At 73.9% G+C, this 221,130-nt stretch carries 209 protein-coding genes, 2 pseudogenes and 4 riboswitches (2 of these 215 only partly in view); of the genes and pseudogenes, 129 read left to right on the top strand and 82 right to left on the bottom strand.

The features are described from left to right. From ftsR to ACWD3O_RS13960, 4 genes are all read left to right on the top strand, one after another. Positions 1–260, top strand: the 3' portion of a protein-coding gene (gene ftsR / locus ACWD3O_RS13975; protein WP_451416008.1) for a transcriptional regulator FtsR. 514 nt of this gene lie to the left of the window's left edge; 260 of the gene's 774 nt are visible here — the last part of the coding sequence; its start codon lies beyond the left edge, outside the window; the stop codon is at positions 258–260. 67 nt (positions 261–327) lie between these two features. After that, the gene (locus tag ACWD3O_RS13970) at positions 328–801 is read left to right on the top strand and encodes a bifunctional nuclease family protein (RefSeq protein ID WP_151772043.1); all 474 of its coding nucleotides are present in this window, start codon (positions 328–330) and stop codon (positions 799–801) included. A gap of 218 nt (positions 802–1,019) precedes the next feature. Continuing rightward, positions 1,020–1,664: a MerR family transcriptional regulator gene (locus ACWD3O_RS13965; protein WP_451416007.1), complete on the top strand. Its 645-nt coding sequence runs from the start codon at positions 1,020–1,022 to the stop codon at positions 1,662–1,664. A 49-nt stretch (positions 1,665–1,713) separates the two neighbouring features. Beyond that, the gene (locus ACWD3O_RS13960; protein ID WP_451416006.1) at positions 1,714–3,396 is read left to right on the top strand and encodes a DNA polymerase IV; all 1,683 of its coding nucleotides are present in this window, start codon (positions 1,714–1,716) and stop codon (positions 3,394–3,396) included. A gap of 21 nt (positions 3,397–3,417) precedes the next feature. Here the strand turns inward: ACWD3O_RS13960 and ACWD3O_RS13955 are convergent, their stop codons facing one another. Continuing rightward, entirely contained in the window at positions 3,418–3,789 is a 372-nt protein-coding gene (locus ACWD3O_RS13955) for a PRC-barrel domain-containing protein (protein ID WP_451416005.1), read from the bottom strand. Between the two features lie 127 nt (positions 3,790–3,916). Beyond that, positions 3,917–4,012: riboswitch (glycine riboswitch) on the top strand. 187 nt (positions 4,013–4,199) lie between these two features. Between ACWD3O_RS13955 and gcvP the strand changes: the two genes are divergently transcribed. Beyond that, positions 4,200–7,085: an aminomethyl-transferring glycine dehydrogenase gene (gcvP, locus tag ACWD3O_RS13950; RefSeq protein ID WP_451416004.1), complete on the top strand. Its 2,886-nt coding sequence runs from the start codon at positions 4,200–4,202 to the stop codon at positions 7,083–7,085. Between the two features lie 142 nt (positions 7,086–7,227). Here gcvP and ACWD3O_RS13945 read toward each other — a convergent pair whose 3' ends face one another. Both ACWD3O_RS13945 and ACWD3O_RS13940 read right to left on the bottom strand, forming a co-directional pair. Continuing rightward, the gene (locus ACWD3O_RS13945; protein WP_166023944.1) at positions 7,228–7,416 is read right to left on the bottom strand and encodes a DUF5999 family protein; all 189 of its coding nucleotides are present in this window, start codon (positions 7,414–7,416) and stop codon (positions 7,228–7,230) included. 306 nt (positions 7,417–7,722) lie between these two features. Beyond that, a complete protein-coding gene (locus tag ACWD3O_RS13940) occupies positions 7,723–8,316 on the bottom strand; it encodes a hypothetical protein (protein ID WP_451414023.1) in 594 nt (197 codons plus the stop codon). 588 nt (positions 8,317–8,904) lie between these two features. Here ACWD3O_RS13940 and ACWD3O_RS13935 point away from each other — a divergent pair. Both ACWD3O_RS13935 and ACWD3O_RS13930 read left to right on the top strand, forming a co-directional pair. Then, on the top strand, positions 8,905–10,413 hold the full coding sequence (locus tag ACWD3O_RS13935) for a glutamate--cysteine ligase (protein WP_451416003.1): 1,509 nt from the start codon (positions 8,905–8,907) through the stop codon (positions 10,411–10,413). A gap of 155 nt (positions 10,414–10,568) precedes the next feature. Next, entirely contained in the window at positions 10,569–11,345 is a 777-nt protein-coding gene (locus tag ACWD3O_RS13930) for a CPBP family intramembrane glutamic endopeptidase (protein ID WP_451416002.1), read from the top strand. A gap of 15 nt (positions 11,346–11,360) precedes the next feature. On the opposite strand, the gene ACWD3O_RS13925 is transcribed toward ACWD3O_RS13930, so the two are convergent. Then, positions 11,361–12,194 carry a PhzF family phenazine biosynthesis protein gene (locus tag ACWD3O_RS13925; RefSeq protein WP_451416001.1) on the bottom strand — a complete coding sequence of 278 codons (834 nt, stop codon included), beginning with the start codon at positions 12,192–12,194 and terminating at the stop codon, positions 11,361–11,363. Positions 12,195–12,333: 139 nt separating this feature from the next. Here ACWD3O_RS13925 and ACWD3O_RS13920 point away from each other — a divergent pair, with 139 nt between their 5' ends. Continuing rightward, positions 12,334–13,359: an EamA family transporter gene (locus ACWD3O_RS13920; RefSeq protein ID WP_451416000.1), complete on the top strand. Its 1,026-nt coding sequence runs from the start codon at positions 12,334–12,336 to the stop codon at positions 13,357–13,359. A 121-nt stretch (positions 13,360–13,480) separates the two neighbouring features. Here the strand turns inward: ACWD3O_RS13920 and ACWD3O_RS13915 are convergent, their stop codons facing one another. Next, the gene (locus ACWD3O_RS13915) at positions 13,481–14,167 is read right to left on the bottom strand and encodes a pyridoxamine 5'-phosphate oxidase family protein (protein WP_451415999.1); all 687 of its coding nucleotides are present in this window, start codon (positions 14,165–14,167) and stop codon (positions 13,481–13,483) included. A gap of 23 nt (positions 14,168–14,190) precedes the next feature. On the opposite strand from ACWD3O_RS13915, the gene ACWD3O_RS13910 reads away from it, so the two are divergent. Further along, positions 14,191–15,546: an aminotransferase class I/II-fold pyridoxal phosphate-dependent enzyme gene (locus ACWD3O_RS13910; protein WP_451415998.1), complete on the top strand. Its 1,356-nt coding sequence runs from the start codon at positions 14,191–14,193 to the stop codon at positions 15,544–15,546. 287 nt (positions 15,547–15,833) lie between these two features. Further along, complete coding sequence (locus ACWD3O_RS13905) at positions 15,834–16,739, top strand: LysR family transcriptional regulator (protein WP_451415997.1); 906 nt, start codon at positions 15,834–15,836, stop codon at positions 16,737–16,739. Positions 16,740–16,773: 34 nt separating this feature from the next. On the opposite strand, the gene ACWD3O_RS13900 is transcribed toward ACWD3O_RS13905, so the two are convergent. Beyond that, a complete protein-coding gene (locus tag ACWD3O_RS13900) occupies positions 16,774–17,241 on the bottom strand; it encodes a pyridoxamine 5'-phosphate oxidase family protein (protein ID WP_451414031.1) in 468 nt (155 codons plus the stop codon). A gap of 182 nt (positions 17,242–17,423) precedes the next feature. On the opposite strand from ACWD3O_RS13900, the gene ACWD3O_RS13895 reads away from it, so the two are divergent. The 10 genes from ACWD3O_RS13895 to ACWD3O_RS13850 all read left to right on the top strand — a co-directional run bounded on the left by ACWD3O_RS13895 (position 17,424) and on the right by ACWD3O_RS13850 (position 26,086). Beyond that, positions 17,424–18,323, top strand: a complete 900-nt coding sequence (locus ACWD3O_RS13895; RefSeq protein WP_451415996.1) for a universal stress protein — start codon at positions 17,424–17,426, stop codon at positions 18,321–18,323. Between the two features lie 50 nt (positions 18,324–18,373). After that, on the top strand, positions 18,374–18,820 hold the full coding sequence (locus ACWD3O_RS13890) for a pyridoxamine 5'-phosphate oxidase family protein (protein WP_451416017.1): 447 nt from the start codon (positions 18,374–18,376) through the stop codon (positions 18,818–18,820). A 243-nt stretch (positions 18,821–19,063) separates the two neighbouring features. Then, positions 19,064–19,756 (top strand): response regulator, encoded by a 693-nt coding sequence (locus ACWD3O_RS13885; protein WP_451414033.1) that lies wholly within the window; start codon positions 19,064–19,066, stop codon positions 19,754–19,756. Positions 19,757–19,766: 10 nt separating this feature from the next. Beyond that, positions 19,767–21,530: a GAF domain-containing protein gene (locus ACWD3O_RS13880; RefSeq protein WP_451415995.1), complete on the top strand. Its 1,764-nt coding sequence runs from the start codon at positions 19,767–19,769 to the stop codon at positions 21,528–21,530. 88 nt (positions 21,531–21,618) lie between these two features. Beyond that, positions 21,619–22,374, top strand: a complete 756-nt coding sequence (locus ACWD3O_RS13875; RefSeq protein WP_451414035.1) for a HipA family kinase — start codon at positions 21,619–21,621, stop codon at positions 22,372–22,374. A gap of 104 nt (positions 22,375–22,478) precedes the next feature. Next, a complete protein-coding gene (locus ACWD3O_RS13870) occupies positions 22,479–22,832 on the top strand; it encodes a DUF3037 domain-containing protein (RefSeq protein WP_451414040.1) in 354 nt (117 codons plus the stop codon). 214 nt (positions 22,833–23,046) lie between these two features. After that, the gene (fabG, locus tag ACWD3O_RS13865) at positions 23,047–23,808 is read left to right on the top strand and encodes a 3-oxoacyl-ACP reductase FabG (protein ID WP_356139081.1); all 762 of its coding nucleotides are present in this window, start codon (positions 23,047–23,049) and stop codon (positions 23,806–23,808) included. Between the two features lie 40 nt (positions 23,809–23,848). Beyond that, positions 23,849–24,610, top strand: coding sequence for an SDR family oxidoreductase (locus tag ACWD3O_RS13860; RefSeq protein WP_451415994.1), 762 nt, complete (start codon positions 23,849–23,851; stop codon positions 24,608–24,610). 191 nt (positions 24,611–24,801) lie between these two features. Then, positions 24,802–25,485: a uracil-DNA glycosylase gene (locus ACWD3O_RS13855; protein WP_451412810.1), complete on the top strand. Its 684-nt coding sequence runs from the start codon at positions 24,802–24,804 to the stop codon at positions 25,483–25,485. A gap of 163 nt (positions 25,486–25,648) precedes the next feature. Continuing rightward, entirely contained in the window at positions 25,649–26,086 is a 438-nt protein-coding gene (locus tag ACWD3O_RS13850) for a hypothetical protein (protein ID WP_451412809.1), read from the top strand. Positions 26,087–26,126: 40 nt separating this feature from the next. Here ACWD3O_RS13850 and ACWD3O_RS13845 read toward each other — a convergent pair whose 3' ends face one another. Both ACWD3O_RS13845 and lnt read right to left on the bottom strand, forming a co-directional pair. Beyond that, positions 26,127–26,675, bottom strand: coding sequence for a hypothetical protein (locus ACWD3O_RS13845; RefSeq protein WP_451412808.1), 549 nt, complete (start codon positions 26,673–26,675; stop codon positions 26,127–26,129). Positions 26,676–26,752: 77 nt separating this feature from the next. Beyond that, complete coding sequence (lnt, locus tag ACWD3O_RS13840) at positions 26,753–28,297, bottom strand: apolipoprotein N-acyltransferase (protein WP_451415993.1); 1,545 nt, start codon at positions 28,295–28,297, stop codon at positions 26,753–26,755. Positions 28,298–28,394: 97 nt separating this feature from the next. On the opposite strand from lnt, the gene ACWD3O_RS13835 reads away from it, so the two are divergent. Further along, entirely contained in the window at positions 28,395–29,018 is a 624-nt protein-coding gene (locus ACWD3O_RS13835; RefSeq protein ID WP_451415992.1) for a DUF4291 domain-containing protein, read from the top strand. A 65-nt stretch (positions 29,019–29,083) separates the two neighbouring features. Here ACWD3O_RS13835 and ACWD3O_RS13830 read toward each other — a convergent pair whose 3' ends face one another. Together ACWD3O_RS13830 and ACWD3O_RS13825 are read right to left on the bottom strand one after the other, a co-directional pair. Then, positions 29,084–29,725, bottom strand: coding sequence for a response regulator (locus ACWD3O_RS13830; protein ID WP_451412805.1), 642 nt, complete (start codon positions 29,723–29,725; stop codon positions 29,084–29,086). Further along, entirely contained in the window at positions 29,722–30,876 is a 1,155-nt protein-coding gene (locus ACWD3O_RS13825) for a sensor histidine kinase (RefSeq protein ID WP_451412804.1), read from the bottom strand. Before ACWD3O_RS13825 ends, ACWD3O_RS13830 begins: the two co-directional genes overlap by 4 nt. A 417-nt stretch (positions 30,877–31,293) precedes the next feature. Between ACWD3O_RS13825 and ACWD3O_RS13820 the strand changes: the two genes are divergently transcribed. Then, complete coding sequence (locus ACWD3O_RS13820; RefSeq protein WP_451415991.1) at positions 31,294–31,854, top strand: GlcG/HbpS family heme-binding protein; 561 nt, start codon at positions 31,294–31,296, stop codon at positions 31,852–31,854. 77 nt (positions 31,855–31,931) lie between these two features. Here ACWD3O_RS13820 and ACWD3O_RS13815 read toward each other — a convergent pair whose 3' ends face one another. Continuing rightward, positions 31,932–32,111, bottom strand: coding sequence for a hypothetical protein (locus ACWD3O_RS13815; RefSeq protein WP_356138908.1), 180 nt, complete (start codon positions 32,109–32,111; stop codon positions 31,932–31,934). Between the two features lie 354 nt (positions 32,112–32,465). On the opposite strand from ACWD3O_RS13815, the gene ACWD3O_RS13810 reads away from it, so the two are divergent. The 4 genes from ACWD3O_RS13810 to ACWD3O_RS13795 all read left to right on the top strand — a co-directional run bounded on the left by ACWD3O_RS13810 (position 32,466) and on the right by ACWD3O_RS13795 (position 35,548). Then, the gene (locus tag ACWD3O_RS13810) at positions 32,466–33,719 is read left to right on the top strand and encodes a helix-turn-helix domain-containing protein (RefSeq protein WP_451415990.1); all 1,254 of its coding nucleotides are present in this window, start codon (positions 32,466–32,468) and stop codon (positions 33,717–33,719) included. 122 nt (positions 33,720–33,841) lie between these two features. After that, positions 33,842–34,342, top strand: a complete 501-nt coding sequence (locus ACWD3O_RS13805; RefSeq protein ID WP_451415989.1) for an ATP-binding protein — start codon at positions 33,842–33,844, stop codon at positions 34,340–34,342. Positions 34,343–34,497: 155 nt separating this feature from the next. Next, on the top strand, positions 34,498–34,983 hold the full coding sequence (locus tag ACWD3O_RS13800) for a hypothetical protein (protein WP_451415988.1): 486 nt from the start codon (positions 34,498–34,500) through the stop codon (positions 34,981–34,983). A 70-nt stretch (positions 34,984–35,053) separates the two neighbouring features. Next, positions 35,054–35,548 (top strand): hypothetical protein, encoded by a 495-nt coding sequence (locus ACWD3O_RS13795; protein ID WP_451415987.1) that lies wholly within the window; start codon positions 35,054–35,056, stop codon positions 35,546–35,548. Here the strand turns inward: ACWD3O_RS13795 and ACWD3O_RS13790 are convergent. Continuing rightward, positions 35,511–35,753, bottom strand: a complete 243-nt coding sequence (locus ACWD3O_RS13790) for a helix-turn-helix transcriptional regulator (protein WP_451416016.1) — start codon at positions 35,751–35,753, stop codon at positions 35,511–35,513. The two genes, ACWD3O_RS13795 and ACWD3O_RS13790, sit on opposite strands and share 38 nt — an antisense overlap. Positions 35,754–35,827: 74 nt before the next feature. After that, positions 35,828–36,361, bottom strand: coding sequence for a DUF7919 family protein (locus tag ACWD3O_RS13785; protein ID WP_451415986.1), 534 nt, complete (start codon positions 36,359–36,361; stop codon positions 35,828–35,830). Between the two features lie 102 nt (positions 36,362–36,463). Here ACWD3O_RS13785 and ACWD3O_RS13780 point away from each other — a divergent pair. Further along, positions 36,464–36,941 (top strand): annotated as a pseudogene (locus tag ACWD3O_RS13780) (transposase). 136 nt (positions 36,942–37,077) lie between these two features. Here the strand turns inward: ACWD3O_RS13780 and ACWD3O_RS13775 are convergent. Next, a complete protein-coding gene (locus tag ACWD3O_RS13775; protein ID WP_451412796.1) occupies positions 37,078–37,941 on the bottom strand; it encodes an undecaprenyl-diphosphate phosphatase in 864 nt (287 codons plus the stop codon). Positions 37,942–38,067: 126 nt separating this feature from the next. Beyond that, positions 38,068–38,886: a TVP38/TMEM64 family protein gene (locus tag ACWD3O_RS13770; protein WP_451415985.1), complete on the bottom strand. Its 819-nt coding sequence runs from the start codon at positions 38,884–38,886 to the stop codon at positions 38,068–38,070. 81 nt (positions 38,887–38,967) lie between these two features. On the opposite strand from ACWD3O_RS13770, the gene ACWD3O_RS13765 reads away from it, so the two are divergent. Then, positions 38,968–39,813: a spermidine synthase gene (locus tag ACWD3O_RS13765; protein ID WP_451415984.1), complete on the top strand. Its 846-nt coding sequence runs from the start codon at positions 38,968–38,970 to the stop codon at positions 39,811–39,813. A gap of 40 nt (positions 39,814–39,853) precedes the next feature. On the opposite strand, the gene ACWD3O_RS13760 is transcribed toward ACWD3O_RS13765, so the two are convergent. After that, positions 39,854–41,203, bottom strand: coding sequence for an MFS transporter (locus ACWD3O_RS13760; RefSeq protein ID WP_451415983.1), 1,350 nt, complete (start codon positions 41,201–41,203; stop codon positions 39,854–39,856). Positions 41,204–41,264: 61 nt separating this feature from the next. Beyond that, positions 41,265–42,317 carry a hypothetical protein gene (locus ACWD3O_RS13755; RefSeq protein ID WP_451415982.1) on the bottom strand — a complete coding sequence of 351 codons (1,053 nt, stop codon included), beginning with the start codon at positions 42,315–42,317 and terminating at the stop codon, positions 41,265–41,267. Positions 42,318–42,561: 244 nt separating this feature from the next. Here ACWD3O_RS13755 and ACWD3O_RS13750 point away from each other — a divergent pair, with 244 nt between their 5' ends. After that, positions 42,562–43,323 (top strand): DedA family protein, encoded by a 762-nt coding sequence (locus ACWD3O_RS13750; RefSeq protein ID WP_451412791.1) that lies wholly within the window; start codon positions 42,562–42,564, stop codon positions 43,321–43,323. Between the two features lie 6 nt (positions 43,324–43,329). Here ACWD3O_RS13750 and ACWD3O_RS13745 read toward each other — a convergent pair whose 3' ends face one another. Beyond that, on the bottom strand, positions 43,330–43,863 hold the full coding sequence (locus ACWD3O_RS13745) for a gamma carbonic anhydrase family protein (protein WP_451412790.1): 534 nt from the start codon (positions 43,861–43,863) through the stop codon (positions 43,330–43,332). Positions 43,864–43,990: 127 nt separating this feature from the next. On the opposite strand from ACWD3O_RS13745, the gene ACWD3O_RS13740 reads away from it, so the two are divergent. The 3 genes from ACWD3O_RS13740 to ACWD3O_RS13730 all read left to right on the top strand — a co-directional run bounded on the left by ACWD3O_RS13740 (position 43,991) and on the right by ACWD3O_RS13730 (position 46,409). Continuing rightward, complete coding sequence (locus tag ACWD3O_RS13740) at positions 43,991–44,836, top strand: acyltransferase (RefSeq protein ID WP_451415981.1); 846 nt, start codon at positions 43,991–43,993, stop codon at positions 44,834–44,836. Positions 44,837–44,893: 57 nt separating this feature from the next. Next, on the top strand, positions 44,894–45,469 hold the full coding sequence (locus tag ACWD3O_RS13735) for a YbaK/EbsC family protein (protein WP_451412788.1): 576 nt from the start codon (positions 44,894–44,896) through the stop codon (positions 45,467–45,469). A gap of 136 nt (positions 45,470–45,605) precedes the next feature. Then, on the top strand, positions 45,606–46,409 hold the full coding sequence (locus ACWD3O_RS13730) for a DedA family protein (protein ID WP_451415980.1): 804 nt from the start codon (positions 45,606–45,608) through the stop codon (positions 46,407–46,409). Between the two features lie 78 nt (positions 46,410–46,487). Here ACWD3O_RS13730 and ACWD3O_RS13725 read toward each other — a convergent pair whose 3' ends face one another. Then, entirely contained in the window at positions 46,488–47,138 is a 651-nt protein-coding gene (locus tag ACWD3O_RS13725; RefSeq protein WP_451412786.1) for a TetR/AcrR family transcriptional regulator, read from the bottom strand. A 141-nt stretch (positions 47,139–47,279) separates the two neighbouring features. Between ACWD3O_RS13725 and ACWD3O_RS13720 the strand changes: the two genes are divergently transcribed. Both ACWD3O_RS13720 and ACWD3O_RS13715 read left to right on the top strand, forming a co-directional pair. Beyond that, positions 47,280–47,840 carry an NAD(P)H-dependent oxidoreductase gene (locus ACWD3O_RS13720; protein WP_451412785.1) on the top strand — a complete coding sequence of 187 codons (561 nt, stop codon included), beginning with the start codon at positions 47,280–47,282 and terminating at the stop codon, positions 47,838–47,840. A gap of 142 nt (positions 47,841–47,982) precedes the next feature. Next, positions 47,983–48,867 (top strand): oxygenase MpaB family protein, encoded by an 885-nt coding sequence (locus tag ACWD3O_RS13715; RefSeq protein WP_451415979.1) that lies wholly within the window; start codon positions 47,983–47,985, stop codon positions 48,865–48,867. A 110-nt stretch (positions 48,868–48,977) separates the two neighbouring features. Here ACWD3O_RS13715 and katG read toward each other — a convergent pair whose 3' ends face one another. Both katG and ACWD3O_RS13705 read right to left on the bottom strand, forming a co-directional pair. Next, positions 48,978–51,206, bottom strand: coding sequence for a catalase/peroxidase HPI (gene katG, locus ACWD3O_RS13710; protein ID WP_451415978.1), 2,229 nt, complete (start codon positions 51,204–51,206; stop codon positions 48,978–48,980). Positions 51,207–51,236: 30 nt separating this feature from the next. After that, positions 51,237–51,671, bottom strand: a complete 435-nt coding sequence (locus ACWD3O_RS13705) for a Fur family transcriptional regulator (protein ID WP_451412782.1) — start codon at positions 51,669–51,671, stop codon at positions 51,237–51,239. A gap of 271 nt (positions 51,672–51,942) precedes the next feature. Between ACWD3O_RS13705 and ACWD3O_RS13700 the strand changes: the two genes are divergently transcribed. From ACWD3O_RS13700 to ACWD3O_RS13680, 5 genes are all read left to right on the top strand, one after another. Then, positions 51,943–53,382 carry a hypothetical protein gene (locus ACWD3O_RS13700; RefSeq protein WP_451415977.1) on the top strand — a complete coding sequence of 480 codons (1,440 nt, stop codon included), beginning with the start codon at positions 51,943–51,945 and terminating at the stop codon, positions 53,380–53,382. A 157-nt stretch (positions 53,383–53,539) separates the two neighbouring features. After that, complete coding sequence (locus ACWD3O_RS13695; protein ID WP_451415976.1) at positions 53,540–54,835, top strand: AAA family ATPase; 1,296 nt, start codon at positions 53,540–53,542, stop codon at positions 54,833–54,835. Further along, a complete protein-coding gene (locus ACWD3O_RS13690; protein ID WP_451415975.1) occupies positions 54,832–56,226 on the top strand; it encodes a vWA domain-containing protein in 1,395 nt (464 codons plus the stop codon). Before ACWD3O_RS13695 ends, ACWD3O_RS13690 begins: the two co-directional genes overlap by 4 nt. A 75-nt stretch (positions 56,227–56,301) precedes the next feature. Then, positions 56,302–56,583 (top strand): WGR domain-containing protein, encoded by a 282-nt coding sequence (locus ACWD3O_RS13685; protein ID WP_451415974.1) that lies wholly within the window; start codon positions 56,302–56,304, stop codon positions 56,581–56,583. After that, on the top strand, positions 56,552–57,310 hold the full coding sequence (locus ACWD3O_RS13680; protein ID WP_451415973.1) for a hypothetical protein: 759 nt from the start codon (positions 56,552–56,554) through the stop codon (positions 57,308–57,310). The genes ACWD3O_RS13685 and ACWD3O_RS13680 overlap by 32 nt, the downstream gene beginning before the upstream one ends. A 127-nt stretch (positions 57,311–57,437) precedes the next feature. On the opposite strand, the gene ACWD3O_RS13675 is transcribed toward ACWD3O_RS13680, so the two are convergent. Then, on the bottom strand, positions 57,438–57,893 hold the full coding sequence (locus ACWD3O_RS13675; RefSeq protein WP_451415972.1) for a MarR family winged helix-turn-helix transcriptional regulator: 456 nt from the start codon (positions 57,891–57,893) through the stop codon (positions 57,438–57,440). A 173-nt stretch (positions 57,894–58,066) separates the two neighbouring features. On the opposite strand from ACWD3O_RS13675, the gene ACWD3O_RS13670 reads away from it, so the two are divergent. After that, a complete protein-coding gene (locus tag ACWD3O_RS13670; RefSeq protein ID WP_451415971.1) occupies positions 58,067–59,290 on the top strand; it encodes an MFS transporter in 1,224 nt (407 codons plus the stop codon). Positions 59,291–59,389: 99 nt separating this feature from the next. Next, positions 59,390–60,217: an aldo/keto reductase gene (locus ACWD3O_RS13665; RefSeq protein WP_451415970.1), complete on the top strand. Its 828-nt coding sequence runs from the start codon at positions 59,390–59,392 to the stop codon at positions 60,215–60,217. A gap of 42 nt (positions 60,218–60,259) precedes the next feature. On the opposite strand, the gene ACWD3O_RS13660 is transcribed toward ACWD3O_RS13665, so the two are convergent. Beyond that, a complete protein-coding gene (locus tag ACWD3O_RS13660; protein WP_451415969.1) occupies positions 60,260–61,387 on the bottom strand; it encodes a lipid II:glycine glycyltransferase FemX in 1,128 nt (375 codons plus the stop codon). Between the two features lie 108 nt (positions 61,388–61,495). Here ACWD3O_RS13660 and ACWD3O_RS13655 point away from each other — a divergent pair, with 108 nt between their 5' ends. The 4 genes from ACWD3O_RS13655 (at position 61,496) to ACWD3O_RS13640 (ending at position 64,705) form a co-directional block, all read left to right on the top strand. Continuing rightward, entirely contained in the window at positions 61,496–61,906 is a 411-nt protein-coding gene (locus ACWD3O_RS13655) for a CoA-binding protein (protein ID WP_451415968.1), read from the top strand. 536 nt (positions 61,907–62,442) lie between these two features. Then, on the top strand, positions 62,443–62,796 hold the full coding sequence (locus ACWD3O_RS13650) for a hypothetical protein (protein ID WP_451412772.1): 354 nt from the start codon (positions 62,443–62,445) through the stop codon (positions 62,794–62,796). Between the two features lie 155 nt (positions 62,797–62,951). Beyond that, positions 62,952–64,094 carry a radical SAM protein gene (locus ACWD3O_RS13645; RefSeq protein ID WP_451415967.1) on the top strand — a complete coding sequence of 381 codons (1,143 nt, stop codon included), beginning with the start codon at positions 62,952–62,954 and terminating at the stop codon, positions 64,092–64,094. Positions 64,095–64,099: 5 nt separating this feature from the next. Further along, a complete protein-coding gene (locus tag ACWD3O_RS13640) occupies positions 64,100–64,705 on the top strand; it encodes a hypothetical protein (RefSeq protein WP_451415966.1) in 606 nt (201 codons plus the stop codon). Positions 64,706–64,724: 19 nt separating this feature from the next. Here ACWD3O_RS13640 and ACWD3O_RS13635 read toward each other — a convergent pair whose 3' ends face one another. After that, entirely contained in the window at positions 64,725–65,147 is a 423-nt protein-coding gene (locus ACWD3O_RS13635) for a molybdopterin cofactor-binding domain-containing protein (RefSeq protein WP_451415965.1), read from the bottom strand. Between ACWD3O_RS13635 and ACWD3O_RS13630 the strand changes: the two genes are divergently transcribed. Beyond that, entirely contained in the window at positions 65,146–65,352 is a 207-nt protein-coding gene (locus ACWD3O_RS13630; RefSeq protein ID WP_451415964.1) for a hypothetical protein, read from the top strand. The genes ACWD3O_RS13635 and ACWD3O_RS13630 overlap by 2 nt on opposite strands. 572 nt (positions 65,353–65,924) lie before the next feature. Here ACWD3O_RS13630 and ACWD3O_RS13625 read toward each other — a convergent pair. The 3 genes from ACWD3O_RS13625 to ACWD3O_RS13615 form a co-directional block, all read right to left on the bottom strand. After that, positions 65,925–67,412 (bottom strand): SulP family inorganic anion transporter, encoded by a 1,488-nt coding sequence (locus ACWD3O_RS13625; protein WP_451415963.1) that lies wholly within the window; start codon positions 67,410–67,412, stop codon positions 65,925–65,927. Positions 67,413–67,420: 8 nt separating this feature from the next. Continuing rightward, complete coding sequence (locus ACWD3O_RS13620) at positions 67,421–67,600, bottom strand: hypothetical protein (RefSeq protein ID WP_451415962.1); 180 nt, start codon at positions 67,598–67,600, stop codon at positions 67,421–67,423. A gap of 249 nt (positions 67,601–67,849) precedes the next feature. Further along, positions 67,850–68,269 carry a hypothetical protein gene (locus ACWD3O_RS13615; RefSeq protein ID WP_451415961.1) on the bottom strand — a complete coding sequence of 140 codons (420 nt, stop codon included), beginning with the start codon at positions 68,267–68,269 and terminating at the stop codon, positions 67,850–67,852. A 313-nt stretch (positions 68,270–68,582) separates the two neighbouring features. Between ACWD3O_RS13615 and ACWD3O_RS13610 the strand changes: the two genes are divergently transcribed. The 3 genes from ACWD3O_RS13610 (at position 68,583) to ACWD3O_RS13600 (ending at position 70,414) form a co-directional block, all read left to right on the top strand. Further along, entirely contained in the window at positions 68,583–69,188 is a 606-nt protein-coding gene (locus tag ACWD3O_RS13610; protein ID WP_451415960.1) for a class I SAM-dependent methyltransferase, read from the top strand. Between the two features lie 112 nt (positions 69,189–69,300). Then, positions 69,301–69,489: a hypothetical protein gene (locus ACWD3O_RS13605; RefSeq protein ID WP_451412764.1), complete on the top strand. Its 189-nt coding sequence runs from the start codon at positions 69,301–69,303 to the stop codon at positions 69,487–69,489. A 10-nt stretch (positions 69,490–69,499) separates the two neighbouring features. After that, complete coding sequence (locus ACWD3O_RS13600; protein ID WP_451415959.1) at positions 69,500–70,414, top strand: aminoglycoside phosphotransferase family protein; 915 nt, start codon at positions 69,500–69,502, stop codon at positions 70,412–70,414. On the opposite strand, the gene ACWD3O_RS13595 is transcribed toward ACWD3O_RS13600, so the two are convergent. From ACWD3O_RS13595 to ACWD3O_RS13575, 5 genes are all read right to left on the bottom strand, one after another. After that, a complete protein-coding gene (locus ACWD3O_RS13595) occupies positions 70,382–70,765 on the bottom strand; it encodes a hypothetical protein (RefSeq protein ID WP_451415958.1) in 384 nt (127 codons plus the stop codon). The two genes, ACWD3O_RS13600 and ACWD3O_RS13595, sit on opposite strands and share 33 nt — an antisense overlap. A 138-nt stretch (positions 70,766–70,903) precedes the next feature. Further along, complete coding sequence (locus ACWD3O_RS13590; RefSeq protein ID WP_451415957.1) at positions 70,904–72,646, bottom strand: glucuronyl esterase domain-containing protein; 1,743 nt, start codon at positions 72,644–72,646, stop codon at positions 70,904–70,906. Positions 72,647–73,046: 400 nt separating this feature from the next. Next, entirely contained in the window at positions 73,047–74,150 is a 1,104-nt protein-coding gene (locus ACWD3O_RS13585) for a TAXI family TRAP transporter solute-binding subunit (RefSeq protein ID WP_451412760.1), read from the bottom strand. Beyond that, positions 74,147–75,574: a sensor histidine kinase gene (locus tag ACWD3O_RS13580; protein ID WP_451412759.1), complete on the bottom strand. Its 1,428-nt coding sequence runs from the start codon at positions 75,572–75,574 to the stop codon at positions 74,147–74,149. The genes ACWD3O_RS13585 and ACWD3O_RS13580 overlap by 4 nt, the downstream gene beginning before the upstream one ends. A gap of 9 nt (positions 75,575–75,583) precedes the next feature. Then, positions 75,584–76,252: a response regulator transcription factor gene (locus ACWD3O_RS13575; protein ID WP_451415956.1), complete on the bottom strand. Its 669-nt coding sequence runs from the start codon at positions 76,250–76,252 to the stop codon at positions 75,584–75,586. Between the two features lie 222 nt (positions 76,253–76,474). Here ACWD3O_RS13575 and ACWD3O_RS13570 point away from each other — a divergent pair, with 222 nt between their 5' ends. The 9 genes from ACWD3O_RS13570 (at position 76,475) to ACWD3O_RS13530 (ending at position 89,260) form a co-directional block, all read left to right on the top strand. After that, positions 76,475–77,404, top strand: coding sequence for an amidohydrolase family protein (locus tag ACWD3O_RS13570; protein WP_451415955.1), 930 nt, complete (start codon positions 76,475–76,477; stop codon positions 77,402–77,404). Between the two features lie 70 nt (positions 77,405–77,474). Next, on the top strand, positions 77,475–78,854 hold the full coding sequence (locus ACWD3O_RS13565; RefSeq protein ID WP_451412756.1) for an MFS transporter: 1,380 nt from the start codon (positions 77,475–77,477) through the stop codon (positions 78,852–78,854). 125 nt (positions 78,855–78,979) lie between these two features. After that, positions 78,980–79,924, top strand: a complete 945-nt coding sequence (locus ACWD3O_RS13560) for an RNA polymerase sigma-70 factor (protein ID WP_451412755.1) — start codon at positions 78,980–78,982, stop codon at positions 79,922–79,924. Between the two features lie 134 nt (positions 79,925–80,058). Further along, positions 80,059–81,297, top strand: coding sequence for an NAD(P)/FAD-dependent oxidoreductase (locus ACWD3O_RS13555; RefSeq protein WP_451415954.1), 1,239 nt, complete (start codon positions 80,059–80,061; stop codon positions 81,295–81,297). A gap of 282 nt (positions 81,298–81,579) precedes the next feature. Beyond that, complete coding sequence (locus ACWD3O_RS13550) at positions 81,580–82,509, top strand: hypothetical protein (RefSeq protein WP_451415953.1); 930 nt, start codon at positions 81,580–81,582, stop codon at positions 82,507–82,509. Positions 82,510–82,695: 186 nt separating this feature from the next. Beyond that, positions 82,696–83,322 (top strand): YigZ family protein, encoded by a 627-nt coding sequence (locus ACWD3O_RS13545; protein WP_451415952.1) that lies wholly within the window; start codon positions 82,696–82,698, stop codon positions 83,320–83,322. A 183-nt stretch (positions 83,323–83,505) separates the two neighbouring features. Further along, on the top strand, positions 83,506–84,888 hold the full coding sequence (locus tag ACWD3O_RS13540) for a lipase family protein (RefSeq protein WP_451415951.1): 1,383 nt from the start codon (positions 83,506–83,508) through the stop codon (positions 84,886–84,888). A gap of 155 nt (positions 84,889–85,043) precedes the next feature. After that, positions 85,044–86,207, top strand: a complete 1,164-nt coding sequence (locus ACWD3O_RS13535) for an exonuclease SbcCD subunit D (RefSeq protein ID WP_451415950.1) — start codon at positions 85,044–85,046, stop codon at positions 86,205–86,207. Continuing rightward, complete coding sequence (locus ACWD3O_RS13530) at positions 86,204–89,260, top strand: AAA family ATPase (protein WP_451415949.1); 3,057 nt, start codon at positions 86,204–86,206, stop codon at positions 89,258–89,260. Before ACWD3O_RS13535 ends, ACWD3O_RS13530 begins: the two co-directional genes overlap by 4 nt. Here the strand turns inward: ACWD3O_RS13530 and ACWD3O_RS13525 are convergent. Continuing rightward, positions 89,250–89,708: an Lrp/AsnC family transcriptional regulator gene (locus ACWD3O_RS13525; protein WP_451412748.1), complete on the bottom strand. Its 459-nt coding sequence runs from the start codon at positions 89,706–89,708 to the stop codon at positions 89,250–89,252. The two genes, ACWD3O_RS13530 and ACWD3O_RS13525, sit on opposite strands and share 11 nt — an antisense overlap. Positions 89,709–89,842: 134 nt before the next feature. On the opposite strand from ACWD3O_RS13525, the gene ACWD3O_RS13520 reads away from it, so the two are divergent. Continuing rightward, a complete protein-coding gene (locus tag ACWD3O_RS13520) occupies positions 89,843–90,424 on the top strand; it encodes a rhodanese-like domain-containing protein (protein WP_451415948.1) in 582 nt (193 codons plus the stop codon). Positions 90,425–90,472: 48 nt separating this feature from the next. Here the strand turns inward: ACWD3O_RS13520 and ACWD3O_RS13515 are convergent, their stop codons facing one another. The 4 genes from ACWD3O_RS13515 to ACWD3O_RS13500 all read right to left on the bottom strand — a co-directional run bounded on the left by ACWD3O_RS13515 (position 90,473) and on the right by ACWD3O_RS13500 (position 96,491). After that, a complete protein-coding gene (locus ACWD3O_RS13515) occupies positions 90,473–92,164 on the bottom strand; it encodes a DUF885 domain-containing protein (protein ID WP_451415947.1) in 1,692 nt (563 codons plus the stop codon). Between the two features lie 166 nt (positions 92,165–92,330). Further along, positions 92,331–93,635: a GNAT family N-acetyltransferase gene (locus tag ACWD3O_RS13510; RefSeq protein WP_451415946.1), complete on the bottom strand. Its 1,305-nt coding sequence runs from the start codon at positions 93,633–93,635 to the stop codon at positions 92,331–92,333. A 267-nt stretch (positions 93,636–93,902) separates the two neighbouring features. Further along, positions 93,903–95,495, bottom strand: a complete 1,593-nt coding sequence (locus ACWD3O_RS13505) for an alkaline phosphatase D family protein (RefSeq protein WP_451415945.1) — start codon at positions 95,493–95,495, stop codon at positions 93,903–93,905. Positions 95,496–95,645: 150 nt separating this feature from the next. Next, positions 95,646–96,491, bottom strand: coding sequence for an alpha/beta fold hydrolase (locus ACWD3O_RS13500; RefSeq protein ID WP_451415944.1), 846 nt, complete (start codon positions 96,489–96,491; stop codon positions 95,646–95,648). A gap of 153 nt (positions 96,492–96,644) precedes the next feature. Between ACWD3O_RS13500 and sigJ the strand changes: the two genes are divergently transcribed. Together sigJ and ACWD3O_RS13490 are read left to right on the top strand one after the other, a co-directional pair. Beyond that, positions 96,645–97,583 (top strand): RNA polymerase sigma factor SigJ, encoded by a 939-nt coding sequence (gene sigJ, locus ACWD3O_RS13495; RefSeq protein ID WP_451412742.1) that lies wholly within the window; start codon positions 96,645–96,647, stop codon positions 97,581–97,583. A gap of 198 nt (positions 97,584–97,781) precedes the next feature. Next, on the top strand, positions 97,782–98,543 hold the full coding sequence (locus ACWD3O_RS13490; protein ID WP_451412741.1) for a GntR family transcriptional regulator: 762 nt from the start codon (positions 97,782–97,784) through the stop codon (positions 98,541–98,543). A gap of 197 nt (positions 98,544–98,740) precedes the next feature. Here the strand turns inward: ACWD3O_RS13490 and ACWD3O_RS13485 are convergent, their stop codons facing one another. Beyond that, the gene (locus ACWD3O_RS13485) at positions 98,741–99,898 is read right to left on the bottom strand and encodes an ROK family transcriptional regulator (RefSeq protein WP_451412740.1); all 1,158 of its coding nucleotides are present in this window, start codon (positions 99,896–99,898) and stop codon (positions 98,741–98,743) included. A gap of 134 nt (positions 99,899–100,032) precedes the next feature. Between ACWD3O_RS13485 and ACWD3O_RS13480 the strand changes: the two genes are divergently transcribed. Beyond that, positions 100,033–100,482, top strand: a complete 450-nt coding sequence (locus tag ACWD3O_RS13480; RefSeq protein ID WP_451412739.1) for a hypothetical protein — start codon at positions 100,033–100,035, stop codon at positions 100,480–100,482. Positions 100,483–100,501: 19 nt separating this feature from the next. Here the strand turns inward: ACWD3O_RS13480 and mug are convergent, their stop codons facing one another. Together mug and purB are read right to left on the bottom strand one after the other, a co-directional pair. After that, positions 100,502–101,068: a G/U mismatch-specific DNA glycosylase gene (gene mug / locus ACWD3O_RS13475; RefSeq protein ID WP_451415943.1), complete on the bottom strand. Its 567-nt coding sequence runs from the start codon at positions 101,066–101,068 to the stop codon at positions 100,502–100,504. Between the two features lie 4 nt (positions 101,069–101,072). Next, positions 101,073–102,512, bottom strand: coding sequence for an adenylosuccinate lyase (gene purB / locus ACWD3O_RS13470; RefSeq protein WP_451412737.1), 1,440 nt, complete (start codon positions 102,510–102,512; stop codon positions 101,073–101,075). 175 nt (positions 102,513–102,687) lie between these two features. On the opposite strand from purB, the gene ACWD3O_RS13465 reads away from it, so the two are divergent. Beyond that, entirely contained in the window at positions 102,688–103,968 is a 1,281-nt protein-coding gene (locus tag ACWD3O_RS13465) for a CehA/McbA family metallohydrolase (RefSeq protein WP_451415942.1), read from the top strand. Positions 103,969–104,070: 102 nt separating this feature from the next. Here the strand turns inward: ACWD3O_RS13465 and ACWD3O_RS13460 are convergent, their stop codons facing one another. The 4 genes from ACWD3O_RS13460 to ACWD3O_RS13445 form a co-directional block, all read right to left on the bottom strand. Then, positions 104,071–104,847: an SGNH/GDSL hydrolase family protein gene (locus ACWD3O_RS13460; protein ID WP_451412735.1), complete on the bottom strand. Its 777-nt coding sequence runs from the start codon at positions 104,845–104,847 to the stop codon at positions 104,071–104,073. 126 nt (positions 104,848–104,973) lie between these two features. Next, entirely contained in the window at positions 104,974–105,990 is a 1,017-nt protein-coding gene (locus tag ACWD3O_RS13455) for a hemolysin family protein (protein WP_451415941.1), read from the bottom strand. Beyond that, a complete protein-coding gene (locus ACWD3O_RS13450) occupies positions 105,987–107,339 on the bottom strand; it encodes a hemolysin family protein (RefSeq protein WP_451412733.1) in 1,353 nt (450 codons plus the stop codon). Before ACWD3O_RS13450 ends, ACWD3O_RS13455 begins: the two co-directional genes overlap by 4 nt. 408 nt (positions 107,340–107,747) lie before the next feature. Beyond that, positions 107,748–108,221 (bottom strand): C40 family peptidase, encoded by a 474-nt coding sequence (locus tag ACWD3O_RS13445; protein ID WP_451412732.1) that lies wholly within the window; start codon positions 108,219–108,221, stop codon positions 107,748–107,750. 2 nt (positions 108,222–108,223) lie between these two features. Beyond that, a riboswitch (cyclic di-AMP (ydaO/yuaA leader) is annotated at positions 108,224–108,424 on the bottom strand. A 445-nt stretch (positions 108,425–108,869) separates the two neighbouring features. Between ACWD3O_RS13445 and ACWD3O_RS13440 the strand changes: the two genes are divergently transcribed. The 6 genes from ACWD3O_RS13440 to ACWD3O_RS13415 are packed head-to-tail and all read left to right on the top strand — an operon-like array spanning position 108,870 to position 113,424. Further along, positions 108,870–109,172, top strand: coding sequence for an urease subunit gamma (locus ACWD3O_RS13440; protein WP_356134866.1), 303 nt, complete (start codon positions 108,870–108,872; stop codon positions 109,170–109,172). A gap of 17 nt (positions 109,173–109,189) precedes the next feature. Beyond that, complete coding sequence (locus ACWD3O_RS13435) at positions 109,190–109,501, top strand: urease subunit beta (RefSeq protein WP_451412731.1); 312 nt, start codon at positions 109,190–109,192, stop codon at positions 109,499–109,501. Next, positions 109,494–111,215 (top strand): urease subunit alpha, encoded by a 1,722-nt coding sequence (locus tag ACWD3O_RS13430; protein ID WP_451415940.1) that lies wholly within the window; start codon positions 109,494–109,496, stop codon positions 111,213–111,215. Before ACWD3O_RS13435 ends, ACWD3O_RS13430 begins: the two co-directional genes overlap by 8 nt. Positions 111,216–111,230: 15 nt before the next feature. Further along, on the top strand, positions 111,231–111,905 hold the full coding sequence (locus ACWD3O_RS13425; protein ID WP_451415939.1) for an urease accessory protein UreF: 675 nt from the start codon (positions 111,231–111,233) through the stop codon (positions 111,903–111,905). A gap of 47 nt (positions 111,906–111,952) precedes the next feature. Beyond that, the gene (ureG, locus tag ACWD3O_RS13420) at positions 111,953–112,633 is read left to right on the top strand and encodes an urease accessory protein UreG (RefSeq protein WP_451412728.1); all 681 of its coding nucleotides are present in this window, start codon (positions 111,953–111,955) and stop codon (positions 112,631–112,633) included. Beyond that, positions 112,621–113,424, top strand: a complete 804-nt coding sequence (locus ACWD3O_RS13415) for an urease accessory protein UreD (protein ID WP_451415938.1) — start codon at positions 112,621–112,623, stop codon at positions 113,422–113,424. Before ureG ends, ACWD3O_RS13415 begins: the two co-directional genes overlap by 13 nt. 48 nt (positions 113,425–113,472) lie before the next feature. On the opposite strand, the gene ACWD3O_RS13410 is transcribed toward ACWD3O_RS13415, so the two are convergent. From ACWD3O_RS13410 to ddaH, 3 genes are all read right to left on the bottom strand, one after another. After that, positions 113,473–115,437, bottom strand: coding sequence for a pentapeptide repeat-containing protein (locus tag ACWD3O_RS13410; RefSeq protein ID WP_451415937.1), 1,965 nt, complete (start codon positions 115,435–115,437; stop codon positions 113,473–113,475). A 157-nt stretch (positions 115,438–115,594) separates the two neighbouring features. Then, entirely contained in the window at positions 115,595–116,869 is a 1,275-nt protein-coding gene (rocD, locus tag ACWD3O_RS13405; RefSeq protein WP_451415936.1) for an ornithine--oxo-acid transaminase, read from the bottom strand. Beyond that, entirely contained in the window at positions 116,866–117,678 is an 813-nt protein-coding gene (gene ddaH / locus ACWD3O_RS13400) for a dimethylargininase (protein WP_451412724.1), read from the bottom strand. The genes rocD and ddaH overlap by 4 nt, the downstream gene beginning before the upstream one ends. A gap of 155 nt (positions 117,679–117,833) precedes the next feature. On the opposite strand from ddaH, the gene ACWD3O_RS13395 reads away from it, so the two are divergent. The 5 genes from ACWD3O_RS13395 (at position 117,834) to ACWD3O_RS13375 (ending at position 122,313) form a co-directional block, all read left to right on the top strand. Next, positions 117,834–118,583, top strand: a complete 750-nt coding sequence (locus tag ACWD3O_RS13395; protein ID WP_451412723.1) for a LytR/AlgR family response regulator transcription factor — start codon at positions 117,834–117,836, stop codon at positions 118,581–118,583. Between the two features lie 12 nt (positions 118,584–118,595). Then, positions 118,596–118,988 carry a hypothetical protein gene (locus ACWD3O_RS13390; protein ID WP_451412722.1) on the top strand — a complete coding sequence of 131 codons (393 nt, stop codon included), beginning with the start codon at positions 118,596–118,598 and terminating at the stop codon, positions 118,986–118,988. Between the two features lie 128 nt (positions 118,989–119,116). Beyond that, the gene (locus ACWD3O_RS13385) at positions 119,117–120,847 is read left to right on the top strand and encodes a sodium/solute symporter (protein ID WP_451415935.1); all 1,731 of its coding nucleotides are present in this window, start codon (positions 119,117–119,119) and stop codon (positions 120,845–120,847) included. A 5-nt stretch (positions 120,848–120,852) separates the two neighbouring features. Then, positions 120,853–122,070, top strand: coding sequence for a sensor histidine kinase (locus ACWD3O_RS13380; protein ID WP_451412811.1), 1,218 nt, complete (start codon positions 120,853–120,855; stop codon positions 122,068–122,070). 51 nt (positions 122,071–122,121) lie between these two features. Beyond that, positions 122,122–122,313: a hypothetical protein gene (locus tag ACWD3O_RS13375; RefSeq protein WP_451412812.1), complete on the top strand. Its 192-nt coding sequence runs from the start codon at positions 122,122–122,124 to the stop codon at positions 122,311–122,313. Positions 122,314–122,355: 42 nt separating this feature from the next. On the opposite strand, the gene ACWD3O_RS13370 is transcribed toward ACWD3O_RS13375, so the two are convergent. The 4 genes from ACWD3O_RS13370 to ACWD3O_RS13355 form a co-directional block, all read right to left on the bottom strand. Continuing rightward, the gene (locus tag ACWD3O_RS13370; protein WP_451415934.1) at positions 122,356–123,312 is read right to left on the bottom strand and encodes a cytochrome c oxidase assembly protein; all 957 of its coding nucleotides are present in this window, start codon (positions 123,310–123,312) and stop codon (positions 122,356–122,358) included. A 150-nt stretch (positions 123,313–123,462) separates the two neighbouring features. Beyond that, on the bottom strand, positions 123,463–124,488 hold the full coding sequence (locus ACWD3O_RS13365; RefSeq protein ID WP_451412719.1) for a 6-phosphofructokinase: 1,026 nt from the start codon (positions 124,486–124,488) through the stop codon (positions 123,463–123,465). A gap of 201 nt (positions 124,489–124,689) precedes the next feature. After that, on the bottom strand, positions 124,690–125,418 hold the full coding sequence (locus tag ACWD3O_RS13360) for a type 1 glutamine amidotransferase (RefSeq protein WP_356134716.1): 729 nt from the start codon (positions 125,416–125,418) through the stop codon (positions 124,690–124,692). 47 nt (positions 125,419–125,465) lie between these two features. Continuing rightward, positions 125,466–126,707, bottom strand: coding sequence for a MurT ligase domain-containing protein (locus ACWD3O_RS13355; protein WP_451412718.1), 1,242 nt, complete (start codon positions 126,705–126,707; stop codon positions 125,466–125,468). A 180-nt stretch (positions 126,708–126,887) separates the two neighbouring features. Between ACWD3O_RS13355 and def the strand changes: the two genes are divergently transcribed. Beyond that, positions 126,888–127,427, top strand: coding sequence for a peptide deformylase (gene def, locus ACWD3O_RS13350; RefSeq protein ID WP_451415933.1), 540 nt, complete (start codon positions 126,888–126,890; stop codon positions 127,425–127,427). A 137-nt stretch (positions 127,428–127,564) separates the two neighbouring features. Here def and ACWD3O_RS13345 read toward each other — a convergent pair whose 3' ends face one another. Beyond that, on the bottom strand, positions 127,565–128,212 hold the full coding sequence (locus ACWD3O_RS13345; protein ID WP_356134722.1) for a TetR family transcriptional regulator: 648 nt from the start codon (positions 128,210–128,212) through the stop codon (positions 127,565–127,567). 223 nt (positions 128,213–128,435) lie between these two features. Between ACWD3O_RS13345 and ACWD3O_RS13340 the strand changes: the two genes are divergently transcribed. Beyond that, positions 128,436–129,665 carry an acyl-CoA dehydrogenase family protein gene (locus ACWD3O_RS13340; protein ID WP_451415932.1) on the top strand — a complete coding sequence of 410 codons (1,230 nt, stop codon included), beginning with the start codon at positions 128,436–128,438 and terminating at the stop codon, positions 129,663–129,665. 58 nt (positions 129,666–129,723) lie between these two features. Here ACWD3O_RS13340 and ACWD3O_RS13335 read toward each other — a convergent pair whose 3' ends face one another. Genes ACWD3O_RS13335 through ACWD3O_RS13325 form a run of 3 tightly spaced genes read right to left on the bottom strand, consistent with a single transcriptional unit; the run spans position 129,724 to position 132,653 of the window. Beyond that, positions 129,724–130,275: a cupin domain-containing protein gene (locus ACWD3O_RS13335; RefSeq protein WP_451412715.1), complete on the bottom strand. Its 552-nt coding sequence runs from the start codon at positions 130,273–130,275 to the stop codon at positions 129,724–129,726. Positions 130,276–130,282: 7 nt separating this feature from the next. Further along, entirely contained in the window at positions 130,283–131,506 is a 1,224-nt protein-coding gene (locus ACWD3O_RS13330; protein WP_451412714.1) for a cytochrome P450, read from the bottom strand. 46 nt (positions 131,507–131,552) lie between these two features. Beyond that, complete coding sequence (locus ACWD3O_RS13325) at positions 131,553–132,653, bottom strand: type III polyketide synthase (protein ID WP_451412713.1); 1,101 nt, start codon at positions 132,651–132,653, stop codon at positions 131,553–131,555. 127 nt (positions 132,654–132,780) lie between these two features. Here ACWD3O_RS13325 and ACWD3O_RS13320 point away from each other — a divergent pair, with 127 nt between their 5' ends. Continuing rightward, on the top strand, positions 132,781–133,884 hold the full coding sequence (locus ACWD3O_RS13320; protein ID WP_451415931.1) for a hypothetical protein: 1,104 nt from the start codon (positions 132,781–132,783) through the stop codon (positions 133,882–133,884). 42 nt (positions 133,885–133,926) lie between these two features. Here ACWD3O_RS13320 and ACWD3O_RS13315 read toward each other — a convergent pair whose 3' ends face one another. The 4 genes from ACWD3O_RS13315 to ACWD3O_RS13300 are packed head-to-tail and all read right to left on the bottom strand — an operon-like array spanning position 133,927 to position 137,615. Then, positions 133,927–134,160 carry a DUF6213 family protein gene (locus ACWD3O_RS13315; RefSeq protein WP_356134732.1) on the bottom strand — a complete coding sequence of 78 codons (234 nt, stop codon included), beginning with the start codon at positions 134,158–134,160 and terminating at the stop codon, positions 133,927–133,929. Positions 134,161–134,185: 25 nt separating this feature from the next. After that, on the bottom strand, positions 134,186–135,571 hold the full coding sequence (locus tag ACWD3O_RS13310) for an NADP-dependent succinic semialdehyde dehydrogenase (RefSeq protein WP_451415930.1): 1,386 nt from the start codon (positions 135,569–135,571) through the stop codon (positions 134,186–134,188). Between the two features lie 14 nt (positions 135,572–135,585). Continuing rightward, the gene (locus tag ACWD3O_RS13305) at positions 135,586–136,077 is read right to left on the bottom strand and encodes an NUDIX domain-containing protein (RefSeq protein WP_451415929.1); all 492 of its coding nucleotides are present in this window, start codon (positions 136,075–136,077) and stop codon (positions 135,586–135,588) included. Next, positions 136,074–137,615, bottom strand: a complete 1,542-nt coding sequence (locus ACWD3O_RS13300; RefSeq protein ID WP_451415928.1) for an ATP-dependent DNA ligase — start codon at positions 137,613–137,615, stop codon at positions 136,074–136,076. The genes ACWD3O_RS13305 and ACWD3O_RS13300 overlap by 4 nt, the downstream gene beginning before the upstream one ends. A 169-nt stretch (positions 137,616–137,784) precedes the next feature. Between ACWD3O_RS13300 and ACWD3O_RS13295 the strand changes: the two genes are divergently transcribed. From ACWD3O_RS13295 to ACWD3O_RS13280, 4 genes are all read left to right on the top strand, one after another. Further along, on the top strand, positions 137,785–138,762 hold the full coding sequence (locus ACWD3O_RS13295; RefSeq protein ID WP_451415927.1) for an NADPH:quinone oxidoreductase family protein: 978 nt from the start codon (positions 137,785–137,787) through the stop codon (positions 138,760–138,762). Further along, a complete protein-coding gene (locus ACWD3O_RS13290; RefSeq protein ID WP_451415926.1) occupies positions 138,759–139,940 on the top strand; it encodes an acyl-CoA dehydrogenase family protein in 1,182 nt (393 codons plus the stop codon). Before ACWD3O_RS13295 ends, ACWD3O_RS13290 begins: the two co-directional genes overlap by 4 nt. Further along, complete coding sequence (locus tag ACWD3O_RS13285; protein ID WP_451412706.1) at positions 139,937–141,055, top strand: acyl-CoA dehydrogenase family protein; 1,119 nt, start codon at positions 139,937–139,939, stop codon at positions 141,053–141,055. The genes ACWD3O_RS13290 and ACWD3O_RS13285 overlap by 4 nt, the downstream gene beginning before the upstream one ends. Before the next feature lie 161 nt (positions 141,056–141,216). Beyond that, on the top strand, positions 141,217–141,411 hold the full coding sequence (locus ACWD3O_RS13280) for a hypothetical protein (RefSeq protein ID WP_356134745.1): 195 nt from the start codon (positions 141,217–141,219) through the stop codon (positions 141,409–141,411). 44 nt (positions 141,412–141,455) lie between these two features. Here ACWD3O_RS13280 and ACWD3O_RS13275 read toward each other — a convergent pair whose 3' ends face one another. The 3 genes from ACWD3O_RS13275 to ppdK form a co-directional block, all read right to left on the bottom strand. Then, positions 141,456–141,809, bottom strand: coding sequence for a DUF779 domain-containing protein (locus ACWD3O_RS13275; protein WP_451415925.1), 354 nt, complete (start codon positions 141,807–141,809; stop codon positions 141,456–141,458). A 79-nt stretch (positions 141,810–141,888) separates the two neighbouring features. Next, a complete protein-coding gene (locus tag ACWD3O_RS13270; RefSeq protein ID WP_451415924.1) occupies positions 141,889–142,464 on the bottom strand; it encodes a pyridoxamine 5'-phosphate oxidase family protein in 576 nt (191 codons plus the stop codon). 224 nt (positions 142,465–142,688) lie between these two features. Next, positions 142,689–145,436 carry a pyruvate, phosphate dikinase gene (gene ppdK / locus ACWD3O_RS13265; RefSeq protein ID WP_451415923.1) on the bottom strand — a complete coding sequence of 916 codons (2,748 nt, stop codon included), beginning with the start codon at positions 145,434–145,436 and terminating at the stop codon, positions 142,689–142,691. A gap of 202 nt (positions 145,437–145,638) precedes the next feature. Between ppdK and ACWD3O_RS13260 the strand changes: the two genes are divergently transcribed. The 3 genes from ACWD3O_RS13260 to ACWD3O_RS13250 all read left to right on the top strand — a co-directional run bounded on the left by ACWD3O_RS13260 (position 145,639) and on the right by ACWD3O_RS13250 (position 149,669). Further along, on the top strand, positions 145,639–146,319 hold the full coding sequence (locus ACWD3O_RS13260; RefSeq protein WP_356134753.1) for a response regulator transcription factor: 681 nt from the start codon (positions 145,639–145,641) through the stop codon (positions 146,317–146,319). Between the two features lie 267 nt (positions 146,320–146,586). Continuing rightward, the gene (locus ACWD3O_RS13255; RefSeq protein ID WP_451415922.1) at positions 146,587–148,344 is read left to right on the top strand and encodes a GAF domain-containing protein; all 1,758 of its coding nucleotides are present in this window, start codon (positions 146,587–146,589) and stop codon (positions 148,342–148,344) included. 284 nt (positions 148,345–148,628) lie between these two features. After that, positions 148,629–149,669, top strand: coding sequence for an alcohol dehydrogenase catalytic domain-containing protein (locus ACWD3O_RS13250; RefSeq protein ID WP_451415921.1), 1,041 nt, complete (start codon positions 148,629–148,631; stop codon positions 149,667–149,669). Positions 149,670–149,682: 13 nt separating this feature from the next. Here ACWD3O_RS13250 and ACWD3O_RS13245 read toward each other — a convergent pair whose 3' ends face one another. Beyond that, on the bottom strand, positions 149,683–150,726 hold the full coding sequence (locus tag ACWD3O_RS13245; RefSeq protein ID WP_451415920.1) for a DUF6745 domain-containing protein: 1,044 nt from the start codon (positions 150,724–150,726) through the stop codon (positions 149,683–149,685). A gap of 61 nt (positions 150,727–150,787) precedes the next feature. Then, on the bottom strand, positions 150,788–151,114 hold the full coding sequence (locus ACWD3O_RS13240) for a hypothetical protein (protein ID WP_451413060.1): 327 nt from the start codon (positions 151,112–151,114) through the stop codon (positions 150,788–150,790). A gap of 182 nt (positions 151,115–151,296) precedes the next feature. Here ACWD3O_RS13240 and ACWD3O_RS13235 point away from each other — a divergent pair, with 182 nt between their 5' ends. The 7 genes from ACWD3O_RS13235 to ACWD3O_RS13205 all read left to right on the top strand — a co-directional run bounded on the left by ACWD3O_RS13235 (position 151,297) and on the right by ACWD3O_RS13205 (position 160,127). Further along, positions 151,297–152,244 carry an STM4015 family protein gene (locus ACWD3O_RS13235; protein WP_451415919.1) on the top strand — a complete coding sequence of 316 codons (948 nt, stop codon included), beginning with the start codon at positions 151,297–151,299 and terminating at the stop codon, positions 152,242–152,244. Then, the gene (locus tag ACWD3O_RS13230; RefSeq protein WP_451415918.1) at positions 152,241–153,410 is read left to right on the top strand and encodes an STM4014 family protein; all 1,170 of its coding nucleotides are present in this window, start codon (positions 152,241–152,243) and stop codon (positions 153,408–153,410) included. Before ACWD3O_RS13235 ends, ACWD3O_RS13230 begins: the two co-directional genes overlap by 4 nt. Positions 153,411–153,417: 7 nt before the next feature. Then, complete coding sequence (locus ACWD3O_RS13225; RefSeq protein ID WP_451415917.1) at positions 153,418–154,230, top strand: STM4013/SEN3800 family hydrolase; 813 nt, start codon at positions 153,418–153,420, stop codon at positions 154,228–154,230. Further along, entirely contained in the window at positions 154,227–155,666 is a 1,440-nt protein-coding gene (locus ACWD3O_RS13220; protein ID WP_451415916.1) for an STM4012 family radical SAM protein, read from the top strand. Before ACWD3O_RS13225 ends, ACWD3O_RS13220 begins: the two co-directional genes overlap by 4 nt. 10 nt (positions 155,667–155,676) lie before the next feature. Continuing rightward, complete coding sequence (locus ACWD3O_RS13215; protein WP_451413065.1) at positions 155,677–156,567, top strand: STM4011 family radical SAM protein; 891 nt, start codon at positions 155,677–155,679, stop codon at positions 156,565–156,567. A gap of 84 nt (positions 156,568–156,651) precedes the next feature. Then, positions 156,652–158,256, top strand: coding sequence for an N-acetylmuramoyl-L-alanine amidase (locus tag ACWD3O_RS13210; RefSeq protein ID WP_451415915.1), 1,605 nt, complete (start codon positions 156,652–156,654; stop codon positions 158,254–158,256). A gap of 146 nt (positions 158,257–158,402) precedes the next feature. Then, positions 158,403–160,127: a sensor histidine kinase gene (locus ACWD3O_RS13205; protein ID WP_451415914.1), complete on the top strand. Its 1,725-nt coding sequence runs from the start codon at positions 158,403–158,405 to the stop codon at positions 160,125–160,127. Positions 160,128–160,147: 20 nt separating this feature from the next. Here the strand turns inward: ACWD3O_RS13205 and ACWD3O_RS13200 are convergent, their stop codons facing one another. Continuing rightward, the gene (locus ACWD3O_RS13200) at positions 160,148–160,906 is read right to left on the bottom strand and encodes an alpha/beta fold hydrolase (RefSeq protein WP_451415913.1); all 759 of its coding nucleotides are present in this window, start codon (positions 160,904–160,906) and stop codon (positions 160,148–160,150) included. Positions 160,907–160,975: 69 nt separating this feature from the next. On the opposite strand from ACWD3O_RS13200, the gene ACWD3O_RS13195 reads away from it, so the two are divergent. Together ACWD3O_RS13195 and ACWD3O_RS13190 are read left to right on the top strand one after the other, a co-directional pair. Next, a complete protein-coding gene (locus ACWD3O_RS13195; protein WP_451413124.1) occupies positions 160,976–161,515 on the top strand; it encodes a MarR family winged helix-turn-helix transcriptional regulator in 540 nt (179 codons plus the stop codon). 172 nt (positions 161,516–161,687) lie between these two features. Further along, complete coding sequence (locus ACWD3O_RS13190; protein WP_451413069.1) at positions 161,688–162,725, top strand: hypothetical protein; 1,038 nt, start codon at positions 161,688–161,690, stop codon at positions 162,723–162,725. Between the two features lie 33 nt (positions 162,726–162,758). Here ACWD3O_RS13190 and ACWD3O_RS13185 read toward each other — a convergent pair whose 3' ends face one another. Further along, positions 162,759–163,640 (bottom strand): N-acetyltransferase family protein, encoded by an 882-nt coding sequence (locus tag ACWD3O_RS13185; RefSeq protein WP_451413070.1) that lies wholly within the window; start codon positions 163,638–163,640, stop codon positions 162,759–162,761. 185 nt (positions 163,641–163,825) lie between these two features. Between ACWD3O_RS13185 and ACWD3O_RS13180 the strand changes: the two genes are divergently transcribed. From ACWD3O_RS13180 to ACWD3O_RS13170, 3 genes are read left to right on the top strand one after another with little or no spacing between them, the layout of a single operon-like run. Next, the gene (locus tag ACWD3O_RS13180) at positions 163,826–164,464 is read left to right on the top strand and encodes a helix-turn-helix transcriptional regulator (RefSeq protein ID WP_451415912.1); all 639 of its coding nucleotides are present in this window, start codon (positions 163,826–163,828) and stop codon (positions 164,462–164,464) included. A 31-nt stretch (positions 164,465–164,495) separates the two neighbouring features. After that, entirely contained in the window at positions 164,496–165,011 is a 516-nt protein-coding gene (locus ACWD3O_RS13175) for a DUF3291 domain-containing protein (RefSeq protein WP_451413072.1), read from the top strand. Positions 165,012–165,039: 28 nt separating this feature from the next. Continuing rightward, on the top strand, positions 165,040–165,378 hold the full coding sequence (locus tag ACWD3O_RS13170) for a deoxyxylulose-5-phosphate synthase (protein WP_451415911.1): 339 nt from the start codon (positions 165,040–165,042) through the stop codon (positions 165,376–165,378). Positions 165,379–165,381: 3 nt separating this feature from the next. Here ACWD3O_RS13170 and ACWD3O_RS13165 read toward each other — a convergent pair whose 3' ends face one another. After that, complete coding sequence (locus ACWD3O_RS13165) at positions 165,382–165,894, bottom strand: GNAT family N-acetyltransferase (RefSeq protein WP_451415910.1); 513 nt, start codon at positions 165,892–165,894, stop codon at positions 165,382–165,384. A 141-nt stretch (positions 165,895–166,035) separates the two neighbouring features. Between ACWD3O_RS13165 and ACWD3O_RS13160 the strand changes: the two genes are divergently transcribed. Further along, the gene (locus ACWD3O_RS13160; RefSeq protein WP_451415909.1) at positions 166,036–166,968 is read left to right on the top strand and encodes an alpha/beta hydrolase fold domain-containing protein; all 933 of its coding nucleotides are present in this window, start codon (positions 166,036–166,038) and stop codon (positions 166,966–166,968) included. A gap of 307 nt (positions 166,969–167,275) precedes the next feature. Here ACWD3O_RS13160 and paaK read toward each other — a convergent pair whose 3' ends face one another. Both paaK and paaI read right to left on the bottom strand, forming a co-directional pair. Then, the gene (gene paaK, locus ACWD3O_RS13155; protein ID WP_451415908.1) at positions 167,276–168,622 is read right to left on the bottom strand and encodes a phenylacetate--CoA ligase PaaK; all 1,347 of its coding nucleotides are present in this window, start codon (positions 168,620–168,622) and stop codon (positions 167,276–167,278) included. Next, positions 168,612–169,022, bottom strand: a complete 411-nt coding sequence (gene paaI, locus ACWD3O_RS13150; protein ID WP_451416015.1) for a hydroxyphenylacetyl-CoA thioesterase PaaI — start codon at positions 169,020–169,022, stop codon at positions 168,612–168,614. The genes paaK and paaI overlap by 11 nt, the downstream gene beginning before the upstream one ends. Positions 169,023–169,495: 473 nt before the next feature. On the opposite strand from paaI, the gene ACWD3O_RS13145 reads away from it, so the two are divergent. Next, entirely contained in the window at positions 169,496–171,199 is a 1,704-nt protein-coding gene (locus tag ACWD3O_RS13145; RefSeq protein WP_451415907.1) for a carbohydrate-binding module family 20 domain-containing protein, read from the top strand. Between the two features lie 73 nt (positions 171,200–171,272). On the opposite strand, the gene ACWD3O_RS13140 is transcribed toward ACWD3O_RS13145, so the two are convergent. Then, positions 171,273–172,154 (bottom strand): ABC transporter permease, encoded by an 882-nt coding sequence (locus ACWD3O_RS13140; RefSeq protein WP_451415906.1) that lies wholly within the window; start codon positions 172,152–172,154, stop codon positions 171,273–171,275. Further along, positions 172,151–174,790 carry an alpha/beta fold hydrolase gene (locus ACWD3O_RS13135; protein WP_451415905.1) on the bottom strand — a complete coding sequence of 880 codons (2,640 nt, stop codon included), beginning with the start codon at positions 174,788–174,790 and terminating at the stop codon, positions 172,151–172,153. The genes ACWD3O_RS13140 and ACWD3O_RS13135 overlap by 4 nt, the downstream gene beginning before the upstream one ends. 328 nt (positions 174,791–175,118) lie before the next feature. On the opposite strand from ACWD3O_RS13135, the gene ACWD3O_RS13130 reads away from it, so the two are divergent. Beyond that, on the top strand, positions 175,119–177,923 hold the full coding sequence (locus ACWD3O_RS13130) for a penicillin acylase family protein (protein WP_451415904.1): 2,805 nt from the start codon (positions 175,119–175,121) through the stop codon (positions 177,921–177,923). 108 nt (positions 177,924–178,031) lie between these two features. Here ACWD3O_RS13130 and ACWD3O_RS13125 read toward each other — a convergent pair whose 3' ends face one another. Beyond that, positions 178,032–178,319 carry a zinc-ribbon domain-containing protein gene (locus tag ACWD3O_RS13125; RefSeq protein ID WP_451413081.1) on the bottom strand — a complete coding sequence of 96 codons (288 nt, stop codon included), beginning with the start codon at positions 178,317–178,319 and terminating at the stop codon, positions 178,032–178,034. A 182-nt stretch (positions 178,320–178,501) separates the two neighbouring features. On the opposite strand from ACWD3O_RS13125, the gene ACWD3O_RS13120 reads away from it, so the two are divergent. From ACWD3O_RS13120 to ACWD3O_RS13095, 6 genes are all read left to right on the top strand, one after another. Next, positions 178,502–180,079 carry a phytoene desaturase family protein gene (locus ACWD3O_RS13120; RefSeq protein ID WP_451415903.1) on the top strand — a complete coding sequence of 526 codons (1,578 nt, stop codon included), beginning with the start codon at positions 178,502–178,504 and terminating at the stop codon, positions 180,077–180,079. Positions 180,080–180,273: 194 nt separating this feature from the next. Continuing rightward, complete coding sequence (locus tag ACWD3O_RS13115) at positions 180,274–181,074, top strand: NPP1 family protein (protein WP_451415902.1); 801 nt, start codon at positions 180,274–180,276, stop codon at positions 181,072–181,074. A 235-nt stretch (positions 181,075–181,309) separates the two neighbouring features. Next, positions 181,310–181,678, top strand: a complete 369-nt coding sequence (locus ACWD3O_RS13110) for a DUF7507 domain-containing protein (RefSeq protein WP_451415901.1) — start codon at positions 181,310–181,312, stop codon at positions 181,676–181,678. Between the two features lie 5 nt (positions 181,679–181,683). Beyond that, a complete protein-coding gene (locus ACWD3O_RS13105; protein ID WP_451415900.1) occupies positions 181,684–182,121 on the top strand; it encodes a DUF7507 domain-containing protein in 438 nt (145 codons plus the stop codon). A 4-nt stretch (positions 182,122–182,125) separates the two neighbouring features. Then, on the top strand, positions 182,126–182,449 hold the full coding sequence (locus ACWD3O_RS13100; protein ID WP_451416014.1) for a DUF7507 domain-containing protein: 324 nt from the start codon (positions 182,126–182,128) through the stop codon (positions 182,447–182,449). A 301-nt stretch (positions 182,450–182,750) separates the two neighbouring features. Then, positions 182,751–183,776 (top strand): LacI family DNA-binding transcriptional regulator, encoded by a 1,026-nt coding sequence (locus ACWD3O_RS13095; protein ID WP_451413085.1) that lies wholly within the window; start codon positions 182,751–182,753, stop codon positions 183,774–183,776. Between the two features lie 123 nt (positions 183,777–183,899). Here ACWD3O_RS13095 and ACWD3O_RS13090 read toward each other — a convergent pair whose 3' ends face one another. After that, the gene (locus tag ACWD3O_RS13090) at positions 183,900–186,692 is read right to left on the bottom strand and encodes a glycosyl hydrolase (RefSeq protein ID WP_451415899.1); all 2,793 of its coding nucleotides are present in this window, start codon (positions 186,690–186,692) and stop codon (positions 183,900–183,902) included. Between the two features lie 274 nt (positions 186,693–186,966). Continuing rightward, on the bottom strand, positions 186,967–188,436 hold the full coding sequence (locus tag ACWD3O_RS13085) for a family 43 glycosylhydrolase (protein ID WP_451415898.1): 1,470 nt from the start codon (positions 188,434–188,436) through the stop codon (positions 186,967–186,969). A gap of 364 nt (positions 188,437–188,800) precedes the next feature. Here ACWD3O_RS13085 and ACWD3O_RS13080 point away from each other — a divergent pair, with 364 nt between their 5' ends. The 6 genes from ACWD3O_RS13080 (at position 188,801) to ACWD3O_RS13055 (ending at position 195,230) form a co-directional block, all read left to right on the top strand. Then, positions 188,801–189,433 (top strand): sugar O-acetyltransferase, encoded by a 633-nt coding sequence (locus tag ACWD3O_RS13080; RefSeq protein ID WP_451415897.1) that lies wholly within the window; start codon positions 188,801–188,803, stop codon positions 189,431–189,433. A 186-nt stretch (positions 189,434–189,619) separates the two neighbouring features. Next, on the top strand, positions 189,620–190,483 hold the full coding sequence (locus ACWD3O_RS13075) for a VTC domain-containing protein (RefSeq protein WP_451416013.1): 864 nt from the start codon (positions 189,620–189,622) through the stop codon (positions 190,481–190,483). Continuing rightward, positions 190,480–191,157, top strand: coding sequence for a DUF4956 domain-containing protein (locus ACWD3O_RS13070; RefSeq protein ID WP_451415896.1), 678 nt, complete (start codon positions 190,480–190,482; stop codon positions 191,155–191,157). Before ACWD3O_RS13075 ends, ACWD3O_RS13070 begins: the two co-directional genes overlap by 4 nt. Beyond that, complete coding sequence (locus ACWD3O_RS13065; protein ID WP_451415895.1) at positions 191,157–192,794, top strand: CotH kinase family protein; 1,638 nt, start codon at positions 191,157–191,159, stop codon at positions 192,792–192,794. The genes ACWD3O_RS13070 and ACWD3O_RS13065 overlap by 1 nt, the downstream gene beginning before the upstream one ends. 184 nt (positions 192,795–192,978) lie before the next feature. After that, positions 192,979–193,716 (top strand): response regulator transcription factor, encoded by a 738-nt coding sequence (locus ACWD3O_RS13060; protein ID WP_451415894.1) that lies wholly within the window; start codon positions 192,979–192,981, stop codon positions 193,714–193,716. After that, a complete protein-coding gene (locus tag ACWD3O_RS13055; RefSeq protein ID WP_451415893.1) occupies positions 193,713–195,230 on the top strand; it encodes a sensor histidine kinase in 1,518 nt (505 codons plus the stop codon). Before ACWD3O_RS13060 ends, ACWD3O_RS13055 begins: the two co-directional genes overlap by 4 nt. A gap of 41 nt (positions 195,231–195,271) precedes the next feature. On the opposite strand, the gene ACWD3O_RS13050 is transcribed toward ACWD3O_RS13055, so the two are convergent. Further along, positions 195,272–195,751, bottom strand: coding sequence for a hypothetical protein (locus ACWD3O_RS13050; RefSeq protein ID WP_451415892.1), 480 nt, complete (start codon positions 195,749–195,751; stop codon positions 195,272–195,274). A gap of 101 nt (positions 195,752–195,852) precedes the next feature. Beyond that, complete coding sequence (locus ACWD3O_RS13045) at positions 195,853–196,929, bottom strand: bifunctional class I SAM-dependent methyltransferase/NUDIX hydrolase (protein WP_451415891.1); 1,077 nt, start codon at positions 196,927–196,929, stop codon at positions 195,853–195,855. Between the two features lie 238 nt (positions 196,930–197,167). Between ACWD3O_RS13045 and ACWD3O_RS13040 the strand changes: the two genes are divergently transcribed. Next, the gene (locus ACWD3O_RS13040) at positions 197,168–197,302 is read left to right on the top strand and encodes a hypothetical protein (protein ID WP_451415890.1); all 135 of its coding nucleotides are present in this window, start codon (positions 197,168–197,170) and stop codon (positions 197,300–197,302) included. A 507-nt stretch (positions 197,303–197,809) separates the two neighbouring features. After that, positions 197,810–200,050, top strand: a complete 2,241-nt coding sequence (locus ACWD3O_RS13035; protein WP_451415889.1) for a glycoside hydrolase family 3 N-terminal domain-containing protein — start codon at positions 197,810–197,812, stop codon at positions 200,048–200,050. 170 nt (positions 200,051–200,220) lie between these two features. Here ACWD3O_RS13035 and ACWD3O_RS13030 read toward each other — a convergent pair whose 3' ends face one another. Continuing rightward, positions 200,221–201,588, bottom strand: a complete 1,368-nt coding sequence (locus tag ACWD3O_RS13030; RefSeq protein WP_451415888.1) for a phosphatase PAP2 family protein — start codon at positions 201,586–201,588, stop codon at positions 200,221–200,223. 677 nt (positions 201,589–202,265) lie between these two features. Between ACWD3O_RS13030 and ACWD3O_RS13025 the strand changes: the two genes are divergently transcribed. Continuing rightward, on the top strand, positions 202,266–202,640 hold the full coding sequence (locus tag ACWD3O_RS13025; protein WP_451415887.1) for a VOC family protein: 375 nt from the start codon (positions 202,266–202,268) through the stop codon (positions 202,638–202,640). 58 nt (positions 202,641–202,698) lie between these two features. Here the strand turns inward: ACWD3O_RS13025 and ACWD3O_RS13020 are convergent, their stop codons facing one another. Next, positions 202,699–202,989 (bottom strand): hypothetical protein, encoded by a 291-nt coding sequence (locus tag ACWD3O_RS13020; RefSeq protein ID WP_451415886.1) that lies wholly within the window; start codon positions 202,987–202,989, stop codon positions 202,699–202,701. Between the two features lie 168 nt (positions 202,990–203,157). On the opposite strand from ACWD3O_RS13020, the gene ACWD3O_RS13015 reads away from it, so the two are divergent. Then, the gene (locus ACWD3O_RS13015) at positions 203,158–204,255 is read left to right on the top strand and encodes a hypothetical protein (protein ID WP_451415885.1); all 1,098 of its coding nucleotides are present in this window, start codon (positions 203,158–203,160) and stop codon (positions 204,253–204,255) included. 98 nt (positions 204,256–204,353) lie between these two features. Here ACWD3O_RS13015 and ACWD3O_RS13010 read toward each other — a convergent pair. Beyond that, positions 204,354–205,538: pseudogene (locus ACWD3O_RS13010) on the bottom strand (MFS transporter); the annotation flags it as partial. A gap of 38 nt (positions 205,539–205,576) precedes the next feature. Here ACWD3O_RS13010 and ACWD3O_RS13005 point away from each other — a divergent pair. From ACWD3O_RS13005 to ACWD3O_RS12985, 5 genes are all read left to right on the top strand, one after another. Beyond that, positions 205,577–206,164, top strand: coding sequence for a CGNR zinc finger domain-containing protein (locus ACWD3O_RS13005; protein WP_451413101.1), 588 nt, complete (start codon positions 205,577–205,579; stop codon positions 206,162–206,164). A gap of 68 nt (positions 206,165–206,232) precedes the next feature. Continuing rightward, complete coding sequence (locus ACWD3O_RS13000; protein WP_451415884.1) at positions 206,233–206,829, top strand: GNAT family N-acetyltransferase; 597 nt, start codon at positions 206,233–206,235, stop codon at positions 206,827–206,829. Continuing rightward, a complete protein-coding gene (locus ACWD3O_RS12995; protein ID WP_451415883.1) occupies positions 206,822–207,301 on the top strand; it encodes a hypothetical protein in 480 nt (159 codons plus the stop codon). Before ACWD3O_RS13000 ends, ACWD3O_RS12995 begins: the two co-directional genes overlap by 8 nt. A 127-nt stretch (positions 207,302–207,428) precedes the next feature. Continuing rightward, the gene (gene bla, locus ACWD3O_RS12990) at positions 207,429–208,373 is read left to right on the top strand and encodes a class A beta-lactamase (protein ID WP_451415882.1); all 945 of its coding nucleotides are present in this window, start codon (positions 207,429–207,431) and stop codon (positions 208,371–208,373) included. A gap of 128 nt (positions 208,374–208,501) precedes the next feature. Next, positions 208,502–209,086: a hypothetical protein gene (locus tag ACWD3O_RS12985; RefSeq protein ID WP_451415881.1), complete on the top strand. Its 585-nt coding sequence runs from the start codon at positions 208,502–208,504 to the stop codon at positions 209,084–209,086. Between the two features lie 65 nt (positions 209,087–209,151). Here ACWD3O_RS12985 and ACWD3O_RS12980 read toward each other — a convergent pair whose 3' ends face one another. Continuing rightward, a complete protein-coding gene (locus tag ACWD3O_RS12980; RefSeq protein ID WP_451415880.1) occupies positions 209,152–209,775 on the bottom strand; it encodes a TMEM175 family protein in 624 nt (207 codons plus the stop codon). 135 nt (positions 209,776–209,910) lie between these two features. Beyond that, positions 209,911–210,906, bottom strand: a complete 996-nt coding sequence (locus ACWD3O_RS12975; protein ID WP_451415879.1) for a ferric reductase-like transmembrane domain-containing protein — start codon at positions 210,904–210,906, stop codon at positions 209,911–209,913. Positions 210,907–211,124: 218 nt separating this feature from the next. Next, positions 211,125–211,364: riboswitch (cobalamin riboswitch) on the top strand. A 203-nt stretch (positions 211,365–211,567) separates the two neighbouring features. On the opposite strand from ACWD3O_RS12975, the gene ACWD3O_RS12970 reads away from it, so the two are divergent. From ACWD3O_RS12970 to ACWD3O_RS12935, 8 genes are all read left to right on the top strand, one after another. After that, positions 211,568–212,473 (top strand): GHMP family kinase ATP-binding protein, encoded by a 906-nt coding sequence (locus tag ACWD3O_RS12970; protein WP_451415878.1) that lies wholly within the window; start codon positions 211,568–211,570, stop codon positions 212,471–212,473. After that, positions 212,470–213,492, top strand: coding sequence for a cysteine synthase family protein (locus ACWD3O_RS12965; RefSeq protein ID WP_451415877.1), 1,023 nt, complete (start codon positions 212,470–212,472; stop codon positions 213,490–213,492). The genes ACWD3O_RS12970 and ACWD3O_RS12965 overlap by 4 nt, the downstream gene beginning before the upstream one ends. Then, a complete protein-coding gene (locus ACWD3O_RS12960; protein ID WP_451413110.1) occupies positions 213,489–214,742 on the top strand; it encodes an ATP-grasp domain-containing protein in 1,254 nt (417 codons plus the stop codon). Before ACWD3O_RS12965 ends, ACWD3O_RS12960 begins: the two co-directional genes overlap by 4 nt. Beyond that, a complete protein-coding gene (locus ACWD3O_RS12955) occupies positions 214,735–215,976 on the top strand; it encodes an MFS transporter (protein ID WP_451415876.1) in 1,242 nt (413 codons plus the stop codon). Before ACWD3O_RS12960 ends, ACWD3O_RS12955 begins: the two co-directional genes overlap by 8 nt. A gap of 6 nt (positions 215,977–215,982) precedes the next feature. Beyond that, positions 215,983–216,732: a class I SAM-dependent methyltransferase gene (locus ACWD3O_RS12950; protein ID WP_451413112.1), complete on the top strand. Its 750-nt coding sequence runs from the start codon at positions 215,983–215,985 to the stop codon at positions 216,730–216,732. Positions 216,733–216,863: 131 nt separating this feature from the next. After that, positions 216,864–217,044, top strand: a riboswitch (cobalamin riboswitch). A 42-nt stretch (positions 217,045–217,086) separates the two neighbouring features. Continuing rightward, complete coding sequence (locus ACWD3O_RS12945; protein ID WP_451415875.1) at positions 217,087–218,121, top strand: ABC transporter substrate-binding protein; 1,035 nt, start codon at positions 217,087–217,089, stop codon at positions 218,119–218,121. After that, positions 218,118–219,245, top strand: a complete 1,128-nt coding sequence (locus tag ACWD3O_RS12940) for a FecCD family ABC transporter permease (protein WP_451415874.1) — start codon at positions 218,118–218,120, stop codon at positions 219,243–219,245. The genes ACWD3O_RS12945 and ACWD3O_RS12940 overlap by 4 nt, the downstream gene beginning before the upstream one ends. A 5-nt stretch (positions 219,246–219,250) precedes the next feature. Further along, the gene (locus tag ACWD3O_RS12935) at positions 219,251–220,030 is read left to right on the top strand and encodes an ABC transporter ATP-binding protein (RefSeq protein ID WP_451413127.1); all 780 of its coding nucleotides are present in this window, start codon (positions 219,251–219,253) and stop codon (positions 220,028–220,030) included. 55 nt (positions 220,031–220,085) lie between these two features. Here ACWD3O_RS12935 and ACWD3O_RS12930 read toward each other — a convergent pair whose 3' ends face one another. Next, positions 220,086–220,970 (bottom strand): helix-turn-helix transcriptional regulator, encoded by an 885-nt coding sequence (locus tag ACWD3O_RS12930; RefSeq protein ID WP_451415873.1) that lies wholly within the window; start codon positions 220,968–220,970, stop codon positions 220,086–220,088. A gap of 103 nt (positions 220,971–221,073) precedes the next feature. Here ACWD3O_RS12930 and ACWD3O_RS12925 point away from each other — a divergent pair, with 103 nt between their 5' ends. After that, positions 221,074–221,130, top strand: partial view of an MFS transporter gene (locus ACWD3O_RS12925; RefSeq protein WP_451415872.1) — the 5' end (the start) only. 1,467 nt of this gene lie beyond the right edge of the window; only the first 57 of its 1,524 coding nucleotides appear in the window; its start codon is at positions 221,074–221,076; its stop codon lies beyond the right edge, outside the window.

The raw sequence follows: 221,130 nt of genomic DNA, 5'->3' as shown, positions 1-221,130 counted from the left end.
ACGACGCAGCGGCCGTCACGGTGGCGTCCCTGCTCGCGGAGATGGCCGCGTTCGGCATCGAACCCCGCCACCTGCGGGCGATGAAGACCGCCGCGGACCGCGACGCGGGCCTGGTGGACCAGGTCGTCGCCCCGCTGAGGAAGCACCCCAACCCGGACACCCGGGAGGACGCGCGCGTCAGGGCCCGGGAGCTGGCGGGGCTGACGACCCGCCTGCATTCCGCCCTGGTGCAGACGGCCCTCGGCGTGCGCCTGTCCTGACCTGGTGGAATCCACCCATGCCCTGCCCGACTACCCAAACCGTGCGGGCACGGCCTAGGGTTGCTGTGTGAACGAGCTCGATGTCGTAGGTGTCCGGGTCGAAATGCCCTCCAACCAGCCGATCGTGCTCCTGCGCGAAGTGGGGGGCGATCGCTACCTTCCCATCTGGATCGGACCGGGAGAGGCGACGGCCATCGCCTTCGCCCAGCAGGGCATGGTGCCCGCACGACCGCTGACGCACGACCTTTTCAAGGACGTGCTGGAGGCGGTGGGCCAGGAGCTCAGCGAGGTGCGGATCACCGACCTGCGTGAGGGCGTGTTCTTCGCCGAGCTGGTCTTCGCCAGCGGGGTGGAGGTCAGCGCCCGCCCGTCCGACGCCATAGCGCTCGCCCTGCGCACCGGCACGCCCATCTACGGAAGCGACGGTGTGCTCGACGACGCGGGGATCGCGATCCCCGACGAGCAGGAGGACGAGGTGGAGAAGTTCCGCGAGTTCCTCGACCAGATCTCGCCCGAGGACTTCGGCACCAGCAACCAGTGATCCGAACCGCAGGTTCCCCGGCGCGTCGGCAATTGCCGGGGCCACATGCCGCCGTCCTGCCGCCCGGGCGGAGGGCATTCGGCTAGCCTTTCCCCGGGACGGGGCACGGAAAACCACTCGCAGGGTGATTATCACTCGGCGTGGCGAGTGTGGCGATCGTTGACGCACCCCTGACGACTGCCTACCGTCTGGATGGCAGGTCTAGGACGGAGGTCGGCGTGAGAATGAGCGGCGACGATACGGCCGGCGCCCCGGGACGTGTTCCGGGCGACAGCGGTCCGTATCGGCCCCACGGCAACGCGGCCGGCTACGCGCCGCAGCGCTCGGCGGCCGGAGCGGGTGGCCTGAGCGGGGCGCAGACGACGTCCGAGCAGGTCGGCTACCGCGGGCCCACGGCCTGCGCCGCGGCCGGCATCACCTACCGCCAGCTGGACTACTGGGCGCGCACCGGGCTGGTCGAGCCCAGCGTGCGGCCCGCCTACGGTTCGGGGACCCAGCGTCTCTACAGCTTCCGGGACGTCGTCGTCCTGAAGATCGTCAAGCGGTTCCTCGACACCGGGGTGTCCCTGCAGAACATCCGCACCACGGTCCAGCACCTGCGGGAGCAGGGGTTCCGGGACCTGGAGGGGATGACCCTGATGTGCGACGGGGCCACGGTCTACGAGTGCTCCTCGCCGGACGAGGTGCACGCGCTGCTCCAGGGCGGCCAGGGCATCTTCGGCATCGCGGTGGGCGTGGTGTGGCGGGACGTCGAGAAGGCGCTCTCCCAGTTGCACGGCGAACGCGTGGACACCGGGGAGACCCTGATCGGGCACAACCCGGCGGACGAACTGGCCCGGCGGCGCGGCAACCGGGCGGTCTGAGGCCGGACCGGCGGCCCCACTGTCGGTGCCGTGCGGCACCATCGGTGGTGTGAGGTCCGCGCCGACGATTCTCCACCTCGACATGGACGCCTTCTTCGCCTCCGCGGAGCAGGCGTCCAAGCCGAGCCTGCGCGGCAAGGCGGTGGTGGTCGGGGGCCTCGGTCCGCGCGGAGTGGTGGCCACCGCCTCCTACGAGGCGCGCGTCTTCGGGGTCCGATCGGCGATGCCCATGGCCCAGGCCCGGAGACTGGCGCCGAACGCCGCCTACCTCGCGCCGCGGTTCTCGCTCTACCGCTCGATCAGCGACCGCGTGATGGCGCTGCTGCGTGCCCTGTCGCCGCTCGTGGAGCCGCTCAGTCTCGACGAGGCCTTCGTGGACCTGGAGGCCGGCGGGGTCGCCTGGGACACGGCCTCCGCGCGGCACGCCGGTGAGCGGCTGCGCGAGGACATCCGCGCGGCCACCGGACTCACCGGATCGGTGGGGCTGGCCGCGTCCAAGATGCTGGCCAAGATCGCCTCGGAGGAGGCCAAGCCGGACGGCCTGGTGCTGATCACCCCGGGCACCGAACGGGAACTGCTCGCGCCGATGCCGGTGCGGACGCTGCCGGGCGTGGGGCCCGCCACCGGGGACCATCTGCGCCGCGCCGGGATCACCACGGTGGGGGAGCTGGCCGAGGCGGGCGTCGACGAACTGGTGCGGCTGGTGGGCAAGGCGCACGGGCAGGCCCTGCACGCGATGGCGCTGGCGCACGACGAGCGGCCGGTGGTCGCCGAGCGGGAGACCAAGTCGGTGTCCGTGGAGGACACCTACGACGTGGACATCCACGACCGGCTGCGCATCCGGATGGAGGTGCAGCGGCTCGCCGACCGCTGTGTGCGGCGGCTGCGGGACGGCGGGCACTCGGGGCGGACCATCCAGCTGAAGGTGCGGCGGTACGACTTCTCCACGCTGACCCGTTCGGAGACGCTGCGCGGTCCCACCGACGACCCGGCGGTGGTCCAGGAGGCGGCGGCGCGGCTGCTCGAGGGGGTCGACACGACGGGCGGGGTCCGGCTGCTGGGGGTCGGCGTCTCCGGGCTCGCCGACTTCACGCAGGAGGACCTCTTCGCCCAGGCGGCTCAGGCCGCGCAGGCGGTCCAGGCCGCCGCCCAGGAGGCACGAGACGCCGCGCACGCCGAGCCGGCGGCGGAGGAGGCGGTGGCCCAGGGGGCCGAGGTGGCGCACCGGTCGCTGCCGGGGCGGGAGCCGTCCGTCGAACGCCCGGTGCGGAGATGGACCGCCGGGCACGACGTGCGGCACACGGCGCACGGGCACGGGTGGGTGCAGGGCAGCGGGCTCGGGCGGGTCACGGTGCGGTTCGAGACGCCGTACTCGGCGGCGCCCGGGCGGGTGCGGACCTTCGCCGTCGACGACCCGGAGCTCGAGCCCGCGGATCCGCTGCCGCTGGTGCCGGAAGCGGAACCCGAGGCGTCCGGGCCGCCTGCGTCGCGGCCGCCCGAGCCCGACGTGCCCGAGCCCGACGTGCCGGAGCCTGACGTGCCGGAGCCCGAACTGCCCCGGCCCGACCTGCCGGAGCGTGGACCCACCGAGCGTGACCGCAGGGGGCGTGAGGTGCGCGAGTCTGGGCCGTCCGAGTCGTCGGCGCCGAAGCCTTCCGGCGCCGAGCCGCACGGCACCGGTCCGCACGGTCCCGCTCCGGGCGCGACCGGGCCGGAGCGGCCGGCGGCGTGAGCGCCGTGGTGCGGGTGGGGGTCAGGCGTCCTCCGGGTCCGGGAGGTGGCCGAAGTCCCGGTCGGGGAGCGGGGCGGGGGGTTCGACGTCGAAGCCGTAGTGGCGGTAGAGGGTGAGCTCCTGCTCGGGGGAGAGGTGGCGGCCGACGCCGTAACCGGGGGCGTCCTTGATGTGGGCCCGGCCGTAGGGGACGCGGAGGGCGCCGTCCACCAGCTCGCTGGTCTCCAGCGGGACGAAGACGTCGCGCCCGAAGAGCCCGGTCCGGATGGCGGCCCATTCGGGGGAACCGCTGGCGTCGTCGAGGTACACCTCGTCGACCGTGCCGATGCGGTTGCCGTCGCAGTCGTACGCCTTGCGGCCTATGAGGTTCCGGGGATCGATGTCCGTCTGCACGTTCCCTCCTTCTGGTCGCAGCTCACTGTCGCAGCGCAGCCGTCGGCACCACCCAAGTGCACTTTGCGGGCGGCGGCCACTCGAGGGTCCGGCCCGGTACCTCGCTGGTAGGCTGGTCAGTGGCTGCCGACCCCGCGCGGGAGAGTCCTCCGAGAGCCTTCGGAGGCGCCGAAGGAGCAACTCCTCCCCGGAATCTCTCAGGCCCCTGTACCGCGCGGACGAGGTCACTCTGGAAAGCAGAGCGGTGCCCGTGACCCCGGTCGCAGCGCCGCTCTCACCGACGGTGAAAGCCGGACGTCCTCGGGCGGCCGGTGAAGCTCTCAGGTCGTGATGACAGAGGGGGAGGCCGTCGGGCACCCCACCGCCGTGGTGCCCCCCGAAGGTCGCGCAAGACCAGGAGGCCTCCGCCTATGAACGCCCCTCGCACCCCGCTCTCCGCCCTCGAGCAGGGCATCCCCTTCGAGCAGCGTCACATCGGCCCCGACGAGGGCGCCCGGGCGAAGATGCTCGCCCAGGTCGGCTACGGCTCGCTCGACGAGCTGACCGCCGCCGCGGTCCCCGACGTCATCAAGAACGCCGACGCCCTCGACCTCCCGGGCGCGCGGAGCGAGGCCGAGGTGCTCGCCGAACTGCGGGAGCTCGCCGACAGCAACCAGGTCCTCGACACGATGATCGGCCTGGGCTACTACGGCACCTTCACGCCGCCGGTGATCCTCCGCAACGTGATGGAGAACCCGGCCTGGTACACGGCGTACACGCCGTACCAGCCGGAGATCTCCCAGGGGCGGCTCGAGGCGCTGCTCAACTTCCAGACCATGGTCGCCGACCTGACCGGCCTGCCGACCTCCGGCGCCTCCCTGCTGGACGAGGGCACCGCGGCCGCCGAGGCGATGGCCCTCTCCCGGCGCGTCGGCAAGAAGAAGAACGGCCTGTTCCTGGTCGACGCGGACGCGCTGCCGCAGACCGTCGCGGTCATCGAGACGCGCGCCGAGCCGACCGGCGTCGAGGTCGTCGTCGCCGACCTGTCGCAGGGCATCCCCGCCGAGGTCGCCGGGCGGGAGATCAACGGCGTGCTGCTCCAGTACCCGGGCGCCTCCGGCGCGGTGCGGGACATCAAGCCGGTGATCGACCAGGCGCACGAGCTCGGCGCGGTCGTCACCGTCGCCGCCGACCTGCTCGCCCTGACCCTGCTGACCTCGCCCGGCGAGCTCGGCGCGGACATCGCGGTGGGCACCACCCAGCGGTTCGGCGTCCCGATGGGCTTCGGCGGTCCGCACGCCGGCTACATGGCGGTGCGCGAGCAGTTCGCCCGCAACCTGCCCGGCCGCCTGGTGGGCGTGTCGCAGGACGCCGACGGCAACCGGGCCTACCGCCTGGCGCTGCAGACCCGCGAGCAGCACATCCGCCGTGAGAAGGCGACCAGCAACATCTGCACCGCGCAGGTGCTGCTCGCCGTGATGGCCGGCATGTACGCCGTCTACCACGGCCCCGACGGGCTCAAGGGCATCGCCGAGCGCGTCCACCGGTACGCCGACCTCCTCGCCGCGGGCCTGAAGGCCGGCGGGGTCGAGATCGTCAACGAGGCCTGGTTCGACACCGTCACCGCGCGCGTCGAGGGCCGGGCCGCCGAGGTGGTCGCCGCAGCCCGTGAGCGGGGCGTCAACCTGCGGCTGGTCGACGCCGACCACGTCTCCGCCGCCTGCGACGAGATCACCGGCCGCCCCCAGCTGGAGAAGGTCTGGGCCGCCTTCGGTGTCGAGGGTGACGTCGAGGCGCTGGACGGCACGGCCGAGGACGGCCTGCCCGCCGGCCTGCTGCGCACCGACGCCTACCTCACCCACCCGGTGTTCCACCAGCACCGCTCCGAGACGGCCATGCTGCGCTACCTGCGCCGCCTCGCCGACCGGGACTACGCGCTCGACCGCGGCATGATCCCGCTGGGCTCCTGCACCATGAAGCTCAACGCGACCACCGAGATGGAGCCGGTCACCTGGCCCGAGTTCGGCGCGCTGCACCCGTTCGCGCCGGCCGAGCAGGCCGGGGGCTACCTGTCGCTCATCCACGAGCTCGAGGACCGCCTCGCCGAGGTCACCGGCTACGACAAGGTCTCCCTGCAGCCCAACGCCGGCTCCCAGGGCGAGCTGGCCGGTCTGCTCGCGGTCCGCGGCTACCACCGCGCCAACGGCGACCTGGACCGCACCGTCTGCCTCATCCCCTCCTCCGCGCACGGCACCAACGCGGCCAGCGCCGTCATGGCGGGCATGAAGGTCGTCGTCGTGAAGACCGCCGGGAACGGCGAGATCGACGTCGAGGACCTGCGGGCGAAGATCGAGAAGCACCGGGACGAGCTCGCGGTGCTGATGATCACCTACCCGTCGACCCACGGTGTCTTCGAGGAGCACGTCGCCGACATCTGCGCGCAGGTCCACGAGGCCGGCGGCCAGGTGTACGTGGACGGGGCCAACCTCAACGCGCTGGTGGGCCTCGCCAAGCCGGGCCACTTCGGCGGCGACGTCTCCCACCTCAACCTGCACAAGACCTTCTGCATCCCGCACGGCGGCGGCGGTCCGGGCGTCGGCCCGGTGGCCGTGCGTTCCCACCTCGCCCCGTACCTGCCGAACCACCCGCTGCAGCCGGCCGCCGGTCCGGAGACCGGCGTCGGTCCGATCTCCGCGGCGCCGTTCGGCTCGGCGGGGATCCTGCCGATCTCCTGGGCGTACGTCCGGCTGATGGGCGGCGAGGGCCTCAGGCGCGCCACCCAGGTCGCCGTCCTGGCGGCCAACTACGTCGCCAAGCGGCTGGAGCCGTACTACCCGGTGCTGTACACCGGCCCGGGCGGTCTGGTCGCGCACGAGTGCATCATCGACCTGCGCCCGCTGACCAAGGCGACGGGCGTGAGCGTCGACGACGTGGCGAAGCGCCTCATCGACTACGGCTTCCACGCCCCGACCATGTCCTTCCCGGTCGCCGGCACGCTGATGATCGAGCCGACCGAGTCCGAGGACCTGGCGGAGCTGGACCGGTTCGTCGAGGCGATGATCGCCATCCGCGCGGAGATCGAGAAGGTCGGCTCCGGCGCCTGGCCGGCCGACGACAACCCGCTGCGCAACGCCCCGCACACCGCGGGCACGCTGGCCGGCGAGTGGACGCACGCCTACGACCGGGAGACCGCGGTCTTCCCCGGCGGCGTGTCGATGCCGGACAAGTACTGGCCGCCGGTGCGCCGCATCGACCAGGCCTTCGGCGACCGGAACCTGGTCTGCTCCTGCCCGCCGCTGGACGCCTACGAGGACTGACCGACGAGCGTCGGCCGCCCCGCGCGACACGCGTCGCGCGGGGGACGGGGCCGGTGACAGCGCCCTCGCGCCGTCGCCGGCCCTCCGGCTTTCCCGGCGCCGGGCGGCCGCGTGCCGCAAGGCCCCGCGCCGGGACGTCGCCTCAGACCGCGGTGGCGAACCTGTGCGGAGCGATGACGCGGCCGTCGGGGAGGATCTCCCCGGTGTCCTCGAACAGCACGACCCCGTTGCACAGGAGGCTCCAGCCCTGCTCGGGGTGGTGCGCCACGAGGCGGGCGGATTCCCGGTCGGGGGAGTCGGCTGTCGGGCACGGCGGCTGGTGCTGGCACATGGTCGGGTTCTCTCGTTCTGTGGTCGTCGCTTCGGCTTTCGTGTCACGGCTGTACATCGCAGCCCCCCGTGGTGACCTCGTGCGGACAAGTCTCGCGCTCGCGGGAGCCGCTCCGCAGGGTTTTCGCGGTACGCCCCCTCAACGGTTCAGGACGCGTCACCCGGGCGGGCGGTTCGGGACAACTCGGCAGATCTTTCCGGGTGGTTCGGTCCTGGCCCGTTCGGACCAGGACGTGCCGCGCCCCCGCGGCGGCGAGCCGCGGGGGCGGGGGTGGGACAGGTAGGGGCGGTGGGACGACGGCGCCGGTCAGGCCGCCGGGCGCAGTGCGGGCGGCGGGCCCGCCGGGCCGCTTCTGCGGGTGAGCAGCGGCAGCAGTTCCGCGACCCGGTGCGGGCGGTGACTGGCGATGCCCGGCGGTGCCGGCGCCAGCGGGATCAGCAGGTCCAGCGCCTCCGGCACACCGGCGGCGGCGTCCGCCGTGACGTCGGCGTGCAGCCAGAGGGTCAGCATGTACAGGCCGGGGACGGAGAGCAGCCGCGGCTGGTAGGGATGCGGAGCCTCCTCGGCCTGGCGCAGGGCGTGCTCGGTCGACGTGACGTACGGGCCTTCGAAGAAGTGCGAGAAGGCCCAGCCGTCCGAGGTCTGCAGGGTGTCGGCGGCGGCCACCGCGTGGTCGCCGGAACGGATGAGGAAACGCCAGCCGGCCAGCCGGACGACGGGCACCCCTTCCGCCGTGATCCGGTCCAGCACGTGGACCGGCAGGGGGAGTTCGGGGTTGAGCGGTCCCTGGGCGGTGCGCAGGGAGGGCGTGCGCGGATCACGGATCGCGGCAGGGGTGCCGAGGGCCGCCAGAACGGTGCGCAGGGCGGCGGGAGGTGCCGGAGGGACGTGCAGCGGCATGGTGGGTCGCCTCTCTTTCGACAGGCACGGTGGCGCGCGGGCGGTGGTGGGACGGGCGCTGTCTGCTGCCAGCTCGAGGGGGGTCGGAGAGCCGCGCCGGACCGGTCGGACCACTCGGGCCGGGTCCGGCCCGATTCGTCACCGGGGTGACGGGACACACGGTCGTGGGCGCACGCGCTTCTCCGCCTCGTTTGCGCAGTTTATACGAGGCGTGTTCACGCGGTGTTTCGGCTAGCTGTTTTCCATGTGAACGGCAAGTTTTGTTCGCGCCGAAATTTCGCGGTGTTCCATCCCGGTTCTGCGAGGGCTTCCCGGGAGTGACCTCGGGGGACGTCCGCGGCGGGGTCGGCCGGTTTTCACCGCCGTAATGCCGGGGCTCCGAAGCCCGGTGAACCGCCTTGCGGGTCATGCCGAACGAATGTGCCGAATGGCGCTGGAGGTCAGCCTAACGGTCGGCCGGTCCTCATGGGGACGTTATCGATCGTCCAGGGCGGGCATCATCAGTTGCGGACCGGACGAGGGACCCGGGCGACAGACACACGGACACCGGCCGCAGAGGCGGCCGACCCATCCGAGGAGGACGCAGCGATGGGTGAGAAGCTCGAGGCAGGGTCGTTCGACCTGTCCGATCGCCAGCGCTACCGGGACAAGCTCCAGCGGTGCCTGGCGGGTCTCGAGAGGTTGCTGAAGGAGAGGCAGTTCGACCGCCCGAAGAATCTCATGGGACTGGAGGTCGAGCTGAATCTCGCAGGGTCCGACGGCATGCCGCGAATGATGAATGCGGAAGTGCTCGAGCGGATCGCGAGCCGTGATTTCCAGACCGAACTCGCGATGTTCAACCTCGAGGTCAACATCGAACCGCACCGGCTCGGCGGGCGGGTATTCGATCAGCTCGCCGAGGAGCTGCGGACGTCATTGTCATATGCCCACCGAAAGGCCGGGGAGGTCGACGCCGGCATCGTGATGATCGGCATCCTGCCGACGCTCGAGCGGGACGACCTGATCTCCGCGAACATTTCCGACGTCGACCGTTACACCCTGCTGAACGACCAGATCGTCTCGGCGCGGGGCGAGGACTTCACGCTGGAGATCGACGGGGTCGAACGGCTCACCACCACCGCGCGGTCGATCACCCCGGAAGCCGCCTGCACCTCGGTGCAGCTGCACCTGCAGGTGACGCCGGAGCGGTTCCCGGACGTGTGGAACGCGGCGCAGGCGGTCTCGGCGGCGCAGATCGCGATCGGCGCCAACTCGCCGTTCCTCTTCGGGAAGGAGCTGTGGCGGGAGTCGCGGCCGCCGCTGTTCCAGCAGTCGACCGACACCCGGCCGCCGGAGCTCCAGGCGCAGGGCGTGCGGCCGCGGACCTGGTTCGGCGAGCAGTGGGTGTCCTCGGTGGTCGACCTGTTCGAGGAGAACCTCACCTACTTCCCGGCGCTGCTGCCGATCATGGACGACGAGGACCCGATGGAGGTGCTCGACGCCGGGGGCACGCCCAAGCTGGCCGAGATGGTCCTGCACAACGGCACGGTCTACCGCTGGAACCGGCCGGTGTACGACGTGGCCGACGGGGCGGCGCACCTGCGGGTCGAGAACCGGGTGCTGCCGGCCGGGCCCACGGTGATCGACGTGGTGGCCAACGCGGCCTTCTACTACGGCCTGGTGCGGGCGCTGGCCGAGGAGGCGCGGCCGGTGTGGACGCGGCTGCCGTTCGAGGCGGCGGCGGCCAACTTCGAGGCGGCCTGCCGCTACGGGATCGACGCGCGGCTGGAGTGGCCCCGGCGCGGGCGGCTCGGCGGCACGCAGCAGGTGGAGGCGGTCACGCTGGTGCTCGACGAACTGCTGCCGCTGGCCCACGCGGGCCTGGAGGCCTGGGGGATCGAGCCGGCCGACCGGGAGCTGTACCTCGGAGTGATCGAGGAGCGCTGCCGACGGCGGGTGAACGGGGCCTCCTGGCAGGCCGCGGCCTTCCACACGGGGCTCGAGCGGGGGCTGTCCCGGCAGGAGGCGCTGGCCGCGACCACCCGGCGGTACGCGGAGCTGCAGTGGCAGGGCGACCCGGTCCACACCTGGCCCGCGGGGCTGCCGGACGCCCGGTAGGCCGGCGCGCCGGCCCCGTCGGCGCCGTCCTTCCCGCGCTGCGGTTCCGTCGCCGCCGCGCCGCCGGCCCGTCGTGCCGCGCGGACCGGGGTGGACGTCGTGCCGTCCGGTTCTGGCAAGCTGTGGGGCCGGTGGTGCGGCTGACGGAGGCGTGAGTGACGGGGTCGGGGTCCGAGATCGTGACGCGGCGGACGCTGCGGGACGAGACGCTGCTGGTGCTGGGCCTGTCCCTCGGGGCCAGCGCGGTGGCGGCGGTGATCAGTTTCGTCGGGTCGCTGACCAGGCCCGGAGGACTGAAGGACCAGGCGGCCACGCTCAACGCCTCCGCCGCGCCCGGCCGGCCCTGGCTGGACCTCGCCTGGCAGCTGTTCGGGATCGCCTCCGCGCTGGTCCCCGTGCTGCTGGTCGCGCACTTCCTGACGCGCGAGGGCGGGAGCCTGCGGACGCTCGGCTTCGACCGCACCCGGCCGTGGTCGGACCTCGGGCGAGGCGCCGCCGTCGCCGCGGTGATCGGCAGTGCCGGGATCGCGTTCTACCTCGCGGCGCGCGGCCTCGGGTTCAACCTCACCGTCGTTCCCGAGGCGTTGCCGGACGTGTGGTGGAAGTTCCCGGTGCTGCTCCTGTCCGCCGCGCAGAACGCGGTGGTCGAGGAGGTCATCGTGCTCGGGTACCTGCTGCACCGGCTGGGCGGACTGGGCTGGAGCCCGGTCGCCGCGCTGGCCGCCAGCTCGGTGCTGCGCGGCAGTTACCACCTCTACCAGGGCATCGGCGGGTTCGTCGGCAACCTGGTGATGGGCGTCGTCTTCGTGCTGCTGTACCGGCGGTGGGGGCGGGTGGGGCCGCTGGTGGCGGCCCACACGCTGCTCGACGTCGGGGCGTTCGTCGGGTACGCGCTGCTCGCCGGGCGGGTGGACTGGCTGCCCACCGCCTGACCGTGGCGCGCCCGGTCACCGCGGCGGCGCGAGCAGGTCCCCCTCGACGACGGTGACCGCGCGCCCGGTCAGCAGGGTGCGGTCGCCGCGCAGCTCGGTGCGGACCAGGCCGGAGCGGGCCGAGGCCTGCAGGCCGGTGAGGGTGGTGGGGCCCAGACGCCCGGACCAGAACGGCGCCAGGGCGGTGTGGGCGCTGCCGGTCACCGGGTCCTCGTCGATCCCGACCCGGGGGAAAAAGCCTCGGGAGACGAAGTCGTACCCAGCGGCGGGGTCGTCCGGACGGCAGGTGGCGATGACCCCGCGTTCCGAGCAGCGGGCGAGGGCGCCGAAGGCCGGGGTGAGGCCGCGCAGGGTCCGCTCGTCGGCGACCTCCACCAGCAGGTCGCCCAGGTCCGGGCCGGTGTCCAGGACGGTGAGCGGTTCGGCGCCCAGGGCCTCGGCCAGCCCCTCCGGCGCCTTCGCGGGGGTCAGCGGGGCGGTGGGGAAGTCGAGGGTGATCCAGCCGTCCTCGGACGGCACGGCGGTCAGGACACCGCTGCGCGAGGCGAACCGGACCGGCCCCCGGTGCGCGCCGGTCGCGTGCAGGACGTGTGCGGCGGCCAGGGTCGCGTGCCCGCAGAGGTTCACCTCGGTGACGGGGGTGAACCAGCGCAGGGCCCAGTCCGCCTCGCCGTCGCCGCCGTCGGGCAGCGGGTGGAGGAAGGCGGTCTCGGCCTGGTTCATCTCCATGGCCACGTTCTGCAGCCAGGCGTCGTCGGGGAAGCCGGAACGGGAGTCGAGGAGGAGTACGCCCGCCGGGTTGCCGGCGAACGGTCGGTCGGTGAAGGCGTCGACGAGTCGGATACGCATGGCAAGGACGGTAACGGCCCCGGTGGCGGCACGGACAAGGCCAATCGCCCTTCGGTGGACCGGGACGCGGGACGCGGCCGGTCCGGAGGATGAGACAGCACCCACCTGGAGTGACGGTCCTGTCGGCTGCTGTCATCATGTGCACGTGCGTGACTCTGGGATCGGTGTGGTGCGTTCCGGGAAGGGTGCGGGACTCGCTCTCGCCGCCCTCTCCGCGGTGGCGTTCGGTGGATCGGGTGTGGCGGCCAAGCCGCTGATCGAGGCGGGCCTCGACCCGCTCGAGGTGGCCTGGCTGAGGATCACGGGCGCGGCGCTGGTGCTGCTCCCGGTGGCCTGGCGGCACCGCGGGCTGGTGCGGCAACGGCCGCTGATGCTCCTCGGGTTCGGGATGTTCGCGGTGGCGGGCGTCCAGGCCTGCTACTTCGCCTCCATCTCCCGGATCCCGGTCGGCGTGGCCATGCTGGTGGAGTACCTGGCGCCCGCCCTGGTGCTGGGCTGGGTGCGGTTCGTGCAGCGCCGGCCGGTCGGGCGCGCGGCCGCGCTGGGCGTCGTGCTGGCGGTGGCGGGCCTGGCCTGCGTGGTGGAGATCTGGTCCGGCCTCGGCTTCGACGCCGTCGGGCTGCTGCTGGCGTTCGGCGCCGCCTGCTGCCAGGTCGCCTACTTCGTCCTCGCCGACCACGGCTCCGGCGCCGGGAAGCAGGCGCCCGATCCGCTCGGGATGATCTCCTTCGGCCTGCTGGTCGGCTGCCTGACGATGACGGTGGTGGCCCGGCCGTGGAACATCGACCGGGCGGTGCTGACGCGGTCCGTCGACATGGACGGGAGCGGGGTGCCGGCCTGGGCGCTGCTGCTGTGGATCGTGCTGGTCGCGACGGTCCTGGCGTACGTGACCGGCGTGGTGTCGGTGCGGCGGCTGTCGCCGGCCGTCGCGGGCGTGGTCGCCTGCGTGGAGGCCGTGGTGGCCGCGGTGGCGGCGTGGGTGCTGCTCGGGGAGCAGCTGGGGGCGGTGCAGATCGCCGGCGGCGCGCTGGTGCTCGTCGGCGCGCTGGTCGCCCAGTCCTCGGCGCCCGCCCCGGCGGCCCCGGAGCCGGTGGCCGGTGGCGGCGGGACGGTCGCGGCCGCCGCCGAACCGCTGGCGCGGGCCGGCGGACGGCAGGACGACTAGGCGACACGCCCGGCAGCCCGCCTGGGCCGGGGCAGCTTGCCTGGGCCTGGGCAGGGTGCACGGGGTGGAGGCGGGAGGGCCCGCCGTGGAGGGGTGCCGGATCCTCCGCGGCGGGCTCGGCTCATCCCAGGACGGCCGCGATGTGCGGCGGGACCTCGGTGCCGGGAGGGAGCTGGGCGTCCGGGAGCGGCGCCTCGTAGCCCTTGCGGAGGGGCAGGACGCCCGCCCAGTGCGGGAGTTCCAGGTCCTCCGGCTCGTCGTTGACGCCGCCGGTGCGGATCTTCGCGGAGACCTCGGTGAGGTCCAGCCGCACCACCGCCGTGGCGGCCAGCTCCTTCCTGTTCGCCGGACGCGACGCGCGCGAACGGCCCGGGACCACGTGGTCGACCAGGGCGTCCAGCGCCGCGCGGCGCTCCTCGGGGTCGGTGACCTGGTGGGCCGTCCCGTGCACCACCACCGAGCGGTAGTTGACCGAGTGGTGGAACGCCGAGCGGGCCAGCACCACCCCGTCGACGTGGGTGACCGTCACGCACACCGGCAGGCCCGGCTCCTCCTCGGTGCCCGCGCCCGCCATCCGCATCGGGCGGGAGCCGGTCGAGCCGTGCAGGTACAGGCGTTCGCCGACCCGCGCGTAGATGGTGGGCAGCACCACCGGCGCGCCGTCGCGGACGAACCCCAGGTGGCAGACCCAGCCCTCGTCGAGGATCGCGTGCACCACCTCCCGGTCGTAGGAGGCGCGGTTCGGCGAACGGGTCGGGACGGTGCGGTCGGTCGGCGTGTACTGCGCCCCCTGCATGGCGTTCTCCATTGCACTAGTGCATAATGTGGTTTGTGCTAGGAGATTATCGGATCGCAGGCCGTCGCGCCATGGAGATTGCCGCCGACGTGGAGCGGGCGGTGAGTGAGGGAAGGCTCGAACCGGGCCAACAACTGCCGCCCATGCGGGAGTTGGCGCAAGAGTTGGGAGTCAATCCGAATACCGTGGCGTCCGCGTACCGGACGCTGCGCGAACGCGGGGTGATCGAGACGGCGGGCCGCAAGGGCAGCCGGGTGCGGCCCCGGCCGGCCACCACGGGCCGCGAGGCGATTCAGATGCGGGTGCCGCCCGGCGCCCGGGACCTCTCCCGCGGCAACCCCGATCCGGCGCTCCTGCCGCCGCTGGCCCCCGCCTTCGCGGCGGCGACGGCCCGCGCGGACCGGGCGCCGGTGCTCTACGGGGACGATCCGCTCGACCCCGACCTGGTGCGGATCGCCCGCGCGGAGCTGGACGGAGACGCGGTGCCCGACGGGCCGCTCACCGTGACCTCCGGCGCGCTCGACAGCATCGAACGGGTCCTGGCCGCCCACCTGAGGCCCGGTGACGCGGTCGCCGTGGAGGACCCCGGCTGGCGGAGCGTCCTCGACCTGGTCCCGGCGCTCGGGCTGCGGGTGGCGCCCGTCGGCGTCGACGACGAGGGGCCGCTGCCGGAGGACCTGCGGCGCGCGCTGGCGGACGGGGCCCGGGCGGTGGTCGTGACCGGCAGGGCGCAGAACCCCACCGGAGCGGCGGTGGGCGCGGAACGCGCCGAGGAACTGCGGGCGCTGCTCCGGCGGCACCCCGACACGCTGCTGATCGAGGACGACCACGGGCACGGCATGGTCGACCTGCCGCTGCACCCGCTGGCCGGGGTCACCCGCTCCTGGGCGTTCGTGCGCTCCGTGGCCAAGACGTACGGCCCCGACCTGCGCCTCGCGGTGCTCACCGGGGACCCGGTCACCGTCGACCGGGTGAGGGGGCGGCAGCGGCTCGGGCCCGGATGGGTGAGCCGGCTGACGCAGCGGGCGGTGGTGCAGCTGTGGACGGGCGGGGCCGTGGACCGGGCCGCCGTCGCGGAGTCCTACGGGCGGCGGCGCCGGGCGCTGATCGCGGAACTCGGGCGGCGGGGCGTGCGGGCGCACGGACGCAGCGGGATGAACGTCTGGGTCCCGGTGCCCGACGAGACCGGTGCGGTGGCCGGGATGCTGCAGGCCGGGTGGGCGGTGGCACCCGGGGCGCGGTTCCGGACGGGCGCGGGGACAGGCGCCGGAACGGGTGCCGGGCCGGGGATCCGGATCACCGTGTCGGAGCTGGAGGAGGGCGAGGTGGCTCAGCCGGCCGAGGCGCTGGCCCGGGTGCTGGACGCGGGGCCGGCGCGGCGGTACGTCTGAGGCGGTACGTCCGAGGGGCCGGCCGCGCGCCGGGGGTTCCGCCTGCGCCGGCGGCCGGCGGTCCCGCGCGCGTGGGCGGTTCCCGCGGGTTCGTGCGCGGGCGGTTCCCGCGGTCCCGCGCGTGCGCGCGTGGGCGGTCCCCGGGGTTCGTGCGCGTGGGCGCTGCCGACGGTTCCGCCGGCGTCGGCGGTTGGCGGTCCCGCGCGCGCGAGCCGTCCCCGCGGTCCAGGCCCCCCGGCCGCGTGCGGGCGCCGTCCAGAGGCGCGGTCCCTCGTAGCATCGCCGCCATGATGAACCTCGAACGCCTGCGGGTCCTGGACGCGCTGGCGCGCCACGGGTCCGTCGGCGGGGCCGCCGAGGCGCTGCACGTGACGACTTCCGCCGTCTCGCAGCAACTGTCCAAGCTGGAACGGGAGGCAGGGGAGCGGCTGCTCGCCCGGCACGGCCGGGGCGTGCGGCTCACCGACGCCGGGCGGCTGCTGGCGGGGCACGCGGCGCGGATCCTGGCCCAGGCCGAGCGGGCGCGGGCGGAGCTCGAGGCGCGGCGCGGGACCGTGGCGGGCGACCTGCGGGTGGCGGCGTTCCCGACCGCCGCGCGGGGCCTGCTGCCCGGGGCGCTGGCGGCGCTGCGGGACGCCCACCCCGGCCTGCGGGTGCGGTCCCGGGAGGTGGACCCCGGGGCGGCCGTGCTGGGGGTGGCCCGCGGCGACCACGACCTGGCGGTGGTGCTCGACTGGCACGACCGGCCGCTGGCCGTTCCCGAGGGCCTGCGCACGGCCTCGCTGCTGGACGATCCCGCCGACGCGGCGCTCCCGGCCGCGCACCGGCTCGCGGGCGCGGCCGAGATCGACCTCGCCGAACTGGCCGGTGAGGAGTGGATCACCTGGGGCGCCGGGGAGTTCTGCCACGAGTGGCTGCTCGCCACCCTCCGGGCCCGCGGCGTCGAGCCGGACATCGCCCACCGGGCGCCCGAGACGCACACCCAACTCGCCCTGGTGGCCGCCGGTCTGGGGGTCTGCGTGATGCCGGCGCTGGGCCGGGACCCGGTCCCGGCCGGCGTGGTCACGGTGCCGCTGCGGCCGCGGGTGTCCCGCCTCGTCTACGCGGTGTGGCGCGAGGACGCGAACCGGCGGCCCGCGATCGGCGCGGTGGTCGCGGCGCTGCGCGCGCGGGGCGGGGGCGGCGGCGCGTGAGGGCGCGGTCCCGGCCCGCCGGGCGGCCGGCCCGTCAGCCCCGCGGGATCTTGCGGAAGTCCCAGGAGGCGACCGCGTCGGGGGTGAGACGGACCCAGGCGTGCCGGTGGTCGTGGGGCAGGGCCTCCAGACCGAAGTACTTCCGGGCGAACGACGCCTCGACCGGCTCGAGTTCGGGACACGGCTCGCCGGTGCGGGGGATCTCGCCGACGAACTCCGCCGTGCCGGACAGCTCCGCGCCGCGCAGGTCGCCGTACTCGGCTCCGGAGTCCACCACCACGGCCACCCGCGGGTCCTTGCGCAGATCCGCCCAACGGCGGCTGCGGGTCAGGGAGTAGAGCCACAGGGAGACGCCGTCCCAGACGAACCACAGCGCGGAGACGTGCGGGGCGCCGTCCGGGGAGACCGTGGCCACACGGCAGGTGCGTTCCGTGGAGAGGAACGCGTCCAGTTCCTCCGCGGTCATCATGATCTTCCGGCCCCGCCGCTGCGTCGCTGTCATCTGCTCCCTCTCTCGGGCCCCGTCGTCGACCGCACACTCTCACCGTGCCTCGGCCGGGGACAAGACGCCAAGGTCACGACCGCCGAGGGGGCCGGTCGGCCCTGCCCGCGGGGCCTGAGGCCCCCGGACTTCACGGGCCGCGGCCGGAAGGCTGGGGGCAGACGCCGACACAGGAGGCCACCATGACCCGCACCATCGTCGCCGCGATCGACGGCTCCCCGGCGAGCCGCGCCGCCGCCGACTGGGCCGCCCGCGAGGCCGGACTCCGCGGCCTCCCGCTGAAGCTCGTCAAGGTGTGGGAACCGCTGCCCGACACCCTCGCCGCGACGACCGCCTCCGACACCACGACCCTGGAGCACTGGAGCGGCAAGGTGCTGCGCGCGGCCGCCGAGGAGACGACCGCGCGCCACCCCGGCCTGGAGGTGCTGGAGGAGCTGATCGCCGGCCGGCCGGCCGAAGCCCTCCCCGAGGCCGCCGCCGGGGCCGAGCTGCTGGTGCTCGGGTCCCGCGGGCTCGGCCGGCTGGGCGGGTTCCTGGTCGGCTCGGTGGGCCTGTCCGTGGTCGCCCGCAGCCGCACGCCCGTCGTCCTGGTGCGGGCGGGGGAGAACGCCGCCGACGAGTACCTGCCGGGGACCGGGGAGGGCGCGGGCCGCCGGTTCGGGCCCGTCGTGCTGGGGCTGGACACCGAGCGGGCGGGCGACGACGTCACCGCCTTCGCCTTCGAGGAGGCCGCCCGCCGCGGCGCTCCCCTCCACGTCGTGCGGAGCTGGGCGCTGCCGCCGTACACCGTCCACGCCGTCGCCGCAGCGGCCGACCTGTACGAGCAGTACGCGCGCGACATGGCCGCGCTGCTGACCGAGACGCTGCTCCCCTGGCGGGAGAAGTACCCGTCCGTGGAGGTGGTCGAGGTCTCGCGCACCGGCGGCGTCGTCGACCACCTGCTGGACGCGGCGGCGGGCGCCTCCCTGGTCGTCCTCGGCCGCAGGATCCGGCGCAGCCCGCTCGGCACGCACATCGGGCCCGTCGCCCACGCGGTGCTGCACCACGCGACCGCCCCGGTCGCCGTCGTCGCGCACGACTGACCGGTCGCGGAGAGGACCGCATGTACCGCAACGACATGTACCGCAACGACATGTACCGCAACGACGGATTCCGCGAGCTCGACCGGCGGGAGAGCCTGCGCCTGCTGGCGACCGCCGCCATCGGGCGGATCGTCCACACCCGCCAGGCCCTGCCCGCCGTGCTGCCGGTCAACTTCTGCCTGGACCACGACGGCGCGGTGGTGCTGCGGACCTCGGCGGCCTCCGAACTGGCCCGCGCGGTCGACGGGACCGTGGTCGCCTTCGAGGCCGACGAGGTCGACCGGGCCGCCCGCACGGGCTGGAGCGTGGTCGTCACCGGGGCGGCCGAGGTGGTGACCGACCCAAAGGAGCACCGGCGCCTGGCCACCACCGGGCCGCGCTCCTGGGTGGCCGTCCCCGCACGGCAGGAGGTGTTCCTGCGGATCCGGCCGGAACTGGTCACGGGGCGTGAGGTCGTCGGCGGCCACGCCCCGCACGACGCGGACCTGGGCGCCTGACCTGTCCGGTCATGGGCGATCCTGTAACCGAAGCCGACCGGCCGCCCCTGGAAGCGGGGCCCACCGACCCTGCCCGAAAACCGGAAGCCCACCGGCCCTGCCCGGAAACCGGGGCCGACCGGCCGGGACAGGAGGGCCGACCGGCCCTGTCCGCCGGAGCCGGGCCCAGGAATGCTCGGGCACGGGGGGCCGGCCGGCGGAGCGGCGTCGCACCACGGCGGCGGACCTGCGAGAAGGAGAACGATGGCGGAGACCGGGCGTGCCGGCACCGAGAGCCCGGTCAGGGTCTTTCTGCTGGACGATCACGAAGTGGTACGGCGAGGCGTACGCGACCTGCTGGACGACGAGCCGGACATCACGGTGGTGGGGGAGGCCGGCACCGTCGAGCAGGCCCTGGTCCGGGTGCCCGCGCTGCGCCCCGACGTCGCCGTGCTCGACGTGCGGCTGCCGGACGGCGACGGCGTGACCGTCTGCCGCGAACTGCGCTCGCGGATGCCCGGCCTGGCGTGCCTGATGCTGACCTCGTTCGACGACGAGGAGGCCCTGCTGGACTCGATCATGGCCGGGGCCGCCGGGTACGTGCTCAAGCAGATCCAGGGATCCGACCTGATCTCCGCGGTGCGCGTGGTCGCCCAGGGCAAGTCGCTGCTGGACCCCAGCGCCACCGCCAAGCTGATGGCCCGGCTGAGGGCCGGCGCCACCCCGGAGCCCGAGCCCGACCCGCTGCCGGGGCTGACCGACCGCGAACGCGAGATCCTCGCGCTGGTCGGGGAGGGCCTGACCAACCGGCAGATCGGGCAGCGGCTCTACCTCGCCGAGAAGACCGTCAAGAACCACATCTCGCGGCTGCTGGCCAAACTGGGCGTCGAACGCCGCATCCAGGCCGCGGTCATCGCCCACCAGGTCCAGGACCGGTCGGCCCGCGAGCAGTACTGAGAGGCCGACGGTGGGCAGCACCGAGGAATTCCACGAGCCGCCGCGGGTGCGGCTGCCCCAGCTCCACCTGGACGAACTGCTCCAGGAGGTGCAGGCCCGGCTGGAGGCGGCCCGGGGCACCCGGGACCGGGTGCACAGCCTCCTGGAGGCGGTGCTGTCGGTCGGCCGGGAACTGGACCTGCAGCAGGCCCTCCGCGGCATCGTGGAGGCCGCCGCGGTCCTGGTCGACGCCCGGTACGCGGCCCTCGGGGTGATCGGGACGGACGGGCGGCGGCTGTCCGCCTTCCACACCGTGGGGGTCGGCGAGGAGGAGGCCGCCAGGATCGGCCCCTACCCGGAGGGGCACGGCATCCTCGGCGAGCTCATCCGCCGCCCGGAGCCGCTGCGGCTGACCAAGCTGTCCGAGCACGCCGCGTCCTTCGGGCTGCCGCCGGGGCATCCGCCGATGGACAGCTTCCTGGGCGTGCCCATCCGGGTGCGGGACCAGGTCTTCGGCAACCTCTACCTGACGGAGAAGCGCGGCGGGGCCCAGTTCGACGAGGACGACGAGTCGGTGCTCTCGACGCTCGCCGTCGCGGCCGGCGTCGCCATCGACAACGCCCGGCTGTACGAGGAGTCCCGGCTGCGGGAGCGGTGGCTGCGGGCCAACGCGGAGGTCACGCACAGCCTGATGTCCGGCGCCGGCCGGGCCGAGGTGCTGCGGGTGGTGGCCGACCGGGCCCGCGAGATCACCGGCGCCACCCGCGCCGTGGTCGCCGTGCCCGACGACGCGGGCGAGAGCCTGCGGGTGGAACTCGCCACGGGTGGCGGCAGCGGCAGCCGCGCCGGCACCGATACCGGCACCGTGCGGTTCGACGGAGCCGAGACGGTCTCCGGCACGGGCCTGATCGGCACCGCCTTCTCCACGGCCGCCCCGGTGACCAGCGACGACGTGGCCCACGACGAGCGGCTCGCCACCTCGCCGTCCCGGGTCGCCGGACTCGGGCCCGCCGTCGCCCTCCCCCTCGGCACCGGCGACACCGGGGTGCGGGGCGTGGTGATGCTGGTCCGCGAGGCGGAGGAACCGGTCTTCACCGAGACGGAGATCGAGCCGCTACAGGCCTTCGCCGCGCAGGCCGCCATCGCCATGGAACTGGCCGAGCGGCGGCACGACGCCGAACGGATGGCCGTGCTCCAGGACCGCGACCGGATCGCCCGCGACCTGCACGACCTCGCCATCCAGCGGCTGTTCGCCACCGGGATGACCCTGCAGAGCGCCGGACGGTTCATCGAGCACCCGCAGGCCGCCGACCGGGTGGTGCGGGCCGTCGACGACCTGGACGAGACCATCAAGATCATCCGGTCGACCATCTTCGGCCTGCGCTCGCAGTCAGGCGGGACGCCGTCCGGTCTGCGGGCACGGGTGGTGCGGGTGGCCGGGGAGGCGGCACCGGTCCTCGGATTCGCGCCGGGGGTGCGGGTGCAGGGGCTGGTGGACACCCACGTTCCGCAGCGGACCGCCGACCAGGTGATCGCCGTGCTCTCCGAGGCGCTGACCAACGTCGCCCGGCACGCGCGGGCCGGGCGCGCCGACGTGTCGCTGGAGACCGACGGCCGCGTCGTGCGGCTCACGGTCACCGACGACGGGGTCGGCATGCCCGAGGGGGGCCGCCGCAGCGGCGTGCGGAACATGTCCGAACGCGCCCAGCAGCTGGGCGGCACGATGGAGATGACCACGCCCGAGGAGGGCGGCACGCGACTGGAGTGGTGCGTGCCGCTGGGGCCGCCCGACTGACCGCGGCGCCGTCGCGCGTGGGGGAGGGGCCTCGGGGGCGGATCGGGCTGGGGGGAGTGCGGGGAGGCGCACCGTATAGCCTGGGCCGATGCTCAGCGAAGTCGCCGCCCTCCGCTTCGTCACGCCGCTGCGTGAGGGCGGGTCCATGCCCGGGCTGGTCGAGGCGGACGACCTCGGCCTGTACGTCCTGAAGTTCCGCTCCGCCGGGCAGGGCCCCAAGACGCTGACCGCCGAGGTGGTCTGCGGCGAGCTGGCCCGGCGGCTCGGGCTCCGGATGCCCCGGCTGGTCGTCGTGGACCTCGACCCGGCGCTGGGGCTCGGCGAGCCGGACCGCGAGGTGCAGGAACTGCTGCGCGGCAGCGGCGGGTCCAACCTCGGTATGGAGTTCCTCAGCGGCGCCACCGGCTTCGACCCGTCGGCCTTCGAGGTGACGCCGGAGGAGGCCGGGCGGATCGTCTGGTTCGACGCCGTGGTCAACAACGTCGACCGGTCCTGGCGCAACCCGAACCTGCTCGTGCACCAGGGTGAGCTCTGGATCATCGACAACGGCGCCACGATGATCTGGCACCACAACTGGCCCGGCGCCGAGGCCTCCGCGGCACGCCCCTACAACGCGGCCGACCACACGCTCGCCCGCTTCGCCCCCGACGTCGCCGCGGCCGCCGCCGAGCTGGCCCCCCTGGTGACCGAGGAACTCCTCGCCGAGGTCACGGCGGAGATCCCCGACGCCTGGCTGGCCGACGAGCCCGGCTTCGCCACGCCCGACGACCTCCGCCGCGCCTACGCTCGCCCGCTGCTGGCGCGCGCCGCCGTCATCCACGAACGCATCGAGGGACTGAAGTGAACCGCGACGCCGAACGGCAGGAACGGCACGACGCCGATCGGCAGGTCTTCACCCGCAACGTCGTCGACCGCCGGACCCGTGACCGCCAGGTCTACGAGTACGCGCTGCTGCGGGCCGTGCCCCGGGTGGAGCGCGGGGAGTGCGTCAACGTCGGCGTGCTGCTCTACTGCCGCGGCGAGCGGTTCGTCGCCGCCCGGACCCATCTGGACGAGGCCCGGCTGCTCGCCCTCGACCCGCACGCCGACACCACCGCCGTACGGGCCGCGCTGCGCGCCGTGGAGGCGGTCTGCGCCGGCGGCGAGGCGGCCGGACCGGCGGCCGAGGACGACGCCGGCAAGCGCTTCCGGTGGCTGGTCGCGCCCCGCTCCACCGTGCTGCAGCCCGGCCCCGTGCACACCGGCCTGACGGCCGATCCGGCGGCCGAGGCGGACCGGCTCCTCGAGCTGCTCGTCCGGTAGTTCCGCCGACGGGAGCAAGGCCGGGACCCCTCGGTCCGGTCAGGTGGATCACATCGCGCGGTGGCCCGTTGACAGCGGGTGCCCGGGCTTCTAGCGTCACGTCCTGTCGAGGGTACTAAGCGGTCGCTCACCGATCGGCGTATTGTTCGAGCAGCGGCGGGACCGCAGCATCACCGAAAGCGTTCAGGCTTTCCGAGGGCGAGGAGAAGCACCCATGTCCACCACTGAGCAGCGAGTCGCGGTAGTCACCGGTGGCGCGCGCGGCATCGGCGCCGCCACCGCCGTCCGGCTGGCCGCCGAGGGCCGTGCCGTCGCGGTCATCGACCTGGACGAGGCCAACTGCAAGGACGTCGTCGAGCAGATCACCGCCGCCGGCGGCAAGGCGATCGGTGTCGGCTGCGACGTGTCCGACGAGGCGCAGGTCGAGGCGGCCGTGGCCCGGATCGCCGAGGAGCTCGGCGCGCCGACCATCCTGGTCAACAACGCGGGCGTGCTCCGCGACAACCTGCTGTTCAAGATGAGCGCCCTCGACTGGGACACCGTCATGAACGTGCACCTCAAGGGCGCCTTCCTGATGGCCCGCGCCTGCCAGAAGTACATGGTCGACGCCAAGTTCGGCCGGATCGTCAACCTGTCGTCGTCCTCGGCGCTCGGCAACCGCGGCCAGGTCAACTACTCCGCCGCCAAGGCCGGTCTGCAGGGCTTCACCAAGACCCTCGCCAAGGAGCTCGGCAAGTTCGGTGTCACCGCCAACGCCGTCGCCCCCGGCTTCATCGCCACCGAGATGACCAAGGCCACCTCCGACCGGGTGGGCGTGGACTTCGAGGACTTCAAGAAGGGCGCCGCCGCGATGATCCCCGTCCAGCGGGTGGGCGTCCCGGAGGACATCGCCAACGCCGTCGCCTTCTTCACGGGCGAGGAGGCCGGCTTCGTCTCCGGCCAGGTCCTGTACGTCGCCGGCGGCCCGCTCAACTGACGCCGGACCGCGAGGTACCGGGACACGGAGGTAACCCCACATGACCGAACTGCCTGAGCTCTCCGGCAAGGTCGCCGTCATCACCGGCGCGAGCCGGGGCATCGGCTTCGGCATCGCCGAGGCGTTCGTCGCCCGCGGCGACCGCGTCTGCATCACCGGGCGCAACGAGGAGGCGCTGAAGGAGGCCGTCGAGCGGCTCGGCTCCGACCGCGCCATCGGCGTCGCCGGCAAGGCCCACGACCTGCAGCACCAGGACGCCGTCGTCACCGCCACCATGGAGGCGTTCGGCCGGATCGACCACCTGGTCAACAACGCCGGCACCAACCCGGTGTTCGGGCCGATCGCCGACGTCGACCTGAACGTCGCGCGCAAGGTCTTCGAGACCAACGTGATCTCCGCCCTCGGCTTCGCCCAGAAGACCTGGGCCGCCTGGCAGCGGGAGAACGGCGGCACGATCGTGAACATCGCCTCGGTCGCCGGCGTGCAGGCCTCGCCCTTCATCGGCCCGTACGGCATCAGCAAGGCCGCGATGATCAACCTGACGCTGCAGCTCGCGCACGAGTTCTCGCCGAAGGTCCGGGTCAACGCGATCTCGCCCGGCGTGATCAAGACCAAGTTCGCCGAGGCGCTGTACGAGAACCGCGAGGAGGAGGTGGCCGCGGGCTACCCGCTCGGCCGCCTCGGCGTGCCGGAGGACATCGGGGGCGCCGCCGCGTTCCTGACCTCGGACGCCTCCGGCTGGATCACCGGCCAGAACCTGGTGATCGAGGGCGGTCTCTTCCTCAACGCCGGCGTCGCCTGACGCGCACGGCTCCTGACGGGCAGGGCCCGGCGGCCGGACGGGGTGTCCGGCCGCCGGGCCCCGCCCGTGTGCCCGAGGATCCGCGCCCGCGCCTCCCGCGCCCCGCGCGCGCTCCGGGGCGCCGGTACCGTTGTCGGTGGCCGCCTGTAGGTTCCTGACCTGGAAGTGACCGCACACCGGAGGACGTTGACGTGACCGACATCGCCATGCTGCCCGAGTCCTGGCGCGGGGTTCTGGGCGGCGAACTGGAGCAGCCCTACTTCAAGGAGCTGACCGAGTTCGTCGAGAAGGAGCGGGCGAACGGCCCCGTCTACCCGCCCCGCGAGGAGGTCTTCGCCGCGCTCGAGGCCACGCCCTACGACAAGGTGAAGGTCCTCGTCCTCGGCCAGGACCCGTACCACGGCCCCGGCCAGGGCCACGGGCTGTGCTTCTCCGTGCGGCCGGGCGTGAAGACGCCGCCGTCGCTGCGGAACATCTACAAGGAGATGCACGCCGAACTCGGCCACCCGATCCCCGACAACGGCTACCTGATGCCCTGGGCCGAGCAGGGCGTCCTGCTGCTCAACGCGGTGCTCACGGTCCGCGAGAGCGAGCCCAACTCGCACAAGGGCAAGGGCTGGGAGAAGTTCACCGACGCCGTGATCCGCGCCGTCGCCGACCGGCCCGACCCGGCCGTCTTCGTGCTCTGGGGCGCCTACGCCCAGAAGAAGCTGCCGCTGATCGACGAGAGCCGGCACGTGGTGGTGAAGGGGGCGCACCCGTCGCCGCTGTCCGCCAAGAAGTTCTTCGGCTCCCGCCCGTTCACCCAGATCGACGAGGCCGTCGCCGCCCAGGGCCACGAGCCGATCGACTGGCGCATCCCGGACATCGGCTGACCCCCGCCCCTCCCCCCGGCGGCACCTCGCGGCGGGCGCGGCGTGCGGCCGACCGGCGGGCGTCGCCGGGCGGCCCGGGTCCGGTGGCCCTAGCGTCGACCTCGGGACCGCCGAGCGGCGGCCCCGCGGTGCATGCCGGGAACGGCGGGCGACGGAGGGCGCGATGGAGCTGGACGAGCGGGACCCGGTCGCGGTGACGACCCGGATCGGTCAGGCCGTGCTGCTGCACCACGGAGGCGACCGGGAGGAGGCGCGGGTCCGCTTCCTCGACATCTGGCGGGAGATCGGCGCCGAGGGCGACCCGTTCCACCGCTGCGCCCTCGCGCACTACATGGCCGACACCCAGGACGACCCCGCGGACGAGCTCGCCTGGGACCTGCGGGCACTGTCGGCGGCCGAGGAACTGATGGAGGCGGTGCGGTCCCTCTACCCCTCGCTGCACCTCAACGTGGCCGCCGACTACGCCAAGCTGGGCTGCCCCGAGGCGGCCCGCAGCCACCTCGGCCGGGCCCGCGACGCCGCCCAGGTGCTGCCCGACGACGGCTACGGGACGCGAGTGCGCCGGGCCATCCGGGAACTGGAGGAGGGGCTCGCCCCCTGACCTGGGCCGGAACCCCGGGGCGCCCTGGGCCGGGCCCCGCCTACTTGGTGGCCCGGTGCTGGAGGTCCCGGCACATCGCCTCCTCGGCGCTGCCCCGACCCCAGCCGCCGTACTCGGTGCCGATGCCGCACGCGTCCACGGAGCCGCCTCCGGGCTTGCGCGGCCGGGCCGGGCGGTCCTCGGCGTGCGGGCCGCCGCCCTGACCGCCGCGGGGCGGGAACAGGCGGTGGCCCGGGTGCCGGTCGGAACCGGCCCGGTCACCGGCGCCGCCCTTGCCCGCCGAGGCGTCGGACGACGTGGTGCCGGCGTCCTTCGCGCCCTTGCCCTTCCCGCCGTCCTTGCCGTCCTTCTCCTTGTCCTTGTCCTTGGCGTCCTCGTCCGCCTCGGCGCGGTCCTCGGCGTCCTTCGCGGCGGAGGACCGCACCGGCAGCGGCTCGCCCCTGCCGTCCGGACCGGGCGCGGAACGCGCGGACGGCGTGACGGAGACGCCCGGGGCCGTGTCGGCGGAGGGGACCGTCACGCAGCCGGAGAGGGCGGCGCCCGCGACGGTGACGAGAAGCAGGGCGGTGGTGATCGTCGTTCGCTTCACCCTCGCCACTCTGGTGGGTGCGGGCCGACCGGGGACAGGCGACAGGCGGGCGGTCCCTTCGTAAGGGTGACGCGCGGTCACCGGGGTTGCCGCGCGGTCCCCGCCTCGTCCGGGTCCCGGCGCCTGCGGAGGCGGCCCCGGGCGTCCGCCGCGCCCAGCACCAGCAGCACCCCGCCCGCGCACGGCAGCGGCCACGGCCCCAGGTCGCGGTGGAGGGTGGAGCCAGGGCCCGCCGTCCGGAGGGTGTGGAGCGAGACCCCGTTCTCCGAGGTGCCGAGGGCGGGCCCCACCTGGCGCCCGGCGCCGTCGTACACCACCGAGACGCCGGTCAGGGTGGCGTGCACCACGGGAACGCCCGTCTCCGCGGCCCGCAGCGCGGCCAGCGAGGCGTGCTGTTCGGGGGCCCAGGTCCGCTGGAAGGTGGCGGTGGACGACTGCACGACCAGCAGGTTCGCGCCCTCGGCCGCCAGGTGGCGGCTCATGTCCGGGAAGGCGGACTCGAAGCAGACCAGCGGCCCCGGCCGGAGCCCCTGCCCGGCGTCCATGACCACCGGGGCCGACCCGCGGCGGCGGTCCTCGTCGGCCGCGCGTCCCACCGAGGTGGCCCAGCCGAGCAGCGGCCGCAGCGGGACGTACTCCCCGAACGGGACCAGGCGCATCTTGTCGTAGCGGTCCCCGGTCGGCCCCTGCGGCCCGATCAGCACCGAGCTCTTGAAGATGCCGGGACGGTCCGAGCGGCGGGCGTCCACGTTCACCAGCAGCGGCGCTCCGGTGTCACGGGACAGCGCGGTCAGCCTGCGGGTGAGGTCCGGGCGGGCGGTCAGGTCGGCGCCCACGCTGCTCTCGCCCCAGACGACCAGGTCCAGGTCCCGGCCGGCCGGACCGCGGGTCAGGCGCTCCTCCAGGGCGAACCGCCGCTGCGGCGAGTCCTCGCCGGCCAGGACCCCGGGCTGCACCACCGCGATCCGCACCGTGTCGCCGACGGCCGGGCGGGGCGCCCAGGCCCAGGCACCGGCGGCGGCCACCCCGACGGCGGCCAGCGCGGCCGAAGCGGGAAGTCGGGCGGCGCGCACCGTGAGCAGCAGCGTGACCGCCGTGTTCACCCCGACCAGGAGGAGGCTGAGCAGCCAGACGCCCCCCACCGAGGCCAGCGCGAGCGCCGGCGCCGTCTGCCACTGACCGGCGCCCAGCACGGCCCAGGGGCCGCCGAGGCCCTGCCAGGACCGCACCAGCTCGATCATCAGCCACGCCGAGGGCAGACCGGCCAGCGCCGCCGTGGCCCGGAGCGCGGACGGGGAGCCCCGCAGCAGACGCCGGGCGAGCACCCCCCACGGCGCCCACAAGGCGCCGAGCAACGCGGCCAGTACGGGGGTGAAGACGTGCAGGCTCGGCAGCAGCCAGTGGTGGGCGGCCAGCATCAGTCCGAACCCTCCGCACCAGCCGTCCAGCGCCGCGCGCCCGCCGGTGGGCGAGACGCGGAGCAGCAGCAGCCAGGGGACCAGCGCCACCGGCGCCGCCCACCACCAGGCGGGCTCCGGAAAGGTGAGCACCGGCAGAGCGCCCGCCACGGCGGCCGCGACCGGCCGCCGCCACGAGGAGCTGATCCACCGTGCGGCCGTCACCCCACCCGAGTGCCCCCGAAGCGCGGCGGGAGTCGGGGGAGGGAGGCGTGGCGAAAACGCATGGCGCGCAGCCGTGGCCGTGCAGGAGGCTGACCCGATGAGCCAGAGCGACGACAGGGTGTCCGCGCCCGGATCCCGGTACCAGGTCAGGGCCCTGTACGGCGCGGAGACCGTGACCGTGTACCAGGCCTACCGTCCGGAGATCGGGCTGCCCGCGGCCCGGGACGGCCGGTTCCCCGCGGCGTGGAAGCGCGACCGGATGACGTGGATCAAGCCGTCCTTCCTCTGGATGATGTACCGCTGCGGCTGGGCGTCCAAGGAGGGGCAGGAGACCGTGCTGGCGGTGGAGATCCGCCGGGACGGGTTCGAGTGGGCGCTGCGCAACGCCTGCCTCTCCCACTACGTGCGCGGCGGTGCGTACGAGGACCGCGCGTCCTGGAGCAGGGCGCTGCGGCGGGCGCCGGCCCGGGTGCAGTGGGACCCGGAACGCGACCTGCGCACGCAGCCGCTGCCCCACCGGTCGCTGCAGCTCGGCCTGGCGGGGGAGGCGGCCGCCCGGTACGCGGACGAGTGGATCGTGGGCATCGAGGACGTGACCCCCCTGGCCCACCGGATCAAGGCGCTGCTCACCGCGGGGGACGCCGACGGGGCGCGGGCGCTGCTGCCCGCGGAGCGGGAGTACCCGCTCGACCGGCAGACCTGCGCGCACCTGCTGTCCTGAGGCGGCCGCCGCGGGCCGCTCCCCGCGGTGCCGGCGGCCCGCGCGGCGATCGAGGCCGCCGCCGTTCAGGACAGCAGGCGCTGTTCCTTGGCCGCGGCGACGGCACCGGCCCGGTTGTCCACGCCGAGCTTGTCGTAGATACGGCTCAGGTGGGTCTTCACCGTCGCCTCGCTGATGAACAGCGCGCGGGAGATCTCCCGGTTGGCCAGGCCCTGGGCGAGCTGCGCCAGGATGTCGAGCTCCCGGGCGGTGAGCGCCGGACGCGGAGCGCGCATCGCCGCCACCATGCGGCCGGCGATCGGTGCGGAGAGCGCGGTGCGGCCCTGCGCCGCGGCGTGGATCGCGGCGAACAACTCCTCCGGCCGCTCGGCCTTCAGCAGGTACCCGGTGGCGCCGGCCTCCAGCGCACGGGTCACGTCGGCGTCCGTGTCGTAGGTGGTGAGGACCAGGACGCGGGGGGCGTCGGGCCGGGCGGTGATGCGGCGGGTGGCCTCGATGCCGTCCGTGCCGGGACCCAGCTGGAGGTCCATCAGCACGACCTGCGGTTCCACCCGGTCGGCCAGCGCCACGGCCTCGTCGCCGCCGGCGGCCTCGCCGACGACCTCGATGCCGGCCGCGCTGGAGAGCAGCGCCCGCAGCCCGGCCCGCACGACGGCGTGGTCGTCGCAGATCAGCACGCGCACGAGAGGTTCGGCGGGGGAGGTCATCGGGGCTCCGGTGCGGTGAGAGGGATCGAGGCGGTGAGCACGGTGCCCTCGCCGGGCGCGGACTCGACGGTCAGGGTGCCGCCCAGCTGGGCGACCCGGGCGCGCATCGCGGGCAGCCCGTGCCCGCCCTCACGGCCCGGAGCGGGCAGGGCGCCCGGGTCGAAACCGCGGCCGTCGTCCGCGACGTCCAGGACCACCTGGTCGTCGAGGAAGCTGAGGGTGACGGCGGCCCGTGTCGCTCCCGCGTGCCGGCGCACGTTGGCCAGCGCCCCCTGCGCCACGCGCAGCAGCGCGGCCTCACCCCGGTCGGGCAGGGGCAGCGGCACGCCCTCGATGTGGTGGCGCACGGTGAGGCCGTCCTTCGTCTCCCGCTCGGCGAGACGGCGCAGCGCGGCGAGCAGCGAGCCGCCGTCCGCCAGATCGGCCGGTGCCAGGTCGTGCACGAACCGGCGGGCCTCGGCCAGGTCGCGTCCCGCGCCCCGGGCGGCCTCCCGCACGTGCTCGCGCGCCGCCGCCGGGTCGGTCGTCCACACGCGTTCGGCGGCCTGCAGCAGCATCGTCTGACTCGACAGCCCCTGGGCGAGGGTGTCGTGGATCTCCATCGACAGCCGCGCCCGCTCGGCCAGGGCGCCCTCGCGGCGCTCGGTGGCCGCCAGGTCCCGCCGGGTGCGCATCAGGTCCGCGATCAGCGCGCGGCGCCGCTCGGCCTGCCGCTCCATGTGGAGGAAGACGCCGGTCATCAGGGCGGCCACGGCGGGCGGGGTGACCAGGACCGCCGGGTCGAAGCCGTCGCTCAGCCGTTGCAGCGACACCACGACCAGCACCGTGAGCAGGCACGCCAGCGGGATCGCCGCGCCGGCCGGCAGGGAGCGCAGCGCCAGGATGAGCAGCGGGGCCGCGCACCAGGCGAAGCTGGGCGCCAGCAGCGTCAGGACCGACCAGACCGCCACGACCGCCAGCAGCCACGCGAGCGGACGGGAGGCCGGCCGGTCCCGCCCACGCGCCGGTCCCGCCACCGGGCCCAGGGCGTACAGCAGGGCGAGCACCGCCGCCGCCACGATCACGCAGGTGACGCCGGGTCCCGGCGGATGCCGCAGCAGGTAGCGGGCGAGCGAGCCGATCAGCAGCGCGTAGAAGGCGAGGTGCACCACCGGCCCGAGCCAGCGCGCGTCCTGGTCCGCCGCCGGATCAGCCGGTGCCGCCGGTTCCCTTGGTTCCGCCGCCTTCGGTGCCGCCGGATCCTTCGGTGGCGTCGGCTCTGCCCGTGTCGCCGGTTCCGTCGGCCCGGGGGACCGGTGCCGTGTGTGCCGCATGGGTGTTCCTCGTGTCCGCCTCGGGCCTCGCGGCCCTCGGCCTGCCTCGGGCTGTCGCCCGCCTGTGCCGCTCCCTCCAGGTAAACCCGTGCGCGAGGTGGGCGCATCAGCCGTTCGGATGACATGCCCGTCGCCCGTCGGGACCCGCGTGACCAGCCGGAACGCCGACGCCCCGAGGCCCTGGGCGCCTGAAGGATGGATGCCGAGAGCCGGGGAGCGAGGGTTCCCCGGCAGACCGACGAGGAGCTGCCCACCATGACGAAGAAGACCACCCTGCGCACCCGTGTCCTGCTCGGCACCGTCGCCGCCGCGGCCCTGGGCGCCGGCACCTTCGGCGCCGTCACCGCCAACGCCGCCGGGCCGTCGGCCGCCCCCGCGGCCGCCTCCGCCGACTCGGCGAAGAGCCGGAACACCACGCAGACCACGCACCTCACGGCCGACGCCGCGGTCCGGGCCGCCCAGGCCGCGCTGGACGCGGCGGAGGACGAGAACCAGAAGGTGACGGTCGCCGTCGTGGACCGCAACGGCAACACCGTCGTGACCCTGCGCGGCGACGGCGCCGGTCCGCAGTCCTACGAGTCGGCGGTGCGCAAGGCGTACACGGCGGTCTCCTGGAACGCCCCCACCTCGGTGCTCGCAGGGCGCCTGGACCAGGCCCCGAACCTCAAGGACATCCCGAACACCCTCTTCCTGGCCGGTGGCGCCCCGGTCACCGCCAAGGGCGCGCCGATCGCGGGCATCGGTGTCGCCGGGGCCCCGTCCGGCGACCTGGACGAGAAGTTCGCGCAGGCGGGCGTGGCCGCGCTCGGCAGGTGAACCCGTGCGGCGGCGTCCGGCCACCACCGGTGCGCCGCCGCCCCCCTCGCCTTCGGCGCGGCGCCGCCGGGCAGAACCTAGGCCGGCTGCAGCGCCTCCGCCCGGACGGCGCGGGCCCACTCCACGACGAGCTGTTCGTACCGGGCACGGTCCTGGGCGGTCGGCGCGCCACCGGAACGGAGCCACAGGGCGCGGATCATCTCGTTCAGCTCGGCGGCGGAGCGTGCGGAGCCGGGGACCTCGGATGTGAGGAGCATGGGGCTCACCCTAGGGGCAAGGCGTGACACTCCGCTACCGTCCCGCTACATATCGGCCACGTGCGGGCCGCCTGCCGGTGGACCGGACGGGGCATCGCCCCTTCAAGGACGCACTGTTGCGTCAGCCGGGTGGAGCACTACGGTGCAGCGCACCCCGAAACCTGGAGGGCCTGCATGTAGGGCGACCGCGTCACCGTCCCCGGCGGCCTGCCTGTGGTACGCCGACGTCTCGCCTGAGCAGCACCGCACCCCGCTCTCTTCCGGGAGCACGGGGCGATCTTCTGCGTTCCAGGGCACGAAAAATTGGTCCCGCCCTACTCTGGCAGTGACGAGCTGCATAGAGAGGGCGAGACCATGCCTGCTGATGCTACCCCGGACCCGTACACCGACCCCATCGTCTTCGGACAACGCCTGCAGATCCTGCGCACTCGGCGAGGATTGACCCGCGATCAGCTCGGCGGCCTGGCCGGACGCTCCGGCTCCTGGGTCAAGGCCGTCGAGACCGGCCGTCTGCGGACCCCTCGCCTTGAGACCATCCTCCGCCTCGCCGAGGTGCTCCGGGTGCGAGACCTCTCCGATCTGACAGGAGACCAATCAGTGCCGCGGGAGTGGTTCGTTGGTCCTGGCCACCGTCGGCTGCCGGAGGTGCGGGAGGCCGTCAACGCCTTCGCTCTGTCCAGCACCCAGCGACAGGCCCCGCCAGCCGCGCACCTGCGGGCCCGCCTGGACCGGGCATGGGCCGCCCGACACCAGTCCGCCCAGCACCGGGACGTCATCGGCGGCATGCTGCCCGACCTGATCCGCGACGCGCGGCTGGCCGTCCGCCAGGCCGAGGAGCCCGCCGCCCGGCGCTCCGCTCAGGCGACCCTCGCCGAGGTCTACGCCCTGTGCCAGTTCTTCTGCAGCTACCAGCCCGACACCCCGCTGCTCTGGCGCGTCTCCGACCGCGGCCTCACCGCCGCCCAGGAGTCTGAGGACCCGCACGCCGTCGGCATCGCCGCCTGGCTCGCCGCCCACGCCCACCGCGACTCCGGGCACAGCCACTACGACGCCGCCGACGCCGTCACCCACGGCGCCCTCGAGTACCTTCAGCCCGTCCTCCCCGACGCCGCGCCCGAAGTCCTCGCGGTCGCCGGCGCGCTCACCTTCGAGGCTGGATACACCGCCGCCCGGCGAGGCGAGACTGGAACCGCGTGGCGCCGGTGGGACGAGGCCCGGGCCATCGCGGCCCGGCTGCCCGCGGACTACTACCACCCGATCACCTCCTTCTCCCGGGCCATCGTCGGCGCGCAGGCGGTGACCATCGCCGTCGAGCTGCACGCCGGCGGGGAGTCCGTCCGCCAGGCCGCGGCCGCCGATGCGGACACGATCCCGTCCCGGCCCCGCCGCGCCCGGCACCGCATCGAGGCCGCCCGCGGCTACCAGCTCGACAACCAGCCCGACGCCGCCCTTGCCGCCCTCGCCCAGGCACACGAGGCCGCGCCGGAGACCACTCGCTACAACGGCTTCGCGAAGCGCATCGTGCTCGAGGAGACGGAGGCCCGCAGCCCGGCCCGCCGCCGCCGCGCCTCAGAACTCGCCGTGAAGATCGGCATCCTGGCGGCCTGACGAGGGGGCACAAACTGTGCCCTTGGCCGCCGTTGGCTCCCTCTACGGTCGTTGTCCCGCACCGGACGCCACGACCGCAGAGGGAGCCATGATGATTCTGTCCCTGCAATCGCCCCCCCGCATTGACACTGCCGCCCGAGCCGCAATCCGCCGGCCGCGGCCGCGCCTTCGCCCGGCAGTACTTGCTCGACACCCAGCCCGGCGCGACCGCCGACCATATCGACAGCGTCGTCCTGGTAGTCAGCGAGCTGGTCACCAACGCCGTCCGCTACGGGACCGAGCCCGGCGACAGCCTGCGCCTGATCCTCGACGTCACCCAGGCGCGCACGGTGGTCGAGGTCCACGACCCGGTCCGCCGCCGCCCGCGCCCGCGCCCCGAGTCCGCAACGCGGAACCGCGGACGCGGCCTCGCCATCCTGGACCAGCTGTGCCCGCGGCTGTGGGGCGCCTGGGACCGCCCGATGGGGAAGGCGGTCTGGGCGGCCGTTCTGACCGTCCCGGAGAAGCAGCTGCCGGGCGAACGCCTCGGCGTCCACAGCTACCTGTGCGAAACCTGCCGGTCGAAGCGCCACTGCGCCGACGGCGAGTTCCTGGCCCACGCCGCCGCCCGCGCCGGACGCTGAAACGGGCTGCCCCGAGGTGTGATGGACCCCGGGCCAGCCCGCTGCAGAAGCGTACCGAGCGCGGCACCCCGTCTGTAGAACCCCGCCCCGAGGCATCTGGCAAGAGGACTCGGGGCGGGCGACGGAAGCGAATCCATCGAGAGAAAGGTACGACGATGACCACAGCGATCACGCAGAGGACGGGGGCCCACCACCTGGTGTCCCCCGAGTTCTTCGCCCGCCTGAGCGCCCGAGTTGCGGCCGAGCACGGCCTGACGGTCGATCACGCGCAGCTCATCACCGACCAGGCGCTGGCCTACCTGGCCACGTCCGCCACCAAGCCCGCCGGCGCCCCGACGCTCTACATGTCGGCCGCGGTCGACCCCGCCTGGCACACGTTCATGACCTTCACGGCCGAGTACGACGCGTTCTTCGCGAGCAACGGCTGGCGCAAGGTCCACCACAACCCGTGCGACGGGTTCCAAGGGAAGACGTACCCGCCGGCGGCCGAGGCGCTGCCCCTGACCGTCGAGACGATCCGGGCCGCCGGATTCGACGTGGACGAGGACCTGTGGCGCGCGGACATGGCCTGTGGCGAGGACGACAACGGGGACACCTGCGGGGACGACGGGGGGACGCCCAACGATTGCCCGGGGCACTGACCACAGCACGTGAGTAAGCGTCGTCCCTCCGCCCTGGAGTGGCGGAGGGGCGACGGCATAAGGGGAAGAGATGGCGAAAACAGTCAATGGCGCCGGCCGTGTCACGATCTTCCGGCTGCTGCACACCTGGCAGCCGCAGCGAGCGGCAGTCGTCGCCTACACCAGCACCGGGGAGTACGGAACCACCGGCGTGGTCGCCGGCATCCCCTTCCCGGAAGTGCCCGACATCTCGCTGTGGGATGTCGCAGCCCGGCATCACCCTGCAGGCCTGGGGGACTGGCGCAGCCCAGTGTCCGGCCACAGCGAGGCATGCTGGATCCTCTGCACCGGCACCGGCGCCCGACTCACCCGGTACCCGGCGACCCTGGACGTCCCGAGCACCAGATGGCGGCTGGACGTCGAGCGCACGCACGACCTGGGGCGGGCCATGTACGGCCACACCGCGGTGGTGACCGGCCGCCTGGTCCTCGACCAACAGGCCGTCATGGAGCAAGCCCGCACGCTGCTCACGGAGGACGATGTCGCTTTCATGACTGCGGCCGACCTCCCAGCACACACCCCCTAAGCGCTGCTTGGCGCTCCACCAAGGAAGGGGGCGCTACGGCAGCAGTTGGTGCAGGGGAACGGAGAACGCGGGCGATGGGCAGCAGAGTCGACAGCCGCGGGTTCCCGTGGCCGGATTCCGCCTCCTGTAGTGCCCACCGACTGATGCCGGCCGACAGGTAGACATGTTCCCGGGTCAGGTTGGCGTGCACGCGTGCGGCCCGGATGCGGTCGCCGATGGCGCGTTGCTGGTGGTCTCACTTGGTGATGCTCCACTTCGATGCATAGTGAGATGAGACAGTCACTCATCGTCAATATGACGGAGTGCCGCGTCGTCGGGGATCCAGGGGAATCTGATGCCCGGAAAGCTCGCAGTCCAGGGGCCGTACGGGTTGAAGGCGAGGACCGCGTCGATGAATGGCTGAGGCGGCAGGTAGCCGTGGTCGGCGACGTAGTGGCCGATGAGGTGCGGGGCCGCGAAGGCGGTGCCGAGGGTGCCGGGGACACGGATCTCACCTGTTCCGGCGCTCGCGCGCCGATGCCCCGGTCGGGGTACGTACCAGGGGTGTGAGTCTGGCAGTGATGTGGGGCAGAGGTCGCATTCGTGCAGGCCGAGCATGGCATTGACCTGCTGGGCGTCGAGGACGGCCAGGAGCCTGTCGGTGAAGTCCTCGTAAGCCGGGCCGTTCGCCCACCGGTGGCCGGCTGCCAGCCAGCCGATATTGAGGCGTATATAGGTCGGCTGGAAGCTGACGAAGCGCATACCGTCGGTGAGGTCGCTGAACTCGTCGCCTTCGTCCCAGTAGGTGTAGGGGCTGAAGTCCTCATAGAACATGCGGCCATCATTGCGCCGTCATGATGTGGCCGAGGTGCGGACGCAACCGCAACCACCGCCCCAGCTCAGCCATCTTTCGGGCATGATCGTCTGCTATGGCTGATGATGGAGCCGCTCATGCCGACGTTCCGGCCCCGACGGCAGGACGGTGGGACGGCACCGGTGGCGGATCGCAAGGCGTTCACCGCGATTGTGTACGCACTGACCACTTCGTGCGCCTGGCGGCGGCTACCGCCCTCCTTCGGCGTGTGTCCGGCCACCGCCCACCGCCGATTCACCGTGCGGACGAAAACGGGGTGAGCTCGTCGGACCGATTCCGGTCGACCGGGGCAAACCCGGCTCGCTCCCAAGCCACTGGTCAAGGCCATCCCCGCTGTCCGCTCCCGTCGCGGACCTGGATGCCGCAGACCCGCGAAGCTCCGTGCGGGCAAGGGCTATGACTACCCCGAGCTCCGCCGCTGGCTACGGGACCGGAACATTGACCGTGCGCCACGAACGCAAGAGCCGACACTTCGCGGCCTTCCTCAGCCTCGCGGCCACCCTCATCTGCCACAAGAAACTCGTCGAACTCACCACCTGAGACCACTCTTATTCCATCCCCCAGGTGGACACCCTGCTGGTCCCTGGACCGCTTCGAAGGCCCCCGCTACGGCGGGGGCCTTCGGCGTGCTCGGACTCCTGTGACTGCCGGCGGCCGACCGCGCCGCGGAAGGCCGCTATCCGGCCGCGTGGGGACTCAGGACACCCGTTCCGACCAGGGCGAGGATGAGCAGGCCCAGGGCGATCCGGTACCAGACGAACGGCATGAAGGACTTGGTCGAGATGAACTTCATGAACCAGGCGATCACCGCGTAGCCGCAGAGGAAGGCGATCACCGTGGCGAAGACGGTCGGGCCCCACGAGACGTGCGAGCCCTCCATGGCTTCGCCGAGCTCGAAGAGGCCGGAGGCCAGCACGGCGGGGATGGCCAGCAGGAACGAGTAGCGCGCCGCGGCCTCCCGGCGGTAGCCCATGAAGAGGCCGCCGCTGATGGTGGCGCCGGAGCGGGAGACGCCGGGGATCAGCGCCGCCGCCTGGCACAGGCCGAAGATCAGGCCGTCGCGCACCCCGAGGTGCTCGAGGTCCTTGGGCTGACGGAGGCGGTGCCGGCCACCGGCCTCGGCGCGCTCGGCCATGCGGTCGGCGACGCCGATGGCGATGCCGACCACGATCAGCATGGTGGCGGTGAGCCGCAGGTCGCGGAACGGCCCCTCGATCTGGTCCTTGAGGGTCACGCCGAGCACGCCGATCGGGATCGAGCCGACGATCACCAGCCAGCCCATCCTGGCGTCGTGGTCACGCCGCATCTCCTTGTCCCGCAGCGAGCGGAACCAGGCGGAGAGGATCCGGCCGATGTCGTTGCGGAAGTAGATCAGCACCGCGATCTCGGTGCCGATCTGGGTGATGGCGGTGAACGCCGCCCCCGGATCCTCCCAGCCGGAGAACGCGGCGGTGAGCCGCAGGTGGGCGCTGGAGGAGATGGGGAGGAACTCGGTCAGCCCCTGGACGAGTCCGAGGACGAGCGATTCGAACCAAGACATGGAAGCAGGTAGTCCAAGCGCTGATCGGAGGATGACGACAGGTCACGATGTGCGGGCACTGTAGCGGCCCGGGACCGTCGGTCCGGTGATCTGCGGGTGAACGGAACGCGTCGCGCCGCCGACCGGTCAGCGTCCGCGCAGGTGGTGGCGCTTGCGCCAGGCGATCACGGCGCCCGCCATGGCGGGGAGGGCGATGACGGCGACCGCGATCAGGAACGCGGGCGAGGTGGGGCTGGAGGCGCTGGACCCGGCGACCGCGTAGGCGGCGGTGTTCGGGATCGAGCCCAGGGCGGTGGCCAGCAGGAAGGACGAGGCGCGCATCCGGGAGACGGAGGCGCAGTAGTTGGCGGCCCAGAACGGGATGCCGGGGAAGAGTCTGAGGGCCAGCGTCGAACGGAAACCGTGCCGGCTGAGCTGGCCGTCCGCGGACTGGAGCCAGCGGGCGCGCAGCAGCGGCCGCAGGGCGTCCTGGCCGAGGAGCCGGCCCAGGCCGAACGCCAGACCGGCCCCGAGGACCGTGCCGCCCAGCGCGGCGGCCAGGCCCAGCGTGGACCCGAAGAGCGCACCGGCCGCCAGGTTCAGCACCGGCCGGGGCACGAAGGCCACCGTGCAGAGGCCGTAGACGACGCCGAACACCAGCACGGCGGAACCGCCGCCGAAGCGGGGCGGCCAGCCGTCGGCGACCAGCCGCTGCGGCTCGAACATCAGGACCACCGAGGCCGCGGCGGCGAGCAGGCACAGCAGCAGGGCGAAGCGGGCCCAGGGTGAGAGCAGCAGCCGGGCGCAGCGGGCCAGCGGACCGCGCGGGGCCGCCTTGGACGGCGCGGGCGGCGCGGGTGGCACGGTGGCGGGCGGGGAGACGGGAGGGGTGAGCAGTAATCCGGTCGCCGCGACGGGAGACGCATCAGCGGCGGTGCCCCCGGAGCGGGTGGTGGCATCGAGCATTCCGTGACAGTAACCGAGGATGTGCGGTGATCGCCCCGTACCGTGGCGTACGACATACCGTCATACCGGCACAATGACACGGTGAACGAGCCCGTACCCGTGACCCGCGCCGTCGACCACGGCACCGCCAAACTGATGCCCGACGTCGACCGGGACCGGGCCTGGCTGCTGACCGTGGACGGGGCCCCGCAGTCCTACGTCGACCTGGACGAGCCGGCCCATCTCGAGTTCGAGTACGCCCGGCGGATCGGATACGTGCTGGACACGGCGGGGAAGCCGGGGGAGCCCCTGGACGTGCTCCACCTGGGGGGCGGCGCGCTCACCCTGCCGAGGTACGTGGCCGTCACCCGGCCGGGGTCGCCCCAGCGGGTGGTCGAGTACGACCGGGGTCTGCTGGAGCTGGTCCTCGAGCACCTGCCGCTGCCGGGGGGATCCGGCGTGCGGACCCATGTGGGTGACGCGCGCACCTGGCTGGAGGAGGCCCCGACGGGCAGTGCGGACGTGGTGGTGGCGGACGTCTTCGGCGGCTCCCGGGTGCCGGCCCACCTGGCCTCCCTTGGCTTCGTGCGGGAGGCGGGCCGGGTGCTGAGGGAGGGCGGGGTGTACGTCGCGAACCTCGCCGACGGTGCGCCGTTCGACTTCCTGCGGTCCCAGGTCGCGACGGTCGCGGAGGTCTTCGCGGAGACGGCGATGATCGCGGAGCCGGGGATGCTGCGGGGGAGGCGGTTCGGCAACGCGGTGCTGGTCGGGTCGGGGAGGGAGCTGGACGTCGCGGGGGTGGGGCGGCGGGCGGCCTCCGACGCCTTCCCGGCGCGGGTGGTGCACGGGGAGGGGCTGCGGCGGTTCGCCGGGGCGGCGGGAGCCGTCCCGGACGGCGCGGCGGTCCCGTCACCCGAACCCCCGCAGGGCTCCTTCGGCATCGGCTGAGACAGCCCGCCGCCGAGCCCCGCGGGGTGGCGGTGTCGCGTCAGGGGGCCGGGGCCTCGGGGGTCGCCGCGGAAGGGCGCGGAGTGCCGGCCCCGGTGCTCGCCTCGGCGCCGGACTCGCCACCGGGCGGGGCGTCGCGGGGGGTCGGGATGGTGGGGACGGGCGGCTTGGGGCGGCGGGTGAGGTTGCGGACGTCGGGCACGAGGAGGACCGCCGCCGTGACGAGGACCACGAGCCCCGCGCAGCCCCACAGCGCGGCCCCCCTGCCGAACGCGCTCTCGGCCGGCCCCGCCAGCGCCGTCGCCACCGGCACCATCGCGATGGAGCCGAACCAGTCGTAGGCGGAGACCCGGGACAGCTTGTCCTCCGGTATCTCCTGGTGGAGGGCGGTCATCCAGGAGACGCCGAAGACCTCGACGGTCACCCCCGTCAGGAACATGACGCCCCACAGCACCTCGGCCGGCACCGGTACCGCGAGGGCCGCGCTGGGCAGCGCCAGCGGGAAGACGCACAACGTGCCGGCCAGCAGCAGCCGCCGCGGCCGCCACCGTGTCATCAGCAGCCCGCCCGCCATCGTGCCCGCGCCGAACGCGGCCAGCGCCAGGCCCCAGGGACCCGCGCCGCCGAGGCTGTCGCGGGCCACCAGCGGGCCGTACACCGCCTCGGCCGCGGCGACCACCGCGTTGGCCACCGAGAACTGGACGACGATGCCCCACAGCCACGGCCGGGAGGCGAACTCCCGCCATCCCTCCCGGAGGTCGGAGAGCATCCCGCCGCCCGGCTCGCGCGGGGCGATGCCCCGGACGTCGAGGAGGGCGCGCAGCGAGGCGGCGAAGGCGAAGGCGGCGGCGTCCACCGCCAGCACCCAGCCCGGACCCATCGCGGCGACCATCGCGCCGCCGAGCGCCGCGCCGCCCAGCGAGGCGCCGTGCATCGCCATGCGGTAGACGGCGAAGGCACGGCTCGCCCGGTCCGGCGGGACGGAGGAGAGCAGCATGCCCTCCGACGCCGGGCCGAAGAAGGCCTGCGCGGCGCCGCCGAGACCGGCCAGCAGCATCATCTGCCACAGCCGGGCCTCCCCGGCCAGCACCAGCGCCGCGAAGGCGGCCTGGGAGACGCAGTTGACGGTGTTCGCCGCCACCATCACCCGGTGCCGCGGCAGCCGGTCGGCGACCGCCCCGCCGATGAGCAGGAACACCACCAGCGGGAGCGTGCGGGAGGCGACCACCAGGCCCACGTCGCCGCCCGAGCCGCCGGACTCCAGGACCGCGAAGGCCGAGGCGATCATGGCGCCCGCGCCACCGAGGTTGGTGACGCAGGCGGCGGCGGTGAGCAGCAGGTAGTTGCGGCGGCCGCCGGTGGGCGGCGACGAGGCGGGCGGGGTGGTCACCCCCTGACTATCGCCGCAGACCAGGGCCGTTGCCAAACCCGTTTCCGGACGCCCCGGAACGTCAGCCCGTGGGGGTGCCGTGCAGACGGACCGTGTCGAGGATCTTCATGACCGTCTCGTCGGACAGTTCGTCGTCGACCCCGGTGGCCCCGTAGAGGCTCCAGGCCACGAAGTCGCCCTTGGAGTTCTTGAAGCCGAAGGTGAGGGCCTTGCCGTCGCTGGCGCACTTGCCCTTGGCCGGGGTGTTCTTCGAACGGGCCCAGGCGATGCTGCCCTCGATGCCGGCGGCGGTGGTGTAGGGCTTCGCCTTCTCGTCGACCGTGACGCTCTTCTTGTCGGGCTGCGTGTACCCGGCGAAGACCCAGTTCGCGGAGTGGTTGATGGCCACCTCGTCGGTGTTCTTGGCGCCGTTGGCGCCCTTGGTGCCGACCGCGGCCAGGGACATGTCCTCCTCGTGCCCGTCCTTGTCGTCGTCCGAGACGCACCACTGTTCCTTGTAGAACGCCGGCGCCGACATCCCGATGAGCGCCTCGCCGATGTCGCCGCCCTCCTTCTCGAACCCGATGAAGGTGCCCGGGGTCTCGACCTGCCAGTCGGCGGGGACGTCGAAGGCGGTGCCCCACTTGGGGTTCACCACGACCTTCCAGCCGGGCACGGTGGCCTTCGGCGCCTCGCCGCCGCGCGGGTTCTCGCCCGCGGCGCCGCCGCTCGGCTTCGGGGCGGGCGACTTCGAGGCGGACGGGGACGCCTTGCCGTCACCGCCGGCCACGGTCGACCCGTCGTCCTCGCCCAGCACCAGGAAGCCGGTCACAGCGGCGGTCAGCACCACGGCGGAGGCCGCGACGATCGCGACCAGCTTGGTCCGCCGCGACGGGTCCACCGGACCGCCGCCGGAGGGCTGCGCCGGGCCCGCGGGCCCCGCGGGGCCCCACTGGCCGGGCTGGCCGGGCTGCGGGTAGGTGCCCGGCTGCTGGTACCCGGGCTGCGGGTAGGTGCCCGGCTGCTGGTACGGGTTCGGCTGCTGCTGGTACCCCGGCTGCTGATAGGGGTTCACCGGCTGCTGGGGGTTGTTCGGGTTCTGCTCGCCACCGGGCGGCTGCTGTCCAGGCCACATGGCCCGTAACCCTAGTCGCGCAGGGACACGCTTTGGTCACCGTTCCTCGTCCGTGCTGTAGCAGAGGCCGGACGCCGGGGCGGAACGGCGGCGGGGCGGGGTCCGGCGGCCTGTAGGCTTCCCCGCGTGCGGACGCGGGTGCGGGCACGGATGGCGATGCCCCCCGCGTCACGGTGGAGAACGACGCGCCCCGGTCCCGTGACGACCGGACGAACCGGCGGCAGACGCAGGAAAGAAGGCACAGGTGCACGTCCAGGAATGGCTCGAGACGGTGCCGGCGGGCGCGGTCTACGCGTTGGTGGGCATCGTCATCGGACTGGAGAGTCTGGGGATCCCGCTGCCCGGCGAGATCGTCCTGGTCTCCTCGGCCCTGCTCTCCTCGCAGCACTCGGACATCGACCCGCTGATCCTCGGCATCTGCGCCAGCGCCGGCGCGATCATCGGCGACTCGATCGGTTACGCCATCGGCCGCAAGGGCGGGCGCCCGCTGCTGGCCCGGCTGGGCGCGCGGTTCCCACGGCACTTCAGCGAGGGGCACGTCGCCGCCGCCGAGAAGTCGTTCCAGAAGTGGGGCATGTGGGCGGTCTTCTTCGGCCGGTTCGTCGCACTGCTGCGGATCTTCGCGGGCCCGCTGGCGGGCGTGCTGAGGATGCCGTACTGGAAGTTCCTGATCGCCAACGTCACCGGCGGCATCGTCTGGGCGGGCGGCACCACGGCGGTGATCTACTACGTCGGCATCGTCGCCGAGGCGTGGCTGAAGCGGTTCTCCTGGGTCGGCCTGGTGCTCGCGGTGGCCGTCGGCATCACGTCCATGGTGCTGATGAAGCGGCGGGCCGCGCGCATGACGGCCTCCGCCGCCGACGACAGCCGGACGTCGGCGGACCCGGCACCGTCGGCGGACCCGGCATCCGCACCGGCAGCGGAGACGGCACCGTCGGCGGACCCGGCGCCCGAGCCGGCGTCGGCGCCGGCCGAGCGGGAGCCCGAGCCGGCCGCCGAGCGCTGAGCCGGTTCAGCCCGCCGCGTGGACGGCGCGGTGGGTGCGCGCCAGTTCGGTGTAGTGCGCCGCGTTCAGCTTGAGGCCCTCGCGCTCCTCCTCGGTGAGCTCCCGCCGCACCTTGGCGGGCACGCCCGCGACCAGGGAGCCCGGCGGCACCCGCATCCCCTGCGGGACCAGCGCCTGCGCGGCCACCAGCGAACCCGCCCCGATGACGGCGCCGTTGAGCACCGTGGCGCCCATGCCGATCAGGCAGTCGTCCTCCACCGTCGCGCCGTGCACCACCGCGTTGTGGCCGACGGAGACGCCCCGGCCGATGGTCACCGGGAAGCCCGGGTCGACGTGGAGCGTGCAGTTGTCCTGGATGTTGCTGTCCTCGCCGACGACGATCGGGCCGGCCTCCGACCGCAGCACCGCCCCGTACCAGACGCTCGCGCCCCGGCGCAGCGTCACCTCTCCCAGCAGGACGGAGGTCGGCGCCGCGTAGGCGTCCTCCTCCAGCACCGGTTCCTTGCCGCCGATGCCCGCGATCAGTGCCTCGTGCGTCATTGCCCCTCCTCGTGGTGGCCGTCCTGTGCCGGCCGTCCGTGCCCGGCACGTTATGCCACCGGCGCTGGGGTGAAGATCACAGGTCCCCGGCCGGGCCGCTGTGTGGCGCGCTGGTTACCGTGAGCAGGTGCCCAAGAGCCAGAACACCCTCACCGCGTGGCGTCGCCGCCTCGTGCAGCGCGGCGTGCACGCCGCCTGGGCGTGGGTCCAGCGCGCCGGATCGGTCTCCGCCGAACAGCCGGGGCGGCTGCGCTTCCGCTCCATAGGCCCGCACACCAAGCTGGCCTTCCCCCTCGGCACCGTCTTCGGCGAACCGTGGATCGAACTCGGCTCCTACTGCATCATCGGCGAGCAGGTCACCCTCACCGCCGGTCTGATGCCGGACCTGGACCTCGGCACCGAGACCGTCCTGCGCGTCGGCGACGGAGTGGTGCTCGGGCGCGGCAGCCATGTCATCGCCGACGCCCCCGTCTCCATCGGCGACGACTGCTACTTCGGGCCGTACGTCTACGTCACCTCCACCAACCACTCCTACGACGACCCGCACCAGCCGATCGGCAAGCAGTGGCCGCGCGCCGAGCCGGTGGAGATCGGCCCCGGCTGCTGGATCGGCACCGGCGCGGTGATCCTCCCCGGCGCCCGGATCGGGCGGAACGTGGTCGTCGGCGCCGGCTCGGTGGTCCGCGGCGTGGTGCCCGACCACTCGGTGGTCGTCGGCGCCCCCGCCAAGGTCGTCCGGCGCTGGACCCCCGACCTGGGCTGGCAGCCGCCGCTGCGCACGCCGCCCCCGTCGCCCATCCCCGCCGACGCCACCCCCGAGCAGCTGCTCGCGCTGGCCACGCTCGACGAGGAGACGCTGGCCCGGCTCGCCGAACTCGACGAGGAGCAGGCCGCGCGCCGGGCGGAACCCGCCGACGGGCGGGCCGCGCGGCCCGCCGGCGCCGAGCGCGTCCGGGAGCCCGCGGCGGAGTGACCCGCCGGGGAGCGAACCCCCGGCGAGGCGGGAGCGCCCTTTCGGTACCGTGCCGCCATGCGCGCACCCATCGGAACCTTCGATTCCGCCCGTCCCGCCCCCGAGTGCCTGGACGAACTCGTCGCCCCGGTCGCCGACGCCGTCCGCCGGTGGAAGGGCGACGTGCCGGCGGAGAGCATCGTCTACGTCGACACCGACCCGGAGAAGGCGGACACCGCCGTCTTCGTCGAGCACTACGGGCGCGACCTGCTGGAGGCGTCCGCCAACTGCGTCTTGGTCGCGGGCAGGAGGGGCGGGGAGACCAGCCTCGCGGCCTGCCTGGTGCTGTCTACCACACGCGCGGACGTCAACGGCGTGGTGCGGCGGCGGCTGGGCGCGCGCAAGGCGTCGTTCGCCCCGATGGAGACGGCGACCGGGCTCACCGGAATGGAGTACGGCGGGATCACCCCGGTCGGCCTGCCCGAGGGATGGCCGCTGCTGGTGGACGCGGCCGTGGCCGAGCTGCCCTACGCGCTGGTGGGCAGCGGACGGCGGCGGGGGAAGCTGCTGGTGCCCGGCCGGGCGCTGGCGGAGCTGCCGGGGGCCGAGGTGGTCGAAGGGCTGGGCCTGCCCGCCGGGGGTAACCGGGAGTGATGAACGGAAGCGGACGGCCCGGTGTGCGGAACACCACCGAGGGCCGCGGCCGTCCGCCCCGTCGTCTCGGCCCCCGGTTTCCTAGGGTGGAGACGGACCCCTGTTCCCTGCACGGCCCGAGCGGCCCGGAGACTCCATGCACCTCTCGTCCTTGGCCGCCGCACAGCAGGACCGCCCGGGCGGCATCGCCGGCTGGGCCGTCGACCTGGTGGAGACCCTGGGCGGTCCGGGAGCCGGGCTCGCCATCGCGCTGGAGAACCTCTTCCCGCCGCTGCCCAGCGAGGTGATCCTGCCGCTCACCGGCTTCGCCGCGGCGCAGGGCGTGCTCAGCCTGGCGTCCGCGCTGTTCTGGACCACCCTCGGCTCGGTGGTGGGCGCACTGGTCCTCTACTGGATCGGCATGCTGCTCGGCCGGCAGCGGATGTACGCGGTGTGGGGCAAGCTGCCGCTGGTGAAGACCTCCGACCTGGAGCGGACCGAGGAGTGGTTCGCCCGCCACGGCACCAAGGCCGTCTTCTTCGGCCGGATGGTGCCGGTGTTCCGGAGCCTGATCTCGGTGCCGGCCGGGCTGGAGCGGATGCCGCTGCCGGTCTTCCTCGGGCTGACCGGACTCGGCAGCCTGATCTGGAACGCCGCGCTGGTGCTGGCCGGCTACCTGCTGGGCGACCGCTGGGAGCTCGTCCAGAACTACGTGGGCGTGCTGTCCAAGGTGGTACTGGGCGCCGCGGCGGTGGGCCTGGTGGTCTGGATCGTGGTCCGGGTGCGGCAGCGGCGCGCCGGGGGCGACGGCGACGACTCGCGGGAAGGCCCGGAGGACGGTGGCCGGTCCGGCGACGGCGGCCGGTCCGACGGCGGCGACCGGCCGGTTGACGGCGACCGGCCCGGTGACGGCGGCCGGTCGGGCAGCGAGGACAGGTCCGGGGGCGGCGACCGCTCCTGAGGCCGACCGGCCCCGCACGGGGCGGCGATCCCGCGCCGCCGCCGGGGGCCGGCCCGCGCCGTAGGACCCGCCCCGCGGTCAGGACGCCAGGCGCGCGACCAGGTGGTGCCAGGTGTCCTCGACGCGTTCCAGCGCCATGCCGCAGCCGACCGTCAGGTGGTGGGTGAGCGAGGTGCTCAGGAAGGCGAGCAGTGTGTGGGCCAGCAGCTCCACGTCACCTCCGGCCCCGTGCTCCCGCAGCAGATGGGTCAGGTGGGTGTGACGCAGCTGGTGCGGCGCGCTGCTGAGGTGCCGCAGCGGGTCGTTCTGCAGGGCCAGGAAGAGCTCCTGGTGACAGGCCTCGTGGCGCAGCACGGCGGGGCCGAAGGCGTGCAGCCGCTCGAGCGCCGGGGCGCCCGGACCGACCGGCGGGGGGCCGGAGAGGAACGACGCCTGGAACTGCCGCTCACGGTGGTCGAGGAGGGCGATCAGCAGGCCCGTGCGGTCGCCGAAGCGGCGGAAGACGGTGCCCTTGCCGACGCCGGCGGCCTGGGCCACGGCCTCCATGGTGAGATGCGCCACGCCGAGCTCCGCCAGCAGGCGGGTGGCCGCGTCGAGCAGCCGGGCCCGGTTGCGCGCCGCGTCCGCGCGCAGCCCGCAGGGTCCGCCCGACGCGTCCGCCGACTGCCCCGTCGCGGCGTCGGCGAGGGTGAGCGGCTCACCCGAGGGCGGCGGTACGGCGGTGTCCATGAGCTTCACAGTACCGCAACACGACCGAAGTGGACCGCGGTCCGGATAGGTGGTACAAATTTGAACGAGAGCTGGTCCTGCCGGCTCCTGGGGCGGCCCGACCTGCCGCCACCGGTTCGTACCGTCTTTCAGGGAGTGCTCATGTCCGTCCGCATCCTCGCCCTTGTCGGCAGCCTCCGTGCCGGCTCGCACAACCGCCAGCTGGCCGAGGCCGCCGCCAAGCACGCCCCCGAGGGTGTGGAGGTCCAGATCTTCGAGGGTCTGGCCGAGGTGCCGTTCTACAACGAGGACATCGACGTCGAGGGCTCGCTGCCCGAGGCCGCCGCCCGTCTGCGGGAGGCCGCCGGCTCCGCCGACGCCTTCCTCTTCTTCACGCCGGAGTACAACGGCACCATGCCGGCCGTGCTGAAGAACGCCATCGACTGGCTGTCCCGTCCGTTCGGCGCCGGCGCCCTGACCGGCCGTCCGACCGCCGTCGTCGGCACCGCCTACGGCCAGTACGGTGGCGTCTGGGCGCAGGACGAGGCCCGCAAGGCCCTCGGCATCGCCGGTGCCGCGGTCGTCGAGGAGCCCAAGCTGGCCATCGCCGGCTCGGTCGTCCGCTTCGCCGAGCTGCACCCGGCCGACGACACCGAGGCCGTCGCCGGTCTGACCGAGGTGCTGTCCCAGGTCGCCGAGCGCAGCCGCGCCGTCGCCGCCTGACCGGCGTCGCACTTCCGCACCGCCACTTCTGCACCGCCGGACGGCGGCACGGGTTTCCCCCGTGCCGCCGTCGCGGCGTTTCCCGCGGGCCGAACGGCCCTTCCGGGCCTTCCAGGGGCCGCACCGGACCGAGGAGACAGCCATGAGCGCGACACCGTCCGTCCCCACCCCCGCGCGGGTGCGGGCGCCGCTGCCCGGGGGACCGGTGTGGCGGATCTTCGGTGACGTGCGGTCGCTGCTGCTGGCGCCCGAACTGCTGCTGCTCCAGGTCGCCCATCCCGTGGTGGGGGCCGGCGTCGCCGACCACAGCAACTTCCGGGCCGAGCCCTGGCCCCGGCTGGGCCGCACGCTGCTGTCGCTGAGCACGGTGATCTACGGAGGGCAGGAGGCGGCCACGGCGGAGGCCCGGCGGCTGATCGGCGTGCACGCGGACATGAAGGGCGTCGACGCCTCCGGACGCCGCTACCACGCGCTGCACCCCGAGGCCTACCACTGGGTGCACGCCACCCTGGTCCAGGCGCCGGTGGACGCGATGCGGCTCTTCGGCCGGGAGCTCGGCGAGGACGAACTGGCCGCCTACTACCGCGAGATGCGGGACGTCGGGCGGGTCTGGGGACTCAAGGAGCACCATCTGCCGCCGGACTGGGAGGCGTTTCGGGCCTACTACGACGCGATGGTGGCCGACCGGCTGGAGATGAACCGCTCCGTGCGCGACGTGCTCGACGCGCTGGCCGCCCCCGCCCGGCCGGCGTCCTGGATCCCCGGGGCGCTGTGGCGGCCGGTGGGCCGGGCGGCCGGACGCGCCGCGCTGTTCGTGACCGCCGGAGTGCTGCCGCCCGCGCTGCGGGAACGTTTCGGCCTGCCCTGGTCCGCGCGCCGGGAGCGGTGGCTGCGGCGGCTCGCCCGGGTGGTGCGGGTCGTGGTCACGCCGCTGCCGGTGCGGCTGCGGGTCGCGCTGGGCGCCGTGCTGGCCCGCGAGGCTCGGCGCCGGCGGCGGGCCGCGGAGGCCGGGAGCCCGGTCGCCTGACCCGGCGGGAGACACCCGGTTCGCCCGACCCGGCAGGAGACGCGGGAACGCCCCCGCCCGGCCTCGCGGCCGGTCGGGGGCGTTCCGTCCACCGGTCGGACCAGGTCGAATCAGACCAGGTCGAAGCGGTCCGCGTCCATGACCTTGTTCCACGCCTTGACGAAGTCCTGGACGAACTTCTCCTTGGCGTCGTCGCAGGCGTAGACCTCGGCGAGGGCACGCAGCTCGGAGTTGGAACCGAAGACGAGGTCGGCACGCGTGCCGGTCCACTTCTTCTCGCCCGTGGCGTCGTCGAACGCCTCGAACAGGTTGCTGTCGCCGTCCACCGGCTTCCACGTCGTGCCCAGGTCGAGCAGGTTGACGAAGAAGTCGTTGCTGAGCTTGCCCGGGGCCTCGGTCAGGACACCGTGGGCGGAGTCCTGGTAGTTGGCGCCCAGGACGCGCAGGCCACCGACGAGGACGGTCAGCTCGGGGGCGCTCAGGGTGAGCAGGTTGGCGCGGTCGAGCAGCAGGTGCTCGGCCGGCAGGCGGTTGGCCTTGCCGAGGTAGTTGCGGAAGCCGTCCGCCTTCGGCTCGAGGGCGGCGAAGGACTCGACGTCCGTCTGCTCCTGGGTGGCGTCCACGCGGCCCGCGGTGAACGGGACCTCGATGTCGAAGCCCGCCTCCTTGGCGGCCTGCTCGACGCCGACGGCGCCGGCCAGGACGATCACGTCGGCCAGGGAGACCTGCTTGCCGCCGGAGAGGGAGGCGTTGAAGGACTCCTGGACGCCCTCGAGGGTGCGCAGGACGGTCTTGAGCTTCTCCGGCTCGTTGACCTCCCAGTCGATCTGCGGCTGCAGGCGGATGCGGGCGCCGTTGGCGCCACCGCGCTTGTCGCTGCCGCGGAAGGAGGACGCGGAGGCCCACGCGGTGGAGACCAGCTGCTGCACGCTCAGGCCGGCCTCGGCGATCTTGGCCTTGAGGGCCTTGACGTCCGCCTCGTCGACGACCTCGAAGGTGCGCTCCGGCAGCGGGTCCTGCCAGATGAGGACCTCGGAGGGGACCTCCGGGCCGAGGTAGCGCCGGACCGGGCCCATGTCACGGTGGGTCAGCTTGAACCAGGCGCGGGCGAACGCGTCGGCGAAGGCCTGCTCGTCCTCGAGGAAGCGGCGCGAGATGGGCTCGTAGATCGGGTCCATGCGCAGCGCGAGGTCGGTGGTGAACATGATCGGCTGGTGCCGGACACCCTCGAGGTGGGCGTCGGGGACGACCTTGCCCGCACCGTGCTTCGGACGCCACTGCAGGGCGCCGGCGGGGCTGTGGAACTGCTCCCACTCGTAGCCGAACAGGATCTTGAAGTACTCGTTGTCCCACTTGGTGGGCTCGTACGTCCAGGCGCCCTCGAGACCCGAGGTGATGGTGTCCGCGCCCTTGCCGGTGCCGTGGCTGTTCTTCCAGCCGAGGCCCTGCTCCTCGAGGGCGGCCGCCTCCGGGTCGTCGCCGACGGAGTCCGCCGGGCCGTTGCCGTGCGCCTTGCCGAAGGTGTGACCACCGGCGATCAGGGCGACGGTCTCCTCGTCGTTCATCGCCATGCGGCGGAACGTCTCGCGGATGTCGCGGGCGGCGGCCAGCGGGTCGCCGTTGCCGTTGGGGCCCTCGGGGTTGACGTAGATCAGACCCATCTGGACCGCGGCGAGCGGCTCCTCGAGGTCACGGTCGCCGGAGTAGCGCTCGTCGGCGAGCCAGGTGGTCTCCGGGCCCCAGTACACGTCCTCGTCGGGCTCCCACACGTCCGCGCGGCCACCGGCGAAGCCGAAGGTCTTGAAGCCCATCGACTCCAGGGCGACGTTGCCCGCGAGGATCATCAGGTCGGCCCAGGAGATGGCCTTGCCGTACTTCTTCTTGACCGGCCACAGCAGACGGCGGGCCTTGTCCAGGTTGACGTTGTCCGGCCAGCTGTTCAGCGGGGCGAAGCGCTGCTGACCGGCGCCCGCGCCACCGCGGCCGTCGGTGATGCGGTAGGTGCCGGCGCTGTGCCAGGCCATGCGGATCATGAACGGGCCGTAGTGGCCGTAGTCCGCCGGCCACCAGTCCTTCGAGTCGGTCATCAGCTCGGCGAGGTCCTGCTTGACCGCGGCCAGGTCGAGGCCTTTGAAGGCCTCGGCGTAGTCGAAGTCCTCACCCAGCGGGTTGGCGACCGCGGGGTTCTTGGCGAGGATCTTGAGGTTGAGCCGCTCCGGCCACCACTGGCGGTTGCCGCCGCCCGCGGTCGGGTGCGGGGCGCGCGCGCCGTGCGCGACGGGGCAGCCGCCCGTCTCCGCCTTCGGCTCGGTGACGATAGCGTCGTGGTTCTCAGTCATGTCTGTCCTTCTGGATCAGGCGATCACGGCTCAGGTGCTGCGAGCTGTGGAACAGGCGGGGCACAGGCCCCAGTACGTCACCTCGGCCTCGTCGATGACGAAGCCGTGGTTCTGCGAGGCCGTCAGGCAGGGCGCCTCGCCGACCGCGCAGTCCACGTCGGCGACCGCTCCGCAGGAGCGGCACACGACGTGGTGGTGGTTGTCCCCGACCCGCGCCTCGTACCGGGCCGGGCTGCCGGCCGGTTCGATGCGGCGGACCAGTCCCGCGGCCGTCAGCGCGTGCAGCGCCTCGTAGACGGCCTGGGTGGACACGTGGCCCACACGCTCGCGGACGCCGGAGGCGATCGCCTCGGCGCCGAGGTGGTCACCCGCCCTGACGGTTTCGAGCAGCGCGACGCGGGCTGCCGTCACCCGCAGGCCGGCGCCGCGCAGTTCCTCGGCGGGCGAGGCGGGGTGTGCGGTCATGGTCTCGAACCTTACCTTGCTTGAGGCGAGAGGTACAGAAAGACGAACTGTTCCAGTTTGGAAATCCCGTTTCCAGGAGTTTTTGTCCTTTATTGGATGTTATGTGCGTGCAACTGGAGGGTTTGAGAGACGTGTCCGGGCACGGCGAACCCCCTCGGCGAAGATCACGGAAAAGCGGCTGACGGATCGTCGGGGGGCGGGTATCGTTCGCGGCGATGAAGACCACCTGTGTTCACAGAATGGGGGTCCCGTCCGCGCAAGGTGAGTGCTGATGCCCACCGAAGCCGCGAACGGACGACTTTCCCTCTGGCAGCGCGTGCGTGCCTACGCCGTGCCGCCCTCCATGATCGAGACCGCGACGGCCCGCCGCGAGACCGGCGACTGGGCGGGAGCCTGTGCCGCCGCACGGGTCGACGTCGACCTCGACCTCCCCGCCGTTTCCCGCCGCCACGGGCGGGAGTTCGCCGCCCGCCTCCGGGCCGACCTGCGCGAGCTGGCGCCCGACCTGCTGCGCTGGCACCTGCCGAGGGTCGCACCGGACGGACTGCTGCGTCCCGGCCTGACGCTGCCGCTCGCCCGTTACGACGGGGCCGGCGGCGACGGCCGTGACCCGTTGTGCCTGGTGGTGCGCACCGACCCCGCCTGGGCGGACGCCGGGCAGCGGATCTCCCTCCTCCTGTGGGACCCCGCGGACCCGGACGCCGCGGCCCACCGCCACCCGCACCCCGCGCCGAGCCGCCGCTACCGGCTCGACCTGCACCGCCACCTCTGGGACGCGAGCCGGGCGGGCGAACTGCGGGACCGGTCCACGGCCCCGGCGGAGTCCGCGGACCTTCCCGGCCTCCCGGACGGGCGCCTGCGCACCCTCGCCGAGGAACGCCGCTGCGCGGTGGGCCGCTGGGCCGAGGAGGCGGGCCTCCTGCTGGCCGACCGGGGCGCCGCCGCGGGCAGCGTGGTGGTGCCGCTCGGCGGCCGCGGCCGCCTGGTGCTGGAGGTGGCCCGCGACGACGGCGGCGGCGACGGCGGCGCCTGGCAGATCGCCGAGGCGCGCGAGGTGCGGGCCACCCCGGCGGGCCTGCCGGTCCTGCCGGACGCCGCGACCTGGGTGCCGCCCGACCTCGACCTGCTCGCCGCCGGTCTCGTCACGCCGCACGACCTGCATCCGCTGGTGGCCTCCGCGCTCGCGCCCGGACACCTGCCGGAGCCCGGACACGCGCCGGGCCCCGGCACCTCGCCCGCGCGCCGGGCGGGGGAGCCCGGCGTGGTCGAGTGCCGCGGCGCACTGCACCGGATCGCCCAGGTCGACGGCGTGCTGACACCGCTCGACCACGATCCGGCGGAGCTGCGCCGGGAGGAACTCCTGGCCGCCCTGGGCGGACCACCGCTGCCCTGCCTGCGGGCCATTGACGCGGCGCACCGCAGCCCCGCATGTCTGCCCGGCGTCCAGGAGCGCCTCGCGCACGGGGACGTCGAGGGCGCGCTGGACGTCGTGACGGCCCTGCTCGGGCCCCGGGCGGTGCTGCGCGAGGGGGAGTTGCTCGACGCGCTGGAGGCCGTGACGGAGCGTCGGAACGTCCACGGCCTGTTCCGGGCCGGGCTCTTCGAGCCGGGCCGGCTCCGCGGCGTGCCCCGCCACCACCAGTCCAACAGGGTCACCCCCTCCTACCGCCGCGCCGTGCGGCGCCGTGCCGGGGAAGCCGCCACCGGCTGAAACCCGCGTCAGCACCTTCCCGTTCCGCACCCCGCCGTTCCGCACCTCTTCGTTCCGCACCTCTTCGTTCCGCACCTCGTCGTTCAGCACCCGCCGTGCCGCGTGCTGCCTCACAGGTGACGCGTACGTGCCTCGTCACGCCCCGAAGGAGTTGGTCATGACCACGCCCACTTTGCCCACCGCCCTGCCCACCACCACCTTGCCCACCGCCCCGGCCGCCGGCCCTGCCACCCCTCTCGCCGTCGCCTCCGCCCTGCTGGGCCTGCTCGGCGACAGCCACACCGAGCCCCGCCGCGACCCGCAGCTGGAGGCGCTGACCATCGCCGTCGCCGCCGACCTTCCGGTGCTGCTGTGGGGCGAGCCGGGCATCGGGAAGACCGCCGCCGTCACCCAGCTCGCCGAGGAACTGGACCTGCCGCTGACCACGGTGATCGCCAGCGTCCACGAGCCCTCCGACTTCTCCGGCCTGCCCGTCGTCGGGGACGACCCCGCGGCGCAGGGCGTGCCGATGGCTCCGCCGGACTGGGCGGTCCGCCTGGTCCGCCAGGGCCGCGGGCTGCTCTTCCTGGACGAGCTGTCCACCGCGCCGCCCGCCGTGCAGGCGGCGCTGTTGCGTCTGGTGCTGGAGCGCCGCGTCGGCGCCCTCCGACTGCCGCCGGAGGTCCGCATCGTCGCCGCGGCCAACCCGCGGGCCTCCGCCGCCGACGGGTGGGAACTGAGCGCCCCGCTCGCCAACCGGTTCGTCCACCTCATGTGGGCGCACGACCCCGAGGTGGTGGTCCGCGGCCTGGGCGGGGTGTGGCCGCGGGCCACCCTGCCCCGGCTGGACCCCGCCGCCCTGGTTCCGGCGGTCGACCTCGCCCGGCGCGCGGTGTGCGGGCTGCTGACCGCGCGGCCCAAGCTGGTCCACCAGCTGCCGGCCGCCGAGACCCGCCGCGGCGGAGCCTGGCCCTCCCCTCGCACCTGGGACATGACGCTGCGGCTGATCGCCTTCGCGACCGCCGCGGGCGCCGACCGTGACGTGCTGTCCCTGCTGGTCAGGGGCACGGTCGGGGACGGACCCGGACTGGAGCTGCTGGCGAGCATGGACCGGATGGACCTGCCGGACCCGGAGGACGTCCTCGCCGACCCGGCCGGGGCGGAGCTGCCGCAGCGGGGCGACCTCCGCCAGGCGGTGCTGGACGGCGTGGTGGCGGCCGTGCGGAACCGTCCGACCAGGCAGCGGTGGGACGCCGCCTGGGCCGTGCTGGTGCGGGCCATGGAGACGGGCGCCCCCGACCTGGTGGTCGTGCCGGCGACCACGCTGGCCACCCTGCGGCAGGACGAGTGGGACGTGCCGGCGGCGATTGAGCGGCTGGCCGGAGCCGTGGAACTCTCCCGCGGCGCCGACCGGGCCGCGGTGCGGGCCGCCCGGCGGGTCGCCGACGCCGCGAAGGCGGGGGCGACGCGATGACGAGGCCCACCACCGGCACCCGGGGAACGGCGGTCGCCCCGCAGGTCACGGCAAGACCGAGCGACCTGGCCCGGCGCGGACCCCGCCCCCGGCCCGACCCGCGGCGTCCGACCGACCCGCCACGGCCGTCCCCGTCCCCGGGCCCACCCCGGCCTGCCCCCGCACCGCCGTGCCACGAACCCCTCGACCTCGACAAGCTGTTCACGGCCCGGCTGCAGGCCGCCCGGGCCCGCCCCTACCTGGCCTCGGCGCTGTACGCGCTGCACGTCGTCGAGTCGTCCCACGTCCCCACCATGGCGGTGGACCAGTACTGGCGGTGCTACGCCTCCCCGGCGTTCGTGGCGTCCACGCCCGTCGAGGAGCTGGCCTCCGTCTGGGTGCACGAGGTGTCCCACCTCCTCCGCGACCACCACGGACGCAGCGACCGGGCGGCCCGGGCCCACGACCTGACCGGGCCGGGGGACCGGGTGCGGATGAACATCGCCGCCGACTGCGAGATCAACGACGACGCCTTCGGCGACGGGCTGGTGGAACCGGCGGGAGCCGTCACCCCGTGGTCGCTGGGGCTGCCCGAGGGCGGGGTGATGGAGGAGTACCTGCTGAGCTTCCGGCTCGGCCGGCACACCCTCCCCTTCTCCTGGCTGGACTGCGGCAGCGGCGCGGACGGCGTCGCCCGGCCCTGGGAACTCGGGCCGGACGGCGCCGACGGGCTGAGCGACCAGGAGCGGGACGCCGTGCGCTTCCGGGTCGCGCAGGGCATCACCGCCCGGCCCGGTCGGACCCCGCGCACCTGGCGGCGCTGGGCGGACGAGGTGTTCCACGCGCCCCAGCCGTGGCGGGCGCTGCTGGGCGCGGCGATCCGCTCGGCGGCCACCGGCTCCGGCGCCGGCCAGGACTACACCTACGGCCGGCCCTCGCGCCGCTCGTCCGGCCTGCCCGGCGTGGTCCTGCCGAGCCTGCGGCGCAGGCCGCCGCGGGTGACGGTGGTCATCGACACCTCCGGGTCGGTGAGCGACCTGGAACTCGGCAGCGCGCTGCTGGAGGTCACCGCGATCACCCGCGCGGTGGGCGGCCGCGGCGACCTGGTGAGCGTGGTCAGCTGCGACGCCGCCGCGCACCGGGTGGGGCCGATGTGCCGGGGCGAGGGCATCCCGCTGCTCGGCGGCGGCGGCACCGACCTGCGCGCCGGGTTCGCGACGGCCCTCCAGGCCCGCCCGCGCCCCGACGTCGTGGTGGCCCTCACCGACGGCCAGACCCCGTGGCCCGAGCACCGGCCCCCGTGCCGCACGGTGGTCTGCCTGTTCCCGCGGGCCCCGCGCTGGTCGGAGGACGACCCCGACCACACCCCCGACCTCCCGCCGGACTGGGCACGGGTGGTGGAGATCGGATAGCGAGGGCCGCGCCGACGGGGAGTGAGGGCGCCGGGGCGGCCGGGGACCGTCGGTCCTCCCTGGCACACTGCCCCGGTGGAGAACGCGAGCGGTGCGGGGGAGTGGCGGCGGTTCGAGCGGTGCGCGGACGGCCGGACCGAGTACCGGGAGGTCCGGCAGGAGGGCATCCGCTGCCACCTCCGATGGGGTGTCGTCGGCGGGAACGGCCAGGCGATGACGGTCACCCGCGACGACGAGCGGGACGCCCGCCGTCACGCCTCCCGCAAGGCACGGGAGTACCAGCGCAAAGGGTTCACCGAGGCGTCCGGTGCCCGTACGGAGCCGGGTGTCCGCGGGGGGGTCGGGTGTCCGCACTGAGCCGGGTGTCCGCAGGGGGTCGGGTGCCGACGACCGGCCGCTGCTCGACGAACTCCCGGGCGCGGACGGCTTCCTGCCCGTGGACGGCTTCGAGGCGATCCACCGGCGGCGACCGGCGACCGCCGGCCCGCGGGCCGGATTCCACGAGTACCTGGTGCTCGGCGACGGCGGGCGCCGCGCCGTCCGGTTCGCCGTGGGGGCCGCCTCGCACGACCCGGAGGCCGTCGCCGCGTTCCTCGCCTTCCTCGACACCCGCCGGGACCTGCCGTTCGACGGCGGCTCCCACCACAAGGTGCGCCTGCCCTCCCCGGTCGGCCGCTTCACGCACGCCCTGTTCCGCTCACCCGCCCTCGCCGGGTCGGGCCACGCCCGGGTGGCGAGCGCCCACCCCGTCTTCGACTTCGAGATCGGCGACGCGGACACCGAGGTACTGGTCGACGCGCGGACGACCGGCCACGGGGCGATACGCCTGGGCGACTGGGACCGTGAGCCGCGCCCGGTGGTGGACCTGAGGTACGCCGTGGAGCCCTCCTTCCACCGGCCGGCCAGGAAGAAGTTCCTGGTCTTCCGGACCGACGACCTGCGCAGCCTGCTGGCGGCGCTCCCCGACGCCACCCGCGAGAGCTGGCTGGAGGTCCGCTCGTACCGCGGCGAGACCCGGCGCCTCACCCCCGGGACGGCGCCCTCCTACGAGGCCCTGCTGCCGTTCCTCCTCGGCACCGGCTGAGCTCGCCGGAGGCACCGCGACGCCCGGCCGCGCCCCCGCCGAGGCCGGGGTCGGGCTGGGGTGGCCGGGTGGTCGTGCGGGGTGTCGGACGGGGGGCGTGCGGGGTGTCGGACGGAGGTGCGAGGTGTCAGACGGGGGTGCGCGCCGACTCCACCACCCGCACCAGCGGCTCCAGCCGGGGGTCGCGGGCGGCCTCGTCCAGCGCCTCGCGCAGGGCGGCGTCGTGCGTCGGCCGGGCCTCGGCGAGCAGCGCGAGACCCGCCTCGGAGACGTTGGTGTAGATGCCCCGCCGGTCCGTGGGGCACAGGTAGCGCGACAGCAGCCCGCGGTCCTCGAGGCGGGTCACCAGCCGCGTGGTCGCGCTCTGGCTCAGCACCACGGCGTCCGCCACCTGCTTCATCTGCAGGTGGCCGCCCTCCCCGTCGTGCTGGCGGCTGAGCACGTCGAGCAGCGAGTACTCCCGCGCGCTCAGGCCGTGGCGCTGCAGGGCGCGCTCGAGATGGGACTCGATCCTGCCGTGCAGCAGGGACAGCGCGCACCAGCCGTCTGCGAGGGCGGTGAGCGAGGGGTCGGTCGCGGTCACGCTGACCTCCAACTCGGCTTGCGGGCGGACCCGCGGGAAGCGCGGGAGCTCCCACAATCCTTCCACACGGCGGTAACCCCGGGCCAGATTTAGCCCGCGCTTGCAATTAAAGCGCGTCTGCAACTATTGTTCTGGCCTGTTACCACCCTCCACAACGACTGGGAGATCTTCCCATGCCTCTCGCGCTGCTGGCCCTGGCCATCGGGGCCTTCGGGATCGGCACCACCGAGTTCGTGATCATGGGCGTGCTGCCCCAGGTCGCGGGTGACTTCGGCGTGTCCATCCCCACCGCCGGCTGGCTGGTCACGGGCTACGCGCTCGGCGTCGTCCTCGGGGCTCCGCTGCTGACCGTGCTGGGCACCAAGGTGTCCCGCAAGAAGATGCTGATGTTCCTGATGGGCCTCTTCGTGGTCGGCAACGCGCTCTCCGCGGTGGCTCCCGCCTTCGGGCTGATGCTGGCCGGCCGGATCGTCGCCTCCCTGGCGCACGGCGCCTTCTTCGGCATCGGCTCGGTGGTCGCCGCCGACCTGGTCGCCCCGCACAAGCGGGCGTCGGCGATCTCGCTGATGTTCATGGGCCTGACCGTGGCCAACATCGTCGGCGTCCCCGGCGGCACCTACCTCGGGCAGGCGGCCGGCTGGCGGGTCACCTTCGCCGCCGTGGCGGCGCTCGGCGTGATCGGGCTGCTCGGCGTCGCCAAGCTGGTCCCCGAGGCCGGCCGGCCCCCGGCCGCCGACGTCCGCGCCGAGTTCGCCGCCTTCCGCAACGTCCAGGTGTGGCTGGCCATGGCCATGACCGTCCTCGGCTACGGCGGGGTCTTCGCCGCCATCACCTACATCACGCCGATGATGACCGAGGTCACCGGGTACGCCGAGGCCTCCGTGACCTGGCTGCTGGTGCTGTTCGGGCTCGGCATGTTCCTCGGCAACCTGGCCGGCGGCAAGCTCGCCGACCGCGCGCTGATGCCCATGCTGTTCACCGCCCTCGCCCTGCTCTCGCTGGCGCTGCTGGCCTTCACCTTCACCGCCCAGCACAAGGCGCTCGCCGCCGTCACCCTCACGCTGATCGGCGCGCTGGGCTTCGCCACCGTGCCGCCGCTGCAGAAGTGGGTGCTGGACCAGGCGTCGGCCGCGCCCACCCTGGCGTCCGCCGCCAACATCGGCGCCTTCAACCTCGGCAACGCGCTGGCCGCCTGGCTGGGCGGCCTGGTCATCGCCGGCGGGCTCGGATACACCGCCCCCAACTGGGTGGGCGCGATCCTGGCCGCCGTCGCCCTCCTGCTCTCCTTCCTCGCCGCGCACCTCGACCGGCGTGCGCGGGGCGGGGACCCGGCCGGCCGCGTGGTCGCCGGGGCCGGGCCGGCGGCGCGGCCGGAGCGGGAGTCGGCGCGCCTCTAAGCATCCCGGCAACGCGAAAACTCGAGTACGCGAAAACTCGACACCTCGACACTTCGACAAAACGACAACATAGACCCACGTCTCTGCGAGGAACGCACCATGACCCCCTCCGTCCCCACCGTCACCCTCAACAACGGCGTGACCGTCCCCCAGCTCGGCTTCGGCGTCTTCCAGGTCCCCGACGAGGAGACCACCGCCGCCGTCACCGCCGCGCTCGCGGCCGGTTACCGCTCCATCGACACCGCCGCGATCTACGGCAACGAGGCCGGCGTCGGCAAGGCGCTCGCCGCCTCCGGCATCGCCCGCGAGGAACTGTTCGTCACCACCAAGCTGTGGAACACCGACCAGGGCTACGACGCCACCCTTCGGGCCTTCGACGAGAGCCTGGCCAAGCTCGGCTTGGACCACGTCGACCTGTACCTGATCCACTGGCCCACCCCGGCCCGCGACCTCTACCTCGACACCTGGCGCGCCTTCGAGCGGCTGGCCGCCGACGGCCGGATCCGCGCCGCGGGCGTCTCCAACTTCCAGCCCGCCCACCTGCGCCGGCTGCTGGACCACAGCTCGCTGGTCCCCGCCGTCAACCAGGTCGAGCTCCACCCCGGCCTCCAGCAGGCCGAACTGCGCGCCGTCCACGCGGAGCTGGGGATCGCCACCGAGGCGTGGAGCCCGCTGGCCCAGGGCGCGGTGCTGGAGGACGAGGCCGTCGTGACCCTCGCCCGCCGGTACGACCGGTCGCCCGCGCAGATCGTGCTGCGCTGGCACCTCCAGCTCGGCAACATCGTGATCCCCAAGTCGGTCACGCCGGCCCGGATCGCCGAGAACATCGACGTCCTCGGGTTCACCCTCACCGAGGAGGAGATGGCCTCCCTCGCGGCTCTCGACCGCGGGCTGCGCACGGGGCCCGACCCGGACACCTTCAACTGACCTGCCCTCGCCCGCGCGGCGCCCGAGGGGCTCCGGAGCTCCTCAGGCGCCGCGGTGCGCGATGTAGAGGTCGAGCGCCTTGTGGAGGACCTTGCTGATCGGGTAGTCCCACTCCCCGAGGTACTCGACCGCCTGCCCGCCCGTGCCCAGGCGGTGACGGAGCAGCGCCAGGTGCTGCTCGTCACCCGCGACGGCGTCCCTGATGCCCCGCAGGTCGTACAGGTCCGCGCCCATCTCGTGGGCGTCCGCGATCATCCGCCACTGCAGCGCGTGGTCCGGCGACACATCGGTGCGGTCGTAGGGCGCGGCCCCGTAGGCGTGCCACACATGGTCGCCGACCGTGAGCATCAGGGCGGCGGCCTGGTCCTCGCCCTCGTACCGGGACAGGTAGAGCCGCATGCGGTCCGGGTGCTCGTTGCGCAGGGCGATCCACATGCGCTGGAAGTAGGAGAGCGGGCGGGGCAGGAAGCCGTCCCGCTCCGCGGTCAGCGTGTAGAGCCGGTGGAACGCCGGCAGCTCCTCGTAACCGCCCCGGACCACCTCGACCCCGCACCGCCACGCCTTCTTCGCGCTCCTGCGCCACTCCTGGCTGAAGCCCTGCTGGACCTCCTTGAGCGGGCGCCCGCGGAACGGCACCTGGAACACGTACCGGGGCTGGTTCACGGCGGCGCTGTCCTCGCCGTCCGCGGTGACCGGGCGCCAGCCGAGCCCCAGCAGCCGCTCGGCGAGCTCCACCGCCGCCGGGTCCTCCCCGGAGGGCGGCGCCTCCCGCAGCCACCGCACCTCCGGGTCGCTGACCGCCGCCCGCAGGGTAGGGGCGTCCCAGCGCCGGACGACCACGGGCGGGCCCATCCGCACCGTGAAGGCGCCGAGGTCGCTCAGGTAGTCGATCATGGGCCGCAGCCAGTCCTCGAGGTCCGGCGAGGACCAGTCGACGACGGGACCCTCCGGGAGGTACGCGAGGTACCGCCGCACCTTCGGCAGCGGACGCAGCAGCACCAGTCCGGCGCCGGCCAGGCGGCCCCCGTCGTCGAACCACCCCAGCGAGGCCGGACGCCAGTCGCTCTTCACCTCGCCCCAGGAGGGGATCTGCAGATGGCTCACCGACGACTGCCGGGCGACGAAGGCCAGGTGCTCCTCGCGGGTGATGGCTCGCAGGAGGTACTTCATGGTGGTGCCGCGCTCCTTTGTTCGAGCCACAGGGTATGCGGAAGGGGAATGCCCCCGCTTCACCCGCCGTTCGACTTCCGTGAACCCCCGACGAGCAGGAGGAACCCCATGAGCGACGACACCACGGACACGGTCCGCAGGATCCTCACCGAGCGGGGTGACAGCTGGGCGGTCGTGGGCCTCTCCAACAACCGCGACCGCGCCGCGTACGGCGTGGCCCAGGTCCTGCAGCGCTTCGGCAAGCGGGTGGTGCCGGTGCACCCCAAGGCGGAGACGGTTCACGGGGAGCAGGGGTACCCATCCCTCGACGCGATCCCCTTCGACGTCGACGTGGTGGACGTCTTCGTCAACTCCGACCTGGCCGGCGCGGTCGCCGACGAGGCGGTCGCTATCGGCGCCAAGGCGGTGTGGTTCCAGCTCGGAGTCGTCGACGAGGCGGCGTACGAGCGGGTGCGGGCGGCGGGGCTGGACATGGTGATGGACCGGTGCCCGGCGATCGAGATCAACTCCCTCGGCTGAGGGGTGCCGCATCACCTCCCGGAGGCAACCGCAGCGGCGCCGCCAGGCCGACGGTCCCCTCATCACCGGGGCGCCGTCGGCCCCTGGACGAGCCCGACGGCCCGGCAGCGCGTTCTCGCCACCTGCGTATCCCGCTCGTATCGGGTTCGACGCCTCCTGGCAGGGTTCACCTGGGATTGCCCGAGAGGAAGACGGCGAAACGGTTTCCGGGAAATCGACCGGATCCTTTCGCGGATATCCGGCCCCGCGCGCCGGAGCAGGGGGAAGTCATAACGGGAGGACTCGCTTCCTGTTGACCGGCCGGGGGCGTTGGGTTTCAATACCGGCAGCGTCAGGCGTGCGACGGTGTTCATTGTCCTTCTGGATTTCCCCCGTCCAACCGGCCGGGTGATCTCCGGCGTCGGCGCTCCGGTTTTCGGCCATGAGGTACGTGTACCGCCGTGATGCGAAGTCGTGCTCGCACCTTGTGTTTGCAGCGCCGTGTGCCGGCCCGACTCCTCGTGTCCGAAGGGCGCGTCCCCGGAAAAGGAGGAGTTATGAGAGCGGGCGATTCCAAGCGTTATCTCGCCTATCTGGCGACTGTTGCCGCAGGGCTGAGCGTGCCCGTGTTCACGGGAGGGGCGGCCCAGGCCGCCGAGCCCACGACGGTCACCGTCTCCGACTCGGCACGTGCCGCGCTGGCCGCCCAGGCGGCGGAGGCGGACCAGCAGGCCGCGTCCGCCGACGGCCTGTTCGGGCAGTTCAACGAGATCTACAACAGGGTCTACAACGAGGTGATCAACCCCTACCTGCAACTGGGCCAGCCGTATCTCCAGGGCTTCACGCCGAGGTCGTCCGAGCGCACGGCCGACGCCGCCCCGCTCAGCCGGATCCTCGACGACCTGTCCTGACGTCACCCGCCGGTGACCCGCGCACACCCCCACCGGCTCCGGACCGGATGCGGACCGCACGTTCCGGCCGCATCCGGTGATCCACGGTTCCACGATTCCGAAGCGTGCGAGGAGAGACACGAGTGGCACAGGAAGCGTCCAGGCAGGTCCAGTTCGTGATCAAAATATCCAAGTTCTGCAATCTGAGGTGCACCTACTGCTACGAGTTCGCCGAGCTCGGACAGCGTGAACGGATGAGCCTGGACCAACTGCGTTCCATGTACGTGCACATGCGCGACTACTACGTGAAAAGGGACCAGGAGGACGGGGTGCGGACGCATCTGCACATCGTCTGGCACGGTGGCGAACCGTTGATGATCGAACCGGAATACTATTGGAGTAGCCTGGACGACCAGCGTGAAATATTCGGGGATTCGCTGCAGGTGAGTAATTTCATCCAGACCAATCTCACCGTCCTCGACGACGAGCGGATCCGGCTTCTCCGGGACGGCTTCGACCACGTCGGTGTCTCCGTGGACCTCTTCAGCGGTCTGCGTGTCAACATCGCCGGCAGGGACCAGCAGAAGAATGTGGTCGCCAACATGGAGAGGCTGCGCGCCGAAGGCGTTCGTTTCGGCTGCATCACCGTGCTGACCAGGAAGAACCTGGGGCGGGTGAAGGACACCTTCTCGTTCTACGCACAGGCGGGAATCGGCTTCAGGGTTCTCCCGCTCTTCGACGGCGCCTACGAGAACCAGCACGCGGCGTACGACATCACCGTCCCGGAGATCGTCTCCGCCCTCAACGAGATGGCCGACCTCTGGCTGGAGAGCGACACCCCCGTGCAGGTCGCCCCGCTGGACAGTCACTTCCAGATCGTGCTGCGCCACCTCAACCCCGACGCGCCGCGTGTCTACTTCAACCAGCGTGAGTGGCTCTCGGTGATGGTCGTGAACACGCCCGGGGACGTCTACGCCTACGGCGATCCGTACGAGGACCCCGAGGCTTCGCTGGGCAACATCTTCACGACCCCGCTCGAGGCACTGCTGTCGGGACCGCGTTTCGACGCCTCGGCGACCGCCGCCGAGACCCGGATGGCCGCGAACTGCCTGAACTGCAAATACTTCGGTGCTTGTTCGGGCGCACCCATCGCCAGCAACCGGGACAACGTGCACACGGTCGTCGACGGGATCGCCGTCTGTGACGTCGAGCGAGTGGTCCTGGAGCACATCGAGAACCGGTTGCGGAACAGCGATGTCCTGGACCCCGACGGGCGGGTCGCGGCCGTGACGGCACCCACCGTCGATCCCGTCTCCTGACGGCGGTGGTCGCTGTTCCGGGGGGAAGGCCCCGGCGTTCCTGCGAGGGCTTCGAGGCGACGGTCACCTCGGCGGACGGCCCCCGCTCGGCCGTGCCCGACCCGCCGTTCCACGACACCGCACCGCTGCTCGCCGTGACGCTGGAGACCATGCCGGGCGGTGACGGGCAGGCGCGGATGCCGTTTCTGTACGTCGATCTGGACGGCCTGCCGGGGGCCGCGGCCGTCGTCCGGGGCGACCGCAGGCCGGGAACGGTTCTGGAGAAGGCACTGACTCTCTTCATCCACAGTTCCGGCAACGGCTACGTCGGTATCACCGTCACGGAGCACGGCCCGTCGCCCGCCGTCGGCCCCGGCGGAAGTCCGGACTCCGCACCGCGCGTCCTGCGCGTGGCCGTCGACCCGGTCCGGCACGCGGCGGGACTCGCGGCCGCCGTGCGCTGCGGACGGCTGGTGATGGCCCATCACTGGGAGACCGCGGTGGGTGACCGCCACCGGTCCTTGCTGCCGGTCGGCGTGGACCGCGGACTGCTCGAACGAGTTGTCCTGGCGGCGCTCACCCACCCCCGCCGCGTACACGTCGCCCTGCGGGACGGACCGCCCCGGGCCTGACCTCCGGGGCGGACGGCTCTCAGAGCATGAGGCGGTCGAGGGCGAAGGGCAAGTCACGCAGGCGCCGCCCGGTGACGATGTCGGTGACGGTCTCCTCGAACAGGGCCTGGCTGATGCCGGCGACGGTGCCACCGACGATCTGGCTGGTCACGTCTTCTCGTTGAGGGATCCGCCCGCCGTCGATCGCGGTCACCACCCTCGCCACCCGCAGCAGGCCCAGGTCCGGGTCGAGGCGCACCTCGACCAACTTCGCTCCGGACGCGCCCGAGAGAGCCATCCCCAGCTCGTCCTGGAGCGGGGGCGTGCTCCGCCCGTCGACGCTGATCTCCTCCAGCCCGTGCCGGGCAAGGATGCCGATGTAGGACTCGCCCCCGAGGACCTCTACCTGACCACCGCGGCCAAGGCCTACCAGGCGGTCGAGGTCGTCCACGACCACCCGCATGTTCGTCGCGCTGCTGAAGGACAGCCCGGCTGCCATCGAACTGCTGACGCGGATCTTCCCCGAGGCGTTCCCCTGGGTTCGGTTCTTGCCTGACAGTGCCGTGCGGGAGTTCCTGCCGGAGTTTGTCGAAACGGCGCGGGCCAGCACCGACCTCGGCGACCGCGACTACGGGGACGTTCCCGCACCGGAGGTGACCGGCGAGTGAGTTCGGGGAAGGGGGGTCCCGTACCGCCGCCGCTGGCCAAGGGCGAGTACCACGTGAAGTTCGCCAATCGTGAGGCGGTACGGGGCTGGGGGGAGCTGACCAATCAGGCTCCGGGGCCGACGTTGGACGCCTGGCCGCGCATGCGGACGGGGCCCGCACCAGTCGTGCGCAACCGGCGGCACCATCCGCTGAAGCACCATCTCGCGACGGGCGTCAGGAACGGCAAGTCGTACCCGCAGTGGCAGATCGAGGTCACGGGCCGGGGGCGCGTCTGGTACCTCTTCGACCTGAATGGGCAGACCTGCTGGGTGACGCCGGCGAAGACAGGTCACCCTCGGCAGGCCGACCGATGCAAAGCCCCCGCCCCGGGAAGGGCGGGGGCTTTCTTCACGCTGCGGCATGGGCGGCCATGGACAGGCTGGGTGCCTCGGTGTGCCCCGTACTCGGTCCGGCACCCGCGGCCCTCGAACCCCTCGCTGCCGAGGGCGATCTCGCCGACGGCGCGGCAGGGGCACTGGACGGCCGTCGGGCCGATCCGTCGGGCGTCGGGCTGATCCGTGGGAAGGGTCCCGTCAGGCGGACCCGGTCTTGGCCATGGCCGGTATGGTCACCGTGACCGGGCAGGACTCCGGCCGGCCGTGCCGTTCCGCCCAGTTCTGCAGGGCGCTGCGGCAGGCGTGGTCGAGGTGGTGGAGGCCGGAGAGGTCCAGCTGGATCGGCCGGTCGTGCGGCAGCGCCTCCAGGGTGTCCAGGATCTTCGGCAGCCGCAGGAAGGTGGCGTTGCCCGACAGGCGGGCCAGCACGGGGCCCTCGCCCTGGTCGACGACGTCCAGCTGGAGGTGGGACGCCTCCCAGGCCGTCTTGACCACCGACAGCGCCAGCCCGATCAGCACGCCCTCGAACATGTTCACCGCGACGATGGACACCGCCGTGACCACCAGGATCAGCGCCTCACCGCGGTGGGTCCGCCACAGCGCCGCCACGCTCCGGAAGGGGATCAGCTTCCAGCCCGCGTGGACCAGGACGCCGGCGAGCGCGGGCAGCGGGATCAGCGCCAGGGCCCCCGGCAGCAGCGCCGCGAACAGCAGCAGCCACACGCCGTGCAGCACGCGGGAGGCCTTGGTCCGGGCGCCGGCCTGGACGTTGGCGGAGCTGCGCACGATCACCGCGGTCATCGGCAGCGCGCCCAGGACGCCGCACACCGTGTTGCCCACCCCCTGGGCCACCAGCTCCTTGTCGTACTCGGTGCGCGGGCCGTCGTGCATCCGGTCCACCGCGGCGGCGCTGAACAGGCTCTCGGCCGAGGCGATCAGCACGAACGCCAGCACCGTGCCGAGCACGCCGACACCGGCGAGGGCGGAGAGCTCGTCGAGCCCCGGCACGTCGACCGACCCGAGCAGCCCGCGCACCTCGACGGTGGCGACGGGCAGGTCGAGGACGAGCACGGCCAGGGTCGACAGCACCACTGCGGCCAGCGCCCCCGGGACGGCGTGCAGCCGGCTCGGCAGCTTCCTCCAGCCCACCAGGACGATCACGGTGCCCGCGCCGACGGCGAGGGAGACCAGGGCCGTGGTGGATCCGAGGGCGTCCACCAGCGCCCCGGGCAGTCCGGCGATCTTGTCGAGGCCCGAGGCGGGCGCCGTCAGACCGGCCGCCGCGTACAGCTGACCGGCGATGATCACCAGGCCGATGCCCGCCAGCATGCCCTCCACGACGGAGACCGAGATCGCCCGAAACCAGCGACCCCACCGGAGCAGCCCCATGGCGACCTGGAGCAGCCCGGCGGCCAGCACCACGGCGCCGAGCATGGCGAGGCCGTACGCGGAGACCGCCTCGTACACCAGCACCGTCAGACCGGCGGCGGGGCCGGAGACCTGGAGGCTGCTGCCGCGCATCAGCCCGGTGACGATGCCGCCCACGATGCCGGTCACCAGACCGAGCTCCGCGGGGACGCCGGAGGCGACGGCGACGCCGACGCAGAGCGGGACGGCCACCAGGAACACCACCAGGGAGGCCGTGAAGTCCTGGCGGAGGTGGGGGAAACGCGTGCGCAGGCTCATCGCGCCCCTCACCGGGCCCGGACGGCGTCGGAGTGGACAACGATGTCGCGCACGACGGACGCCCGCGGCGCGCGCCCGGGCACGGCGGGCGGGGGCGTCACCCGGCGGCCGGGGCCGGAGCCCCAGCCGGGTCCCGAGCCGGAGCCCGAGCCGGGGAGGGGGCGGGCATGGTCGATGAAGGTCTTCATGTGGGGGTTCCTCCTGGCGCGCCCGTGGGGCGCGTCGGTGTGTCGGCATGTCTGTCGGCACGGGAAGAGCGCGCACGGCGCCATGACCGCAGGGCCGGAACGCGTCCGGACCGGCGGGCGGAAGCCGTCGCCGACCGGCCGAACCGCGCGACGGACCGGCCGGGGGCGGAGCCCTCGGGCAGCGGACGTGCGGCTGTGGCTGTGGTGGTGGCGTGGCTGGGGCTTCGGCCGTGCGGCGCGCGGGGTCGCTCAGCAGCGCAGGACTTGGAGGGAGGCCAGGGAGGGGGTCTTCGGGGCCCGGGACACCGAGGCCGGGGTCACCCGCTCGGGCACGGAGGGCCTGGCGGAGTGGTCCCCCACCGGGGCGACGAGCACGGGAGGCGGGACCTGAGGCACGGGAGCCGTCCGCAGGCGGTCACGGCCACGGAGCCGGCTCGGCTCGGAGTCGTGCCCCCTGCCCTCACGAAGGGTGACCGTTTCTCCTGCGCCACTGGCGGGCGTCCGGTGCTCGGGGTGACCCGCGGCGATGACGGACGATCGCTCGGTGGAGACGGGGGCGGAAGGGGCCGGAGCGGATGCGCCGGAGGCTTCGAGACCGAGAATCTGCAGGGCGACCAGGACGACGGCGGGCACGAACCACAGGAAGCGGAACAGCAATCCGCGTGCCATAGGCATCCTTCCGCCCGGTCGAACCGTTGCCGTGCCGGGTATCAGCGTGCCACACGGAACGGGGTCGACGGTTAACTCCAAGTGACGAAAGTGGGGTCGCGATCGGTGCGCACGGAGCAGGATGGGGCGCTCCTCGGCACGTGTGCTCCCCCCGGCCGCATCCGCGCGCCGGTGCGTCCCCCCAAGCAGGAGACCCCCGCCGCGGTGTGGTCGCGCCCGCCGTCCGGGGAGCCCGCCGCTGTGTGTCCGGTGCGGCCGGCCGCGGAGCGATCGTGCCCGCCGGGGCCGTGGGGCCGGAACCTATAGTGGCCGCATGAGCCGTTGGAACGACCTGACCGGGGGAACGTCCGGGGAGGACTACGCCGCACGCTTCGCGGCGCTGGCCCGGAGCGGGAAGGACGTGCACGGGGAGGCGCGGTTCTGTTCCGCCCTGGTGCCGCCCGGGGCACGGGTGCTGGACGCCGGGTGCGGCACCGGCCGGGTGATGATCCGGCTCGCTGAACTCGGCCACGACTGCGTCGGCGTCGACCTGGACGCGTCGATGCTGGCGGTGGCACGACGGCAGCGGCCCGACCTGCCCTGGTACCAGGTCGACCTCGCCGAGTTCGACCCGCGGACCCTCGGGGTCGCCCCCGACTTCGACCTCGTGGTCGCCGCCGGCAACGTCCTCCAACTGGTCGCCGAGGACACCGCCGCCACGGTGGTCCGGCGGCTGGCCGCCGCGCTGCGCCCGGGCGGGCTGCTGGTCGCCGGCTTCGGCCTCGACGAGCAGCACCTGCCCGTCGCGCCCATCCTCACCCTGGAGCAGTACGACGACCACTGCGCCGCGGCCGGCCTCGCCCCCGTCGAACGTTTCGGCACGTGGGACGCCGACCCGTACGACGGCGGGGGATACGCGGTCAGCGTCCACCACCGCTGAGCGGGCACGGGCCGGGCCGGGCGAGAACCCGGAAGGGCTGCCGGGAGCGCCGCCCGCCTGCGAGGATGACGCGGACCGATACGCGAACACAGGCGAACACAGGGGGAAGAGCATGATCGTGCTCGTACTGGGGGTCGTCGTCCTGCTCGTCGTCGGGGGCTGCGCCTGCGTCTACTGGGCGGCCCGCGGAGACGCACCGCGCTGGGCGCGCGGCGTGGCCAGGGCGACGCTGCTCGGCAGCGAACTGGCCCGCAGCGCGAGCCGGGCTTCCGGCTCGCGGCGGAGCGGCGACGACGACTAGGCGCCGCCCGATGACCGACCGTGTGGACCTGACCGCCGAACTGGTGCGGGAGTTGCTGCGCGAGCAGCAACCCGACCTGGTGGAACGGCCCGTGACGCTCGGGGCGCGCGGTTGGGACAACCAACTCTGGCGCCTCGGGGACGACTTGGCCGTGCGGCTGCCCTGGGCGACGGAGTCCGCCGACGAGCTGCTGCTCAAGGAGCACGCCTGGCTTCCCTCGCTGGCTCCGCGGCTTCCCCTGCCCGTGCCCGTTCCGCAGCGGCTCGGGAAGCCCTCCGACCGGTTCCCCCGGCCGTGGATCGTCACCACCTGGGTTCCGGGGGCCCCCGCCGACCGCGCGCCCGTCACCCTGGCCGCGCAGGCGGCCGAGGCGCTGGCCCGGTTCCTGGCCGCGCTGCACCGCCCCGCTCCCGACGGCGCGCCGACCGGGCGGGACCGGCGCGGGGGTCCGCTGGCCGACCATGCCGAGGGGGTTGCCCAAGGGCTGGACGCCGCGCGGGAGTTGGGGCTGATCCCCGACCCGGACGCCGTCCGCGCGGTGTGGGAGGACGCCCTCGCCGCGCCCGCCTGGGACGGGCCACCGGTGTGGATCCACGGCGACCTGCACCCGGCCAACGTCCTCACGGCGGACGGCGGCCTCTGCGACGTGGTCGACTTCGGCGAACTGTGCGCGGGCGACCCGGCGTGCGATCTCGCCGCCCCGTGGATCCTGCTGCCCGACGGCGGCGTCGACCGTTTCCACGCCTCCTACCGGCCCGCCGCGGACCCGGCGACACTGCGCCGGGCCCGCGGCTGGGCGGTGATCAAAGGACTCGGGGGCGTCTTCGTGGGAGACGCGGGCGTCCACGGCCGGCCGGGCGGGAAGCGCACCTGGGGGCCGCCGGCCCGCGCCTCACTGCGGCGTCTCGCGGCGAGCCTCGGCTGACCGGGCGGCGGTGCGGCTGCGTCGAGCCTCCCGGACGAAGTGCCGGGCGAAGGCGAACGCTCCCCGCACCACCAGGACGTTGAGGACGGCGCCGGCGACGTAGGGCACCAGGGAGGAGAGCGGGCCGAGGCCGGTGTCCGACGGGCCGAGCCAGGCGGCCGACGGGTACAGCAGGAGGACCGTGACCACGGTGGAGCCGGGGAAGCTCGCCAGGGTCAGGGCGGCGCTCCAGCCGTCCGGCCGTCCGGCGAGGTCGTGGGCGGCCGAGGCCGCGGCGACCAGCAGCAGGTAGGCCGCCGCCACGATCCTGGCCGCCCTGCGCCGGCGGTGCCGGGAGGTGTCCTGTGCCATCGGGTTCCGTCTCTCGAGTTCCGGCGAGCGCGCGGAAGGGCGCGCGACGGGCCCGCGTCCCGAGGGAGCGCGGGCCCGTTGGGGCGCCATTATTGAACATGTTCAAGTCGGTTGTCGCCCCGGAGGCGCGGACCTTGGTCAGGTCGCCGTGCAGGTGAGGGCGGTCGGGGCGGTGGTGCCGCCGTTGACCGTGTAGCCGAAGGTGACGGAAGCACCGGCTCCGACGGCGCCGTTCCACGCGCTGTTGCGGACCGTCACGGCGCCGGTGGTGCCGGTGTTGACGCCGTTCCAGACGCTCGCGAGGGTCTGGCCGGAGCCGAGGGTCAGGCCCACCGACCAGCCGCCGAGGGCGGTGGAGCCGGTGTTGCGGACCGCCACCTCGCCCTGGTGGCCGCCGTTCCAGCTGTTGACCGTGCGGTGGGTCGCCGAGCAGCCGGCGCCGGGAGTGCCGCCGGTGGAACCGGAGGTCGTTCCGGCTGTCGTGCCGGAGGTGGTGCCCGAGGTCGTGCCGGAGGTGGTGCCGCCTGCCGTAGTGCCGCCGGTCGCGCCCGAGGTGGTGCCGCCAGCCGTGGTGCCCGACGTGGTGCCCGACGTGGTGCCCCCGGACGTGCCGCCGTCGGCGAGGGTGGGCGTCGTCCAGGTGCGCCAGGTGGACAGGCTGCCCGCCTTGGAGGCGGCCATCCGGAACACGCCGGGGGCGCTGCCCGAGTTCTTCAGGAAGGCGTTGATGCTCTGCTGCATCGGCGTGCGCCACTCGGAGCGGGCGGCGCAATGGGTGCCGTCCTGGACGTCCGACCAGTACGAGATCGCGTTCTGCGCGCCGAGGGCCTTGTAGACCTCCGCACCGCCGAGCGCGGCGACACTGCCCGAGCGGGCGGCCAGCCAGTCGACGTGCGGGTTCTCCATGACGAACAGGCCGCGCGGCGCGATCATGCCGATCATCTGGTGCGTGTCCACCGGCAGCCCGGCGGGGTTCCCGGTGTACGAGGTGAACGCGTCGCCCAGCCAGGGCTGTTCGCCGTACGCGCTGCTCAGGGGCTGGGCCCCGCTCTCGCCGTTGACGCCGCGGAGGATCGGGGCGCCACCGGTGCCGGACTCGACGGGCATGGTGAGCGCGATCCGCTGGTCGAAGGCCCCGGCGACGAAGGCGCCCTTGCCGTAGCGGGAGCAGCCGGTGACGCCCAGGGAGTCGCCCCGCAGAACCGTGCCGCCCGACTGCTGGACGACGTCGATGATCCGGCTGACGCCCCAGGACCAGGCCATCAGCAGGCCGGTGGGGCTGGTGTTGCCGTGGAGCGTGTAGAAGGCGCCCTGCTTGTTGTTCCGGGCGGTGCCCTCGCGGCCGACGGCCAGCGGGTCGTAGCTGATGACGGCGGCGCCGGCCGCCTTGATCGTGGCGGTGTCCGCGCCCAGCCCGCCGATGACGATCACGGCGGGGAACGGGCCGGTGCCGGCGGGCAGTTCGACCTTCGCGGAGAAGGAGGCGCTGCGGCCCTGGTCGGAGACGTCGACGGTGATGCCGGTGGAGGAGACCGTGCCGGTCACGGTCGGCTTCGCGGGCTTCTGGCCGTACACGGTGCGCTCGGCCAGCTCCCTGATCTCCGCCCGGCGGCAGCGCCAGTCGGCCTTGCTGGTGACGCCGGTGCCGTCGATCCGGGTGAACGGGTCGGGGAGCTGGGAGGTGGAGCCGGTCGGTGTGCCGCCCACGGGGCAGTCGGCGCCCTCGTCCTCGACGGCGGACGCGGCGACGGCCTGGACGCCGGTGGGCGGGAGCGCCGGGGCGGCGGTCGCCCGCGGGTCCAGGAGGGTGAGCACCAGGCCCACGGTCGCGGCGAGCGCGGCCACGGCCCAGGCCCAGGGGCGGTGCGGTGATAAGTGCATGGGACCTCCGGTGGAGGGGCGCGGCAGGGCGGACGGCTCCGGGCGCGCCGGTGGGGGGGGTGGCGGTGCTTCCCGGCCGGTGGGGTGGTGCTGTCCCGGGGCGGCGGCGCGTCCGGCCGCGTGGCCGCGCGCCGGGGGCCGGTCGCCCGGCGCGACCTGGGAGCGCTCCCAGCGTAGGAAGGGGGTGAGGGTGTGACAACGCTCCCGCGTCACCCGTCCCAGGTTGGCCGTTCTGCCCCTCCCGGGCGCGTCCGCACCGGCCGTCCCGGTCGGGCGGAACGGCGGAGACCGGGGCGGGAGAGCCGGCGCCGGGCGTCGAGTGGTGGAACTATTCGGCCACTTCCGGGACAAGGGCGAAACTTTCCGAATGTTTCGGGCGTCCGGATCCCTTGTGGGCCGCTCAGCCGTGGAGGGCGCGGTAGGCGTCGGCGGCCCCGGGGTGCAGCTCGGTCGCGCCGGTGCTGATGAGGCTGCGGATGTCCAGGAACTGGGCGCCCACGGCGTTGTCGGGCACGAGGTGGCTCGCCCGGAGGGCCAGCAGGCGGGTGAGCAGGTCCGCCAGGAGCGGGTCCAGGTCGGGGCGGCAAACCAGGAGGTTGGACACGCCGATGGTGGCGACCCCGTCGGCCGCCCGGTAGGCCCGGGGCGGGAAGGTGACCTGCTCCAGGCCCATGTCGGCCAGCTGGGCGCCCGAGACCGCCGTGCCGCCGCGCCCCGCGGCGTCCGCCGGCGCCTCGGCCCCCGGGTGCCCGCCCGGCCCCGGATCCCCCCTCCGTCCGAGGCGGGGCAGGAGGTCCGCCAGCGGGAGGAAGCGCAGTCCCGTCTCCTCGTCCAGCCGTGACAGCGCCGGCAGGGGGACCCCGCCCGCCACCAGCAGGCCGTCGACGGAGCCCTCGCGCATCGCCCTGGTCGCGTCGGCCAGCCGCAGGTGCCGCACCGGCACGTCGGCGGCCGACAGGCCCGCGGCGCGCAGCAGCCGCTCCCCGAGGTCGGCCGCCCCCGACCCGACGGCGCCCAGCGACACCAGGTGCCCGGCGAGGTCCGCCACCGTCCGCACGGAGGAGTCGGCCCGCACCGCGAACTGCAGGTAGGTCTCGTAGACCCGGCCGATCGCACGCAACGGCACCGGCCGCGGGAAGAAGGCGGTGCCCTGCGCGGCCAGCGCGGTGTCGGTCATCACCAGGGCGAGGTCCACCTCGCCGTCGCGCAGCAGCCTGAGGTTGGTGATGCTGCCCGCGGTGGTGCGGACGCGGCAGCGCAGACGCGGCCGGGCCCGGGTGATCTCTTCGGCCAGGAGCCGGCCGAACGCCGCGTAGAACGCGGTGGGTTCACCGGTGGCGATGCGCAGGACGCCGCCCGGCCCGCCGTGCCGTCGCGGGGCGTCGCCCGCCGCACCGCCGGCGAGCAGGGCGAGGGCGCCCGCGCCGGCGGCCGCGCGCAGCACCGCGCGGCGGTCGGGGGAGGGGTGCGCCGCCTGCGCCGAGTGCGCAGAGTGCGCCGTCACGTGTCCTCCCGGTCCGGAACGGGCCGCGGCAGCGGCACCAGGGCCCGGGCCTCCAGGCCCCGGGGACGGGCCGGACGCAGCTCCAGCCGGCCCTCCCGTCCGGCGAGGATCTGCCGGGCGATGGCCAGGCCCAGCCCGGTGCCGGAGGTGCCGGCGTTCCGGGACGAGCGCCAGAACCGGGTGCCCGCGTGGGCCAGTTCGTCGACGGTGAGGCCCGGGCCGTCGTCCTGGACGGTGAGCACCGCGAAGGGGCCCTCGGTGGCGCAGCGCAGGGAGACCGAGGCGTCCCTCCCCGCGTACTTGACGGCGTTGTCCAGCAGGATGTCGGTGACCTGGGCGAGTTCGTGGCCCGAACAGGCGGCCACGACCGCGGCGCCGTCGGCCCGGTCGTCCCCGGGCTCCGCGGTGAGGGTCACGCCGGCACGCCGGGCCACCGGCTCCCACAGCCGGTGCTGCGTCAGGGCCACCTCGGTCGCGTCGCAGTACGCCGCCGCACCCGTCCCCGCGGTGAGCTCACCGGCCCGGTGCTCCGCGGCGGCCAGCGCCAGCATGTCGTCCAGCAGCGCCTCCAGGCGGTCCAGTTCGTTGGTGACGCCGGTGTACGTGCGGTCGGCGGCCGGAGGCAGATGGGTGTGCAGGGCGTCCACCCGCAGCCGGAGCGCGGCCATGGGGTTGCGCATCTGGTGCGAGGTGTCCGCGACCAGCCGGCGCTGCTGCTCCAGCGCGGTCGTCACGCTCCGCGCCATGCGGTTGAAGCCGATGGCGAGCTGACGCAGCTCCGGCGGACCTCCGGCCCGGGTCTGTTCGGGCGGCAGTCCGGCGGCCAGCCGTCCCACGGCGCGGTCGAGCCGGCGCAACGGCCGCACCACCCAGCGGGTGGCGGCCCGGGCCAGGACCGCGCACGCCACGGCGACCAGGGCGGTGCCGGCCAGGACGGCGGCCCAGCGCCTGCCGATGTCCCGCGCCGCGGTGCCCACCGACGCCCGCATCACCACCGCCCCCGTCACCCGGGTGCCGGTGCCGGCCGGTTCGGCGAACATCCTCTGCCCGTGCGACCAGGGGTGGAGCGCGTGGGTGGGGTGCGTCGTCTGGTTGCGCAGCGCCGCCCCGACCAGCCCGGCGACCGCCGGGTCGGCGGCGCGCATCCCGCCGGTCTGGACGACCGGCCTGCGGCTGACGTCGGTGATGACGATCGGTTCCCCGTACAGCTCCGTGTGGCGGCGCGCCTCGGCGCGCACCACGGAGAAGTCCCCGGTGGTGGCCGCCTGGTCCATCAGCGAACCGAAACGGTCCAGGTCCGAGCCGCGGGCCAGGACCAGTTGCTGGGTGCGGTCCGAGGCGGTGAACAGCAGCAGCGGCACGGCGAACGCGGCCACCGTGAGCACCACGAACAGCAGCAGCACCGTCCGGACCCGGGAACGCACGGCCGGTCCTCAGTCCCCGAACCGGAAGCCGAAGCCCCGGATGGTGGTGATCAGTTCGGGCCGCCCCAGCTTCGCGCGGAGCTGGGTGAGGTGGACGTCGAGCGACCGGGAGACGGCCCGGTGGGCGTCGCCCCAGACCTCGTCCAGCACCTGCTCGCGGCTGACCGCCGTCCCGGCCCGCCCCGCCAGCACCGCCAGCACGTCGAACTCCTTCGCGGTCAGGTCGACGTCCGCCCCGGCCACCCGGACCCGGCGGGCGTCGAGATCGACCTCGACGTCGCCGGCGCCCACCGTGCGCGAGACGGCGGGGGCCACCGCGCCCCGTCCCGCGGCCCGCCGGGTGACGGCCTCCATCCGGGCCAGCAGCTCCGCCAGCCGCACCGGCTTGACCAGGTAGTCGTCCGCACCCAGCCGCAGCCCCCGTACGACGGACCGCTCGTCGCCCCGGGCGGTCAGCACCACCACGGCCATCTCGCTCACCGCGCGCAGGGCCCGCAGCACGTCCAGGCCGTCGACGTCGGGCAGTCCGAGATCCAGCAGGAGGAGGTCGGCGCTGCGGTGGTACGTCTGGACGTCCCGGCCGTGGCGGACGCGACGGACGTCGTGGCCGTGGTCGTACAGCACTTCCACCAGAGCCGCCGCGACGCCGTCGTCGTCCTCGGCCAGCAGTATCTGCATCCCCGCCCACCTCCCTCCGCGCGGAACCCGGGCATCCGCCCGGGCCCCGAATGTAGACCACCGAGGGCCCGCCCACCTGTGGCGTGGGGCACATCGCAGCACGTCAGAGGCGGGTCGGGAATGTTAAGGCGAGGTTAGATCCGTGTCGGGGCGCCTTCTGCGCGCCGCCCGGGCGGGCCAGGCTCCAGCCGTCCAGGAAAGCCGCGCAGGACCAGGAGCGCCATGAACCACCCGACCCGCCACGCCCCCAGGACCCCCGGCTGGCTCGACTGGTACGCCGACCCGTCCGTCCCGGCCTTCCGGCTGCCCCCGGGCGCCGTCGACACCCACTGCCACGTGTTCGGTCCGCAGGCCGCCTTCCCGTTCGCCCCCGAGCGGAAGTACACCCCCTGCGACGCGGGCAAGGAGCAGCTGTTCGCGCTGCGCGACCACCTCGGCTTCGCCCGCAACGTCGTCGTGCAGGCCACCTGCCACGGCGCGGACAACTCGGCCATGGTCGACGCCGTCCGCTCGGCGGGCGGCCGGGCCCGCGGCGTCGCCACGGTGCGCCCGGACGTCACCGAGCGGGAACTGCGGGACCTGGACGCGGCCGGCGTGCGTGGCGTCCGGTTCAACTTCGTGCGGCGTCTGGTCGACGCCTCGCCCCGGGACGCCCTCGCCGTGATCGCCGAGAAGATCGCCCCGCTCGGCTGGCACATCGTCCTGTACTTCGAGAGCGCGGACCTCGAGGAGCTGGCGGACTTCTTCGCTTCGCTCCCCGCACCGCTGGTCATCGACCACATGGGCCGGCCCGACGTGACCCGGTCCGCCGACGGCCCCGGGTTCGGCCGGTTCCTGCGGTTCGTCGAGGCCAACGACGTCTGGGTGAAGGTCACCTGCCCGGAGCGCCTCAGCGTGAGCGGCCCCGCGGCCCTGGACGGCGAACGCAACGCCTACTCCGACGTCGTCCCGTTCGCGCGGCGCGTGGTGGAGGAGTTCCCCGACCGCGTGCTGTGGGGCACCGACTGGCCGCACCCCAACCTCACCGACCACATGCCCGACGACGGCCTGCTGGTCGACCACATCCCGCTGATCGCGGTCACCGCCGAGCAGCAGCGGCGCCTGCTGGTCGACAACCCGATGCGCCTCTACTGGCCGGACGAGGCCGCCTGACCCCACGCACGTCCACCCACCCCCATCCACCCCCGCCCTCCCGACTCCTCCTCCGACAGGGATCCCTCCCATGACGTCACCCCAGGCGCCGGCGCACGCCAACGCGCTGAACCGGATCGACCGGCTGCCGATCGGCCGGTTCCACAAGGTCACCCTCCTGGCCATCTCCTTCGCGTACTTCTTCGAGTTCGCGGACATCAACACCTTCGCGACGACCGCCCCCAAGCTCATCGGCCTGTGGGGCGTGACCATCGATCAGGTCGCCTACGTCACCTCGCTGTCCTTCGTGGGCATGTTCCTCGGCTCCATCGGCGCCGGCGCCCTGGCCGACCGGTGGGGACGCAAGCGGACCCTGATGGTGACCACCCTGTGGTTCGGGTTCTTCTCGTTCGTCTCGGTCTTCGCCTGGGACATCGTCTCCCTCGGCGTCTTCCGGGTGCTGACCTCGGCCGGCCTGGCGGCGATGACCGTCGTCGCGGTGATCTACGTCAACGAGATGTACCCGGCCGCCGTGCGCGGCAAGTACCAGGCGTACGCGATCGTCATCGGCATCTGCGGCACCCCGGCGACCAACCTCATCGCCAGCGCGGTGGTGCCGCTCAACGACTGGTCGTGGCGCCTGGTCTACCTCTGGGGCTCGCTCGGCATCTTCCTCGTCCTCTTCGGCAAGCGGCTCAAGGAGTCCCCGCGCTGGCACGAGAGCCGCGGCGAGCACGCCGAGGCCGACCGGATCCTCCGCGAGATCGAGGAGAGCGTCGCGGCCGAGAAGGGCCCGCTCCCCGAACCGCTGCCGCCGGTGGCCGAGGCCCCGGTGACCCGCGCCCCGATGCGCCTGCTCCTGCAGAAGAAGTACCTCTACCCCACGCTGCTCCTCACCGTGCTCTGGGTGACCCAGACCATCGGCTTCTTCGGCTTCTCCAGCTGGGCGCCCACGCTGCTCGCCAAGGAGGGCTTCAGCGTCGAGAAGTCCGTCTTCTACGTCGCCCTCACCACGGTGGGCGCGCCGCTCGGCTCGTACCTGGCCTCCCTGGTCACGGACCGGTTCGAACGCAAGTGGTCCCTCGCGGCGTTCGGCACGGTCATCGCCCTGTGCGGCCTGCTGTACGGGCTCACCTTCAACCCGATCCTCATCGTGGTCTTCGGCTTCCTGGTCAACATGTTCGAGCGCGGGTACACGGCGCTCGCCTACGCCTACTCGCCGGAACTCTTCGACACCCGGGGCCGATCCCTCGGAACCGGCGTCTCCTACGGCCTCGGCCGCCTGTCGAACGCGGCCGGACCGCTGATCGTCGCCGCCGTCTACCAGGGCAGCGGGTACCAGGCCGTCTTCTACTTCATCGCGGGGGCCTGGCTGGTCGGCGCGATCGTCCTGGCGGTCTTCGGCCCGCGGACCCGGCGGGCCCTGCTCGCCGAGCCGCAGCAACCGGCCAAGCCGGTGCCGACGGCCTGACCGCCGCCGGCCGGGGCGCGCCGGACGGCCGGCCGCCCCGGACGGCCGGCCGCCCGCCGACCGTGCCGAGGTGCTTCCCGCGCCTCGGCGCGGCGGCGCGACGGGCGGGCGGATAGCATCGACCCATGCCGCTGACCGCCGAGGACGTGGACAGGTTCGAGGTCGCGAGGCCCCGGCTCGGAGCGATCGCGTACCGGATGCTCGGGTCCGCGAGCGACGCCGAGGACGTCGTGCAGGAGACGTACCTGCGCTGGCACGCGGCGGACCCCGGACGCATCGAGGTCCCCGAGGCGTGGCTGACCAAGGTGCTCACCCGGCTGTGCCTCAACCAGCTCACCTCGGCCCGCGCCCGGCGGGAGACCTACGTGGGGCAGTGGCTGCCCGAGCCGCTGCTCGAGGGCGACCCGATGCTCGGCCCCGCGGAGACGGCGGAGCAGCGCGAATCGGTGTCGTTCGCGGTGCTGACGCTGATGGAGCGGCTCACGCCCAACGAACGCGCCGTGTACGTGCTGCGGGAGGCGTTCGGGCACTCGCACCGGGAGATCGCCGACATCCTCGACATCGGTGAGGCCGCCAGCCAGCAGATCCTCCACCGGGCCAGGCACCACCTCGCCCAGGGCACGGCGCGCATCGAGGTGGACCGGACGGCGGCACGGCGGATCGCCGAGGAGTTCCTGTCCGCCGCGACCAGCGGCCGGTACGACGGGCTGCTGCGCCTGCTCACCGACGACGCCGTCGCGGTCGGCGACGGCGGCGGCAAGGTGCCGGCCAGGACCAAGGCGTTCGAAGGTGCCCTGGCGGTCGCCAAGTTCATGTGGGGCCTGTTCCGGCCCGCGAAGGCCAAGCGCGACCTGCTGGGCGGCTCGCCGGAGATCCACGCCACGACGGCCAACGGCGAGCCCGCCGTCGTCGCCGTGGTGGACGGGCGGGTCGTCGGCGTGGTCTGCCTGGAGGTCACCGCCGAGGGCATCCGGGCGTTCCGCAGCCAGGCCAACCCGGACAAGCTGGAGCGGGCCACCGAGCGGTGGGCGGGCGAGGAGCACGGGGAGCCCCTGTTCCACGCGTTCTGACCGCGGCCCGCCCCGGCACTCGTGAGATGTGACGCGGGTCACAACTTCTGCCTGTCAGGGATCGGCGTGCTGCCCGGTTCAAGAGGCGTAACCGCCCGGAACACGGGTGACGACCGCGCAGACAGGAGCAGGCCATGCAGCACCGCATCATCGTCCTCGGCGCCGGATACACGGGAGCCTCCGCGGCCGGCCGACTCGCCAGGCGCCTGCACCCGCAGGACGTCGCCGTCACGCTCGTCAACGCCGAGCCCGACTTCGTCGAACGCGTCAGGATGCACCAGCTCGCCACCGGCCAGCACCTGAGGCACCGGCCCCTCCGCGAGATGTTCACCGGCACCGGGGTCCGGCTGGAGATCGCGAAGGTCACCGGGATCGACGTCGAGCGCAGGACCGTCGCCGTCGTGGGCGACGACGGCGCCCGCGAGCTCGCCTACGACACCCTCGTCCACGCCCTCGGCAGCGGGTGGGACGACCACGGGGTCCCCGGTGTCCAGCAGCACGCCCACGAGGTCGCGAGCAGGGCCGGCGCCCTGCGGCTCCGGGACCGGCTGGCCGGGCTGGAGGCCGGGCAGCCGGTGGTGGTCGTCGGGGGAGGCCTGACCGGGCTGGAGGCCGCCACCGAGATCGCCGAGTCCCACCCCCACCTGGCCGTGTCGCTCGCCGACCGGGGCCGCCTGGGCGACGGGCTCTCGGCCAAGGGCCGCGGGCACCTGAGGAAGGTCTTCGCCGGGCTGGGCGTCACGGTCCACGAGAACGCCGGAATCACCGGAGTCGAGTCCGACCGCGTCACCACCGCCGACGGACGGGTGATCCCGGCGGCGGTCACCGTGTGGACCACGGGCTTCGCCGTGCACCCGGTCGCCCGGGCCACCACGCTGGAAGTCGCCGACACGGGGCAGATCGTGGTCGACGGGACCATGCGCTCGGTCTCCCACCCGGACGTCTACGCCGTCGGCGACGCCGCGCTGGCCATGGGCCCCGGAGGCCGGCCGCTGCGGATGTCGTGCGCCAGCGGCGTACCGACCGCCTGGCAGGCCGCCGACTCCATCGCGGCCCGGCTCGCCGGCGGGAAGCTCCCCCAGGTGCCGCTGCGCTACTTCAACCAGTGCGTCTCGCTGGGGCGCAAGGAGGGCCTGATCCAGTACGTCACCGCCGACGACCGGGCCAAGGGCGCGGCGCTGACCGGCCGGGTGGCCGCGGTCTACAAGGAGCTCGTCTGCAAGGGCGCGGCCTGGGGCGTGGCCCATCCGACCGTCGGACTGCCCTCGCGGCGCCGCCGGATCGCGCGGGACGCGACGCGGACAGTGCCGGCGGGCGAGGTTCCGGCCGCCGACGTGCCGCTCGACGTGCCGGCCGCCGACCTGCCGGCCTGATCCTCGCCGCCGGGCCGACCGGACGGGGCCCGTACCCGGCCGGTCGGCCCAGTGGCGCTGACCCGTGCGGGGTGCGTGGGTCCCCCGGAGAGACCCCCGGCGGCGGATCGGCAGCGCCGGCCGGGGCGGTGCGTGCTGGGGTGGGAGCACTGCCCCCGGTCCCCGGCCCCGGTCCCGTGCGCCCGCCGTGGCCGCCGCCGCTCGCGGATGTCGCGGATGTCGCGGTCGTCGCGGATGCCGCGGCGCCTGCGTGGACCGGGCCGACTTCCCAGGAGGACGAAGATGACCCGATCCGCACGACGCCGACGCATCCGGGTGGCACTGCCGGTGGTGAGCGCCGCCCTGCTCGCGGCGGTGGCCGCGACGCCGCTCGCCCAGGCCGCTCAGGCCGCCGGGGCTGCCGGGGCCTTCGAGCCGCAGGGGGGATGCCGGATCGGGCGGTGCGCGACCGGCGCCGCCGACCTGGCCGCGCCGCCCGGCTCACCGGAGCGGGGGCCGCTCCCCGACGGGGCCGCGGCCGACCCCGCGGCGGGGGGCCCGACGGCACCCGGAGGCGGAGCCGGGGACGCGGCCGGGGCCGGTGGCGGCGACGTGGAGGGCGGCGCGGGTGAGTCCGCGCCGCCCGGTCCCGTTCCCGACGCCGCCGAGCCCGTGGCCCCGGACGCCGCCGAGGTCGGCGGCGCGGGGGCGGCGGTGCCGTGGCCCGGTGACCCGGCGGCCGCCTTCCCCGCGGGCGACGGCCCGGCGGGCTGGGAGCCCGCGGCCCCCGGCACCGTGGGCCCGGACCCGGCCACGGACCCGTTCGGCTGGACGCCGGACGCGGCGGAGGCGGCCGGGACGGGCACGCCGGATGCGGCGGAGGCCGTTGGGGCGGATGCGGACGCGACCGGGGTGGGGACGCCCGGCGTGGAGGCGGCCGAGGCCGGGGCGCCCGACCCGGCGGAGGCGGGTGTCCCGGCGATGTCGGGCGTGGAGGAGGCGGCCGGGGCGCCGGGCGCGGGGGAGATGCCGGAGTGGCCCGGCGAGCAGCGGGAACCCCTCGCTCCGGCCGACCCCGCGGCCCCCGCCGCACCGGAACAGGCGCAGGCACCGGACGCCTCCGTACCTCCCGCCGACCCCACGGCGGCCGACGGCGGCGGCGAGACGGTCGAGCACCACGCGTCGCTGCTGCCCGTCCTCGACGGCGCGCCCGCCCCCGGCGCCGACGCCTGACCCGGGCCAGGCCACGGTCGCGGCGGCGGCACGCCCCCGTGACCGTGGCCGGCGCGCGACCGTGGCCGGCCCATGACCGTGGCGGGCGCGTGACCGTGGCCGGCCCGCCGCCCGCGCGGCACCGGTGAGGCGGCGGGCCCGGGACGCGGCGACGGCGGCCCGGGCCGCACCGCATAGGCTGGCCGGATGCAGGACGAGTACCGCACAGTGGCCCGCGCGGGCGTGCACGAGACCGAGATCAACCGCTCCCGCTTCCTGTGCAGCCTCGCCCCGGCGGCCACCGAGGAGGAGGCCCAGGCGTTCGTCGCCGCCGTCCGCAAGGAGCACGCGGACGCGACCCACAACTGCTACGCGTACGTGATCGGCGCCGACGCCTCCGTGCAGAGGGCCAGCGACGACGGCGAGCCGGGCGGTACCGCGGGCGTGCCGATGCTCCAGATGCTGACCCGCCGCGACATGCGCTACGTCGTCGCGGTCGTGACCCGGTACTACGGCGGCGTGAAACTGGGCGCCGGCGGGCTGATCCGGGCCTACGGCGGCGTCGTCGGCGAGGCGCTGGACGCGCTCGGCACGCTCACCCGGCGCCGCTTCCGGCTCGCCGTGGTGACCGTCGACCACCAGCGCGCGGGGAAGATCCAGAACGACCTGCGGTCCACCGGCCGCGAGGTGCGCGACGTGCGGTACGGCGAGCAGGTCGAGATCGAGATCGGCCTCCCCGACGCGGACGTGCCGTCCTTCCGGGCCTGGCTGGCGGACGCCACGGCGGGCACCGCGGGGTTCACGCTCGGCGGAGAGGCCTACGGCGACGCCTGAGCCGGTGCGCCCCGAACGCCACATCCGCCACACCCGCGTCCCACCACACCCGCGTCCCAGGACCCTGCACATGTCTTGTCACCACACGCGGCACCACCTTACTCTCCGGTAAGTAACCGCCGGTAACACGGGTCGCGTCATCCTGCCCGCGCCCGGCCTCCGTCGACCCCTGGAGTGAGCCGCGTGCACAGAACCCGCATCTCCGACCGGCCGGCGGCCGCCGCCCCGGGCCGCAGGCCCGCCCGCAGGCTGCTCGCCGCCGCCCTGGTCGCCCTGGCCTGCGTGGGCGCGCAGACCGCGGTGGCCCAGGCGGCCCCCGCCGCGCCCGCCGCCTCGTCCGCGTCCGCCGCCGAGGCCGCGTCCGACTTCTACACCCCGCCCGCGAGCCTCCCCGGCCGCAACGGCGCCGTCGTCCGCAGCGAACCGCTCCCGCTGGCCATCAGCCTGCCGACCCTGGGCGGCCCGTTCCCCGGCCGGGCGACGCGGCTGATGTACCGGTCGACCGACTCCGGCGGCAACCCCGTCGCGGTGACCGGCGCCTACATCGAGCCCACCGCCGCCTGGCGGGGCGACGGCGCGCGGCCGCTGGTGGCCGTGGCGCCCGGGACCATGGGTCAGGGCGACGAGTGCGCGGCCTCCAAGGGGCTGCAGTACCCGATCCTGATCGAGGGCGACTCGGTCTCGGTCGGCTACGAGGACCTGTCGATCTACCGCCTGCTCTCCGCCGGCATCGCCGTGGTGGTCACCGACTACGTGGGCCTCGGCGCCACCGACCGCCTGCACACCTACGTCAACCGCGTCGACGGCGGACACGCCGTGCTGGACGCGGTCCGCGCCGCCCGGTCGCTGCCGGGGACCTCGCTGCGCCCGGAGTCTCGGATCGGCCTGTACGGCTACAGCCAGGGCGGCGGCGCCACGGCGGCCGCGGCCGAACTCGCCGCGTCCTACGCCCCGGACGTCACCCTCGCCGGCACCTACTCCGGCGCGCCGCCCGCCGACCTCACCGAGACCATCAAGGGCATCGACGGCAGCGCCCTGGCCGGCGCCCTGGGCTGGTCGCTCAACGGCTTCCTCCAGGCCTACCCCGACCTGCGGCCCGTCGCCGACGGCCACCTCAACGACCGGGGCAGGAAGGCGCTGGAGGAGCTCGCGGGTATGTGCGTGGGTGACTCGCTCCTGGGCTACGGGTTCCGCCGCAGCAGCTCCTGGACCACCGACGGCAGCTCGCTCGCGGAGATCGTGGAGAGCGAGCCGCGCATCCAGGAGGTCCTCGACGACCAGCGCCTCGGCGACCGGAAGCCCTCCGGCCCGGTGCGGGTGGCCACCGGCGTCCAGGACGACATCGTGCCGCACCGGCAGTCCCGCCAGATGGCCGTCGACTGGTGCCGCAAGGGTGGTGACGTCACCTACAAGGCGATCGTGCTGCCGAACCTCGGCGACAAGATCCTCACCAACCACATGGTGCCGCTGCTCACCGACCAGGGCGACGCCGTCGACTGGCTGAAGGACCGGCTCGAGGGCCGGCGGGCGACCTCCAACTGCTGGAGCATGCCGCTCCAGCCCTGACGGGTCGTCGGGCGCCCGGCGGCCGACCGCCGGGCGCGCCCGGTTGTGTCCGGGGCCGGTTCAGCGACCGGCCGACGACCGGGAGTTGAGTACGAAACGGGACAAATCATGCCCAACGGGTGTGCTGTCGGTGGCCACCGTTAAGGTCGGTGGGCATGAGGCTGCTGCACACGTCGGACTGGCATCTCGGCCGGTCGTTCCACCGGGTCGACATGCTCCCGGCCCAGGCGACGTTCGTCGACCACCTGCTCGGCGCCGTGCGCGAGCACCAGGTCGACGCGGTGGTCGTGTCGGGAGACGTGTACGACCGCGCGGTGCCCCCGCTGGCCGCGGTCGAGCTGTTCGACGACACCCTGCACAAGCTGGCGGAGCTCGGCGTGCCGGCCGTCATGATCTCCGGGAACCACGACTCGGCGCGCCGGCTGGGCGTCGGAGCCGGCCTGATCGGCCGCGCCGGCATCCACCTGCGCACCGACGCCGCCTCGGCCGGCACCCCGGTGGTCCTCGCGGACTCCTTCGGCGACGTCGCCTTCTACGGCCTGCCCTACCTCGAACCGGCCCTGGTGAAGGACGAGTTCGGCGTCGACAAGGCGGCCCACGAGGCGGTGCTGGGCGCCGCCATGGACCGGGTCCGCGCCGACCTCGCCGCCCGGCCCGACGGGACGCGCTCGGTGGTGCTCGCGCACGCCTTCGTCACCGGCGGCAAGGGCAGCGACAGCGAACGCGACATCACCGTCGGCGGCGTCGCCTCGGTGCCCGCCCCGGTCTTCGACGGCGTCGACTACGTCGCCCTGGGCCACCTGCACGGATGCCAGACCATCACCGAGCGGATCCGCTACTCCGGCTCCCCGCTCCCGTACTCCTTCTCCGAGGCCGACCACCGCAAGACGATGTGGCTGGTCGACCTCGACGCCCACGGCGGCGTGCGGGCCGAGCGGATCGACTGCCCCGTGCCGCGCGCCCTCGCCCGGATACGCGGCCCGCTCGAAGAACTCCTCGCCGACCCGGCACTGGCACGGCACGAGGACGCCTGGGTGGAGGCCACGCTCACCGACCCGGTACGCCCCGCCGACCCCATGGTCCGGCTCTGCGAACGCTTCCCGCACACCCTCAGCCTGGCCTTCGACCCCGACCGGGGACCCGAGGAGCACGGCGCCTCGTACGCCCGCCGCCTCGCCGGGCGCACCGACCAGCAGATCGCCGAGGACTTCGTGGCCCACGTCCGGGGCGCCGGACCCGACGAGGAGGAGCGCGCCGTGCTCCGCGACGCCTTCGACGCGGTGCGCGCCGACGCCGCCGCCCAGGAGGTCGCCCGATGAGGCTGCACCGGCTCGAGATGAACGCCTTCGGCCCCTTCGGCTCCACCCAGACCGTCGACTTCGACGAGCTCTCCGCGGCCGGCCTGTTCCTGCTGCACGGTGCCACCGGCGCCGGCAAGACCACCGTGCTCGACGCCGTCTGCTACGCCCTCTACGGCAAGGTGCCCGGAGCCCGGGAGAGCGGCCACAGCGGCGCCCAGGGCTCCCCCCTGCGCAGCGACCACGCCGACCCCGCCGTCGGCACCAAGGTCACCCTGGAGCTGACCGTGGCCGGCCGCCGCCTGGAGGTCACCCGGCAGCCCGCCTGGCTGCGCCCCAAGAAACGCGGCAGCGGCACCACCCCCGAGAAGGCCCAGAGCCTGCTGCGCGAGTACGACGCCGCCGCCGGGCTCTGGAAGACCACCGGCAGCCGCTCCCACCAGGAGATAGGGGAGGAGATCACCCAGCTCCTCGGCATGAGCCGGGACCAGTTCTGCCAGGTGGTGCTGCTGCCCCAGGGCGACTTCGCCCGGTTCCTGCGCGCCGACGCCGAGGCACGCGGCAAGCTGCTCGGCCGGCTCTTCGCCACCGAGCGGTTCGGCGAGGTCGAGAAGCGCCTCGCCGAGCGCCGCCGCACCACCGAGGCCCGCGTCAAGGAGGCCGACGCCGACCTCCTCGCCCGCGCGCACCGCATGCAGCAGGCCGCCGGGGACGCCATGGACCTGCCCGCCCTCGTCCCCGGGGACCCCGGCCTCGCCGAGACCGTGCTCACCGCCGCCGCCGTCGCCCGCTCCACCGCCCGGGAGCAGCTCGCCGTCGCCCGCTCCGCGCTGGACGCGGCCGGCACGACCCGCGAGCGGGTGCTCCGGGAGACGAGCGAGGCCCGCGAACTCGCCCGCCTGCAGCGGCGGTTCGCCGAGGCGCGGGAACAGGCCCGGCGCCTGGAGGAGGGCGCCGCCGCCTTCCGCGAGGCCCAGGAGGTGATGGAGCGGTCCCGCAAGGCGGAGGCGGTGGCCCCCGCCCTCGACCTGCGGTGCTCCGCCGAGGCCGAGCACCGCAGGGCGGCCGCCGCCGAGGAACGGGCCCGCGACCGGCTCCCCGCCGGACTCGCCGACGACGGAGCGGCCGGACTCGCCGCGGCCGCCCGCCGCGCCGCCGAGGAACTGGGCGGCCTGGAGTCCGCCCGCCGCGCCGAGCGAAGGCTGCACGCGCTCGCCGCCGAGCGGGAGCGGCTCGACCGCCAGGAACGGGCGGACGAGGAGGCCCTCCAGGAGGCCGAGGAATGGCTCGCCGGCTGGGAGGAGACCCGCGCCGCGCTCCAGGACCGGGTCGAGGCCGCCCAGGAGGCCGCGACCCGCGCCGAACAGCTCGCCGCCCGGCAGGAACCCGCGCGACGCCGGCTGGACGCCGCCCGGGAACGCGACCGGCTCACCGTCCAGGCGGAGGCCGCCCGCGAGGAGGCCGCCGCCGCCCGGGAGAGCGCCCTCGCCGCGCACGAGCACTGGAACACCCTGCGCGAACAACGGCTGGACGGCATCGCCGCCGAGCTCGCCGCAGCCCTCCGCGACGGGGAACCCTGCGCCGTCTGCGGCTCCCCGGACCACCCCGCCCCGGCCGGCAAGGACGTCGGCCACGTCGACCGGGCCACCGAGGAGGCCGCCCGCCTCGACCACCGCGGCCGCCAGCAGCAGGCGGACCAGGCCGAACGGCGTCACGCCGGCCTGCGCGAGGCCCTGGCCGCCGCCGTCGCCGAGGCGGGCGAGGAACCCGCCGCGCACCTGGCCCGCGAGCTGGCCGAGCTGACCGAACGGCACCGCGCCGAACACCTCGCCGCGAGCGACCTCCACCCAGCCCGCGAGGAGCTGCGCCGCGCCGAACAGGAGCACGCCCGCCGCACCGCCGCCCGGCAGGAGGCCGCCGTCCGTGCCGCCGCCCGCGTCGGCCACCGCGAACGCCTCGACCAGGAGCGCGCCACCCTGGCGCAGGAACTCACCGAGGCGCGCGGCGCGGCCGTGAGCGTCGCCGCCCGCGCCGCCCAGCTCGAGAACGCCGTCGCCCTGCTCGACGCCGCCGCCGAGGCCGCCCGGGCCGCCGAGGCCGCGGCGCACCGGCTCAAAGACGCCGACGCCCGCCTGGCCGACGCCGCCTACCGGGCCGGCTTCGACACCCCGCGGGCCGCCGCCGACGCCCTGCTCGACGCCGCCGCCCACCGGGCCCTCCAGCGGCGGCTCGACGCCTGGCAGCAGGAACACGCCGCGGTCCGCGCCGTCCTCGCCGAGGAGGACACCGCCGCCGCGGCCCAGCTCCCGTCCGTGGACCTGACCGCCGTCACGGCCGCGCTCGACGCCGCCGACCAGCGGGTCCGCCGGACCGCCTCCGCCCACGACGCCGCCGCGCGGCGCTGCGCCGACCTCGACCGGCTCTCCGCCGAGGCGCACCGGGCCGCCCGCGCCCTCGCCCCGCTGCGGGCCGAGCACGACAAGGTCGCCCGCATGGCCGGCCTGGCCGCCGGCACCTCCGCCGACAACGAGCGCAAGATGCGGCTGGAGTCCTACGTCCTCGCCGCCCGCCTCGAACAGGTCGCCGCCGCGGCCACCGCCCGGCTGCTCAGGATGTCCTCCGGCCGCTACACCCTCGTCCACTCCGACGGCCGCTCCGGCCGCGGCCGCAGCGGCCTCGGCCTCCACGTGGTCGACGCCTGGACCGGCCGGGAACGGGACACCGCCACCCTCTCCGGCGGCGAGACGTTCTTCGCCTCCCTCGCCCTGGCCCTGGGCCTGGCCGACGTGGTCACCGAGGAGGCGGGCGGCGTGCGGCTCGACACGCTCTTCATCGACGAGGGCTTCGGCAGCCTCGACGACCAGACGCTCGACGAGGTCCTCGACGTCCTGGACTCACTGCGCGAACGTGACCGCAGTGTGGGCATCGTCAGCCATGTCGCCGACCTCAGGCGCCGCGTCCACGCCCAGCTCGAGGTGGTCAAGGGCCGCCAGGGCTCGACGGTCCGGCAGCGCGGAGCCCTGGTCCCGCAGCGCGGAGCCGTGGTCCGGCAGCGCGGCTCCGTCAGCCGGTGATCGCCCGGCGGGGGAGGGGCGAGGAGTAGACCACGCTGGTGGTCACCGGTCCGAGCCCGGCGATCCGCCCGGAGATCGCCTCCAGGTGCCGCATCGACCGCGCGGTGACCTTCAGGACGAAGCAGTCGTCCCCGGTGACGTGGTGCGCCTCCACAATCTCCGGGGTGACGGCCACCAGGTCGTGGAAGGGCTTGTAGTTCGAGGTCGGGTAGCGCAGGCGGACGAAGGCCAGCACCGGCAGCCCCAGCCGCTCCGGGTCGACGACGGCGGAGTAGCCCTGGATCACCCCCGCCTCCTCCAGCCGGCGCACCCGCTCCGTGACGGCGCTCGGGGACATCGAGACGGCCCGCGCCAGCTCGGTGAAGCTCGCCCGGCCGTCCCGCTGCAGAACCTCCAGGACGGCCAGATCGGTGGCGTCCGGCGTGTACGCCGGGAGTTGCGTGGTCATGGGGCCAGCATGCCGGGGATTTCACGGCAGAACAACCGGAAGGCCGTGGACGGCCCGTTCCGGGAGCGGCCTGCCGCGCCTAGATTTCTCGGCGTCGCAACGACCGCACCGAGTGCCCGACCGGAGGCCGACCCATGACCGTCACCCACGCTCCCGCCGCCAACGCCAACGCCAACGCCACCGCCGCTGCTGCCCCCGCCACCGCCGCCGTCGGCAAGACCGCGCCCGTGCCCGCCAACCCCGTGCTGCGCGTCCCGCCCGCCGCGCCCGAGGAGGCCGCCGCGTACTTCGCGGCGAGCCTCGCCTTCCATGCCGACGTCGCCGACGTGGCCGCCGCGTTCGACGGGGCCGGACAGGGCGGTGACCTGGGCTTCGTCCTCCTCGACACGCGCTCCACCGCGGCGTGGGACCAGGGCCACGTCCCCGGGGCCCTGCACCTGCCGACCGCGCAGATCCCCCGGCTGGCCGCCCGCCTGCTGGACCCGGCCGTGCCGGTCGTCACCTACTGCTGGGGCCCCGGCTGCAACGGGGCCACCCGGGCCGCGCTGGCCCTCGCCCGGCTCGGTTACCAGGTCAAGGAGATGCTGGGCGGCTTCGAGTACTGGGTGCGCGAGGGCTTCGCCTACGAGAGCGACGGAGGCCCCCAGGGCGGTGAGCGGCGGGAGACCGACCCGCTCACCGCCCCCGTCACCGGGGCCGCCGACTGCGGCTGCTGACACCGCGGCCCGGCGGCGGCCCGGTCCCCGTCCCGGTCCCGGTCCCGGTCACAGCTGGGACAGCTCGTCCACCAGGTCGTCCAGACCCAGCGAGCCCTGCGAGAGGGCGGCCATGTGCCAGGCCTTCAGGTCGAAGGCGTCGCCGTGCCGCTCACGCGCCTTCTCCCGGCCCAGCAGCCAGGCCCGCTCGCCGAGCTTGTACCCGATGGCCTGGCCCGGCATCGACAGGTAGCGGGTCATCTCGCTCGCCACGAAGTCCGCCGGCCGGCTGCTGTGCGCGCCGAAGAACTCCTCGGCCAGCTCCGGCGTCCAGCGCTCGCCCGGACGGTAGGGCGAGTCCGCGGGGATCTCCAGCTCCAGGTGCATGCCGATGTCGACGATCACCCGCGCGGCGCGCATCATCTGCGCGTCCAGGTAGCCGAGCCGCTCCTCCGCGTCCCGCAGGTAGCCCAGCTCGTCCATCAGCCGCTCCGCGTACAGCGCCCAGCCCTCCAGGTTGGCGCTGACACCGCCGACCGTGGCCTGGTAGCGGGACAGGTCCTTGGCCACGTAGGTCCACTGCGCGAGCTGCAGGTGGTGGCCCGGCACGCCCTCGTGGTACCAGGTGGAGACCAGGTCGTAAACCGGGAACCGGGTCAGCCCCATGGTGGGCAGCCAGGTCCGGCCCGGACGGGAGAAGTCCTCCGACGGGTTGGTGTAGTACGGCGCGGCGGCGCTCCCGGGCGGGGCGATGCAGGACTCCACCCGCTTCACCGGCTCCGCCAGGTCGAAGTGGGTGCCGTCCAGTTCCCGCACCGCGCGGTCCATCAGGCCCTGCAGCCAGTCCCGGACCTCGTCGACGCCCTCGATGTGCCGGCCGTGCTCGTCCAGGTGGGCCAGCGCCACCCACGGCGTGGCCGCACCCGGCAGGATGCGCTCCGCCTCCGTCCGCATCTCCGCCAGGATGCGGTGGTACTCGGCCCAGCCGTAGGCGTACGCCTCGTCGAGGTCCAGGTCGGTGCCGTTGTAGTAGCGGGCCCACCCGGCGTAGCGCTCACGGCCCACCGTGTCCGGGGCGCCCGCCACGGCCGGGCCGTACACGTCGCGCATCCAGTCCCGCAGCTCCACCAGCGCGGCGGTCGCGCCGCGGGCCGCCTCGTCCAGCTCCCCGCGCAACTTCTCCGGGCCGTCGGCCGCGAAGTCCTCGAACCAGCCCCGGCCGGTGCCGTGCGGGTCCGCCCACTCGGTGAGCTGCTCGACGAACACGGCGCAGGGCCGGGGGCCGCCGTACAGCTTCCGTTCCAGGCCCAGCGCCAGCGACTCCCGGTACCCGGCGAGCGCGGCGGGCACCGCGCGCAGCCGCTCCGCGATCGCCGCCCAGTCCTCCTCGGTGTCCGCCGGGGTCACGGTGAACACCTCGCGGACCGAGTGGACCGGGCTGTGGATGTTGCTGACCGCCCGCAGCCCCTCCTGGGCCTCGTGGACGGCGAGTTCGGCGGTCAGGCGCTCCCGCAGCAGGCGGGCGCAGCGCCGCTCGATGCCGGTGTCCGCGCCGGGCCGGCGCTCGGCCTCGTCGAGCCGGGCCAGGGTGGCCCGCTGCAGTTCGGCGAGGGCCTCCTGGCCGGCCGGGGAGGTGTCGGGCAGCCTGCCCGAGCTCTCCCTGACGCCGAGGTAGGTGCCGGTGATCGGGTCGAGGGCGATCAGGTCGTCGACGTAGGCGTCGGCGACCTGCCGGGGCAGCGGGTTGGTGGTGTCTGACATGGCCCCATCCTTGCCCAGGAACGGGGCCGCCGTCAGCAGTGCCGGGACCTCGGACGGTGACAGTGGCAGGAACACGCCACGTCACCGCCGTCAGCGGTCCGGCGTCGCGGCACCGCCCTCCGCGGTCCGGCGTCGCGGCACCGCCGCACACGCCTCCCGCGGGCCGTTACTCTCCGGCCCGCGTCGGCTCCGGCGTGACCGGCCGCACGGGCTCCACCCGCGCCGTGATCACCAGCGTGCCCTCCTCGACCTGGTACTCCAGCGGCAGATCGAGACCGCGCATCGCCGCGAGCATCCCGGTGTTGGAGGCCTGGGTGACCGCGTAGACCGCCTCGCACCCGGCCTCGGCCGCCATCCGCACCAGGCGGTACAGCAGCTCGCCGCCGATCCCGCGCCGCTGCCAGGTGTCCTCCACCAGCAGCGCGACCTCGGTCTCGTCGCCGTCCCACAGGAGGTGGCCGAGTCCCACCACGTGGCCCTGCCCGGTCTCCACGACCAGCGTCCGGCCGAAGTTGGGGCTGAGCAGGTGGCGCAGGTAACGGTCGGCGTCGCCCACCGGGCCGTGGTACCGCCGGCGCAGCGTCTCGTCCGAGCAGCGCGTGTGCAGCGCCTTGGCCGCCTCCAGGTCCCGCGGGTCGGCGCGGCGGACCGTGAAATGGCCCGCGCCCGGCACCGTCAGCAGGTCCTCCGACAGCGGCAGCCGCGGGCCCAGCCGGCTGTCGAGCTCCACCAGGGCACGGGCCCGGGCGAGTTCGGCCGGGGTGAACGGCAGGTACGGGCGTTCCACGGTGATCGCGCCTCCGCCGGGGGCGCGCAGCCGCATCCTGGTGCCGGTCTCCTCGTCGAGCTCCGCGGTCCCGTCCGGTCCCGCCACGGAGGCGTCGCCCGGCCGGGCCGGGACCTGGCGGATGGTGCAGCGCCCCAGCAACTGGCGCAGCGCCAGCGGCAGTTCGGAGGGGTCCAGTGCGGTCCGGGTGGCCAGGGCGACGGCCCGGGTCGGGGCGTCCACCAGGTCGTGGGCGTCCCCGCGCTCCGTCCAGACGTCCCAGCCGCCGGCCACCTCCACCTCCGAGGCCAGTTCCTCGGCGGTGGTCCCGGCGGGCGCGCGGAGCAGGAACTCGTCCACGACGCCGTCGGCCAGCGGATGGGTCTGCAGGCTCACGATGTCCACACCGAGACGGGCCAGGCGCTCGCAGAGCGCGGCCAGCGAGCCGGGCTCGTCGCGCACCGTGGCGCGCATCCGCCACAGCGCGGCGGGCAGCCCGAGCCCCAGCGGGTCCGCACCGGCCTGCCCGGTCCGCCGCCCCGCGGGGGACGACGGCCGGGCGCCGGTATCGGTATCACCTGCCGGGGGCGAGGGTTCGTGGCGTCCTGTCCACCATGCCCGGAAGCCGCTCGGGGCCAGGCGGAGCCAGGACGGGGTCGGTCGTTCGTCGTTCACACGCTTCACGGTGGAGAAGTCTCGATGCATGTCTCCACCGTGAAGGAACGGTGTTGCGTGATCACAAACGCTTTGTGACCGTCCGGTTAAGCGGCCTTCTGTCCGCTATGGGAGATCTCACAGGACAAATGCTCCGGGACGGGAACCCGCAGTTCGCAGGGCCGTGCGCAGGCGGCGTGCCTGGGTCACCAGCCGGGACGAGCCGCGCCGGTCGGCGACCTGGTCCAGCCCCGCGACGGCGCCCCCCGCCCCGGTCCGCTCCGCGCACTCCGCGGCCAGGGCGACCAGGTCGCCGGGCTACTGGCCGACCAGCCCCGGCCGGAGGACCTTGGTGAACAGCACCGCCCCGTCCTGCTCGCGCAGCCGCACCGTCATCTCGCCGCTGCCGCCGTCGATCTCCACCTCGCCGAAGAACTGGTAGCCCTCGGCCGGCGAGACGTTGGAGGCGGTGGGCGCCTTCACGAACACCCGCTCCGGGCCGAAGGTGCCGTCCAGCGCGCTCGCCGGGAAGGCCCCCGCGTTGAGCGGGCCGGAGACGAACTCCCAGAACGGCTCGAAGTCGGTGAACGCCGCCCGCGACGGCTGGTAGTGCTGCGCGGAGGTGTGGTGGACGTCGGCGGTCAGCCACACCGTGCCGGTGATCCGGCGGTGCTTGACGAACCGCAGCAGCTCCGCGATCTGCAGCTCACGCCCCAGCGGAGCGCCCGGGTCGCCCTGGGCGACCGCCTCGACGTTCCGCCGGCCCTCCGTGGTGTCGGGGACCACCAGGCCCAGCGGCATGTCCGCGGCGATCACCTTCCACACCGCGTTCGAACGCGCCAGCTCCCGCTTCAGCCATTCCAGTTGCTCGCGACCCAGGATGCCCTGCGGGTCGACGGTCTCGGTGCCGGAGGAGTTGGCGTTGCGGTAGGTGCGCATGTCCAGCACGAACACGTCCAGCAGCGGGCCGTGCCGCACCACCCGGTACATCCGGCCCTCACGCCGGCCCGGGGTCAGCGTGGAGACGGGGTAGTACTCGCTCACCGCCCGGCGGGCCCGCTCGACCAGCACGTCGACGCGCTTCTCGGTGTACCGGGCGTCCGTGTCGGCGATGATCTGGCCCGGGTACCAGTTGTTGCGGACCTCGTGGTCGTCCCACTGCACGATCGTGGGCACCTGCGCGTTGAAGCGGCGCAGGTTCTCGTCGAGCAGGTTGTAGCGGAAGTTGCCCCGGAACTCCGCGAGGGTCTCGGCGACCTTGCTCTTCTCCTCGGTCACGACGTTGCGGTACACCCGGCCGTCGGGCAGCGCGGCGGTGGCCGCGATGGGACCGTCGGCGTAGACGCTGTCGCCGCTGAGCAGGAAGAAGTCCGGGTCCAGCCGGGCCATCGCGTCGTAGATGCGGTAACCGCCCAGGTCCGGGTTGATGCCCCAGCCCTGCCCCGCGAGGTCGCCCGACCACAGGAAGCGCAGGCCCTGCCGGCGGCGGGCGGGAGCGGTCCGGAAGGTGCCGGTGACCGGTTCGCCGGTGCGGCGTGGATCGTCCGGGTCGGCCAGCAGCACCCGGTAGTGGATCTGCTCGCCGGGCGGCAGACCGCGCAGCCGGGTGACGCCGGTGAAGTCGGTGTCCCCGCCCAGCAGCGGCCCCGGCACCCGGCGGACCCTGCGGAACGACTCGGTGGGCGACACCTCGACGACCATCCGGGCCGTGCGGTCCGAACGGACCCAGACCAGGCCCGAGTCGGCGGTCACGTCACCGGCCTGGACGCCCCACGCCGCTCGGGGACGTCCCGAGAGCGCGAACGCCGGGGCGGCGGAGCCCACTCCCACGGGCAGGGCCAGGGCCGCCGAGGCGGCGAGGGAACCCCGCAGCACACTGCGGCGTGCCGGGACGGACGGGTGGTCGGACATGACTGCGCCTCCGGGAACGGGAAACCGACGGGAGTAGGACACCGGCCGGGGACGGCCGACCGGTGTGCGCAGCCAGACCTACTCCCGTCGCACGGCCCGCGCGGAAACCCCGGGTGAACAACGCGCTCCGCGGTCACCCGCCCGGCTTCCTCAGCGCGCCGGACCGCCGCCGCTGCCGTCCCGCAGCACCCGGGCGACCAGGGCCGGGTCGTCGTTCATCGGCACGTGGCCGCAGCCGCGCAGGCGTATCAGACGTGCGCGCGGAATGATCCGCTTGGCCCGCACGCCCTGGCGGGGGAGCAGCAGCCGGTCCTTGTCCCCCCAGGCCACCGTCACCGGAACGCCCGGCAGGTCCTCGGCGAAGGTCAGCCCGGCGCCCGCGCGCAGGGTCCGCTCGAACCCCGGGGCGTGCCGCAGCGCCAGCGTCTCGGCGACGACGTCCTCCGGGCGGCGGCGGCCCGGCCGCGCGTAGATCGTCCCGGTGAGCGCCGCCCGCCCGGCGGCGGACCGGGCCAGCTGCCGCACGACCGGCAGCGGCAGCCGCAGGGCGCCCTCGCGCATCACCCGCAGCACCGACGCGGCGTAGCGCCACTCGCCCGGCGACCAGAAGCCGCCCGGCGAGAGCGCGGTCACCGTGCGGACCTGCCCGCGGCGGCCCATCTCCAGCGCGAGCAGGCCGCCCAGCGAGTTGCCCGCCACGTGCGGCCGCTCGACGCCCAGCGCCGCGCACAGGGCGCCCAGTACCGTCGTGACGGTCGGCAGGTCGTACTCCAGCCCCTCCGGCAGCGCCGGCGAGGCCCCGAAGCCGGGGAGGTCGACGGCGATCACCTCACGGTCCGCGGCCAGGATGCGGCTCACCGGGTCCCAGGCCTGGAGGTGGTGGCCGATCCCGTGCAGCAGCAGGAGCGGCTCGCCGGTGCCCTCCCGCCGGTAGGAGACGGTCACGGTCCGGGGGCCGTGCGGGGACGGGACGTCGAAGGAGACGGTGTCGGTCATGGGCTCCTCGTCGGGATGGGAGGACGGGTGGGAAACGGATATTGACAGCTTGTCAGCAAAGGGCCCGCAGTGGATAGGGGAGGGCGGCCGTACCGCGCCGCGCTGGACGGAAAGTGCCTGGACACCGGCGGCAGTCCGGGGTGGGATGGCACGGTGACCACCGACTCCGCCACCGAGGCCGCCGCCGCAGAGTTCGAGTCCCACCGCGCGCTGCTGACCGGCGTCGCCTACCGGATGCTGGGCCGGGTCGTGGACGCCGAGGACGTGGTGCAGGACGCCTGGCTGCGGTGGGCGGGCGCCGACCGCTCGGTGGTGCGGGAACCGCGCGCCTACCTGACCCGCGTGGTCACCCGGCTCGCCCTCGACCGGCTGCGGCAGATCAAGGCGCGCCAGGAGTCCTACGTGGGCCCCTGGCTCCCGGAGCCCTGGGCCACCGACCTGGACACGGACGGGGCCCCCGGCGCGCCCGGCACGCTCGGCGCCGCGCCCGCGGACGCCGCGCGGCGGGCGGAACTCGCGGACACGGTCTCCTTCGCCGTGCTGGTGGTGCTGGAGACCCTCTCGCCGCTGGAGCGCGCGGTCTTCGTGCTGCGCGAGGCGTTCGCGTTCCCGTACGCGGAGATCGCCGCCATGCTCGACCGCGGTGAGGACGCCGTGCGCCGGATGGCCGTCCGGGCCCGCCGTCACGTCGAGGAAGGGCGGCCCCGCTACCGGGCCGCGCCCGCGGAACGAAGGGACCTCACCGAGCGGTTCCTCGCCGCGGCCTCGGGCGGCGACCTGGACGGGCTGCTCCAGGTCCTCGCGCCCGACGTCCGTCTGGTCGCCGACTCCGGGGGCAGGGCCAAGGCGCCGCTGCGCGAACTGTTCACCGCCGAGAAGGTCGCGCGCTTCTTCCGCGGCATCAGGTCGGGCGCGGCCGGGGCGTGGTCCCTCCGGCCGGTCGAGGTCAACGGCGGGCCCGCCCACCTGATCCTGGAGGACGGCCGGCCGGAGACCCTGGTGCAGGTCGAGGTCGTCGACGGCCTGGTCGGGCGGGTGTACCTGGTGCGCAACCCGGACAAGCTGCGCCGGCTCGTCGAGACGCACGGTTGACCGAAGGCGTCCGGCTGCCTTCGACCACGAACACCGTGTGAACGGTGTGTGGCGTTCCCTGCCCGATTCCTCCTCCGGTTCCAGGATTGGTCTTGACCAGGTTCGGGGGGCGTCCTATGGTCGCAGGAAAGTTCAACAACCTTTAATAAACAAGGGCGTCTAAAGCGTCGCCGGACACACAGCACCGTGGAGGACAGGGTGGGGACCACGCAGCTGGAATCGGTGTCGGAGCCGAAGTACTGGCATTTGAGGACGGTGCTGAGCCAGGCACTGGACTCCGAGTTCGCGGTGGGCGAGGTGCTGCCCAACGAGCGCGAACTCGCCGCCCGCTTCGGCGTCGCCAGGGCGACGCTCCGGCAGGCTCTGGAACAACTCGAACTGGAAGGACGGCTGCAGCGCCGTCGCGGTGTGGGCACCACCGTCGCCCCGCCGCGGGTCGGGGTGGCCGTGGAGACCGAGCGGCCGCTGTGGCCGGGCGCCCCGGGCGACGCCTGGCAGCCGCTGGACTGCGCGCAGGCCGCCGCGCCCGCCGCCGTCGCCGACACGCTGGGCCTCGCCGCGGACGAGCGGGTGCACGCGCTGCGGCGTTCGCTGACCGCGCAGGGCCAGATCGTGGCCGCCGAACTCCTCTACGTGCCGGCCGTGTCGGTGCCCGAGCTCACCGCCATCGACGCGCCCGCGGGCCCGGCCCGCGCCCGGGCTGTCCTGCGGGAACTGCAGCACCTCACGCTCGAAGGACAGGACCGCGCCGTGGAACTCGGCACGGCGCGCGCCGAGGACGCCAAGGACCTCGACCGGCTGCCCGGAGCGCCGGTGCTGGTCGTCACCACGCGGTTCTTCGCCGAAGGGCGGACGGCCGCGGTCTCCGTGGCGACCTACCGAGCGGACACCTGCCGGCTCACCTTCGGCGCCTCGGGCGACGTGCGGATCGTCCACGAGACGGAACGCCGCGCCTGCTGACCGCGTGCCCGGCCGTCGCCGCCCGTCGCGGGAGCGCTCCCGCGGCGAGCGGCGGGGCGGGTGCGGGGTGGCGGCGGCCGTGGGCGACGGTGTCGCCGCGGGCACGCGCCGTGTCGCCCCGGCAGCGGCGCGGGCGCACACGGGTGCCGACGGCGTGGGTGCCGCCGACGCGTGGGTGCCGGGCGGGTCACGGGGGGTCAGCGGCGTGCGGTCACCGTGCTGTCCACCGCGAACAGTTGCTCCTCGACGTGGTCCAGGGCGAGCCGCAGCGCGCCCGTGGCGACGGCCGCCTCGCCGAGGACGGAGAGCGTGACCCGCGGGGTGCGCAGGCAGTAGCGGGCGAGCTCCTCACGGATCGGTTCCAGGACGTCGTCCAGGCCGGCCGCCCACCCGCCGACCACCACCAGTTCGGGGTCGAGCGCCAGCACCAGGGCGGCCACGTCGTGCACCAGCCGCTGGACGAAGCGCTCCACGGCGGCCCGGGCCCGGGCATCGCCGTCGCGGGCCTGCCGGAAGACCTGGGCCACCGCCTGCTCGTCCAGCGGGCGCAGCGGCTCGCCCTCGGTGGACAGCAGGCTCTCCGGGCTCTCCTCGCGGCCCAGCAGGTGGAGGGCGCCGATCTCCCCGGCAGCGCCTCCGAAACCGCGGTGCAGCCGCCCGCCGATGAGCGAGCCCGCGCCGGGGCTGAGGCCGGCCAGCACGAAGACCATGTCGTTCGACTCGGTGGCCGCTCCCTTCCAGTGCTCGGCCACCGCCGCCGCGTTGGCGTCGTTCTCCACCAGCACCGGGCACTTGAAGGACCGGCTGAGCCGCTCCCCGAGCGGCAGGCCGGTCCACTCGGGCAGAGCCGTGCCCAGCCGGACCGTGCCGTCCGCCTCGACGATGCCGGGGGTGCCGACGCCCACCGCCCACAGCGAGCCCCGCGACACCCCCGCGCGGCGCAGGAGTTCGGCCACGCCGGTCCGCATGCGCTCGATGCGGTCGTCCGCGGTGGCGGTCTCCTCGACCTCCTTGGTGAGGCTGTCCAGGACCCGCCCGTCGAGGTCGGAGAGGAGCGCGGTCACCCGGTGGGCGCCGATCTCGAGCCCCAGCAGGTGGCCCGCCTCGGCGCGGAACCGGAAACGGCGGGCCGGCCGGCCCTGACGGCGCGTCGCGCCCTCGTCCGCGGGTGCCTCGGTCACCAGGCCCGCCTGGATGAGCCCGTCGACCACGCCCTCCACGGTGGGCCGGGACAGGCCGGTGACGCGGGTGATCTCGGTCAGTGTCGCGCAGTCGACCGCGCGCAGCGCGTGCAGCACCACGGCGGAGTTGATCCGCCGCAGCAGCGAGGGGTCACCGCCGGTCAGGCGTCCCACTGGTCCGTCCTCCCAGCTCTCTGCGGATGTTGGCCGGATGTTACTCGGCGTTCGTCCTCCCGGCGAGGACCGGGCCGGGGTTCGCGGAACTGACGGCGCGCCAGTTGTCGGTGGCGCCGGGTTTACTGGAACGCATGAGCATCGCACGTCATCTCGCCGTGGTGGAACGGCTGTGCGGTCTGGAGCTGCCGGAGGAGGGCCCGGCGTCCGCGGGCCGCCATCCCGGGCCGGAGTGGTCCGGTCCGGGATGGCGGGTGGCCGAACTCCGGCGCAGCCAGGACTTCTGGGAGGACCGGTCGCCCGAGGAGGAGACGGCGGAACAGTTCGAGTGTGAGCGTGAGGCGCTGGCGGAGAGGCTGACGGCGCGCTGGGGCGAGCCGCAGCGGGTGGGGCTGTTCGGCGCCTTCGTCCGCTCCATGGAGGGGGACGAGATACCCGACCCCTGGGGGTGGCTCTGCCAGGACCTGCCGGACGTGCACCTGTGGCGGGCCCGGGAGCGGTGGATAGCCCTCGGGGTCTCCCACCCCGACCGGGAGCACCCGTTCTCGCTGCTCGCCGTGGTGACCCGTCAGGACCCGCCGTAGCGGGCCCCGCGGCGGCCGGTCAGTCCTCCGCGGCCTCGCGGAGCCGTGCGTACTCCTCGGCCATGGTCGCCGCCGTCCAGTGGGCGTTGAGGCCGCTCGGGTTGGGCAGCACCCACACCCGGGTGCCGCCACCCATGACGCGTTCCTGGGGGCCCACCGCCGCCTTGCGGTCGCCGAAGGCGGCCCGGTAGGCGGTGACACCCAGGACGGCCAGCCAGCGCGGCCGCAGCAGCTCCGTCTTGGCCTCCAGGATCCGGCCGCCCTCCAGGTACTCCTCGGCGGTCAGCTCGTCGGCCCGTGCCGTCGCCCGCTCGACCACGTTGGTGATGCCGAGCCCGAACGACAGCAACTCGCGCTGCTCCGACGGGTCGAGGCGCCGCGGCGTGAAGCCGGACAGGTGCAGCACCGGCCAGAAGCGGTTGCCGGGGCGGGCGAAGTGGTGGCCGGTGGCGGCCGTCATCAGGCCCGGGTTGATACCGCAGAACAGCACCCGCAGGCCACCCGCGACCACATCGGGCACGATGCGGTCGCGGGCGGCCTCGAGTTCCTCACGGGTGAAGCGGGGGCTCACGGTGCGGCCGACCACCCGGTCAGAGGATGGCGCCGGGGGCGTACGCCGCGGCCTGCGGGTGCTGCTTGACGATCTCCTCGACCCGGGCCACCACCACCCCGACCTGGTCGGCGGCCGCGCCGGTGAACGACAGCTTGTCCGCCATCAACTCGTCCAGCGCCGCGCGGTCCAGCGGGATGCGCGCGTCGGCGGCCAGCCGGTCCAGCAGCTCGTTCCGTCCGGCGCCCTGCTCGCGCATGGCGAGGGCGCAGGCGACGGCGTTCTCCTTGATCGCCTCGTGCGCCTCCTCGCGGCCCACACCGGCCCGCACGGAAGCCATCAGCACCTTGGTGGTGGCCAGGAACGGCAGGTAGCGGTCCAGCTCGCGGGCGATCACGGCGGGGAAGGCGCCGAACTCGTCGAGCACGGTCAGGAAGGTCTCCAGCAGGCCGTCCAGCGCGAAGAAGGCGTCCGGCAGCGCGACCCGGCGGACCACGGAGCAGGAGACGTCGCCCTCGTTCCACTGGTCGCCCGCCAGCTCGCCGGTCATCGAGGCGTAGCCGCGCAGGATCACCATCAGGCCGTTCACGCGCTCGCAGGAGCGGGTGTTCATCTTGTGCGGCATCGCGGAGGAGCCGACCTGGCCCGGCTTGAAGCCCTCGGTGACCAGCTCGTGGCCCGCCATCAGGCGGATCGTCTTCGCCAGCGAGGACGGGGCCGCGGCGAGCTGCACGAGGGCGGTGACGACCTCGTAGTCCAGCGAGCGCGGGTAGACCTGGCCGACCGAGGTGAAGGCCTGGCCGAAGCCGAGGTGGGCGGCGATCCGGTCCTCGAGCTCGGCCAGCTTGCCGGCGTCGCCGCCGAGCAGGTCCAGCATGTCCTGGGAGGTGCCGACCGGGCCCTTGATGCCGCGCAGCGGGTAGCGGCCGAGCAGCTCCTCCAGGCGGGCGTGGGCCACCAGCAGCTCGTCCGTGGCGGTGGCGAAGCGCTTGCCGAGGGTGGTGGCCTGGGCGGCCACGTTGTGGGAGCGTCCGGCCATCACCAGCTCGCCGTACTCGGCGGACAGGCGGCCGAGGCGGGCCAGCACCGCGACGACGCGGTCGCGAACCAGCTCGAGGGAGAGGCGGATCTGGAGCTGCTCGACGTTCTCGGTCAGGTCGCGGGAGGTCATGCCCTTGTGGACCTGCTCGTGGCCCGCGAGGGCGTTGAACTCCTCGATGCGGGCCTTCACGTCGTGCCGGGTGACCTTCTCGCGCTCGGCGACGGAGGCCAGGTCGACCTGGTCGAGCACGCGCTCGTAGTCGGCGAGAGCGGCGTCCGGCACCTCGATCCCGAGGTCCTTCTGGGCGCGGAGCACGGCGAGCCAGAGCCGGCGCTCGAGCTTCACCTTCTCCTCGGGGGACCAGAGCGTGGCGAGCTCGGCGGAGGCGTAGCGTCCGGCGAGGACGTTCGGGATGCGGGGCTTGGCGGGAGAAGTCACGTAACCGGATTCTACTGTTCGTTCCTGCAGGTCCACGCCGCGGCCCCGTTCGTCGGAAGCTACAGGACCCGGCGTGCCGGCTCCGTGCGGGCCGCCGGGGCGCTCGCGACTGTTCAGCGGATCGTCGATTCCCGGCCCGTCGACGCCGCCCCGCGGCCCCGCTGTAATCCGGGTCATGACAACTGACGGACACGCGCACCCCCACGGCCCCCACGGTCACCAGGGCCCCGTCGGACACGACGCGCGCGGCGGGCACCGGCACGCACCGTCGCGCCGAGCGCTGCTCGCGGCGACCGGCGGTCTGCTGATGATGGCCGCCGCGCCCGGCACCGCCCAGGCGCTGACCACCAGAACCGCCCGGGCCTCCGACGTCCCCACGCGGCGGCAGGGGGCGGCCCGCGCCTCGCTGATCACCCAGGGCACGACCCTGGTCCACGCGGACCTGCACAACCACACCGTGATGTCGGACGGCGACGGAGACCCCGCCCTCGCCTTCGCCTCCATGCGGGACGCCGGCCTGGACGTCGCCGCGCTCACCGACCACTCCACCCTGTTCGGCATCGAGGGCCTCAGCTCCTCCGAGTGGCAGCGCACGGCCCAGCTCGCCGACGCGGCCAACGAGCCGGGCGTCTACACGGCGATCCGCGGCTTCGAGTGGTCCAACCCGCTGCAGGGCCACGCCAACGTCTGGTTCAGCGACTCGTTCGTCGACCTCGGCGGCGCGTCCGGCCCCGGCTCGTTCTACAACTGGCTCGCCCAGCGCGACGCGGTGGCCTCCTTCAACCACCCCGGCCGGGAGGTCCTGCGGTTCAACAACTTCGCGCTGTCCGCCAACGTCCTCGACAAGATGGTCGGCCTGGAGATGTTCAACCGCGGGGACGACTACCTCTTCGACGGGTGGGCCGACAGCCGGTCCTCGCCGCTGAACGCCTGCCTCAACGCCGGCTGGCGCACCGGACTGACCGGCGTCACCGACGAGCACGGCACCGACTGGGGCTTCCCCGAGGGCAAGGGCCGCAGCGGCCTGTGGGTCACCCAGAACACCCGGGCCGGCGTCTTCGAGGCGATGCGGGCCCGCCGCTTCTTCGCCACGCGGGTCTCCGGACTGCGGCTGGACGCGACCGCGGACGGGGTGCGGATGGGCGGCGTCGTCAACAAGGCCCGCGCCGACGTGCGGTTCGTGCTCGACCTGGACCGCGGCCCGGAGTGGGAGGGCAAGCCGCTCCACATCCAGGTGCTGCGGCCCGGCTCGGGCGCGCCCGCCGTCGCCGACGTCATCGGCACGACCGCCAACCGGGTCACCGAGTTCACCGTCCCGCTGGACGTCGCGGACGGCAACTGGGTGGTGCTGCGCATCTCCGACCCCGCGCAGGCCAACCCCAGCCCGGGCCCCGACGGTCACCCCTGCAACGACTTCGGCGTGGCCTACTCCAGCCCGTGGTGGCTGCAGCCGTAGCAGGCGCAGCCGCAGCCGCAGCACCGCAGCAGCAGCACCGCGGCCTAGGCGGCGGCGGGACGGCGTGCGCGCCCGCGCGCCGTCCCGCCCCGCCCGCCCGCGTCACTCGTAGGGCAGCAGGTCCGCGCGCTTGGGCAGCAGGCCGTCACCGGAGGAGCGGCCGGTGAGGCGGCGGGCGATCCACGGCAGCAGGTGGACCCGGGCGAACCGGGCGTCGGCGACCCGGCGGCGCAGCCAGGGGTCCGGGGGAGTGGCGGCCATCGGGATGTGCCACCCCTCGTCCTCCGGCTCGTACCCGAGGCCCTGCCAGACCGCCTCGGCGACCCGCCGGTGCCCCTCGTGGGCGAGGTGGATCCGGTCCACGTCCCACACCCGGGGATCGGCCAGCGCCGGCGCCCCGTAGAGGTCGATCAGCACCGCCCCGTGCCGCGCCGCCAGCTCGTCCAGGGTCTCGAACAGTGCCTCCATGCGCGGCCGGAACCGCTCCATCACGGGCCCGCGCCGCCCGGGGCTGCGCATCAGCACCAGCTGCTTGCAGGCCGGCGCCAGCCGCTCGACGGCCTCCTCCAGCAGCCCCGTCACCCGGCCCATGTCGCAGTTCGGGCGCATGGCGTCGTTGAGTCCGCCGACCAGCGTGATGACGTCGGCGCCCATCGCCGCGGCGACGTCCACCTGCTCGTCGAGGATCTGGCCGATCAGCTTGCCGCGGATCGCCAGGTTGGCGTACCGGAAGCCGGGGGCGCGGGCGGCCATCCGGGCCGCGAGGAGGTCCGCCCAGCCGCGGTAGGTGCCGTCGGGCAGCAGGTCGGACATGCCCTCGGTGAAGGAATCGCCCAGGGCGACGAGGCTGGAGTACGTGGGTGCGGGATTCGTCTGCATGGCGCGACCGATCGTATCCCCGCCACATACCGCCCAGTCGGTCACCCCCGGACACCAGTCGGTCGTCCCCGGACACGGCGAGGGCCGGGCCCCCTCGGGGAGCCCGGCCCTCGCGGCACCGCGGGATCAGGCCGCCGGCTGGCCGAACAGCTCGCGCAACACGTCCTCCATGGTGACCAGACCCGTCAGCCGCCCGTCGGAGCCGAGCACCGCGGCCAGGTGGGTGCGGCTGCCGCGCAGGGCGGTCAGCACGTCGTCCAGCGGCGTGTTCTCCCGCACCCGGGCGATGGGCCGCATGGTCTGCACCCGGAACGGCAGGTCGCGCGGCATCGCGTCCAGGGCGTCCTTGACGTGCAGGTAGCCGATGATCCGCCGCTCGTCGTCCACCACCGGGAAGCGCGAGAAGCCGGTCTCCGCGGAGAGGGCCTCCAACTCGGCGGGGGTGACGCCCAGGCTGACGTAACGGACCTTCTCCAGCGGCAGCAGGACCTCGCCCACCGGGCGGCGGCCCAGCTCCAGCGCGTCGTTCAGGCGCTCCCGGGCCCGATCGTCGATCAGACCGGCCTCCCCGGAGTCCTTCACCATCTGCGCCAGCTCGGCGTCCGAGAAGGAGGCCGTGACCTCGTCCTTCGGCTCCACCTTCAGCAGCTTCAGCAGGGTGTTGGCGAAGGCGTTGATCGTGAAGATCACCGGCCGCAGCGCCTTGGCGACCGCCACCAGCGGAGGCCCGAGCAGCAGCGCCGTCCGCACCGGCTCGGCCAGCGCGACGTTCTTGGGCACCATCTCGCCGAGCAGCATGTGCAGGTAGGTCGCCAGGCTCAGCGCGATGACGAACGACACCGCATGACCCGCGCCGGAGGGCATGCCCATCGCGTGGAACAGCGGCTCCAGCAGGTGCGCGATGGCCGGCTCGGCCACCACACCCAGCACCAGCGTCGACAGGGTGATGCCAAGCTGCGCGGCGGCCATCAGCGCCGAGACGTGCTCCAGCCCCCACAGCACCCGTCCGGCGCGGCGGTCGCCCTCCTCGGCGTGCGGCTCGATCTGGCTGCGCCGGACGGAGATCAGGGCGAACTCCGCGCCGACGAAGAAGGCGTTGAGGACCAGGGTCAGCAGACCGATCAGCAGTTGTACGGCGGTCATCGGGTCGCTCCCTGTCCCTTCTCGGCGCCGACGTCGGCCGTGTCGGCCGGCGGGGCGGTCAGCAGCACGCGGGCGGCACGGTGGCCGGACGCGTCCAGCACCTCCACGCGCCACCCGGCGACCTCCATGACGTCCCCGAGGACCGGTATCCGGCCGAGCGAGGTGGCGACCAGGCCCGCCAGCGTCTCGTACGGGCCGTCCGGGACGCGCATGCCGATCCGGGCGAGCTGGTCGGTGCGGGCGGCGCCGTCGGCGTCGTAGACCGCGCGGCCGTCGGGGTCGGTGCCGGCCGGGGCCAGGTCGGGCGTCTGGTACGGGTCGTGCTCGTCGTGGACCTCGCCCACGACCTCCTCGACGATGTCCTCCAGCGTCACCACGCCCGCGGTGCCGCCGTACTCGTCGATCACCACGGCCATCGTGCGGCCGCCGGACAGCCGGTCGAGCAGCCGCTCCACGGTCAGCGACTCGGGCACCAGCAGCGGCTCGCGCAGCAGCTCCGAGACGTGCACCTTGGCGCGCCGCTCGGCGGGCAGCGCCAGCACGTCCTTGATGTGCACGGTGCCGACCACCCGGTCCAGGTTCCCCCGGTACACCGGGTAGCGGGACAGGCCGGTGGCGCGCGTCGCGTTGGCCACGTCCTCGCAGGTCGCCTGGGCGTCCAGGGCGACCACCTGGACGCGCGGGGTCATCACGTTCTCGGCGGTCAGCTCCGCGAGGTTCAGGGTGCGGACGAACAGCTCCGCGGTGTCGGCCTCCAGCGCCCCCTGCTTGGCGGAGTGCCGGGCGAGCGCCGCCAGCTCCTGCGGGCCGCGCGCGGAGGCCAACTCCTCGGCGGGCTCCAGCCCCATCCGCCGCACCACGCGGTTGGCGGTGTTGTTGAGATGGGTGATGAACGGGCCGAAGACCGCGCTGAACAGGCGCTGCGGCGTGGCCACCTTGCGGGCCACGGCCAGCGGGGCGGAGATCGCCCAGTTCTTCGGGACCAGCTCGCCGACGACCATCAGGAAGACCGTCGACAGGGCCGTGCCCAGCACCAGGGCCACCGAGCTCGCGGCGGACCGCGAGAGGCCGAGGGCGCCGAGCGGGCCCGAGATCAGCCGGGCGATCGACGGCTCGGCGAGCATGCCGACCACCAGGTTGGTGACGGTGATGCCGAGCTGCGCCCCGGACAGCTGGAAGGTCAGACCGCGGACGGCCTTGAGGGCGCTTTCCGCGCCCCGGTCGCCGCTCTCCGCGGCGCGCTCCAGCTCGGCGCGCTCCACGGTGGTCAAGGAGAATTCCGCCGCCACGAAGGCGCCGCAGGCCAGCGAGAGCAGGACTGCCAAGAGCAGGAGGAGGACCTCGGTCACGGGGTCGCCTCCCCGCGGCCGGGAGGTGCGGAAGATACGTCGGGAAGGCTGCTACTGGGAGGCTCGCCCATGGGCGGACGCTCACACACCTTTCGAAAGAGAGCCAGGATCACCGTGATCGGTGACACCCCCAGGGTAAAGGACGGGCAAAACGGCCCGCGGGAGAGGGCCATGACCTAGTCACGAGTACCCGTACGGCGGCCCGGCAAGGGGTGCGCGACGCCGGAAAACCGTCCGGCGACCACGGAGAACCGTCCGGCGACCACGGAGAACCGCCCGGCGACGACGGAAACCGTCCGGCGGCCACGAAACACCGCCCGGCGACGACGGAAACCGTCCGGCGGCCACGAAACACCGCCCCGGCGCCGACGGACGGGCCGCCGGCGCCGGGGCGTGCGTACGGCGGGGTCAGCGCACCCGGCCGTACCAGACGCTCCTCGTCCAGATCTTCTGCAGCCTGACCACGTCGCCGCTCTTGGGCGCGTGCCACAGCTTCCCCGAGCCGGCGTAGATGCCCACGTGGTACACCCAGGAACCCGAGTGGAAGAACACCAGGTCGCCGGGCCTGCGCTTGGAGGCGGAGACACGGGTGGTGCGGTTGTACTGCTGGGCTGCCGTGCGCGGCAGGGCCTTGCCGGCCTTCTTGAACGAGTAGAGGGTCAGGCCCGAGCAGTCGAAGGCGCTCGGACCGGTGGCGCCGTACCGGTAGGGGGCTCCCTTCTTGGAGGCCGCCACCTTCAGGGCCTTGGAGCCCGCGGTGGCCGCCTGCGCCTCGGACGAGAGGCCGGGCACCACGATGCCGCCTCCGAATGCGGCGAAGGTCAGGACCGAGGCCGTCGTGGCCCGGGTCATCAGGGACGGGACGCGATTGAGCACGGACATGCACAACCCTTCGACAGCCGCCTGTGAAGGATGACCTGTCGGATTCGGGCCGCGAAGTAGCCCGGCCGCCGTGCGGCGGCTTCACCCCAAGGACCGCGCGGAATCATCTCCGGCGGCCCGTCGTGCTCGGGTCCTCCACTCCTGCCGATCCACTCCTGTCGACCCGTCGCCCGGCCGGCGGCAGGATTCGGCGTCCGCCCGGGCCGCCCCGCCGCGGTGGCGGGGGCTTGTCGTCGGGAGGATCTTCACGCAGACGCGGCCCGGGATCATCCGTAAACAGCGTGTTGTGGAATACGTCACCATTGCGCCGTTCGAGTGGACAAAGTGGCGTGTATCCCTCGGTAAGCACCCGCCGCGAGCCGCTCACCAGCGCGGGAGCCTCGGAGCGCGCCCGGTGTCCGCGCGCCGGGGGCAAGTCGGCACGTCCCGAGGAAGGACGAGCGTCTACGCCGAACGACGGTACGTCGTCTGGTCCGTTTGCCCGGGGGCGCACCCGGGTGGCGGCGGGGCCACGCCCCGGGGCGGGCGGGGCACGCGCCGACGCGTACAGGACACGAGCCCGCCCGCCCCGGCGCCGTTAACGCCCCCGAAATCAGCCGCGACTAGCCTCTGGTGCTCCGTCGGGCGCCGAAGGTGGGGGTGGAAATCGTGCAGCTGACCCCGCACGAGCAGGAGAAACTGCTGATCCATGTGGCGGCGGACGTCGCCGAACGGCGCCGGGCGCGCGGCCTCAGGCTCAACCACCCCGAGGCCGTCGCCCTGATCGCCTCCCACCTCCTCGAGGGCGCCCGCGACGGCCGCACGGTGGCCGAGCTGATGCGCTCCGGCCGCACCGTGCTCAGCAGGGAGGACGTCATGGAGGGCGTCCCCGAGATGATCCACGACGTGCAGGTCGAGGCCACCTTCCCGGACGGCACCAAGCTGGTCACCGTCCACGACCCGATCGTCTGACGAAAGGGACCCCGCCCATGATTCCCGGAGAGATCCTTTTCGACGAGACGCCCGTGATCGTCAACGAGGGCCGCGAGGTCACCCGGATCACCGTGCTGAACGCCGCCGACCGCCCGGTGCAGGTCGGCTCCCACTACCACTTCGCCGAGGCCAACCCGGGCCTGGAGTTCGACCGCTCCGCCGCGCGCGGGCGGCGGCTGCACATCGCCGCCGGCACCGCCGTGCGGTTCGAGCCCGGCATCCCGGTCGAGGTGGACCTCGTCCCGCTGGCCGGACGCCGTGTGGTGCCGGGCCTGCGCCAGGAGACCGGAGGCCCGCTCGATGCCTGACCTTTCCCGCGCCGAGTACGCCGACCTCTTCGGCCCCACCACCGGCGACCGGATCCGGCTCGCCGACACCGACCTGCTGGTGGAGATCGAGGAGGACCGCTCCGGCGGCCCCGGCCTGGCCGGCGACGAGGCCGTCTTCGGCGGCGGCAAGGTGATCCGTGAGTCCATGGGCCAGTCCCGGGCGACCCGCGCCGAGGGCGCCCCCGACACCGTCATCACCGGAGCGGTGATCGTCGACCACTGGGGGATCGTCAAGGCCGACGTCGGCGTCCGCGACGGCCGGATCACCGGGATCGGCAAGGCCGGCAACCCCGACACCATGGACGGCGTCCACCCCGACCTGGTGATCGGACCGGAGACCGAGATCATCGCGGGCAACGGCAGGATCCTCACCGCCGGAGCCGTCGACGCGCACGTCCACTTCATCTGCCCGCAGATCGCCGACGAGGCGCTGGCCTCCGGCGTCACCACGCTGGTCGGCGGCGGCACCGGGCCCGCCGAGGGCTCCAAGGCCACCACCGTCACCCCCGGGCCCTGGCACCTGGCCCGGATGCTCGAGGCGATGGAGGCGTACCCGCTCAACATCGGGCTGCTGGGCAAGGGCAACACCGTCTCCCAGGAGGCGCTGCTCTCCCAGATCCGCGGCGGCGCCGTCGGCCTCAAACTGCACGAGGACTGGGGCTCCACCCCGGCCGCCATCGACGCCGCGCTCACCGCCGCCGACCGCACCGGCGTCCAGGTCGCCATCCACACCGACACCCTCAACGAGGCCGGTTTCGTCGGCGACACCCTCGCCGCGATCGCCGGACGGGGCATCCACGCCTACCACACCGAAGGCGCGGGCGGCGGGCACGCACCGGACATCATGACCGTGGTCTCCCACCCCAACGTGCTGCCCAGCTCCACCAACCCGACGCGGCCGTACACCGTCAACACCGCCGAGGAACACCTCGACATGCTGATGGTCTGCCACCACCTCAACCCGGCCGTCCCCGAGGACCTCGCCTTCGCCGAGTCCCGGATCCGGCCCTCCACCATCGGCGCCGAGGACATCCTGCACGACCTCGGGGCGATCTCGATCATCTCCTCCGACTCCCAGGCCATGGGCCGGGTCGGCGAGGTGATCCTGCGGACCTGGCAGACCGCGCACGTGATGAAGCGGCGCCGCGGCGCCCTGCCCGGCGACGGGCGCGCGGACAACCTGCGGGCCCGCCGCTACGTCGCCAAGTACACGATCAACCCCGCCCTGGCGCAGGGCCTTTCGGCGGAGATCGGCTCCGTGGAGAGCGGCAAGCTGGCCGATCTGGTGCTCTGGGAACCGGCGTTCTTCGGCGTCAAGCCCCACCTGGTGCTCAAGGGCGGGCAGATCGCCTACGCGCAGATGGGCGACGCCAACGCGTCCATCCCCACCCCGCAGCCGGTGCTGCCCCGCCCGATGTACGGGGCGATCGGGCGCGCCCCGGCCGCCAACTCGGTCAACTTCGTCGCCCCCGAGGCGATCGAGGCCGGCCTGCCCGAGCGGCTCGACCTCGGCAAACGGTGGGCGGCCATCACGTCGACCCGCGGCGTCACCAAGGCCGACATGCGGGAGAACGACGCGCGGCCGGACGTCCGGATCGACCCCGACAGCTTCGCCGTGCACATCGACGGCGAACTGGTCGAGGCGACACCGGCCGCCGAACTGCCCATGGCACAGCGCTACTTCCTCTTCTGAGAGCGGTACCCGACGATGAACCGCGCCGCACTCCTGCTGCTGGCCGACGGCCGTTTCCCCGCGGGAGGGCACGCCCACTCCGGCGGTGCGGAGGCGGCGGTCCACGCCGGCCGGATCACCGACGCCGCCTCCCTGGAGGCGTTCTGCCGAGGCCGGCTGCACACCACCGGACTGGTCGCCGCCGCGCTCGCCGCGGCGGCGGCGCTCGGCCAGGACTCGCGGGAACTGGACACCGCCGCCGACGCCCGCACCCCGTCACCGGCCCTGCGCGCCGTCGCCCGCCGGACCGGGCGGCAACTGCTGCGGGCCGCCCGGGCGACCTGGCCGGGCCCCGAACTCGACGCGCTGGCCGAGGCGTTCCCCCGCGGCGCACACCAGCCGGTGGTGCTCGGCGTCGTCGCCCGGGCGGCCGGACTGGAACCGCTGGACGCCGCGTACTGCGCCGCGTACGAGAGCGTCGGCGGTCCCGCCACCGCGACGGTCCGGCTGCTGAGCCTGGACCCGTTCGACGCGACCGGGGTGCTGGCACGGCTCGCCCCGGAGACCGACCGGATCGCCTCCCGCGCCGTGCGGGCGGCCCGGGAGGCGCTGACCGAGGGGCCGGACGCCCTGCCGGCCGCCTCCGCCCCGCTGCTGGAGATCGCGGCCGAGGCCCATGCCGCCCGCAGTGGGCGGCTGTTCGCCTCCTGACCGCACCACAGTCCCCCAACGCACTGCCCAATTTGAGGAGTTCGCCGATGCACCTGGAGCATTCGCACGACGGCCGCCAGGGAGCCGTCAGCGCCGACGCGCGCCGTCCGGACGGCAGGCGCCGCGCCCTGCGCGTCGGACTCGGCGGACCGGTCGGCTCCGGCAAGACCGCCACGGTGGCCGCGCTCTGCCGGGAACTGCGGGCCGAACTCTCGCTGGCCGTCGTCACCAACGACATCTACACCCGCGAGGATGCCGACTTCCTGCTGCGCGAGGCGGTGCTGCCGCCGGAGCGGATCTCCGCCGTCGAGACCGGCGCATGCCCGCACACCGCGATCCGCGACGACATCTCCGCCAACCTGGAGGCCGTGGAGGACCTCGAGGACACGGTCGGACCGCTGGACCTGATCCTCGTCGAGTCCGGTGGGGACAACCTGACCGCCACGTTCTCCAAGGGGCTGGTCGACGCGCAGATCTTCGTGATCGACGTGGCGGGCGGCGACGACATCCCGCGCAAGGGCGGCCCCGGGGTGACGACCGCGGACCTGCTCGTCGTCAACAAGACGGACCTCGCGCCGTACGTCGGCGCCGACCTGTCCCGGATGGCCGCCGACGCCAAGGCCCAGCGGGCGGAGCTGCCGGTGGTGTTCCAGTCGCTGCGCGGCGAGCCGGGGGTCGCCGAGGTCGCCGCGTGGGTGAGGGAGCGGCTGGCCGCGTGGCGGTCGTGACCGCGAGCAGGGTCCCGGACGGCACCGCCGGAGTGCGGGCGCACGCGCGGATCCGGGCGGTGCCCGACGGGCGCGGCGGGACCGCGCTGCCGGTGCTCGCCGGCGAGGGACCGCTCGCCCTGCGCCGCACGCGGGGCGCCGTCGGTGAGGCGCGGGTGCGGGTGGTCGGGGCGATGAGCGGGCCGCTGGGCGGCGACCGGTTCCTGCTGGAGACGGACGTCGAGGCCGGGGCGCGGCTGCGGGTCGGCTCCGCGGCGGCCACGATCGCGCTGCCCGGCCAGGGGAAGGAACCGGCGCGGTACGAGACGCGGCTGCGGGTGGCCGCCGGCGCGGAGCTCCGGTGGGAGCCGGAGCCGCTGATCTCCGTGCGGGGGAGCGAACTCGAGGTCCTGACCCGGGTGGAGGTCGCCGAGGGCGGGCGGCTGCTGCTGCGGGAGGAACAGGTGCTGGGGCGGCACGGCGAGCCGCCCGGAGGACTCGGCTCGCGGCTGACGGTGCGGGTGGGCGGGGCCCTGGTGCTCGACCAGCGGGTGGCCTGCGGGGCCGGGGCACCGGGGGGCTGGGACGGGCCCGCGGTGCTCGGCGACCACCGGGCGGTGGGGCAGGTGCTGCTGGTCGACCCGGCCCTCGGCGGTGCGAGGCCGGTGCCGCCGAGGACGTTCGGGACGACGGCCTCCCTCGTCCCGCTCCCCGGCCCCGCCGCCCTGGTCACCGCCGTCGCGCCCGACGCCCTGCGCCTGCGCCGACTCCTCGACGAGGCTCTCCACGCGCTGCGCGCCTCCATCGAGTGACCTCTCCCTCCCGCACGCCGCAGGCCGCACGCCGCCGGAATGCCGCGGTCAGCGTTTGACGCGGCTGCGGACGGCGAGGACGGCCAGGCCGAGCAGGACGGGCTCGACCAGCCGGGACGCCATCTCGGTATAGGTGCCGACGGTGGTGAGGTTCTGGCCGGAGGAGCGGAAGAGCACCGAGTTGATCACCACCCGCAGACTCTTCTCCAGGCGTTCGGTGGTGAGGCGTTCTGCCGCCGGGCCGGTGGGGTTGACCGGGGCGGGGGTGTCGGTGATCAGGACGATCTCCTCCCCGACCGCCGCCTGCCGACCGGTGGCGGTCGGCTTCGGGTCGTGTGCGGGCAACCCCCACAGCATCATCACCGCGACCGTGACCGTCATGGCCGCCCCCAGCCAGGCCAGGGCGCGGGTAGCGCGCAACCCGTACCCGGACAGGGCCCAGTAGAGGCCCAGCAACGCTCGTTCGCCCCGGGACCGGGTGGTGTCGTGGCGGCGCATCTCGCACTCGCCGTAGTAGAAGTCGGCCGCGTCCGGCTCGTTCTTGCCGTCCTCCAGCGACTTGCGCAGTTGCCGGTACAGCGCCGCCACGGCGGCCGGCTTCAGGTCCGGGGCGTCCGGCGGGGGGCTGTTCCAGCCCAGGCTCGGGGCCCGCTCCTGGTGGCGCGCGACGCGTGCCCGCCAGTGGTGTTCCTCGATCAGGGTGTTGCGTCGGCTCCATCTCCACGGGAGGCGCCGGCTCCAGCCGGCGGGAGTGGTGGCGAAGGTGCACCACCCGTCGACCTTCAGCTGGTCGAGGTGGATGGCCCCGGCGAACCGGCAGGTGCTCAGGTCGACGTCGTGCAGCGCCAGGTGGGCGACGTCCGCCCCGCCCACCGATCTCAGGCGCACGCCGGGCTCCAGGTCCGACAGTTCCGTCTCCGGTAACCAGCCGGTGGCCGGTTCGGACCGCCTGAAACGGGTGAGGCCCGCGGCGACGAGCACCGGGTACTCGAAGACCGCGTCCCTCAGATCCAGCTCGGCGTAGCGCAGGCGCAGCGTGGCGGTCGACGCCCACCGGGTGCGCGCACAACTGACCTGGCGGGCGGCCATCTCCAGCGTCACCGGCTGCTGGAGCACCGCCCCGTCCAGCACCACCCGACGACCGCACACCAATGGCCCGAGTCGCGAGGCCGCCTCGAACCGCGCCCTGTCGAACCGGACGTCGCCGGAGAAGCACACGGAGTGGAACCAGGCGCGGCCGGAGAAGGACGCGCCGTCGAAGTACGCGTTGCCGGAGAAGGAGGCGTCACCGAACCAGGCGTTGCCGGAGAAGGTGGCGTCACCGAACCAGGCGTCACCGGCGAAGGACACGCCGTCGAAGCGGGCGTCACGGGCGAAGGACACCTCGACGAATCCGGTCGCACCGGAGACCGAGGACTTGCTGAAGACGGCGTCGCGCGCGAAGGACGCCGCACCGAACCGGGCGTCGCCGGAGAAGGACACTCTTTCGAAGTGGGCGTCGTGCGAGAAGGACGCCTCGTGGAACGAGGCGTCGCCGGAGAACGACGTCCAGTTGAAGAACGCGACGCCGCAGAAGGACACCTCGTGGAACGAGGCTTCGCCGGCGAAGGTCGCCCAGCCGAAGTACGCGACGCCGCAGAAGGAAGCCCCGTCGAACCGGGCGTCGCCGGAGAACGACACCAGGCCGAACTGGGCGACGTCGGAGAAGGACGCTCCGACGAAAGCGGCGTTGCCGACCTGGGTGCGATCGGTGGCGGGGTCGCGCAGGGCGGTGAGCAGCTCGTCGAGGAGTTCAGCGGTGAAGGTGGTGCCACGGTGGTCGATGTCGCTGCCGGGTGAGAGCGTCGCGAGGTAGGCCGCGCGGTCGGCTTCCTCCAGGTGTGCCAGGCAGCCGGTGTGGTCACCGACGCGGACGCCCCGGCAGCCGACCGGCCGGTCCGGGGTCGCGCCGTGTCCGCAGTGCGGCCAGTCCGGTGACGTGCTGGACGAGGATGCGGATGCAGCAGTGGTCATGTCACCAGGACGTCCCGGTGACGCCGGCGGTTTCGCTCCGGGTCGCAGCGGAGTGCCGGACCGGGACCGCCGGCGCCCGCCCCACCGGTGGCGTCACGGCGCCACGGGTGAGGGCGGACGACCGGCCGGGTTCCCGGTGCCTGGGGGTGGACGACCGTCAGCCGCTGGTCAGGACGCGCCCCAGGGCCCTGAGCGCGCCGTGGAGCTGGTCCTCGGTGATGGTCAGCGGGGGAGCGATGCGGATCGTGGAGCCGTGGGTGTCCTTGACGAGGACGCCCTCGGCGAGGAGCCGCTCACCGACCTCCCGCCCCGTGCCGAGCGCGGGATCCACGTCGACCCCCGCCCACAGCCCCCGCGTACGGAAGGCGACCACCCCGCGTCCCACCAGCGGCGCCAGCCCGTCCCGCAGGACGACGCCCAGTTCGGCCGCCCGCCGCTGGTACTCGCCGGTCTTCAGCAGCCCCACCACCGCCGACCCCACCGCCGCGGCCAGCGGATTGCCGCCGAACGTCGAACCGTGGGTGCCCGGGCCCAGCACCTCCAGGACGTCGCGCCGCCCGACCACCGCGGACACCGGCACGATGCCCCCGCCCAGCGCCTTGCCCAGCAGCACCAGGTCGGGCGTGACGCCCTCCAGGTCCACCGCCAGCGTGGACCCCGTGCGCCCCAGCCCGGACTGGATCTCGTCGGCCACGAACAGGCAGCCGGCCCGCCGGGTGATCTCCCGGACGCCCGCCAGGTAGCCGTCGTCGGGGACGATCACCCCGGCCTCGCCCTGCACCGGCTCCAGCAGCACCGCCGCCGTGGTCGCGTCCACGGCCGCCTCGATCGCGGCGAGGTCGTTGTACGGCACGATCCGGAACCCCGGAGCGAAGGGGCCGAAGCCCGCCCGGGCCGTCCCGTCCGTCGAGAAGCCCACGATCGTCGTCGTGCGCCCGTGGAAGTTGTCGGCGGCGACCACGATCGTCGCCCGGTCCTCCGGCACCCCCTTGACCTCGTAGGCCCACTTGCGGGCCACCTTGACCGCGCTCTCCACCGCCTCCGCGCCGGTGTTCATGGGCAGCACCATCTCCTGCCCGGTCAGCGCGGCCAGCCGCTCCGCGAAACCGGCGAGCCGGTCGTTGTGGAAGGCCCGCGAGGTCAGCGTGAGCCGGTCGAGCTGGCGGTGCGCGGCCTCCACCAGGACGGGGTGCCGGTGGCCGAAGTTGAGGGCGGAGTAGCCGGCCAGCAGGTCGAGGTAGCGGCGGCCCTCCACGTCCTCCACCCAGGCGCCCTCCGCCCGCGCCACCACGACCGGCAGGGGATGGTAGTTGGGCGCGAGGACGGACTCCTCGGCACGGATCAGACCCGCGGAGCCGCGGGGCGCCGAGCCGTCCCGGCGCGACGGGCCGGGGTCCTCGGAACGGTCGGAGGGAAGGGTGGGCGCGGTCATGGGCGGACCTCCAGGGTGCAGCACTTGATGCCCCCGCCGGCCTTGCGGAACTCCGACAGGTCGACGGGGACCGGGACATAGCCGCGGTGCGCCAGCTCCTCGGCCAGGGCCACCGCCGCGGGGGCGATGAAGACGTGACGTCCGTCGGAGACGGAGTTCAGACCGAACGCCAGCGCGTCCCCCAGGGTGGCGATCACCGCGTGCGGGAACAGCCGCTCCAGGACCGCGCGGCTCTCGGGCGCGAAGGCGTCCGGGTAGTAGGCGACGTTCTCGTCGTCGAGGGCGAAGAGCGCGGTGTCGAGGTGGTAGAAGAACGGATTCACCAGCCGCAGCCCCACGACCGGGACGCCGAAGTACTCCTCGGCCTCCCGGTGGGCCTGCGGCGTGGTGCGGAACCCGGACCCGGCCAGCACGCGGCCGCCCACCGGCACCAGGTCCCCCTCGCCCTCGCAGACCGTCCGGGCCCGCCGCACCGGGACGCCGGCCTCCTTGAGCCACAGCTCGTAGTGCTCCGACTCCTCCCGCCGCTCGGCCGCGTGGAAGACCGACCCCAGCGCCCGGCCGCCGAGCACCAGCGCCGCGTTGGCCGCGAAGACCATGTCGGGCAGCCCCGCCACCGGCGGGATCGTCTCCACCACGTGCCCGTGGGTCCGGTAGGCGGCGGCCAGCGCCTCCCACTGGCGGTGCGCGCGTGCGGCGTCGACCTCCTCGTCCGGATGCATCCAGGGATTGATCGCGTAGGTCACGTCGAAGTGGCGGGGCTCGCACAGGAGGTAGCGCCGTCGGCGCGGTGCACGTCTCACGGACATGCCCCCACGTTAGGAAGCGGGCAAAGCGCCGACAAGCGACCAAGCGGGGTGTTCCGGAGCGGAATGCGCGGCCCCGCCGGGATCCGCGGTCCGCCGGCGCCCGGCACCCGTCCCCTCATGTCCATTTGTGCGATTACCTCTTACACTCCACCTTCATGCTGCGAGCCCTCGCCGTCGACGACGAACGCCCCTCCCTGGGCGAACTCCTCTACCTGCTGGAGTCCGACCCGCGGATCGGCAGGGCCGAGGGCGCGTCGGACGCCACCGAGGCGCTGCGCCGCATCAACCGCGCCCTGGAGTCCGGCCCGGACGGCCCCGAGGCCATCGACGTGGTCTTCCTCGACATCCAGATGCCCGGCCTCGACGGCTTGGACCTCGCCCGCCTCCTCACCGGCTTCGCCAGCCCGCCCCTGGTCGTCTTCGTCACCGCCCACGAGGACTTCGCGGTGCGCGCCTTCGACCTCAAGGCCGTCGACTACGTCCTCAAGCCGGTCCGCCGGGAACGCCTCGCCGAGGCCGTCCGCCGCGCCCACGAACTGCGGGCCGCCCGCATCCCCGTGCACGAGCCCGAGCCGGACGCCATCACCGTCGACCTCGGCGGCGTCCGGCGCCTGGTGCAGGTCGACGACATCACCCACGTCGAGGCCCAGGGCGACTACGCCCGGCTGCACACCGCCACCGGCAGCCACCTGGTCCGGGTCCCGCTGTCCACCCTCGAGGAGCGCTGGCGGTCCCACGGGTTCGTCCGCATCCACCGCCGCCACCTGGTCGCCCTGCGCCACATCGACGAGCTCCGCCTCGCCGCCGGCTCCGTCAGCGTCCTCGTCGGCGGCGAGGAACTCCAGGTCAGCCGCCGTCACGCCCGCGAACTGCGCGAGCTGCTGATGCGCCGCGGCGCCGCGTAGGAGGCCGCCGCCATGCCCCACGACGCCCCCCGGGCCACCGAGCGCCGCGTCCCCGCCCGCGTGCTGGTCACCGGCCCGCCCCGCCGCCACCGGGGCCCGGCCCACGGCGCCCGCTACCGGCCCCGCACCGAGATCCACGAGCAGACCACCCTCGGCCACACCTACGTCCGCTCCCTGATGCGCGCCCAGCTCCGCACCGCGCTCGCCGTCTTCGCGGTCCTCGCCGCCCTGGTCGTCCCGCTGCCCCTGGTGTTCGCCGCCGCGCCGCACGGCCGCCTCCTGGAGTGGGCCGTGCTCGGCTTCTGCCTCTACCCGCCACTGGTGCTGCTGGCCCGCTGGCACGTGCGGCGCGCCGAACGCCACGAGCGGGACTTCGTGCGGCTCGTCGAGGACCAGGAACGCTGACCGCACGGCACCACGCCGCACCGCACCGCCCCGCCCCGCACCCCGCACCGCGCCGCCCCGCACCCCGCACCGCATCGCCCCGCACCCCATGATCGAGACACCCGGCCCATGAACGAGACCCCCGCCCCATGAACGAGAGCTACGCCGTGGCCGCCGTGGCCCTGGTGGTGGTCGCCACCGCCCTGGTCGGCGCCTTCGGCCTGCGGGTCTCCCGCACCACCTCCGACTTCTACGTCGCCTCCCGCACCGTCGGACCACGCCTCAACGCGGCCGCCATCAGCGGCGAGTACCTCTCCGCCGCCTCCTTCCTCGGCATCGCCGGACTGGTCCTCGTCCAGGGACCCGACATGCTCTGGTACCCGGTCGGCTACAGCGCCGGATACCTGCTCCTGCTGCTCTTCGTCGCCGCCCCGCTGCGCCGCTCCGGCGCCTACACGCTCCCCGACTTCGCCGAGGCGCGGCTCGCCTCCCAGGGCATGCGGCGGCTGTCCGGCGCTTTCGTCGTCGGCATCGGCTGGCTCTACCTGCTGCCCCAGCTGCAGGGCGCCGGGCTCACCCTGAAGGTCCTCACCGGCGCGCCCGGCGCGCTCGGCTCGGTGATCGTCGCGGTGGTGGTGGTCGCCAACGTCGCGGCCGGGGGGATGCGGTCCATCACCTTCGTGCAGGCCTTCCAGTACTGGCTCAAGCTCACCGCCCTGCTGGTCCCCGCCCTGTTCCTGGTCCTCGCCTGGCAGGGCGACGGGGCGCCCACCCGGGCCTTCGACGAACCCGCGGCCTTCCGCGAGCACCGCACCGTCCGGGTCCAGGACACCGTGGAGATCCGCCTCGCCGAACCCCTCACCGTCACCGTGCACGGCCGGGTCGACGGCCGCCCGTACGACGGCGACCGGGTCGGTCTGCCCGCCGGCGTCCACACCGTCGAGGCGGGTGCGCGGCTCGCCTTCCCCGAGGGCGCCGAGGTCCCGGTGGCCCGGGGCGCGGGCAGCGCCGCGCTCTCCGACTCCTCCGGCCCCGACCGGGGGGAACGCCCGCTCTACGCCACCTACGGGCTGATCCTCGCCACCTTCCTCGGCACCATGGGCCTGCCGCACGTCGTGGTCCGCTTCTACACCAGCCCCAACGGGGTGGCCGCCCGCCGTACCACCGTCGCCGTCCTCGGCCTGATCGGCGCCTTCTACCTGCTGCCCCCGGTCTACGGCGCCCTCGCCCGCATGTACGCCCCCGAACTGGTCCTCACCGGCAACACCGACGCGGCGGTCCTGCTGCTCCCGGACCGGATGATCGGCGGCATCGGGGGCGACCTGCTGGGCGCCCTGCTGGCCGGCGGGGCGTTCGCCGCGTTCCTGTCCACCGCCTCCGGACTCACCGTCGCCCTCGCCGGGGTGATCGCCCAGGACGCCCTGCCCACCCGCGGCATCCGACACTTCCGGGTCGCCGCGGTGACCGCCATGGCCGTGCCGCTCGCCGCGAGCGTGCTGGCCGGACGGCTGCCCATCGCCGACGCCGTCGGGCTCGCCTTCGCGGTCTCCGCCTCGTCCTTCTGCCCGCTGCTGGTGCTCGGCATCTGGTGGCGGCGGCTCACCCCGCCCGGCGCCGCCGCCGGCATGCTGGTCGGCGGCGGATCCGCGCTCGCCGCGGTGTCGGTCACCGTCGTCGGCCACGACCCTGTGGACGGCGTCCCCTACGCCTTGCTCGCCTGGCCCGCGCTGTGGTCCGTGCCGCTCGCCTTCCTCACCATGATCCTGGTCTCCCTCGCCACCGCCGGCCGGGTGCCGCCGGACACCGACGCCGTCCTCGCCCGCTTCCACCTCCCCGAGGAGATCGGCGGCGGTCCCGTCCGGAAGGAGAACGCGACATGACCACCCTGGGCGCCTTCCTCGCCGGGGTCTGCGCGGCCGTGCTGCCGCTGCTGGCCGCCGGGTTCTGGTTCGGCCGCCGCACCGCCCGGCCGTCCTATCCGGCGGGGCTCGGCACGCCCGTGGAGCACGCCACCTTCCAGACCCTGCACACCGCCTCGCTGGCCGCCCCGCCGCTGCGCGCCGGGCTCACCGAGGAGACCGCCCGCCGCGCCGCCCGCCGGCTGCGCTCCCTGCTGGGCACCGAGGCCCTCTGCCTCACCGACCGGGAGCGCGTACTGGTGTGGGACGGCGCCGGCTCCCACCACCGGGCCGAGATCATGGAGCGCCTCGCCGGCCCGCTGGAGTCCGGCCGCGGCGAGGCGTTCCGGCTGCGCTGCGAGACCCCCGACTGCTCGCTGCGCTGGGCCGTCGTCACCCCGCTCACCGTGGACGACCGGGTGCACGGCGCGCTGGTCGCCTGCGCCCCGGGGGAGTCGGCGGTGCTGGTCCGCGCGGCGGGGGAGGTGGCCCGCTGGGTGTCCGTCCAGCTCGAGCTCGCCGACCTCGACCGGTCCCGCACCCGGCTGATCGAGGCCGAGATCAGGGCGCTGCGGGCGCAGATCTCCCCCCACTTCGTCTTCAACTCGCTCGCCGTGATCGCCTCCTTCGTCCGCACCGACCCGGAGCGCGCCCGGGAGCTGCTGCTGGAGTTCGCCGACTTCACCCGCTACTCGTTCCGGCGGCACGGCGACTTCACCACCCTCGCCGACGAGCTGCACGCCATCGACCACTACCTGGCACTGGTCCGCGCCCGCTTCGGCGACCGGCTGGCGGTCACCCTGCAGATCGCCCCGGAGGTCCTGCCGGTCACCCTGCCGTTCCTGTGCCTGCAGCCGCTGGTGGAGAACGCCGTCAAGCACGGGCTGGAGGGCCGCGGCGACACGTGCGGCATCGCCATCACCGCCCGGGACGAGGGCGCCGAGGCGGTGGTCGTCATCGAGGACGACGGCGTCGGCATGGACCCCGAGGCGCTGCGGCGGATCCTCGCCGGGGAGGCCGGACCCGGCGGCGGCATCGGCCTGTCCAACGTGGACGACCGGCTCCGGCAGGTCTACGGGGACGACTACGGGCTGGTCATCGAGACGGCCCGGGGCGCCGGGATGAAGGTCACCGTCCGGCTGCCCAAGTACCGGCCCGGGGTGCATCCCGCGGGTCCCGGAACCGGAGGCCTCCGCAGAGGGTGACATCGGGGGCGGGCGGGGCACCATGGGGGTAGCGGACCTGAGGAGGTCGCCATGCCCGTAACACCCGGTTCCCCCGGTTCCAAGATGCCCGGCTCGACCAAGGCCATGGGCGCGCTCGCGGTGGGCGGCCTGGTCGTCGTGTCGGCGTACTCGGTGGCCCTCGGCAGCAACGGCTGGCTGTGGTTCGGCTGGCTCGTGCTCGGGGCCCTGTTCCTGGCCCTGGTGGCGCTGCGCGACACCTGACCGGAGACCGGACCCCGAGCGGAGGAGCGGCGCCGCCGGGCGTCAGCCCTGGCGGGCCGAGCCCGCGCGCAGCGAGGCGAGGTACGCGTTGTACGCCTCGAGCTCCGCGTCGCCGTCCCGGTCCGCCGCGCGGTCCTTGCGGCGGCCCTCCCGCTGCTCGGAGCGGTACCACTGGAACAGCAGGGCGATCAGCACCAGCACCGACGGGATCTCGCTGAACGCCCAGGCGATGCCGCCCGCCGCGTTCAGGTCCTCCATGGCGTCGATGCCGAGCGAGGCCGGCGGGTCGGCGAACGCCCCGATCATCGGGGTGGACGCCATCATCAGCGCGATGCCGAAGAACGCGTGGAACGGCATGCCGGCGAAGAGCTCCAGCATCCGCATCAGGTGCCCCGGACGGTGCGGGCCGGGGTCCACGCCCATGATCGGCCAGAAGAAGACCACGCCGACCGCGAAGAAGTGCACCATCATCGCGACGTGGCCCAGGTACGAGCCCATCAGGAAGTCCACCAGCGGCGTGAAGTACAGCGCGTAGAGGCTGGCGATGAACATCGGGATGGTGAACAGCGGGTGCGTGATCACCCGCATGTACCGGCTGTGCAGCAGCTTCAGCAGCAGCTCGCGCGGGCCCAGGGTGCCGCGGGCGGCGACCGGCAGGGCGCGCAGCGCCAGGGTGACCGGGGCGCCCAGCAGGATCATGATCGGCGAGAGCATGCTGAGCACCATGTGCTGCACCATGTGCACGCTGAACATGACCATGCCGTAGTCGTTCAGCCCGGTGCACATCACCAGCACCACGCTGAGCACGCCGGTGACGAAGGACACCGTCCGGCCGACCGGCCAGCGGTCCCCGCGCCGCGTCATCCGGACCACGCCCCAGCCGTACAGCAGGAGCGCCAGCAGGGAGGCGACGAGGAAGAAGGCGTCCGGGGACCAGGCGAGCCCCCGGGCGAGGGTGAACGGGGGCAGATCCATGGCGCCGTGACCGCTGTGGTCCATCCGCCGGCTCCTGTTTCGTGGGGGTTGTGCAAATCTGTCCGCACCAGACTAGAACCGCCCCCGGCCGTGCCGGCGGCCGGGGGCGGTTCACCTGCGGCCGTCAGGGCGCGCAGGCGTCGGGGGAGGGGTGGGAGCGGGGCGGGACCGGGGTCACACCACGGTGGGGACCTCGGCGTACCGCTCCTCGGGGACCGTCTTCAGCGAGGCCACGGCCTCGGCCAGCGGCACGGTGACGATGTCGGTGCCGCGCAGCGCGGTCATCCTGCCGAACTCGCCGCGGTGGACGGCCTCCACCGCGTGCCAGCCGAAGCGGGTCGCCAGGACCCGGTCGTAGGCGGTGGGCGTGCCACCGCGCTGGACGTGGCCCAGGATCACCGGGCGGGCCTCCTTGCCGAGGCGGTGCTCCAGCTCGACCGCCAGCAGGTTGGCGATGCCGGCGAACCGCTCGTGACCGTAGGCGTCCTTGCCGCCCTCGGCGAAGTCCATGGTGCCCGGAAGCGGCTTGGCGCCCTCGGCCACGACGACTATCGCGAACCGCTTGCCGGCCTCGAACCGCGCGCCGACCCGTTCGGTCAGCTCCTTGATGTCGAAGGGCCGCTCGGGCACCACGATCGCGTGGGCGCCGGCCGCCATGCCCGAGTGCAGGGCGATCCAGCCGGTGTGCCGGCCCATCACCTCGACGATCAGCACCCGCTGGTGCGACTCGGCGGTGGTCTTCAGCCGGTCCAGGGCCTCCGTGGCCACGCCCACGGCGGTGTCGAAGCCGAAGGTGACGTCGGTGACCGCGATGTCGTTGTCGATGGTCTTGGGCACGCCCACGATGGGCAGCCCGTTGTCGGACAGCAGGCGGGCGGCCTTCAGGGTGCCCTCGCCGCCGATCGGGATGACCGCGTCGAGGCCGAGGTCCTTCAGGTGGCCCTTGGCCCGCTCCACGCCGTCCCGCAGGTGCTCGGGGCGGACGCGGGAGGAGCCGAGGATGGTGCCGCCGCGGGCCAGGATGCCGCCGACGGCGTCCAGGTCCAGCTTGAGGTGGTCGCCCTCCAGCAGGCCCTTCCAGCCGTCGCGGAAACCGATCACCTCGTCGCCGTGGGCGTCGACGGCGCGGTGGACGACGGAGCGGATGACGGCGTTGAGGCCGGGGCAGTCGCCGCCGGAGGTGAGCACACCAATGCGCATGGCGCGGAATACCTTCTCGATGGGGGACGGCACCGGACCGCTTCGTCCGGCTTGACGACCGCCACCCTACCGGCGCGAGGGCCCCCTGCCGAACCGGGCGTCCGACAGCCGGACACCCCCGCTCACCTGTGCGGATGCCCTGTCAAACGGGCTCTCCACGGGGGAGTCCGGGGGTGTCCTGGAGGGTGCCGCCGAGGCCGGTCAGGCCGGCTGCGTGGCCGCCGCGATGCGCTCCTGGCGCAGCGCCTCGTACCACCGGTCGTCGACCGGCGGGAGGGCGTTGACGTCGAGGGCGAGCTTCAGCAGGTGGTCCGCGATGTGCGGGTTGCGGGCCAGCACGGGGCCGTGCATGTAGGTGCCGAAGACGGTGTCGTTGTACGCGCCCTCGGTGCCGTCGCCGGTGCCGTTGCCGTTGCCGATGCGCACCCGGGCGAGCGGCTTGGCGTTCGGGCCGACGTGGGTCACGCCCTGGTGGTTCTCGAAGCCGGTCAGCGGGGGCAGGCCGAGCCGCGGGTCGATGTCGCCGAGGACGTCGCCCACGCAGCGGGCGCCCTCGCCGCGCACCGAGACCACGTCGAGCAGGCCGAGGCCCGGCTCGCGCTGGCCGAGGTCGTTGATGAACTCGTGGCCCAGAATCTGGTAGCCGGCGCAGACCGAGAAGACGATCGCGCCGTTGCCGACCGCGCGGTGCAGGCCGCCGTCACGGCGCAGCCGCTCCGCGGCCAGGCGCTGCGGACGGTCCTCGCCGCCGCCGATCAGGTAGATGTCGCCGGAGGTGGGGATGGGCTGGTCGCTGCGGACGTCGATGCGGGCCACGTCCAGGCCGCGCTGGCGGGCCCGGCGCTCGACGACGAGGGCGTTGCCCTGGTCGCCGTAGGTGCTGAGCAGATCCGGGTAGATCCACACCAGCCGGAGTTGGCTGTCACTCATGAGTCGGTCCTCGAACGGTGAGTCGCGGGTCAGTCGCTGGTCGTGGGTCAGTTGCCGACGCGGCGGCGCAGGTCCTGGAAGGCGGTGTAGTTGGCGATGACCTCGATGCGCCCCGGCGGGGCGAGGCGGGCCGCCTCGTCGAGGCTCTCGCACACCTGGAAGTTCTGGTTGGCGACCTCCAGGCGCACCGCCAGGTCCAGCTTCCGGTCGCCGAGCACGAAGATCGGGTGGCCGGTCAGCCGCGAGTAGTCGACGTCCCACAGCCAGGAGGTGTCGGTGCCGTCCGCGCCGCGGGCGTTCACCGAGAGGATCACCGGGGTCGGCGGCGGGTCGATCAGCGAGAACGTCTCCAGCCAGCCCGCCGGGTTCTTGGCGAGCAGCAGACGCAGGTCGCGGCCCTGGAACTGGACGGTGTCGTACCGGCCGGCCACCGCCTGCACGTGGTACATGCGCTCCAGCGCGACCTGCGGCGGCACGCCGAAGACGGCGGCCACGGCGGCGGAGGAGGTGGCGTTGGCGCGGTTGGCGCGGCCCGGGAGCTGGAGGTGGATCGGCCAGGCCGAGCCGTGCGGGTCGAGCACGTGGTCGCCGGAGAGCGCCCAGCTCGGCGTCGGACGGCGGAAGCCGCACTCGCCGCAGAACCAGTCGTCGCCCGGACGCTGCAGCACACCGCCGCAGGACGGGCAGGACCAGGCGTCGTCCTTCCACATCTGGCCGGCCGCGACCCAGATCACGTTCGGGGAGGAGGAGGCGGCCCACACGATCAGCGGGTCGTCGGCGTTGGCGACCACCACGGCCTTGGTGCCGGCCAGGCCCTCGCGCCAGTTCTCCGCGACCATGCGGGTCTCGGCGGCGCGGTCGAGCTGGTCGCGGGAGAGGTTCAGCAGCGCGACGCACTGGGGATCGGTCTCGCGGGCGACGGCGATCAGGTACTTCTCGTCGACCTCGATGACGCCGAAGCGGGCCTCCTCACCGCGCTCGGCCAGGGCCGAGGTGATGCCGGCGGGCATGTTGGCGCCCAGCGCGTTGGAGACCACGGGACCGGCCGCGCGCAGCGCCTCGGCGATCAGGCGGGTCGTGGTCGTCTTGCCGTTGGTCGCCGAGACCAGCGTGATGTCCAGGCCCTGTGCGAGCCGGGCCAGGAGCTCGGGGTCCAGCTTCAGCGCGACCCGGCCGCCGATCACCGAGCCGCTGCCGCGTCCGGCTGCCCGGGAGACGGCCGCGGCGGTCTTGCCCGCCGTCACGGCCAGCTTGGCCCGCGGCGTCAGCGGGTCCGAGGTGCCTGCCATCAGTTCTCGATCCTCCTTGCGTACGCGCCGCGCGTGAGTCCCGGCAGCGTGTGGTGGCTTCAGCCTATCGAGATCCGCTCACCCGGCCGAATATCGGCATCGCACCGTGACCGGCTGCGACGGAGGACGTGGGGGGCGCGCGGAACCGTCATGGCCTGGGGTGACCGTACCCTGACCGGCATGCGACACGGTTCGATCCCCGGCGCCGACGGGCGCGTGAGACCACTCACCCTGCACGGAGACCCCGTGCTGCACAGGCCTTGCGCGGAGGTGACGGAATTCGGGCCGGAGCTCGAACGGCTGGTCGAGGACATGTTCGCCACCATGTACGCGGCGGGCGGGGTGGGGCTCGCGGCGAACCAGGTGGGGGAGGGGCTGCGGGTCTTCGTGTACGACTGCCCGGACGACGAGGACCTCCGCCATCTCGGTCATGTCGTGAATCCCCGGCTGGTGGAGGCCGACGGAGTGACGGTGCGGGGTCCGGAGGGGTGCCTGTCGCTGCCGGGGCTGGAGGCGGGGACGGTGCGGTTCGACCGGGCGGTCGTGCGGGGGCGGTCCGCCGCGGGGGAGCCGGTGGAGGTCGTCGGCACCGGATTCTTCGCGCGGTGCCTGCAGCACGAGTGCGACCACCTCGACGGCCTCGTCTACCCCGACCGCCTCACCGGTTGGCGTCACCGCCGCCTCCTCCGCCAGGCCTCCCGCGCGCCCTGGTCCCGCTGACCCGCACGTGCGGCCGGCCCTCGTCCCTGCTGGCACCCGTGCCGCCGGCCGGCACGGGTGGGCGCAGGCCGGCGCGTAGGCACGCTGTGCCGCGCCGCGGCCGCTCGCGGAGGGGCGGCGCCGCGCAGGGGGAGAGGTCAGAAGGCGGGGCCGTCGGCGCGGTCGCCGGCGTCGGCGAGGCGGCCCCAGAGGAGGTCGGCCAGGCTGCGGACCAGCTCCTCGCGAGGGCACGGCCGCTCCCCGAGCCACCAGTCCCCCGCCGCGTGCATCATGCCCACGATGCCGTGGCCCCAGACCCGCGCGAGCTGCCGCCCGTTCGGCCCCAGGTCCACCCGCTCCTCGATGACCTGCGCCAGGTCCTCGCCCATCCGCCGCAGCAGCGGCGCCGAGTGCCGCCCCACGTCGAACCCGGGCTCGCCGCCGGAGCCGCCGTCCGCCGGGTGCATCAGGAACCGGTACACCTGCGGCCGCGCCTCGATCGCGGCGAGGTAGGTGTCGAGCGTCCGCTCCACCCGCTGCCGCCGCTCGGCCGGCGCGTCCAGCGCGGCCCGCAGGGAGTCCAGCAGGGCATCGGTGTGCCGCTGGGCCAGTGCGGCGTAGAGTCCGCCCTTGTCGCCGAAGTGGCGGTACAGGATCGGCTTGGTGATCCCGGCCTCGGCCGCGATCGCGTTCATGGAGGCGCCCGGGCCGTCGCGGAGCACCACCCGGTCCGCGGCTTCCAGCAGTTCGCGCCGGCGCCGCTCGGTGGACCTCTGCTGGGGGGTCCCCTGCTGCGTCGTCTCCATGGTCGGTGCTCTCCCCACCCGTGCGTTTCCGGTGATGCTTGCGCAAAGTAACACTGATCGGCCCGTGACCGCCCTCCGGCTCGGAACTCGTGGTACTCCCCACACCCGCCGCGAGGGCCCCCTCCTGCGGAAACGGGTGAAAAGCCGGTGGGTTGACTTTCCTACCCGCCGGTAACAGACTGCGGTTACCGCAGGTAACACGTTGCGCAGCACTGGAGGGGTCATGGCCGAGTTCACGATGGAACTCAACGACGAGCAGAAGGAGGTCCGGGACTGGCTCCACGGGTTCGCCGCCGATGTGATGCGCCCGGCCGCCGCAGAGTGGGACGAGCGCGAGGAGACCCCCTGGCCCATCATCCAGGAAGCGGCCAAGCTCGGCATCTACTCCCTCGACTTCTACGCCCAGCAGTACTTCGACCAGACCGGTCTCGGCCTTCCGATGGCCACCGAGGAGCTCTTCTGGGGCGACGCCGGCATCGCCCTGTCGATCATGGGCACCGGCCTCGCCGCCGTCGGCGTGCTCGCCAACGGCACCAACGAGCAGATCGGCACCTGGATCCCCCAGATGTACGGCACGCCGGACGACGTGAAGGTCGCCGCCTTCTGCTCCTCCGAGCCCGACGCCGGCTCCGACGTGGCCGCCATGCGCACCCGCGCCGTCTACGACGAGGCGAAGGACGAGTGGGTGATCAACGGCACCAAGACCTGGGCGACCAACGGCGGCATCGCCAACGTCCACGTGGTCGTCGCCGTCGTCGACCCCGAGCTCGGCTCCAAGGGCCACGCCTCGTTCATCATTCCGCCGGGCATCGAGGGCCTCTCCCAGGGCCAGAAGTTCCAGAAGCACGGCATCCGCGCCTCGCACACCGCCGAGGTGATCCTCGACAACGTGCGCGTCCCCGGCTCCTGCCTGCTCGGCGGCAAGGAGAAGCTGGACGAGCGCCTGGCCCGCTCCCGTGAGAAGGCGAGGAAGGCCGGCGGCGAGCGCGTGAAGAACGCCGCCATGGCGACCTTCGAGGCCTCCCGTCCGGTGGTCGGCGCGATGGCCGTCGGCACCGCCCGCGCCGCCTACGACTACGCGCTGGAGTACGCCAAGACCCGCGTCCAGTTCGGCCGCCCGATCATCGACAACCAGGGCGTGGCCTTCCAGCTGGCCGACATGCGCACCAGCGTCGACGCCGCGCGCCTGCTGGTGTGGCGCGCCTCCTGGATGGCGGTCAACGGCAAGCCGTTCGACGGCGCCGAGGGCTCGCAGTCCAAGCTCTTCGCGAGCGAGACGGCCAAGAAGGTCACCGCCCAGGCGCTCCAGATCCTGGGCGGCAACGGCTTCACCCGCGAGTACCCGGTGGAGCGGATGCACCGCGACGCGGCCATTTATACGATCTTCGAAGGTACGAGCGAGATCCAGCGCCTGGTCATCGCCCGCACCATCTCCGGCGTCCACGTCCGCTGACCCGGGTCCGCTCCGGTGTCGCCCGAGGGGGCGCGGGAACCTTCCCGCGCCCCCTCGGTCACGGGGTGACGCCCGCCGCCGGGACCGCGCCGCCGTGGCGGAGCGGGGTGAGCTGCTGGATGTCGTAGCGGGCCCGCAGCGCCTCGATCGCCGCCTCGTCGGGCGGGCCGCCGGACGAGAGGATCTCGAGGAGTTCCTCGAAGTACCGCTCGTGGTCCGGCGGCGGCGCGGCCTGGAAGAACATCCGGGCCGGGGTGTCCGTCGGGTTGGCGAAGGCGTGCGGGCAGCCCGGCGGCACGGCGATCACCGTGCCGGGGGTGGCGCGCACCACCCGGTTGCCCGAGAGGGACTCCCAGTGCCGCCAGTTGTCCGGCGTGCGCACCCGCGGCTCGAAGGCGAGCACGTCCAGCTCGCCCTCCAGGACGTAGAACAGCTCCTCGCTGCGGGTGTGGACGTGCGCGCCGACGTCGAAGCCGGGCGGCACGACCACCTCGAAGCTGGACGCCGTCCGCGAGTGCGCGCCCGTGACCTTGAACGTCACGTGCTGGGCGGGCGTGGCCACCGTGCGGCCGGCGCCGGGCGGCACCAGCAGGCCTTCCGTCACGGTCATCGGCGGCTCACCAGGTGACCGGAAGGGACTCGGGCCCGCGGATCAGCGCGCCCTTGCGGAACGGCACCTGCTCGGCCGGCACCGCGAGCCGCAGCCCCGGCACCCGGTCCAGCAGCGCGTCGACCAGCAGCTGGGACTCCATCCGCGCCAGCATGCCGCCCACGCAGTAGTGCGGGCCGAAGCCGAAGGCGACGTGCGGGTTGGGGTTGCGGTCGAGGTCGATCCGGTCGGGGTCCGGGAAGACCTCGGGGTCCCGGTTGGCGGCGAGGTAGGAGTTGTACACCACGTCGCCCTTGCGGATCCGCACCCCCCGGATCTCCACGTCCTCCGTGGCGATCCGGGACAGCCCGACCGCGTTGCGGTGCGGGATGTACCGCAGCAGCTCCTCGACCGCCCGCGGCCGGACGTCGGGCTCGGCGCGCAGCCGTTCGGCCAGCTCCGGGCGGGTCATCAGCAGGTAGAACATCTGCCCGCTGTTGTTGGTGACCGCCTCGCCGCCGATCTGCACCAGCACCGCCAGCCCGACGGCCTCCCGCACGGTGATCTCGCCGCGGCCGACCGCGGCGCCGAGCAGCGAGGTGACGTCCTCGCCGTCGCTGTCCCGCCGCTCCTCCACCAGCCGGGTGAAGTAGGCGGCCATGTCCTCGCGCGCCCGTTCGCTGACCTCGGCGCCGTGGGACTGGGACAGGATCCGCTGGGTCCAGTCGTGCATCAGGCCCCGGTCCGAGGCCGGGACGCCCATCAGCTCGCAGACCACGGCGATCGGGAAGGGGCCGAGCACCGCCTCGGTGAGGTCGGCGGGCGGACCCTTGGCGAGCAGGTCGTCCACCAGCTCGTCCAGCAGGAGCCGGGACCGCTCCCGCACCCGCTCCACGCCGCGCGCGGTGAACGCGGAGGCCACCGAGCGGCGCAGCCGGGTGTGGTCCGGCGGGTCGAGGAAGCCGACCGCGTCGGACCCGGGGATGAAGTGCGGGGCCAGCCGGGTGACCGGGCGGCCCATCACCTCGGCCCGGCTGAACCGCGGGTCGTTGGTCACGGCGCGGACGTCGTCGTAGCGGGTGACGAGCCAGGCCCAGCCCTCGCCGTTGGGCAGCGAGATCCGGGTGACCGGGCCCTCGCGCATCAGCTCGGTGAGGACCGGGTCGAAGTCGGCGCCGTGCAGGTCGACCGCCGGCCAGTCCCGTACCGGGGGAAGGGCCGAGGCGGTCGCCTCGTCGGTGGTGGAGGTCATCTCTGCTGTCGTCTCCGTCCGGGTCTCGGACCCCGTCGTCGGCGTGTCACGCCGGCACTCCCAGCGCCCGGTCCGCCGCGTTCCGTGCCGTGGAGGCGCTGTCGACCTGCCAGCTGCCGATCGACATCTCCGCGGTGATGCCGGGACCGAAGCCGGCCAGCATGCCACGGGCGCCGTCCTCGGCCCCGCCCTCGTCGAACATGCGGCGCAGCGCGTCCAGGACGACGGCGCTGGCGATGTTCCCGTACTCGGTGAGGGTGGCCCGGCTGAACCGGAAGGCGTGCGGCTCGACGCGCAGGTACTTGCTCAGGTCGTCGAGGATGCGCGGCCCGCCGGCGTGGATGATGTAGAAGTCCAGGTCGGAGGCGTTCCAGCTGTGGGCCTGGGCCAGCTCGTGCAGGGCGGGGGCCAGCGGCTCCATGGTGCCGGGCACCCGCTTGTCCAGCAGGAAGTGGAAGCCGGTCGCCCGGACGTCGTACGAGATCCAGTCCTCGGTCCTGGGGATCAGGTACGAGCCGTTGCGCTCCAGGCGCATGCCGGTGCCGCCCCGTCCGCGGACCACGGCCGCGGCGATGCCGTCGCCGAACAGGCCGTTGGACAGCAGGGAGCCGACACCGAGGTCGGTGGGCTGGTAGCAGAGCGAGCAGAACTCGCACGCCACGATCAGCGCGTTGGCCTCCGGGTAGGCGGTGCAGAAGTCGTGTGCCCGGTTGACGGCGGCTCCGCCGGCCGCGCAGCCGAGCTGGGCGATCGGTATCTGCCGCGTCGTGGAGGGGAAGCCCATCTCGTTGATCAGCCAGGCCGTCATCGAGGGCATCATGAAGCCCGTGCACGAGACGTACAGGATGACGTCGATGTCTTCCGGCCGGACCTGGGCGTTGTCCAGGGCCTCCCGCACGACGGCGGGCACTCGGGACTTGGCCTCGGCCTCGTAGATCTTGTTGCGGTCCGCGAAGCCGGGGTGCTTCAGGGTCTCCTCGATCGGCTGCACGATGTGCCGGGTACGGACCCCGGTGTTCTCGATCAGCCGCAGGGCGAGGGGTAGTTGCGGGTGGTCATGGTGACGGGAGCGCGCCAGTTCGAGCGTCTCCTCCATCGTGATCACGTGCTCCGGCACGGACACCGAGGGTTTGCACAACGTGGCCATGTGGGCGCACCTGCTTTCGTGGGGTGTGGCGGTGCATCCCCCAGCCTCACCCGCCGGGGCGCGGAATTCGCGCGGTGGTGGTCCAACCGGGGAAGGGTGACGGCAGGAGCGAGGACGGGAGAGCGGGATGACGCGGTGGACGGCCGGGGAACTGCTGGAGGGGGCCAGGGCGGAGTTCGCGCCCGACCCCGCGGCCAACCGCGCGGTGCCGTTGATCGAACGGGGCGAGGCCGCCCCGGAGCTGCTGCGGGCGCTGGCGCTGGAGGAGCGGGCGGTGGTCGCGGCCGACCGGCGGGCCTTCCTGCGGCTCGCCGAGCGGGCGGCCGGGATGCCCCGGTGCGCCGCCTACTACGCCGAGTTGGCGCGGGGCGAGGAGGTGGCCGCGGCGCGGCTGGAGGACTTCGCCCGGGCGGTCGGCGCGGTGGGCCAGGACGGCCGGAACGGCACGGGCGGCGGGGCCAGCGGGAACGGCACGGGCGGCGAAATCGGCACGGCCGGCGGGAACGGCACGGGCAGCGAGGCCGGCGGGAACGGCACGGGCAGCGAGGCCGGCGGGAACGGCACGGGCGGCGGGGTCGGCACGGTCGGCGAGAGCGGCACGGGTGGCGAGGCCGGCGGGAACGGCGGGAACGGCTCGGGCGGCGGGGCCGGCACGGGCAGCGAGGCCGGCGAGAACGGCACGGGCGGCGAAATCGGCACGGCCGGCGGGAGCGGCACGGGCAGCGGGGCCGGCACGGTCGGCGGGATCGGCCAGAACGGCGGGAACGGGGAGGGGCGGGGGCTCGGCGAGGCCCGGGACGGGCGGGAGGGCGGCGGGGTCGGCGCGGGAGCGGGAGCGGGCGGGGGACGGGTGGACCGGACGGGGGGCGGGGCCGGCGGGGGCTACGCCCTGCGGCCCGGCTGCCAGGCCTACCCGGCCTTCGTCGCCTGGCTGGCGCTCAACGCCGCCCCGGCCGGCACCGTGCTGGCGCTGGCCGCCAACTTCTCGGCGTGGGGCGGCTATTGCGGCCGGATCGCGACGGGCCTGCGGGAGCACTACGGGCTGGACGACAGGGCGTGCGCCTTCTTCGACCTGTTCGCCGCGCCGTCCCCGGAGCACGAGGAGACGGTGCTGGCCGCGGTCCAGGAGTGGGCGGAGGCGGGGCGGATCGACGAGGCGGCCGTGCGGAGGCACGGCCGTCTGCTGCGTGCGTACGAGGCCGGATTCTGGGACGCGCTGGTCGACGGGTAGCGGAGCGTCGGGGCGGAGCCGGTCGCAGGCGGCGGTCGGACGTCAGGGGCGGTCGCTGCTGTGGGCGATGCAGGCCACGTCGATCCGGTCGGCCAGCTTGGCGAGTTCGATGGTCAGCGCCGCCACGGTGTCCTCGTCCAGGTCGTCCCGGCCGTCCTCGACCAGCCGCAACCACCGCCCGCCGACCGTACGCAGCAGCTTGCTGACATCGGCGGCCGCCACCTGCAACGTGCCGCGGTTGTCGACGATCAGGGGGAGTGTCACTTCGCGGTTCACAAAGGGGATGGTAGACCCGTAAGGGTCACGCTCCGTGCCAAACGGTGGTGATGTTGCAGAACTCCCGGATCCCGTGGCCGGAAAGCTCCCGTCCGTAGCCGGACCGCTTCACTCCGCCGAACGGGAACGCCGGATGGGAGGCCGTCATCCCGTTGACGTAGACGCCGCCCGCCTCCAGGTCGCGGGCGAAGCGTTCGACCTCCGCCTCGTCGTCCGTCCAGACGTTGGAACTCAGCCCGAAAGAGGTGTCGTTGGCGATGTCGACCGCCTCGTCCAGGTCGGCCGCCCGGTACAGCGTGGCCACCGGGCCGAAGGTCTCCTCGCGGTGGACGCGCATCTTCGGGGTGATGCCGGCCAGCACCGTCGGCTCGTAGAACCAGCCCGGCCCGTCGGGGCGGCGGCCGCCGCAGAGCACCTCGGCGCCCTGCGCCACCGCGTCGTCGACCAGTTCCTCGAGGTCGGCGCGGCCCTTCTCGGAGGAGAGCGGGCCCACGTCGGTGGCCTCCTCCAGCGGGTCGCCGGTCCGCAGGGCGCGGATGCCCGCGACGAACCGTTCGGCGAAGGCGTCGTAGACGTCGGCGTGCACGATGAACCGCTTGGCGGCGATGCAGGACTGGCCGGTGTTCTGGGTGCGCGCGGTGACGGCCACCTCGGCCGCCCGGTCGAGGTCGGCGGAGGGCATCACCACGTACGGGTCGCTGCCGCCCAGCTCCAGCACTGTGTGCTTGATCTCGTCGCCGGCGGCCGCGGCCACCGCGCGCCCGGCGGGCTCGCTGCCGGTGAGGGTGGCGGCCCGCACCCGCGGGTCCCGCACGACCTTCTCGACGTCGGCGGAGCCGATCAGCAACGTCTGGAAACAGCCCTCCGGGAAGCCGGCCCGGCGGAACAGGCCGTCCAGGTAGAGGGCGGTCTGCGGGACGTTCGAGGCGTGCTTGAGCAGGCCGACGTTGCCGGCCATCAGGGCGGGCGCGGCGAACCGGACCACCTGCCAGAGCGGGAAGTTCCACGGCATCACCGCCAGCACCGGCCCCATCGGCCGGTAGCGCACCACCGCCCGTGAGCCGCCGGAGTCCGCCACGTCGGCCGGGTCCGGGTGCTCGTCGGCCAGCAGCGCCTCGGCGCGGTCCGCGTACCAGCGCATCGCCTTGACGCACTTGGCGGCCTCCGCGCGGGCCTGCTTCACCGGCTTGCCCATCTCGGTGGTGACCGTCCGGGCGATCTCCTCGGCCTCCGCCTCCAGCAGGTCGGCGGCCCGGTGCAGCAGCCGTGCGCGCTCCCCGAAGGAGGTGGTCCGGTAGGACCGGAAGGCCGCGTCGGCCGCGGCGAGCCTGCGCTCCACCTCGTCCGCGTCGATCGCGTCGAACGTCCGGACCGTCTCGCCGGTCGCCGGGTTCACGGTGGCGATGGGCATGCCCGACCAACTCCTCACTCGCTGTGCGGTTCGCTTCCGTGCGAGTGCTCAGCGAGGCGGCGGAGAAACTCCGCCTGCGCCTTCACCACCAGGTCGGCCGCCCGGTCGACGGGCAGCCAGGCGACGCGGTCGAGCTCGGGGAAGACGCGCGTGTGTCCCGAGCCGCGCGGCCACTCCAGCTCGAAGGTGCCCGGTACGACGGCCGCCGGGTCCAGGTCCGCCTCCACCGCCCAGACGGTCACCCTCTTGCCGCCCGCCTGGCGGACCTCGCCCAGCGGCACCGCGGGCCCGTCCGGCGGCTCCAGCCCCAGCTCCTCCCGGAACTCGCGCCGCGCCGCGGCCCACGGCTGCTCCTCGTCCTCGTCGTACTCCCCCTTGGGGATCGTCCAGGCACCGGCCTCGCGCCGGGCGAAGAAGGGGCCGCCCATGTGGCCCAGCAGCACCTCGACGCCGCCGTCCGCGCCCCGGCGGTGCAGCAGCAGCCCGGCGCTGCGGGGACCGCTCACGGCGTGACCCCGGGGTGGGCGGCGAGCAGGGTCTCCACGGTGTCGGCCTCGGCGGCCGGCTTGTCGTCCCGGTAGCGCAGCACCCGGGCGAAGCGGAGGGCGACGCCCGCCGGGTAGCGGCTCGAGCGCTGGATGCCGTCGTAGGCGATCTCCACCACCTGTTCGGGGCGGACGGTGACGCCCCAGGGGTGGTGCTCCACGGCCAGTTCCTGGAACCGCTCGGTCTGGCGGCGGAGCAGTTCGTCGGTCATGCCCTTGAAGGTCTTGCCGAGCATCGCGAAGCCGCCGTCCGCGGTGCGGGCGCCCAGGTGCAGGTTGGAGAGCTTCCCGGCCCGCCGCCCGTGGCCCCATTCCGCGGCGAGCACCACCAGGTCGAGGGTGTGCACCGGCTTCACCTTCAGCCAGCCCGCCCCGCGGCGGCCGGCGCTGTAGGGGGTGTCCAGCGACTTCACCACCACGCCCTCGTGGCCGCGCTCCAGCGTGGCGGCGAGGAACCGTTCCGCCTCGGCCGCCTCCCGGGGCCCTTCCACCACGAGCCGCCGCACCCGCCGTGGCTCGGGCGTCAGCCGGGCCAGCTCGGCGTGACGCTCGGCGGACGGCAGGTCCAGCAGGTCGCGGCCGTCCACGTGGAGGACGTCGAAGAAGACGGGGGAGACCGGCACCGCGCGGGCGGCGGTGGCGACGTCGGTGCGGGAGCCGATCCGCCCGGCGGTCTCCTGGAAGGGGCGGGGGCGGCCCCGCTCGTCCAGGGCGATCACCTCGCCGTCCAGGATGAGCCGCTCGCCGCCCAGCTCGTGGGCCGCGGCGACCACCTCGGGGAGGCGGTCGGTGATGTCGTCCAGGGTGCGGGTGAAGACGCGCACCGTGTCGCCGTCGCGGTGGACCTGCACGCGGATGCCGTCCAGCTTCTCCTCGACGGCGGCCGGGCCGCCCAGCCGGGCGACCGCCTCGGTGGCCGAGGGGGCGCTCTGCGCGAGCATCGGCAGCACCGGGCTGCCCACGGTCAGGCGGAAGCGGTCCAGGGCGGGCGGGCCGTCGGCCAGCAGCGCCTCGGCGACCGGGGCGAGCCCGCCGGCCAGCATCACCGCCCTGCGGACGTCCTCCGGGGCGGCGCCGGAGGCCTCGGCGAGACCGTCCGCGGCGGCGGCGTCCAGCGCGCCCTGACGGACCTCGCCGGTGAGCAGGGCGACCAGGAAGGCCTGCTCCTCCTCGGTGGCGCGCGACATCAGGGAGGTCACCAGGCGGGCGCGTTCGGCCTGCGCGCCGGGGCCGGCGACGGACTTCAGCGCGCTGAGCTCACGGTCGGTGCCGAGCACGGTGAGGGAGGGCTCGTCCGCGGGGGAGACGGGGTTGCCGAGGGTCTTCCAGCCGACGCCCAGCCGGCCCTGGGGCAGCCGGCCCGCCAGGTAGGGGATCACCACGGGCACGTCCTCGGGCTCCGCCTCGCTGAAGAGCCCGGCGAGGAGCGCCTTCTTCCGGGACCGTGAGGAGGTGGCGGCGACCTCGCGCGAAACGGCGGCAACACGCACCAGCAGCATGCCGTCCAGGTTCCCAGCGCGAGCCCGCTCATCCCGCTCGGCGGTTCCTTCTCCCGGAGGGTTCCCTGGGCGCAAGCGACCGCTTAGTATGCGCGGCGGGACGACAGCGACGGCGTCGGTGACGGTCAGCGACGTCGGCAAGAACACCGGCACCCGTGGGAGGCCCACCATGCAGGCATGGCACGTGCACGAGAACGGCGCACCCCGAGAGGTGATGCGCCCGGTGGAGGCCGAACCGCCCCGGCCGGGGGACGGCCAGGTCCTGCTCAAGGTGCGCGCCGCCAACGTCAACTTCCCCGACGCCCTGATGTGCCGGGGCGAGTACCAGGTGCGGCCCCCGCTGCCCTTCACTCCCGGCCTCGAGTTCTGCGGCGAGACGGAGGACGGCCGGCGGGTCCTGGCGACCGCCGTGCTGCCGCAAGGCGGCTTCGCCGAGTACGCCCTCGCCGACGCCCGCGGCCTGCTCCCCGCCCCCGAGGCGCTCGACGACGCGGAGGCCGCCGCGCTGCACATCGGCTACCAGACCGGCTGGTTCGGCCTGCACCGGCGCGCCGCGCTCCAGGCCGGCGAGACCCTGCTGGTGCACGCCGCCTCCGGCGGCGTCGGCACCGCCGCCGTCCAGCTCGGCAAGGCCGCCGGGGCCACCGTCATCGGCGTGGTGGGCGGCGAGGAGAAGGCCGCCGTCGCCCGCGAGCTGGGCTGCGACGTGGTGATCGACCGCAAGACCCAGGACGTGATCGCCACCGTCAAGGAGGTCACCGGAGGCCGCGGCGCCGACGTGATCTACGACCCGGTCGGCGGCGAGGCGTTCCGGCAGTCCACCAAGGTGGTCGCCTTCGAGGGCCGCATCGTGGTCGTCGGCTTCGCCAGCGGCACCATCCCGAACGCCGCGCTCAACCACGCGCTGGTGAAGAACTACTCCATCCTCGGCCTGCACTGGGGCCTGTACAACACCAAGGACCCCAAGCTGGTCCAGCACTGCCACGAGCAGCTGACCGAGCTGGCCGCCACCGGCGCCGTCCGGCCGGTGGTGAGCGAGCGGGTGCCGCTGAGCGCCGCCGCCGACGCCGTGCAGCGGGTCTGGGAAGGCGCCACCACCGGCCGGGTCGTGGTCGTCCCCTCGCTGGAGAACGGAGCCGCGGCATGACCGGCGCCGACGACCTGCGCCGCCGGACCCGGGAGCTCCTGGCCGCGCACCCGCCCGCCACCACCGACAGCAAGGCCTTCCTGGAGGCCCGCTTCGACGCCGGCCTGGCCTGGGTCCACTTCCCCGAGGGACTCGGCGGCCTCGGTCTGCCGCGCACCCTGCAGTCCGTGGTCGAGGCCGAGCTGGCCGCCGCCGGGGCCCCCGGCAACGACCCGCGCCGGATCGGCATCGGCCTCGGCATGGCCGCGCCGACCATCCTCCAGTACGGCACCGAGGAGCAGAAGCGGCGCTTCCTGCGCCCGCTGTGGCTCGGCGAGGAGGTCTGGTGCCAGCTCTTCAGCGAGCCCGGCGCCGGATCCGACCTCGCCGCCCTCGGCACGCGCGCCGTCCGGGACGGCGAGGACTGGGTGGTCGACGGCCAGAAGGTGTGGACCTCCAGCGCCCACGCCGCCCGCTGGGCCATCCTGATCGCCCGCACCGACCCGGACGTGCCCAAGCACCGCGGCATCACCTACTTCGTCTGCGACATGACCGACCCCGGCGTCGAGGTCCGCCCGCTGCGCCAGATCACCGGCGAGGCCGAGTTCAACGAGGTCTTCCTCAGCGGCGTCCGCATCCCCGACGACCGTCGCCTCGGCGAGGTCGGCGACGGCTGGCGGGTCGCGCAGACCACCCTCAACAACGAGCGCGTCGCCATCGGCGGATCGCCGATCCCCCGCGAGGGCGGCATGATCGGCAAGGCCGCCGCCACCTGGCGCGAACGCCCGGAGCTGCGCACCCACGACCTGCACCAGCGGCTGCTCGACCTGTGGGTGGAGGCCGAGGCGGCCCGCCTCACCGGCGCGCGGCTGCGCCAGCAACTGGTCGCCGGACAGCCCGGACCCGAGGGCGCCGGGATGAAGCTGGGCTTCGCCCGCCTCAACCAGCAGATCAGCGGACTCGAGGTCGAACTCCTCGGCGAGGAAGGCCTGCTGTACGAGGACTGGACGATGGTCCGCCCCGACAAGGTCGACTTCACCGGCCGCGACGCCGGATACCGCTACCTGCGCGCCAAGGGCAACAGCATCGAGGGCGGGACCAGCGAGGTCCTGCTGAACATCGTCGCCGAACGCGTGCTGGGCCTGCCCGGCGAACCGCGCACCGACAAGGACGTCGCCTGGAAGGACCTGGCCCGATGAGCGCCCCCGCCACCACCCCGGACCTGCTGTACTCGCAGGAGGAGGAAGACCTCCGCGCCGCCGTCCGCGACCTGCTCGCCGACCGGTGCGAGCAGTCCGCCGTGCTCGCCCGCACCGAGTCCGGCGAACCGCACGACCGGACGCTGTGGAAGAGCCTCGCCGAGGACATGGGCCTGGCCGGGCTGCTCGTCCCCGAGGAGCGCGGCGGCCAGGGCGCCGGCCACCGGGAGGCGGCCGTCGTACTGGAGGAACTCGGCCGCGCCGTCGCGCCGGTGCCGTACCTGACCAGCGCCGTCGTGGCCACCGAGGCGCTGCTGGCCTGCTCCGGCGAGGAGGCGGACCGGCTGCTCGCCGCCCTCGCCTCCGGCCGGACGGTCGGCGTCCTCGCCGTCGCCCTGAACACCGCCCCCGGCGACACCCCGCGCACCGCCCGGGTCGAGAACGGCACGCTGCACGGCGAGTTCACCGGCGTCGCCGACGCGCAGGCCGCCGACGTGCTGCTGGTGCCGGGCGAGGACGGCGCCCTGTACGCGGTCGACACGACGGCCGACGGCGTCACCGTGACGCCGCGGGTCTCCCTCGACCTGACGCGACCGGTGGACACCGTCACCCTCGCCGGGGCGGCCGCCTCGCGCGTCGGCGACGACGCCTCCGGCGCCGTCGCGCGCGCCCTGCGGTCCGGGGCCGGGCTGCTCGCCTCCGAGCAACTCGGCGTCGCCGAGCGGGTGCTGACCGGGACCGTCGGTTACCTGAAGGAACGGCGGCAGTTCAACCGGCAGGTCGGCGGCTTCCAGGCGCTCAAGCACCGGCTGGCCGCGATCTGGCTCGAGGTGGTCAACCTCCGCGCCACCGCCCGCAACGCCGCCGACGCGCTGGCCACCGGCAGCGAGGACGCCGGGGTGGCGGTCGCCGTCGCCCAGGTGTACGGGAGCCGGGTCGCCGTCCACGCGACCGAGGAGGCGGTGCAGCTCCACGGCGGCATCGGCATGACCTGGGAGCACCCGACGCACCTGTACCTCAAGCGCGCCAAGGCCGACTCCCTCGCCTACGGCGCCGCCGGACGGCACAAGGAACGCCTGGCCGAACTGGTCGACCTGCCGGGGCCGTCGGCCTGACGAGCCACCCCGGGGCGGCGGGCCGTTCACCCGGCCCGCCGCCCCCGCCCGGGGAACACCACACGTTCGGCGGACACGTCAACCACTCGCCCGTTCCTCCCATTGCGCCACACTTGCGGCCGAAAGCCGTGAAACGGGCGCGCAGTGGAGGAGATTTCCTGATGGCCATTTCCATCTCTGTGGTGGTCCTGCTGCTGATCCTGGCCGCCATCCTGCTGCGCTGCGGATCGCTCAAGCTCTCGCACGCCACCATCTGCGTGCTGCTCGGGTTCTGCCTGGCCGGCACCAGCATGGCCCCGACCATCCACAACGGGCTGGCCGCCACGACGGAGATCGTCAGCGGCCTCCATCCGTGACCGCACGGAACCTGGCCGCGCGCGACCCGGGTGCCGCGCGGTCCTCAGAGCAGCCGGGAGCGGATCAGGAAGCGGACGCCCTCCGGGGCCTCCAGGGAGAAGCCGCTGCCCCGGCCGGGGACGACGTCCACGATCAGCCGGGTGTGCCGCCAGAGCTCGTACTGGGAGCGGGACATCCAGAACCCCACCGGCCGCTCCACGCCGTCGACGCGCAGCTCGGCGAGGCGGACGTCGGAGTCCCCGATGCGGAACTCGCCCTCCGGGTAGCACATCGGGGCGCTGCCGTCGCAGCAGCCTCCGGACTGGTGGAACATCAGGGGCCCGTGCAGCTCGCTCAGCCGCCGCACCAGGCGGGCCGCCTCCTCGGTGAGCTCCACACGTGCGGTGTCGTCGTCCATGTCGCCATCCCAGCGGGTCCGAGGTTGCGACCACGTTGCGCCGCGGGCCGGGCGGTGTGGGTCGGTCGTGCCGGCCCGGTCAGTCGGCGCCGCCGTCCTCCCGGACCAGCAGCACCCCGCTGATCAGCTCGGGGCGGATCCGCACCGGGCGCTGGGCGTGCGAGGGGCCCAGCGGACGCAGCAGCGAGCGGTAGCGCTCCAGGTCCGCGGCGTCCTCCACCGGCAGCGCGTAGCCGGTGACCGAGACGCTCCAGCCCAGGTGGGTCCGCGGGTCCAGGGAGCCCGCCTCGTACGCCACCACCACGCCGGGCCCGCCGTCCGGCAGCCCCCGGGGCAGCAGTGCCGCGGCGTCCGGGGTGCGGATGACGATGTGGCCGTCGTCCAGCAGGTGGCTGACCGGGCGGACGGTCGGCAGTGCCTGCCGGGTGAAGACCAGGCGGCCCAGCGACACGGTCGCCATCAGCCGCAGCGCCTCCGCCGCGTCGAGGGGGATGCTCCGGCGGGCCTCGACGCGGAGCTCATGGCCGAGGGCCTCCGGGGGGTGGGCCTTGGCGCCGTTGGCTCGGGGGCGGTGGAGCCTGGCGCCCGCGGAGGGCTCAGCGGGACCGCCACCGTCTGCCGTCGCGGTGCGCGGGGTGGCCTTGTCGAGGTGCATGAGCGTGTCCAGAGGTCGGGGCCGGGGCCCGGCGCGGACCGGGGGTGGTCGGGCCTCCATGCAACAGGGCGCCACACTCGTACGCCAGGGTCCTTCGGCCCCGTCGCACGCCACCACGGCCCCGTCCGCGGTCACCTGCTGTCCCCGCGGTCACCGTCGGCACACGGTCACCGTCGGCACGCGGGCGTCGTCAGGCAGGCATGGTCCTCGGGCGGCCGCTGTCGTCAGCGCGGCCACCGTCGCTCAGGCCCGTCCTCGCCGTCCCCGCCGTCTCCGTCGGCTTGGTCCGCCTCGTCGTCGCCGAGGGCCGCGCGGCCCGCCTCCAGCCGTGCCACCGGCACCCGGAACGGGGAGCAGGAGACGTAGTCCAGCCCCGCCGCGTGGAAGAAGTGGACGGACGCCGGGTCGCCGCCGTGCTCGCCGCAGACCCCGATCTGCAGGCCGGGCCGCGCCCGCCGCCCCTCCTCGACGGCGATCCGCACCAGCCGGCCCACCCCCTCCTCGTCCAGCGTCTCGAAGGGGGAGACGGCGAAGACGCCGCGGTCGAGGTAGGCGGGGAAGAACTCGGACTCCACGTCGTCGCGGGAGAACCCCCAGGTGGTCTGGGTGAGGTCGTTGGTGCCGAAGGAGAAGAACGCGGCCTCCCCGGCGATCGGGCCGGCGGTCAGCGCGGAGCGCGGCAGCTCGATCATGGTGCCGACCGGGCAGTCCACCGGCACGCCGGACTCCAGGCGCACCTCGGCCAGCACCCGCTCCACCTCGGCCTTCACCAGCCGGAGTTCCTCGACGTCACCGACCAGCGGCACCATGATCTCGGCGCGCGGATCTCCGCCGGCCCGGGTGCGCGCCACCACCGCGGAGGCCACCGCCCGCACCTGCATCCCCACCAGACCGGGCACCGCCAGGCCCAGCCGGACACCCCGCAGGCCCATCATCGGGTTGTCCTCGTGCATCCGGTCGACGGCCTCGAGGAGCTCCATGTCGCGCTGCCCGGGCCGCTCCCCGCGCGCCGCGGCGGTGGCCACCCGCACCGCCAGCTCGACCCGGTCGGGCAGGAACTCGTGCAGCGGCGGGTCCAGCAGCCGGATGGTGACCGGCAGGCCGTCCATGGCCTCCAGGATGCGCGTGAAGTCGTCGGTCTGGAGCGGCAGCAGGGCGTCCAGCGCCCGGTCCCGCTCCCTCGGCGTGCGGGCCAGGATCATCTCCTCCACCAGATGCCGCCGCTCGCCCAGGAACATGTGCTCCGTCCGGCACAGGCCGATGCCCCGCGCCCCGAAGCGGCGGGCACGCGCCGCGTCCTCCGGCGTGTCCGCGTTGGCCCGCACCTCCAGCCGCCGCACCGCGTCCGCCTGCTCCAGCGCCCGGCTCACCGCCCCCACCAGGCCGTCCCCGGCCGCCGCGGCGTCCTCTCCCGCCTCCAGGCGGCGCATCACCTCCGAGGGCACCAGCGGCACCTCGCCGAGGTACACCGCGCCGGACGAGCCGTCCACCGACACCACCCGGCCCTCCTCGAGGACCGTGCCGTCCGGCGCCGTCGCGCGACGGCGCGCGGTGTCCACCACCAGCTCCTCCGCCCCGCACACGCAGACCTTGCCCATGCCCCGGGCCACCACCGCCGCGTGACTGGTCTTGCCGCCCCGGCTGGTGAGGATCGCCTGCGCCGCCACCATGCCGGGCAGGTCGTCGGGGTTCGTCTCCTGCCGGACCAGCACCACCCTCTCGCCGGCCGCCGCCCGCCGCGCCGCCTCCGCCGAGTCGAAGACCACCGCCCCGACCGCCGCACCCGGTGAGGCGGCCACCCCGCGGGCCAGCGGTTCGGGCGTGCGTTCCGCGTCGAAGCGGGGGAACATCAGCCGGGCCAGCCCTTCGCCGCTCACCCGGGACAGCGCCTCCCGGCGGTCGATCAGTCCCTCCTCCGCCAGCGCGTCCGCGATCGCGAACGCCGCCTCCGCGGTCCGCTTGCCGACCCGGGTCTGCAGCATCCAGAGCCGGCCGCGCTCGATGGTGAACTCGATGTCGCAGAGGTCCCGGTAGTGCCGCTCCAAGGTCTCCATGATCTCCAGCAGCCGCCGGTACGAGGCCGGATCCAGCCGCTCGAGGTCGGCCAGCGGCACCGTGTTGCGGATGCCGGACACCACGTCCTCGCCCTGCGCGTCGGGCAGGTAGTCGCCGTAGACCCCCGGCCTGCCGGTCGCCGGGTCACGGGTGAACGCGACGCCGCTGCCCGAGTCCGGCCCCAGGTTGCCGAAGACCATCCGCTGCACGGTGACCGCCGTGCCGAGGTCGTCCGGGATGCGCTCGCGCCGACGGTAGAGCCGCGCCCGCTCCCCGTTCCAGGACGCGAAGACCGCGAGGATCGCGCGGCGCAGCTGCTCGGCGGGGGACTGGGGGAACGCCTCGCCGGTCTCCCGCAGGATGGCGTCCTTGAAGGTGTCCGCGAGCTCCGCCAGGTCGTCCGCGTCCAGGTCGAGGTCGCTGCGCGCGCCGCGGGCCCGCTTGAGGGCGTCCAGCGCCTCCTCGAAACGGACCGCGGGCGCCCCCATCACCGTCGCCCCGAACATCTGCAGCAGCCGCCGGTAGGAGTCCCAGGCGAACCGTTCGCTGCCGGAGACCCGGGCCAGACCGAGCACCGACTCGTCGTTGAGACCGACGTCCAGGATGGTCTCCATCATCCCCGGCATCGAGAACCGGGCCCCGGAGCGCACCGACAGGAGCAGCGGATCGTCCGCCCGGCCCAGCGTCCGCCCGGCCGACTCCTCCACGGCCGCCAGATGGCGGGCCACCTCCCCGGCCATCCCGTCCGGCTCCGACCCGGTGGCCAGGAACGCGCGGCACGCCTCCGTGGTGATCACGAAACCGGGCGGCACCGGCAGGCCCATCCGGGTCATCTCGGCCAGGTTCGACCCCTTGCCGCCGAGCAGGCCGGCCATCTCCCGGCCGCCCTCCGTGAAGTCGTAGACGTAACGGACCATGGCGCTGCTCCTCGATGTCGTACGGGCTCTGCGGGCGGCTGCGCACGGGGCTCCGCGGGCCGCGTCGCGGGCTCCGTGGGCCGCGTGGTCCATGGCCGGGGCCGCATGGTCCCTGGCCGGGGCCGACCGGCCCTGGCCCGGCGGTCCGGGACCGAGGCATGATCGTTGTGGGACACCCTGCCGAACGACAAGGAGCGAACCGATGGCGGACAGCCGGCCGGCCGGCCCCGCGAGCCCGATCCGGGTCTTTCTTCTCGACGACCACGAGGTGGTCAGGCGCGGGGTGCACGACCTCCTGAACGACGAGCCGGACGTGACCGTGGTCGGCGAGGCCGCCACGGTGGCCCAGGCCCTCGTCCGGGCTCCCGCGCTCCGCCCGGACGTGGCCGTGCTGGACGTCCGGCTGCCCGACGGCGACGGGGTGAGCGTATGCCGGGAGCTGCGCTCCCGCATGCCGGACCTCGCCTGCCTGATGCTCACCTCCTTCGACGACGACGAGGCCCTGCTGGACTCCGTGATGGCCGGGGCGGCGGGGTACGTGCTCAAGCAGATCCAGGGCTCCGACCTGGTCGCCGCGGTGCGCGCGGTGGCCGCCGGGCGCTCGCTGCTCGACCCCTCGGCGACCGCGCGGCTGATGCGCCGGCTGCGCGGCGAGGAGAACCGGCGGCCCGCCGGACAGCGGCTGCCCGACCTCACCGAGCGGGAGCGGGAGATCCTGGACCTGATCGGCGAGGGGCTCACCAACCGGCAGATCGGCGAACGGCTCTTCCTCGCCGAGAAGACGGTCAAGAACCACATCTCCCGGCTCCTGGCCAAGCTGGGGGTGGAGCGGCGGGTCCAGGCCGCCGTCATCGCCACGCAGCTCCGCGACGGGCACCGGTAGGCCCGACGCGGGCGGTCCGCCACGCGACCGGCCTCCATCCGGCTCGGTCCGGTTCGGGTTTGGCGCGGCGGCCCGGCCCGGCTCGGGTCCGGTGCGGCCCGCCTTGCCCGCCTCGGTCCGCTCGGTCCGAATCGGGTCCGCAGTGCGGAGCGCCTCGGTGCGTCTCGGTGCGCCGCACCGGCGGCCCATAACCGATCTTGTCGGCGATCCACGCACCCCGTACCGTGTGCGCCTGCCCGGCCGCTACCGTTGGCATATGCGGTCACGGTGGGCGGACCGCAGACCGACGGGGAGGACACTGCGGTGGACGGCGTGGACGACCCGACCCGCGAGGTGCGGCTGCCCCACCTGCGGTTGGACGACCTGCTGGACGAGCTCCAGGGCCGTCTCCAGGCGGCCCGCGGCACCCGCGACCGCATCCACAGCCTGCTGGAGGCGGTGCTCTCGGTCGGCCGCGAGCTCGACCTGGAACAGGTGCTGCGCGGCGTCGTGGAGTCCGCCACCGTCCTGGTCGACGCCCGGTACGGCGCCCTCGGCGTCCTCACCCCCGACGGCGAAGGGCTCTCCTCCTTCTACATGGTCGGCGTCGACGAGGACCACATCGCCCGGATCGCCAGCTTCCCCGCCGGGCATGGCATCCTCGGCCAGCTCGTCCGGCACCCCGAGCCGCTGCGCCTGGACCGGCTCTCCGACCACCCCGAGTCCTTCGGCTTCCCCACCAACCACCCGGCCATGGAGAGCTTCCTCGGTGTGCCGATCCGGGTCCGCGACAAGGTCTTCGGCAACCTCTACCTGACCGAGAAGGGCAACGGGCAGAAGTTCGACGACGAGGACGTCGCCGTGCTCTCCACCCTGGCCGTGGCGGCCGGGGTGGCCATCGAGAACGCGCGGCTCTACGAGGAGTCGCTGCTGCGCCAGCGGCTCCTGCGGGCCAGCGCGGAGATCACCCGCAGCCTGATGTCCGGCAGTCACCGCGGCGAGGCGCTGGCGCTGATCGCCGAGCGGGCCCACGAGGTCACCGGCGCGCAGATCGCCGTCGTCGCGGTGCCGGTGGAGGGCACCGGGTCGCTGGTGCTGGAACTGGCCTTCGGCGAGGACGCCGAGGAGTACCGCGGGCTGGTGCCGGCGCAGGACGACAGCCTGATCGGGAGGGCCTACGCCACCGGCCGGCCGGTGGTGGTGCACGACGTCGCCAAGGACGCCAAGGCGCTCTCCGCGCTGCCCCGGACGGCCGGGATGGGCCCGGCGGTCGCGCTGCCCATCGGCAGCGGCGCCGCCGACGTGCGCGGTGTCGTGCTGCTGGTGCGCGAGACCGGCCGCAGCGCCTTCAACGCGACCGAGATCGAGTCCCTCCAGGGCTTCGCCGCGCAGGCGGCGGTGGCGATGGAACTGGCCGACCGGCGCCGTGAGGCCGAACAGATCGCCATGCTGCAGGACCGCGACCGGATCGCCCGCGACCTGCACGACCTGGCCATCCAGCGGCTCTTCGCCACCGGGATGACGCTGCAGAGCGCCGGCCGCTTCATCGACCACCCCGAGGCGTCCGAACGGGTGATGCACGCGGTCGACGACCTCGACGAGACCATCAAGATCATCCGGTCGACCATCTTCGGACTGCGCTCCCGGGACGAGATCACCGGCGCCGGACTCCGCTCCCGGGTGGTGCGGACCGTGGCCGACGCGGCGCGGGAGCTGGGGTTCACCCCGAGCGTCCGCACCGAGGGCCTGCTCGACAACGACGTCCCCGCGGCCCTCGCGGACCAGGTGGTCGCCGTGCTCACGGAGGCGCTGGCCGACGTCGCCCGGGCCGCGGGGGCCCGCCGGGCCGACGTGGTGCTGGAGACGTCCGGCAGGCAGGTCACCCTCACGGTCACCGACGACGGCTCCGGCCCTCCCGGGCGGCCCCCGCGGGGCGGGCCGGAGGACCTGACGGGGCGGGCCGGAGGGCTCGGCGGGGAACCGACCGTCGAGCGGACGCCCGGCGGCGGCACCCGACGGGTGTGGCGGGCGCCGCTGCGGGGGTGACGGCACGGCGGGTGCGGGTGCGGGTGCGGGTGCGGGTGCGCGGGTGCGCGGGTGCGCGTGCCGTGCCGGTCCTGGCGCCGTGCGGGCGCGGGTGACCTGCGGCCGTGGGTGCCGTGCGGGGCGCCCGGTGCCGTGCGGCCGCGGGGCCGTGTGCCGAGCGGTGCGGGCCGGGTCCGGACGCCAGGGGATGCCGTGCGGGGCCCGGTGCCGTGCGGGTGCGGGTGGGCCCGACGGTCCCTAGCCTGGTGCGGGGGGCGCCCGACCGAGCTCAGGAGGCCACACCCATGAAGGCGCTCGTGTTCCACGGACCCGGCAGGCGTTCCTGGGAGGACGTCCCCGACCCCGTCGTCCAGGACCCCACCGACGCGGTGATCAAGGTCGACGCGGTCACCATCTGCGGCACCGACCTGCACATCCTCAAGGGCGACGTCCCGGCCGTGAAGGACGGACGGATCCTCGGCCACGAGGCCGTCGGCACCGTGCAGAGCGTGGGCGACTCGGTCACCAACGTCGCCCCCGGCGACCGGGTGCTGATCTCCTGCATCACCTCGTGCGCCCGCTGCCGCTTCTGCCGCGAGGCCCGCTACAGCCTCTGCACCGGCGGCGGGAGCTGGATCCTCGGCCACCTCATCGACGGCGTGCAGGCCGAGTACGTGCGGGTGCCGTTCGCCGACACCTCCACCTACAAGCTGCCCGACAGCGTCTCGAACGAGGACGCGCTGCTGCTGGCGGACATCCTGCCGACCTCGTACGAGATCGGCGTGCTCAACGGCCGCGTCTCGCCGGGCGACGTGGTCGTGGTGGTGGGCGCCGGGCCCGTCGGCCTGGCCGCGATGACCACCGCCAAGCTGTTCGGCCCCCGCCAGGTGATCGCCGTCGACCCGGCCGCGCAGCGGCGGGAGGCCGCGCTGCGGCACGGGGCGGACGTGGCCTTCTCGCCCGAGGAGGACGTCAAGGCCAAGGTCCTGGAGCTGACCGAAGGGCTGGGCGCGGACGTCACCATCGAGGCGGTGGGCATCCCGGCGACCTTCGAGCAGTGCGCCGAACTGGTGAGGCCCGGGGGCCACATCGCCAACGCGGGCGTGCACGGGGCGCCGGTCACGCTCCACCTCGAGGACCTGTGGATCAAGGGCATCACCCTCACCACGGGGCTGGTCGACACCAGCACCACGCCGACCCTGCTGAAGATGGTCGCCTCCGGAGGGCTGGACGTCGGCGGGTTCATCACCCACCGGTTCGGGCTCCACGAGATGGACGAGGCCTACGACGTGTTCGGCCGCGCGGGGGAGACCGACGCCCTCAAGGTCGCCCTCTCCGCCACCTGACCGGCCCCCGGCGTCAGGTCTCCCGGAGGGGCGCGTACGCGTCGGCGGCGAGGCCGAAGGTCCAGGCGACGCCCTCACGCGCCGTCCGGGTCCGCGGCGGGACCCGCAGCCAGTACGTGCGGAACGTCCCGTCCGGCTCCGCCGTGGAGTTGACCACCTCCACCATCACCACCGGCTCGTCGGAGGGGAGTCCGATCCGCCACAGCACCCCCGTCCCGTCCCGGTGCACCGGACGCGCCCCGGAGTCCGCGAGGTACCGGTCGTACCCGTAGTGCTCCAGCATCACCCGCCTCAGCTCGGCGTTCTCCTCGTCGCGTATGCGCTCCGGCGTCAGCGACGACAGCCCGGAGAGGAACTCCGCCGGCACCGGCATGCCACGCCACGCGTACAGCGCGAACCCGTCCGGGAACGCGAGGGCGGGCCCGTCCCCCCGGTCCAGCCGCCCGTTCTCGTCCCGGTGCAGCTCCACCGGCCGCTCGCAGAGGACGGCCGCGTGCTCGTAGGGCCACCACCAGCCGGCGTGCCGGGCCACCGCGGCCAGACCGTCCAGCGGCGCGCGGTCCGTGTCGAAGGCGGCCAGCCAGGCCGCGTCGTGCTGCCCCAGCACCGCGTCGAGCATCAGCAGGCGTATCCGGGTCCGGGACGCCGCGTCGTCCCCGGACAGTTCCTCGGTCACCGCCTCGGTGATCCGGTCCGTCAGGACGCGCGTGGTGTCCCACAGCCGCCCGCCCGTCGCCGCCCAGTGCGCGCTCCAGCCGGCCGGGCCCAACCGCGCGGTGAGCGCCTCCCGTTCCGCGGCCCACGGCGCCGTCCGCACCGCCTCGCGCACGCTGCGGCCGAGCCCTCCCGCCTCGGCCGCGAGTAGCATCCGCATCGCCTCACGCGGAGAGCCGGCCCACAGCACGCGCTCCGGCCCGGCCAGACCTGCCCTGCGGTAGGCCAGCCGCAGGCCCTCCTCGGCCGCCGCACGGTCCGCCGGCCCCGTGCCCGCCGCCGTGCCGCGCCACCGCGCCACCCGATCGACCGCCACGGCGGCCCCGGTGTCCGTCGTCGTCATCGTCATCGTCATCCTTCCGTCCTCCCGCCCTGTCGCCCCTGCCGCTCCGCCCGGCCCGTGCTCAGTCCGCGACCAGCCGCACCGAACCGGGCACGTACTCCCGCTGCCGGATCACCCGGAACCACCCCTTGGGCAGCGGTATCGCCGCGTGCTCCTCGTGCACCACCCGTCCCCCCTCGGGGAGATGGAGCAGCAGCGGACCGAACGGCCCGCTCTCCCGCACGAGTCGGCCCGCGCCGACCACCGCGTGGGCGTGGCCGGTCACCTCGCCCAGGGCCAGCACCAGCCGACCCCGCGCGTCCCTGGCCTCGCCCGGGGCGTCCACCGCGTGGCGCGGCACCGCCGTCCCCTCGACGGGCACGATCAGCACGTCTCCCTGCCGGTACACAGAGCTCTCCCCTCGCCGCCGCTCCGGGCTCGCCACCCGGACACGTCTTCGACAGTAGGAGCCGCCACCGACAACGCCCGGCCGCCGGGCGTCCCCGGCGTCGGCGCTGTCGGTGGCCCTTGGTAGAACTTCTGACAGATCGGCATTCCGCTGTTCGAACCGGGGATCGTCAGGAGAGGCGCATGACCGTCAACGACCACTTGGACGAGCTGTACGGACTGCCCGCGTTCACCTTCCCGGAGGCGGGGCAGGAGACCGGGCTTCCGGACCCGGAGACGGTCGCCTGGCGCATCGCGGTCGAGATCGACGAGCCGGAGGAGTCTTGGCCCGAGGCCTTCACCCGGTTCGCGGACACGGTGGACCTCTCCCGGGTGCGCGCCCTGATCGTCGGCGGGTGGACGGACGCCTACGAGGAGTCCAGCAAGGAGGTCGTCGAGGCGATCGTCGCGGCCGCGGACCGGCTCACCGGCCTCCGCGCGCTCTTCGTCGGTGACATGACCTTCGAGGAGTCGGAGATCTCCTGGATCACGCAGTGCGACGTCACGCCGCTGCTGCGGAGCTTCCCCGGGCTGCGCTGGTTCGGCGTCCGCGGCGGCAAGGAACTGGCCTTCCCGTCGCTGCGGCACGAGCGGCTGGAGAGCCTGGTCGTGGAGACCGGCGGGCTCGGTGCGGAAGTCGTCCGGTCCATCGCGGCCGGCGACTTCCCCGCCCTGGAGAACCTCGACCTCTGGCTCGGCTCGGACTGGTACGGCGGCACCGCCGAAGTCGACGACCTCCGGCCGATCCTCGAAGGCGCCCGGCTGCCCTCGCTGCGGTACCTGGCACTGCGCAACAGCGTGATCGAGGACCGGATCGCCGAGGCGCTGGCGGGAGCCGCCGTCGTCCCCCGGCTCGAGGTGCTGGACCTGTCCATGGGCACCCTGTCCGACGAGGGCGCGGCCGCCCTGCTCGCGGGCCAGCCGCTGACCCACCTCAGGAAGCTGGACCTGCACCACCACTACATCGGCTCGGAGATGCAGACCCGCCTCCGCGAGGCGCTGGAGCCGGCCGGTGTGGCCGTCGATCTCGGGGAGGACCGCGCCGGCTCCGACAGGGACGGCGACCGCCGCTACATAGCCGTGGCCGAGTGAGCCGGGCGACCCGCTTCGCGGTCGTGGGCAACCCGGAGAACCGCAGGGTGGCGCTGTTCTCCGCCGCCGTGCGCTCCGCCGGGCTGCCCGCGCCGCGGGTGGTGCCGTGGGTGGACGTGCTCCGCGACGCGGGGGCGGCGTTCGGGCCCGAGGAGACCGTCCGGATCGACTCGCCGGGGGAGAACCCGGAGGTCGACCGGCTGCTGCGGGACGTCACCGACCCGACCCGGGTCGAGGGCTCGGCGCGCTGGTACCGGCGGTTCACCGCCGCCGCCCGCACGCTCACCGGCGGCCGGAGGCTGGACGACGTGGACGAACTGGCGGTGCTCTTCGACAAGCGCCGCTGCCACGCCGTGCTCCGGGAGGCCGGGGTGCCGGTGCCCGCGTCACCGACCTCCGGCCCGTCGGCGGCACCGGTGCGCGGCTGGGAGGACGCGCGCGCCCTGATGCGCGAGCACCGCATGCCCCGGGTGTTCCTCAAGCTCGCCCACGGCTCCTCGGCCTCCGGGGTGCTGGCCGTGGAGACCGCCTCCGGAGGCCGGATCCGCGCCACCACCTCGGTGGAACGGGCCGACGACGGACGGCTGTTCAACTCGCTGCGGCTGAGAGTCCTGCACGACGAGCGGGAGATCGCCGCCGTCGTCGACACGCTCGCGCCGGACGGGCTGCACCTCGAACGTTGGGTGCCCAAGGCGGCGCTCGGCGGCCGCAGTTGCGACCTGCGGGTCGTGGTCGTGGCCGGGCGGGCCACCCACGCCGTGGTGCGCACCAGCCGGTCGCCCCTGACCAACCTCCACCTCGGCGGCGAGCGGGGGGACCTGGCGGCGGTCCGCGCCGCCGTCGAGACCGCGGGCGGCGACCTGGGCCGCCTGCTCGCCGTCTGCGAACGGGCCGCCGCCTGCTTCCCGCGCACCCTGTGCGTGGGCGTCGACCTGCTGCCGGCCGTCGGCTGGCGGCGCTTCGCCGTCGGCGAGGTCAACGCCTTCGGCGACCTGCTGCCCCGCCTCACCGGGCTCCCCGGCAGCGGCGCCGAGGGCCTGGACACCTACGCCGCCCAGGTGCGCGCCGCCCTGCGCGGCGCGCCCGTCCCCGTACCACCGCACAGCCCGAGGAACCACGATGCCCCCGCAGCTACCGCAGCCTTCGCCCCCACCGCCCGCACCTGAGCCGGACATGAACGAGATCGTCGGCAGCCACGACCTGCTGATGGTCACCCTCGACACCCTCCGGTACGACGTGGCCGTCGAACTGGCCGAGGCCGGGCGCATCCCCCACCTCGCCCGCCACCTGCCCGGCGGGCGGTGGGAGGAGCGGCACGCGCCGGGCAGCTTCACCTACGCCTCCCACCAGGCGATGTTCGCCGGGTTCCTGCCGACCCCGGCCCGGCCGGGCCCGCACCCCAGGCTGTTCGCCGCGCGGTTCGCGGGCAGCGAGACCACGGCCGCCGGCACCTTCGTCCACGACACCCCGGACCTGGTCTCCGGACTGGCCGAGGCCGGCTACCACACGGCGTGCGTCGGCGGCGTCGGCTTCTTCAACAAGCAGGGCCCGCTGGGTTCCGTGCTGCCCGGCCTCTTCGCGGAGTCCCACTGGGAACCGGAGTTCGGCGTGCCCTCGCCCACCTCCTTCGAGGCCCAGGTGGCGTGCGCCGAGCAGATCGTGGCCCGGCTGCCGCACGAGAAGCGGCTGTTCCTCTTCGTCAACGTCTCCGCACTGCACCAGCCGAACTGGTTCCACCTGCCCGGCGCCACCCGTGAACACGGCGACACCCGGGCCAGCCACGCGGCCGCCCTGGAGTACGTGGACCGGCACATCGGCCGGCTCTTCGACGCCGTGCGCAGCCGTCGCCGCTGCTTCGCCGTCGTCTGCTCCGACCACGGGACCGCCTACGGGGACGACGGCTGGACCGGGCACCGCCTCGGTCACCCCGTGGTGTGGACCGTGCCCTACGCCCACTTCTTCCTCGACCCCGACGAGGCACGATGACCACCCCCGCGCCCGCGCCCCTCACGCCGCCGGCCCCTGCGACCACTGCCGCTCCGGCGACCGCTGCCGCTCCCGCGACCTCCGCCGCGCCGGAGCCGCCCGCCACCGCCGCCGCGCCGCGTCCGTACAGCCAGTACGTGTACGCCTACCCGCACAAGACGGCCTACCGGCGCCTGGAGCCCCGGCCCGCGCTCGCCGGACTGTGGGCGGGCGAGCCCAAGGACGCGCTCTCGCTCTACCTGCACATCCCGTTCTGCGAGGTCCGCTGCGGCTTCTGCAACCTGTTCACCCGGATCGGCGCGCCCGACGGGCTCACCGGCGCCTACCTGGACGCCCTGGACCGCCAGGCCGCCGTCGTCCGCGAGGCCCTCGGGGACGGGCCGGTGCGGTTCGCCACCGCCGCGTTCGGGGGCGGCACCCCCACCTTCCTGACCGCCGCCGAACTCGAGCGGCTCTGCGACATCGCCGAGCGGCGCGCCGGCGCCGACCTTCGGGCCGTCCCGCTCTCCGTGGAGGCGTCACCGGCGACCGCCACCGCCGACCGGCTCGCCGTCCTCGCCGACCGCGGGACCACCCGGCTCAGCCTGGGCGTGCAGAGCTTCGTGGACTCCGAGGCGCGCGCCGCCGTCCGCCCCCAGCGGCGGGCCGACGTCGAGGCGGCGCTCGGCCGGATCCGGGACGCCCGCATCCCCGTCCTCAACATCGACCTCATCTACGGCATCGACGGCCAGACCGAACGGACCTGGCGGCAGTCCCTGGACGCGGCCCTGGCCTGGAACCCGGAGGAGATCTACCTCTACCCGCTCTACGTCCGCCCGCTGACCGGCCTCGGCCGGCTCGGCGCCGACGCGGACGCGGCCTGGGACCGGCAGCGCCTCGCGCTCTACCGCGCCGGCCGCGACCACCTGCGGGCCCACGGCTACCGGCAGCGGTCCATGCGCATGTTCCGCCGCGCCGACGCCCCCGCCACGGGAGAGGAGGACTACGCCTGCCAGACCGACGGCATGATCGGTCTGGGCTGCGGAGCCCGTTCCTACACCCGGGAGCTGCACTACTCCTTCGACTACGCCGTGGACATGCGGCAGATCCGCTCCATCGTCGACGACTACACCGCACGCCCCGCCGAGGACTTCCGGTTCGCCGAGTACGGCCGGGCGGTCGACGGCGACGAGGCGCGCCGCCGCCACCTGCTCCAGTCGCTGCTCCAGGCCGACGGGATGGACGCCGACGACTACCGGGCCCGCTTCGGTTCCGCTCCGGAGGCCGACTTCCCCGGCGAACTGGCCCGGTTCGCCGACTGCGGCTGGCTGGACGACTCCGCTCCCGCGGGGCTGCTGCGGCTCTCCGAGGAGGGCCTCGCCCACTCGGACGCCCTCGGACCCGAACTGTTCTCGCCGGCGGTCCGCGCCGCGATGGCCTCCTACGACCCGAAGTGAGCGGACCGCGATGGACCTGACGCTCCTGTACCGCGGCCCGCTGGCCTCCTGCGACTACGACTGCCCGTACTGCCCCTTCGCCAAGCGGCGCGACACCCCGGACCAGCTGCGGGCCGACCGGGCCGCCCTGGAACGTTTCACCGACTGGGTGGCGGCCCGCACCGAGGACTCGCTGTCCGTCCTGTTCACCCCGTGGGGCGAAGGGCTGGTGCGCTCCTGGTACCGCCGGGCCATGGTGCGGCTGTCCCACCTGCCGCACGTCCGCCGCGTCGCCATCCAGACCAACCTCAGCTGCCGCACCGACTGGCTGGCCGAGGCCGACCCGGACACCCTCGCCCTGTGGTGCACCTACCACCCCGGCCAGACCCCCTACGACCGGTTCCTCGCCAAGACGCACGACCTGACCGCCCGTGGGGTCCGCTTCAGCGTGGGCGTGGTCGGCCTGCCGGACCATCTGGACCACGCGCGGCGCCTGCGCGCCGATCTTCCCGAACGGGTGTACCTCTGGGTCAACGCGGCCGACGGGCACGCCTACTCGGACGCCGAGGCCGAGCGGTGGACCGCGCTCGACCCGCTGTTCCCCTACAGCCGTCACCCGCACCGCAGCGGCGGCCTGCCCTGCCGGACGGGTGAGTCGGTGGTCTCGGTGGACGGGGACGGGACGGTCCGCCGCTGCCACTTCGTCCGTGCGGAACTGGGCAACCTGTACGACGATTCGTTCCGTGCGGCTCTGCGGCCCCGCGCCTGCCCGCTCGCGGTGTGCGACTGTCACATCGGCTACGTCCACCTGGAGACACTGCCGCTGTACGACGTCTTCGCGGGCGGGGTCCTGGAGCGGATTCCCGCCGACGCCCCGTCAGCGCGCGTGCCGGTCCCGCTCGAAACACCGAGGGCCTATTGACGTGCGCATGACGGATCGGCTGGAGTGGTGCGCGCCCGCACGACACGGCGGCCCCGCGGCCCGCTCCCCCGATCTGGAGGAACCTTGAGCACACGAACGGCGCACCGGACACGAACGGTCCTGTTCAGACGTACCGCCGTCCCGGCCCTGGGCGCGCTGCTCGCGGCCGCGCTGCTGGTCACCGGCGCACCCGCCGGCGTCGCCGCCCCCGCGCCGGACGGGGCGGTGGCCGCCGACGCGTCCACCGGGCCCACGGCGCGGGCCTTCGCCCGCGCCGCCGCCGAGTACGGCGTGCCGCGCGACCTGCTGGTCGCCGTCGCCCACGGCGAGAGCCGCCTGGACGGCCACGACGGCGAGCCCAGCCAGGCCAACGGCTACGGCGTGATGCACCTGGTCAGCAACCCCACCCACCGGACGCTGGAGCAGGCGGCGGAACTGACCGGGCTGCCGGGGTCCCGGCTGCGCGAGGACACCTCCGCCAACATCCTGGGCGGCGCCGCCGTCCTCAGGGCGACGGCCGACGAGCACGGCCTCGACGCGGCCGACCGCCGTGACGCGGGCGCCTGGTACGAGACGGTGGCCGCCTACGGCGGCGCCGAGGACGACCGCGCCGCCCGGCTCTACGCGGACGCGGTGTACGACTTCCTCGGCCAGGGCCTGACCGCGCGCGCCGAGACCGGCGAGACGGTGCGGGTGGCCCCCCGGACGGTCGAGCCCGACCGGGGGAAGCTGGAGCGGGCCGGCGGGGACTTCGGCGTCGCCAGCACCGACTACGCCCCGGCCCTGTGGGTCCCGGCCGACGCCTCCAACTACACGGTCGGCCGCAGCTCCGCGATCACCCATGTGGTGGTGCACGTCACCCAGGGGTCGTACGCCGGGTCCATCAGCTGGTACCAGAACCCGTCCTCCGACGTGAGCGCCCACTACACGATCCGCTCCTCGGACGGCCAGGTCACCCAGTCGGTCCGCGAGAAGGACACCGCCTGGCACGCCCGGTCCGGCAACCCCTACAGCGTGGGCATCGAGCACGAGGGGTACGTCAGCGACCCCAAGTGGTTCACGGACGCCATGTACCGCTCGTCCGCCGCGCTCACCAAGCACCTCGCCGACCGCTACGGCATCCCCAAGGACCGCGCGCACATCGTCGGCCACGTCGAGGTGCCCGGCAACGACCACACCGACCCCGGCCCGTACTGGGACTGGTCGTACTACATGCAGCTCATCGGCGGCTCGAACTCCGGCGGCGAGGTGCGGCTGAGCTTCCCGGCCTACACGTCGATCAGCGCCGGCTCCACCGGTGACCTGGTCCGCGCCGCCCAGTACCTGCTGAACCAGCAGGGCTACAAGGCCGGCACGGTCGACGGCGTCTTCGGGTCCGGCACGACCACCGCGGTCAAGGCCTTCCAGACCGCCAAGGGCCTCACGTCCGACGGCGTGGTCGGCAAGCGCACCTGGACCGCGCTGCTCACCGCCGGGACCAGGCCGGTGCTCCAGCAGGGCAGCTCCGGAGCCGACGTGCAGCGTCTCCAGCGCGGCCTGACCGCGGCGCTGGGCCGCACCGTGGACGCCGACGGCGTCTTCGGCTCGGGCACGGCCACGGCGGTCCGCGAATACCAGACCAGCCGCGCGCTGACCGTGGACGGCATCGTGGGCTCCGGCACCTGGGGGGCCCTCCAGGCCGGCCGCTGACCCCCGGCCGCACCTCCCGCCCGTCACCCCCGCGCGCCCGTCGCGCGGGGGTGACCGGCTTTCCGGCCCCCGGTCCCGCGTCCGCGTCCATCACGTAATCTTCACGGTTGCGGACCGTTGTCGGGAAGATGTGGAGGGGCCGACCGGTGGCTGACGAACCCCTGGAGCCGCGGGTGCGGCTGCCCCAGCTCAGGCTCGACGAACTGCTGGGCGAGGTGCAGGCCCGTCTCGACGCCGCCCGCGGCACCCGGGACCGGGTGCACAGCCTCCTGGAGGCCGTGCTGTCGGTCGGCAGGGAGCTCGACCTCCAGCAGGCCCTGCACGGCATCGTGGAAGCCGCCGCGGTCCTGGTCGACGCCCGGTACGCGGCCCTCGGGGTGATCGGACCGGACGGCCGCCGCCTCTCCGCCTTCCACACCATCGGTGTGAGCGACGAACGGATCGGGAGGATCGGCCCCTTCCCCGAGGGGCACGGCATCCTCGGCGAGCTCATCCGCCGCCCCGAGCCGCTGCGGCTCACCAAACTCTCCGAGCACGCCGCGTCCTACGGGCTGCCGCCGGGGCATCCGCGGATGAACAGCTTCCTGGGCGTGCCCATCCGGGTGCGGGACCAGGTCTTCGGCAACCTCTACCTGACCGAGAAGAGCGGCGGCGCCCAGTTCGACGAGGACGACGAGTCGGTGCTGTCCACGCTCGCCGTCGCGGCCGGCGTCGCCATCGACAACGCCCGTCTCTACGAGGAGTCCCGGCTGCGGGAGCGGTGGCTGCGCGCCAACGCCGAGATCACCCACAGCCTGATGTCCGGCACCGGCCGCGCCGACGTACTCGGCCTGATGGCCGACCGGGCGCGCGAGATAACCGGCGCCGCCCGGGCGGTCGTCGCGGTGCCCCTGGAGGACGGCGTGGCCCTCCGGGTCGAACTGGCCACCGGCGAGGGGGCGGACGAACTGGGCGGGCTGGTGCTCGAACTGGGGGAGAGCCTGCTGGGGCGTGCCTTCTCCACGGCCGCCCCGGCCTTCTGGCCGGACCGCTCGGGCAGGGAGGACCGGCCCGGCGACGTCTCGCTGCTGCCCGGCCACGGTCCCGCCGTGGCGGTGCCCATCGGGGACGGCGGCCAGGGAGTGCGCGGCGTGGTGCTGCTCGCCCGCCAGGCCGGCGGCCCCGCCTTCACCGGCGAGGAGACGGAACAGCTGCAGGCGTTCGCCGCGCAGGCGGCGATCGCCATGGAACTGGCCGAACGGCGCCGCGACGCCGAGCAGATGGCCGTGCTGCAGGACCGCGACCGGATCGCCCGCGACCTCCACGACCTCGCCATCCAGCGGCTGTTCGCCACCGGGATGACCCTGCAGAGCGCCGGGCGGTTCATCGAGCACCCGGTGGCCGCCGACCGGGTGCTGCGCGCCGTCGACGACCTCGACCAGACCATCAAGATCATCCGGTCCACCATCTTCGGACTCCGCGCCCGCGACGGCGAGGGAGCGGTCACCCTCCGCTCCCGGGTCGTCCGGGTGGCGGGCGAGGCCGCGTCCGTGCTCGGCTACGCGCCCGGGGTGCGCATCGAGGGGCTGGTCGACACGGTGGTGCCCGGCCGGGTGGCCGACGACCTGGTGGCGGTGCTCGCCGAGGGGATGGCCAACATCGCCCGTCACGCGCGCGCCGACCGGGCCGACGTGGTGGTGGAGACCGACGGCCGCACCGTGCGGCTCACGGTCACCGACGACGGCGTCGGCCTGGCTTCGGGCGGACGGCGTAGCGGGCTGCGGAACATGGCCGAACGCGCCGAACAGCGGGGCGGCTCGCTCACGCTCACCACCCCGCCGGACGGGGGCACCACGCTGGTCTGGGAGGTCCCGCTGCCCGTCGAGGGCTGACGCCGCGACCGGGCCGAGGTCTACGGCAGTGAGTCGAGGAACTCGAGCAGTGCCTTGTTGTATGCCTGCGGGTTCTCCATGTTGGGCATGTGCATCGCCCCGGGGACGCGGACCCTCCGGCCGTCCTTCACGGCGTCGGTGACCGCGGAGGTGGCGCCCAGGTTGTCGGCGGACTCGTGCTCCCCGTCCAGGGCCAGCACCGGCACCTCGGCCAGCTCGCCGATCCGTGACGCCACGTCCGGGATCTGCACCTGGAGGTTCGGCTCGTCCGCCGTGTGCTTGGCCAACGTGCCGGACAGCGCCTCGCGCAGGATCCGCACCGTCTCCGGATCGTGGTGGTGCAGCATGGAGAACGGCCAGTCGGGCGCGAACACCGCCAGGGGAGGCGCGTCCCCGGCGTCGTGGACCGGCGGGGGTGCCGTCACGCCGCCGCCCGAGAGCGACAGAGCCCGCACCGCCCAGGGGTGTTCAAGTGCGGTCTCCACGGCGACGGACGCGCCCATGGACACCCCCACGAGCACCGCCGGGCCGCGGTCCAGGTGGCGCACCAGCGCTGCCACGTCGTCGGCCGACCGGAAGGGCCGGCTCGCGTTGGCCGAGCCGCCGTGCCCGCGCGCGTCCGGCGCCACCACGTGGAAACGCTCGGCCAGGACGGGCATCTGGGCCGACCACACGGTGTGGTCGGCGAAACCGGAGTGCAGAAGGACGACCAACGGGCCGCTGCCGGGTCCTGCTTCGGCGTAGGCGAGGGCGCCGTCGTCGCTGGCGAAGGTCTTCATGACAACCAAGGTGTCATTGTTTCCAAGGAATGACAACCCAGGTGTCATAATGGAGGGGTGGACGACGAGATGAGCCAGGACGAGCGCCCCGACCCGTCGGACCCGTCGGACCCGGACGCCCGGGCCCGTCGGCTGATGGAGGTCTTCGACCTGGTCGGCCCGCTCTACCGCAAGGTCTTCCGCAGGATCGAGGAGGAGACGCCGGTCGACGGGCTCGGTGTCGGGGTGCGCGCCGTCCTCGACCTGCTGCACCGCAACGGGCCCCTGACGGTGCCGCAGATGAGCCGGGCGCAGGCGCTCAGCCGGCAGTTCGTGCAGCGGATGGTCAACGACGCGCTCGCCCGCGGTTACGCGGAGACCCGCCCCAATCCGGCGCACCGGCGCTCCTCGCTGATCGCCCTCACCCCGGCGGGGGAGCGGGCGGTGCGCACGGTCGTCGCCCACGAGCACGCCCAGCTCCGCCAGATCGGCGGCGACCTCACCGACGCGGAACTGGACGCCTGCGTCAAGGTCCTCGCCCGGATGCTCGACCTCTTCGACGACGTCGACATGGACGGCACGACACCGCCTGCCCCGCCCCGACGGCGGAGCGAGGGGGACGCGCCGTAGGCATCCCCAGTCGCCCGCCGGTCTCCCAACTCCGTTCGTCGCCCCCCTCATTGGCGCGAGGCCCGCTTGTGGATCTTCGGCCGGGGCGGTGTACTGGGGCCGCGGCCCACGGGCCGGACCAGGACAGGGCACGGCCGGGGCGCCGGAGCCAGGGGCGGGAGGAAGGCGCGACATGCTCTCCATCGACATCACGGGGGCTCTCGACAGCATGCCCCCGCACGCGTCGTCCGAGTACCACGCGCGGGCCGGAGTGCTCTGCGACCGGCTGACCGAGGAGGACATGGACTCCCTGGAGGCGCTGGTCGCCGACGGGAGCGACCGCAAGCGGAGCTTCGACGCGCTGTACGTCCTGCTGGCCAGGCACCGCAGGGTCCTGGACTCCGACCGCTTCCGCCGCCTCTACGAACGTCACGCGGGGCACTTCGACGACATGCCGATGCGCGCCGTGCTCGACTCCGACATGGCCCTCCTGCACCCCGGCGGACCCGACCTGGGGAGCGCGGTCGAGTACGCCGCGCGGGCCCTGGCCTCCTACCCGAACAACCAGCCGCTCGTCGCCCACCACGCCCGCGTCCTGGCCGAACTGGGCTGGTCCGGCGCCGACGTGCCGCGGGAGGAACTGGAGCAGGCGCTGGGCAGGGTGGAGCGGTCCATCGAGGCGGACCCGGAACGGGCGAGGTTCCGGGCGGTCAAGGGGCAGTTGTGCGCCCTGCTGGGCCGGCACGAGGAGGCCGAGGCCGCGATCCGGCGGGCACTGGACCTCGAGGACTCCAGCCAGAACGGCTACGCGATCCGGGTCATCGAGTACCAGCGGCTGCGGGCCGACATCCGGCTCCGGGCGGAGACCGAGCGCATCCGGGAGGCGCTGCGCGAGACGACCGAACGGCTGGACCAGGAGATGGACCTCCGGCTCGGCGCGGTCGCCGAGACCATCCGGCGCCGCGAGGAGGCCGAGCTGGCCAAGCTGCGGTCCGAGTCCCTGGGGACGCTCGGTCTGCTCGCCGCGGTGATCGCCTTCATCGTGACCAGTGTCCAGGTCGCCGACAAGATGCCGCTGGCCGACGGGCTGCGCCTGTTGGCGGGCATCGCCGGTGTGCTCACGCTGGTGTTCACCGTGTTCGCCGGCGTCTACGCCGCGGTGCGCTCGTGGTGGCTGACCGCACCGGTGCTGCTGGGCGTGACGCTGTTCGCCTACGCGAGCTACGCATGACCCCCGGGACGGCGGGGCGGGAGGCCGGTGGGCTCAGAGGTCCCGTTGGTACTCCAGGGCGGTGTGGGTCGGTTCGTAGCCCAGGGTGTCGTTGATCCGCCGCATGGCGGTGTTGCTGTCGGCCGTGTCGGTGACCAGGCCCGTGAGCCCGGGGTGGGCGGTGCGGGCCAGGCGGATCGACTCGGCCTTCATCCGGAGGCCGAGCCCGTGGCCGCGGTGCTCGGGCAGGACACCCGTGCCGTAGTGCTGTCCGTCGCCCTTGCCGTCCCCCGGCACCACGAGCTCCGAGAAGCCGACGATCGAGCCGTCCGAGACGTCGACGGCCGCGACCGTGCTGAGCAGATCCCCGCGCTCCGTGATCGCCCGGGCGGCGGCCAGGACGCGCTCCACGTCCCAGACGACGACGCCGTAGTCCGTGTCGTCCATCGGCATGTCGTCCATCGCGCGGCGGGAGTCGGCGAACGTGGCCGCCAGCTCCGGAGGGACCGCGCCCTCCCAGGACACCAGGCGGTAGCCCGGGTGCGGCCGCCCGGCGATCGCGTCGACCGTGGCGCCGTCCGGCCGGTCGAGGGCCAGTCGCGCGTACGTCAGGGCCAGCACCCTGCGGAAGCCGTGCGCGGCGAGGAACCGGTCACCCGGCGATCCCGCCTCCGCCTGGGCGATCACCGACCGCCGGGTCTCCCGCCGCGCTCCGGCCAGGGCCGCCTCGAGCAGCCGCGTCCCGACGCCCCGGCGGCGCTCCGCGGGGTGCACGGTGAGCGAGAGCTCCGCCAGGTGCTCCTGCCCCTCCTTGGTGAACACCCGCAGGAACGCGGATCCGAGCGGATGCTCCCCGGCGTCGCTCGCCAGCCAGGCGAGACGGTGACCGGACGGGGTGCGGTCGGGATCGGTCAGGGCGGTGACACGGATGGACAAGGCGGCTCCGGGAGAGGGGGGAAGGGGGTTCGAACACCCCAGTCGACCACGCGCCGCGGTGATGTCGCCTCCGGTTTTCCGGCGCCGCCCCAGGGGGTGGCCGGGCCTGCGCGGACCCCGGGTGCGCCGGTCGGCCGGGCGTGCACGGCTCTTTCGGGTACGGCCGTTGGTCATAGACTCGTCGGATGACTGCTGAGGACTCCGCCTTCACCGTGCTGGGCGTGCTGGGTGATCCCGTGCGCCGACGCCTGTACCGCCATGTCGCGGCCGCGCCGGAGGAGGTGGGGCGCGACGCGGCGGCCGAAGCGGTCGGTGTCTCGCGGTCGCTGGCCGCGCACCACCTGGACAAGCTGGTCGAGGCGGGGCTGCTGGACGTGTCGTTCCGGCGGCTGTCGGGGAAGGCCGGGCCGGGGGCGGGTCGACCCGCGAAGGTGTACCGGCGGGCGGACGGCGAGCATGCCGTCTCCGTGCCGCCCCGGTCGTACGACGCGGCCGGACGGCTGCTCGCCGAAGTGGTGGACAGGGCGGGCCTGGACCGGGAGCTGCAGGCGGCCGCGAGGGCGGCGGGCGCGGCGGACCCCGAGGCGGCCGCCGGTGACCTGGAGGAGCTGCTGAAGGAGCGCGGCTACCAGCCCTTCTGGGACGGGGAGACGCTGCGGCTGCGCAACTGCCCCTTCCACGCGCTGGCGGACGAGTTCCCCGCCCTGATCTGCGGGATGAACCTCGCGCTGCTCGACGGCATGGCGGACGAGGAGTGGCGTGCGGTGATGGAACCCTGTCCCGGCGGCTGCTGTGTGGCACTTTCTAAAAACAATGGAGGTTGACTGTAGAAGGTGGGTGGGTCAGTCTGGGCCCATGACGACCTTTCACCTCGCCCAGGTCAACGTCGGCCGTATCGTCGGCCCGCTGGACGGACCCGAACTCGCCGGATTCGTCGCCGAACTGCCCACGATCAACGCACTGGCCGACCGCAGCCCGGGATTCGTCTGGCGCATGGTCGACGAAGGCGGCGCGGACTCCACCGGGCTGCGGCCCGACGGCGGGGACGACCTGCTGCTGATCAACTGCTCGGTCTGGGAGTCGGTGGAGGCGCTCCGCGCCTTCACCTACCACTCCGACCACCTGCGGGTGCTGAGCCGGCGCCGTGAGTGGTTCCGGCGGATGAAGGACGCGCACCAGGCGTTGTGGTGGGTGCCCCAGGGGCACCGCCCCACCGCCGCGGAGGCGATGGAGAAGGTCGCCCTGGTGCGCGAACTGGGTCCGGGGCCGCGGGCGTTCACCTTCCGCGAGACCTTCCCCGCGCCCGCGCCGCCGGCCGCGCCCGCGTCCGCTGGCCGAGCGGAGACGGCGACGGAAATCGCCGCGCCGTGACGCCGGGGCGAGTCCTGTCGTGACCCTCATGGGAATCGCCAGGACGTCGTACGTCTGCCTGCCCTGCCGTGCCTCCTGGAAGCAGGCCTTCCCGCGGCGGGGGGACGAGGGGCGGGTGGGGGTCTGTCCGCGCTGCGCGGGGCCGCTGATCCACGCCGGCTCGGTGTTCGCCGCTCCCGCGCGGCGTGACGAGGAGGGGTGGCGGGTGGTGGGCGTCCTGCTGAACGCCGGGGTCGACTTCCGCTCGACCTGCTGCTGCGGGTGCGGCCCGGGCTACCCTCCGCGGACCCTCCGTGAGGTGCGGGAACGGCTCGCCCACGCGCGGCGGACCGGATCGCACGGGCCCGCCGCGCGACCCCGTGCCTGACGCTCAGCCCGCCGGCAACGACCGGGACCAGGCCACCTCGCGCGCCAGTTGCCCCGTGGCGGTGAAGAGACGGACCTGGTGGGTCCCGGCCAGGGCGGAGGCCAGGGCGTCCCGGTCGGCGGGGGCGAAGCCCAGCTTCTGCCAGAACGGACCGGAACGCCGGCTGAACAGCCACGCGTGCTCGGCACCCTCCTCCCTCGCACGGGCGAGGGCGAAACGGGCCAGCGCGGTGCCGTAGCCCGCGCGTCGGGCCGCCGGGCTCACCGCCACGCTGCGGATCAGGGCGTGCCGCCCGTCCGCGCTCACTTCGTAGCCGGTGCTCCCGGTGACCGCCCCGTCGGGGCCACGGTCGATCCAGAGCCGTACCGAGGGGGCGTCCAGGCCGCTGAGCGTGAGGTCGACCTCGCCGAGGAAGGCGGTCAGGGCGGGGACGTGCTCGCCCGTGACCCGTGTCGGCGCGCCCGCCGGAACAGAGAAGGCGGAAGGGGCGGCGGTGGCGTGACGAGCCGTGGACATGGCACGCATCCTTCCACGCGGCCCGTCGGCGACGCCGTCCGGGTCCGGCCGACGCTGTTCCGTCCGGTCGGCCCGCGCCGCTAGGCTGCGGCTCCGCCGTGCTTCCGCACGCCCGGTTGCCGACCGGAAGGAACCGCCCCCATGCCCTTTCTCGCCACACCGCCGGTGGCTGCCGCGGCGGCCCGGGCGATGCAGGTCGCGGTCCGTCTCGCCGACCGCTACGGCCGGCGCGGGCCGGGCGCGGTCGCCGCCCGCCGCTTCCCCGAACACCCGCGTAACGCCTCCGTGGTGACGGTGCCGACGACGGTCGCCCCGGCCCGGGTGGCGGTGTACCGCCCGCCGGGGGAGCAGGACACCGCCCCGCCGGTCCACGTCAACTTCCACGGCGGTGGCTTCGTCCTCCCGCTGACCGCGATGGACGACGCGTTCTGCCGGTTCCTCGCCGCCGAGGCGGGGGTGGTCGTGGTGAACGTGGACTACGTCCTCGCACCGCAGCACCCGTTCCCGGCCCCCGTCCACCAGGCCTACGAGGTGGTGTGCCGGGTCGCCGAGCGCGGCGCCGAACACGGCTGGGACGGTGGCCGGCTCACCGTCGGGGGACACAGCGCCGGAGGCAGCCTCGCCGCGGCCGCGTCCCGGCTGGCGTTCGAGAAGGGCGGTCCGGAGATCGCGCTGCAGGTGCTGCACTACCCCGGGCTGGACCTCGCGACCGGCCCGCGCGCCAAATCGGCCGCCGTCCCACGGCCCGCGCTGAGACCCTGGCAGTGCGACGTCTTCAACGGCTCCTACACGCCCGACCCCCGCCTGCGCACCGACCGCCTCGCCTCCCCGGCGCACCCCGCCGACACCGCCGACCTCCGCGGCATCGCCCCCGCCGTGATCGTGACCGCCGAGCACGACCTGCTGCGCGACGAGGCCGTCCGGTACGCGGAACGGCTGCGGTCGGTCGACGCGCTGGTCGAGCATCACGACGTGCCGGGCGTCGACCACGGCTACGACGTGCGCGACGAGGCGCTGGCCCGCGAGGTGTACGGGCTGATGGCGAGCCGCGTCCGGGAGGCGGTGAAGGGCTGACGGCCGACCTCCGCCGAAGCCCGCCACCGCAGCCGGGCGGGGAAGGGGCCCCGCTTCTCGCGCGGCGCCCTTCCGTGGGGCTCCACCGCGGCAGCCCTCCGCGTGCTCCTGCGCGGCACCCTTCCAGGGCTCCGCCGCGAAGCCCTCTGCAAGGCATTCTCCGCGGCACCCCTCCGCACGGCTCCGCCGCGGCACCCCTCCGCAGGGATCCTGCGCGGCAGCGCACCCCTCCGTGGGCTCCGCCGCGGCGGCCCCTCCGCAGCGCAGCTTCCGCGGTGCCCCTCCGTGTCGTCCCTCCGGGGGCCCGTCAGTCCTCCCGGAGGTCCTTGACCCGCTTCAGCTTGCCGACGGAGCGCTCCAGGGTGTCCGGGTCGACCACCCGCACCTCGACGCTCACCCCCACCCCGTCCTTGACCCCTCGGACCACCTCACGGGCCGCCTCCTCCCGCCGCTGCGCCCCCGTGTCCGGCCGCGCCTCCACCAGGACCGTCATGTGGTCCATCCGGCCCCGCCGGGTCAGCTCCACCTGGAAGTGCGGGGCCAGACCGGGGACGCGCAGGACGACCTCCTCGATCTGCGTGGGGAAGACGTTCACCCCGCGCAGGATGATCATGTCGTCGCAGCGCCCGGTGATCCTCTCGATGCGGCGGAACGCCGGCCGCGCGGTGCCGGGGAGGAGCCGGGTGAGGTCGCGGGTGCGGTAACGGACCACCGGCAGCGCCTCCTTGGTGAGGCTGGTGAACACCAGCTCGCCCTCGGCGCCGTCCGGCAGCACCTCGCCGGTGACCGGGTCGACGACCTCCGGGAGGAAGTGGTCCTCCCAGACGTGCAGGCCGTCCTTGGTCTCCACGCACTCCTGCGCCACGCCCGGCCCCATCACCTCGGAGAGGCCGTAGATGTCCACCGCGTGCAGCCCCGCCCGCTCCTCGATCTCGCGCCGCATCTCCTCCGTCCAGGGCTCGGCGCCGAAGATGCCGACCCGCAGCGAGGTGGTGCGCGGGTCGACGCCCTGACGCTCGAACTCGTCGAGCAGGGTGAGCATGTAGGAGGGCGTGACCATGATGATCTCGGGGCGGAAGTCCTGGATGATCTGCACCTGGCGCGCCGTCATGCCGCCGGACGCCGGGATGACCGTGCACCCGGCGCGCTCGGCGCCGTAGTGGGCGCCGAGGCCGCCGGTGAAGAGGCCGTAGCCGTAGCTGACGTGCACCTTGTGGCCAGGCCTGCCGCCGGCGGCGCGGATCGAGCGGGCCACCAGGTCGGACCAGACCGACAGGTCGTTCTCGGTGTACCCGACCACCGTGGGACGGCCGGTGGTGCCGCTGGACGCGTGCACCCGGCGGACCTCGGGCATCGGCACGGCGAACATGCCGAAGGGGTAGGTGTCCCGCAGGTCGCTCTTGGTGGTGAACGGGAACCGGCTCAGGTCCTCCAGGGAGCGGCAGTCCTCCGGGCGTATGCCGGCCTCGTCGAACCTGAGCCGGTACAACGCGACGTTGTCGTAGGCGTGCCGCAGCGAGGCGCGGAGCCGCTCGAGCTGGAGCGCCCGCAGCTCCTCGCGGGTCAGGCGCTCGGCGTCGTCCAGCAGGTCCGCCGGGGGTGCCTCGCCCGGGCGGGCGGGGCGGGTCTGCGGAACGGACACGTCAGCGGTCATCGCGACTCCTCGGGTGCTGGAGGCGGCCGGCTCCGCCGCCGACCGCGCGGCTGCGGCCGCGGAACTCCGCGACCACCTCGTCCCCGCGCCGGACCGTGACGTCGTAGAGGCCGCTGCGGCCGAAGGAGACCCGCTCCCGGCCGGTGGCCACCAGGACGTCGTCCTCGTGGGCGGGGGCGACGAAATCGATGTCGGCGCCCGCGGCCACGGTCACCGGACCGCGGCTGTCGCAGGCGCAGGCGAAGGCGGTGTCGGCGAGGAGGAACAGGTGGCCTCCGTGGGCCGTGCCGTGGCCGTTGACCATCGCGCGGGTCACCCGCATCCGGCACACGGCCGTCCCCGGGCCGTGCTCCAGCGGCTCGATGCCGAGCCGGGCCGACGCCTCGTCCGCCGCGAACATGGTCTCCGCCGGACCGGGGGAGCCCTGAGCAGCCCGCGTCACCGATACCACCACCCTGTGTTACCGACCGAACATTCGGTTTTCGTGCGCAGGATCAGTAATTCAGCCAGGCCACAGGGCTGTCAAGGGGTGTGGACAGGCCGGTGGGCAGGGGTCGGCCAGGGCGCGGAGAGGGTGCGGAGACGGCGCTGAGCGGCTGAGGAGGGGCGTGGTCCGGGCTGCGCACGCGGGCGTCCGGGCCCCGCGCGTTCGGTCTGGGCGGCGTCGGGTCAAGTGTCCGGAATTGCGCGGACGATCATGAAGAAGCGTTGCTGCGCGAGGGCTTGACGCCTGGTCGGGCCGCTCGTACGGTCGCGACGCGCGGCGGTTGCAAGGGCTTGCAGCAAGCTCCGTCCGGTTCTTGCACCGCGCGTTGTCCCACCGTGCCCCCGGATTCCCCCCGCAGTTTCCCCTCTCCCCTTCGTGGAGGACGCATGGCCAGAAAGAGCATGGCCGCGGCTCTCGCCCTCGTGGCGGGCGTCGCGACGGCCGTCGTGGCGACACCGACCCCGGCGCAGGCCGCCCCGCCCGGCGACAAGGATGTGACCGCCGTCCTGTTCGAGTGGAAGTTCGCCTCGGTCGCGAAGGCGTGCACCGACCGGCTCGGCCCCGCCGGCTACGGATACGTCCAGGTCTCGCCCCCGCAGGAGCACATACAGGGCTCGCAGTGGTGGACCTCCTACCAGCCCGTCAGCTACCGGATCGCCGGGCGCCTCGGCGACCGCACCGCGTTCAAGAACATGATCGACACCTGCCACGCGGCGGGCGTGAAGGTCGTGGTCGACACGGTGATCAACCACATGTCGGCCGGCTCCGGCACCGGCACCGGCGGCTCCTCCTACACCAAGTACAACTACCCGGGCATCTACTCGGCCCCCGACTTCGACAACTGCACCTCGCAGATCAACAACTACGGGGACCGGGGCAACGTCCAGAACTGCGAACTGGTCGGCCTGGCCGACCTGGACACCGGTGAGGACTACGTCCGCGGGCGCATCGCCGCGTACATGAACGACCTCCTCTCGCTCGGCGCCGACGGCTTCCGGGTGGACGCCGCCAAGCACATGCCCGCGGCCGACCTCGCGAACATCAAGTCCCGGCTGACCAACCCGAACGCCTACTGGAAGCACGAGGTGATCCACGGCGCCGGTGAGGCCGTCCAGCCCGACGAGTACCTCAACACCGGTGACGTGCAGGAGTTCCGCTACGCGCGGGACCTCAAGCGGGTCTTCACCAACGAGAACCTGGCCTACCTGAAGAACTTCGGTGAGAGCTGGGGCCACCTGAGCTCCGCCAAGGCCGGCGTCTTCGTCGACAACCACGACACCGAGCGCAACGGCGACACGCTCAACTACAAGAGCGGCTCCACCTACACCCTCGCCAACGTCTTCATGCTGGCCTGGCCCTACGGCTCCCCGGACGTCCACTCCGGCTACGAGTTCACCGACCACGACGCCGGTCCCCCCAACGGGGGCCAGGTGAACGCCTGTTACAGCGACGGGTGGAAGTGCCAGCACGACTGGCGGGAGATCTCCTCCATGGTCGCCTGGCGCAACACCGCCCGCGGACAGGCGGTGACGAACTGGTGGGACGACGGCGGCGACCGGATCGCCTTCGGCCGCGGCAGCAAGGCCTATGTGGCGATCAACCACACCACCACCTCGTTCTCGCGGACGTTCCAGACCTCGCTGCCCGCCGGCGACTACTGCGACGTGCAGTCCGGGCGGAACGTCACCGTGAACTCGGCCGGCCAGTTCACCGCCACCCTCGGCGCCGGCACCGCGGTGGCCCTGCACGCCGGGGCCCGCACCTGCGCCGGCAGCGGGCAGCCGCAGCCGCAGCCGGGCGGCGGCGCCTCGTTCCAGGTGAACGCCACCACGGTCCCCGGCGAGAACATCCACGTCGCCGGCGACTGCGCCCAGCTGGGCGGCTGGGACACGGCCAAGGCACCCAAGCTGGACCCGGCCGCCTACCCGGTCTGGAGCCTGGACGTCACCCTGCCCGCGGGGACGACCTGCGCCTACAAGTATGTGCGCAAGAACGCGTCCGGGTCCGTCACCTGGGAGTCCGGGAGCAACCGCACCCTCACCGTGCCGGCCACCGGCAGGGTCACGCTGAACGACACCTGGCGCGCCTGACCGGTGAACGGACGAGGGCGGCCGGGGTGCGGAACCACGCACCCCGGCCGCCCTGTCGTGAGCCCGTCCCGGGTCAGGACACGACGTCCTTGCGGGCGAACCCGCGGAACGCCAGGGCGAAGAGGACCAGCGCGTAGGCGACCGAGACCGACATGCCCTGCAGCATCCCGTCGTAGACCGGCTGCGGCTGGATGGCGTCCGCCCAGGCGAACTGCCAGTGGGCGGGCAGGAACTCGCGCCAGGTGCCGAGCGCCTCCACCTGGTCCAGCACACTGCCCAGGATGGTCAGGCCGACCGCGCCGCCCACCGCGCCCAGCGGCGCGTCGGTACGGGTGGAGAGCCAGAACGCCAGCGCGGCGGTGACCAGTTGGGACACGAACAGGTAGCCGACGATCACCGCGAGCCGCCACAGCGCGTCGGTCACCGGCAGCGACCCCCCGGTGGGAATGCGCAGCGGGCCCCAGCCGTAGGCGACCGAGCCGACGGCCAGCGCCACCAGCGGCAGCCAGACCATCGCGGCCAGGCTCATCGTCAGTCCGACGGCCAGCTTGGACCACAGCAGCCGCATCCGGGGCACCGGGGCCGCCAGCAGGTAGCGCAGCGAGGACCAGTTGGCCTCGGAGGCCACGGTGTCGCCGCAGAACAGCGCCACCGGCACAACCAGCAGCAGACTCGCCGAGACGAACAGGCACGTCGCGGCGAAGTTGGCCCCGGACGCCGTCGCCGTGTCCATCAGGTTGATCCGGCGGCCCGGACCTTCCTCGTCGTCGCCGATGGCGAAGGCCACCGCCATCACCACCGGGAGCAGCGTCAGCACGGCTCCCACGGCAAGGGTCCGGCCGCGCTTGAGCTGCCGGACGAACTCGACGCGCAGCGGCAGGGTCCGGCCCGGCCGGTAGCCGTCGGCGGTCGCGTTCCGCGCCGGGGCGGCCGCGGGCTCGGTGAGCGTGCTCATGCGGAGCCTCCGATCAGGGTGAGGAACGCGTCTTCCAGGCGTCGGTGCGGGCCCACCGACTCCACCGGCACGTCCAGCCGCACCAGTTCGGAGACCAGACGGCTGGTGCCGCCGCCCGCCTTCAGCCGGATCAGCAGGCCGTCGTCGGTGACCACCGCGGTGTCCACCTCGGGGAGCGCGGCGATCTTCTCGGCCAGCGGCGCGGCCACCGGCTCGGTGGTCCCCACCAGCAGGGTGTCGCCGCTGCCGACGATCTCCGCCACCGGACCGGCCTGCACCAGCCGGCCCTGGTCCATCACCACCAGATGCGTGCAGGTCTGCTCCACCTCGGAGAGCAGGTGGCTGGAGACGATCACGGTGCGGCCGCCGGCCGCGTACCGGATCATCACCTCACGCATCTCGCGGATCTGCGGCGGGTCGAGCCCGTTGGTGGGCTCGTCGAGGATCATCAGGTCCGGCAGACCGAGCATCGCCTGGGCGATGGCCAGGCGCTGGCGCATGCCCTGGGAGTAGGTGCGCACCGCGCGTTCCAGCGCGTCGCCCAGCCCCGCGATCTCCAGTGCCTCGTCCAGGTGGGCGTCCTCGGCCGGACGGCCGGTGGCCCGCCAGTACAGCTCCAGGTTCTCCCGGCCGGACAGGTGCGGGAGGAAGCCCGCGCCCTCGACGAAGGCGCCGACCCGGGAGAGCACCGGCGCGCCGGGCCGGATCGCGTGGCCGAAGACCCTGATCTCGCCCTCGTCCGGCCGGATCAGGCCCATCAGCATCCGCAGGGTGGTGGTCTTGCCCGCGCCGTTCGGGCCGAGCAGGCCGAGGACCTGGCCCCGCTCCACCCGGAAGGAGAGGTCCTTCACCGCGTAGCGGTCGCTGGATCCGGCGTACCGCTTGCTCAGCCCGCCGATCTCCAGCGGCACCTCCGCGAGCTCCGCCGACGGCGGAGGCGTCGCGGCCCGGCGGCGTGCGGTGACGATCAGCGCGAGCGCGATCACCAGACCGGCCAGCGGCAGCCACCAGACGCGGGCGGGCAGCGGGGTGGCCGCCGTCCGCACGTCCTCGGCGGTCGGCACCATCAGGTCGCCGCGCAGGGACACCGTGTACGTCGCCGGGGCGGCGGGGGAGGCGTAGGCCAGGTCGGTGGAGGCCAGGACCAGCCGCAGCCGGTGCCCGGAGCGGACCTCGTGGTCGATGACCGGCAGCGCGAGCCGCGCGTCCTGGCCGGCCGGCACCCGTACCGGCGTGACCAGCTGCGACGGCAGGACCTGCTGACGGCCGTCCGGGCCGATGTCGTAGACCTTGGCGAAGAGCACCGCCTCCTCGGCGGTCGACTCCACGCGGACGGTCGCCGTCGGGGACCCGGTGATCCGGACGTCCTCGGTCAGCGGCTTCGACTCGAACGCCGCGAACTGCCCGGGCAGGTCCAGGGAGACGCCGACGCCCAGCGAGGAGAGCTGGGACATGCCGCCGCCGGCCGCGGCGCCGATGCCCGGCAGGGAGGAGACGGCGGGCGGCGCGGCACCCGCGGGGTTCTCCACCCGCTGCTCCTTCCCGGCGAGCGGGACCCGCAGCGGGTCGCCGTTCAGGCCGGGGTACTCCTCGGAGGTGGCCCCGGCGAGCTGGGCGTCGCCGTCCCGCGAGTCCACGCCGCCGGTGCGGGTGACACGGAAGGCGGGACCGGTGTCGGTGCCTTCCTCGCCCTTGAGGTAGCGGTCGAACCAGGCGCCGGTGCGGGCCAGCACCCGGTCGCCCTCGGAGTCGCCGCCGTCATGGCCGCCGGCGATCCAGTCGATCGCCACCGGGGCGCCGTTGGCGCGGATGGCGCGGGCCGCCGCGTCGGCGTGGTCCAGGGGGAACAGCGAGTCGCTCTGGCCCTGCAGCAGCAGAGTGGGCGCCTTGATGCGGTCGCCGACGGCCACCGGGCTGCGCCCGGCCAGCAGCTCCATCGCCTCGACGTCCGGCTTGCCGGACTGGGCGACCCGCTCGTACATCCGGCACAGCTCCTCCTCGAAACGGGAGCAGCCGCCGCCGGAGTTGATGAACATCCCGGCCCAGAGCTTCTTGAAGACCCCGTTGGGGAAGAGCGCGTCCGACAGGTTCCAGTAGGTGATCGCCGGGGCGAGCGCGTCGATCCGGCCGTCGTGCCCGGCCGCCAGCAGGGCGATGGCCCCGCCGTAGGAGGCGCCGGCGGCTCCCAGCCGCGGGTCGCCCTTCTTGTCCAACCGCACCTCGGGGCGGGTGGCCAGCCAGTCGATCAGCCGGGAGACGTCGGCGACCTCGGCCTTCGGGTCGTTGATGCCGATCTTCCCGGTGGACCGCCCGAAGCCGCGGGCCGACCAGGTCAGCACCGCGTACCCGTCCCGGGCGAGTACCTCCGCCTGCTCGCGGACCTCCCTCTTGTCGTTGCCGAAACCGTGGCCGAGCAGGACGGCCGGGCGGCGCTCGTCGGACGGGCCGGAGGTGAAGTACGAGGTGTCGATCCGCACCCCACCGTCCATCGTCATCATCTGTTCGGTGTGCCGGACCGGGGGCGCCTCGTCCCCGGAGGCCGCAGCCGTCCAGGTGCCGGCGCCCGCCAGGACGACGGCGGCCGCGGCCGCCGCGAGCACACGGTTCCGTGGCCACCTGGGCAATCGAAGATCCATGCGCCCACGATACGGGGGGCCTTCCGGCGCCCGGCCCGGCCCCGGTCCCCGGGCTCCCGCACCGCACTCCTTACGGAACGGTCTGGGCGTGAAGGCGCCCGATGCCCGTAATAAAAGCGGCGGTCCGGCGGACCGGAAGCCTGCCGGAGGCCACGGCGGACGCCTTCCGCGCCCGGCCGCCGCCGGCGGATCCCGACCGCCCGGATACCCTCCACCCCTTCCTCACAAACCCCGCGATCCCTGCCCGGAAACTGGCGTGCCCGCGTCTTATGGCGGCCCGACTACCGGCGGTAACCTCCTGCCCCCGTACCCGTCGGGAGGAGCTGCCGTGACCCGGCACACCCCAAGCACCGCCCCGAGCAGACGCCTCGCCCGCAGAGGCGCCGGACTGGTGACCGGCGCCCTGCTCTGCGCCCTGCTGACCCCCGTCCTGCCGGCCGCCGCCGCACCGGAGGCCCCTGCCGCCCCCTCCGCCACCGCCTCGTCGACGGCCGCCGTGGTCCCCGACCACTGCGGCGACGGCTGCTCGGACATCCTGCCGCCCGGCGCGGACGGTACCGCGACCCTCGCCGAGATTCTGCTCGACCAGACCACCGGACTCATCCCCGCGCACAGCGGGGACCAGCTCGGCCCCTACGCGGATCTGGCCACCGGCTACCCGGAGCTGACCGCCTCCACCATCGACGACTTCTTCAACGACGCCTCCTTCGGCGTCCCCGCCGACCAGGTGGCCTCCACCAAGCGGCCCGCCGGACGCACCGACGTGACCATCGTCCGCGACAAGGCCACCGGCGTGCCCCACATCACCGGAACCACCCGCTACGGCACCGAGTTCGGCGCCGGGTACGCCGCCGCCGAGGACCGGCTGTGGCTGATGGACGTTTTCCGCCACGTCGGCCGCGGACAGCTCACCTCCTTCGCGGGCGGCGCCCCGGGCAACCAGGCCCTGGAGCAGGAGTTCTGGCGGTCCGCCCCCTACACCGAGGCCGAACTCCAGGCCCAGATCGACCGGGTGGCCGCCGAGAACGGCGAACGCGGCCGGCAGGCCCTGGCGGACGCCCAGGCCTACCTGGACGGCATCAACGCCTACATCGCGGCCGCCGACCGGGGCCGCTACTTCCCCGGCGAGTACGTGCTCACCGGACACAAGGACCCCCTCCTCAACCTCGGGAAGATCGAGCGCTTCCAGCTGACCGACCTGGTCGCGCTGGCCTCCGTGATCGGCGCGCTCTTCGGCTCCGGCGGCGGGGGCGAGGTGGAGAACGCCCTCTCGCTGCTCGCCGCCCAGTCCCGTTACGGCGTCGAGGAGGGCACCCGGGTGTGGGAGTCCTTCCGCCAACGCGACGACCCCGAGGCCGCGGTGACCGTCCGCGGCGCCCGCTTCCCGTACGCCGGCCGCCCCGCCGACCCGCGGGGCGCGGCCCTGCCCGATGCGGGGTCGGTGACCCGCGAGCCGCTGGTGCACGACCGCACCGGCAGCGCCGCCACCACCGCCGCCGAGGCCGTCACCGAGGCGGCCGCCGAGGCCGCCGTCGGCTCGGCCCGGCGCGGCATGTCCAACGCCCTGGTCGTCAGCGGCGAACACACCGCGAGCGGCCACCCCGTCGCCGTCTTCGGCCCGCAGACCGGCTACTTCGCCCCGCAGCTCCTGCTCCTCCAGGAGATCCAGGGGCCCGGCATCAGCGCCCGCGGCGCCTCGTTCGCCGGACTGTCGATGTACGTCCAGCTCGGCCGCGGCCAGGACTACGCCTGGTCCGCAACCACCTCGGCGCAGGACATCATCGACACCTACGCCGTGGAACTGTGCCAGGACGACCACCACTACCTGTACCGCGGCGAGTGCGTGGCCATGGAGAAGGTGGAGCACACCAACTCCTGGAAGCCCACCGTCGCCGACTCCACCCCGCGCGGCTCCTACACCATGCGCGCCTGGCTGACCAGGTACGGGCCGGTGGAGTACCGCGCCACCGTCGGCGGCAAGAAGGTCGCCTACACCAGCCTGCGCTCCTCCTACCGGCACGAGGTCGACTCGATCGTCGGCTTCCAGATGCTCAACGACCCCGGCCACGTCACCGGCCCGGAGACCTTCCAGGAGGCGACGCGCCACATCAACTTCACCTTCAACTGGTTCTACGCCGACTCCGAACGCACCGCCTACTACAACAGCGGTGACAACCCGGTCCGCGCCGCGGGCGTCGATCCGGACTTCCCGGCCTGGGCCGACCCCCGTTACGAGTGGCGGAACTGGGACCCGGCCGACAACCGGGCCGACTACACGCCGCCCGCCCAGCACCCGCAGTCGCTCGACCAGGACTACTACATCTCCTGGAACAACAAGCTCGCCCACGGCTACTCCGTCGCCTCCTGGGGCAGCGGCTCCGTGCACCGCGGGGACCTGCTCGACGACCGCGTCGCCGCCCTCGTCGAGGACGGGAACGTCACCCGGGCGTCGCTGACCCGCGCCATGGCGGAGGCGGGGCTGGCGGACCTGCGCGCCGAGCAGGTGCTTCCCCGGCTTCTGAGGGTGCTGCGGAGCGGCCCGGTGGACGACCCCGCGGTCGCCGACGCCGTCGACCGGCTCTCCGCCTGGGTCCAGGACGGCGCCCTGCGCACGGAGACCTCGCGCGGCTCGAAGCGGTACGCGCACGCGGACGCCGTCCGGATCCTCGACGCGTGGTGGCCGCTGCTGGTGAAGGCCCAGTTCTCGCCCGGCCTGGGCGAGGAGCTGTACGGCGCCTTCACGGCCAACCTGCCCGTCGACGAACCGCCGGGCGCCTCGCACGGTCCCACCGGCGGGCACGCGGGCAGCGCCTTCCAGTACGGCTGGTGGAGCCACGTCGACAAGGACCTCCGCGCCGTACTGGGGGAGGAGGTGCGCGGAGGCCTGGCCCGCCCGTACTGCGGCGCGGGCGACCTGGCCGACTGCCGGGAGGTACTGGCCCGCACCCTGAAGGAGGCGGCCGGCCGCACCGCCGCCCAGGTCTACCCCGGCGACGAGCACTGCGAGGCGGGGGACCAGTGGTGCGCCGACGCCGTCATCCACCGGGCGCTGGGGGGCATCACCCACGCCCCGATCAGCTGGCAGAACCGCCCGACCTACCAGCAGGTCGTCGAGTTCCGCTCACACCGCTAGCACGACCGCCCGGCACGACCGCCGGGCGTACGGCGACGGCGGACCGCTCCGGTCCGCCGTCGCCCGTCCGGCCCGGCCGTACCGGCGGGGAGCGAGGTGTTCAGGCGTTCAGGACTGGTACGGCTGCTGCGGCTGTCCCTGGACCGGGTGGCCCGCTCCGCCCGCCGCGCCGGCCTGCAGCTGCTCGGCCTCCGCGGCGGTGAGCCGCCGCTGCATGCCGCAGAAGGTGCACTGCGACGAGTACTTCACCGAGACGGGGAACAGCGGCACGAAGAACAGCGTGAACTTCGTGACCTGCTTGCGCAGCGCGTGCGCGGAGGGGTTGCCGCAGTTCCCGCACACCAGCGTCAGCATGGCCAGCTGGTACAGGTAGCCCTTGGTACCGAAGATGATCATATTCTGGTCCTTCCCCCTGGCAGCGTGCGCTCACAGTACTCGCACCGGTGGAACGTGTCCCCCGAGCTGCCGGGTTCCCGTCCGGCGGTCCCTCGCGTACATCTCCCGGGTCACCGGAGGACCGGGGTCCATGCACGCGAGCCCCTGCCCCTGGCCCCCCGCCGTGGGCGAGGGTAGGGGCCATGACATCGATCAGGACCAGCCGCACCGCCTACGACGTCGTCGTGGTCGGCGGCGGCCACAACGGTCTCGCCGCGGCCGCCTACCTCGCCCGCGCCGGCCTCTCCGTCGTCGTGCTGGAACGCCTGGACCGCACCGGCGGCGCCGCGGTCTCCGCGCAGGCCTTCCCGGGGCGGACCACCCGCCTCTCCCGCTACTCGTACCTGGTCTCCCTGATGCCGGACCGCATCGTGGAGGACCTGGGGCTGGACCTCCGGCTGGCCTCCCGTTCCACCGCCTCCTACACCCCCGTCCTGCGGGACGGCGTGCCCAGCGGACTGCTCGTGGAGCGCCCCGAGGGCCCGGCGACACGGGAGAGCTTCCGCCGGCTGACCGGATCGGACGCCGAGTACCGGGCCTGGAGCGACTTCTACGCCGGGGTGGGCGAGCTCGCCGAGGTCCTGGCGCCCACCCTCACCGAACCGCTGCCCCGGGAGGGCGCGCTGCGGGCCCGGGTCGACGCCGCCGTCTGGGAGGAGATCGTGCGGCGGCCGCTGGGCGAGGCGCTGGAGCGGCGGTTCACCGACGGGACGGTCCGCGGCGTGGTCGCCACCGACGCCCTGATCGGCACCTTCGCCGCCCTGCACGACCCCCGGCTGATCCAGAACCGCTGTCTCCTCTACCACCTGATCGGCAACGGGACGGGAGAGTGGCGGGTCCCGGTCGGCGGAATGGGCGCGGTGACCGACGCCCTGGCCGCCTCAGCCCTGCGTGCGGGCGCCGAGCTGGTGACGGGGGCCGAGGTCACCGCCGTCCGCCCCGGACCGGAGGGTGCCGAGGTCGCCGTGGCTGACGGGCCCGTGCTCCATGCCCGGTTCGTGCTCTCCAACGCCGCGCCCTGGGTGCTCGACGGCCTGCTCGGAGCGGACCGCGACCCGGCCGCCAAACCGGTGGGCGCCCAACTGAAGATCAACTTCCTGCTCGACCGGCTGCCCCGCCTGAAGTCCGGCGCCGACCCCCAGGTCGCCTTCGCCGGCACCCTCCACCTGGACGAGGACTACGCGGACCTGGAGACCGCCCACGCCGAGGCCGCCGCCGGCCGCATCCCGGGCCGGCTCCCCGGCGAGGTGTACTGTCACTCCCTCACCGACCCCTCCGTCCTCGGCGACGTCCCGGACGGCACCCACACCCTCACCTACTTCGGCCTCCACCTCCCCGCCACGCTCTTCGACGACCCCGCCACCCGTGACGCGCGCAAGGCGGAGGCGGTCCGCCGGGCCGTCGCCTCCCTGGACCGGCACCTGGTCGACCCGATCGACACGGTGGTGGCCCGCGACGGCGACGGGCGGCCCTGCGTCGAGGCCAAGATCCCGCAGGACGTCGAGGCGGACGTGGCGATGCCCGGCGGTCACATCTTCCACGGCGACCTGGCCTGGCCCTGGGCCCCCGACGACGCGGACCTCGGCACCCCCGCGGCGCGCTGGGGCGTGGCCACCCGTCACCCGTCGGTGCTGCTCTGCGGCTCCGGAGCGGTCCGCGGCGGCGCGGTCTCCGCGCTCGGCGGGCACAACGCGGCGATGGCGGTCCTCGAACAGCTCTGACGCGCCGCGCACACGGTCCCGGCCGGGGGTCGGTCCCCATCGGCCTCCGGCCGCGGCGGGGCCGTTCCTCCTGACACTGTTGGGCCGTTTTTCATGAGCACGTCATCAAAATCGGGCAGGGTGTCACCTGCGCGAGACGCGCACCATCCAGCGTCTCAAGTCCCCCCGCCCACAGACGTGTTAGGGAGAACGCCTTGTCCGGACGGAACGCCTCCCCGGCCAGACCCCGCACCCGCCGCACCGCTCGCGCGCTCACCACCACCGGCGGCGCCCTCGCCCTGCTGCTCACCCTCGCGGGGCCCGCGCAGGCGGCCCCGCCCGCCGCGCTGCCGGCCAACGCCACCGCGCTCGAGCGGCAGTTCCAGCCCGCGCTCGACTACGACAAGGACGGCTGCTACCCCACTCCCGCCATCGGCCCGGACGGCTCGCTCAACGGCGGACTGAACCCCACCGGCGCCCTCAACGGCGACTGCCGCGACTCCTTCGACCTGGGCAACACCAACGCCTACTCCCGCGCCACCTGCAACAACGGCTGGTGCGCCGTGCTCTACGGCCTCTACTTCGAGAAGGACCAGGCCCTCGCCGGCACCAGCATCGGAGGCCACCGGCACGACTGGGAGCACATCGTGGTCTGGGTCGAGCAGGCCACCAACACCGCCCGCCACGTGGCCACCTCGAACCACGGGTCCTTCACGGTGCACAGCCGCGACCGCATCCCGTGGGAGGGCACCCACCCGAAGGTCGTCTACCACAAGGACGGCGTGAGCACCCACTGCTTCCGCGCCGCCTCGGCGGGGGACGAGCCGCCGGAGAACCACCGGGGGACCTGGCAGTACCCGCCGCTGGTCGGCTGGGGCGGCTACCCGGCGGGGCTGCGCGACAGGCTCTCCCAGGCCAACTGGGGCAGCGCCAACTTCGGCCTGAAGGACAGCAGTTACCTCTCGCACCTGGAGAAGGCGAAGCCGGCCGGGATCCCGTTCGTGCCCTCCCTGTGACGCGGCGGGTGCGGCGCCGGGGAGCAGGGCCGCGGCGGCGTCGCTCCGCCACCGAGGGGTGACGGTACGACACGTGCGCGCACCCGCTTGCAGGGGCGACACGCCACCGAGGTGGTGTGTCGCCCTCCGGTCGGCACACCGGGCGGGCGCACAACAGCCCATGGCCTTACGTTCCGGGCATGAGATCACTTCTGAGATCGCCGTCCTCGCGCGGAGGCGCCCGCCGCCGCGTCGGATGGGCGCACCGGGCGTCGCGGGCATGGTGGCCGCCGGCCCGGGACTGCCGGGCCGGTCGAACGGCGCGGAGGTCGACGCACCGCCCGCCGACCTGACCCTGCCCGTGCAGCGCGGACCGGGGCTGCGGATCGAGAAGACCGCCGACGACACCCGCGCCTACCGGGTCGGCGAAAAGGTCGAGTACCGGTACACGGTGAGCAACACCGGGCCGGTGGAGATCACCGCGCTCGCCGTCGACGACGACCGCGTCACGGACGTCGCCCGCGCCGCGGAAACCCTCGCCCCGGAGGGCGAGGACGGCGACACCACCGAGTGCACCGGCCGCTACACGGTGACCGAGGCCGACGCCGACGACGGGCATGTTTGACGAACGTGGCCACCGCCGTGGGGCGGGCCGACGACGCCGACGTCCGGTCGGACGAGGACGACAAGACGGTCGGTGTCGCCAACGCCCTGGCGCTCCTCCTGGACAAGTCGGTCGACGACTCCCGCGCCTACGAGTACCGGGTCACCAACACCGGTGACCTGGAGATCACCGACCTCGCCGTGGTGGACGACCGGGTCACCGGCGTCGTCTGCGACGACACCACGCTGGCGCCGGAGGCGGTCACCACCTGCCGGGGCACGTACACCGTGCGGGAGGAGGACGTCGCCGACGGCAGCGTCGTCAACCAGGCCTTCGCCCGGGGCCGCTCCGGTGCCCGGCAGACCGAGTCGGAGCCGGACAGCGCGCGGATCCAGATCCTCCGGCCCGGCACGCCCGGCCTGAGCATCGTCAAGGAGGTCGAGAACCCCCGCCAACACCGGTGACTCCCTGCTCGAGGGGATCGCCGTCCGCGACGACCGCTTCGGGCGGGTCGTCTGCCCCGCCACGACCCTCGAGCCGGGCGAGACCGTGACCTGCACCGGGACCTATGTGGTCACCAGCGGGGACGCGCGGCAGGGCCGGATCACCAACACCGCCGTCGCCACCGCCGAGGGCGGGATCCGCTCGGAGACCGACTCGGCGACCGTCCAGGTCGAACGCAAGCCGTGCCACGGCCACGGCCCCGGCAAGCCCTGCAAGGACAAGCCGGGCCACCACGGCCACGGCGCCCAGCCGGCCACCCCGTGCCGGAACGAACGCCCGGCCGCCTGACGGGCCGATCCCCTGACGGAGCCGCCGACACCCCGGCCCGCCGGCACCTCGCCGGCGGGCCGGGGCATGCTCCCGCGAGCGCGCCCGGCCGTGAGAGCGCCCACCGCCGCCGCGGTCACGGGCAGGGCCCCCGCCCGGCGCGCGGCCGTCACCGCGGCCCAGCGGCCGTGGACGCCCAGCCCCGGAACCGCGGGGGTCACGGTTCGGCGGCCTCGCTGTGAGCGCTCTCAGCGGGCCCGCCGTTGCCCCTATCCTGGTCGGCGGCCGCACGCCGACGCAGACGCAGACGAGGAGCCCGGCCTTGCCCGAGCAGACCAGGGGACCACGACCGACACTCGAGGCCGTCGCGGCACGGGCCGGTGTGTCCCGGGCGACGGTCTCCCGGGTGGTCAACGGGGCCACCGGAGTGCGCCCGCCCCTGGCCGACAAGGTGCGCCGGGCCGTGGAGGAACTGGGGTACGTGCCCAACCACGCGGCCCGCTCCCTGGTGACCCGCCGCACCGGCGCGGTGGCGGTGATCATCGCGGAGCCCGAGTTCCGGGTGTTCTCCGACCCGTTCTTCGAGCAGAAGGTGCGCGGCATCAGCCGTGAACTGAGTGCGCACGACGCCCAGTTGGTGCTGCTATGGGCGGAGGGCTCCAGCGACCAGGACCGGATCGCCCGCTACCTCGAGGGCGGCCACGTGGACGGGGCGCTCGCCTTCTCCCTGCACACCGACGACCCGCTGGCGGCCCTGATCGCCGGCACCCGCATCCCGGCGGTCTTCGGCGGCCGCCCGGCCTCCGGCCCGGTGCCCGGCGCGCCGTTCGTGGACTGCGACAACCGCGGCGGCGCACGGGAGGCGGTGCGCCACCTGGTCTCCCTGGGCCGGCGGCGGATCGCGCACATCGCGGGGCCGCGCGACCAGGTCGCCGCCCTGGACCGCGTCGACGGGTACCGCGACGTCCTGGTCGACGCGCCCGAGGAGCTGCTGTGCCAGGGCGACTTCACGGAGGCGGGCGGCGCCCGCGCGATGGCCGAACTGCTGGACCGGTGCCCCGGCCTGGACGCCGTGTTCGTGGCCAACGACCTGATGGCGGCGGGCGCGCTGCGCACCCTGCGGGAGCGGGGCGTGCGGGTGCCCGAGGACGTCGCGGTGGTCGGGTTCGACGACATGGCCGCCGTCACCGGGATCACCGACCCGCCGCTCACCACCGTCCGCCAGGACATCGCGGGCATGGGCCGGCTGATGGTCAGGCTGCTGATGCGGCTGCTGGACCGCCCGGGCGAGGCGGTCCCGGCGTCCGTGATCACCCCCACCACGCTGGTGCGGCGGGCCTCCGCCTGAGGGCCGAGCGCCCGGCCGGGCGAGTGGCCGAGCGCCCGGCCGGGGCGCGCGAACGCGGCGACGGCAGAACAGAGGCGGCGGTCACCGGGCGGACCCGGTGACCGCCGCCTCCGGCGGAGCCCGTCAGCTGTAGGGAATGACCAGCACCGACGAGTCGGAGTTGGTCTGCAGCCGCGACGTCGCGTTGCCGATCGCGCTCCAGACCTCCACCCGCACCGTCCCGCCGCGCAGGTTGCCCAGCGTGCCGGTGGCGGACTTCAGGCCCCGGGTCTGGTCGTAGCGCTCCCAGCCCGACACCGGGTCGGTGGCGAAGTAGTGGTACGTCTCCGTCCGGTCGAAGGTGCCGTCGCCGGTCAGGTCGTAGCTGATCCTGGCCTGCTGGCCGAGACCGACCGAGGTGCCGGCGTCCACGGCCAGCCGGAACGACGTCGAACCGCCCGAGGTGAGGGTGCCGTTGACGCCCTTCACCTCGTAGACCAGCGGCTGGTACGGCGTGCCGTCGCGGTTGGTGCCGCCGGCCGAGGCGATGGTGTCGCTGCCCGCCGAGCCGTCGGTGGCCGTGGTGAGCACGCCGCCGCTGCGCAGCCGGAAGGTGTTGCCGGACACCGGGGGAGTGCCCGGATCGGTGCCGCCGGGCCCGGTGGCGGTCGCGGTGGACCGTGCGGGCACGCTGAGCGTCCGGCCGTCGGAGAAGGTGACCGTCCGCGCGGTGGAGCCGTGGTTGTGCGCCGCGTAGGTGCGGGTGCCGTTCTTGGAGAAGACGGCGGAGGTCGGGATGTCACCGGTCACCGAGGTGTCGGGTGCGCCCGTCGTGTCCAGGCCGGTGAGCCAGTGGTAGGTGTGGGCCTTGGACTCGCCCCCCTCCGGGGTGTATCCGGCGTGCCCGGCGTCCCACTTGGCCTTGGCCGCCGCCGGGTCGGCCAGCGACTGGAACTCCCAGAGGATGTCCCGCCATTCGACCGCGGGCCCGCCGTTCTCCCGTTCCATCTCGGCGAGGTTGCGCCGGATGGCCTCCTTGTGGGCGCCCAGGTGCAGGGCGTTGGCGGCGGTCACCGGAAGGGTGTTGATGCCGTGGATCTCCTCCGGGTTGGCGGTCCACCAGGTGGAGTAGGCGCCGCCGCTGCCCCACACCATGCCGAGGGTGTCGTGGGTGTAGGAGGCGGGGAAGACCTGCTGGTCCTTGTCGAACCAGTACTGGGCGATGGCCTCGCTCTCCGTGGTGAGGAGGTAGACGCCGAGGTCGCGCAGCGAGGTGTCCCCGGTGGCCGAGCCGTAGAGGACCAGGGCGGCGCTGAGGTTGGTGGACTCCGAGGAGGACTCCTGGTTGTTGCCGGCGGCGAAGCCCTGGTGGCCGGAGGCCCAGCCGTGCCCGGCGTAGACGTCGAAGCCGCGCAGGAAGGGGAAGGAGCCGTCGGTGCGGCTCGGGTTGGCGGTGTCGCGCACCAGCGTCCTCACCATGCCGCCCCAGGCGGAGTCCGCGGCCCACTGGGCGTCGTACTGGGCGACGATCGCGGCGGCGTGGACGTAGTACCCGTAGTGGAAGTGGTGGTCGTTGAGTTCGGTGTCGCTGCCGTACGAGGCCGGGTAGCCGGTGAGGGTCTTCCAGTCCTTGTCGTAGGAGAACTCGTTGGCCCCGCCCGCGGTGAACCAGTCCTGCAGCTTGCCCTTGATCAGGCCGAGCAGTTTGTCGCGGGTGGCGGTCTCACCGATCTGGTCGGCGATGGTGACCAGTTGGGCCAGCTTGCCGAGGGCCTTGCCGGTCCAGTAGGTGTCCGTGGCGCCGGAGAACGGGTCCGAGGAGTTCGCGACGTCGTTCAGGTAGCCGCGGAGCCGCGCCGTGTCCAGCGCGCTGCTGCGCGGGAGTTGGGGCAGCGAGGGGGCCGCCTTCATGCTGGTGCTGAAGGAGGCGCCCTCCCGGACCTTCATCTGGCCGCGCGGCGAGACGTAGGTGTGGGAGGTGAGGGCGTCGGTGGTGTGCAGCCACTGGTGCCGGTACAGGGCCTGCAGGGCGCCGCGCTCGGTGCCCTCCTTGGCCTCGGTGGTCAGCGAGTAGGTGGCCTTGACCGTGCCCGACGCGTAGCTCCAGTCGACCTTGGACCCCGTGACGAAGCTGAAGGCGTACTTGCGGTAGGTGGCCAGGGCGTCCGTGGAGGGCAGGACGGCGAGGGAGAAGTAGTCCTTGCCGGCGAGCCCCGCGGTGATCTCCGTGCCCGAGACGTTCCAGTCGGCGCCGGTGGGCGCGAACAGGGCGTAGTGGTGGCCGCCCACGGTGATGCCGAGGACGTTGCCCTGGTCGGAGAAGACCGTGGGCGTGGCGGCGGTGCTGATGCGCGCGTTGCCGCCGGAGCCCTGGGCGTAGACGAAGGGCATGCCGTGGCCGATGGTGGTCCGCAGGGTGCGGGCGCCGTCGGACCAGTAGGGCGTGACGGTCCAGTCGGACCACGCGTCCGCCTTGGTGTCGGGCGAGTTGAGCCCGGCCAGTCCGACGGTCAGGTCGCGCTTGTGGGCGAACTCGTACTGCCGTCCGTCACCGACGATCGCTGGGGTCGTCGGGTAGCCGACCTCCAGCCCGCCGGCGACGGCCTGGTAGGTGAGCGGGTGGCCGTACATCGGCGTGGAGTACGGGTTGTCGCCGTAGCGCTGGAAGGCCAGGGAGGACCACCAGTCGTTGGTGGGGACCGGCTTGCCCTGGGCGGCGGCGGTGACCTTGGGCTTGACCGGCGTGCCGGTGTTGGTCGTGGGCCCGGACGTGCCGGCCGGACGGGTGTCCGAGTAGCTTCCGGCGCCCACGGGCACGGTGGCGGCCGCGGCCGGGGCCGCCGCGGGACCGAGTCCGACGGCGGCCAGCGACGCGGCCATGACCAGCACCGAGGCCGGCCTCAAGGCCCGGAGAGGTCGCGGGGGGAGGGATGGCATGGAGACACCTCTTGTCATCACGGGGCATCGGGGGGACGTGATGGAACGTGGGGGAGGAGCGGTTCCGGAACCTCCTGGGAGCGGAAGAGAGCGCTCTCAGGACGCGGGAAACGTAGGACCCCCGGGGGCGGGTGTCAACACTTGTCGCACAGCCGGACGCCACTTCAGGGCGATACGTGGCGCTTCCGGCCCGTCCTGTTGAGAGCGCTCTCAGGCGCTCTCGGGCGTTCGCAGGCGTACTCGGGCGCTGGTGCGTCCGGCCCTGGCGTCCTGATCAGGGCGCGTCGGTCCCCTGATAGGTGAACGACGGGACCGTGAGGTGGCCCCGCGAGCAGGTGAGGCCGACCAGGCGTCCGGTGAAGCCGCCTGCGGTCTCCGTCGAGAGGTAGCGGCCGTCCAGCCGGCCCAGTTCCCGGAAGCCGTCGGCGGTCACCACGCCGGCGACGATCTCGTCCGGCCCCGGGACATGGGAGGGGGCCGGACCGGACGGCGGCGCGGTCCGCAGTTCCAGCGTGACGACGGCACCGGCCTCCGGCAGTTCGCCGAGGACCGCGCGGACCCCGCCGATCGTGGCGACGGCCCGCACCGCGCCGTCGCCGGCCTCCACGGCGACGGCGTGCCGGGGGTCGACGCGCAGTTCCAGCCCACCGGCGCCGTGGGTGGCGTCCACGGTGACCCGGGTGCGCGTGGTGAGGTGCTGCTGGCGGCGCCCGGCGAACGCCCGGTCGTCCCCCTCGACGGCGGTCATCCGCAGCCCGCCGGACTCCGCGGGCCGGAGCACCTCCGCCGGGAACCTGCCCGCCGCCACCCAGGACAGCGGCAGGTCCGGCCCGGTCAGCTCCTCGGTCAGTTCCGCCGGCGACCGCGGCTCGATCGGGTCGCCCGTACGGGGCCAGCCGTCCTCCCAGACGACCTCGCAGGCGTAGGTCTCGCGGCCCAGCACGTGCCAGTGCGGGGTTCCGCCGAGCGCGCGCACGCCCAGGAAGACCATGGCCCAGCTGCCGTCCGGGCGCTGCACCAGATCGGCGTGCCCGGTGTTCTGCACGGTGGTGCCCAGACCACGCGCCGTCAGCACGGGATTGTGCGGGCAGGGCTCGAAGGGCCCCGAGGGTGACGACCCGCGGGCGACGGTGACGGCGTGACCGCGTTCGGTGCCGCCCTCCGCGACGACCAGGTACCAGTGCCCGCCGATCCGGTAGAGGTGCGGTGCCTCCGGATACTTGCCGCCGGTGCCGCCCCACAACTGCCGTGGTGCGTCCAGGAGTTCGCCGCCGACCGGATCGAGTGCGGCCTGCACGACCACCGTGCGCCCGGCGTCGTCGGTACCGGACCAGCTGAGGTGGCAGGTGCCGTCCCGGTCCCAGGCGAGGTCGGGGTCCACGCCGGGCGGGGCGTCGATCCAGACCGGGTCCGACCAGGGCCCGGCCGGGTCCTCGGCGGTCACCAGCAGCATCCCGTCGCGGTCGGCGAAGTTGGTGGTGATCATCCAGAACCGGCCGTCGTGGTACCGCAGCGTCGGCGCGTAGATGCCGCCGGACGGGCCGGCCCGGTCCAGCGAGAGCTGCGACGGCCGGTCCAGCGCATGGCCGATCTGCCGCCAGTGCACGAGGTCCTCGGAGCGGAACAGCGGAACACCGGGGGCGTACTCGAAGCTGGAGCAGGCCAGGTAGTACGCCTCCCCCGCCCGGCAGACGCTGGGGTCGGGGTGGAACCCGGGAATCACCGGGCGCTCCGGCAGTCGCATGCGCAGGCCTCTCGGGGCGGATCGGCTCGGACGGCGACGAGTATCCGGCACCGGTCACACCGTGCACAGGCCCGTTCCCGCCGACATGCGCGGGCGGGACGCGGGGGAGCCGCCTCCGCCGTAAGGTCGGTCGGGGGGCGGGCGCCGGCCCGCCCTGTGGAGGAGGGGTTCCGCCGTGGGGGACGTCGTGGGAGACACGCACGAGCACGCTCGCGAGGCACAGGGGCAGGCCGTCGCACGGGCCGTGGCAGAGACACGGGCCGAAGCACGGGCCGTGGCAGAGGCACAGGCCGGAGCACGGGTCGTGGCAGAGGCTGAGGCACAGGCCGGAGCGCGGGCCGTGGCAGAGGCTGAGAGTCGGGCCGTGGCAGAGACACAGGCCGAAGCACGGGCAGAGGCCGAGGTCCGAGCGCGGATCGCGGCGGGACTGGTCTACACGGAGTCGGAGGCGGCCTTCCTGGGCCCTCTGCGCCGCGACGACGAGATCTTCGCCTACAACCACACCCCGCCGTCCGACACCGCGCGCAGGCGCGCGCTGCTCGGCGCGATCCTCGGCTCGGTCGGTGAGCGTCCCGTGCTGCTGCCACCGTTCCACGCCGCGTACGGCAGCAACGTCCACATCGGCGACGACTTCTTCGGCAACGCCTACCTCTCCTTCGTCGACGACGTGGAGATCCGCATCGGGGACGGAGTCATGATCGCGCCCAGCGTGACCCTGACCACGACGGGCCATCCGGTGCACCCCGCGCGCCGCGAGGACTTCGGCCGCTTCTCGGAGCCGATCGTCATCGAGGACAAGGTCTGGATCGGCAGCAACGTCGTCGTCCTGCCCGGCGTACGGATCGGCCACGGCTCGGTGATCGGCGCGGGCAGCGTCGTCAGCCGTGACGTGCCCCCGATGACGGTCGCCGTGGGGACGCCGTGCCGGGTGCTCCGGGAGATCACGGACGACGACCTGGCCACCCGCGTCGCGCAACGGCCGCCGAACGCCCGGTAACGCCGGTAACCCCGACAACACCGTTCCCCGTCCCGTCGGCGGCCGTTCACCTCGGGGGCACTCCCCGGTTCTGCTGCGTTTGCCCCGCGATTCTCGGCGTTCTCCCACACAGCGCTGCTTCCGTGTGCTGTGCCGATCAACGGCACCGCACGACGAAGGAGGCGCACCGTGGCGGAACCACTGCACGTGGCCAGCAGGCTGCACGCGTTCAACCGGTTCGAGCTGAAGTACCTCGTGCCGGTCGAGGAGGCCGCCGCGATCAGGGACGAGCTGGCCGAGCGGATGGACCTGGACCCGCACAGCCCGGTCGGCGGCTACGGGGTGTGGAGCCTCTACTACGACACCGCCCAGCTGCGCTTCTACTGGGAGAAGATCGAAGGGTTGAAGTTCCGGCGCAAGCTGCGCATCCGGCACTACGGGGACCTCGACGGAGTGACCGACGAGTCGCCCGTGTGCGTGGAGATCAAGCAGCGGGTCAACCGGGTCACCCAGAAGCGCAGGATCACCCTGCCCTACGGGGCCGCGCGGCTGCTCTGCGACGGCCGGCAGCTCGTCGAGCACTCCGACAAGGAGAGCGCCTTCGTCCAGGAGGTCCTGGAGCTGATCGTGCGGCTGGACCTGCGGCCCACCGCCATCACCGGCTACCAGCGCGAGGCGCTGGTCGGCCGTGACGCGGACACCGGGCTGCGGGTGACCTTCGACCGGCGCGTGCGCGGCCGTGACCGGGACTTCCATTTCGGCATCCCGAACCCGGAGAACCGCTTCACCATCCCGCCGCACCTGGCGGTGATGGAGATCAAGGTGAACGAGCGCACCCCGCACTGGATCACCGACCTGGCCGCGCGCCGGAACCTCAACCTGGTCCGGGTCTCCAAGTACGTGCAGTCCATCGAGGCGTTCGGGCGCGCCCCGCGGTCCGTCTTCCACGTCCACGAGGCGGACTACCCGCCTCCGGCCACACCCACCACCCCGTCCCCCCACCCGACCACCGGGCAGCTGCCCGGGCAGCGGCCGGCGTCCGAGGCGCCGGTGAAAGCAGGAGCACAGTGAATTTCGATCTGCAGGAACTCAGCGGCACGTTCAGCGTCGCCGACGTCGTGGCGGCCATGGCGCTGTCGTTCGTCCTGAGCACGTTGATCGGCTACGTGTACCGGTACACGCACCGCAACGTCTCCTACAGCCAGTCGTACGTCCAGACGCTGGTCATCGTGGGCATGATCGTCGCCCTGATCATGCTGGTCGTCGGGTCGAACCTGGCCCGGGCGTTCTCGCTCGTCGGCGCCCTGTCGGTGGTCCGCTTCCGGAACGCGGTGAAGGAGACCAGGGACGTCGGCTTCATCTTCCTGGCGATGGCGATCGGCATGGCCTGCGGCGCCCGCTTCTACACGCTGGCCGCGGTCGGCGCCGTGGTGATCTGCGCCGTCGTCCTGGTGATGTCCAAGTTCAACTGGTTCGCCCTCAACGTCCAGCGCCAGGTGGTCAAGGTCCAGGTCCCGGCCGGTGAGGACTACGCACCGGCGATCAGCGACGTGCTCATCAAGTACACCACCGAGTTCGAGCTGGTCAGCACGGAGACGATCAGGGGCGGTGCGCTCAACGAGGTGTTCTACACGGTGCGCATGAAGAAGGGCACCGAGCCCGGTGAGCTGGTGAGCGCGCTGCAGGAGCGCACCTCCGGCCAGCGGGTGACCGTGCTGACCGGTTACGACACCACCGATCTGTGATGGCCGGCGACTCCGCGGCGCGCGGACGCCGCCTGCGGGACCGCCTCCCGGTCCGGCTGCGGCACCACTGGAAGCCCGTGGGCGCCCTGTGCGCGGGACTGGCGGTCATGGTGTACGGCTTCGGCGACGCCCGCGTCTCGCCGTTCGTCACCTCCGCCTCCACGACGGAGGGCGACCCCATCACCCAGGACATCCGGGGCACGGTCGGCCTGTACGACACCACGGTCTCCCACAGCGTCCGACTGAGCTACGACCAGACCGAGTTCGACAAGATGATGAAGGAGTTCCAGGAGGACGGGAGCAAGGAGTACATCGAGGCCGACCTTATGGTCGACGGGGTCCAGCTGGAGGACGTCGGGCTCCGCCTCAAGGGCAACTCCACCCTCATGTCCCTGCGCGGCGGCTCCGGTTCGGGCATGCCCGGCGGCGGCCGGGGCGGCGGCGGAATGACGCAGTACGACCTGTCCGAGGAGAAGCCGGAGGAACTGCCCTGGCTGATCAAGATCGACGAGTACGTCGAAGGCCGCGCGTACCAGGGGGAGCGGGAGATCTCGCTGCGCCCCGGAACCGACGAGCAGCTTCCGGTCAACGAGGCGCTGGCGCTGAGCCTGATGGACACCAGCGGCCTCAAGAACGAGCGCTACTCGTTCACCTCCTTCGAGGTCAACGAACGGCCCGTCACCACCCGGCTCATGGTGGAGAGTCCCGACACCGAGTACGCCGAGTCCGCCGGAGACGGCGACGGAGTGATGTACAAGGCACGGGCCGGCAGCAGCTTCGCCTACGTCGGGGACGACCCGACCGACTACGAGAGCTCGTTCAAGCAGCTCAACAAGGTCGGCAGCCAGGACCTGGAGCCGGTCATGAAGCTCGTCAAGTGGGTCGACCAGGCGTCGGACGAGGAGTTCGAGAAGGAGCTCGACCGGTACGTCGACGTCGAGTCCCTCGCCACCTACGTGGCGGCCCAGAACCTGCTGCTGAACGGCGACGACATGTCCGGGCCGGGCAGGAACTACCTGCTGTGGTACGACCTGGACACCAAGAAGTTCACGGTGCTGGGCTGGGACTACAACCTCACCTTCTCCGGTGACGCGACGGCCGGTCCCGACGACGAGACCGGCATGGGCGGCATGCCCGGAGGCCGGGGCGGCGGTACGGCCGCCGAGGGACAGGAGGCGGCTCCGGAGGGCGGCCTGCCCGAAGGGCTGCCGGAGGGCGCCCCGGAGAACCTGCCCGAGGGATTGCCGGAGGGCTTCCCCGAGGGGCTGCCGGAGGGCTTCCCCGAGGGCTTCCCCGAGGGCTTCCCCGAGGGCGGCATGCCGGGAGGCACCGGAGCGGAGGCCGGCGAGGAGGGCGAAGCCGGCCGGGGAGGCATGGGCGGCTTCTCCGGCCACGCCCTCAAGGACCGCTTCCTGGAGTCCGACGCCTTCGACACCGTCTACAAGAAGGCCTACCAGGAGCTCTACGAGAAGTTCTACGGCTCGGGTACGGCACTGGAGTCGCTCGACCGCGTCGCCGACGCGGCCCGCGCGTCCGGCGCCGACGCCGAGGGCCTGGACTCCGCCGTGCAGAAGCTGCGCACGACCGTCACCGAACGCACCGAGGCGCTGGCGAAGGACGAGGAGGTCACCGGCTGAGGCCCACGCCCGGGAGAGTCCCCCGAAGGACCCTCCCGGGCGCCCGGGCACCCCCCCCGCTGCCCCGGGGGGAGACATGCCGGGCCGCGAGCACGTCGCGCGACCCGCCGCAGGTAACGTCCGGTGCGGGCCCAGGCCCGGGCACGCCGTGGACCGCAGCGAAAGAACGGGACCGCACAGCACCATGATCGAGTCTTCCGAAGCCGAGCCGCGGCACCGGCTTCTCGTCGTCGAGGACGAACCCAGCATCCGCACCCTGCTCGAGTCGACCCTGCGCCTCACCGGCTACCGCGTGAGCAGCGTCGGGACCGGACGCGCCGCCCTGTCCGAGGCCGAACGCCTCCAACCCGACCTGCTGCTCCTGGACGTGATGCTGCCCGACCTGGACGGCTACGAGGTGACCCGCCGGCTGCGCGCCGCGGGCAACGACGTGCCGGTGCTGTTCCTCACCGCCCGCACCGGCGTCGACGACCGCATCGCGGGACTGAGCGCCGGCGCCGACGACTACGTCACCAAGCCCTTCAACATCGAGGAGGTCCTGCTGCGCATCCAGGCCATCCTCCGCCGCACCCTCGGCCAGGACGCCCTGCTGCCGGACACCGTCCTGCGCTACGCCGACCTCGAACTCGACGAGACCGCCCACGAGGTGCACCGGGCCGGTCAGTACGTGCAGCTCTCGCCGACCGAGTTCAAGCTGCTCTCCTACCTCCTCGACAACGCCGGCCGGGTGCTCGGCAAGGCACAGATCCTCGACCACGTGTGGGGCTACGACTTCGCGGGCGACTCGCGCGTGGTCGAGACGTACGTGAAGTACCTGCGCAAGAAGATCGACCGGTTCGAACCGCCGCTCATCCACACCGTCCGCGGAGTCGGCTACTGCCTGCGCCTGCCGCGCGAGAACCAGGGACCGTCCGACCGGTGAGCCTCCTCCGCCGTTCCCTCGCCCCCCGCTCCCTGCGCGGCCGCCTCATCCTCGGCGTCACGGTGCTGGCCACGCTGGCCGTCCTCACCGCCGAACTGATCGGCTTCTTCGTCCTGCGCTCCTGGCTCGTCGACCGCGTCGACCAGCAGCTCACCGAGTTCACGCCGAGGCCCCCGGCCTTCTCCGACGCCCGGCGGCCCGACGGCCCGCCACCCGTGCAGAACGCCGGCGCGCTGCCGTCGGACTTCCGGGTCTACTTCTACAACGCCTCCGGACAGCGCCTGGACCACGTGCTCGGCTCGAACGACAGGCCCGGCCCCGAGCTCGCGGACACCCTGCAGGAGCTCGGGCTGCGGGACGGCCGGCCCACCACCGTGGACGCCGAACGCGGCGACGGCAACTGGCGGGTCCTGCTGCGCACCGGGCCCCAGGGCATGGGCGCCGTCGTCGCCCTGCCCCTCGACACCGTGGACGGGGCCACCTCCAAGCTGCTGTGGATGGACGCCCTGCTGCTCGCCGTCACCGTCGCCGCCGTCCTGGCGCTGGCCCGGGGAGTGGTCCGCCTGGGACTGCTGCCGCTGACCCGCATGGAGCGCACCGCGGGCGCCATCACCGCCGGACGGCTCGACCTGCGGCTGCCGGACACCGATCCGCGCACCGAGATCGGGCGGCTCGGCACTGTGCTGAACACCATGCTCGACCGGCTGCACAAGGCGCTGCAGGAACGCGAGGCGTCGGAGAACCGCCTCCGGCAGTTCGTCGCCGACGCCGGCCACGAACTGCGCACCCCCCTGACCGCCGTCCAGGGCTTCGCCCAGCTCGCCCTGCGCCCCGGCCGGCGCAGCGACCAGGAACGGCGGGAGGCCGACCGGCTCGTCGCGCAGAACGCCGAGCGGATGGGGCTGCTCGTCGACGACCTCCAACTGCTCGCCACCCTGGACCGGCAGCCCGCCTACCAGCGGGAGAGCGTGGACCTGCTGTCCCTGGCGGCCGACGCGGTCAGCACCGTGGCCCTGCAGCGGCGCAGCCACCCGGTGGACCTGACGCCCCTGCGCGAACCCGAGGGCGGGCAGGCACGCGAACTGGACGTGGTGGAGGCGGTCGGGGACCCGCACCGGCTCCGGCAGATCGTCGAGAACCTGCTGTCGAACGCGCATGTCCACACCCCGCCCGGAACCGGCATCCACGTCCGGGTGGGCGAGGGCCCGGCCGGCCCCGGCCTCGGCGGCACGGACGTGCCCGGACGCGTCGGCACGGCCCCTGCCCTCCCGCCCGGCACGCCCGTCGCCGTCATCGAGGTCGCGGACGAGGGTCCGGGGCTGAACGCCGAGGACGCCGGGCACGTCTTCGAGCGTTTCTACCGGGCCGACCGGTCACGCTCCCGCGCCCAGGGCGGCAGCGGACTGGGACTCGCCATCGCCGCGGCCATCGCCGAGGGCCACGGCGGGCGCCTCGAACTCGACCCGGGGCCGGGCACCGGGGCGACGTTCCGCCTCGTGCTGCCGAAGTGGTAGACCCCGGCCCGGCGTCCCGGCCGCGCGGGAGGGGCGGGGCGTCAGCAGGCGTCGTACTTCCAGGCGCCCTTCTCGCGCAGCCAGGGCTGGCCCTTCTGGTCGAACTCCGGGAGGCCCTTCACCCGGTAGGAGACGCGCGCCTGGTCGCCGGAGACCTCGTCGACCGTCACATCGGTGGCCTCGCGGGGACCGTGCTTCTCCGCGATGTCGGCGACCGCCGCCGCATAGGCCTCCTCGCCCCTCTTGTCGGCGTGCTCCGCCTCGTGGGCGAGCACGTCCTGGCAGCGCTGCGACATCATCCCGAGGGACGTGGAGGCGTCGTTGCCGAAGTAGGCGCCGATGTAGGTCCGCACGTCCTTCGCGAGTGCCCGGGTCTCGGCCGTGGCCGGCTTCTCCTCCGCGGCCGTGTCCGCCGCCCCGGCCTTCGGGGATTTCTCCTCCTGGGAGGCGTCACCCGAGGAGCAACCGGTGAGGAGGGAGAGCGCCACGACCATGGCTGCGGGCAGAACGCGGATACGCATGTGTCCTCCGTGACGGGGGCGAGGGCCGGGACCGTTGAGCATGGTGCCAGAGCGGGACGGCGCACGGTACAGGGCGACGGCAGCGGAGTCCCGGCCTGCCCTCACCGTCCCTGGGGGCGCCGGCCGGCGTGGGGGTAGGAGTGCGCGGCGGGCACGTCGGGGAGGACACCCGGCCAGACGGCCTCCAGCGCCTGCGCCGAGGGCGTGAAGACCGGGCCGAGGGAGGCGAGCGCGTCGCGGTCGTGCCACTCCCAGCGGCGGAAGTGATGGGGCTCGGGCAGACCCGGCGTGCCGGTCCAGGCGGTGATGTGGACGACGGCGGTCAACCGCCGCACGCCGCCGGCCCGGTCCCCGTGCGCCCCGTGGACACCGTGGGCTTCGTGGTCTCCGTGGAGGATCGTGACCAGGTCGGCGTCGGTGGGGGAGGCCCGCAGCCCCGCCTCCTCCGCCAACTCCCGGCAGGCGGCCTGCTGCGCGGACTCGCCGGCGTCCACGTGCCCGCCCGGGAGCTGCCACATGCCGTGCGTCGACCGGCCCAGCAGGACCCGTCCCCGCTCGTCGGTGACCACCGCGGCGGCCCCGAACACCGCCTGCGGCTTCAGCGGTCCCTTCTCCAGCGGCCACCAGGACGCCACCGGGCCGCGCAGGACGACCAAGGCCTGCCCGTCCACGTCGAACCGGTCCGCCCCTTCCCATCCCTCGCCGAGGACCGCCAGTTCGTCCTCGTCCAGCGCGGTGCGGTGTTCCCCGAGGGCGTCCGCGGCGACCGGCGCGACGACCACGAGCGCCCCGCCCTTCCGCAGCCGTGCGCCCAACACGCGCAGGACGCGGGCCCGGTCGCGGAGGACGGCGTACGCGTGACGGACGGCGATCAGGTCGTAGCCGTCGTCCCGCAGTGGGGTGAGGTCGTCCTGCTCGACGTCCAGGCACAGCCACCGCACCCCGACCGGCCGCATGGCGTTATCCGGGGCGGCCTCGGCCGCCTCCGTGGAGGTCACCGCGTCGACCGTGTAGCCCGAACCCGCCAGGAACGCGGCGAGTTCACCGGTGCCGCAGCCCAGGCCCAGTGCGGTTGCCTGGTCGTGACCCGGGCCCAGGCCGGCGAACAGGGCCTTCTCCGCCGCTCCGAGGCCGCGGCAGTCCTCGACGCCCGGGGTCCTGCGGTCGTGGTGGGGCATGGTCTCCCTCTCTTTCGGCGGGCGTGCGCCCGCCCGGTCGGTCGCGCCCGCCCGGTCGGTCGCGCCCGCCGGGTGCGTGCGGACTGCTCCCATACCTGCGCCGATCCGGCACCCGTTACGAGTGGTCGGGGGGACGTGTTCAGGACAGATCCGCGCCGCGGCGGGAGAGGCGCGAGGTGCCCTGCCCGGCGGAGGCGCCGCGCGGCCGTTGTCGGTGGGCCGTGCGAGGCTTGTGCTCATGCTGAAGACGGTCGTGACGACGGAGACGGGCATCCGGGCGGTCCGCCCGGACGCCGGTGGACCCGCACTGCCGGTGCGCGTGCCGGACCCGTTGGACCTGCCGGGCGAGTCCATAGGCTCGCGGACCCCCTGAGTGGCCCGGAAGTTTCACGATGTCGTGTGACGGCTGTTGACAGCCGATGACGCTGCTGGCTTCATGAAACAGACGGGTGGGAGCGCTCCCACCCGGACGTGTGTACGTCCTCTTTCGTCACCCGGCGGAAGAAACGGTGCGAAGACGGGCAAAGTGGCCTCGCTGTCTGCGGACTCTCACGGCACAGCCGTGACCGCGGCCGGACGACCGTGGTCCCGCACCACGCACCCCGCACCACCGAGTCGCACCCACCCGCGCACGACCGAGCCGCACCAACCCCGCACCGCACGAAGCACCACCGCACCCCACGCCTGCCCCGTGGTCCCGCCGGCCTTCCCCCCGGCGGAACCGCACCCCCCCGGGGCAGGCCGGCGTCCGGCGCCGGTACCGGCACGTCCGGTACCGGCGCCGCACGTACGCCGTCACCCCCTTCCGGCGTACGCGCGGACGTCCGTCTCGTCGCGTTTCCCGCTCAGCACCCGCTTCCGCGACCGCGAAGGACCCCCCATGAGACCACCGACCCGCCGCGGCCGGCTGACGGCCGTCCTGGCCGTCACCGCCGCGCTGATCACCCTGACGGGATCGATGAGCGCACAGCCGTCCGCGGCCGCCGCCGCCGCGCAGGCGGCCCTGCCGTACCAGGACGCCTCCCTGCCCGTCGACGACCGGGTGGACGACCTGCTGTCCCGGATGACGCTGGACGACAAGATCGGCCAGATGACCCAGGCCGACAAGGACGCGATCGTCCCCGCGTCGGACATCGCCACCTACCGCCTCGGCTCCGTCCTCTCCGGCGGCGACGGCACCGTCAGCCCGAACAACGCCCAGACCTGGGCCGACACCTACGACGGCCTCCAGCGCCAGGCACTCGGCACTCCGCTCGCCATCCCGATGATCTACGGGATCGACGCGGTGCACGGCGCCAACGCGGTCCGCGGCGCGACGATCTTCCCCCACAACATCGGCCTGGGCGCCACCCGCGATCCCGCCCTCGTCCAGCGGATCGGCCGCGCGGTCGCCGAGGAGGTATCCGGCACGGGCGTGGACTGGACGTTCGCGCCGTGCCTGTGCGTGGCCCGCAACGACCGCTGGGGCCGCACCTACGAGTCGTTCGGCGAGACCCCCGAGCTGGTCACCTCCATGGCCACGGTCGTCGACGGCTTCCAGGGCGCCGACGGGCCCGGCTCCGCGCCCGCCTCGGTGCTGGCCACCGCCAAGCACTACATCGGCGACGGCGGGACCACCAACGGCACCGACCAGGGCAACACCCAGCTCACCGAGGCCGAGCTGCGGGCGGTCCACCTCCCGCCGTTCAAGGCGGCCGTGGACCGGGGCGTCGGCTCGGTGATGCTCTCGTACAGCAGCTGGAACGGCGTCAAGCTGCACGGCCACAAGTTCCTGGTCACCGACCTGCTGAAGGGGGAACTGGGCTTCGACGGCTTCGTGGTCTCCGACTGGGCGGCCATCGACCAGCTCGACGGGCAGACCGGTTTCACCGCGGAGGAGGTGAGCAGGGCGGTCAACGCCGGGGTGGACATGGTGATGGTCCCGCACGACTACAAGAAGTTCATCGGCCTCCTCCGCGGCGAGGTGAACAACGGACGCGTCCCGATGTCCCGCATCGACGACGCCAACCGCCGGATCCTCACCCAGAAGTTCAGTCTCGGCCTGTTCGAGAAGCCGCTGACCGACCGCGCGTACACCTCGACGGTCGGCTCCGCCGAGCACCGGGCGCTGGCCCGGCAGGCCGTGCGCCAGTCCCAGGTCCTGCTGAAGAACGAGGGCGGTGTGCTGCCGCTCGCCAAGTCGGCCAAGCTGTTCGTCGCGGGCAAGTCGGCCGACGACATCGGCAACATGAGCGGCGGCTGGACGATGAGCTGGCAGGGCAGGAGCGGTGACATCACCCCCGGCGCCACCGTCCTGGAAGGCATCCGGGAGGCCGTGAACGACCCGTCCCGCGTCACCTTCGAGCGGTACGGCAACGGCATCGACGGCAGCTACACGGCAGCCGTCGCCGTGGTGGGCGAGACCCCGTACGCCGAGGGGCGCGGCGACCGGCCCGGCGCGATGGGCCTCGACCAGGAGGACCTGCAGACGCTCGCGAAGCTCAAGGCGAGCGGCGTGCCGGTGGTCGTCGTCCTGGTCTCCGGGCGGCCGCTGGACATCGCCGCGCAGCTGCCCGACTGGAGGGCACTGCTCGCCGCGTGGCTGCCGGGCACGGAAGGCGGCGGCGTCGCGGACGTGCTGTTCGGCGACCACAGGCCGACCGGCAAGCTGCCGATGACGTGGATGCGCAGCGCCTCCCAGCAGCCGATCAACCAGGGTGACGGCAAGGACGCGCTGTTCCCCTACGGGCACGGCCTGACGTACGGCACCGGAACCGACCTCACGCCCACGCCCACACCGACGCCCACGCCCACACCGACCCCGACGCCGGGACCCGGTTCCTGCACCGCGACGGCCAAGGTGACCAGCACCTGGTCCGGCGGCTTCCAGGCGGACGTCACGGTGCGGAACACCGGCACGAGCCCGCTGACCGGCTGGTCGGCGAGCTGGGACCTCGGATCCCGGACCGTCACCAACGTCTGGAACGGCACCCTGACGACCGCGTCCGGCCGGGCCACCGTACGCAACCTGGCCTGGAACGGCGGCGTGGCGGCCGGGGGCACGGTCACCTTCGGCTACACGGCCAACGGCTCCGCCGACGGGCTGCCGGTCCCGGCCTGCACGGGCACGACAGGAAGCTGAACCCGACGGCCGCCCCGCGGCCCCCCTGACGCGCGGAGGCGCTCCTCCGCGCCCCGCCGGTCACCGCCCTGCCCTCGCCCCACGGGAGGACAGGGCGGTGCCCGGTCTCCTCGCGGTTCCCCGGCGGGTACGCCGGACGCCCGGCGGCACCGGGCCTCGCCGGCGTTCGGTCAGCGGACCGGCTCCCGGTCGGGGAGGGGCTGCCGCAGTGGTTCGGGTTCCGACCGGGGGGCCGGTGTCGCGGAGGCCGCGCGCGCCCAGTCCGCCGTGGTGCGCCGGTAGCCGTACACCACCGAGGCGGTCGCGAGGAGGAGCAGCGGCCCGGCGAGCCAGGGCAGTTCGGCCATCCGCACCGGAAGCCAGCGGTAGGCGAGCAGCAGCGCGACGAAGACCGCGCTGCCGTGGGCGACCAGCCGTACACCCTGCCGGGGCCAGCCCCGGTCGTGGGAGCGCAGCGCGGCCTCGACGGTGAGGGTGAAGACCACGCCCGCGATCAGGTCGACGCCGTAGTGGTAGCCGAAGCCCAGCGTCGCGCAGAGGGTGGCGACCAGCCAGAGGGTTCCGGCCCAGCGGAGCGCCCGGGGGCCCTGCCGGGAGTGCAGGAAGATGGCGGTCGCCCACGCGGTGTGCAGGCTGGGCATGCAGTTGCGCGGCGTGATCTCGTCGAACGGCATCAGGGCGGGGGCGTCGACCGGCGGCAGGATCCGCGGCCACAGCTCGCCCACGGCCCACGGCGCGCTGGACGGGGTGTCCGGCTGCCACAGGCTGACCGACGCCCAGTACTCGGCGCCGGTGCCGTAGGCGAAGAGCGGCCCCACCACCGGGAAGACCATGTAGCAGGCCGGCCCCAGCAGACCGATCACCAGGAACGTGCGGACCAGGTGGTGGCGGGGGATGCGGCGCTCGACGGCCACGCGTCGCAGCTGGTACAGGGCGACGACGACCGCGGCCACGGCGAGGTTGCCGTAGACGAAGTCGAGGACGTGGAAGCCGGCCGGGCCCGCGGCCGTCACCAGCCGGCCGGCCAGCCAGGACGGGTCGCCCAGCGCGTGGTCGGCGGCGGCCAGGTAGGGGTCGAGCACCATCGGGCGGGTCTCGGAGGTGATCAGGAGCCAGGTGTCGCCGGTCTTCCGGCCGGCCACCAGCAGCAGGCCCAGCCCCACGCCCTTGAGCAGCAGCTCCCGTTCCCGGCCGGTGCGGCGGGTGAGGGCGAGGACCGCGCAGCCCAGGATCACCCACAGCGCGCCGTTGCCGAAGGGATGGCCCTCGGTCACCTCGATGCCGAGCGCCCACCGGACGGCGAGGAAGAGGACGTCGACGCCGACGGCCGCGCCCAGGGCGAGGAAACGTTCCCGCCAGGTGAGCACCACCATCGTCAGGGCCAGGGCGGCGTACAGCAGGCCACCGGAGTCCGGCGGGAACACGACCTCGCGGACCTGGGTCGTGATCGGCCCGGGTATGCCGAGGTGCCGCGCGACCCCCTCGAGGGCTGTCAGGAAGCCCAGCCCGACGACCGCGATCGCGGTCCAGAAGGCCACCTGCCGCCGGCTCCGCCCGGGCACCCCGGCTCTTCCACCCGTCCCGGACACGTCCTGCGGTGATATCTTCGTCAATTCCTTGCCAGCCCTGCTGTGAACGGCGCACGCCCGGACGGATGGTCCACCGCGGGGCAGTCGGTCTTCGGGTCCCGCGGCGGGAGTGACACCGCCCGATACCCGCGCGCTCGCGACGCAGTCGCCCCACCGGCCATGCCGATGGCTCCCCCAGAGCCCCGAGACACCTCACGCCCCCGTTCCGGCGCCCACCTCCTGCCGGGGCCCGTCCCGCAGGGCGGACCACCACGGCCGACGGCGGCGCTCCCCGTTACCTGGCGCTGAGCGAAACACGCCTTATCACCCCAGGTCAAGAGCGCTGCGGCAAGCTCGGCCCCGACCGGCCGGGGCATGCGCGCGATTTCCGCCACGGGATCACGCCGCCGCGGGACGAACGGCACCGGGGGCCCGGCCGGTTCGCGCGGCCGCGCCCCCGTTCCCCGTGAGCAGACCATGGCCGGGCAGGGTGCAGCGGCGCCCGGCGGCAACGCGCCAGGCGTTCGCCCGCCCCGGCGCGAAGGCATGGCGCCCCGGGCGAGGGGTACGCCCCCGTGGACGGTCCGTCACGGGCGGTCCGCCACGGACGTGGTCGAAGGGGACCGACGAGGAATGGGGTGCCGAGGGTGATCCGCAAGCTGCAGGCGGTCGCGCTGGACTGCGACGACCCGGTCGAGCTCGCCCGGTTCTACGCGGAGCTCCTCGGGGGCCGGGTGGTCGCCGACCAGGAGGACGCCGACTGGATCGAGGTCCACGGCGTCGAGGGCGCCCCGCTCGCCTTCCAGCGTGTGGAGGGCTACCGGCCGCCCGAGTGGCCCGGACAGGAGCGGCCCCAGCAGCTCCACCTCGACTTCGACGTCGACGACCTCGACGGAGAGGAGCAGCGGGCGCTCGCCCTCGGCGCGACGGTGCTCGAGCGGACGGACCGGGTCCGCCCGGGGGGCAACTGGCGGGTGTACGCGGACCCGGCCGGCCACCCGTTCTGCCTCTGCCTCCACTGAGGCTCACTCCGCCGCCTCGGGCCGCCTCGCGGCGTCCCAGGGCGTCGCCGCGGCGGGTTCACCGGCCGGCGGTGTCCTGACCCGCCGAGCGCGGAACGGGGTGCGGCACGAACCGGCTCAGCCGGTACGTGGTCGGCCCCGTCGCGCGCCCGCAGAACCTGTCCAGGCGCATCGCCGTCCAGTCGATCCCCGGCTCCGACCTCCTGAGCCGGTGCAGGTGCTCGCGCCACTCCGCGTCGTCCTGCGTCTCGAAGAGCACCTCCCAGCGACCCGCGTCGGGTGCGAAGCGGGCGGCGTCCCGCTCCGCCGATTCCCGCTGCCTGCGTCGTCTCTTCCCCTGCCCCGGCACGGGCCCAGCATCGCCGACGCCCGAGCCCGGTGCAAAGCCCGGCAGAGCCGCCGTAGGCCTGTCCCGCCTGCCGCGCGGGCCCGGCCGGTGTCGCGGCACAGAGGGATAGGTGTAATATGCAATGAAAGTAGTTGCAATTACCAATCACTCGAAGGGCTGGTCCCCTCCATGACCGCTTCCCCGGCCGCCGCCGCTCCGGGAGGAGTGCCCGCTCACGCGGCTCCCCGTCTGCGCGAGAGCGTCGGACACGTCGTGCTCCACCTGCTGACCCCGCTCCTGATGTGCCTGGGGATGGGTCTCGCCTACCTCGGCGCCTTCCACGCCCCCGCGCCGCACGGGATGGAGGTCGCGGTCGTCGGGACCGGCGCCCCTGCGCAGGTCCTGGCGCAGACCCTGGAGGACAAGGCCGGGGACGGCCTCGACGTCAGGACCGTCCCGACGCGCGCCCACGCCGTGGACCGCCTGCTGGACCGGGACCTCGCCGCCGCCTACGTGCCGTCCGGGATGCACCCGGAACTGCTGGTCGCCAAGGCCAACTCCGACACCACGGCCACCGTCGCCGAGACCGTCTTCCGGGCGGTGGCGGCCGAGCGGCACGCGGTGCTCACCGTCACCGACGTGGCGCCCACCCCCGAGGGGGACCCCACCGGGCAGGGCCTCTTCTTCGTCCTGGTGACGATCAGCATCGGCTCCTACGCCAGCGTCGCCGCCATCGGCGCGGCCAGCGCCGCCCTGCGGCTGTGGACCCGGGCCGCGATCGGGCTCGCCACCTCGCTGGTGGTCAGCGTCATCGGCATCGTCCTGGCGGCCCCGGTCTTCCACATCGTCGAGCACGACCTCGCCGCCGTGTGGGGGATGGCGTGGCTCTACTCGGCCGGCATCATCGCGATCGGCGTCGGCCTGCACACGTTCCTCAAGCGGTGGACCACGCTCGCGATGATGACGCTGTTCGTGATGCTCAACTTCACGACGTCGGGCGGCATCTTCCGCCCCGAACTGCAGAACGGCTTCTTCGGGGCACTCCACACCTTCTGGAACGGGGCGGGCTTCGTCGAGGGTGTCCGCAGCCTGCTGTACTTCCCCTCCGGCCCCGGCCTGGCCGGCAGGATCGTCTCGCTGGTCCTCTGGCTGGGCGTGGGCCTCGTCGCCCTCGCGGCGGCCGACCGGGCCGAACGGTGGGCGCGCCGGTCCGCCCGGCCCGCACCCCTGCCGACGGCCGCGGAGCGGGACGCCGAGGAGGAGATGGCGGAGGCGGTCGCCGTCTGACGCCGATGTCGTCGGACATCCGATCGCCGTGGCGGGGCCCGGGCGTCACGAGCCCCCGCCCCGCGGGGCGCTCGCCGGGGTATCGCGAAGAACGATGCCGCGGCGAGGGCGGCGACGACCGCGGCGAGGGTCAGGGCGCCCGCGAGGGACCAGGCCGCCACCGGTCCGGCGACCGCCGCGCCCAGGGCGAAGCCGGTCAGCTTCAGGCTGGCGCCGGTGGTGAAGATCTGGCCGCGCAGGTGCTCCGGCGCCTCCCGGTGGCGGACGGCGAAGAGGGCGGTCAGCTGCGGCCCCTCGCCGAGGCCCGCGAGGACCATCGCCAGGACCAGTGCCACGGGGTGGGCCCACAGCGCGGCGGCGGCCGCCGAGGCGGCCTGGACGCAGGCGGAGGCCCAGACGATCGTGTCGGGGGCGACCGCGCGCGGGTGGCGGGCGAGCACCGCGTTGGCCACCAGGGCGGACGCCGCCGCACAGGAGAGCAGCAGTGCCCCGCGGCCCGCCCCGCCCAGGACGCGTTCACCCAGCAGGGGGACGCACGCCACCACCATGCCCTGGGCCGCGCAGGATCCCACCGAGGTGAGGGTCGCCCGGGCCAGCGCGGGCCGGCCCACGACGACCCGCAGCCCCGCGGCCAGGTCGCGGACCAGAGAGGTCGCCCGGACGGCACGGGGTCGGGCGGCAGGCGATTGGGCGGCACGCGGTCGGGCGGCAGGCGATTGGACGGTACGCGCCGGCAGCGTCCACGCGGCGGGCGCCGCCAGCGCGATCAGCGCCGCGGCGACGACCACCGCGGCAGGGGCGCCCAGTGCCTCGGTCACCCCGCCGGCGAGGGCCGGACCGGCGAGCGCGGCCACGTCGAAGGTCATGGCGTCCAGCGCGTTCGCGCGGGGCAACCGGTCGGCCGGCAGCACCCGCGGGAGCTGCGCGGTCCAGCCGCCCGACAGGGCCGGCCCCAGCAGCCCGGCCGACACGGCGATCACCGCGGTGGCAGCGAAGGGCAGCCGCCCCAGCCCCAGAAGGATCGCCACCAGCCCCGCCGCGTACAGGCCGAGAGCCACGGCCAGCAGGCGTCCCGGCCGCGGCACCCGGTCGAGCGACGCCCCGAGCAACGGCCCCCCGACGGCCGCGGCGACCGTGACGCCCGCGAGCAGCGCGGACGCCTCGACGGCCGAGCCGGTCAGTGCGAACCCCGCCAGCAGCAGCGCCGGCCCGGACATCTCGTCACCGGCACGCGCCGTCCCCGCCCCGGCCAGGTACCCGCGGAGTGCGTAACCCTTTTCCATCCCCGAGACGTTACGGAGGTGACGCAAAACTCGGCAAGATGCGTTACCTTCGGTCCGTGTCCTCCCACCGTGACGACTGGTCCACCCGGCACTCCGTGCTGACGACGGCGCACCGGACCGCCGCCCTGGTCAACGTCCTCGCCGACGCGCGTGCCACCCCGGACGAGGTAGCCGACGTGCTCCGCGCGTACGGTGAGGCCGACCCCCTCGACCTCACGCCGGACGACGTCGCGGCGATGCGCGCCGCCGCCGCACCGCTCCGGCAGGTGTTCGCCGCCGACCACGTCGACGACGCGGCGGCCGTGCTCAACCGCCTGCTGCGGGACCACACCGGGCGGCTCCGCCTGACGTCGCACCACGGCGGCACCCCCTGGCATCCCCACCTCGACCACGACGACGACGCCCCCTGGGACGAGTGGCTCCTCGCCTCCTCCTGCATGGCGCTGACCGTCCTTGTCTGGGACCGGCAGCGCCCGCCCGGCGCGGTCTGCGCGTCCTCCCGGTGCGGCAACGTCTTCATCAGCCAGGGCAGCGGCCCCGAACGCCGGTACTGCTCCCGCCGGTGCGCTACCCGGGAACGCGTCGCCGCCCACCGCCGCGCCCGCGCGGCCGGCGGAACCCCGTAACCGCCGGCCGGCGGCGACCGGGCGGAAACCTGGTGGCGGTCCGCCCGTCCCCTCGCGAAGATCGCCGCATGCCGAACTTCCTGGAGACCGACCGCCTCGTCCTGCGCGCCTTCACGCCCGCCGACGCCGACCACCTGCTCGCCCTGGACGGCGACCCGGAGGTCATGCGCTTCATCAACGGAGGACGCCCCACCAGCCGCGAGGCGATCCGGACCAGGACCCTTCCGCGCCTCCTGCACGACTACCCGTGCTGGGGGACGCGCGGCTACTGGGCCGCCGAGGAGAAGGCCACCGGCGCCTTCCTCGGCTGGTTCGAGTTCCGGCCGCTCGACGAGCACGACGCCGCCGTTGTCGAACTCGGCTACCGGCTCAACAAGGCCGCCTGGGGCCGGGGTTACGCCACCGAGGGATCCCGGGCCCTGATCCGCAAGGGCTTCGCCGAACTCGGCGTGCGGCGCGTCACCGCCAACACCATGACCGTCAACTCCCGTTCGCGCCGCGTCATGGAGAAGTCCGGCCTCACCTTCTTCCGCGACTTCACCGGGGACTGGCCCGAGGCCGTCGAGGGCTCCGAGCACGGCGAGGTCGAGTACCGGATCACCCGCGAGGAATGGGCCGCCGCCCACGACCGCGGCCCACGGAGCGGGTCCCGCCACCATGTCTGAGGAGCCGCCGGAACACCGCCGCTTCGCGCGCCACCTCGCGGCCCTGGAGGCCCTGGAGACCGTCGGCGACCCGGAGGAGGCCGAGGCGGTGACGACCGTCCTGCGGGACGAGGACGCGACCATGGCGCAGAGCGCGGTGCTGCGCCACGTCGACCGGACGGCCCTTCGGCTGCTGGCCGACCCGGCCTTCCCGGCCTGGGTCCGCGCCCTGACCGGCGTCGTGGCCGGCCGGCACTTCCTCACCCGCCGCCTGGAGGAGTGGACGCTGCTCAGGGCGATCGCGGTCGGCGGACCGTGGACGCCCGAGGAACTGACCACTTCCTCCGACTGGTGCCAACGCACCGCCGTGAGCGAGCGGGTGCAACCGTCGCCGGAGGCCCTGGCGCTGCTCGCCGCACACGGCCGCACCCGCCGCGTCCGGAACGCGGCCACGCGTCGCGGGGGAGGGAGCACGCGACCGGCGGGTGTTTGACCACGTCACCGTCCGGCGGGAAGGATGATCACGACCACCATCACCCCCGGACGGGGTGCGGGTCGCCGCCGCCCCGTCCTCCGCTCGCCGCACGTCCCGCGTGCCGGGCGCTTCCGGAGGCCGCCCCATGCACGGTAAGCCCGCACGAATCCGCCGGCGCGTCCGGAACGCCGTGCTCGCGCCGCTCGCCGTGCTCGGCCTCCTCGCGCCGGCCGCCTGCGGCGAAGGGCAACCGCCGGCCGCCCCGCCCACGGCCGGCAAGGCGGAACCGACAGCCGCTCCCGAGGCGGACTCGTCCCCCCGGTTCGCCGCGCTGGAGCGCGAGTTCGACGCGCGGCTGGGCGTCCACGCCGTCGGCACCGGAACCGGGCGCGAGGTCGCCCACAACGCCGACGAGCGGTTCCCCCACGCCTCCACCGTCAAGGCGCTGGCCGCGGGAGCCCTGCTGCGCGAGCACGCGCCCGGCGACCTGGACCGCACGGTCACCTACGCCCGCGGCGACCTGGTCGCGCACTCCCCGGTGACCGAGCGGCACCTCGGCACCGGGATGAGCCTGCGCGACCTCTGCGACGCCGCGCTCCGCGTCAGCGACAACACCGCGGCCAACCTGCTCCTCGACGAACTCGGAGGCCCCCGCGGCCTGCAGGCCGCGCTCGAGGAGATCGGCGACGACGTGACACGCACCGAGCGGTACGAGCCGGACCTCAACGAGTGGACCCCCGGCGCCACGCGCGACACCAGCACGCCGCGGGCACTCGCCAAGGACCTGCGCGCCTACGCCCTCGGGGACGCCCTCGGCGAGGCGGAGCGCGCACAGCTCGTCCGGTGGCTGAGGGCGAGCACCACCGGTACGGAACTCATCAGGGCCGGGGTGCCCGAGGGCTGGGTCGTCGGCGACCGGAGCGGAGCGGGCAGCACCTACGGCACCCGGAACGACATCGCCGTGGTGTGGCCCCCCGGCGACGCGCCCATCGTCGTGGCGATCATGTCGAACCGCCGGGCGGAGGACGCCGACCACGACGACCGCCTGATCGCGGAAGCGGCCGCCGTGGTCGTCGACGAACTGTCGTAGCCGCCCGCCGGCACCGACGACGCTCCGCCCCAGCCCCGGCCCCGGCCTCGTCTGTCGGAGGCGAGGGCTAACCTCGTGGACACCGGGCCGAACCAGGTCGGGGCGGACTCGGACACAGGGGAGGGGCGATGGTGCTGGACGAGCGGCTGGCGGCGTTCTCGCGGGAGCGGCTGGGCGGGTCCGCGGTGCCGGAGGACCTGCGGATCCTGGCGACCGCCCAGTGGGAGGGGAGCGGCCACCCCTTCCAGCGGTACGGCATCACGGTGCTGGAGCCCGGTGAGCGGCACATGCTGACGGACCACAGCTACCTCACCGAGCAGGACCGCCAGGACCCCGACATCATGGCGACCTGCGCGGCGTTCGAGCGGATGACGGAGTTCCTGAAGGTCGTCGCCGTGCACGAGGACGGCCTCTGCTTCGGCTACTGGACGCACCCGCGACAGCGGCAGGACGCGCCCGCGCCGGTCGTCATGGTCGACACCGAGGCTTCCTCCCTGGTGCAGGCCGGGCGGACGCTCTCCGAGGCATTCCTGGGCGAGATCGCCTACGAGGACGACGACCTGTTCGCCGAGGTCGCGGAGGAACTCGCGCGGCTGGGGATACCCGTGTCGGCGAGGTCCTGGGCGGACCTCGCCGAGGCGGTCGCGGACCCCGCACCGGAGGACGTCGCGGAGGAGCTGTACCGCGCGGAGCTGGAGCGCCGGACCGCGTGAGTCCGTACGTCAGGGCCGGACACCGCCGGCCGGGAGCGGCGCCGCGACCCGGAACAACGGCACCGTCACGGCTGGGTGGCCCGGGCGGTGCGGGTGGCGTGCCGGTGGGCCAGCACGGAGAGGGGCACGGCGGCGATCCAGCTGTAGAGGGCCGCCACGGGGGAGAACTGGGCGATCACCACGGAGAGGAGGAAGACGCACGCCTGCGCGGGAAAGGGCGGGAAGGGCTTCCGCCGCCCCGGTTCCCGGGCGATGCGCACGGCCATCACGTACAGCACCAGGGCGGCCGTGCCGATGACCACGCCGTACAGGCCGGGGCCGAGGGGACGGTCGCCGTAGTCGGCCAGCACCCTCGTCGGGAAGGGGATCAGGGAGATCAGCGCCAGGAAGGCGACGTTGCACCAGAAGAGGGTGCCGTTGATCCACTCCGCCTCGCGCAGCACCGAGTGGTGGGCCCGCCAGAACAGGGCGATCACGGCGGCGCTCAACAGGAACGTCCCGACCTGGCCCTGCACGTCGCCGAGCGCGTCCGACAGGGCCCGCCCCCGTAGCCCGTCGGGCACGTCGATGTCGAGCACCAGCAGCGTCATGGCGATGGCCACCACGCCGTCGGTCAACGCGAGAACCCGGTGCTTCGGCAGGTACTTCTGCTCCGGAGCGGCGGCTGTGTGCCCGTGGCCCGTATCCATGCTCCCGTGGTAGCACCACCCGCGTGCCGTCCCCCGGCACCACCGCCACCGGCCGCCCGCGTGTCGTGGACCGGACTCCGGATCAGGGGGTGCCGGGGGACGCGGCGGGCGATAGCCCTGCGGTGGCCGACCGGATCACTCCGTCTCCTTCTCGTGCGGGCTGCTCGCCGGAGCCTCGGCCGGCCGCTCCCTGCCTCCGTCATGACCGGAGACGACCACGACGAGGATGCCGACGACCACGGCCCCGGCGAGAACCCTGCCCGCCGCCCGCAGCGTCCACCCCGGCAGTGAGCCCCCCGGACCGCCCGCACCCCGCCCCGGGGCGCCCAGTCGCTCCGCGCGGCGGGCGGGTCTCAGCAACCGCACCAGCAGCAGCACGGCGACGGGGAGTTGCAGCAGCCACAGCACCGTGCGGGGCCACTCGCCGTACCAGACGTTGGTGCCGTACAGCAGCGTGTGCCACACGCTCAGCACGTACACGACGATCACGAAGCGGTGCAGCCGCCGCCAGGTGGTGGCGCCGATGCGGTTGCGGACGTAGAAGAGCAGGCCCAGCGGCACGGCCAGATACAGGGCCGCCTGGCCGATGGGGATGGCGATCTGCCCGGTCCCGGAGTCGTACCAGCCGGGCACGAAGGAGTCGGCGAAACCGGTCCACAGCCGCTTCAGCCACGTCAACTCGGTCTCGTAGCGGACGAGTTCGGCCGCGAACATCAGCGCGTGCGCGAACATCAGAGCCATCGTCGTCAGGCTCGTGGTGCGGTGCCAGCGCTCCAGGACCTGGCGGGAGACGGGTAATCGGCCGGGTCTCGGCCCCGACAGCAGCAGGCCGAGCATGACCGTGCCCCAGGCCCACAGCAGTCCCGACCACCCGAAGGCCTGGCTGAGCAGGTACATCCAGTACGTGGCCGGGTCGTCCATGAACGGCATGATCGCGACCGTCGCCGACTCGCCGGAGCCCATCCGCGCCCACAGGAACACGAAGACGGCGGCCGTGACCAGGACCGCCGCCGTCGCGTCGGGCACCGCGGCCCGCAGGTCGGTGCGCAGGGTGACCCGGCCGGCCGCGGGTCCCTCACGGACGGGCAGGGCGGTCGTGCCGTCGTCTCCCGACGGCGTCGTGGGCGACATCTGGACCTCCGGTGAGCGCGGGACACCGATGCTCGGTGTGCGGGTGTGGTGGGCGTCACCAGTGTGATCGAGGCGGGTGTGCTTCACCGAGGCGTCATTCGGCCAGTGTGACTCCGGATGACCGGCCGGGCCCTCCTATGGCTGTGGAGCGCTCATGGCCGCCGACGGCATTCGGACAACCAGTCACGCGCCACTGCCGCCGCGGATCGTGCCCCCCTAACCTGATGCCTGCAGTCGGTTCGCGCCTCCTGCCCGGTCAGGCGTCGGGCGGCGCGACGCAAGAGGGAACCCGGTGCGAACCCGGGACTGTCCCGCAGCGGTGAGTGGGAGCGACAGCCGTCGGCAGCACCGGGCCTCTCAGGGACGAGAGCCGGGGAACCGACGGCCCGCAGGCGCTTCGCCGGACCTCCGGAGGGCCGGCCCACGAGTCCGAAGACCTGCCACTGCGCCCGCACCTGGCGTGCGGGTTGTACACGGTGACCTCGTGGACCGGGTTGGCGGTACGGACGGCCGTACAGCGTACGGCACGGGTTGTGCCGCGCCTCCTGCCCTGTCCCGCTCAGCAGTCCGGGACCACGAAGGAGGACGTGTCCGTGACCGTGCGATCCGTCGTGGGCCCCGGGGGATGCGGGGCGCTCCGCCGTGCGACGGGGCGGACCGCATGGTGCTGACATCCGCCGAGGAGCACCCCCTGCCCGGGCACACGCCCGCAGCCATGGTGTCCGGAGTCTGCCACGGCACCCTGGGCGAGCTGTACCAGGGCCCGCTGCGGGCGGGTGGCGAGCCGGACATCGCCGTGGTGTCCTTTCCCGTGGACCGGCACTCCTGGGTGCACTTCACCCCCGGGGCGGAACCGTCGAGCACGTTGCCCGTCGGGGAGAAGTCCGCCGCGGCGGTCGGCCTCTTCCTGCGGCACTTCGGGCTCACGCTGCCGCCGGGCCGCTGGAGCGCCCACTCGGAACTGACGGTCGGCGTGGGAATGGCGAGTTCGACCGCCGACATCGTGGCGACCCTGCGTTGCCTGTTCCGGGTCTTCGGGCTGCCCTACGACCTGGACGTCGTCCTCGGCATCCTGTCGGCGATCGAACGGTCCGACAGCGTCTTCCTCGACGAGTTCGCCCTTCACCTGAGCGGCCGGCATCGCGTGGTGAAGCGGCTGGGCACGGACCTCGGGTTCCACACCGCCTACATCACCGAGCCCGGGACGGTGGACACCTCCGCCGTCACCGCCGAACTCGTGGCGCACTACCGCAGGCGGGGCGAGGAGTACGAGCGGTGCCTGGCCGATCTCCTCAAGGGGTTCGCCTCACGCGACCCCGTCGTCATCGCCCGCGCCGCCACCACCAGCGCCGTCCTCTCCCAGGAGGTGCTGCCCAAGACGACCTTCGACGCCCTGCTCGCCCGCCGCGAACGGTTCGGTGCCGACGGCGTCTTCGTCGCCCACACGGGCCGGGTGATCGGCTACCTCTTCCGCGGCCGCCCCGGCCCCGACGTCAAGGCGGACGTCTCCGCGTTCTTCCGCTCACAAGGCCATCAGTGTTCCTTCGCCCAAGGAGGTTACGGATGATCCACCCCCACATCGCGGACGCCCTGAAGATCCCCGACCTGGTCCGTCTGTCCGACGGCCTCGTCCTGATCCGGTTCGAGTCCATGAAGATCTACTCGGCGCTGGCCGCCGTCCGTCATCTCCTGGAGCGGGGCACGATCCGCCCGGGGCAGACCTTGGTCGACAGCTCCAGCGGCATCTACGCCTACGCCCTGGCACTGGCCTGCCACCGCTACGGGATGCGCTGCCACATCGTCGCGTCGACCACGGTGGACACCACCACCCGGGCCCAGCTGGAGATCCTCGGCGCCACCGTGGAACAGGTCAGACCCTCGCAGAACCTCAAACTGGACCAGGAGTTACGGGTGGCGCGGGTGAAGGAGATCCTGGCCGCCCACCCGGACCGGCACTGGATGCGCCAGTACCACGACGACGTCCACTACCTCGGGTACCAGGAGGTCGCCGACCGCGTCACGACCGCGTTCCCGGACACCCGGCTGACCGTCGTCGGCGGCGTGGGATCGGGGGCGTCGACAGGAGGCATCGTGGAACGCCTGCGTGCCACGGACCCCTCGGTGCGGCTGGTGGGTGTCCAGCCCTTCGGCAGCGTCACCTTCGGCAGCCAGGACCACGACGACCCGGAGGCGATCATCGCCGGTATCGGGTCGTCGATCGTCTTCGACAACGTTCGCCACCACCTCTACGACGCCGTCCACTGGCTGGACTTCACCCACGCCATGTCCGGCACGATCGCCCTGCTGCGCGACCATGCCGTGTTCGCCGGGCTGTCCACCGGCGCCGGATACCTGGCCGCCACCTACGAGACCCGCCGCCATCCCGACCGATTACACCTGGTGATCGGAGCCGACACCGGACACCGCTATGTCGACCGGGTGTTCGCCCGGCACGCGGAAGCACTGGATCCCTCGGCGCTGAAACCGGCCGAGGTGTCCGGCCCCGAGGAGATGTCCATGCCGTGGTCCACGGCGGCCTGGCGGCGCACCGCCGGCCCGACACGACGGAAGGAGCGGGCGGCATGACCATCGCCTGTCTCGAAGCACTCACCTTCGGCCTCGGGCACCTGGTGCGCGCGGCCGACGCACTCGGCGAGCGCCTGCTCCTGCTCACCAGGGACCGCTCCTACTACACGTACGAGCTGCGGCGGCTGCCGGACGACGCCCTCGACGTCGTGGAGACGGACACCTTCGACGTGGAGGCAGTGGCGGACCTGCTGCACCGGACGGCTGGGCTGCGCGGCCTGATCAGCTCGACCGACACCTGGACGCTGGTGGGCGCGGATCTCGCGGAACGCCTCGGTCTGCCGGGGCTCGATCCGGCCGTGCTGAGGCTGACGCGGGACAAGGCGGCCGTCCGCAACCGCCTGCACGGCGCGGGGCTGACGCGCGGACGCGCCGTGGAGGTCACCGGCACGGGGCAACGCGAGCTGCTGCTGAAGGAGGTCGGCCTGCCCGCCGTCCTCAAGGACACGGCGGGCACCGGGAGCCAGAACGTCTGGCTGGCGCGGTCCGAGTGGGAGCTGGACGCGGCCCTGGGCGAGTCGGCCGGGCGGGAGCTGAAAGGGCGGTTGTTCGCCGAGCCGTACTTCAGCGGGCCGGTGTACAGCGCCGAGACCATCACCTGGGCGGGCCGGACCCGGCTGCTGGGCGTCTCCAGCCGGCTGATGTCACCGGAACCGCACTTCCGGGAGGAGATCACCGCGTTCCCCGTCGCCTTCCCCGAGGCGCGGCGCGCCGAGCTGGAGCGGTGGCTGGACCGGGTGCTCGCGGCCATCGGCTACACCGACCGTTTCGCCCACGTGGAGTTCGTCCTGACGACCGGCGGCCCGGAAGTCGTCGAGGTCAATCCCCGGATCGGAGGTGCTCTCGTCGGGGAGGGCATGTGCCGGGCGCTCGGCGTCAACGTGTACGAGGCCATGGCCGAGGCCGCGCTAGGCCGCCGTCCCGGACTGATGGACGCCGACCTGCCCGGAGGCCCGGCCGTCGCCTTCGTCCTGGGCTACCCGGCCGAGCCCGGGGTGTTCACCGGCGTCGACGGGCTGGAGCGGCTGGGAGACATGCCGGGCACTCCTGCCTGGTATCCGGTCAAGTCGGCCGGCGACACGATCGAGCACCTGGGCGACAGTCGCGGCTACGCCGGCATCGTCTACGCGGAGGCCGAGACCGCCGAACTGGCCACCCACCACGCGGTGGCCGCGGCGAACGCCCTGACCGTGCTCACCGAGCCGTCGCCGCCGGGGGAGGGCACCGGCCGCGAGACGTCCGGTGGGTGAGGCGACGCCCGGAGCCGTGCGGCTGCGGGCCGTGCCGGCCCTGCTCGACGGCCCGCTGCGGTTCCTGCTGCTCAGCTCGTTCCTCATCCCGCTCGGCAGTTTCATGGTCCTGCCGTTCATGTCGGTGTTCCTGCACGAGCGGCTCGGCATGGGGCTCGGCACGGTGGGCGTCGTGCTGGCGGCGGCGTCCCTGGTGCAGTTCTCCGGGGGGATCCTGGGCGGGGCCCTGGCGGACCGGATCGGACTGCGCCGCACGATGGTGTGGGCACTGCTCATCCGCACGGCCGGGTTCCTCGGCCTCCTGCTGGCGCTGCGCTGGCCGCCGCTGGCGGTCGGAGCACTGGTCCTCACCTGCTGCGGCGCGGCTCTGTACCTGCCCGCCAACAAGGCCTACCTGGTGCACGGCGTGGACGACGGGTTCCGGCCGGCCTTCCTGTCGGCGGGCAACGCGGCCCTCAACGCCGGCATGGCCGTGGGGCCACTGGTGGCCGGACCGTTCGTCCTGTCCTCCCCCGGCTGGCTCTTCACCGCCGTCACCGCCCTCTTCGTCCTGGTCACCGCGGGCCACCTGCGGCTCCCGGTCGCGCCCGGGGGAAGGGCGGCGGACCCGGGGACGGCCGGGCGCGGCGGTCTGCTGGCCGGGGTGGCACTCCTGCCCTTCGCCGCCAACGCGATCGCCTTCTACCTCTACTTCCACTTCCAGCACTACCTGGCGGTGTACGCCGTCGAGCGGGCCTCCAGCACCTTCTACAGTCTGGTCCTGCTGCTCTGCTTCGCCCTGGTCATCGTCGTCCAGCCGCTCGCGTCGGACGCGATCGGGCGCATGTCGTACCCCGCGGCCCTCACGGCCGGCTTCACCGGTCTGGGAGCCGGACTGGCCGTCCTGGCGATCGGCACCCGGCCGGCGCTGCTGGCGGGCGGAGCGCTGATCACCCTGGGCGACATCGTCCTGTTCCTCAAGAACGACCTGGAGGCACTGCGCCGCAGCCCGCGGTCGGACGCCGTGGTCTTCGGCCAGCAACGGCTCGCCGCGGGGCTCGGGGCGTGCGCGAGCGGAGTGCTCGGCGGCCAGATGTACAGCCTCACCGCCGACTCCGGGGACACGGGGCGGTTCTGGCTGCTGGCCGCAGCCCAGTGCCTGCTGCTGCCTCCGGTGCTGCTGGCCGTGCGCGGCCGGACGACGGAACACCCCACCTCACGACGGACAGACACGACCGACACGAAGGAGCACTGAGACCGCATGCCACGGACCGGCGGATTCCAGGACGACGACTTCTGGACCGAGTTCCACGACTTCCTGTTCTCGGAACAACGCCACACCCAGGCCGAGGAGCTCCTCGCGACCTCCCCGCTGCTGTCCTTCCCCGCCGGAGCCCGCGTGCTGGACCTGTGCTGCGGCCCGGGGGTCTTCACCGTGCCGCTCGCCCGCCGGGGCCATGACGTCACCGGGGTGGACCTGAGTCCCGCCATGCTCGACCGGGCCCGCAAGCACACGGCCGAAGCGGGCGTCGATGTCGCCTACGTGCGGGCCGACGCCCGCACCTACGAGGCGCCGGGCGCCTTCGACGTCGTGCTCAACATGTTCACCTCGTTCGGCTACTTCGAGGATCCGGCCGACAACGCCCGCGTGCTGCGCACCATGCACACCTGTCTCGCACCCGGCGGCACGCTCGTGCTGGACCTGGCCGGCAAGGAACTCCTCGCCCGCAGGGTCACCCCGCCCAAGGTGGTGCGGCGGGGCGAGGATCTGATGGTGCAGACCGACACCGTGCTGGACGACTGGGCCCGGTTGCGCAGCGACTGGGTGCTGGTGCGGGGCGAACGGGTGACGCGGGCCGCGCTGGTGTGGTTCGTCTACAGCGCGGTGGAGCTGCGGCGGATGGTGGAGGACGCCGGCTTCGGCCGGGTGGAGGTCTTCGGCGGCTTCGACGGCCGCCCCTACGACCAGGACGCCGAACGGCTGGTCCTGCGGGCGGTGCGTGAGCGGTGACGGGGGAGAGCGGTGACGGGAGAGCGGTGAGGGGGGTGCGGGGAGAGCCGTGACGGGGGAGCGGGGAGAGCCGTGACGGGGGTGCGGGGACGTCCGGGAGATCCGGCGCCCTTTGCGCACCGGACTTGACCGACCGTAGGATCAGCGGGTCATCACCGCGACGGGAGACAGGAAGCCGGTGCGAATCCGGCACGGTCCCGCCACTGTGACCGGGGAGTGCACCCTTCGACAGGCCACCGCGCACCGCGTGGGAAGGCAGGGGAGAAGCGCCGATCCGGGAGTCAGGACACTGGCCTGTCGCGGGCCCGTTTTGAGGAGCGCGGACTCCCCAGGAGGCTCAACGTGCACGCCGTCATGCCCCGATCTCCCCACCGCCCCGGCTCGCGCAGGCGTCAGGCCCTGCGGACTCCCGCCGCGGTACTCGCCCTGTCGGCCGTGTTGTCGACGGCGGGCTGCGGACCGTCGCGACCCACCGCCGACCAGGACGCCGAGGCGCCCGCCCGGTCGGCCGACGGCTTCCCCGTCACCATCGACAACTGCGGGGTGCGGACGACGTTCGAGAAGCCGCCGTCCCGCGTCGTCACCATCCACCAGCACCCCGCCGAGCTCATGCTCTCCCTCGGGCTGAAGGACCGCATGGTGGGCACCTCCTTCCCGGACTCCCCCGTCCTGCCGGAGCTGCGGAAGGACTTCGACTCGATCGAGCAACTGGCGCCCAAGGAACCGTCGTTCGAGACGGTCCTCGACGCCGAGCCGGACCTCGTCTACGGCGGCTACGGCAGCGCCTTCGCCGAGAACGAGGGCCGCTCCCGCCAGGCGTTCGCCGACGCGGGCATCGACACCCACCTCAACCGCGAGTACTGCGGCGAGAAGCACGTGACGATGGAGGACACCTACGAGGAGGTCCGTACCGTCGGCCGGATCTTCGGGGTGCCCGACCGGGCGGACGCGCTGATCGCCGACCTCCGCGCCGAGGTCGAGAGGGCCTCCGCCGCCGTCGAGGACGCCCCCGAGGTGCCCGTCTTCGTGTACGACAGCGGGGACAAGAGCGCGTTCACGGCGGGAGGCGAGAGCCTCGGCACCGAACTGATCCGGCTGGCCGGCGGCGAGAACGTGTTCGCCGACCTCGACGACGTCTTCGGCGACGTCTCCTGGGAACAGGTCGTCGAGCGCAAGCCCGAGGTCATCGCGATCTACGACTACGCGGGGGCGGGCAGCGTCGAGGAGAAGAAGAGGTTCCTGCTGTCGCAGCCCGCCCTCGAGGACGTGCCGGCGATCAGGAACGAGCGGTTCGTCGTCCTGCCGCTCACCGCCACACTGGTCGGCGTACGGTCCGCGCACGCGGTGGCCGACCTGGCCCGCGGCATCCACCCCAAGAGCTTCGGGTGACGCCCTCGGCCGCCGACGCCGACAGCCGCGTCGGCGCCGAGCGGCCCGCGCACACGCCAGGGCGCGGCGACCGGCAGCCGGGCCCGGTCTCCCTCCCCGTCACGCTGCTCATCCTGGCCGCTCTGCTGCTCGTCTCCGTCACCGCCGGACTGGCCATCGGCTCGGTGCAGGTGCCGCCCGGCCAGGTGTGGGGCATCGTGACGCACGCGCTCGGCTTCGGCCGGGCCACACCCGACTGGTCCGCGGCGCGCGAGACCATCGTGCTGGACGTGCGCGCGCCGCGCGTCCTGCTCGGCGCGGTGGCCGGCGCGGGTCTCTCCGTGGTGGGAACCGCCCTGCAGGCGCTGATCCGGAACCCGCTCGCGGAGCCCTACCTGCTCGGCGTCTCCTCCGGTGCCTCGCTGGGCGCCGTGGCGGTGATCGTGGGCGGTGTCACCGTCTTCGGGCAGTTCTCGCTGTCGGTCGCCGCGTTCATCGGCGCCCTCGGGGCTCTGGTGCTCGTCTACGCCACCGCCCGCACCGGTGGCCGGATCACGTCGACGCGGCTGGTGCTGTCCGGGGTGGCCATCGCCGCGGTGCTCACCGCGATCCTGGACCTGCTGCTGCTCACCACCGACCACGGCAACGAGGCCCGCGCGGTCCTGGCGTGGACCCTCGGCGGCCTCGGCGGCGTGAACTGGAGCACGTTGTGGCTGCCCGGCGCGGCGCTGCTGCTGGGCGTCGGCGCCCTCATGGTCCAGGCCCGGAACCTGAACCTGCTCCTCGCCGGCGAGGAGGCCGCGACCACCATGGGGCTGGACGTCGCGCGCTTCCGTGCCCGCATGTTCGTCCTGCTCTCCCTGATCACCGGTGTCCTCGTCGCGGCGGCGGGGCCGATCGGCTTCGTCGGTCTGATCCTTCCGCACGTCGTCCGCCTCGTCGTCGGCGGAGACCACCGCCGGGTGCTGCCGACCGCCGCCCTCGGCGGCGCGGTCTTCCTCGTCTGGGCCGACATCGCCGCACGCGTGGTCGCCGCGCCCACGGAGATCCCCGTCGGCGTGCTCACGGCACTGTGCGGCGGCCCGTTCTTCCTGTGGCTGCTGCGCCGCGACGGGCGGCGGGCATCCGACCGAGGAGGGACATGAGCGGCATGAGCGGCACGGAACTCGTCGTCGAGAGCGTCAGCCTCACCGCCGGCGCCCATCACCTGGTGCGGGACGTCTCGCTGACCGCCCGCCCCGGCGAGGTCGTCGGCCTGGTCGGGCCGAACGGCAGCGGCAAGTCCAGTCTGCTGCGGGCGGTCTACCACGCCCTGCGCCCGGCTTCCGGCCGGGTGGACGTGGACGGCGTCGACGCCTGGTCGATGCCGGTCCGGCGGCTGGCCCGCACGGTGGCGGCCGTGGTGCAGGAGCAGGGCGCGGACTTCGACCTGACCGTGCGGGAGGTCGTCGCGATGGGCCGGACCCCGCACAAGCGGCTCCTCGACGGAGACACCCCCGAGGACGCGGAACTGATCCGGTCGGCGCTGGCCGAGGTCGACGCCACCGGCCTGGCCCACCGGCCCTTCGACCAGCTCTCCGGCGGCGAACGCCAGCGCGTCCTCATCGCCCGGGCCCTCGCCCAGCAACCCTCCCTTCTCGTCCTGGACGAGCCCACCAACCACCTCGACATCCGCCACCAGCTCGACGTTCTCGGCGTCCTGCGGCGGCTGTCGGCCACGGTGCTGGTCGCCCTGCACGACCTGAACCTCGCGGCGTACTACTGCGACCGCCTGTACGTGCTGTGCGACGGCCGGGTCACCGCCTCCGGTCCGCCCGCCGAGGTCCTCACCCCCGAACTGCTGGCGCGGGTCTACGGCGTGGCGAGCGAGGTCGCCGTCCATCCGCGCACGGGCGCCCTGCAGGTGACCTTCCTGCCGACGGCGTCGTGAGCCCACCGCGGCCGCTCGGCGCGACGTCGGGGTCGCGGCTGAACTCCGGCCCGGCTCAGGACTGCTGGGCGTCTTTGGCCGCCGACCCCGGCTCGTCGTCCCGGCCGCTCTGCTGGTGCAGCACGCGCAACGCGTCCGCGGAGGTCGCGTCGTTGGGCGTGTAGATCTCGACGCGGTGATCGGGGCTGTCGGGCTGGAGCCACACCTGGTAGTCCACGCTCACCGCCCCGACGGTGGGGTGCTGCAGGTGCATCGTCCCCGTCGTGCAGTCGGAGACGTCACCCGTCGCCCACATCGCGCCGAAGTCCACGCTGTTCATGCTGAGTTCGCCGATCAGCCCGGCGAGGCGGGCGTCCGTGGGGTAGCGGCCCGCGGTGAGGCGCAGATAGGCGACGTGGACCGTGGCGAGGTCCGGCCAGTTGCGGTACATGTCGCGGGTGTGCGGGTCGAGGAAGAACATCCTCGGGATCGACGGACGCCCCTGCGGATCGCGTGGCGCCTCGAAGGGGACGTGCTCGGCCACCAGCGCGTGTCCCGTGCGGTTCCACGCCAGGACGTCGCCGCGCCGGCCGAGCACCACCGCGGGCGTTGCCCCGCCCAGCGAGTCCAGGAGGGTCAGCACCCGCGGGTGCGGCTCCTCGCGGGGCGGTTCGGCCAGACCGGGCTTCACGGACTGCCGCGCGAGATTGTGCAGGTGGGCGGTCTCCACCTGGTCGAGCCGGAGCACCCGGGCGAGCGCGTCGAGCACCTGCTCGGAGGCGGTCTCGGCCTGCCCCTGCTCCAGACGGGTGTAGTAGCCCGGGCTCACCCCGGCGAGCTGGGCGAGCTCTTCCCGTCGGAGACCGGGGACCCGGCGGGAGGTGCCGTAGGTCAGCAGACCGATCTCCGCGGGAGTGACCCGGTCACGGCGGCTCTTCAGGAACGTTCCGAGGCTCTCCATGCACACGAGCGTAGGGCGCTCGCCCGCTCCGTGGGTGTACCTGTCGGGTGTACCCACGCCACGGGGATGGCTGGCGGCGACGCCGTCCCCGAAGGTCGGCACCATGACTCGACAGCACGCGAACAACGCACCCGGACTGCGGGCCTGGCTCGGGCTCGCG

The organism is Streptomyces sp. NPDC002640 (assembly GCF_053592575.1).
The sequence above is the reverse complement of the archived record's forward strand: the minus strand, read 5'-3'. Positions and strand labels throughout refer to the sequence as shown.

What these genes read in the sequence shown, in the direction of transcription:
- ACWD3O_RS13500 (WP_451415944.1), bottom strand. Translation starts at nt 96,491, where the DNA reads ATGACCGACACCGTCTCCTTCGACGTCCCGTCCCCGCACGGCCCCCGG.
- ACWD3O_RS13325 (WP_451412713.1), bottom strand. Translation starts at nt 132,653, where the DNA reads ATGGCCACGTTGTGCAAACCCTCGGTGTCCGTGCCGGAGCACGTGATC.
- ACWD3O_RS13435 (WP_451412731.1), top strand. Translation starts at nt 109,190, where the DNA reads ATGATTCCCGGAGAGATCCTTTTCGACGAGACGCCCGTGATCGTCAAC.
- ACWD3O_RS12985 (WP_451415881.1), top strand. Translation starts at nt 208,502, where the DNA reads ATGGTGCTGGACGAGCGGCTGGCGGCGTTCTCGCGGGAGCGGCTGGGC.
- ACWD3O_RS12965 (WP_451415877.1), top strand. Translation starts at nt 212,470, where the DNA reads ATGATCCACCCCCACATCGCGGACGCCCTGAAGATCCCCGACCTGGTC.
- ACWD3O_RS13275 (WP_451415925.1), bottom strand. Translation starts at nt 141,809, where the DNA reads ATGGACGACGACACCGCACGTGTGGAGCTCACCGAGGAGGCGGCCCGC.
- ACWD3O_RS13835 (WP_451415992.1), top strand. Translation starts at nt 28,395, where the DNA reads ATGAGCCAGAGCGACGACAGGGTGTCCGCGCCCGGATCCCGGTACCAG.
- ACWD3O_RS13040 (WP_451415890.1), top strand. Translation starts at nt 197,168, where the DNA reads ATGCTGAAGACGGTCGTGACGACGGAGACGGGCATCCGGGCGGTCCGC.
- ACWD3O_RS13445 (WP_451412732.1), bottom strand. Translation starts at nt 108,221, where the DNA reads ATGTCCGTGCTCAATCGCGTCCCGTCCCTGATGACCCGGGCCACGACG.
- ACWD3O_RS13695 (WP_451415976.1), top strand. Translation starts at nt 53,540, where the DNA reads ATGACCACGCCCACTTTGCCCACCGCCCTGCCCACCACCACCTTGCCC.
- ACWD3O_RS13720 (WP_451412785.1), top strand. Translation starts at nt 47,280, where the DNA reads ATGTCCGTCCGCATCCTCGCCCTTGTCGGCAGCCTCCGTGCCGGCTCG.
- ACWD3O_RS13410 (WP_451415937.1), bottom strand. Translation starts at nt 115,437, where the DNA reads ATGACCACTGCTGCATCCGCATCCTCGTCCAGCACGTCACCGGACTGG.
- ACWD3O_RS13715 (WP_451415979.1), top strand. Translation starts at nt 47,983, where the DNA reads ATGAGCGCGACACCGTCCGTCCCCACCCCCGCGCGGGTGCGGGCGCCG.
- ACWD3O_RS13165 (WP_451415910.1), bottom strand. Translation starts at nt 165,894, where the DNA reads ATGTCCACGGCTCGTCACGCCACCGCCGCCCCTTCCGCCTTCTCTGTT.
- ACWD3O_RS13560 (WP_451412755.1), top strand. Translation starts at nt 78,980, where the DNA reads ATGCCGCTGACCGCCGAGGACGTGGACAGGTTCGAGGTCGCGAGGCCC.
- ACWD3O_RS13290 (WP_451415926.1), top strand. Translation starts at nt 138,759, where the DNA reads ATGACCGGCGCCGACGACCTGCGCCGCCGGACCCGGGAGCTCCTGGCC.
- ACWD3O_RS13430 (WP_451415940.1), top strand. Translation starts at nt 109,494, where the DNA reads ATGCCTGACCTTTCCCGCGCCGAGTACGCCGACCTCTTCGGCCCCACC.
- ACWD3O_RS13355 (WP_451412718.1), bottom strand. Translation starts at nt 126,707, where the DNA reads ATGGCAGGCACCTCGGACCCGCTGACGCCGCGGGCCAAGCTGGCCGTG.
- ACWD3O_RS13360 (WP_356134716.1), bottom strand. Translation starts at nt 125,418, where the DNA reads ATGAGTGACAGCCAACTCCGGCTGGTGTGGATCTACCCGGATCTGCTC.
- ACWD3O_RS13365 (WP_451412719.1), bottom strand. Translation starts at nt 124,488, where the DNA reads ATGCGCATTGGTGTGCTCACCTCCGGCGGCGACTGCCCCGGCCTCAAC.
- ACWD3O_RS13135 (WP_451415905.1), bottom strand. Translation starts at nt 174,790, where the DNA reads ATGGATCTTCGATTGCCCAGGTGGCCACGGAACCGTGTGCTCGCGGCG.
- ACWD3O_RS13875 (WP_451414035.1), top strand. Translation starts at nt 21,619, where the DNA reads ATGCTCAGCGAAGTCGCCGCCCTCCGCTTCGTCACGCCGCTGCGTGAG.
- ACWD3O_RS13395 (WP_451412723.1), top strand. Translation starts at nt 117,834, where the DNA reads ATGCTGCGAGCCCTCGCCGTCGACGACGAACGCCCCTCCCTGGGCGAA.
- ACWD3O_RS13160 (WP_451415909.1), top strand. Translation starts at nt 166,036, where the DNA reads ATGCCCTTTCTCGCCACACCGCCGGTGGCTGCCGCGGCGGCCCGGGCG.
- ACWD3O_RS13745 (WP_451412790.1), bottom strand. Translation starts at nt 43,863, where the DNA reads ATGACGCACGAGGCACTGATCGCGGGCATCGGCGGCAAGGAACCGGTG.
- ACWD3O_RS13635 (WP_451415965.1), bottom strand. Translation starts at nt 65,147, where the DNA reads ATGCGGGTGGTCGTGGACGACCTCGACCGCCTGGTAGGCCTTGGCCGC.
- ACWD3O_RS13535 (WP_451415950.1), top strand. Translation starts at nt 85,044, where the DNA reads ATGAGGCTGCTGCACACGTCGGACTGGCATCTCGGCCGGTCGTTCCAC.
- ACWD3O_RS13215 (WP_451413065.1), top strand. Translation starts at nt 155,677, where the DNA reads ATGGACCTGACGCTCCTGTACCGCGGCCCGCTGGCCTCCTGCGACTAC.
- ACWD3O_RS13140 (WP_451415906.1), bottom strand. Translation starts at nt 172,154, where the DNA reads ATGAGCACGCTCACCGAGCCCGCGGCCGCCCCGGCGCGGAACGCGACC.
- ACWD3O_RS13655 (WP_451415968.1), top strand. Translation starts at nt 61,496, where the DNA reads ATGAGCGACGACACCACGGACACGGTCCGCAGGATCCTCACCGAGCGG.
- ACWD3O_RS13455 (WP_451415941.1), bottom strand. Translation starts at nt 105,990, where the DNA reads ATGACCGCCGTACAACTGCTGATCGGTCTGCTGACCCTGGTCCTCAAC.
- ACWD3O_RS13850 (WP_451412809.1), top strand. Translation starts at nt 25,649, where the DNA reads ATGGAGCTGGACGAGCGGGACCCGGTCGCGGTGACGACCCGGATCGGT.
- ACWD3O_RS13595 (WP_451415958.1), bottom strand. Translation starts at nt 70,765, where the DNA reads ATGGCACAGGACACCTCCCGGCACCGCCGGCGCAGGGCGGCCAGGATC.
- ACWD3O_RS13050 (WP_451415892.1), bottom strand. Translation starts at nt 195,751, where the DNA reads ATGCGTATCCGCGTTCTGCCCGCAGCCATGGTCGTGGCGCTCTCCCTC.
- ACWD3O_RS13235 (WP_451415919.1), top strand. Translation starts at nt 151,297, where the DNA reads ATGACCGTCAACGACCACTTGGACGAGCTGTACGGACTGCCCGCGTTC.
- ddaH (WP_451412724.1), bottom strand. Translation starts at nt 117,678, where the DNA reads ATGTCCGTGAGACGTGCACCGCGCCGACGGCGCTACCTCCTGTGCGAG.
- ACWD3O_RS13525 (WP_451412748.1), bottom strand. Translation starts at nt 89,708, where the DNA reads ATGACCACGCAACTCCCGGCGTACACGCCGGACGCCACCGATCTGGCC.
- ACWD3O_RS13575 (WP_451415956.1), bottom strand. Translation starts at nt 76,252, where the DNA reads ATGCAGATACTGCTGGCCGAGGACGACGACGGCGTCGCGGCGGCTCTG.
- ACWD3O_RS13005 (WP_451413101.1), top strand. Translation starts at nt 205,577, where the DNA reads ATGCGTTACCTTCGGTCCGTGTCCTCCCACCGTGACGACTGGTCCACC.
- ACWD3O_RS13060 (WP_451415894.1), top strand. Translation starts at nt 192,979, where the DNA reads ATGATCGAGTCTTCCGAAGCCGAGCCGCGGCACCGGCTTCTCGTCGTC.
- ACWD3O_RS13390 (WP_451412722.1), top strand. Translation starts at nt 118,596, where the DNA reads ATGCCCCACGACGCCCCCCGGGCCACCGAGCGCCGCGTCCCCGCCCGC.
- ACWD3O_RS13385 (WP_451415935.1), top strand. Translation starts at nt 119,117, where the DNA reads ATGAACGAGAGCTACGCCGTGGCCGCCGTGGCCCTGGTGGTGGTCGCC.
- def (WP_451415933.1), top strand. Translation starts at nt 126,888, where the DNA reads ATGCGACACGGTTCGATCCCCGGCGCCGACGGGCGCGTGAGACCACTC.
- ACWD3O_RS13915 (WP_451415999.1), bottom strand. Translation starts at nt 14,167, where the DNA reads ATGGAGAACGCCATGCAGGGGGCGCAGTACACGCCGACCGACCGCACC.
- ACWD3O_RS13170 (WP_451415911.1), top strand. Translation starts at nt 165,040, where the DNA reads ATGGGAATCGCCAGGACGTCGTACGTCTGCCTGCCCTGCCGTGCCTCC.
- ACWD3O_RS13660 (WP_451415969.1), bottom strand. Translation starts at nt 61,387, where the DNA reads ATGAAGTACCTCCTGCGAGCCATCACCCGCGAGGAGCACCTGGCCTTC.
- ACWD3O_RS12995 (WP_451415883.1), top strand. Translation starts at nt 206,822, where the DNA reads ATGTCTGAGGAGCCGCCGGAACACCGCCGCTTCGCGCGCCACCTCGCG.
- ACWD3O_RS13885 (WP_451414033.1), top strand. Translation starts at nt 19,064, where the DNA reads ATGGCGGAGACCGGGCGTGCCGGCACCGAGAGCCCGGTCAGGGTCTTT.
- ACWD3O_RS13860 (WP_451415994.1), top strand. Translation starts at nt 23,849, where the DNA reads ATGACCGAACTGCCTGAGCTCTCCGGCAAGGTCGCCGTCATCACCGGC.
- ACWD3O_RS13620 (WP_451415962.1), bottom strand. Translation starts at nt 67,600, where the DNA reads ATGAAGACCTTCATCGACCATGCCCGCCCCCTCCCCGGCTCGGGCTCC.
- ACWD3O_RS13895 (WP_451415996.1), top strand. Translation starts at nt 17,424, where the DNA reads ATGACCCGCACCATCGTCGCCGCGATCGACGGCTCCCCGGCGAGCCGC.
- ACWD3O_RS13510 (WP_451415946.1), bottom strand. Translation starts at nt 93,635, where the DNA reads ATGCATCGAGACTTCTCCACCGTGAAGCGTGTGAACGACGAACGACCG.
- ACWD3O_RS13125 (WP_451413081.1), bottom strand. Translation starts at nt 178,319, where the DNA reads ATGATCATCTTCGGTACCAAGGGCTACCTGTACCAGCTGGCCATGCTG.
- ACWD3O_RS13615 (WP_451415961.1), bottom strand. Translation starts at nt 68,269, where the DNA reads ATGGCACGCGGATTGCTGTTCCGCTTCCTGTGGTTCGTGCCCGCCGTC.
- ACWD3O_RS12960 (WP_451413110.1), top strand. Translation starts at nt 213,489, where the DNA reads ATGACCATCGCCTGTCTCGAAGCACTCACCTTCGGCCTCGGGCACCTG.
- ACWD3O_RS13700 (WP_451415977.1), top strand. Translation starts at nt 51,943, where the DNA reads ATGCCCACCGAAGCCGCGAACGGACGACTTTCCCTCTGGCAGCGCGTG.
- ACWD3O_RS13565 (WP_451412756.1), top strand. Translation starts at nt 77,475, where the DNA reads ATGACGTCACCCCAGGCGCCGGCGCACGCCAACGCGCTGAACCGGATC.
- ACWD3O_RS13900 (WP_451414031.1), bottom strand. Translation starts at nt 17,241, where the DNA reads ATGACAGCGACGCAGCGGCGGGGCCGGAAGATCATGATGACCGCGGAG.
- fabG (WP_356139081.1), top strand. Translation starts at nt 23,047, where the DNA reads ATGTCCACCACTGAGCAGCGAGTCGCGGTAGTCACCGGTGGCGCGCGC.
- ACWD3O_RS13465 (WP_451415942.1), top strand. Translation starts at nt 102,688, where the DNA reads ATGACAACTGACGGACACGCGCACCCCCACGGCCCCCACGGTCACCAG.
- ACWD3O_RS12980 (WP_451415880.1), bottom strand. Translation starts at nt 209,775, where the DNA reads ATGGATACGGGCCACGGGCACACAGCCGCCGCTCCGGAGCAGAAGTAC.
- ACWD3O_RS13300 (WP_451415928.1), bottom strand. Translation starts at nt 137,615, where the DNA reads ATGCTGCTGGTGCGTGTTGCCGCCGTTTCGCGCGAGGTCGCCGCCACC.
- ACWD3O_RS13260 (WP_356134753.1), top strand. Translation starts at nt 145,639, where the DNA reads ATGGCGGACAGCCGGCCGGCCGGCCCCGCGAGCCCGATCCGGGTCTTT.
- ACWD3O_RS13425 (WP_451415939.1), top strand. Translation starts at nt 111,231, where the DNA reads ATGAACCGCGCCGCACTCCTGCTGCTGGCCGACGGCCGTTTCCCCGCG.
- ACWD3O_RS12950 (WP_451413112.1), top strand. Translation starts at nt 215,983, where the DNA reads ATGCCACGGACCGGCGGATTCCAGGACGACGACTTCTGGACCGAGTTC.
- ACWD3O_RS13190 (WP_451413069.1), top strand. Translation starts at nt 161,688, where the DNA reads ATGCTCTCCATCGACATCACGGGGGCTCTCGACAGCATGCCCCCGCAC.
- ACWD3O_RS13225 (WP_451415917.1), top strand. Translation starts at nt 153,418, where the DNA reads ATGAACGAGATCGTCGGCAGCCACGACCTGCTGATGGTCACCCTCGAC.
- ACWD3O_RS13665 (WP_451415970.1), top strand. Translation starts at nt 59,390, where the DNA reads ATGACCCCCTCCGTCCCCACCGTCACCCTCAACAACGGCGTGACCGTC.
- ACWD3O_RS13945 (WP_166023944.1), bottom strand. Translation starts at nt 7,416, where the DNA reads ATGTGCCAGCACCAGCCGCCGTGCCCGACAGCCGACTCCCCCGACCGG.
- ppdK (WP_451415923.1), bottom strand. Translation starts at nt 145,436, where the DNA reads ATGGTCCGTTACGTCTACGACTTCACGGAGGGCGGCCGGGAGATGGCC.
- ACWD3O_RS13065 (WP_451415895.1), top strand. Translation starts at nt 191,157, where the DNA reads ATGGCCGGCGACTCCGCGGCGCGCGGACGCCGCCTGCGGGACCGCCTC.
- ACWD3O_RS13045 (WP_451415891.1), bottom strand. Translation starts at nt 196,929, where the DNA reads ATGCCCCACCACGACCGCAGGACCCCGGGCGTCGAGGACTGCCGCGGC.
- ACWD3O_RS13820 (WP_451415991.1), top strand. Translation starts at nt 31,294, where the DNA reads ATGACGAAGAAGACCACCCTGCGCACCCGTGTCCTGCTCGGCACCGTC.
- ACWD3O_RS13310 (WP_451415930.1), bottom strand. Translation starts at nt 135,571, where the DNA reads ATGCCCATCGCCACCGTGAACCCGGCGACCGGCGAGACGGTCCGGACG.
- ACWD3O_RS13795 (WP_451415987.1), top strand. Translation starts at nt 35,054, where the DNA reads ATGGCGAAAACAGTCAATGGCGCCGGCCGTGTCACGATCTTCCGGCTG.
- ACWD3O_RS13755 (WP_451415982.1), bottom strand. Translation starts at nt 42,317, where the DNA reads ATGTGGCCTGGACAGCAGCCGCCCGGTGGCGAGCAGAACCCGAACAAC.
- ACWD3O_RS13545 (WP_451415952.1), top strand. Translation starts at nt 82,696, where the DNA reads ATGCAGGACGAGTACCGCACAGTGGCCCGCGCGGGCGTGCACGAGACC.
- ACWD3O_RS13295 (WP_451415927.1), top strand. Translation starts at nt 137,785, where the DNA reads ATGCAGGCATGGCACGTGCACGAGAACGGCGCACCCCGAGAGGTGATG.
- rocD (WP_451415936.1), bottom strand. Translation starts at nt 116,869, where the DNA reads ATGACCGCGCCCACCCTTCCCTCCGACCGTTCCGAGGACCCCGGCCCG.
- ACWD3O_RS13520 (WP_451415948.1), top strand. Translation starts at nt 89,843, where the DNA reads ATGACCGTCACCCACGCTCCCGCCGCCAACGCCAACGCCAACGCCACC.
- ACWD3O_RS13890 (WP_451416017.1), top strand. Translation starts at nt 18,374, where the DNA reads ATGTACCGCAACGACGGATTCCGCGAGCTCGACCGGCGGGAGAGCCTG.
- ACWD3O_RS13600 (WP_451415959.1), top strand. Translation starts at nt 69,500, where the DNA reads ATGACCGACCGTGTGGACCTGACCGCCGAACTGGTGCGGGAGTTGCTG.
- paaK (WP_451415908.1), bottom strand. Translation starts at nt 168,622, where the DNA reads ATGACCGCTGACGTGTCCGTTCCGCAGACCCGCCCCGCCCGCCCGGGC.
- ACWD3O_RS13670 (WP_451415971.1), top strand. Translation starts at nt 58,067, where the DNA reads ATGCCTCTCGCGCTGCTGGCCCTGGCCATCGGGGCCTTCGGGATCGGC.
- ACWD3O_RS13730 (WP_451415980.1), top strand. Translation starts at nt 45,606, where the DNA reads ATGCACCTCTCGTCCTTGGCCGCCGCACAGCAGGACCGCCCGGGCGGC.
- gcvP (WP_451416004.1), top strand. Translation starts at nt 4,200, where the DNA reads ATGAACGCCCCTCGCACCCCGCTCTCCGCCCTCGAGCAGGGCATCCCC.
- ACWD3O_RS13505 (WP_451415945.1), bottom strand. Translation starts at nt 95,495, where the DNA reads ATGTCCGACCACCCGTCCGTCCCGGCACGCCGCAGTGTGCTGCGGGGT.
- ACWD3O_RS13175 (WP_451413072.1), top strand. Translation starts at nt 164,496, where the DNA reads ATGACGACCTTTCACCTCGCCCAGGTCAACGTCGGCCGTATCGTCGGC.
- ACWD3O_RS13940 (WP_451414023.1), bottom strand. Translation starts at nt 8,316, where the DNA reads ATGCCGCTGCACGTCCCTCCGGCACCTCCCGCCGCCCTGCGCACCGTT.
- ACWD3O_RS13335 (WP_451412715.1), bottom strand. Translation starts at nt 130,275, where the DNA reads ATGACCGTGACGGAAGGCCTGCTGGTGCCGCCCGGCGCCGGCCGCACG.
- ACWD3O_RS13110 (WP_451415901.1), top strand. Translation starts at nt 181,310, where the DNA reads ATGGGCGCACCGGGCGTCGCGGGCATGGTGGCCGCCGGCCCGGGACTG.
- ACWD3O_RS13815 (WP_356138908.1), bottom strand. Translation starts at nt 32,111, where the DNA reads ATGCTCCTCACATCCGAGGTCCCCGGCTCCGCACGCTCCGCCGCCGAG.
- ACWD3O_RS13330 (WP_451412714.1), bottom strand. Translation starts at nt 131,506, where the DNA reads ATGACCTCCACCACCGACGAGGCGACCGCCTCGGCCCTTCCCCCGGTA.
- ACWD3O_RS13515 (WP_451415947.1), bottom strand. Translation starts at nt 92,164, where the DNA reads ATGTCAGACACCACCAACCCGCTGCCCCGGCAGGTCGCCGACGCCTAC.
- ACWD3O_RS13120 (WP_451415903.1), top strand. Translation starts at nt 178,502, where the DNA reads ATGACATCGATCAGGACCAGCCGCACCGCCTACGACGTCGTCGTGGTC.
- ACWD3O_RS13725 (WP_451412786.1), bottom strand. Translation starts at nt 47,138, where the DNA reads ATGGACACCGCCGTACCGCCGCCCTCGGGTGAGCCGCTCACCCTCGCC.
- ACWD3O_RS13270 (WP_451415924.1), bottom strand. Translation starts at nt 142,464, where the DNA reads ATGCACCTCGACAAGGCCACCCCGCGCACCGCGACGGCAGACGGTGGC.
- bla (WP_451415882.1), top strand. Translation starts at nt 207,429, where the DNA reads ATGCACGGTAAGCCCGCACGAATCCGCCGGCGCGTCCGGAACGCCGTG.
- ureG (WP_451412728.1), top strand. Translation starts at nt 111,953, where the DNA reads ATGCACCTGGAGCATTCGCACGACGGCCGCCAGGGAGCCGTCAGCGCC.
- ACWD3O_RS13630 (WP_451415964.1), top strand. Translation starts at nt 65,146, where the DNA reads ATGTTCGTCGCGCTGCTGAAGGACAGCCCGGCTGCCATCGAACTGCTG.
- ACWD3O_RS13340 (WP_451415932.1), top strand. Translation starts at nt 128,436, where the DNA reads ATGGCCGAGTTCACGATGGAACTCAACGACGAGCAGAAGGAGGTCCGG.
- ACWD3O_RS13775 (WP_451412796.1), bottom strand. Translation starts at nt 37,941, where the DNA reads ATGTCTTGGTTCGAATCGCTCGTCCTCGGACTCGTCCAGGGGCTGACC.
- ACWD3O_RS13090 (WP_451415899.1), bottom strand. Translation starts at nt 186,692, where the DNA reads ATGCCATCCCTCCCCCCGCGACCTCTCCGGGCCTTGAGGCCGGCCTCG.
- ACWD3O_RS12970 (WP_451415878.1), top strand. Translation starts at nt 211,568, where the DNA reads ATGGTGCTGACATCCGCCGAGGAGCACCCCCTGCCCGGGCACACGCCC.
- ACWD3O_RS12930 (WP_451415873.1), bottom strand. Translation starts at nt 220,970, where the DNA reads ATGGAGAGCCTCGGAACGTTCCTGAAGAGCCGCCGTGACCGGGTCACT.
- ACWD3O_RS13830 (WP_451412805.1), bottom strand. Translation starts at nt 29,725, where the DNA reads ATGACCTCCCCCGCCGAACCTCTCGTGCGCGTGCTGATCTGCGACGAC.
- ACWD3O_RS13570 (WP_451415955.1), top strand. Translation starts at nt 76,475, where the DNA reads ATGAACCACCCGACCCGCCACGCCCCCAGGACCCCCGGCTGGCTCGAC.
- ACWD3O_RS13590 (WP_451415957.1), bottom strand. Translation starts at nt 72,646, where the DNA reads ATGCACTTATCACCGCACCGCCCCTGGGCCTGGGCCGTGGCCGCGCTC.
- paaI (WP_451416015.1), bottom strand. Translation starts at nt 169,022, where the DNA reads ATGTTCGCGGCGGACGAGGCGTCGGCCCGGCTCGGCATCGAGCCGCTG.
- ACWD3O_RS13625 (WP_451415963.1), bottom strand. Translation starts at nt 67,412, where the DNA reads ATGAGCCTGCGCACGCGTTTCCCCCACCTCCGCCAGGACTTCACGGCC.
- ACWD3O_RS13220 (WP_451415916.1), top strand. Translation starts at nt 154,227, where the DNA reads ATGACCACCCCCGCGCCCGCGCCCCTCACGCCGCCGGCCCCTGCGACC.
- ACWD3O_RS13905 (WP_451415997.1), top strand. Translation starts at nt 15,834, where the DNA reads ATGATGAACCTCGAACGCCTGCGGGTCCTGGACGCGCTGGCGCGCCAC.
- katG (WP_451415978.1), bottom strand. Translation starts at nt 51,206, where the DNA reads ATGACTGAGAACCACGACGCTATCGTCACCGAGCCGAAGGCGGAGACG.
- ACWD3O_RS13480 (WP_451412739.1), top strand. Translation starts at nt 100,033, where the DNA reads ATGAGCATCGCACGTCATCTCGCCGTGGTGGAACGGCTGTGCGGTCTG.
- ACWD3O_RS13015 (WP_451415885.1), top strand. Translation starts at nt 203,158, where the DNA reads ATGACCGCTTCCCCGGCCGCCGCCGCTCCGGGAGGAGTGCCCGCTCAC.
- ACWD3O_RS12935 (WP_451413127.1), top strand. Translation starts at nt 219,251, where the DNA reads ATGAGCGGCACGGAACTCGTCGTCGAGAGCGTCAGCCTCACCGCCGGC.
- ACWD3O_RS12945 (WP_451415875.1), top strand. Translation starts at nt 217,087, where the DNA reads ATGCCCCGATCTCCCCACCGCCCCGGCTCGCGCAGGCGTCAGGCCCTG.
- ACWD3O_RS13550 (WP_451415953.1), top strand. Translation starts at nt 81,580, where the DNA reads ATGACCCGATCCGCACGACGCCGACGCATCCGGGTGGCACTGCCGGTG.
- ACWD3O_RS13345 (WP_356134722.1), bottom strand. Translation starts at nt 128,212, where the DNA reads ATGGAGACGACGCAGCAGGGGACCCCCCAGCAGAGGTCCACCGAGCGG.
- ACWD3O_RS13145 (WP_451415907.1), top strand. Translation starts at nt 169,496, where the DNA reads ATGGCCAGAAAGAGCATGGCCGCGGCTCTCGCCCTCGTGGCGGGCGTC.
- ACWD3O_RS13800 (WP_451415988.1), top strand. Translation starts at nt 34,498, where the DNA reads ATGACCACAGCGATCACGCAGAGGACGGGGGCCCACCACCTGGTGTCC.
- ACWD3O_RS13605 (WP_451412764.1), top strand. Translation starts at nt 69,301, where the DNA reads ATGATCGTGCTCGTACTGGGGGTCGTCGTCCTGCTCGTCGTCGGGGGC.
- ACWD3O_RS13610 (WP_451415960.1), top strand. Translation starts at nt 68,583, where the DNA reads ATGAGCCGTTGGAACGACCTGACCGGGGGAACGTCCGGGGAGGACTAC.
- ACWD3O_RS13200 (WP_451415913.1), bottom strand. Translation starts at nt 160,906, where the DNA reads ATGAAGACCTTCGCCAGCGACGACGGCGCCCTCGCCTACGCCGAAGCA.
- ACWD3O_RS13735 (WP_451412788.1), top strand. Translation starts at nt 44,894, where the DNA reads ATGCGCGCACCCATCGGAACCTTCGATTCCGCCCGTCCCGCCCCCGAG.
- ACWD3O_RS13935 (WP_451416003.1), top strand. Translation starts at nt 8,905, where the DNA reads ATGGGTGAGAAGCTCGAGGCAGGGTCGTTCGACCTGTCCGATCGCCAG.
- ACWD3O_RS13245 (WP_451415920.1), bottom strand. Translation starts at nt 150,726, where the DNA reads ATGACGACGACGGACACCGGGGCCGCCGTGGCGGTCGATCGGGTGGCG.
- ACWD3O_RS13195 (WP_451413124.1), top strand. Translation starts at nt 160,976, where the DNA reads ATGAGCCAGGACGAGCGCCCCGACCCGTCGGACCCGTCGGACCCGGAC.
- ACWD3O_RS13375 (WP_451412812.1), top strand. Translation starts at nt 122,122, where the DNA reads ATGCCCGTAACACCCGGTTCCCCCGGTTCCAAGATGCCCGGCTCGACC.
- ACWD3O_RS13530 (WP_451415949.1), top strand. Translation starts at nt 86,204, where the DNA reads ATGAGGCTGCACCGGCTCGAGATGAACGCCTTCGGCCCCTTCGGCTCC.
- ACWD3O_RS13035 (WP_451415889.1), top strand. Translation starts at nt 197,810, where the DNA reads ATGAGACCACCGACCCGCCGCGGCCGGCTGACGGCCGTCCTGGCCGTC.
- ACWD3O_RS13555 (WP_451415954.1), top strand. Translation starts at nt 80,059, where the DNA reads ATGCAGCACCGCATCATCGTCCTCGGCGCCGGATACACGGGAGCCTCC.
- ACWD3O_RS13690 (WP_451415975.1), top strand. Translation starts at nt 54,832, where the DNA reads ATGACGAGGCCCACCACCGGCACCCGGGGAACGGCGGTCGCCCCGCAG.
- ACWD3O_RS13250 (WP_451415921.1), top strand. Translation starts at nt 148,629, where the DNA reads ATGAAGGCGCTCGTGTTCCACGGACCCGGCAGGCGTTCCTGGGAGGAC.
- ACWD3O_RS13810 (WP_451415990.1), top strand. Translation starts at nt 32,466, where the DNA reads ATGCCTGCTGATGCTACCCCGGACCCGTACACCGACCCCATCGTCTTC.
- ACWD3O_RS12975 (WP_451415879.1), bottom strand. Translation starts at nt 210,906, where the DNA reads ATGTCGCCCACGACGCCGTCGGGAGACGACGGCACGACCGCCCTGCCC.
- ACWD3O_RS13280 (WP_356134745.1), top strand. Translation starts at nt 141,217, where the DNA reads ATGGCCATTTCCATCTCTGTGGTGGTCCTGCTGCTGATCCTGGCCGCC.
- ACWD3O_RS13925 (WP_451416001.1), bottom strand. Translation starts at nt 12,194, where the DNA reads ATGCGTATCCGACTCGTCGACGCCTTCACCGACCGACCGTTCGCCGGC.
- ACWD3O_RS13460 (WP_451412735.1), bottom strand. Translation starts at nt 104,847, where the DNA reads ATGCAGACGAATCCCGCACCCACGTACTCCAGCCTCGTCGCCCTGGGC.
- ACWD3O_RS13705 (WP_451412782.1), bottom strand. Translation starts at nt 51,671, where the DNA reads ATGACCGCACACCCCGCCTCGCCCGCCGAGGAACTGCGCGGCGCCGGC.
- ACWD3O_RS13785 (WP_451415986.1), bottom strand. Translation starts at nt 36,361, where the DNA reads ATGTTCTATGAGGACTTCAGCCCCTACACCTACTGGGACGAAGGCGAC.
- ACWD3O_RS13085 (WP_451415898.1), bottom strand. Translation starts at nt 188,436, where the DNA reads ATGCGACTGCCGGAGCGCCCGGTGATTCCCGGGTTCCACCCCGACCCC.
- ACWD3O_RS13370 (WP_451415934.1), bottom strand. Translation starts at nt 123,312, where the DNA reads ATGGACCACAGCGGTCACGGCGCCATGGATCTGCCCCCGTTCACCCTC.
- ACWD3O_RS13180 (WP_451415912.1), top strand. Translation starts at nt 163,826, where the DNA reads ATGACTGCTGAGGACTCCGCCTTCACCGTGCTGGGCGTGCTGGGTGAT.
- ACWD3O_RS13000 (WP_451415884.1), top strand. Translation starts at nt 206,233, where the DNA reads ATGCCGAACTTCCTGGAGACCGACCGCCTCGTCCTGCGCGCCTTCACG.
- ACWD3O_RS13285 (WP_451412706.1), top strand. Translation starts at nt 139,937, where the DNA reads ATGAGCGCCCCCGCCACCACCCCGGACCTGCTGTACTCGCAGGAGGAG.
- ACWD3O_RS13770 (WP_451415985.1), bottom strand. Translation starts at nt 38,886, where the DNA reads ATGCTCGATGCCACCACCCGCTCCGGGGGCACCGCCGCTGATGCGTCT.
- ACWD3O_RS13320 (WP_451415931.1), top strand. Translation starts at nt 132,781, where the DNA reads ATGACGCGGTGGACGGCCGGGGAACTGCTGGAGGGGGCCAGGGCGGAG.
- ACWD3O_RS13650 (WP_451412772.1), top strand. Translation starts at nt 62,443, where the DNA reads ATGAGAGCGGGCGATTCCAAGCGTTATCTCGCCTATCTGGCGACTGTT.